Raw genomic sequence first — 167667 nt, 5'->3', positions numbered from 1 at the left:
GAACTGTCAGGTAACATCGAGGTAGATGTCCGTGCTGATGATGTGTATGAGCAAGCCGATGACACCGTCTCTACCACCATCACCGATGTCTCCGCCAACAGCTTCGAAAGCGTCAAAACCACGGGCACTGTCACCAACAAGGTCGTGGATGATAACGACACCACCACCTTCACCTTAAGCTCAACCACCAACGGCGAAGACGTTGTGGAAGGTGGCAAGATCACTTACACCGTGACCTTAGATGCCGCGGCTAAGGAAGACATCACGGTCACCTTGAGCAACGGGAAAACCGTTACCATTTTGGAAGGTGAACTGTCAGGCAACGTCGAGGTGGATGTCCGTGCCGATGACGTGTATGAGCAAACTGATGACACTGTCTCTACCACCATCACCGATGTCTCCGCCAACAGCTTCGAAAGTGTCAAAACCACGGGCACTGTCACCAACAAAGTCGTGGATGATAATGACACCACCACCTTCACCCTAAGCTCAACCACTAACGGTGAAGACGTTGTGGAAGGTGGCAAGATCACTTACACCGTGACTTTAGATGCAGCAGCCAAAGAAGACATTACAGTCACCTTGAGCAACGAGCAGACCATCACCATCAAAGCCGGTGATACCTCAGGCTCGGTCACTGTCGATGTTCGTGCTGATGACGTCTATGAGCAAGCCGATGACACTGTTTCTGCCACCATCACCGATGTCTCCGCCAACAGCTTCGAAAGCATCAAGACCACAGGGACGGTTACCAACAAGGTCGTGGATGATAAAGACACCACCACCTTCACCTTAAGCTCGACCACCAACGGCGAAGACGTCGTGGAAGGCGGTTCGATCACCTACACCGTGACCTTAGACTCAGCGGCTAAGGAAGACATCACAGTCACCTTGAGCAACGAGCAGACCATCACTATCAAAGCCGGTGACACCTCGGGCTCAGTCACTGTCGATGTTCGTGCTGATGATGAGTATGAGCAAGCCGACGACACCGTCTCTGCCACCATCACCGATGTCTCCGCCAACAGCTTCGAAAGCATCAAAACCACGGGCACTGTCACTAACAAGGTCGTGGATGATAACGACACCGTCACCGTCAAACTCTCTGCCTCTGACAGTGTTAATGAAGGTGGCAAGATCACTTATACCGCTACCTTGGAAGGCGGCACCGCGAACAACGACATCACGGTCACGTTGGCTAACGGCGAGACCATCACCATTAAGGCGAATGAAACCTCTGGTGAGGTGGAATCCACGGTGGCCGATGACATCTATGTCTCCAGTGATATCACCAACAGCATCACCAGCTTCTCCGAGACGGGCGACAACGCCAAGCTGGAAGACCTGCAAGTGGCTGGCGACACCTCGGTCACCACTGACGTGGTCGACAATGGCGACACAGTCACCGCAACGCTTTCCGCTTCCAAAAAAGTCTCCGAGGATGGCGGTGAGATCACCTACACCGTCAAACTGCTCAATGCCAACGGAAAAGAAACGGCAGTTAAAGGCGAAGCGTCACTGTTAGCGTGGAACTGCCGGATGGTTCAACGAAAGATGTCATCTTTAACGAGGGTGAGAGTGCTAAGGAGTTCAACTTCACGGTCAATCGCGACGATGTCTACAAAGAATCTGACACCGCAGAGGCTGCAATAACTGGCGTTTCTGGTGGTGGCCAGTTCGAAGACTTAGATTCAGATAACGCAACAGTTACCACTGATGTCAAAGACGATGTCGATACTGTTTTTGCGGTTATCGAAATAGACGGTGACAAGAAGATTGAAGAAGCGGATGGTGCTGTCATCACCTTTACCGTCAAACTCGTCGACAAAAATGGCGTTGAAGTAAAAGTCCTGATAACGATTCCGTTACCGTAAACCTTAAATGGAAAGGTTCCACAGAATCAGAAGACTTTACTGCCGACTCAGAGTTCCCAAGTTCGGTTACCATCGAAGGTGGAGAATATGGCAAGTCATTCAGTGTTGTGGTCCAAGATGACAACCTGAACGAAGGAACAGAAAAGCTCGTCGCACATATCAAAAACATCAAGCAAGACTCCTTTGAAAAAGTGGTCGAAGGCAAACTTGATAGCGACGGCATCCCTTCTAAAGGCAAAGCAAAAGCCGTCGCAAAAATTGAAGATGAGTCAGCTCCAGACAGCGATGACACGGTTGTCATCAAGCTTTTCCAAGCCAAAGACGGCAAATTGGTTCTGGGCGCAAATGGTTTGCCACAATTAGCTGAAGATAGCCAATTGACTGAGGGCGATAGCGACAGTGACACCGTTCAATATATAGCTCTGCCTGTAACGTCCAACGGAGACATCCTTGCAACAGTAGCTAATGATGGTTCAGTCACCATTGATAAGGCAGCTAGAGGTAAAGTCGACGTTGCGATTACTGAAAGTGATGATACTGCCACCAGCAATAACGTCGATACCTCAACGCAAGGCGTGAAGAAACAAACCGTCAAGCTTGGCGAAGCCTTCGAAGTTAAAGCAACTGACGATCACTTCGCTGAGTCTGGTGAATCCGTTACTGTCTCCATCGATTCAGGCTCGGTGACTGGCAAAATCACGAAGACATACGAAAACGTTGAAGCAAGCAGCTCTGTTGAAAATGCCATCGTTGACGAATCAATACCCGGAGCAGAAGACACTGTTTCCGTCAAAATCTTTGCCGTTGTGAATGGGAAGCTCGTCAGCAAAAACAGCATCAATGAGGATGTTGAGAACGGCACCAATGAGGCTGTTTATAAAGCAGTGCTAGTCGATAGCAATGGAAAAGTCATTGATGAAGATAACCATTCAGATGTTGACATCACTTTCTCTGATTTGGGTAGCAACCAAGATGGGTCTGTCGATTTTGATTTAAACGGTCAAACCATCACAGTGAAACTCAATGAGGAGTTTTCAGCTAAAGCACTAGATGATCTTTATCGAGAGGTAAAAGAAGAATTCACCGTTCAGGTTGATTTGACAAGTGATCAAATCGCTTCCCTTGAACAAACCTACGAGAACGTTGAGGGCAGCACAGACACAGTTACCACCATTATTCGTGATGAACATTATACCGAGCGTGATACCGACGATACTGTCTTCGTCGTTATCGAAAGTTCTGGCGATGTTACGGAAGAGGATGGTGCAACTATCACCTACACGGTCAAACTCGTTGATGCAAATGGTGATCCAGTCGAAGTGCCTAACGGGGAGTCAGTAGACGTTCGCCTAAGCTGGAATGGCACAAGCAATGCTGCCGATTTTTCTGACTATGATGACCTGCCTACCCACGTCACCATCAAAGGTGGTGAAAGCAGCACATCAGAAGGCTTAACCGTTACCATCAAAGACGATTACCTCAAAGAAGGTTCAGAAAACCTCAAAGCCCATGTCACTCAAATCACTCAGTCGAGCTTTGAAATCGTCCGCGAAGGCGAACTGGGTAACGATGGCAAGCCACAAGAAGCACAAGCCATTGCAGAGGCAACCATATCTGATGAAAGCGGTGCAGATACTGATTCAGTGACCGTCAAATTGTTCGCTGCCGACGCACAAGGAAACATCATCTACAAGGATGACATTCCGCAAGAAGCCAATAGCGTAGAAGAAGGTGGCCAAGCGTTCTATGTCGCTCAACTTGTTGACGGCAACGGTGACATCATTGCCGGTGCCTCTGGTCGAGTGACGATCAACTTCGGTGAACTCTCCAACGCTGATGGAACTAATGATTACGCGCAAAGCGGGACCTCAACCACGGTAAGTCTTGGCGAAACAATCACTGTCGATAGCCTTGATGACTACATCAAAGAAGGCAGCGAGTCTTTTAATGTCTCCGTCTCCCTAACCGACGGGCAGCAAGCTGCTTTCGAGCGCAAATACGAAAGCGTAGAAGTCGACGGTTCGGTCACCACCACTATCTCTGATGAAGGTGACGACAACTACGGCGATGAGGACACAGTCTTTGTTATCGTAGAGGCATCTGACGATGTAACAGAATCTGACAATGCAGAAATCCACTTCACCATCAAGCTTGTCGACATAAACGGAAAGCCTGTAGAAGTACCTCAAGATAAAAGCGTGACCGTCAACCTAAAATGGCTAGGACATGCTACTGCTGACGACTTTGATGATAACTTTACGTTTCCTCCGTCAGTCACTATCGACGCAGGACAAAGCGAGTCTGACGTTATCATTGTGCCGATAAAAGATGATGATCTCAGCGAGCGCTACGAAAGCGTTGTCGCGGGTGTTAATAGCATTGACCAAGACAGCTTTGAAAAAGTGGCTGAAGCTCAACTGGTAGATGGCAAACCACAGGCTGGTTACGCCGCTGATCACGCCCTTATCATCGACAACGACAATCCACCCGTCGCCATTAATGACTTCAAAGACACAGGTTCAATATTCAAAGAGTCGTTCGAAAGTGCGCCTGATGCTGACCAAATCATCTTGGACAAAGGAAAATGGAAAGTCATTGAGCAGTACAATGGCTGGGATGTTGAGAACGGCCTTGAGATCCAAACGGGCAACGTTGGCGGAAGCAAAGCGTCTGATGGAGATAGCCACGCCGAATTAGATAGCCATGGCAAAGGCGATACATCTGTCTCTATCAGCCGCACGTTGGATGCGGGTGATGGCGTTATTGAGGGACAAGAATATACGCTCAAATTCGACTATCGCCCTCGCCCAAGTGGTAAGAAAGATCCAGAAAACCACAGAGAAGATGACAGCGATATCAGCTTCACGTTCGGAGACAAGGCCTACTTCATCAATGTCGAAGATGGCGTGCTAAGCCCCATCCCCGACGACGGTTCTGTTTCAATCAAGCTAAAAACTGGCAATAACGATGATTGGTATGAAATTTCTGTCACCCACACACCTGACAGTAGCCAAGAAATTGCGTTGTCATTCAGTAACACGGGTGTATCGAACAGCTATGGTGGCTATATCGACAATATCGATGTGAATGGCCCTCAACCATACTGGGTAAACAACAGCGATTCAGACGGTATCCAAATCACCTTTGCCGATATTGTGAAAAACGATACGGATCCTGATGGAAACGAGACAGTTTCCGTCTGGGGTACAGGAAGTTTGGACAGCTTCACGCTCGTGCCGAGCGACGCTGGCACCATTACATTCAACGATGATGGCACTGGCTTGGTGTTTACGCCAAATGAAGACTTCAACGGACCAGTACAAATCCAATACTTCGCGACGGATGGGACCAACAAGTCACTTGAAAGTGCCGACATCCATATCTACGTCAACGAAGTCAATGCCACTGATGATGGTTCTGAGCTTCTGTTCACCACATCTAGCGAGGACGGCTGGCAGAACCTCGATGGTAACGGCGTACTGACCATCAAAGCGTTAAAAATTGGTGATGATGGTAAACGAGTGACCGACGGTGAGTTGGTTACTGAAGATTCCAAGCACATCAACGAAAACCATGGCATTGGTGTGGCTGATGAGGCACGAGAAAACAATGCTGGCGGCGTGGGTTACCAGGTTGAATATGACCATGGCACCAATACATCTGAAGCCATTCAGGTTGATCTTGTTGATGTTGCTGACAAGGTTGAAATTGGCGTTGCTCGCCTGTTCGATAACGAACATGGTGATGGCAACCATGAAGTAGCCAAATGGACAGCCTATAACGACAAAGGGGAAGAGATTACGTCTGGTACCTTCCACTTTGGCGACCGCAGCAGTGGTAAGGGACTGATCACCATCGAAGCGATAGGTATCGCAAGCGTTGTGGTTGAAGCCCTACCGCGTGTAAATGAAGTCGACAGCGGAAAAACAAGTGGTGACGCGTCTGATTTCACCATCACTTCCGTCTCCGTTTATACCGAACCTTACAAGGTAACAGAAACCAATACCTTGGACTCAAACGCTACAACTCATGGTTCACTGCTTGATAATGATGGGGATCCCGAAGGCCACAGCTTTGCAGTTACAAAAATCAACAATACCGTTCTCACCTTTAGCGACAACGGCTTTGCCTCCGTCGAATTTGCAGAAGGTACACTTCGTATCAAAGCAGACGGCACGTTTGAATTTGACGCCAAGAACCAAGCTTCACTGAGCAAGGGAGAAGCTCAGTCCTTTGAGTTTGAGTACACAGTGAAAGATTCTGCAGGTGACACTGACACCGCTAATGTCAAAATCACCATTGTCGGTGTTAACGAAGCCCCAATTGTTGAAGATGTAACGGCACAAGCCAATGAAGATGACCAATCGTTTGTTGTCGATCCTCTAGCAAACAGCAGTGACAGCGATTCCAGTGACGAGTTGAAAGCCGAGAATATCCAGTTCTCTAGCGGTAAGGCTGATGGTATTCAAATTGTTGACGGCAAACTTGAGGTTGACCCAAGTGCTTATCAGTACCTAAGTGAAGGTGAGAAAGAAGTTATCACCTACACCTACGATGTCGTTGAATATGACGGTGATACTGAAATTTCTCGCACGCCAACGAAAGCGACGATCACGATAGATGGCAAAAATGATGCCCCTCAAGCTGGCGATGATACCGACCACCAAAACGTTGGTAACGCTTACTGGACCAACAATGACGAAGGCGAATCGGTCACCATCCCGGTAACTCATATTCTTACCAATGACACTGATGCTGAAAATGATTCGCTTAGCATCGTGATTGGAAGCCTTAAACTTGATGACCCAGATGCTGGTGATTTTGAGTTGGTTGTTAAAGCTGCAAATGGGGCCGAGTCGATCGTATCCAAAGACTACCAACTGCAAGATGGTGAGTCGCTAGAGAGCATTATCTTTACGCCAACCCCTGACTATCACGGTCAAGTAAACTTGAGCTACCAAGTGACCGATGGCACGAGCAACTCAAACGTTGCCAATATCCCAATTGTCGTTAACGCTGTGGATGCTAACGACGACGCCTTTCGGCGATGTTCACCACTGGCAGTGCGGATGGATGGCAAAACTTGGATGACAATGGCTATTTCACCATCAAGGCATTCAAGCTCGAAAACGGCGCGAGAGTCACCGAAGGCGAACTGGTTACAGAGGATTCAGTCCACATCCACAGCCAAGGTATTGGCGTTGCTGATTCGGCGCGCGCTGACGATAAAGGCGCGCCTCAGCAAATTGAGCACAACCATGAGTTTGATGTCTCAGAAGCTCTGGAGATCGACCTTGTTAGTCCGACCTTTAGGATGGATGTCGGCATTTCACGTCTGTTCGCGTCAGAGAACGGCGGTGAAGTTGGCAAGTACCTGATTTATGACGGTGATGTCCTGATTGATGAAGTCACCTTCTCATTTGAAACAGGCCATTCTGGCATTATTAACATCAGTTCAGATCAAGCCTTTGACCGTGTTGTCCTTGAGTCGACAGAACGACGAGATGATGGAGACCGAAACAGCGGTGACTCTTCTGATTTTGTCATTACCGAGATTACCGTTCATGGGTCGGGCGCTTATCAAGTCGTGGAAGGCAATACGCTTGATTCAACGACAACCATCCAAGGGTCGCTACTGAGCAATGATGTTGACCCAGAGGGTGATACTTTCTCCATCACGAAAGTTAATGGCAACACACTAACTTATGTAAACAACGAAGCAACTGTTGTCTTTGATGAAGGAACGCTCACCATCAACGGCGTTACTGGTGAGTTCAGTTTCACTGCCACAGATCGTGATGAATTGGCAGAAAGTGATATCGACAACTTTACCTTTGAGTACACCGTTGAAGATGCACACGGCGATACCGACACGGCGAAAGTGCATATCGATATTGTTGGTAAGGAGAGTACGCCTGTTGAACCAGAACCTACGCTGCCAGATAGCTACGACTATGAAGGTACGCCAGGTGTTGATACCTATACTCTCAGCAAGGTACAGACAGATCAGCTATCTGAAGATCGTTTAAGTTGGGTTGAGGAAAACTCGCTAACAGCAGCGCATTCAGGGTATCAAGATGAAAATCTCGGTCCTGTCGGTTCGTCAACTACACCCGCTCATTTTGTCTATGATGACGATCTTTCCATTCACTCTGGTGACAGTAACGATCGCATAGATTTGGGTATTGGCTCTGGTAATTACACCGTAAATGCAGGGACATCCACTACCTGGCACGATACCAATATTGTTGGTCGAGATTTCTTTGAGGGTTCTGATTTCATAGAGTCTGACAAAGGCGACGCAAACTATATTCTCGATGCTGACGGTAAACTTACCACTCAAGCGAATCAAGAGATGCAACCAGAACCCGATCTTGTCTCTACAGGGTCTGGCGATGATTTCATTATCAGTGAAGGTGGTAACCTGGCCGCATTTGGTGGTGCTGGTGATGATGAAATCTGGGGGCGAACAACGGCTCTGATGCGCTTCGTGGCGGAGAAGGTGACGACAAAATATTTGGTCGCGGAGGTGATGACATCCTTCGAGGAGGCTCAGGCGACGATGAATTATATGGTGGCGAAGGCTCAGATATATTCCTTTGGAATAAAGCAGATATTGGGCAAAACCAAGACAATTCTATTAATTATGACAACATCATAACCGACACTGTTTGGGATCTTTCGAGTGAAGACACACTCGATTTATCAGATCTCTTAGTCGGTATTTCCCCAGACAACCTGGGTACTGTTCTTGATATCTTCGTCGATGATCAGAATAGTGATGTAACACTCAAACTTAACTTAGACAACGACTCCGACATAGAGCAATCTATTGTTCTAAAAGGAGCTATGACTGATTCAGGCATAGAGATAAACACATTACTTGATGGTAACGAAGTGAAGCTCGCTGTTAGCAGCGATGGCTCTACATCGATCAAACAGGATGGACAAAATGACATCCTGTTGGAAATTCACCAAGACTAATGTGAGTTTTAGTGCGGCACGGTTGCCGCACTCTTTTGGGAATGCTTTTAGAGGGAACTAGGTGACTGAAGTAGCACTTGCCGAGCGCAAGCCGCAGCAGTGGCGCATTTCTGCGTCTACGCAAGCGGTAGAAGACCCGTTGTTGGATTGTTTGGTGCTGTTAACCGAGCATTATGGCTCACCATGCTCTGGCGATGCGCTAACGGCTGGCCTTCCCATGACAGAAGCCCTGCTCACGCCTGATCTTTTCCCTCAAGCTGCCTCACGTGCTGGGCTGACAGCGAAAATTTCCCGCCGCCAGCTCAAGCTCTGCCGAAATTACTACTCCCCTGTATTCTGCTGCTCAAAGACAAACAGGCGTGTATTTTACGCGAGCTGAATGTTCAAGAAGGTTCTGCACTCATTCAAACCCCAGAAAGCGGCGGAGAGCAGGAGATTTCGCTCGCTGAACTAGAAGCCATGTACGTTGGCTACGCTTTTTTAGTGAAACGCCAATACCGCGGCGATAACAGTGTTGACCTGCACCTTCACGACAACAAAATTCATTGGTTCTGGCAGACGGTAAAAGATGCCTCCCCTATCTATCGCGATGCATTAATCGCTTCCATTCTGATTAACATGTTTGCCATTGTCTCGCCACTGTTCGTTATGAACGTGTACGACAAAGTTGTCCCCAATCTGGCATTCGAGTCTTTATGGGTACTGGCTTCCGGTGCGGTGATCGCATTCTGCTTTGATTTTTTGATGAAGAAGATGCGCTCCTACCTTATTGATGTGGCAGGGAAAAAAGTCGACATCATCGTCTCATCTCGCTTGTTCGCAAGGTTGATGGGTATCCCGCTTGAGAAACGAGCAAAAAGTGTTGGCGGCATGGCCAAACAGCTTGGAGAGTTTGATGGAATTCGCGACATGTTAACGTCAGCGACCATCACCACCTTGGTTGACCTGCCTTTTGCCGCCCTCTTTGTTTTCGTCATTTACATCGTGGCAGGCGATCTGGCTGTGGTGCCAGTTGTCGCGAGCATATTGATATTGGGATATGCCTTGTTCGTGCAACCGAAACTCAAAGCGGCCATCGAAGAGTCGAATAAGTTTGCCAGTGAGAAGCATGGACACTTGATTGAGAGCCTCTCAGCATTGGAAGGCATCAAAGCCAATGTTGCTGAAGGCATAGTGCAAAAAAGCTGGCAGCAGATGACGGCGCATACCGCGAACTGGAACCTCAAGGTTAAACAAATCACCAACAGCGTGTCTTACTTCGCTGCATTTATCGTGCAAATAACCGCTGTTGCCGTTGTCGTGTTGGGTGTTTACCGCGTCTCAGAAGCTGCGATTTCCATGGGCGGTATTATCGCTGCGGTCATGCTTTCAAGCCGAGCAGTTTCCCCTATGGCGCAACTTGCCGGTCTGATGAGCCGCTGGAACCAAACACAATCTGGCATGCGACAGCTCAACGCCATGATGGAGCAAGAAGATGAGTTTGCAGACAAAGGTCACCTCATCAGCCGTAAACGACTCAAAGGCGATATCTTTGCAGACAACGTCGGTTTTACCTACCCAGAGACGGAGAAGCCTACCCTTCACCCCACCAGCTTCACCATCAAAACGGGCGAGAAAATTGCGATTCTTGGCAAGAACGGAACTGGTAAAAGTACGCTTCTTAAAATGCTAGCTGGGCTTTATCAACCCACCGCTGGCAGCCTTCGCTTTGATGGCGTAGACGCCAAACAAATTCACCCCGCGGACCTTCGACGTAACGTGGGATATCTAGCGCAAGATGTCACCCTCTTTCATGGCACCATTCGCGAGAACATCATGTTCGGGACCCGACAAGTGACCGAGCACCAGCTCATCCGAGCAACACAATTGTCCGGCGTGGGCATTTTCACCTCTCACGATAGCGAAGGGCTGGATAAACAAGTGGGTGAGCGTGGTGAGGCACTTTCTCGCGGACAGCGACAATCGGTCGCCCTTGCTCGCGCGCTACTTAACGACCCGCCGCTTCTAATTATGGATGAGCCGTCAGCAAGCCTCGATGCGCATGCCGAGAATCAATTCATCCATGCCATGAAGTTTGCAGCTAAAGACCGGACCTTGGTGATGATCACCCACAAAATGGCTCTGCTACAACTTGTCGATCGCATCATAGTGATGGACAAGGGCCGAATTGTCATGGACGGTCCGAAAGACTCCGTATTAGAGCGCCTCAACGGCAGCAATGCAGGTGCCCCAAATGACTAATTCATTCAAACTCAAAGACATCGAAATGACCGACGATGTCTACGGCGCCATGCTCACGGATGCCCCGGTTAAATACCGCATCGTCATTTGGGGTGTTTTCGCCTTTTTTGCCGCCATGATCGCGTGGTCAAGTGTCGCGTCCCTTGATCGTGTAACGCGCGGTGAAGGCAAGGTTATCCCATCCTCCCAGATCCAGCTTATCCAAAGCCTCGACGGCGGTATTTTGCAGGCCATGTATGTGCAAGAAGGGCAATTGGTTAAACAAGGTGAGCCTCTGGCTCGCATTGATGACACCCGTTTTCGCTCTGAATTTGCCCAACAGGAAGAGGAAGTGTCCAGCCTGACCGCCAACATTATCCGGATGCAAACAGAGCTCGACAGTATCGACCTCGTACCAACCGCTCCTACTTGGCAAGAGCAAATCCAAATCAACGTCAAACCGGTTATCTTCCCAACCACACTGGAAGCGGCTGAGCCTGAGTTAATCTCAAGACAACGCCAAGAGTACGAAGGCCGATTGCTTGATTTAAAAAACAAACTGGAAATCCTTGCACGCCAGATCCAGCAAAAGCAGCAAGAAAGTCAGGAAGTTGAATCTAAAATTCGCACCTTGTCTAACAGCTATGGGCTGATCAAGCGTGAGCTAAAAATCACGGTTCCACTTGCGAAAACAGGCATCGTTTCCCAAGTAGACTTACTCAAACTTGAGCGTCAGGTGAACGACTTAAAAGGCGAATTAAACTCTCTGCGTCTCATGCAACCAAAGATCAAAGCCACGGTTGATGAAACCATTCTCAAACGCAGAGAAGCCGTGCTGGCCTTCAGCAACGAGACGCGTGCAAAGATGAACGAATTGGACACGCGTTTATCACGTCTCACTCAGGCACAGGTTGGCGCGCAGGATAAAGTCGACAAGGCAGTTATCACCGCACCAGTCACAGGCACGATAAAAACCATCCACATCAATACGCTTGGCGGTGTCGTTCAGCCCGGCGTGGATCTTATCGAGATTGTACCTGCAGAAGATCAACTGCTGATTGAAGCCAAAATTGCACCGAAAGACATTGCGTTTTTGTATTCAGGGCTGCCGTCAGTCGTCAAAGTCACTGCCTATGACTTCACGCGCTATGGCGGGTTAGATGGCACCTTGGAACACATCAGTGCTGATACCACGCAAGATGAGGAAGGCAACAGCTTCTACCTTGTTCGCATCCGCACTGACAAGTCGAGCCTCGAAAAGAAAGAGGGCGGCGAACTCCCCATTATTCCGGGCATGTTGACCTCCGTAGACATCATCACGGGTAAACGTACCGTCTTAGAATACCTACTAAACCCCATACTCCGCGCTAGGGAATCCGCGCTTAGAGAGCGTTAAATCAAGGAGATAATAATGAGAAAAGGTGTAGGCCGGATGTTTAAAAAACCGGTCATTGCGCTCGCAATGGCTGGTGTTTTAATGCCTATAACATCTTCAGCACAATCTATTGAACAGGCTGTCGCTCAAGCATTAGATACGCACCCGCAAATCAGACAAGCATTCAACCGATTTAAGGTACGCGAGGAGTTGGTACAACAAGCCTCTTCTGCGTTTTACCCCACTATCGACTTTGATGCGGGTATTGGGCACGAATGGACAGACAGTATTTCAACGAGACGAGACGGACTGATCACGGGAGATAGCGAAGCTGAGCTAACACGTCGCGAGCTTGGCGTCACTTTACAACAAGTCTTGTTCAATGGTTTTCAAACCACCAATGACGTTGAAAGAACACAATTTGAAGCCAGTGCTGAGCAGTGGTTGTTGTTTGCAACCGCAGAAGACATTGCTCTCGAAGTCACCCGCGCTTACTTGGAATACATGCGCGCTGAACAAGTGGTAGAACTGTCGCTCCGTAACTTAGAAAGTCACCAAGAAATCTATGATGCGGTCAAACAAAAAACCGATTCCGGGTTAGGTTCAACCGCCGATCTCTCTCAGGTCACTGGTCGACTGGCTCGCGCAAACTCAAATTTGATCTCTGCGCAAAATAACCTGTCTGACTCAGAGGTCATCTTTAAAAAGTTGGTCAACCACCCGCCTGTTGATGTGCGCCTTCCTGTGCCTGACGCTGAGGCCATCCCAATGTCATTGGATTCAGCGTTGAATATGGCAACCGTTAATCACCCTACTCTTAAGGCCGCGCAAAACGATATTCATGCTGCAGGCGCACAGCGCGATGCATCAAAGGGCAACTACTACCCTCAGGTCACCTTTGATCTGACGGCAAGTTGGGACGACAACCTCGACGGAGCAGACGGCACAAGTCCAACCGCTCAAAGCGTGGGTGGCGAAAACAACGAGCTGCTTGCCATGGTGCGTGTCAGCTACAACATTTTTGCTGGCGGTGCCGACAAAGCCAGAGAACGAGAAGCCGCCTACAGCTTTAGCGAATCGAAAGCGGTGCAGCAAGAAGCTTATCGCGACGTTGTCGAAGGCACCACGCTCGCATGGAACGCGCGAGAGTTCCTAAGCCAACAGCTCATTTATCTTCGACAGCATGTCGAGGCGTCTTTCGAAACACGCAACGCCTACGAAAGCCAGTTCCGTTTAGGGCAAAGAACCTTGTTGGATGTGTTAGATGCCGAAAACGAACTGTTTCAGGCAAGGCGTGAATATTTGACCGCGGAATATGACGACCTTATCGCCCAATACCGCATATTCAACGCGACAGGACAATTACTGGCATCGCTCAGGATAACAACGCCTGACGTGTGGCTTGGAGAAGAGAATTACCAAGGAGGTGTTCAACAATGAAAAGGCTGATCCCATTCGTTGCCGTTGTTGCTTTGGCAGGTTGTGCCAACGAAGAGGTATTCACCATGCAGGATGTTTCACCTCAGAAGTATGACTTACGAGACCTCGATTACGATGGCGTAATTGAGGCGCGAGAGTTGTGTGACGACACCACCTTGGGTGCCAATGTCGATAACGACGGCTGCCCGACAGACAAAACCGTGAAACAAAGCTTTCGCATTGACGTGAAGTTTCCCAATAACTCTTCTGAGCTGCTACCAAGGCATTACACCAGCTTGGAGCAACTGGCGGAGTTCTTAACCGATCAGAAAGGTGCCATTGTCACCATCGAAGGTCACGCCAGTAAAACAGGCAACTCTGCGCACAACCTGACGCTCTCCCAAAGTCGCGCTCAGGCTGTGGCGGATGCACTGGTGAACGACTTCGGCATACCCGCAGCACGTGTTGAAGCCATAGGGTATGGCGATACAGAGCCACTTATCGATGAAGACACTGACGACGCACACGAAGTGAACCGCCGAGTCATGGCAACGCTGTCTGGAAGCTACAACACCACAGACATGCGCTGGACCATCTTTACCTCAGCAGATTAATAAAAACCGAATGCCAGTGGCGACACTGGCTGGATTTATCACGCGACCAAGAGCCCAAATATGACAACGAAACGCTTTTCGCTGCTGTCGGTTTTCCTGATTGCGATCCTCATAATGGCATCGTCATTGACCATGCTGACGTTTTGGAGCATCAGTTTCCAACAAAGCCAACTTGAGCAACGCGCAGAGACTTTACTCTCTCAATTTCAAAAAACCTTACCGAGGTTTATTAGCTATTACGATACAGAGTCGATTGGTGAGATAGTCGATGCCCTTACCTCAGACGAAGTGCAGGAAATCACCCTCACTGACCCAATTACCTCTGAGAAGGTTATTTGGGTAAACACACCCGCAGCCCAGGAGGCGAGCTGGATCACTCAAGTCGCAGCGGTAAACCCGGTTCATCGTGAGCGCAACCTTGTTCGTGATGAATCCACCGTTGGCACCATGACCGTCACGCTGTCTGCAGCGAAAGCAAACAACGTCGCGGGTCGATTTGTCGCAATTTGCTTTAGCTTGATTGGCGCAACCACCTTTGGCTTCTTATTACTGTTTGCATTTGCTATCGAAAACCACCGCCGCGCGATTCGCAAAGCAAGAGGCGCGATACAAGATCTCTCCCAACAAGATTTCACCTCGCTCAGCACACGCAAAAAGTCTGGCATCAGATCGCTTGACGAAGCCATCTCTGCCCTGGCCAATAACGTTCAGCGGCTAATCCAGTCTCTGAATAAAGAACTGAAAACCCTTCACACCAGCATGATGTATGACTCAGTGTCTGGACTGCCAAATCGACAGTATTTCAACCACCAGCTCAATAGCTGGATGACGGAAGAAACGGACGCGCCAGGCGCAGTATTTTTGGTTGGCCTACCTTGGCTAGACAGCACCTACCGACGCTATGGGTATGTCGCAAGGGATGAAACCTGGCGACTGCTGTCCACGTCGTTGCTGGCCGCATTCGACACCACGCCAAACTGCAGCATTGCCAGAATCAATGATAATGAAGTGGCGATTTTGCTTCCTGAAGTGAGCGAAGAACAATCGCGTCATGCCTTGCACACACTGATCAGCACCTTCAACAACGAAGTCTCCATGGCGGGCTGGGATACCAACACCGGCTTCCACATTGGCGTCGTTCACGCTCACGGTCTACCGGGCTCTCAAATGTTATCTTTGGCAGATAACGCGCTGCAACGTGCCACCGCTCAGAAAGAAGTGTTCGTATTTAACCGTGGCTCGGAAGAGCAAATCATTGACCGCGAAACATGGCGAGAACGACTACAATCCACCATCAAAAAACGCATGCTTCGCCTTCAGTGGCAGCCAGTAAAATTGCTCGATAGGGACGCCGTTTTCCATCAGGAAATCTTTACCCAAGCACTGATTGAAGATCAGTGGCAATCGGCAAGTCGACTGATGCCTTACATCCAATTGTTCCAAAAAGGCGTCGAGTTCGACATGGCGGTCATCGATACGCTGGCCGCGCACCACAAAACCTCCCCTCTGACGTTGCCTGTTGCGCTTAATCTCACCGATGAAAGTCTTGCGACCCCAGGTTTTGTTGTGTGGCTGACCCAGAAGCTAAAATCTCAGGAACTTCCTGCCAATTTGCTGTTTTTTGAGATCAACGAAGTCAGCGCGCGCAACAACCTAAGTGCGTGTATCGCCTTTAGTCAAAAAGTCAGAAAAGCGGGTGCACAAGTGGGAATCGATCACTTTGGCAGACACTTGCAAAGCGTCGAATACATAGCCCAGATTAAGCCGGCTTACGCCAAGCTCGATCAAGCACTCAATCACAGCCAGTCCAGTGAAAACCGCGTGTTCACGGAAACCTTGGTCAATATCATCGAATCGATGAATATCACCATTGTCGCAACAGGTATCAATGATATGGAGGGCAAATCGCTGCTCGATACGCAAATCATCGATGCTTACCAAGGCTTTGTAAATCCACCCGCCCTGCTGGCAGAAACCGAGACTGAGTCCTAACTTCACGTGACTAAAAAGAAAACCCGCCAATCGGCGGGTTTTCTTTTTAAGAGAGAAGGTTGAGTGGGTTATTCAAACCAGTGGCTCATGATGAGCGCATCTTCACGGCCTGATGCTGTCGGGTAGTAGTTCACTCGACGGTCAAACTCGTTAAACTCAAATTTCTCATACAGTTTGATAGCCGCTTGGTTACTCTCTCGCACTTCAAGCCAAGCTTCTTCTGCTCCTGCGTCACGCATACAGGCGAGGAAGTCTTGCAACAACTGTGCACCGACACCTTGGCCTTGAAATTGAGGATCAACAGCGATGTTGAGCAAGGTCGCTTCGCCCGCAACACACTGTGCAAAGAAGTAACCTTTGATCGTGCCCGCTTCAACAAGCACGCGGTGACAATCAAATTTGTTTTCAGGCTTTCTTAACAGGCTTTCCGCCCATGGATGGCTGTGCGCCGCACGCTCGATACGCACCACATCATCCAGCCAGTGCGCATCCATTGGTAACAATTCAAAATTCATAATGTTTTTATCTGATGCCAAAGTGCTTTTTTCGCATTCTGGTCATTTTGTAGTAGCGACAACGACGGTGATGTCAGTTTCTTCACGCCTTGTGGCACTTCGCCATCACAGCCTGCAAACCAGCACCAGGTTAACGCATGCTCAGCAAGCGATGACAATGCTTCAGGGGGTAATCGCAGTGCTTCCTCAGGGGCAAGCTTCATACTGGATAGGATTTTTCCAAACAGCCAGGCATCTTGCTCTTCAGGCTGGCTATCACAAACCAACAGCAACTTGCAGGTCGACGGCAAATCGATAGTCTGCGCCGTTTGCGTTGGAAAAAGATCGGCGCGCCTGACGTCCCATACGGTGATCCCCATTTCTTTGAGACGCTGTAAGTCATTCATGGTGTCGATGCCTGTACTCAATAAAGTTAACGCGTCGATCCTAACAAATCTTTGTCATTTGCAGAAACGAAAGAGAGCAGCCTTGGCTGCTCTCTGTTGCGCATTGCGAGGAAATCTTACAGCGCGTCAAACTCAAAGGAGTATTCCACCAACCCTTCGCAGTCGCTAAATACGCCTTCGTGCAGCTCGATACCCATAAAGGCTTCTGCTGGCACATCCCACTTACAGTGGAGGTTAAACGTTGACGCGGGTTGGAAAGCAAAACGGGAGTAGTAACTTGGATCACCCAACACAACACAGCCTGGGTAACCAAACTCCGCCAAAATCTCGAAGCCTTCACGCACCAGTTGTGCCGCAATGCCTTGCTTGCGGTAATCAGGATGAACAGAAACCGGAGCCAAACCTTGCACGCCAATATCCTGACCACCCACAATCACAGGGCTGAACATCGCATGACCGATCAATTTCCCCTCGTCATTACACGCCACCAGCGACAAGGTATTGTGGCCGTTTTCACGCAAAGACATCACCAGCTTTGCTTCTGCATCGGTCGGGAAAGTCTTTTTCAGTAGTCGGTCAATCGCCAGCAAATCTGCCGGTGCTTCAGATCTTATGAGCATGTTCTACCCCATTTACGTCGAGAGGCATTTGAAGCCCTTTTTGTACAAAATCCGCCAGCGAGAACAGGCCTTGGCGCAACATTGGTGGCAGCGAGTCAAGATCAACGCTGTCCATCAGGTTCTTCACTTCCAAACCCAACTCGGTGTCGCCTTCAATGAGCAAGCGACGTTGGAAGAACAAGGTGTCAGGATCTTCTTTGCGCGCTGCAATCAAAATCAGATCGTTGAGGTTGCCACTGAATCGAACATCCGACTCCGCCACATCACTGCGCACGACCAATTTGTCATCGGCAAAGCTGATGTAGCTTTTGAAATTCACATCACGAACGTGCACTTCCAGCCAACGATCTTCAAGAAACTCAAACTCTCCATCATCTAAAGCTTCACGAAACACGCGTTTCAGGGTTTCTAGCATCAGGGTTTGTTGAATCGATGCTGGCATGAGTTTTACAGGTAAGCGAAATAACGATGGCGCTTGGTGAACAAGCGTTGAATGAATTTTGTTAAGCAAGAGAGCCATCCAAGTTTGATTGATGCAATATTGCGGGACATTGTATGCCAGTGTGTTGCGTTAATATTATGCCTTATGTCAAAAAAACAAAGCTCTTTATCATAAAGGTTTATCCTGCCCCCTCTCCCGTTATATAGTGTTGTATCAAAAACGGAGTAACTATAGGAATGCACTCCGAAAAACAGGATATGTGGTGCCTCAATGCCAATCGAGCAGTTAACGTATTGGTTTTCCCGCCTAACTCTGAACAGCCCCTTTTTATTTGCCGTACTAGATAAGGATCATCGTTATCTCTGGGCAAGCCAACGCTATTGCGAAATCAGCGGGTTAGAGCAAGCAGAGCTTAAGGGAAAACATGACAAGGATATTTTAGGATCCGCTTTCTATGACGCTTTAAAGCCTCACTACGCACGTGCGCAGAACGGCGAAAGCTCGGAAGGCGAAGTCGTGCTCAATGACGGCATTCACGACTCTAGTTTTCACTTCAGCGTGTCTCCTTTTGAAAATAGCCAGCACAGTGAATGGCCATCTGAACTCATCATTTTTCACGCCGCTGATACCTCGGAAAGACAAGTTCTTTCCAGCGCACTAGAGTCTTCTGAAAGTCGCTTCGACAGCCTCTGTAAGCTAGTCGGTGACGGCTGCTGCGTGTTGGACGATGGCATTATCATGTCTGCCAACACACAAGCAGTATCGATGCTGGGGTTTAATGACCCTAATGAAATCCTTGGCGAAGACATCGACAAGCTGCTTTCGTGCTCCAAGACCGACAAGCCTGTGCTTGCCTACCTATCGACGCTAAAAGCAGGTCAACAGCTTCCTTGTCATCCGACGCACGCAGAGAACGCCAACGGCTCTTTGCTTTTGTCGTACAGCTCAGTCAATCTTCTGGGTGGCAAAGGCGGTATGCTCACGATCGCGAAAGCGGGCGCAGCACTTGAGCATAAACAAACCATTGAAAAACTGGCGCAGTTTGATGCCCTAACGGGTCTGTATAACCGTCATGGTTTTTCTCGCCGTCTTGAACAGCTCATTGCAGCGGGCACACCGCTTGTTATGTTCTACCTCGACGTCGATAACTTCAAAAACATCAATGACTCGCTCGGCCATCACATCGGTGACCGTGTGTTGCAAGACATCGCCCAGCGTTTACGTCGCCAATTACCGTCAGAAACCATTCTTGGTCACTTAGGCGGTGACGAATTTGCAGTGCTCTTGCCAGAACAAAGCAGTGATGAAGTCGCCGAAGAGCTGGCGAATCGCATTGTGGATGTGATTAGCCAACCGTTCGATCTGTACCATTTCAGCAAGTTCCTCGCCTGCTCCATCGGCTTGGTGAGATACCCGGGTGATGGCAAAGATGCGCGCAGTCTGCTACAAAACGCCGATACCGCAATGTATGAAGCGAAAGAGCAAGGCCGCAACCGCGTCGTGTCATATGGCCAGCACATGAACAAAGAAGCACGCATGCGCCTTTGGCTGGAAATTGAACTACAAAAAGCGTTGCAAAACAATGGCCTTGAGGTGTGGTATCAACCTAAGGTGAATGCCAAGGACTACACCATCAATGGGGCAGAAGCTCTGGTACGTTGGAAGCATCCAGTAGAAGGTTACATCAGCCCTGCGCGCTTTATTCCTGTGGCTGAACGCTCCGGTATGATTGAGCTATTGGGTCGCAATGTCATGCGCGAAGTGTTCCAAGCGGTTCGCCGCTGGCAGAGCATGAAAATTCTGCCAGGACGCGTCGCAATTAACTTGTCACCGCAGCAGTTTAGAAATCCGAACCTGACGCAGCACATGAAAAAGCTGCAAACCGCGACTCAAACTGATCCATCACTCATCACCTTTGAGCTAACAGAAAGCGCGGTGATGAACGATGGTGAGCACGCCATTCAGATGTTGAACGCCATCAAGGATTTGGGCTTTGCACTCTCCATTGATGACTTTGGTACTGGGTATTCCTCGCTGTCCTATCTGGCTAAATTCCCACTGGATGAACTCAAGATTGACCGAGCCTTTATCATGGACATGGAAGATGTGCCTAAGCAGGTCACCTTGATTGAAAACATCATCAACTTGGGGCGCTCACTCAACATGTCCGTGGTGGCGGAAGGCGTTGAGTCCGGCAAACAGGCCAGCGTGCTCGCAAACCTCAAGTGTGACACGATTCAGGGCTTCCACTTCTACAAACCTATGCCTCGCGGTGAGTTTGAAGCACTGTTAATTAATCATCATAAAGCGCGCAAAGCGGCGTCCTAATCAATTGATTTAAAAGTATACAGAGCCACGAAAAACCTCTTTTTTCGTGGCTTTTTGTTACCCTCACACCTCAATTTATTAACCAAACCTGCCTTACATCAAAACCTGTCGCTTGCAGGCTGCATAAAATCCCACGTTTAGATTCACAATTGACAGCCAGATGCTGACCACGTGATGTGGGGATATTTATGGAATTGCTTTGCCCAGCAGGTAACCTTCCTGCTCTGAAAACAGCCATTGATAATGGCGCAGATGCCGTTTATATCGGTTTTAAAGATGGCACGAACGCTCGCCACTTCGCAGGTCTGAACTTCGACGGTAAAAAGCTTGAGAAAGCGGTTCAGTATGTGCATGACAAGAACAAACACATCCACGTTGCACTGAATACCTTTGCTCACCCTGACGGATTCAACCGCTGGACGGATGCGGTGGATGCCGCGGTCGCTCTTGGCGTGGATGCACTGATCATCGCCGATCTTGCGGTGCTTGATTATGCGGCGACCAAACACCCTGACATGGAAATTCACCTGTCAGTGCAAGCATCTGCCACCAACAGTGCCGCGATTCAGTTTTACAAAGATCACTTCAATGTAAAACGTGTGGTACTGCCACGCGTGTTGTCGATGCACCAAGTGAAACAGCTGGCAAGAACCACAGACGTCGATCTGGAAGTGTTCGCATTCGGTAGCCTTTGCATCATGTCCGAAGGCCGTTGTTACCTGTCTTCTTACCTGACCGGTGAATCACCAAACACTGTCGGCGCATGTTCTCCTGCCAAATACGTGCGCTGGCAAGAAACCCCGCAAGGTTTGGAATCTCGCCTTAATGACATTCTGATCGACCGCTACAAAGCGGGCGAGAATGCTGGTTACCCAACCTTATGTAAAGGCCGTTTCGTGACAGATGGCCCGGCTTACCACGCGCTGGAAGAGCCAACCAGCCTGAACACCCTGTCTATTTTGCCAGAGCTGTTTGAAGCCAACATTGCCTCAGTAAAAATAGAAGGCCGTCAGCGTAGCCCTGCGTATGTTGAACAAGTCACCCGCACGTGGCGTCAAGCGATCGACAGCTACCAACGCAACCCAGAAGGCTACCAAGTGCTTCCACAATGGAACCAATGCTTGGACAGTGTCTCTGAAGGCGCACAAACCACTCTGGGTGCCTACCACCGTAAATGGCAGTAATGGAGCGAACCATGAAATACTCTCTCGGCCCTCTACTCTATTTCTGGCCTAAAAACGACGTAGAAGCTTCTATCAGCGCGCAGTAAGCAGCGACGCTGACATTGTTTACCTCGGTGAGACCGTGTGCTCTAAACGTCGTGAGATGCGCTCAAGCGATTGGATGAGCCTAGGCAAAGATCTGGCGGCAAGCGGCAAGCAAGTGGTCATTTCCACCATGGCACTGCTGGAAGCCCCAAGCGAAGTCAACGTTATGCAGCGTTACATCGACAACGGTGACTTCATCATCGAAGCCAACGACGTGTCAGCCATTCAATTGGCACACGAAAAAGGTGTGCCCTTCGTCGCCGGCCCTGCGTTAAACCTCTACAACGCCCAAGCCCTGCAAGTCATGGTGAAAAAAGGCATGACACGCTGGTGTATGCCTGTTGAGCTCTCGCGTGAGTGGCTACAAAAAATCCTGACACAAGCAGACGCACTCGGTATTCGCGAGCAGTTTGAAGTAGAAGTGTTCTCTTACGGTCACTTACCGCTCGCTTACTCGGCACGTTGCTTCAGCGCGCGCGCGGAAGACCGTCCAAAGGATAAGTGCGAAACCTGCTGCATCAATTACCCGCAGGGTTTGGAAGTGAAAAGCCAAGAAGGCCAGCCTGTGTTTACACTGAATGGTATTCAGACCCAATCGGGCTATTGCTACGACTTGAGTGCAGATCTGGCGTCGATGCAGGGATTGGTCGATGTTGTTCGTATCAGCCCGCAAAGCAATGAGACCTTGGACGTACTGGCAGGCTTTAAGCGCGGTGAATCTGGCTTTGCGCCAAAAAGTCATTTCTGTAATGGCTACTGGCATAGCATTGAAGGTATGGCTGCTCAAGCCTAACTCTTTTTCTACAAATACAAAAAAAGCCGCATTTGCGGCTTTTTCTTTCGGTGCTCACTTAGGATTGCGGCAATTGTTGCTGTTGAGCTACCTGCTCAGCAATACGGCTAAGCTCCAGCATCGCATAGCGGTGCTCAACGAAGTCATACACATTGCCTGACATCGCAAGCTTATACAGGGCAACAGCAGAGCTTAGATCGCCCAGCGCCTGATAACGCTTCGCGAGGTAGAAATAGCCTTCACACAAACGCTGCGCAAGCTGCGCGTTGTTTTGGCTAGTGAGCATGATGTCGCGGAAGAACTGCTCTTCGCTTACATCATCAATATAGAGTCTGGCTATCTGCCATCCCCAGTCTTGTTTATCTGAATTTGCATAGCGTGTCGCAAGCTGTGCTTTTGCCGCGTCTGGGCCATCTTTTTCCGCTTCCACCAAGTAAAGCCACAGCGCACGGTATGCATCGTTTACGTTATCGTTGTAATGCTTGATAAGATCGCGCTCTGCCAGCATGTAGCGACCGCCGTAATAGAGCGCAATACCGCGGTTTCTTTCTGCGTATTGGTGGGTCTCATCCAACTCTAGCGTTGAATCAAACGCTTCGTAAGCCGCATCATAAAGACCGCTTTGGGTGAAATACACACCCAGAATATTGAAGACATCAGGCTGCGCCGGATCGAAGGAAAGCGAACGATTAAAATCGAGGCGCGCTAAATCTCGTAAACCCAGACTGTCATTAACCAGTCCACGTTCATAATAAATTTGAGCTTTATCTTGGTCGGTAAGATCATCGCGAAGCAAGATCTGATCGATTCTTGCCAATTGCACTTCCTGTTGCGTGGTTGGCTGCAAAGGAACAGCCATCGGAAGCAGATGCCATGGCTGAGTGACTTCGACCGTCTGAGACGTCGTCTGGCAACCTGACAAGAGTAACAGGCTGCAGGCAACCGTCAGCGGGAGCCATCTGTTTTTTAGCATTTGCAACAATCTCCATATAACAAAAAAGGGGGCAAAGCCCCCTTTTTATACCTTGTTTACACCTTAGGCGTAAACCTATTAAGCGTCTGCGTCTGGCTGAGCAGCGTTTTCTTCAGCAGCAGGTGCTTGCTCTACTGCTTCTTTCATGCTCAGACGGATACGACCTTGACGGTCGATTTCCAGAACCTTAACTTTAACTTCTTGGCCTTGCTCAACGTAGTCAGACACTTTCTCGATGCGCTGATCAGCAACTTGAGAAATGTGTACCAGACCTTCTTTGGTGCCGATTACAGACACGAAGCAACCGAAGTCTACGATACGAGTAACTTTACCGGTGTAGATACGACCTACTTCAACTTCAGCAGTCAGCGCTTCGATGCGAGCAATTGCCGCTTTCGCTTTGTTGCCGTCAGTTGCTGCGATCTTCACAGTACCGTCGTCTTCGATTTCGATAGTCGTTTCAGTTTCTTCAGTCAGAGCACGGATTACTGCGCCGCCTTTACCGATAACATCTTTGATCTTCTCTGGGTTGATCTTAATGGTATGGATACGTGGAGCGAACTCAGAGATGTCTTCACGTGCAGAAGAGATTGCTGAATCCATTACGCTCAGGATGTGCAGACGCGCACCTTTCGCTTGGTTCAGAGCAATTTGCATGATCTCTTTAGTGATACCTTCGATCTTGATGTCCATCTGCAGAGCAGTCACACCGTCATCAGTACCCGCTACTTTGAAGTCCATGTCGCCCAGGTGGTCTTCATCACCCAGAATGTCAGACAGAACAACAAAGTCTTCGCCTTCTTTCACAAGACCCATCGCGATACCCGCAACAGATTTCTTGATTGGCACACCTGCGTCCATCAGCGCTAGCGATGAACCACATACAGAAGCCATTGAAGAAGAACCGTTAGACTCAGTGATTTCAGATACAACGCGAACGGTGTATGGGAATTCATCTTGAGAAGGCATTACTGACTGAATACCACGCTTCGCCAGTTTACCGTGGCCGATTTCACGACGCTTAGGAGAGCCAACAAAGCCAGTCTCACCTACACAGTATGGAGGGAAGTTGTAGTGGAACAGGAAGTTGTCAGTACGCTCACCAGTGATTTCGTCCAGGATTTGCGCGTCACGCTGAGTACCCAGAGTCGCAGTAACCAGAGCCTGAGTTTCACCACGAGTGAACAGAGATGAACCGTGGGTACGTGGCAGAACGCCAGTACGAACGTCCAGTGCACGAACCATGTCTTTTTCACGGCCGTCGATACGTGGCTCACCCGCGATGATGCGGCTACGAACAACGTTTTTCTCCAGGCTGTACAGCATGCCTTGGATTTCACGTGCGTCCAGTGTCTCGTCTTGCTCAAGCAGTTGCTCTTTCACGCTAGACTTGATTTCGCCTACACGGTCGTAGCGCGCCATTTTCTCAGTGATTTGGTACGCTTCAACGAATTGTGCTTCAGCCAGCTCAGCAACACGTGCTTTCAGCTCAGTGTTTACTTCTGGTGCAGTCCAATCCCAAGCTGGGGTTGCTACTTCAGCGGCGAATTCTTTGATCGCGTTGATCACAACTTGCTGTTGGTCGTGACCGAACACAACCGCTTGCAGCATTTGTTCTTCAGACAGACGGTCAGCTTCAGATTCAACCATCAGAACTGCGCCGTCAGTACCTGCAACAACCAGATCCAGGCGGCTGGTTTCCAGTTCTTTCACGCTTGGGTTCAGTACCAGCTCATCGTTGATGAAACCAACGCGTGCTGCACCGATTGGACCGTTGAATGGGATACCAGAAATTGCCAGCGCTGCGGACGTACCGATCATGGTGACGATGTCTGGGCTTACGTTCGGGTTTACAGAAACTACTGTCGCGATAACTTGAACTTCGTTTTTGAAGTTATCTGGGAACAGTGGACGGATTGGACGGTCGATCAGACGCGCTGTCAGGGTTTCGCTCTCAGAAGGACGACCTTCACGTTTGAAGAAACCACCTGGGATTTTACCCGCTGCGTAAGTACGCTCTTGGTAGTTAACAGTCAGAGGGAAGAAGTCTTGACCTTCAACCGCTTCTTTCTTACCAACAACTGAAACGAATACAGAAGTATCGTCCATGCTAACCATTACTGCTGCAGTCGCTTGACGCGCCATAACACCAGTTTCCAGAGTTACAGTGTGGTTACCGTACTGGAACGTTTTTACGATTGGATTCACGAGAGATTCCTTGTAGTTGTGCGCTAACACGCGCGAATTTACTCTTCTTTCAAAGGCCTCACCAATCGCGACTAATGACAACACTTTTCAACATGGAAAAGCCTTCTCAATAGTCGCGACCTGATGGTCGACTTCGTTGACTGTGGGACCAATGAAAGCGCCAATATTATACACATCTACACAATTAACGGTAACTTACAGAGATAAGTTTCGTGCGTTAATACTAGATAAATTGTTTGGCCAAGAAGGTTTACACCGAGTCTGCTGCAACGCAGTACAGGATATGCTCACCACCGAAGGCTAAGCCTAGTCGATGGGAAAATTTGGAAGGAAGCAAAAACGAGAAAAGGAGCCACGAGGGCTCCTTTTCCGTATGCGATGCTTATTAGCCAAAGGCTTATTAGCGGCGCAGACCCAGACGCTTGATCAGCTCTAGGTAACGGTCAGCGTTTTTACGCTTCAGGTAGTCCAGAAGCTTACGACGACGAGAAACCATGCGCAGCAGACCGCGACGGCTGTGGTGGTCACCTTTGTGCTCAGCGAAGTGGCCTTGCAGGTGGTTGATAGAAGCAGTCAGCAGAGCTACTTGTACTTCTGGAGAACCAGTGTCGTTCGCGCCTTGTGCGTATTCAGCAACGATTGCTGCTTTAGTTTCTGCATTCAGAGACATAGTCTTTTCCTAAATGTAAAAGGTTTTAATTTGTGTCAGCCAATCTCTGATTCAGCCGACACCCGAGGCGGCGAATTCTACAGCGATTTCTGTTGTAAAGCAATCGCTGTAAAAGCCTGTCCGCGAATTATTGCTGATCGTGCGTGCGAACCAGTCGGCGTGGCTTCAGCATGCCTTCGGCATCCACTTCGCCCACACCAATAAAGTTGCGGTCTTCACCCACGGTCATGCGTACCACTTGCCCTTCCGCAGGTGCGTTAGGGATGTTTACCGCTTGACCTTGCAGCGCGTAGCTTGCTACCGCTGGAAGCAAGTTAACTTCACGCAAATCCTGTACCGCAGTATCTAGCGGCAGCAGCAATGGGTCCAGCAGTTCACGTGGCTGAATGTCTTGCTCACGCGCTTGCTCTAGAATCGCTTCCAGTTGCTCCAGCGTCACCATTTTCTCGTATGGGTAACCAGAAACACCAGTACGACGAAGCATAGTCACGTGTGCGCCACAGCCCAGCAACTCACCCAGGTCATCAACGATAGTACGAATGTAGGTGCCCTTCGAACAGTGTACTTCCATCTCCACTTCATGGCCTTCAAAGCGCAGAAGCGTGATTTCAAAAACAGTGATCTTGCGTGCTTCGCGTGGCACTTCAATGCCTTTACGCGCGTACTCGTAAAGCGGCTTACCTTCGTATTTCAATGCAGAGAACATGGAAGGAACCTGCATGGTTTCACCGCGGAATGTCGCGATGCTACGCTCAAGGTCGCCCAAGCTCACTTTTACTTCACGGGTTTCAACCACTTCACCATCTGAGTCGGAAGTGTTGGTACGCTCGCCAAGTTTTGCAATGACGCGGTAGCGTTTGTCTGAGTCCAGCAGGAACTGAGAAAACTTAGTCGCTTCACCAAAGCAAATTGGCAGCATGCCAGTTGCCAGCGGATCCAGTGCACCGGTGTGGCCCGCTTTCTCCGCAAAGTAGATGTTCTTTACTTTTTGCAGTGCAGCATTTGACGTAATGCCTGTTGGTTTGTCCAAAAGGACAATACCGTCGACAGGACGTCCGCGGCGACGTGGACGACGACCCATTACTCTTCCTCTCCGTCTTGGTCTACACGGCGCTCTTCATCAGATTTCACCGCTTGAGTAACCAAGTTAGAAATACGCATACCTTCGGTCAGAGACTGATCGAAGAAGAAGGTAATTTCAGGGGTTACACGAAGACGAATTGCTTTACCCAGAAGGCTACGGATGTAACCGGTCGCTTCCTGAAGTGCTTCCAGACCACCTTGTGGGGTTTGATCGCCCATGGTCAGGAAGGTAACGAATACTTTTGCATAAGCCAGATCGCGAGAAACCTCAACGTCTGAAACTGTCACCATACCAATGCGTGGGTCTTTAATTTCGCGTTGCAGGATCAGTGCAATTTCTTTTTGCAGCTGCTGCGATACGCGTTGAGTACGGCTGAATTCTTTTGCCATAACGCTCTTCTCTCATAAGAAATGGGGGGAAAGCGCTGAGCACTTCCCCCCATGGTGTTTATAAACAACCTGTTACAGTCGATTATTAATCGATAGTACGTTTCACTTCGACGATTTCGAATACTTCGATTTGGTCGCCTACACGTACATCGTTGTAGTTCTTAACGCCGATACCACACTCGTAGCCTTTGTTCACTTCGTTCACGTCATCTTTAAAGCGACGCAGTGATTCCAGCTCACCTTCGTAGATAACAACGTTATCACGCAGTACGCGGATTGGGTTGTTACGCTTGATGGTACCTTCAGTAACCATACAGCCTGCAATTGCACCCAGTTTCGGTGACTTAAACACGTCACGTACTTCTGCCAGACCCATGATCTCTTGTTTGAACTCAGGCGCAAGCATACCGCTCATCGCTTGTTTCACTTCGTCGATCAGTGCGTAGATTACTGAGTAGTAACGTAGATCCAGGCTTTCTGCTTCAATCGTCTTACGTGCAGATGCATCAGCACGTACGTTAAAGCCAACCAAGATTGCGTTAGAAGCTGCTGCCAGAACCGCGTCAGTTTCAGTGATTGCACCTACACCCGAACCTACGATCTTCACTTTTACTTCGTCAGTAGACAGTTTCACCAGTGAATCCGCAATCGCTTCAACAGAACCTTGTACGTCTGCTTTCAGAACAATGTTCAGCTCAGAAACTTCACCTTCAGCCATGTTAGAGAACATGTTTTCCAGTTTCGCTTTCTGTTGACGCGCCAGTTTCACGTCACGGAACTTGCCTTGACGGTACAGTGCAACTTCACGTGCTTTACGCTCGTCACGTACTACAGTCGCTTCGTCACCTGCTTGAGGAACACCTGACAGACCCAGGATTTCCACTGGGATAGAAGGACCAGCTTCTTCAACTTCTTTACCGTTCTCGTCGCGCATTGCACGTACACGGCCATACTCCAGGCCACACAGAACGATATCGCCTTTCTTCAGCGTACCTTCCTGAACCAGAACTGTCGCTACAGGACCACGACCTTTATCAAGACGTGATTCGATAACCACACCGCTCGCCATGCCATCACGGATTGCTTCAAGCTCAAGTACTTCTGATTGCAGAAGAATCGCTTCTAGCAGACCATCAATGTTGATGCCTTGCTTCGCAGATACGTGAACAAACATGTTCTCGCCGCCCCACTCTTCTGGGATAACGTCGTGTTGAGCCAGCTCGTTTTTCACTTGATCTGGGTTCGCGGTGTCTTTATCGATCTTGTTCACAGCAACAATCAGAGGCACTTCTGCCGCTTTCGCGTGCTGGATAGCTTCGATAGTCTGAGGCATTACACCGTCATCCGCTGCAACAACCAGAACAACGATATCCGTTGCTTTCGCACCACGAGCACGCATAGACGTAAACGCTGCGTGTCCTGGGGTATCCAGGAAGGTTATCATGCCGTTGTCAGTTTCTACGTGGTATGCACCGATGTGCTGAGTAATACCGCCCGCTTCGCCCGATGCAACGTGCGCTTTACGAATGTAGTCCAGCAGCGATGTTTTACCGTGGTCAACGTGACCCATGATGGTAACAACTGGCGCACGTGGTTCGGTCTTCGCGTCATCGTTACGATCTGACAGCACTGCGTGCTCCAGCTCGTTCTCACGACGCAGAACGACTTTGTGGCCCATTTCTTCTGCTACTAGCTGCGCAGTTTCTTGGTCGATAACCTGGTTGATGGTTGCCATTGCACCCATCTTCATCATGGTTTTGATAACTTCAGTCGCTTTAACCGCCATCTTGTTTGCCAGTTCAGCAACAGTTACGGTCTCACCGATTTCTACGTCACGCGTTACTTTTTGCGCTGGCTTTTGGAAACCGTGCTGCATAGACGTTGGCTTAGCCATACGACCTTTCAGCTTGCCGCCCTTACCACCGCGTGCACGAGAAGAAGAAACATCTTCTTTCTCTTGTGCAGATTTTTTCTTCTTACGACGACGTGGAGCAGCTTCTTGACGGCGATCTGCTTCGTCTTCCGCTTCACGTGCGTATTTTGAAGTGGTGGTATGGTGATCTGCCGATTCCATCACTTCGACCGCTGCGTCTTGTTGACTCCAGCGCTCTTCGTTCAATTCTGCCATTTTGCGTGCCTCTTCTAGCTGGCGCTGACTTTCTTCTTCAGCTTTACGCTTGGCTTCCTCTTCCTGGCGACGCTTGAGTTCATCAGCTTCTTTCTTCGCTTGCGCTTCAGTAGCTTCACGAGCAGCTTTTTCTTCCGCTGTCTCTTTTGAAGCTAGCTCTTTCTCAGCCGCAATACGTGCTTTATCTTCAGCGTCGCGCTTGGCTTTCTCTTCGGCCTCACGCTTCGCTTTCTCTTCGGCTTCACGCTTAGCTGCTTCTTCCGCTTCACGACGAGCCTTTTCCTCTGCCTCGCGTTGTGCGGCTTCTTCAGCTTCACGTTGTGCGGCTTCTTGAGCCACACGTTGTTCTTCTAGTTCGCTGCGCTTCACGTAGGTGCGCTTTTTGCGCACTTCTACTTGAACATCCTTACTCTTTCCGCCAGCACCTGAAACACTCAAGGTGCTGCGTTTTTTGCGCTGTAACGTCAGTCGAGTTGGAGCGCTACCATCATCGCCATGCTCACGTTTTAGGTGAGCCAGCAAGGTTTGTTTCTCATCTTGGCTTACGTTGTCGTCTGCCGATTTCTGAATGCCTGCATCTTGTAATTGCTTCAGCAAACGTTCTACCGGCGTATCAATCTCGCTCGCCAGTGCCTTAACTGTAACCTCTGACATTCTGCTCCTCCTTTGCTGCGCTTAAGCTTCGTCGCTGAACCAGCAAATATTGCGTGCAGCCATGATAAGCTCGCCCGCTTTAACTTCATCCATTCCCTCGATATCCAGAAGATCGTCTGTGCCTTGGTCAGCCAGATCTTCCAGAGTACAAATGCCTTTTGCTGCTAGGCGGAACGCCAAATCACGCTCCAAGCCTTCCAGACCCAGTAGGTCTTCAGCCGGCTCAGCACCATCAAGGATTTCTTCTTTTGCCAACGCGATGGTGGTCAGTGCTTCTTTCGCACGGTTGCGCAGCTCTTCAACGGTGTCTTCGTCAAGACCGTTGATTTCCAGAAGCTCAGCTGCTGGAACGTAAGCCACTTCTTCCAGAGAAGTGAAACCTTCTTCTACAAGAACTGCTGCGAAATCTTCATCAATATCCAGGTACTTGCTGAACAGTTCAATTGACTGGCCCGCTTCTTCCTGGTGTTTCTTCTGTAGGTCTTGAACAGTCATTACGTTCAGTTCCCAACCAGTCAGTTGAGAAGCCAGACGTACGTTCTGACCGTTACGGCCGATTGCTTGAGCCAGGTTGTCTGCCTCTACAGCAATGTCCATTGTGTGTGAGTCTTCATCAACGATGATCGATGCAACATCTGCTGGAGCCATTGCATTGATAACGAATTGCGCTGGGTTATCGTCCCACAGAACGATATCGATACGCTCACCGCCAAGCTCGCCAGAAACCGCTTGTACACGTGCACCACGCATACCAACACAGGCACCCACAGGGTCGATACGCTTGTCGTTAGTTTTAACCGCGATTTTCGCACGAGAACCAGGATCGCGAGCCGCGCCCATTACTTCGATCATCTCTTCGCCGATTTCTGGCACTTCAATGCGGAACAGTTCGATCAGCATTTCAGGCTTAGAGCGAGTCATGAACAATTGGAAACCACGCGCTTCTGGACGTACAGCATACAGCAAACCACGTACGCGGTCGCCTGGGCGGAAGTTTTCACGTGGCAGTTGGTCGTCACGTTGAATTGCCGCTTCAGCATTGTTGCCCAGATCCACGATACTACGTCGCGGTTTACTTTCTTAACAACACCAGTGATCAACTCACCTTCGTTGTCCATAAACTGCTCAACCACTTGTGCGCGCTCAGCTTCACGTACTTTTTGTACGATAACTTGCTTCGCTGTTTGCGTGGTGATGCGGTCAAATGTTACTGATTCGATTTCATCTTCAACGAAACCGCCCAGTTCCAGTGTCTCGTCGTCGAATTGTGCCGCTTCCAGCGTGATTTCACGCGTTGGCAGGGTCACTTCTTCTACAACCAACCAGCGACGGAAAGTGTCGAATTCGCCAGTTTTACGATCGATTTGTACACGTACGTCGATGTCTGCTTCGTATTTTTTCTTTGTTGCCGTAGCCAGCGCTGTTTCCAACGCTTCAAAAATGCGCTCGCGAGGAACTGCTTTTTCGTTGGATACCGCTTCTACGACAGCCAAGATTTCTTTGTTCATGAACTAATGCCTCATTTAACCTTAAAATGAAGGAACCAGGTTGGCCTTGGCGATATTGCTCAGGGCGAACGCTTCTTCGTTGCCATCGACGCGGATGGTCACGGTCTCGCCTTCAACAGAAAGGATGTCACCTTTCCATTTACGACGGTTTTGCATAGCCATTTTCAGTACGATGTTGACTTCATGGCCGATAAAACGCTGATAATGCTCAGCTTTAAACAGTGGACGCTCCAAACCTGGAGAAGAAACTTCCAGATTGTAAGCCACCGTGATTGGATCTTCTACGTCCATCACTGCACTAACTTGGCGGCTAACTTCAGCACAGTCTTCAACGGTAATACCGTTTTCGTGATCAATGAAGATACGAAGGGTTGAGTGCTGGCCAGCACGCACGAACTCAAGCCCAACAAGCTCGTAGTCCAAAGCCTCTACAGGTGCTTCAAGCAAGGCGTGAAGCTGTTTTTCTAGTCCTGTCATACAAACCCCAGAAATAAAAAAAGGGCCTAAAGCCAGTATTCATCCGAATGGTCATCTTCAGATAACAAAAAACCCCGAATGTCGGGGTTTTATGCAACTGGACCCTGATGCTATGGTTTCCCATAGCCAGCGACTGTCGTGGTCTCTAAATGACAATCACTGATAAAGTGGTTGCGGGGGCCGGATTTGAACCGACGACCTTCGGGTTATGAGCCCGACGAGCTACCAAGCTGCTCCACCCCGCGTCCGAACGGCGCACATTATATCGCCGTATCGATCACTTTTACAAGTAAATCGAACCTCAATGAGGATTTTAATTTGGTGCTGAGAGCGGGACTTGAACCCGCACGCCTTAACAGGCACTGCCCCCTCAAGACAGCGTGTCTACCAATTCCACCACCTCAGCAGAAATTTTTATTGTGGGATGTCGCTATTGTTAGTAGCTGGCACTTCCACTGACTGTGATTGTTCCACTGGAACGCTCAAGTCATCATATTCACCGCCGACTTGGGTCTGCTTAGCAGTCATATTACCCAAAACCAGGCTGAGAATAAAAAATACAGTTGCGAAAATCGCAGTCATTCGGGTCAAGAAGTTTCCAGAGCCGCTAGAGCCAAACACTGTGTTTGATGCCCCAGCCCCAAATGAGGCTCCCATATCTGCGCCTTTACCCTGTTGAACCAGAACCAGGCCAATTACAGCAAGAGCGGCCAACAGATAAATCACAAGTAGAATTTCGTACATGGGTTCCACCTATGTTCCAAATTGTTGAGCCAGCTGACCAAGTCATTCACTAGCGCAACTCCCTTCATTGGGAGCGGGAGAATACTATCTAATGCCAGCAGGTGAGACAAGAGAAAAATGCAAAAAAACATGACAATTCATTCTGTTTGCACATCTTGTAACCAAACCAGCACTCCCGCTCCGTGTCATTCCTTAACCAGATTCGCTTAAACGGAAAGCGTTTTAGCAGTTTGCCTTCACCGCTTCTGCGATTTCAAGTGCGTATGCTTGCACCTTCTCGGCATCTTCGCCTTCCACCATAACGCGGATCAAAGGCTCTGTACCCGACTTACGCAGCAAAACGCGTCCGGTATCACCAAGCTTAGCTTCTACCGCCGCTTTCGCAGACAGCACGGCGTCCGACTCAAGCGGATCACTGCTGCCACTGAAGCGAACGTTTTCAAGCACTTGCGGGAACATGCTCATGCCATCGCACAGCGCTTTCAGGCTCATGCCTGTACCAATGACACTGGCCAGTACTTGCAGTGCTGCAACAATCGCGTCACCCGTGGTCACTTTGTCTAGCAAGATCACGTGACCTGAGTTTTCCGCACCGATGCTCCAACCGTTTTCCAACAGTTTTTCCATCACGTAGCGATCGCCTACTTTCGCGCGAGTAAACGGAATACCGAGGTTTTTCAGTGCCACTTCCATGCCCATATTGGTCATCAAAGTACCTACGACACCGCCTTTCAGCTCGCCACGTCGCAGTGATTCACGGGCGATAATGTAGGCTATTTGGTCACCGTCTACTTTGTTGCCTTCGTGGTCAACCATGATCACGCGGTCACCGTCACCGTCAAACGCGATACCCAGTGCTGCGCCCTCTTCAACCACACGTTTTTGCAACGCGCGAACATCGGTTGCACCGACTTCATGGTTGATGTTGGTACCGTTCGGCTCAACACCCATGGCGATCACATCTGCACCCAATTCTGAGAACACAGAGGGTGCGATGTGATACGTTGCACCGTGCGCACAGTCGATGACCAGCTTGAGACCTTTAAGGCTCATTTCTGATGGGAAGGTACCTTTACAAAATTCAATGTAACGACCTGCTGCATCCACGATACGTTTGGCTTTACCCAGCTCCGCAGATTCCACACAGGTCAGCGGCTTTTCAAGCTCAGCTTCAATCGCGAGTTCAATATCATCCGGCAGCTTTGTCCCCTCTGATGAGAAGAACTTGATGCCGTTGTCATAGAACGGGTTGTGTGATGCAGAAATAACAATACCCGCTTCCGCACGGAAGGTTTGGGTAAGGTACGCAATCGCTGGGGTTGGCATAGGGCCAGTGAAGGCAGCTTGAAGACCAGCAGCAGAAAGACCTGCTTCCAGCGCCGACTCAAGCATGTAACCAGAGATGCGAGTATCTTTACCAATCAGCACTTTTTGGTGCCTTGTTGGCTGAGAACACGACCCGCAGCCCAACCGAGCTTTAGGATAAAATCTGGTGTGATAGGAAATTGACCCACTTTACCGCGAACACCGTCAGTGCCGAAGTATTTGCGTTCTGTCATTATGATTCTCCAAGTAACGCTGCGGCTTCGTGCATTGCATGAACAACACGAACAACATCTGAAGTCTCTTTCACATCGTGAACACGAATGATCTGAGCTCCTTTCATCGCAGCTATGGTGGCGCAAGCTAAACTGCCCCCCAAAATATCAGCAGGGGCTTTATCTAAAAGTTTAAAAATCATCGATTTTCTCGACATACCAGCAAGCACTGGTAATCCATGTCGATGAAAGTGCTCCAAGTTTGCAAGGAGCTGATAGTTATGTGTCAGTGTCTTTCCAAAGCCAAACCCTGGATCCAAGATAAGTTGCTTTTTTCGATGCCCGCTTTTTCACAAGCAGCGATACGCGCTTCAAAAAAGGTATCGATGTCGGCAAACAAATCCTGATAGGTTGGGTTTGTCTGCATGGTGCGAGGCTGCCCTTGCATATGCATGAGGCAGACAGGCACGCCCGCCTCGGCCGCAGCATCTAATGCGCCCTCTTCTTGAAGTGCTCTCACATCATTGATGATATCTGCTCCAGCGATCACAGCTTCGCGCATCACAGCAGCCTTGCTGGTATCGATGGAAATCCAACAATCAAAGCGTGAACGAATAGCTTGTATGGCTGGGACGACGCGGCCTAACTCATCTTGTTCAGAAACGTCAGCAGCACCTGGCCTTGTCGACTCACCGCCAATATCCAGAATTGACGCACCTGCATTTAGCATAGCTTCCGCATGGTAAAGCGCCGCATCTAACTTATTGAATTTACCGCCATCGGAGAAGGAATCGGGAGTGACGTTCAAGATCCCCATAACATGAGGCGTAGAAAGGTCGAGCACTTTGGCTTTGCTGATCAGTTTCATGAATGGACTTTGTTTGAAAAGAAAATTTACTGCAGATAAAAGAAAAACCCCGAGTTCCCCCGGGGTTTTGTAATTTCAGAACGCAATTACGCTTCCGACTTGTTGTCTGGGTCAACAGGCTTGTTACCTGTGTCCAGATCATCAGTAGAAGGTGGAACGTCAGAGTTCTTGGCTTCTACATCAGGTTTTTTCGGCGTGTTGTCAGTGTTGTCTGACTCTGTCGTCCAGCCAGCAGCTCACGCACAGGGCGACGCGCCATCAAGTCATCAATTTGCGCAGCATCGATGGTTTCATATTTCATCAGTGCATCTTTCATTGCATGCATGATGTCCATGTTTTCTTCGATGATCTTGCGAGCACGAGCGTAGTTGCGATCAATTAACTGACGAATCTCGCCGTCGATAAGACGTGCTGTCTCATCAGACATGTGCTTGCTTTGTGTCACTGAACGGCCCAGAAATACTTCGCCCTCGTCTTCTGCGTACAGAAGTGGGCCCAGTTTCTCTGAGAAACCCCACTGCGTCACCATCTTACGTGCGATATCAGTTGCACGCTCGATGTCGTTAGACGCACCAGTAGACACTTTGTCTACGCCATAAATAATTTCTTCTGCCAAGCGGCCGCCGTACAAACTTGAAATCATCGACTCCAAGTGTTGGCGAGACATGCTTACACGGTCTTGCTCAGGCAGGTACATGGTCACACCCAGGGCACGGCCACGTGGAATGATTGACACCTTGTACACTGGGTCATGTTCTGGCACCAAGCGACCAACAACAGCGTGACCAGCTTCGTGGTAAGCCGTTGATTCTTTGATCTCTTCAGACATAACCATCGACTTGCGCTCGGCACCCATCATGATTTTGTCTTTCGCCAGTTCAAACTCAACCATTGATACAACACGCTTGTTACCACGAGCGGCAAACAGTGCTGCTTCGTTCACAAGGTTTGCTAGGTCCGCACCCGAGAAGCCAGGTGTACCACGCGCAATCAGAGATGCCTCAACATCGCTACCCAGAGGGACTTTACGCATGTGAACTTTCAGAATTTGCTCACGACCACGAACATCTGGCAGACCTACAACGACTTGACGGTCGAAACGGCCAGGACGCAGCAATGCAGGGTCAAGTACGTCAGGACGGTTAGTTGCCGCGATAACGATGATACCTTCGTTACCTTCGAAACCATCCATTTCTACCAGCATTTGGTTCAGTGTTTGTTCACGTTCATCGTGACCACCACCCAAGCCTGCACCACGTTGACGACCTACGGCATCGATCTCATCGATGAAGATGATACAAGGTGATGCTTTCTTCGCTTGTTCGAACATGTCACGGACACGTGATGCACCCACACCCACGAACATTTCAACGAAGTCAGAACCAGAGATAGTAAAGAACGGTACTTTCGCTTCACCAGCAATCGCTTTCGCCAGCAGCGTTTTACCTGTACCAGGAGGACCAACCATCAGAACACCAGTTGGGATCTTACCACCCAGTTTCTGGAAGCGACTTGGGTCGCGCAGGTAATCAACCAGTTCTTTAACGTCTTCTTTCGCTTCGTCACAGCCAGCAACATCTGCGAACGTTGTCTTGATCTGTTCTTCGCTCATCATGCGAGCTTTAGACTTACCAAAGGACATTGCGCCTTTGCCGCCACCGCCTTGCATCTGACGCATGAAGAAAATCCACACACCGATAAGCAGCAACATTGGGAACCAAGAAATGAAGATAGACGCCAGAATGCTTGGTTCTTCAGGTGGTGTACCACGCACCTGTACTTTGTGGTTGATCAGGTCATCCAGCAGTTTAGGGTCTTGAAGAACTGGCATGTAAGTGACATAGCTCGTGCCATCACGACGTGTCACCTTCAGCTCGCGATTATCGAACTGTACATCCTGTAGTTTATCTTGCCCTATCTCTTGGACGAACGAAGTGTAGTCGACTTGACGGCCCGCGCTATCGCCTGGTCCAAAGCTCTGGAACACAGACATCAACACAACAGCGATAACCAGCCATAAAATCAGGTTTTTTGCCATGTCACTCAAGGTGTTAGCCCCGCGAAAACTATATTAATAATGGTAGATTACTACAGTTTGTAACCTGTAGCCACAATGTAGACTTCTCGTGAACGTGCACGGGAAGAATCGGGTTTACGAATTTTAACCGCTTTGAACATACTACGCACCTCAGCGAGGTACTGATCAAAGCCTTCGCCTTGGAAAACTTTGACAATGAACGCGCCATTCGGTGCAAGCACTTCACGACACATATCTAATGCTAGTTCAACAAGATACATCGCTCGAGGTTGGTCGGAGGCGAGGTTGCCACTCATGTTTGGTGCCATATCAGACATTACGACATCAACCATGTCAGGCTGAATACGATCGAGCAACGCATTCAACACGGCTTCCTCACGGAAATCACCTTGAAGAAAGCTTACACCCGGAAGGGAGTCCATTGGCAAGATGTCACAAGCAATAACTTGTCCTTCATCACCAACTTGGTCTGCAGCGTACTGAGACCAACCACCTGGAGCGGCACCGAGGTCGACAATTGTCATGCCCGGTTTCAGTAATTTGTCTTTGCCTTGGATTTCTTCAAGCTTGAAAATCGCTCGAGAGCGATAACCTTTTTTCTGGGCTTCGAGAACATATTTATCATCAAAATGCTCTTTCAACCAGCGCCCAGAACTCGCTGAGTGTTTCTTTTTACTCATCTTTTACTCATCCATACGACTGCCGCGACATCATCACGGACGATTCAAGGGGGATATTTGTTCAGTTTGGATAGATATGGCGGTAGAATGTCACGTTTTCAACCCCGATAAAACAACAAATCGAGTCAACATGAATCTAAGCACAAAACAAAAACAGTATCTGAAAGGTCTGGCACACAATCTGAAACCAGTTGTTCTGATGGGTGCAAATGGTCTGACAGAAGCTGTACTTGCTGAGATTGAAATCGCTCTCGATCATCACGAACTGATCAAGGTTAAAGTCGTGTCAGAAGACCGCGACACTAAGAACCTGATTGTAGATGCAATTGTTCGTGAAACTAAGGCAGAAAAAGTACAGGTTATCGGTAAGACCCTGGTGCTTTATCGCCAAAGCCAAGAGCGCAAAATCGAGCTACCACGCAAATAAAAGAAGGCCGCTAAGCGGCCTTTTTCCTATCAGCGACAGTAACAATCGCTAACATTTTTCTGAAATCAAACGTACTTAACGCTGTCGATCTCAAACTCTTTCACGCCACCCGGTACGGTGATAGAGACTTCATCTCCTTCTTCTTTACCGATCAGACCACGTGCGATTGGTGAGTTAATTGAAATCAGGTTCTTTTTGATGTCAGCTTCATCATCACCCACGATTTGGTAAGTCACTTCATCATCAGTGTTGCAATCGATCAGAGAGACGGTTGAACCGAAAATCACTTTGCCGTTGTTTGGCATTTTCGCGATATCGATAACTTGCGCCACAGACAGCTTGTATTCGATGTCACGGATTTGCGCTTCACAGATACCTTGCTCTTCACGAGCGGCATGGTATTCAGCGTTCTCTTTCAAGTCACCCAGTTCACGTGCCTCTGCAATTGCTTGAGTAATAATTGGGCGACGCTTCATCAGGCGCTCAAGCTCTTGGCGCAGCTGTTGTTCGCCGCGCACAGTCATTGGTACTTTATCCATAAATGACATTACCTCAGTAGCCAAAACCAACGGGATTTGGCAAAAACAAAGCCACGCCCACACAAAGGTCTGGGCGCGGCAAACGAATCTTTGTCATTTCAGTGTAAACAAGTTAAACGAAGAGGTCATCAAAGATTTTACCTCAGTCATTTTTGTCGCATTTTAGCGAGCAAAAACCACGCAAGGCCAGCACGTTTTAGATGTCAAATCCAAGATCAAAATCACGAAAATGCAATAGACAACAGAGATTTACATCGCAATAAAAAATAAAAAGATCTAAATGCGATTCAGTTCACGGAACTTTAATATATTGAAATAACCAACTGATTATAAAGGAAATTATTATCTAACAACTTGTAAGCCGCCAATCTTTATATTTGTTTTTTGAATGTTTTACTAACAGTCCTTTTTAGCGAGCGGTTACAAACAGGTCATCGCGACGTTGGGAGATAACGTCCCGAAAAAAAACAACGTTTTAAAAGGACAACGTAATGAACAAAAAGTTTATCGCTCTTGCTGTAGCGGCTCTGGCTTCTACCTCTGTTTCTGCTGCTGAAATCTTCAACGACGGCACTTCTTCTATGGCTCTGGGCGGCCGCGCAGAAGCACGCGCTACTATGACCGATGGCGACGTATCTGACGCAAGCCGTGTACGTCTGAACGTGCTGGGTACTACTGAAATCGCAGAAGGCGTTTACGGTTTCGGTTTCTTCGAGCGTGAGTTCACTTCTAACGAAGCTAACGACGAAAACCGTTACGTTAACGCTGGTATCTCAACTCAATACGGCGCAGTAGCTTACGGTCTAACTGATGGCTCTCTGGGTATCATCACAGACTTCACTGATATCATGTCTTTCCACGGCGCAGCAGCAAGTGGCAAAATCACTGTAGCTGACCGCACCGACAACAATCTAGCTTACGTTGGCGAATTCGGCGGCCTGACTGTTAAAGCTAACTACGTATTTGATACCTCAACTACTGTTGGTAACGTAAAATCAACTGACTTCGGCGGTTACTCTGCAGCAGCAACTTACGCGATGGAAAACGGCCTAGCATTCGGTCTGGGTTACGCTGACCAAGGTAAAGATGCAACAGAAGCAAACCAAATCGAAGCTGCAGTTTCATACGCATACGGCGACTTCTACGTTGCGGCACTGTACAACGATGGTGAAGTAGCGAAGAAAGACGTGACTGGTTACGAATTTGCTGCTGCTTACACCATGGGCAACACTAAATTCACTACCACTTACGGTAACAAAGAAAAAGAGTCTGTTGAAACTGCAAATGCTCTAGCGTTCGATGCAACTCACTACTTCAACGACAACTTCCGTGCATACGTTTCTTACAACTTCAACATGCTAGACAGCAAAGCTGGTATGACTGCAGAAGAGAAATTGGACACAGAAGACCAACTGGCACTGGGTCTGCGTTACGACTTCTAATCTGACTTAAGTTAATTACTTACATCAGATGACAAAACGCCTACCTCACAGTAGGCGTTTTTTGTACCATACTGGTTCTACGCTTTCTGTTGGAGCCATCATGGTGCGAAATTGCCTTCTTTTCTTACTCATTGTTTTCTCTTTTCAAGTTCGCGCTGTACCTGTTGATACTATCGAATCCATGCTCCCGGCTGGCAGTCAACTCGCTTTATTGGCGGTAGATGCCAAAAGCCAACAGCAGATAGCGAACATTGACAGTGAGACCTTATTGCCACCAGCCAGCACGCAAAAAGTCGTTACTGCGCTCGCAGCCTCTCTTTATCTTCCTCAAGATTTCCGCTTTGAAACCGTCGTCGAACGCACGGGCAAAGATATTGTCTTTCGTTTCGGCGGCGACCCAACGTTAAAACGCAAAGATCTCCAACTACTTGTCAGTGCCCTGAAAGCAAAAGGTATACGTCAGATAAATGGAGATATCTGGTTAGATGGTTCAATTTTTAAGGGTTATGAACGCGCGATTGGCTGGCCGTGGGATATTCTCGGTGTTTGTTACAGTGCCCCCTCCTCCTCGATTACCTTGGAACGTAACTGTGTACAAGGCTCTATTTACAGTGAGAACGGGAAGCGTCTGACGCGCGTGTTTGTGCCAGACCACCAGCCTGTTTCCGTAAAAACAGATGCACTCGCCGTGAGTGAAGACAAACAGAAAAGCCTGCACTGCGATTTGGAGCTTCATTATGACAATAACAATCGCTACCAACTAAGCGGTTGCTTGCCTTACAGGAAAAATCCGCTGCCTTTAAAGTTCGCGATTCAAAACCCCGACCTTTATGTTTCCGATGTGCTTAAAGAGGAACTCAAGCGCGCGGCTATCAATGTGAAAGGGGATATTCGTGTAGGATCGCCAAAAGGTAAACGCGCCTTTATCGCCAAACACGTTTCTGCGCCGCGTGATGATCTGTTGAAAGTGATGCTAAAACGCTCGGACAACTTGATTGCGGATAATCTACTCAAGACGCTTGGACATCGCTATTACGAGCAAGCGGGTTCGTTTACTAATGGTGCCGCGGCAATCAAAGCCATATTGAAAGACAAAGCGGACATCAACCTGCATACCGCCGTCTTAGTCGACGGGTCGGGCTTGTCACGAAACAACCGAATGACCGCCCAGCAGATCATGGATGTCTTGTCTTACGTGTATAAACATCCCCAGTCTGGGATTGTTTCGATGCTGCCTGTATCTGGCGTTGATGGCACATTGAAATACCGCAACAGCGTGCGTTATGCACCAATCAAAACGCGATTGGCTGCCAAAACGGGCTCATTGTACGGGAGTTACAATCTGGCAGGTATTTTGAAAAACCAACAAGGAAAGGATGTGCTCGTGGTGCAGTTGGTCACCAACTACCACATTCCAGCATCTGAGGATCGACCTGACAACGTTGCCAGCCCGATCACTCAGTTTGAAAGAGAGCTATATCAAGCTCTGTTTACATCAAGCCTAACCATGCGTTAATGGTAACGAAGTAAATCGCCATCCCGCTGATATCAACGATTGAGGCCAATACTGGGCTCACCAGGACAGCGGGATCGAGCTTCATCTTTCGGGCGATTAACGGTAACAAGCCGCCCAATGTGGTCGACAAGGTGACTTGAATCGTCAACGCTAGGCCAATGGCCATCGCCACGTCATAGATATCAAAGCCACCCGGCAGCACTGCGCTATCACTGAACATCACCACGCGCAGCATAATCACTAACGCTAGCGCGAGCGCGATAACGACAGCGATGCGCATTTCCTTCCACATCACAGCAAGCCATTGCTTGGGTTTTATCTCATTCATCGCTAGTGCCCGAACGACCAAGGTCGCTGCCTGCGAGCCTGCATTACCGCCTGCCGCCGCTACGACTGGCAGATAAATCGCTAACAGCACTAACTGGCTTATCGCATCCTCAAAGTGAGAAATAATAAGCCCCGATGCGATGCCTAGCAGGGCCAAGCCTACAATCCACCCTATTCGCTGACGCACATGTGTCATCACGGAGTTGGCAAGGTAGTTACCGTTTGGCTCTGCTTCTGAGCTGATCAGCCCAAGACCTAATGCCAAGTGACGGCTTCTCACCGTTTCTCCAGATTCCGCCAAGGTATCTAGCAACTCTCTTACTAACGCAAGTGGGCACGTATTGAGCACCGCCACGGCCTCGTTGAGCGGCATGACAGAAAGCAGACGAATTCTGTCCACCTCGTCATGAAGCAAAAACGCGCTTTTTGCGGCTTGAATTTCTTTTGTTTCGAATTTTTGAGTCTGGTTTCCCAGCGCAAGGGTATTCATTACCGTCATAGCGAACCTCCCGATTGGCTAGTGCCAGAGAACTGGCAGGTAACGACCAAGCAATACAAATTTCTCGCATAGAGAGTCAGTCACAAACTCCCATTTGTCTGGGAGTGAGCAGAAAAATGATCAATGCGAGCGCATACGACAAGTGTCGAATGAAAGCGTGTATTGCAGCTCAAAGTGTCGGGAAGCACGGGGAAAGGCATTGAGAAATGGCGTTCCAACCAAACGGTTGGTACGCGGAGAAAACACGAACACGACCGTCGGGACTACAGGCTTCCCTTACAACTCGGAGGATGGTCGATAGTGTTCATAGTAAGCTCCAAAAATGTCGCGATATGGCGACGGTAGTGATTCTACGCCTCTTACTACGAATAACAAGACAATCAGCGGGTTATCTGGTGAAGGTTTTATGACAGGCACAGAGGTGCAAAGTCACTCGATACTATGGCGACACACGCAGCAACCAGACGTATCGCGAGCGTTAATTCCGTCTAAAAAGATATAAAAAAGCCCGCCAATCCGGCGGGCAAGGAGGTTATCTAAACGGCCGGCTTCCTGCCGACTCATTGGTTTATATCCTTCCCACTTGAAGGTCCGGCTTCAATAGCAGCACCTTCAAGCTATTTGGGTATTTTTATTACTTACCGTATTTCTCAGCGACGCGAGCGTGCAGTTCTTGCACTGAGGTCACTTTTGACATATCAACCGCCGCATGCGCCATACAGGTTGCAAATGCTGCGTTCAACGTCGTGGTGTAGTTCACTTTCTCAGCCAGTGCACCGCGACGCAGTACCTTAGAGTCTTCAATCGCTTGACGACCTTCAGTAGTGTTGATGATGTAGCTGTATTCACCATTCTTAATACGGTCAAGAATGTGAGGACGACCTTCGTGTACCTTGTTTACCAGACGTGGGTTAATGCCCGCTTCGCCCAGAACAACCGCTGTACCGTGTGTCGCGTCCAGCTCAAAGCCCAGTTTTATAAGCTTGGCAGCCAAATCAACCACACGTTGTTTGTCGTTGTTGCGAACAGACAGCAATGCACGGCCTTTCTCAGTGTAGGTCTTGCCACAGCCCAGGTCTGCTTTTGCAAACGCTTCTGCGAACGTATCACCCACACCCATGACTTCACCGGTTGAGCGCATTTCAGGGCCAAGCAGTGGGTCAACGCCAGGGAACTTGTTGAACGGCAGAACCACTTCTTTTACTGAGTAGTACGGCGGAATGATTTCTTGTGTGAAACCTTGTGCTTCCAGAGACTGACCTGCCATCACGCGTGCAGCGATTTTCGCCAGCGGTGCACCTGTCGCTTTCGATACGAACGGCACAGTACGCGCAGCACGTGGGTTCACCTCAATCAGGTAAACTTCGCCGTCTTTCACTGCGAACTGGGTGTTCATCAGACCGCGTACGCCCAGCTCGAATGCCAGCTTCTCAACCTGACGACGCATCTCGTCTTGGATGTCTTGGCTCAGCGTGTATGCAGGCAGTGAACATGCAGAGTCACCTGAGTGAACGCCCGCTTGCTCAATATGCTCCATGATGCCGCCGATAACGACGTGCTCGCCGTCGCAGATTGCATCTACGTCAACTTCCGTTGCGTCATCCAGGAAACGGTCCAGTAGAACAGGTGACTCGTTCGATACGCTTACCGCTTCGTTGAAGTAACGGCGCAGGTCGCTTTCGTCGTATACGATTTCCATCGCACGACCGCCCAGCACGTAGGAAGGACGAACAACCAGTGGGTAACCGATTTCGCGAGACTTCTCAATCGCCTGCTCCATCGTGGTTACGGTTGCGTTTTCAGGTTGCTTCAGACCCAGACGCTCAACGGCTGCTTGGAAACGCTCACGGTCTTCCGCACGGTCAATCGCATCAGGCTAGTACCGATGATTGGCACACCTGCGCTTCCAGTGCACGTGCCAGTTTCAGTGGCGTTTGACCACCGTACTGAACGATAACGCCTTTTGGCTTTTCAACGCGTGCAATTGCCAGTACGTCTTCCAGTGTTACTGGTTCAAAGTACAGACGGTCAGAGGTGTCGTAGTCAGTCGACACTGTTTCTGGGTTACAGTTAACCATGATGGTTTCGTAACCGTCTTCGCGAAGTGCCAGTGACGCGTGTACACAGCAGTAATCGAATTCGATACCTTGACCGATACGGTTTGGACCACCGCCCAGAACCATGATCTTGTCTTTGTCAGACGGATTCGCTTCACACTCTTCATCGTAAGATGAGTACATGTACGCCGTGTCAGAAGAAAACTCAGCTGCACAGGTATCTACGCGCTTGTAAACAGGGTGGATATCGAACTGGTCACGCAGTTTGCGGATTTCGCCTTCGCCGACACCCAGTAGCTTGCTCAAGCGTGCATCAGAGAAACCTTTACGCTTCAGCTTACGCAGTTTGGTTTCCGTCAGACCTGCAAAACCGCCTTCTTTGATTTCGGTTTCCAGATTCACGATTTCTTCAATCTGAACCAGGAACCAGCGGTCAATGTTAGTCAGCTTGAAGACACCATCCACAGACATGCCTGCACGGAATGCGTCAGCGATGTACCAAATACGCTCCGCACCTGCATCTTTCAGCTCGTGGCGGATTTTGGTCAGCGCGTCAGGTGCATCTAGGTCAACCATTTCGTCAAAACCTGTCGCGCCTACTTCCAGACCGCGCAGTGCTTTTTGTAGCGACTCTTGTTGGTTACGACCAATCGCCATTACCTCGCCCACTGACTTCATTTGCGTGGTCAGTCGGTCATTCGCGCCTGCGAATTTCTCAAAGTTAAAACGTGGAATTTTAGTAACAACGTAGTCGATGGTTGGTTCGAACGATGCAGGGGTCGCGCCACCCGTGATGTCGTTCATCAGCTCATCCAGCGTGAAGCCTACTGCCAGTTTCGCCGCGACTTTCGCAATTGGGAAACCCGTTGCTTTTGACGCCAGCGCAGAAGAGCGAGATACACGTGGGTTCATCTCGATGATAACCATACGGCCATCTTTCGGGTTGATACCGAACTGAACGTTTGAACCGCCTGTTTCAACACCGATTTCACGCAGAACCGCCAGCGATGCGTTACGCATCAGTTGGTATTCTTTGTCGGTCAGGGTTTGCGCTGGCGCAACCGTGATGGAGTCACCGGTGTGGATACCCATTGGGTCAAAGTTTTCAATCGCACAAACGATGATACAGTTGTCCGCTTTGTCGCGAACCACTTCCATCTCGTACTCTTTCCAACCAATCAAAGACTCGTCAATCAGCAACTCATTGGTTGGCGACAAGTCCAGACCACGGCGACAGATTTCTTCAAACTCTTCAATGTTGTATGCGATACCACCGCCCGTACCACCCATGGTGAATGATGGACGGATGATACAAGGGAAGCCAACCATATCGAGCACTTTGTGTGCTTCTTCCATGGTCTTCGCTGTATCCGCACGCGGACACTCAAGGCCAATAGACTTCATCGCTTTGTCGAAGCGTGAACGGTCTTCTGCTTTATCAATCGCATCAGCCGTTGCACCAATCATTTCCACGCCGAACTCAGCCAGTACGCCGTGTTTTTCCAGATCCAGCGCACAGTTCAGTGCAGTCTGACCGCCCATGGTAGGCAGGATAGCGTCTGGACGCTCTTTCGCGATGATGTTGCGTACCACTTCCCACTGGATTGGCTCGATGTATGTTGCATCGGCCATTTCTGGGTCAGTCATGATGGTCGCTGGGTTAGAGTTCACCAGAATGACACGGTAGCCTTCTTCGCGAAGGGCTTTACATGCTTGCGCACCTGAATAGTCGAACTCACACGCCTGACCGATAACAATCGGACCTGCGCCAAGAATAAGAATACTTTGAATATCTGTACGTTTTGGCATTCTCGCTACTCCGGTTACGCGCTGTGTTGCTTGATCAGTTCAATAAAGTGGTCGAATAGTGGCGCCGCGTCGTGCGGACCTGGGCTCGCTTCAGGGTGACCCTGGAAGCTGAATGCAGGCTTATCCGTACGGTGGATACCTTGCAGTGAGCCGTCGAACAGAGATTTGTGCGTCGCGCGCAGGTTTTCTGGCAGTGTTTCTTCATCAGCCGCAAAACCGTGGTTCTGGCTGGTGATCATCACTACGTTACGGTCCATGTCTTTAACCGGGTGGTTAGCACCGTGGTGACCGAACTTCATCTTCACCGTTTGTGCACCTGATGCCAGTGCCAGGATTTGGTGACCAAGGCAGATACCGAAAATTGGCAGGCCTTTGTCCAAGAATACTTTGGTTGCTTCAATCGCGTACTCACACGGTGCTGGGTCACCAGGGCCGTTTGACAGGAATACGCCGTCTGGATTCATTGCCAGAACCTCTTCTGCCGAGGTTTGCGCTGGAACAACCGTCAGGCGACAGCCACGGTCAACCAGCATACGCAGGATGTTGCGCTTCGCACCGAAGTCGTAAGCCACAACGTGGTATGGCAGTTCGCTGTCGTCTTTTGCTTCTGGCAGGCCACCTTCCAGTGTCCAAGAACCTTGTTTCCACTGGTACGCTTCTGCGGTGGTCACTTCTTTCGCCAGATCCATGCCTTTCAGGCCAGGGAATTCTTTCGCTTTCGCCAATGCCAGTGCTTCGTCCAGGCTGTCACCTGCTACGATGCAGCCATTTTGGGCACCTTTTTCACGAAGTAGACGGGTTAGCTTACGGGTATCGATGTCAGCGATGCCGACGATGTTTTGAGATTTCAGATAATCAGAAAGGGATTGCTGATTACGGAAGTTAGAAGCGATAAGAGGGAGGTCGCGAATTACCAAGCCTTGAGCGTGGATTTTTGAGGATTCTTCGTCTTCGGTATTAGTACCGGTGTTGCCAATGTGGGGATAAGTAAGAGTAACAATTTGCTGAGAATAGGAAGGGTCGGTGAGAATTTCTTGGTACCCCGTCATCGAGGTATTAAAAACAACTTCACCAACGGCAGTTCCATCAGCACCAATGGATTCACCGCGGAATACAGTCCCATCTTCCAGGACTAAGAGCGCAGACTTGCTCAAGACAACCTCCAAATCAATAAAAATGCAAATAAAGTAAATAAACTTGCATTAAGTCATTCCATACAAATGCCTAAACCCGACAAAGCAGATTTTTGACAAATTGCGCGCATTCTAGAGATCGAACGAAAACCTGTCAACAAGTCTACCAAAAAAGAATGCAACTTATAGCCCCCAAGCCTGATTTAGATAATCAAACACATAAAAGTCAGGGTTATCTTGCAACTTGACCGGATTTTTCGTCGGGACACTTAACAGTTTCGAAGAAAGGAGAAGATAAGGGAGCGGAAAACAATAAGCTCATCACGCAACCGTTTTTCTTAAAGCACTTTAGCGGTCATTTTGATGAGATCACGCAAATAAAACTACCAACAGGCCATTTGCACAAGTTAAAACGGTAAAATCAACAAAACAGACGTTAGATAACTCAAACGTCATTTCTGAGGAAATTTTATGCAGCAGGCATTCACCCGCTGCATAGTTAGGCATTACAACGTGTCGAGTTCGAGGACATCCTGCATGGTGTAGAAGCAGCATCTTTGCCTGCAAGCCAGATCGCAGCGCGCACAGCACCGTTGGCAAAAGTCATTCGGTTAGAAGCTTTGTGCGTGATCTCAACGCGCTCACCGATGTCCACAAACATGGCCGTATGCTCACCCACGATGTCACCAGCACGGATGGTTGCGAAGCCGATTTCATCACGCGTTCTCTCACCCGTAATGCCTTCACGCGCATAGACAGCCACATCGCTCAGCTTGTTGCCCATAGCACCTGCGATAGCTTCACCCATACCAATCGCCGTACCTGATGGCGCATCGACTTTGTGGCGGTGGTGTGCTTCCACGATTTCGATGTCGCAGTAATCACCCATCACTTTCGCGGCTTTCTCAAGAAGTTTAAAGACAAGGTTCACGCCCACACTGTAATTGGGTGCCATCACGATACCGATGTCAGTTGCCGCATCAATTTCTGCACGCTGCTCATCTGAAAACCCAGTGGTACCAATGACCAGCTTCTTACCGTGTGCCTTACACAGTGCAATGTTTTTCAGCGTCGCCACAGGGGCTGTGAAATCGATGATAACGTCAAAGTCATCAGCAACTTTCGCCAGATCGTCAACAATGGTGACGTCACGTTTGCCAATGCCAGCCAATTCGCCTGCATCAGTGCCAATCAGGCTAGACTCAGGACGTTCACTTGCTGCAGCCACTACTGCGCCTTCCATTGCGTCAGCAGCTTGAATTAGCTGACGGCCCATACGACCAGCAGCTCCCGCAATTGCTATGCGAACCATGTATTACCTCTTTTAACTTCCTGTTTCAGTGCCTTACACACAGCACTGTTTTGTTAACTATCGCTCAACTCTACTCTTTTCAAGAAGGGTTGTATATGACTCTCCGGGTGTAAAAAAGGGAGCCTCTCGCTCCCTATTTTTCATTCGATGAAGATCACTGAACCTGCTTTACTTGCAGCTCACGTGGCACTTCAAAGAACATGTTTTCTTCACGTCCTTTCAGCTCTTCCACCGACAGGCCGCCAAATGCTTCGATTTGCGCAATGATGAGGTTTACCAGCTCTTCCGGTGCAGATGCACCTGCGGTAACGCCCACTTTCACTTTGCCTTCAAACCATTCTTGCTGCACGTCTTCCGCGCAATCTGTCAGGTACGCTGGCGTACCCAGCTTTTCACTCAGCTCACGCAGGCGATTTGAGTTGGAACTGTTTTTCGACCCGACAACCACCACCACATCACATTGCGTGGCCAGATCGCGAACAGCGTCTTGGCGGTTTTGTGTTGCGTAGCAAATGTCGTCTTTACGTGGACCTTGGATTTCAGGAAACACCTTACGAAGCGTATCAATCACGTCGGCAGTTTCATCGACAGAGAGTGTAGTCTGACTCACGTAATGCAGGTTAGTTGGGTCTTTCACGTTCAGCTTGTACACATCGTCCGGCGTTTCCACCAAGTACATACCGCCCTCTTCGCTGGCGTACTGTCCCATGGTGCCGACCACTTCTGGGTGGCCAGCATGGCCAATCAGCACAACTTCCATATGGCGGCGACTTGCACGTGCGACTTCCATATGCACTTTGGTCACAAGCGGACAGGTTGCGTCAAACACTGTCAACTGACGTGCCTTGGCTTCGTTTCTTACCGCTTGAGAAACACCGTGAGCCGAGAAAATCACAATGCTGTCATCTGGCACTTCATCCAGCTCTTCTACGAACACCGCGCCACGGGCTTTCAAACCTTCTACCACAAAGCGGTTATGCACCACTTCATGACGCACGTAAATTGGCGGCTGATACAGCTCTAACGCGCGCTCAACAATGCTGATTGCACGATCTACACCGGCACAAAAACCACGAGGGTTAGCTAGCATGACTTTCATTTGCTTGCCTTTTCTTTCTCTGGCCTTAACTGACCTGAACGATTTCTACATCAAAGATGACGCGATGTCCTGCCAATGGATGGTTAAAATCCACGGTGACTGACTCGCCCGCCACTTCCGTGACAATGCCTGGAATTTCCTGTCCACCTGGCCCTGCAAACGCAATAATGGTGCCTTCTTCTGCGGGTGCATCCCCAACAAACAAGGTTCTGTCCATGTGCTGAATGTTATCAGGATTTGGCTGACCAAATGCATCTTCCGGCTCAAGCGTGAAGCTTGCCGCTTCCCCTTCAGACAAGCCCACCAAGCACTTTTCAAAGTTCTCGGTCAAGCTTCCGTCACCAATCACCAATTTGGCCGGCTTGCCGGATGTCTTGGTGCTATCGGCCACGGAGCCGTCTTCCAGTTTTATTGTAAAGTGCATCAGCACTTCACTGTCTGCGCTAATTTTTGTCATGGGCTCATCCTTGCAACACGCAATACCAGAGCTTGGCTGGCATTGACTTCAATGTAAAAAGGGCCAGAAGGCCGTCCCAATAAATCCGCAAGATCCATCGGGTTATCATAGCTTTAATACGACTTGGCGCCGACTACAGATGCAGCCAGCGCCAATTTTTATCTTACTTGCGAACCGAAAGCACTTACTTGGCTTCGGCCTGCGGCTTCTTGGAAGCGAGGAAGCTATCCAGAATGATCAATCCCGCACCGATACAGATGGCTGTATCTGCCAGGTTGAATGCTGGCCAGTGGTTATTTCCTACATAGAAGTCGAGGAAGTCGACCACAAAGCCATGCACCAGTCGATCAAACAGGTTACCTATCGCACCACCAATGACCAACGCATAGGCAATGTTCAGGATCTTGTTGCTGCTTGGTGTACAGCGCATCCAATATGCAAGCATACCCGATACGCCCAATGCGATCGCCGCAAAGAACCAACGTTGCCAACCACCCGCATCACTCAAAAAGCTGAATGCCGCACCATAGTTGTGAACGTACAGCAGGTTAAAGAATGGCAGAATCTCAATGCGGTTCGACCAACCATAACCCATGGTATTCATTACCAGCAGCTTAGTGCCGATATCCAGCAAGAAGACCAGAAGCGCTAGCCATAGCCAGCGCAGTCCTGATTGTTTCGCTGTCAGATCTTTCATCCAGCTTTCCTATCGTTACAGGCAGGCTTACGCGAATTGACGCGCTTCGCCCTCACCGTCGATATTGCTTACACAACGACCACACAGTGTCTCGTGACCTGCGATAGTGCCAACATCTGCAACATGGTGCCAGCAACGCTCACACTTCTCTGCGTCAGATTTCGCCACTGCCACAGACAGGCCGTCGATTTCTGTTGCCACTGCTGCTTCTGGTGCAGAGTCAGTTGAAACCACATCTGCTTTAGACGTCAGCAGAACAAAGCGCAGTTCGTCGCCCATTGCTTGCAGTTTTGCTGCAAATTCTGGGTTTGCGTACAGCGTGATCTCTGCTTCCAGAGAACCACCGATGGTTTTCTCGCTACGTGCTTGCTCAAGGACCTTGTTCACTGCACCACGAACGCGCAGCAGCTCTGCCCAGAACGCATTGTTCAGTTGCTCGTCGTCGCCCAGACCGAACAGACCGTCGTACCACACTTCAGTGAACACGAACTTGTTGCGGTTGCCTGGCATTTCGTTCCAGATTTCATCGGCTGTGAACGACATGATTGGCGCCATCCAGCGAACCAGCGCTTCCACGATGTGGAACAGAGCCGTTTGACAGCTACGGTGCGCATGACCACCTGCTTTCGCGGTGTACTGACGGTCTTTGATGATGTCTAGGTAGAATGAACCCATTTCTACTGAACAGAACTGCATAAGACGCTGAGTAACGGCGTGGAAGTTGCACTCTTCGTACGCTTTCAGGATCTCTTCCTGAGCTTCCAGCGCTTTACCTACCGCCCAACGGTCAGCAACAACCATTTCTTCTGCAGCAACCATGTCAGTTTCTGGGTTGAAACCGTTCAGGTTAGCCAGCAGGAAGCGCGCGGTGTTACGGATACGACGGTACGCATCAGCACTGCGGTTCAGGATCTGATCAGACACTGTCATTTCGCCGGTGTAGTCAGTCGACGCCACCCACAGACGCAGGATGTCGCCACCCAGCTTGTTCATCACTTCCTGAGGAGAGATAACGTTACCGATAGACTTAGACATCTTACGGCCCTGACCATCAACGGTGAAACCGTGCGTCAGAACTTGCTTGTAAGGTGCGTGGTTTTTGATTGCCACAGACGTCATCAGAGACGACTGGAACCAACCACGGTGTTGGTCTGAACCTTCCAAGTACATGTCAGCTTCATGACCGTTGAATTCTTCACGTTGGTTCACAACCGCGTAGTGTGTTGCACCCGAGTCGAACCATACGTCCAGCGTGTCCAGCACTTTCTCGTAGCTATCTGCTTCGTCACCCAGCAGTTCTGCTGCGTCCAGATCCCACCATGCCTGAATACCTGCTTCCTCAACTTTCTGAGCGACTTTCTCAATCAGCTCAACCGTGTTTGGATGCAGTTCTGCGGTTTCTTTGTGAACGAAAAGTGCGATTGGCACACCCCAAGTACGTTGACGAGAGATACACCAGTCTGGACGGCCTTCAACCATCGCTTCGATACGGTTTTGACCCCACTCAGGGATCCACTGTACGTTTTTGATCTCTTCCAGTGCTTTTGCACGCAGGCCCGCTTTCTCCATAGAGATGAACCATTGTGGGGTTGCACGGAAGATGATTGGCGTTTTGTGGCGCCAGCAGTGTGGGTAGCTGTGCTCGTAAGCGTGGTGGTGCAGCAGCGCACCGTGCTCTTTCAGCACTTCCAGCACACTGTCGTTTGCTTTCAGCACGTGTTGGCCTGCGAACAACTCTGTGTCTGGCAGGTATACACCGTTGCTACCAACAGGGTTCGCAACTTCTAGGTTGTACTTTTGGCCAACCGCGAAGTCTTCTTGACCGTGGCCTGGTGCCGTGTGAACAACACCTGTACCTGACTCGGTGGTCACGTGGTCACCACAGATCACTGGTACGTCAAAGCTATAGAATGGGTGGTTAAAGCGCAGCAGTTCTAGCGCATCACCTTTACAGAAGCCCAGGTTGTGGAAGTGCTCGATACCAGCACGATCCATCACGTCTTTCGCCAGCTCAGAAGCCACGATCAGACGACGAGGCGTTTCGCCTTCAACTTGAACCAGAACGTATTCCAGTTTGTCAGAAACCGCTACTGCACGGTTTGCAGGCAGTGTCCAAGGCGTGGTCGTCCAGATAACGATTGACACGTCACCTTGACCTTCGTGACCTTCTGCCAGGTTGAACTTAGACAGCACTGCTGCTTCGTCAACGGCACGGAACATCACGTCAATAGACGGAGAAACCTTGTTGTAGTACTCAACTTCTGCTTCTGCCAGTGCAGAACCACAGTCAGTACACCAGTGAACAGGTTTGAAACCTTTGTGCAGGTGACCGTTACCTGCGATTTTGCCCAGCGCACGGATAATGTTTGCTTCAGTGCCGAAGTCCATGGTCAGGTATGGCTTGTCCCACTCACCCAACACGCCCAGACGTTTGAAGTCAGCCTTTTGGCCTTCAACTTGCTGCGCGGCGTACTCACGGCATTTTTGACGGAATTCAGCCGCAGTCACTTTCTGGCCTGGCTTACCGACTTTCTTTTCTACCATCAACTCGATTGGCAGACCGTGACAGTCCCAACCAGGAATGTAAGGTGCGTCGAAGTCAGACAGGGTCTTAGACTTAATAATAATGTCTTTAAGAATTTTGTTTACAGAGTGACCGATGTGAATATTGCCGTTCGCGTAAGGAGGGCCGTCATGCAGGATGAAAGATTTTTTGCCTTTCTTCGCTTTACGGATTTCGCCGTAAAGATCTTCGTTGTACCAGCGCTCAAGCATTTTCGGCTCGCGCTGAGCAAGATTACCTCGCATCGGAAACGCGGTTTCCGGCAGGTTTAAGGTATCTTTAAAGTCACTCATTGATTGTTCATTCCGTATATGGACATTATTTTTCGGTCAACGCAGACAGCCACGCACGCGCTGTCTGAGCATCAAGTTCAATTTGGGCTTTCAATTCATCAATTGAGCCGAGTTTCATCTCGTCACGCAGCTTATGGAGAAGCTGGACTTCGATGTGTCGACCATAAAGATCTTCTTTAAGGTCGAAAAGGTGCACTTCCAATTGTTGGCGTACACCGTTGACGGTAGGTCGTGTGCCGACATTCGCAACACCACCCAGCCATTGTTCTTCTTTTATGCCGCCGACTTTCACAACATAAACCCCAGAGACTGGTGAGACTCGGCGTTTAAGGGGAACGTTCGCAGTCGGGAAGCCGATGGTTCTACCCAGCTTCTTACCGTGAGAAACACGGCCGCTGATGCTATATGGGCGTCCCAGCATCTCTTCCGCCGCTTCCTGATGCCCTGCCGCGAGTTCATCTCGGATAGCTGTGCTGCTTACACGCTGTTCAGATAAGGTGAAACTTTGGGTGCTCACCACTTCAAAACCAGCATCGGTGGCTTGTTGTTGCAGATAACAAAAATCGCCCTGACGCTGAGCACCAAAGCGAAAATCATCACCAACCACGAGAAACTTAACACCCAATTGTTCAACCAACAAGCGGTGAACGAAGTCATAAGGCGTCATTGCGGCAAATTTGGCGTTAAAGTTGACCACCAATAAACGGTCAACACCCAACTCTGTCAGCTGAACATACTTATCACGAAGGCGCGTTAAACGTGCTGGGGCACTTTCTGCAGTAAACAGCTCTCTTGGCTGCGGTTCAAACAGCATTACCGTTGCAGGCAAACCCAACTCACGGGCTTTCTCCACCACGCGGCGAAGCACTTTTTGATGGCCTAAATGCACACCGTCAAAGTTGCCGATTGTCAGAACACACCCATGATGTTTATCACGAATGTTATGGATACCTCGGATCAATTCCATAGTGGTAAAACTGCTTTCCTCATAAAAAAACCGACGGATTATATACTAATCGTACGATGCAATCAGCTTTCTGCTCGAAGATGACGCGGTCTCAGGCCCAAAATCATCAGTGAAGCAAGGTAAGCGCCTGCTCCAGCAACAATTAGCCCGCTCAAATTATATGTTCTTTCCCACAGGCTCATCATCAGCCACTGGGCATTTGATGGCATCAACCACCAAACAAGGCTACCCATGACAACCACACCAACAAGCAAACGCAGCGCGAACAAGGCCGTTTCTTTACTGATGCGATACACACCTTGCTTGTGAAGACCACGGTAAAGAAGTGCCGCATTCACAAAGGCAGACAGTGCCGTTGCCATCGCAAGCCCCACGTAACCATAGAAATACGCAAAGATAAGGTTAAACACCATATTACTGACCATGGCCACGATGCCATAGCGTACTGGCGTTTTCGTATCCTGACGCGCGTAGTAACCCGGTGCCAGCACTTTGATCAGCATAAAGTTAAGCAAGCCTGATGAGTACGCAATCAGCGACAGCGACGCAGCATCCACATCTGACGCCCCAAACTCACCGCGCATAAACAGCACCATCAGCATAGGTTTTGCCAGCACAATCATGCCAATCATCGCTGGCGCGCCCAGCAGCAACACCATGCGCACGCCCCAATCCATGGTGCTCGCAAATTGCCCTGACGACTGCTCGACATGCTTTTTCGACAGTGCAGGCAAGATCACGGTAGCGATGGCGATACCAAATAAGCCCAACGGGAATTCAAGCAAGCGGTCAGAGTAATAAAGCCAGCTAATCGAACCTGTTGCCAAGAAACTTGCAATAAAGGTATCAAGCAGCAAGTTGATTTGGCTGACGGACACACCGAAGAGTGCTGGGATCATCAAGGTACGGATTTTCGTTACGCCAGGGTGCGACCAGCCCCATTTGGGACGAACCAGCATGCCTTCGCGATACAAAAACGGTAGCTGGAAAGCAAACTGAACCAAGCCGCCCAAGAAAACGCCAATACCTAGGCCAATTTCGGGCTGCTCCATATGCGGAGCAATAAAGATGGCAGCAGTAATCATGGCGATGTTCAAAAACACCGGCGTGAAAGAAGAGACCGCAAACCGCCCTAGCGTATTTAGAATTGAGCCTGACAGGGCAACAAAGGTAATAAACCAAAGATAAGGGAAGGTGACTTTTAGGATCAGCGACGCCAATTCAAACTTGTGCGCTGACGGGCCGTCATTGAGCCAATCCACGAACCAGCCCATACCAAACAGAGCGGTAATGACAGGAGAGGCAATCACACCTACCAGCGTCACAATTGTTACCAGCACACCCAAGGTACCGGAAACATACGCAATCAATTCACGTGTTTTCGACTTATCGTCACTGGCTTGATACTCGGCAAGCACAGGCACAAACGCTTGTGAGAATGCGCCTTCAGCAAAAAGACGACGCAGGAAGTTCGGGATTTTATTTGCAAAAAAGAACACGTCGGCGGCAGCACCTGCCCCCATCAAATTCGCAATCACAACATCACGAACAAGCCCCATGACACGTGACACCATGGTCATAAAGCTCACGATCAGTCCTGAGCGAAGTAATCGCTTTGACACCTATAAACCCCTTAAAAATGATACAAAGTAAGCACACTAATTCTTATGGATTCTCTCACGCTCGGTACGGTTGGATAAAAAGCGTGTCAGATACAGCGAAAAGCACCGATAAAAGGCTTACTTCATGCAAAGAATGCTGGTAGAATCTGCCGCCATATTAACCGCGATGTCTGCCACATGCTATTCCTATGGTTTATGCGGCGGATATTTGCACAAATGAATTGACAACTCGGGTAAAACGAGGCATATTCCTCGGCCTTAAATTGTCACCGAATATAAGATTTGGGAGTTAGACCCTTGGCGAATATCAAATCTGCTAAGAAGCGTGCAATCCAATCTGAAAAGCGTCGCCAGCACAATGCAAGCCGTCGCTCTATGATGCGCACCTACCTGAAAAAAACTATCGCTGCTATTGCAACTGGCGATAAAGAAGCAGCAACCAAAGCATTTGCTGAAGCACAACCTATTCTGGATCGCGCGGCTACTAAAGGCCTGATCCACAAGAACAAGGCTGCTCGTCATAAAGCTGCTCTGGCTGCTCAAATCAAAGCTCTGTAATTATTGCTTGATTTGACGTAAAAAAACCGGCTTTCGCCGGTTTTTTTCTATCTGCAATTTGCTCACTTGCAATACAGCTGGTGAAGCGTCGACATCAATGTCTGCACCTCTACACTCTTTAGTGAATAATAGACCGTCTGTGCTTCTTTTCTTGTCGCGACGAGGCCGTCTCGGCGTAACCATGCCAGATGCTGAGAAAGAGCGGACTGACTAAGCTGCAGCTTCTCGCTGAGTGTCCCTACTGACATCTCCCCCTCTAGTAAATAACAGAGAATGAAGAGTCTTCGCTCGTTTGCCATTGCCTTCAACAACTGCACGGCCTGCGGCCCTGTTTCTTGCATCTGTTTTAAATCCATACTTACTGCCTAACGTTGTTCACCTAACAGACTGTTTGTTTTAATTTAAGTGTAACACCGATCAAAAGCGTGACAATGCTCTGCGTTTAAGAATGGAATTAGAAAGTTTTCTGACTAATGAAAGAGTTTTCCAAAGTCCGCTTCGCATATCCGCTTGACCGCAGGATGTTGAATCATCCTCTCAGCAAATATCACATAGTACTCTTCCTTAAGCTCTTTCACCTTTGCGATTTCGCGTATATTAGGAAGGTCTAGAACATCGGCGGAATAGAACGTCGGTGCGACAAACATGGCCTGATGGCTGGCACCAAATGCCTTCATCAACGCTGCGTCATCAAACTCTCCCAAGATATTTGGGGTGATCCCCTGGCTGTCGAACCAATGCATCAGCTTGCGCCCCATTGCCGTGCGGCTACCCGGGATCAAAAGCTTGTAGTCTTCAATAATGGCGGGAAACGGTTTATTGGCCGTGCTGCCAGAGCAGAAAAAGCTCATCAGGCTTTCGCCAATTTTCACACTAAATAAGCCAGGGCTTTGTGCTGAATCCACAGGACAATCTGACAAGATCATATCCAGCTTGTGCTGACTAAGCTGCTCAAGCAGCATTTCGTGGGTCGATTCAAAACAGCGAAGGTGGATACCTTCATCTTCAGGAATGGCTTTCAACAGCACGCGACTGACAAGGTGCTTGGAGAGTGCATCTGCCACGCCCACATCGAACAGCTGGTTTTCTCGCTGGCTGTAATTCACGATATCGAGCATTTCGTAGCTAAGGCCAAACATCTTGTCCGCGTATTTAAAGACAAGCTGGCCTAGCTCGGTCGGTTCGACATTTCGACCCGCTCGTTTGGTCAGACGACCGTTGAGTCGCTCTTCAAGCGCGCGTATCTGTCCTGTCACGGTCTGTGGCGTTAGAAAGAGAGCCTCGGCTGCTTGGTAACAGAACCTTGTTTGCAGACCATCCAGAAGTAATAGAGGTGGTTGTAGTTTAGGTGTGACATATCTATCCAACAAAAAAGCGTCAGAATCACGCTATTGGCAATTCTGACGCTCTTATTCTTGCGGTACTAGCCTTTCTTTGTCAGTACCGAGGTTCTGACTCGTTCTCCCGCTCTTTGCTCCAGAGCGCGGCCTAAAAGGCTGTCTTTATCAAAGCTGGTTGGTGACAGACTCGCTTTCTCTGTCACTACCTCGCCAGACTTTTCTACTTCCATTCCCGCCATGAAGGCCTTACAGATTTCAGTAGAGTTATCTTCGAAGCAATGCGCGTATTTGTCCATTGCTATGACTGGCGCGGTAAATACAACACCGCTAATAATCAATGCTAACGTTCTTCTCATCGCTATCTTCCTCCACCTCACTCGATTTCGGCAATACAGCATTTAGCAGGGCGTAACCTGCAAGAGCCGAGACTGTTGAACCAATTAGGATACCCAGTCGTGATAACGTAATGTAGCTTTGGTCGACGCCCACAAACGCCAGAGACGATATAAAGATGGACATCGTAAAGCCAATCCCACACAACAGGGATACAGCAAAGATTTGCTTAAAGTTTACGCTTTCCGGTAGGCGTGCAACGCCCATTTTCACAGCAACCCAACTGAAGGTGAAAATACCCAGCGGCTTACCAATCAGCAGACCCATTGCAATGCCCATCGGCAGCATGTTGGTCAAGCTGTCAAACGAAACACCTTGCAGTGATACGCCCGCATTCGCGAATGCAAAGATAGGCAGAATCAAGAACGCAGCGTAAGGGTGAATCGCGTGCTCCAGCTCTTTGAGCGGAGACTTGCCGTCTTTGCCACCCTCAAGCGGGATAACAAAGCCCAGCACAACACCTGCCAAGGTCGCATGAACGCCTGACTTCAGAACGCTCAGCCACAATACCGCACCCACCAGCAGGTACCATCGCGTCGCTGTGACGTTTTTCACGTTCATAATGAACAACACAGCGGTCGCAATAAATGCAACAGTCAACGCCGTCACTGACAAGTCGCTGCTGTAGAACAGCGCGATGATGACGATAACGCCCAGATCATCAATGATTGCCAATGCCAGCAAGAATACTTTAAGTGCCAGCGGAACGCGTTTGCCCAGCAAAGCCATAACACCCAGCGCGAATGCAATGTCCGTCGCTGCTGGAATCGCCCAGCCATTAGCTGTTACCGGGTCGCCTGCATTAAATGCCAAGTAAACCAAAGCCGGTGCCAACATACCGCCGACAGCAGCGATAGCAGGGAAAATCGCCTTTTCCTTGGTATTCAGAGCACCTTCGATCAGCTCACGCTTCACTTCGAGACCGATCAGTAAGAAGAAGATTGCCATCAGGCCATCATTGATCCAGTGACCAATCGACAAGCCTGCAACGTATGTATGAAGCGCACCGTCATACAGTGGCTGCAATGGTGAGTTGGCAATGATGATCGCCAAAATCGCAGCAACAATCAGAACCAAGCCACCGGCTGATTCCATCTTCATAAACTGACGAATTGCATCAGTCATTTAAAGCACTCCATATATAAATAGTTATCCATAATAGTCTAGGCACCGAAGCTCAATTAATAAAAATCGGTTGTTCGGAGATTAAACCTCGGAATATCCGAACAATACAACCTTAAACATCACTTTTTTCGCAAGGTGAATTTGTCATCTGTCATAATTCAGACCGCAAATTTCTGCTTTTTTCACTCAAAATAGTGCGATCGCGCAAAAAATAACCACAAATAAACCACTACAAATATAGCCCATAAACACATGTAATTTATAAGAAAAATATGTGTCATCACGCCAACTTTACACCCCTTCTTAGCAATGGGGGCTGCCTCGACGCAAAACTGTAATATTAGTGAAATATTTCATGCCTAATATCCGCGCCAGATTCATTCATTGACACAAATCTGACATATAACTGTCACGGAGATTTCTTTATGACATCCCAAGCTTCTACTGCTGCACCGATTAACAGCTCTAAGAATTGGGTACGTTGGGCCAACCTGGCGCTGATGCTTTATGTACTGCTTCTGGCAGTATCAATGGTTGGTAGTGGTTTTAAATGGGCAGCTGGCGACGAAGCAAAAACGCTGTTCGAATTCGCGTCTCACCCTGTAGCAGGTCTGATGATCGGTATCGTTGCAACTGCACTGATCCAATCTTCTAGTACTGTTACTTCTATCATTGTTGGTCTGGTAGCCGGTGGCTTGCCAGTAGAAACTGCGATTCCTATGGTTATGGGTGCCAACATCGGTACTACCGTAACTAACACTTTGGTTAGCCTAGGTCACGCGCGCTGCAAAGACGAGTTCCGCCGTGCATTTACCTGTGCAACCGTACACGACTTCTTTAACCTGATTGCAGTTGCTATTTTCCTTCCTTTGGAAATGGCGTTTGGTCTGCTAGACAAAATTTCTAGCTGGCTGGTAGCACCGTTGATGTTCGACGGTAGCCTGAGCATGAAAGGTCTGGACTTCATGGGTCCAATCACCAAGCCTCTGGTAAGCGGTACAAAAGACATGCTGTCTTTCCTACCAGGTAGCTGGGGTGGCGTTGCACTGGCTCTTATCGGTATCGCTCTGATCTTTGCTTCTATCACTATGATGGGCAAACTGATGCGCTCTCTGATGGTTGGCCGTGCAAAAGACATGCTGCACAACGCAATCGGTCGCGGTCCAATCCACGGTATCCTGTCAGGTACTCTGGTAACGATTCTGGTTCAGTCTTCTTCTACAACGACTAGCCTGATGGTTCCACTGGTTGGCACTAACGTTCTGAAAGTACGTGATGTATACCCGTTCACTCTGGGTGCAAACATCGGTACATGTATTACTGCACTGCTGGCAGCGACAGCGGTTACCGGTCCTAACGCGATTTTCGCACTGCAAATTGCACTGGTACACTTGGCGTTCAACATCATGGCAACCCTGCTGATCTTCGGTACTCCGTTCCTGCGTGAGATTCCACTGAAGTGCGCAGAGATGCTGGGCAACGCAGCTGCGAAGAGCAAGCTGGCCGTTGTGGCTTACCTAGGTCTGGTATTCATCGCAATCCCGTCTCTGGTAATGCTGGTAACGCAATAAGCAATCGCTAAGCAGAATCAAAAGAAAACGCCCGCACATTGCGGGCGTTTTTTTTATGGGCAAGGTGTTAGCCCCCGATAAGGTTCTATCAAAACACTTCCCCACAACCTGAAATTTCCCCGCCTTCCTCTTCCCGAAATATGCGCCGCTATGGCACCGTGTTGCACCGCACACGATTCACCTCAACATGATTCACCTAAACCTCCTACTCTCCTCTCCGCGCATTAGAGAGCGATAAACGGCGACCAAATTGCACAGGCAATAAAAAAGCCGGGAGAATCCCCGGCATTTTAATGAATATTTGTCGCTGCAATCGCGTCAGTTAGATAGCAATAGGTGCTTTTATGGTTGGCTGAGCTTCGTAACCTTCAATCTCAAAGTCTTCCAATTTGTAGTCAAAGATAGAAGCTGGCTTGCGATTAATTTTCAACGTTGGACGTTTTCCTGGTTCACGTTTCAGCTGCTCGTAAACAATGTCGTCCGTCAGGTGGTTGTGGTACAGGTGAACATCTCCAAAGGTATGAACGAAGTCACCGACTTCCAAATCACACTGCTGCGCAATCATGTGGGTCAGCAACGCATAGCTGGCGATGTTAAACGGTACACCCAAGAAGTAATCCGCGCTGCGTTGGTAGAGCTGACAAGAAAGCTTGCCATCCGCAACGTAGAACTGGAACAAGCAATGGCAAGGTGCCAGTGCCATTTTGCCTTCATCCACATTCGCTTGTGGGCTAATGCTTTCGTTTGGCAAATCAGCAGGGTTCCAAGCAGTAATAATGTGGCGACGAGAGTTTGGCTTGGCTTTGATTTGTTCAATCAGCTCGGCAATTTGGTCAACCGTTGAACCGTCTGGACATGCCCAAGAGCGCCATTGTGCGCCGTAGACTGGACCTAGGTCGCCCGTTTCTGTTGCCCACTCATCCCAAATGCTGACGCTATTTTCTTGAAGGTATTTAATGTTGGTGTCACCGTTTAGAAACCACAGCAACTCATGAATAATGGCGCGGGTATAGAGTTTCTTGGTGGTCAGCATCGGAAAACCTTCGCTGAGATCGAAACGCAATTGGCGGCCAAATACAGAACGCGTGCCCACACCAGTGCGGTCGCCGCGGTCACTGCCGTTGTCGATGATATCCTGCATTAAATCAAGATATTGCTTCATGATTCTTCCTTACTTAAACCCTGTTGGTAAAACCTTGGGATGACTAAAAACAAAAGCCGCAGACAGACTGCGGCTAAAAATAAAAGACTATACAGAGCGCGCTGCGCTTTGACCTTTGCGATACGCCCAGACCATCATAAGCACACCACCAATAATCATTGGCGTGGACAGAATTTGCCCCATGCTGATCCAGTTTCCAAACAGGCCGAGATGGGCATCAGGCTCACGGAAGAACTCCACGATAAAGCGGAACGTACCGTAACCAATCAGGAACAAGCCAGATACCGCGCCTGCTGGGCGAGGTTTTCTGATGAACCAGTTCAAGATCAGGAAAAGCACCACGCTTCTAAGGCGAATTCGTAAAGCTGTGAAGGGTGACGGGCAATCGGGCCGCCCGTTGGGAAAATCATGCCCCAAGGCACATCTGTCGCACGTCCCCACAACTCTCCGTTGATAAAGTTCCCTAAGCGGCCTGCGCCCAAACCAAACGGCACCAAAGGCGCGATGAAGTCAGACACAGTGAAGAAAGTACGCTTGGTTTTGTATGCAAACCACATCATGGCCGCAATCACACCTAGCAGACCACCGTGGAAGGACATGCCGCCAGTCCAGACTTTAAATAGGAACAACGGATCAGACAGGAAAACGTCGAATTGGTAGAAAAGAACGTAACCGATACGTCCACCGAGGACGACACCCAAGAACCCCGCGAACAGAAGATCGCTCACCTCGTCACGTGTCCAGCCACTTCCTGGCTTGTCCGCTCGCTTGTTTGCCAGCCAAAGTGCAAAGGCAAAACCTGCCAGATACATGAGTCCGTACCAACGAACGGCAACTGGCCCTATTTCGATTAGAATCGGATCAATTTGTGGAAATGTCAGAGACATTGATTGTCATCCTTTATTAAAAAAACATACTCGCCCCAACCACGAGCAAAAATACAGCAAAAACACGTTTAATTATGTGTGTCGGCAGTTTTGATGCCAAGCGTGCACCATAGCGCGTGGTGACGACAGAGGTCATTACAATACCAAGCAATGCGGGTAAGTAAACATAGCCAACACTAAATGCAGGCAAAGTGACCGACTGCTTTAGACCAAAGAAGATAAATCCGCTCATGCCTGCCACGGCCAAAAACACCCCACACAGTGAAGCACTGCCGATGGCTTTTCGCATTTCAACGCCATGATAGTTGAGATAAGGCACTGTCAGCGAGCCGCCACCGATCCCCGCAAGGCTAGAAACCATGCCAATCAGGCCACCACTCATAACTCCGACTACGGGAGCAGGAAAAGGTTTCGCCGCTTTGACTCTCATTGACAATGCCATCTGCAACGCAAGGAATAGCACTATCACGCCAAACACTCTCGGCAAGTATTCCGTTGGCAGGTAATCTGCGACGCCACTGCCTATCAATCCGCCTAACAAAATGCCCGGAAGCAAGGTTTTAATGACAGCGGGTTGCACGTTACCCAATCTAAAATGGGTGTAAGCTGACGACGAAGACGTCACCACGATACTGGCCAAAGACGTCGCCAGTGCCATGGGCATCACAAGCGAGGCGGGGATGTCAGCCCAAGGCAAGAGTACAGAAAGCGCAGGCACAATAAGTAAACCGCCGCCAATCCCCAATAGACCCGCCAGTAAGCCAACACAGCTTCCCAGCACCAAGCAGGCAGCAAACAGCCACAAGGTGGCATCCATCATGAAAGTATTCCTATTTGCCGACCCGAATGAGCCCGCCAAGATTGTAGTGTTCGAGAAAGTCTTCAGACGCTTTTCGAATGTCACCCGCAAAGGCGATGGTTTGCATCTTCTCTACGTGCTCTTTTAGCGCATCTGAAGGGATATGGCGCAGTACGTACTTGATTTTGGCAACACTGCGGGTGTTCATACTGAGGTGTCGGTAGCCATCCCCACCAGCAACATGGCACCGATAGGATCACCCGCGAATTCACCACAGACACTGACTGGCAGTTTCAATCTCTGGCTGGTCGCCAAAATCATCTGAAGTACCGCAAGCACTGAAGGGTGGAATGTATCATACACATCTGCCACACGAGCGTTGTTTCGATCAACTGCCAGCAAGTATTGGGTTAAATCATTGGTACCAACAGACAGAAAGTCGATGTGCGGTGCGATGGCATCAAACTGATAAAGCACCGATGGCACTTCGACCATGATCCCGATACGTGGCTTTTTGAGTGTCTCGCCTTTTTGCTCGGCAAGTTCAGAGACTTCATCAAATGCTCTGTCTATCAGGCTTTTGGCTTCCAAAAGCTCGGAAACGCCCGAGATCATCGGCAGTAATATCGACAGGTTTTCTCGACCAATGCTCGCGCGCAACATGGCACGTACTTGAATCAAGAAAATATCAGGGTGATCCAGCGTAAAGCGAATACCGCGCCAACCAAGGAACGGGTTGTCCTCCTCGATTTTCAGGTATGGCAGTGGCTTGTCGCCACCAATATCGAGGGTACGCATCACAACCGGCTGCTTTGGATAGCTATCCAGTATCGAGCGGTATTGGTTAACCTGCTCTTCTTCAGACGGAAAGCTTCGCTGCATCAAAAACGGCACTTCAGTACGGTAGAGACCTACGCCATCTACCCCGCGGTTAATCGCGATACTGGTATCAGCACTTAACCCTGCGTTGAGGTGAATTTCCACGCGAACGCCGTCTGCAGTTTTGGTGTGCTTGGTGAAGGCACTTTCAACTTCTTGTTGAAGCTCAAGCTCTTCATCTCTGAGTCTTTCATACTCGGCGCGAACCGCATCGGCTGGCTCAACCAGAACCTTGCCTTTAAAGCCATCCAGAATCAGGTTTTTGCGATGAACAAGTTGCGGACTGTACTCCACGCCCATCACTGCTGGGATCCCTAGTGCACGCGCCAGAATCGCCGCATGAGCATTCACCGCCCCTTCCTCTGCGACTACACCCGCTAAGCGGTCGCGAGGGATTGCCGCCAACATAGCTGCAGTCAACTCACGCGCGAACAGAATAATAGGCTGGTCAAATTGCCACTGGGTTATTTCCTGATTCTCAAGGAAATACAGAAGACGCTGCCCCAACTCCTTCACATCGCTTGCGCGCTCACGAAGGTAAGGGTCAGACATGTTTTGGAAGCGCTCTGCAAAGGCATCAATGGTCTGTCTTACCGCCCACTCGGCCAAATCGCCATCCTGAATGCGCTCATTCATGGATTTGCGCAGCATGGGATCGTTCAGAAGGTGGATAAACAAATCGAAGATCGCGAGCGTTTCTTGATTCAGCTCAGAATCAAAACGCTTTCTGAGGCGACGAAAATCTGAGATGGCGGCACTCAATGCGCCGTCTAAGCGGTCACGCTCTTTTTGAACGTCGAGGCATGAGGCAGGAGAGACCAGGTCAAGACGCGGCTGAGACACATCACACCACGCCTGTGCAATCGCAACACCCGGCGAGGCCGCCGCCCCTTGCAATAACAATGAGCCATTGGCATTGCTTGGCCAGAAACCTTGGGCTTTCGCATGGGCAAACACCACCGCAAGCTGCGCGGCGAGCGTGACAAGAAACGATTCTTCGCTTTCATCAAACTGACGAGATTCTTGCTGCTGAACCACCAAGATCCCAAGTACTTTGCGCCGGTAGATGATGGGCGTACCAAGGAAAGATTGGAAAAGATCTTCGCCGATATCAGGGAAGTGTTTAAAGTCGGCGTGGGTACTGGCGTTGGCCAAGTTGATAGGCTCTGCACGTCGGCCAACCAGACCAACCAAGCTTCATTGAATTTTAGGGAGATGCGGCGAGCGCGTTTGTTGAGGCCCTGCGTTGCCATCAAATCGTACATTTCACGATCGTGGTCGGCGATATAGACAGAACAGCATTCTGTTTCCATCGCCATACAGGTCTCGCGCACCAGAGTATTGAGAGCCTGCTTCACATCGCTTGAAGAAGCAACGTTATGAACGATGTCCCGCAGTTTCGTCAGCATCAGCACCCTCGATACACTCTGATTTAGTTACGTCGTTACGTTTTTGCGGTCCCTCGTTTACCTTTACGCTTAGCCTTTCTCTCTCGAAAAGGCATAGCCATAGGCGCGAACTCTTTCATCGCTCGTCGGTAAACATCGCGTTTAAATGAAACCACCTGCCGCACAGGATACCAATAGCTGACCCAACGCCAACCATCGAATTCTGGAGTACCTCCGCGCTGCATGTTCACTTTTGACTCGTCACATTCTAGCTTAAGCAAAAACCATTTTTGCTTTTGCCCGATGCAAACAGGCTTGGAATCCCAACGAACCAGACGTTTCGGCAATTTATAGCGCAACCAGTGTCGGCTTGTTGCCAGAATTTTTACGTCTTTCTTCGTTAGACCAACTTCCTCGTACAATTCGCGGAACATCGCTTGTTCAGGGGTTTCGCCCTCATCAATGCCGCCTTGAGGAAATTGCCAAGAGTGTTGTCCATATCGACGAGCCCAGAGAACTTGACCGTGGCTATTACATATCACTATCCCTACATTAGGACGGTAGCCATCGCCATCTATCACTGGACGACCTCAAAAAAATCTCTATTAACAGTGATTTTTTCACACTAAGTGTACGGTGGTAAACAAAGATTGCATTTGAAACGCATTTTTTGGGGGCTTCAACCGCCTTCTGGGATAAAAGCCCCTTTCAAAAGAACTTATAAACAGACCAGTGAGACTAAGCGCACATTTATTCACGCTTTCTGTGGATAGATTTGTGTAGAACCACTTTTTAATCGTGACTAACGAGATCTCAACAGGAAAATCGTGCGTACACGGCAAAACCAATAAAAATAAAAACCATTAAAATTCATAATGATAAATCACCCTCATTTCATTTCTGCTGTAAAAATTGCTGAGACAAGTGTTCCGGATCTTAAATTGGTCAAAGATCCACCAAAGCATGAGTTACCCACAGAATCAGGTTACAAATTAACCTCAACAACCAAAATGCAAGCAAATTATCGTATTACAAAGCCTGTATATCCACACAGTGCCATTATTTTGGTGAAATTTCGTGCAAGCCTTGTGGATAACTGCGCACAAACGGCAGCCTCAGGCGATCATTTTTTAACAGTGATAAGGACGCTGCGTTCTCCTCTGGCGTTTTGCGACAGGGGCTGGTAGCTTGCTCTACGTTATTAATCGAGATGGAAAACACCATGATCCCCGCCCCTACCACAGAAAGTGAACTCCTAGACCGCGCCTACGACTTGGCTGGGTATTCATTGGGGGAGTTAGCGCAACGTCATGGATTAGAATGCCCCGCCGATCTTCGCCGCGAAAAAGGCTGGGTTGGCATGCTGCTTGAGACCTGTTTGGGGGCAACGGCTGGCAGCAAACCGGAGCAGGACTTTCAGGATCTGGGCATCGAACTGAAGTCGATCCCCATCAGCCATTTAGGCAAACCACTTGAGACGACCTTTGTCTGTGTTGCGCCACTGACTGGTGTTCAAGGCCTCACATGGGAAACCAGCCATATCCGCAACAAACTTTCCAAAGTGCTTTGGATCCCCGTAGAGGGCGAGCGTGAAATCCCCGTCTGTGAAAGACGTGTGGGCATGCCTTTGCTTTGGCAAGCATCCGAAGAGGAAGAAGCGCAGCTCAAGGCGGATTGGGAAGAATTGATGGAGTTTATCGTGCTAGGGAAAGTGCATGAGATTTCAGCCAGACACGGTGAGTATTTGCAACTTCGCCCCAAGGCGGCAAACAGTAAAGCCAAAACGGAAGCTTACGGAGCGAAAGGGCAGCCGATAAAAACACTGCCTCGCGGGTTTTACTTGCGCACGCAATTTACAGCCAAGATCCTAGCAAGACACTTCATGCTGCCAGAAAACGAAGCGTGAGCACTCTCGCTGACTAGAGGGTGATCACCATGTCCTCTTTACAGGACGGATCGGCTGGGCCAAATTCATCATAAGGATCAAGCAGTCTTAAGGTCGCTTTTTTCACACCGACGCTGCGAAGTTTGTCGCTGACTTGTTCCACACTGTCAAAATGCATCACTTCATCGTTTTTATCGTCTTTTAACGGCTCTAGCTGATGCTTCACTTCTACCTCAACAACGTATTGCGCGCCACCAGCATGCGCCATCACGAAACAATGCGGCACATTGTCAGGGTGAGACTGAATCCAATTCTTCAATTGTTTAAGCTTCATTGCACACATCACCATTGTTAAATAATTGTTAATATTAGTATAGGCGCGTAATTTCCACTTACGGTGAAAAACTGTTCTGTCATTTTGGAATAGCTCTTGTACCTTCATCCAGATCTCTTAAGATGGAATGACTCTGCACCGTCTCAATAAGACGATTCGCATTGAAGGATGCTAGAAAGCGCAAGCAAGGAGATAGGATGCAATACCATACCCTTCCCCATACCAGTCTCGACGTCAGTAAAATTTGTCTTGGCACCATGACCTACGGTCAACAGAACACAGAAGCCGATGCGCATGAGCAGCTTTCCTGTGCGCTGGATATGGGCGTTAATTTTATCGATACCGCCGAAATGTACGCGGTACCGCCAACACCTGAAACACAGGGCCTTACCGAGAAATACATCGGAACCTGGCTGAACAAATCAGGCAAACGCGACAAAGTGATCATCGCCACCAAAATCGCTGGCCCACGTGGCGTGCCGTACATTCGCGAAAACATGTCTCTCGATCGTCGCAATGTCCGACAAGCGGTAGAAGACAGCCTGACTCGTCTGCAAACCGACTACATTGATCTTTACCAAGTACATTGGCCACAGCGTCATGTGAACAGCTTTGGTCAACTGAACTACAAGCATCAAGATGAGAACTCCGGCGTGTCTATGTTAGATACGCTGGATGCCCTTACCGAGCTCGTACGTGAAGGGAAAGTGCGTTACATCGGGGTCTCAAATGAAACGCCTTGGGGAGTAATGAATTATCTGCGTCTGGCCGAGAAGCACAGCCTGAGCAAAATTGTCTCCATTCAAAACCCATACAATCTGTTGAACCGAAGCTTCGAAGTAGGCTTATCGGAAATCAGTCATCAAGAAGGCGTTGAACTGCTGGCCTATTCACCACTGGCGTTTGGTGTGCTCTCGGGTAAATACCTAGATGGTGCCCGTCCAGAAGGTGCACGTTGTACCCGTTGGGAGCGTTTCGCTCGTTACTTTACGCCACAAGGTCAGGCCGCCACCCGCGAATACATCCAACTGGCAAAAGAGTTCTCTATTGACCCGTCGCAGATGGCACTGGCGTATGTAAACACCCGTCCTTTCGTGGCAAGTAACATCATCGGCGCAACAACAATGGAACAGCTAAAATCCAATATTGAGTCTATCGACGTTGAGTTGCCAGAAGAGCTACTCAATCGCATCGAAGAAATCGGATCTGTCTATTCCAACCCTTGCCCATAGGCATTTGTCTTTAAGATAAGAAAAAGCACCGAGAGGTGCTTTTTTACTTTCCTGCACCAATCTGACCGCCCTTTCCTCCCCCTATACTGTTATGCAAACAACCTGAAAAAGCAGGTGGCGGTTGTACCTTATTGCTCACGTCCAATCAGGTATGCACTTGTTGTTAAACGTGTTGGAGGTTTTATGGCAACGACGACGTATCTAAGCACTGCACTCGCACTATCCCTGTCGCTACTCGTAGGGTGTACTTCTCCGAACCCTTACGGTGACGCCTATGGCTCCGCAGAGACCCGCACGATTCAAGAGGTCTACTACGGCACCGTAGTGAAAGCTGAACCTGTAACCATTGATGCTTCCGACCAAACCAACTTGATTGGGACGATCGCAGGGGCGGCAATTGGGGGAATACTTGGCTCAAAAGTAGGTGGAGGCACTGGCTCTGACATTGCAGCCATCGGTGGTGGTTTGCTGGGTGGTTATGCGGGTAGCGCAGCCGCAGGTGAAGCGGGCAAACGCAACGGTGTGAATCTGACTATCCGTTTAGACGATGGACAGGTGATTTCTATCGTTCAAGAAGTGAATCCGGAAATGATTTTCCAAGTCGGCCAGCAAGTCCAAGTAAATGTTGATGGCGACACAGCGAGGGTTGTCCCTCGCTGAGGGTAAGGTTCAGGGAGCCTCACATTGTGGGGCTCCCTTTTTGTTAAGTAGTGAGTTTCAACCGCAACCGGCGACGGATACGCGCCACTTCACGTTGTGCCTTGTATTCAGGCGCGACGGTATGCCCCACCGATAAGCCATCTTTTTCAAAGCCAATGTCTTTCAGTAAATGCTCTGAGAGCGGCTCACCTTCGTATCGCACACGTCGATGAGCTTTTCTCCAAGCGGCTTCTTCACGTTTTATATCTAGGCGTACGAAAAAAACGGCTAGACGTAGATAAATTGATTGGTTCATGACGGACTCCATGTATTAACAGTTTGGAGGCCTGGGAAATGTTGCGGAGAGACAATACGGAGATACCGTGACTGAAACAGGCCGCAGACATTTCCGCGGGCCGTTTTATCACGGTAGCGGAAATTACTGTACAGGTTTTCGGCACGCCAACATGGGCGCGGAGGTGCAAAGCGTGAACGATGTAACTAACTGAAATGTCATCACTTGCCTCCTTTAACTAAAACCTTGAGTAAAACCGCTTTTTGTAAATTCAATGTTAATACTAATGACTTAGATCAATATATCAACAGGTTATTTGACAGAACTCAAAGTTTGGAAGTATCCACTTTTTCAGTCACAAAGAACAAATTTTCATCGCCGAATGATGATAATTTAAACAATAAAATCTTGCGCCAGCTCTCGGTTTAGATTTCCTAATCAATTGTTTTTCATTGAAATTTCATTTTTCATCGACGCAAACCTCATCCCTCTATTGCTTAGAAAAATCCTGTACCACGCCAAACCATCCGAAAAGCGGATTGTTTCTAACTTAAACCAATCTAAATTTTGAATATCATGGGCTCATCTTTTGGAGGAAATAAACAATGAGAACCGTAAAAGACAGGATCAGGCACGCGATTGCCTTCGAGGTAATAGGTCTTATTCTTATCGTGAGCATTCTGTCCCTGTTTGGATTTAACCCAACCCACACCGGTGTTTTGGGTATCGCATTTTCACTGCTCGCGACAGGTTGGAACTACATCTATAACGTGTGGTTTGATAGAGCGATGGTGAAATGGACAGGTACAACAGAGAAAAAACAAAAACACCGTATTTTGCATGCCGTCTTGTTTGAGCTAGGCCTTCTTTGGGTAACGCTGCCAGCCATTGCGTGGTGGTTGAACATCTCACTGTGGCAAGCGTTGGTGATGGATATCGGGTTGGTGGCGTTTTATCTGGTCTATGCGTACATCTATAACTTGGCGTACGACAAACTGTTCCCGATTAAACAAGCCCCTGCGGTGTCTCACTAATATGGGAAGTGGCTGATACAGCCTAAAGACGCATCCCGTGCGATGAACAAAAAAAGCCGCCTTAGAGGCGGCTTTTTTTGTCTTTACTTGATTGCTTCTTAGCTGCTTATTAGTAGCTACTTAGCGAAAGCTGCGCGGTGCTGGGATCAAGCTGTGCTTGTTCAGCAAGCGATACATGGTTGCACGCGATACACCAAGCTCTTTCGCTGCTGCAGACACCTGACCATTATTGCTTTCCAGAACTGCCAGCAGCGCGTCACGCTCTGATTCTTCGCGGATCTTACGCAGGCTTTGTTTGTAATCACCTTGACGTGGCAAATCCAGATGCTCAGCTTCAATCACCAAGTTGTCCGCCAGCAGCACGGCACGTTTCACTTGGTTAATCAGCTCACGCACGTTACCCGGCCAGCTGTAGTTGGTCAGGATTTTATTCCCCTCTTCAGAGAAGGTGCGCGCCTGCGTGTTGTACTGACGAGCAAACTTCAACAGGAAGTGCTCTGCAAGCTCTGGAATGTCAGCGCTGCGCTCTTTCAGCGAAGGCACTGAAATGCGAAGTACATTGAGGCGATAGAACAAGTCTTCGCGGAAGTGCCCTTCTGCGACCGCTTTTTCCAAATCCATGTGCGTTGCTGCAATCACACGAACATCAATTTCTTTTGCGTACTTATCGTCATGCGATTCAACCGTGCCGTCTTGCAGCAGGTGTAACAGATTCGCCTGAAGGTTGAGCGGCAAGTCGCCAATCTCATCAAGGAACAAGGTACCTTGGTGTGCTTGCTGCACTTTGCCTTCATTCACACCATCACCGAAGAGCTCGCTCTGGATCAGTTTCTCAGGCAGAGCACTGCATTTCACTGACACAAATGGGCCTTTCGCACGCGTTGAAGCATTGTGAATTGCCATGCCCACCAGCTCTTTACCCGTACCGCTTTCACCATTGATAAGGACTGACACGTCCGTCGGTGCCACACGGCGCACTTGGTCACGCAGTTTTTTCATGACCGAGGTCTTACCCAGCAGGCCCATGTCACTGTGATCGCCAAGTTGCGGCCAGACGTGACGCTCAAGTTTGAGCATACCCAACTGGTGACCAATCGTGCTCATCAGCTGACTGTCTGGGATCGGTGAGGTAAAGTAGTCAATGCAGAAGCTGACGATAAACTGGCAGATCGCATCGTTGTTGAGTTGATCTTCACGGATCAACGCCAACCAACGAACTTGCTTATTACGGTTTACCAGAGATGCAACGCCATTTAGACTGAAGTCATCGTGACTGATATCGACGATACCGATACAAGGACCGATATCCTGAAGTAACGTTTGTGCGGCTCTGAGATCGTAACAGCGGTGACAACGCCAACCCGCTTGTTCCAGTGTTGCTAACCATGGTTCGTACGTTCCTCCTACTACCACAAGAGAGCTTGGAACTGCCTCAGATCTGAATTGCATACCCATAACGCCTGCCTTTAGTCATCCATTAACGACATGTGTTCAAAAAGTTGTGAGTATCATTATATTTTGTAAGACACCGCCGTCTGTCTCATTGTAGATACAACTTAGATCTCAAATCAGCAACCATCCCAAAAGAGACACTTCTGCTGTTGAAAGATCTGACAGTACACGTTTCTCGCATGATCACTAAACCCTTAAAATTCAGAAACTAAGGTTGCGTTCATACGCTTGGATGACACCACACAAACACAAGAGCACACGACCATTCTCAATATTGAGAATAAATTAAAACTCTCTAATTTTTCTTAGATCATAGACTATGACCCGATTTCGTGAGGCTATGTATCGGGTAATAAAAAAGAAAACCGCGTCTGAGTAAGACGCGGTCTTTTTTGTAAGGCAGGCGTCAGTAAAGGTTACTGAACAACTTCACCGCTTTCGATGACGGTTTGTCGCACTTTGTCTGCAAATTGCAACGCTTCTTCACGTACCGCATCTTCATCCACGGTCAAAATGTCTCGGTTTTGCATCAAAAGCTGACCATCAACGATAGCGTGTTTCACATTTGTCGCATATGCAGAGTACACCAGTGCTGAGTATGGGTTGTAAACCGGCACCATGTTCGGCGCTTTCGTATCGACAACGATGATGTCTGCCAGCTTGCCCGTCTCAAGAGAACCGATTTTGTCTTCCATGTGAAGCGCGCGGGCCGCACCAATGGTCGCCATTTCGATCACTTTCACAGGAGGCATTGCCGCACGGTCTTTGTTCACCAACTTGTGCACTTTCGCCACTTGGTTGAACTCGTCCACGGTGCTCAGAGTGTTGCCTGACATTGGGCCATCGGTACCCAGACCGATACGCAGACCATCATCAAACATTTGCAGTGCAGGAGACACACCTTTCGCTGACTTGATGTTGGCACTCATGTTGTGCGCGATACCCACATCGTGCTTTTTCAGCAGTGCGATGTCTTCGTCATCCACGTTGATCACGTGTGCGCCCACCAAGTTTGGTGTCAATGCGCCAATCTCTGCCATGTATTCAACCGGTGATTTACCGCCACTGCGCTCTGCAATCACTTCGTTTTCACGATCTGACTCTGCCAAGTGGATCATCACTGGTACGTTGTGCTCAAGCGAAAGCTTAGTGATCTTCTGCAGCACCTCGGTGGTGTTGGTGTAAGGTGCGTGTGGCGCAAACGCAGGCGTGATGCGAGGGTGATCTTTGTATTCTTTAATGAAGTTCAGCGCATACTGAATCCCTTCTTCCGCGTTCGCCGCGTCAGCAACTGGGAATTTAATCACGGTCTCACCAAGAATCGCGCGCATGCCGATTTGGTCAACCGTCTTTGCCACTTCGTCTTCGAAGTAGTACATGTCCGCGTACGTGGTGACACCGCCTTTTAGCATCTCCACGTTGCCCAGTTGCGCACCGATACGCACCATTTCACGGCTAACCAGTTTCTTCTCTAGCGGGAAGATGTAGCGGTGCAAACGGTCTGGCACGTCATCACCCAGTGAACGGAATACAGTCATCGACGCATGCGTGTGCGTGTTGATAAGACCGGGCATGACGATATCGCCATCCACATCCAAGACTGTCTTCGCTTTATAGTCTTCAGCCAGTGATTCATCACCAACTGCAACGATCTTGTTGCCTTTAACTGCTACCACACCATTTTCGAACACTGTCTTATCAGCATTCATGGTCAATACGGTCGCGTCTGTGATCAAAAGGTCAACGTTCTCCGCCGCAAATGCAGCAGAAGACATCATGGTCGCCAGTGCAACACTGGCAGAAAGAAGGGATTTTTTCAGCATCATTTACTTCGTTATTTAGCGGCAAGGAATTGCGCCTGCATGATGCGTGCAGTGAGGAAAAACCCAAACAAAAATGTTAATTGCGTCGCAAAAAATGTGACCTTGAGCAAACGATTGCACACGTAACGTTAGGCATAAAAAAACACCGGTTTGCACCGGTGTTTTTTTTGTCTCAGTTGCGTCTCAAGGATGCATCAACATCCAAGTCAGACTTAGTCTTTCTTCTGGTTTTGAGGGCGCATTGCTGGGAACAGAATCACGTCACGGATAGTGTGCGTGTTGGTGAACAGCATCGCCAGACGGTCGATACCGATACCTTGACCTGCTGTTGGTGGCAGACCGTGTTCCAGTGCAGTGATGTAGTCTGCATCGTAGAACATCGCTTCGTCGTCACCCGCATCTTTCGCATCAACTTGCGCTTTGAAACGAGAGTCTTGGTCTTCTGCATCGTTCAGCTCTGAGAAGCCGTTCGCTACTTCACGGCCACCGATGAAGAATTCAAAGCGGTCAGTGAAGAACGGGTTGTCATCGCTACGACGTGCCAGCGGAGAGATGTCTGCTGGGTAGCCAGTGATGAACGTCGGCTGGATCAGTTTTGGTTCAGCGGTTTCACCGAAGATTTCTTCCAGCAGCTGACCACAAGTCCAGAACTTCTCAACGTAGATGTTCAATGATTTCGCGATAGACACCATCAGGTCACGATCCTGAACACCTTCTTCAGTCAGTACTTGGATTTCAGCGTGCTCTGGGTTGTAGTGCTTGATCGCTTCCAGCATGGTCATACGTGCGTATTTGCCACCGAATTCAACAGTGTGCTCGCCGTATGGCATTGCTGAGTGACCCAGAACGTCGATTGCTACGGTGCGCAGCATGTCTTCTGTCAGGTCGATCAGATCGTTGTAATCCGCGTACGCCATGTAGAATTCGATCATGGTGAATTCTGGGTTGTGACGTGGAGACAGACCTTCGTTACGGAAGTTACGGTTGATTTCGAACACACGCTCAAAACCACCAACAACCAGACGCTTCAGGTACAGCTCAGGCGCGATACGCAGGTACATTTCCTGATCCAGCGCGTTGTGGTGCGTGATGAACGGACGTGCAGACGCACCACCCGGGATCACTTGCATCATTGGCGTTTCCACTTCCATGAAGTCTTTAGACTCCATGTAACGACGGATAGCAGAGATCAGCTTAGAGCGTACTTTGAATGCGTTGCGTGAATCTTCGTTCACGATCAGGTCAACGTAACGCTGACGGTAACGCATTTCTTGGTCAGTCAGACCGTGGAATTTCTCTGGCAGAGGACGCAGTGCTTTAGTCAGCAGTTGGTACTCTTCCATGTTCACGTAAAGGTCGCCTTTGCCTGATTTGTGCAATGCGCCTTTCACGCCGATGATGTCACCGATATCCAGACCTTGGTACTGATCTTTCAGTACGTTCTGCACGTCTTTTGCAGCGTAAGCCTGAATACGGCCGCTCACGTCTTGCAGAGCCAGGAATGGGCCACGCTTAGCCATGATACGGCCAGCAACGGTAACTTTATGATCCAGTGCTTCCAGTTCTTCCTTGGTCTTTTCGCCAAATTCAGCCTGAAGATCAGCCGCTTTGTGCTCACGGCGGAAATCATTTGGGTGGCCGTTTGCTTTGCAGCTTTGACGAATATGGTTCAGTTTTGCACGACGTTCTGCAATCAGCTTGTTTTCGTCTTGTAACTGGTCAGTCATAGTGAACCTTTGAATTATCTAAAAAATTACAAACCAGATTTCAGGCTGGCTTCAATAAACTTGTCGAGATCACCGTCAAGTACCGCTTGGGTATTACGGTTTTCGATACCGGTACGCAGGTCTTTAATGCGTGAGTCATCCAGCACGTATGAACGGATCTGGCTACCCCAACCAATGTCAGACTTCGATTCTTCGTTCGCCTGTTTCTCTGCGTTTTGCTTTTGCAATTCCAGTTCAAACAGTTTTGCGCGAAGCTGCTTCATCGCCTGATCTTTGTTTTTGTGCTGACTACGGTCATTCTGGCACTGCACCACAGTGTTGGTTGGTACGTGTGTGATACGTACCGCTGATTCGGTGGTGTTTACGTGCTGACCGCCCGCACCTGACGCACGGTATACGTCGATACGCAGATCGGCTGGGTTGATTTCGATAGCGATGTTTTCGTCAACTTCTGGGTAGATAAAAGCAGAAGCAAACGAGGTGTGACGACGGCCGCCTGAATCGAACGGAGACTTACGAACCAGACGGTGAACACCGGTCTCGGTGCGCAGCCAGCCGTACGCGTATTCGCCGCTGATACGAACAGTTGCAGATTTCAATCCAGCCACATCGCCTTCTGACACTTCGATAACTTCAGTTTTGAAGCCTTTCGCGTCAGCCCAGCGCAGGTACATACGGAGCATCATTGATGTCCAGTCTTGCGCTTCGGTACCACCTGAACCTGCTTGCAGGTCGATATAGCAATCAGAGCTATCGTGGTCACCAGAGAACATACGACGGAATTCCAGCTTCGCCAGCTTCTCTTCCAAATCGCTCAGTTCTGGTTCGATTTCGTCGAAGGTATCTTGGTCGTTTTCTTCAACGGCCAGTTCCAACAAATCGGTGATGTACTCGCCACCCTGATCCAGCTGGTCAATGGTATCTACAACCGCTTCCAGCGACGCGCGCTCGCGACCCAGTGCTTGCGCACGCTCAGGATCGTTCCACACATCAGGTTGTTCAAGTTCGGCATTAACTTCTTCTAGACGCTCTTTTTTGGCGTCATAGTCAAAGATACCCCCTAAGGACATTTGCACGCTCTGCAATGTCCGCTAGGCGGTTTTTGATTGGATTGATTTCAAACATGGTCACTTATTAAGTTCGGAATGAGTTTTAACCGCCGAATTCTACAGAATTGCGGAGGGAATATACAGAGTGTGATAGGGATCAAAGGAGAAAAATTCAGAGAAAAATGTGGAAATAGGGTCAGCTCTGAATTTTAGAGCCAATGCGTGCTCGTCACGCACTGGCTCAAGGGTTGTGGAAAGGGATTTACGCTGCCGCCATGTGCTCCACCATGAGTTGCACGGTGCGGTTTCCACGAAACTCATTCACATCAAGGCGATAGGCCAGCTCTACGATTTGTACAGACGGATCTGGCCAGCGGCGAAGGTCGATATTAAACGCAATCGCATCCACCATTTGTCCACCCATCATCGGCTCAACCATCATTTTCAGGTGCTTGCCGCCCACCAGCTTTTGGTGCAACAGCTTGAATTTGCCATCAAACAGAGGCTCAGGGAAACCTTGTCCCCAAGGGCCGCCGCTTCGCAGCGTTTCAGCCACATCCAGCGAGATTTCCGTTGGCATCAGTTCGCCGTCAGAAAGCACAATGCCTTTCAACTCATCTTCACTGATGACATTCATCACCGCCTCATCAAACAGGCGCGAGAATCGCTCAAAATCAGCCTCAGCAATGGTAAGACCCGCCGCCATGGCATGGCCACCGAACTTTTTAATCAATCCTGGGTTTTGGGTATCAATCAAATCCAAGGTATCACGCATGTGTAGGCCTTGAATTGAACGCGCAGAGCCTTTGATTAGGCCCTCACCGCCGTCGGCAAACGCAATCACAGGACGGTGGAATTTGTCTTTGATGCGCGAGGCCAAAATACCAATCACGCCTTGGTGCCATTCACGCTGGAATAGCGCAAGGCCGCAAGGCAGACGCGTGCCTTCACCAAATTGCAGTCGTTCACAAATCGCCATGGCTTCTTCTTTCATGCCCTGTTCGATTTCTTTGCGGGTTTGGTTCAACCCATCCAGTTCGCTCGCCATTTGTCTTGCCGCTTGCAAGTGCTGACACATCAACAGCTCAACACCAAACGACATGTCATCCAAGCGGCTGCCGCGTTAATACGTGGGCCAAGCGCGAAGCCAAAATCACTCGCCACCAAGGTCGACATGTTACGGTTAGCCACTTCAATCAATGCTTGAATACCCGGACGGCACTTACCCGCGCGAATACGCATCAAGCCTTGATGAACGAGAATACGGTTATTGGTATCGAGTGACACCACATCGGCCACAGTGCCCAGAGCCACAAGATCGAGAAGCTCTGCCAGATTAGGCTCTGCCATGCCGCGCTGAGCAAACCAGCCTGTATCACGAAGATGGGCGCGCAATGCGAGCATGAGGTAAAAGGCAACGCCCACACCTGCCAGTGATTTCGACGGGAAACCACACTCGTTGAGGTTTGGGTTAACCATGGCATCGGCATCTGGCAACACGTCACCCGGCAAGTGGTGATCGGTCACCACGACCTGAATACCCAAGGCTTTCGCCGCCGCTACGCCTTCAATCGACGACACGCCGTTATCGACCGTCATGATAAGCTCTGCACCTTTCGCGGCCGCTTGCTCCACCACTTCCGGGCTCAATCCGTAGCCGTCTTCAAAGCGGTTAGGAACGAGGTAATCCACATTGCTACAGCCCATCATTCGAAGGGCCGTTACCGACAGCGCAGAACTGGTGGCGCCGTCTGCGTCGAAATCTCCCACGATAATAATACGTCGACCATCCGCTATCGCCTTTGCCAATAAGGTCACCGCCAGCTCAATGCCGTGCAGCGCGTTATAGCTCAAAAGGCCCTTGGCACTTCGCTCTAACTCCCCTTCACTGGTGATGCCGCGGTTGGCATAAATGCGTTGTAAAAGCGGCGGCATAGAACTTGAGAAGGCAGCATCAGCCGCGGGCTGACGACGTTTAATTTCAATCATGAAGACAGAACCTGTATCTGACGTTGGCACGTACCAACGACATTGAGAATGCGGATTGAGAGGGATCCATTGTAGCGAGGGAATTGCAAAGCGAAAGGCCTGTTGCCTCACCAACAAAAAAAGCGTCGATAAAACGACGCTTTTTAAGATGTGCTTGTAAGCAGAAGGATTAGCCTTCTTTTTGCTCCAGCGTTTGCAGCAGACGGTCAGCAGGCAGGTAACCGCCCAGCATGGTGCCATCTTCCAGCATGATTGCTGGTGTGCCCGTCACACCCATAGACGAACCCAGTGCCATGTGGCGACGTACCAGATCGGTACAGGCTTCGGTTTCGTCTTCAAACTTGCGTGCTTTCGCCAAATCCATTGCTTTGGCTTTGTCGTCAGCACACCAGATTGCGCTCATTTCACCAATGTTAGGTGAACGCTCGCCCGAGCGAGGGAACGCCAAATAGCGCACCGTGATACCCAGATCGTTGTATTGCTGCATCTCACGGTGAAGCTTCATGCAGTAACCACAGGTGGTATCGGTAAACACGTTCACTACGTATTTCTCGTTTTTCGCTGGGTACACGATCAGCTCTTTCTCAACACCCGATGCGTCAAACATTTTCTTGTTGCGCTTGGCTTGAGTAATTTCTGTCATGTTGATGGATTCGGTCGCGGTCGTGTGAAAGAGTTGCCCATAGATGAAATACGACCCGTCTTTGTTGGTGTACACCACGCCACCATTGGTGACGACTTCGTACATCCCTTCAAGGGGCAGTTTCTCTACTGACTCTACATTCAGTCGGTATTTTGCCAACACTTCCGCAATCGCCGCCTTGTCTGCACCTTCAGCAGCATACGCGCCGGCAGACAGCATTGCAGATGCCATGACGACACTTGTCAGTAGTCGTTTGAATTTCATCATTACTTTTGTCCTGAAAAAAGCAAAGCCTTCGGCTTCGCGGCAACGGTTAACTTCTCAGACCGGAAAAACAGGAAAAAATCCCGCTTCAGGCAATTTTTTTAATGCGAAAAGCATTATGCACGAGGATGGTGTTCCTGATGCAATTGTTTTAGTCGCTCTGTCGCAACATGGGTGTAAATTTGCGTGGTAGACAGGTCGCTGTGCCCCAAGAGCATCTGGACGACACGCAAATCTGCGCCGTGGTTTAGCAAATGGGTCGCAAAGGCATGGCGTAACACGTGCGGCGAGAGCAAGTCGCTATCGATATTCGCCAGTGCCGCATAAAACTTAATACGGTGCCAAAAGGTCTGACGGGTCATCATTCGGGCGCGACGGCTTGGGAAAAATACGTCTGACGTTTGCTCACCCAGTAACGCCGGACGGCTGTGGGCGAGGTAGCGATCCAGCCAATCAATGGCCGCTTCGCCCATCGGTACCAAACGCTCTTTGCCGCCTTTACCAATCACGCGCACCACGCCTTGGCGAAGGCTGACGTTTTCGGTGGTCAAACTGATTAGCTCGGTCACGCGAAGCCCCGTGGCGTACAAAAGCTCCATCATGGCTTTGTCGCGAAGCTCCAGCATGTCTTCTTCATCTGGCGCATCGAGCAGTGCTTCCACTTGTTCTTCGCTCAAATCTTTCGGTAAACGCTTTGGCAGCTTAGGGCTGATAAGGTTGGCCGTCGGATCATCCTCACGCTGCTTTTCGCGATAAAGATATTGAAACAGTCGACGCATCGCCGACAACATGCGCGCCCGGCTGGTTTGCTTGTAATCCTGATCAAACAGCCAATGTTGATAGTCTTGCAAGGTGCTCGGCGTTACCTTGATCAACAAGATGTTCTTCTCTGCCAGCCAGTGACACAGTTTCATCAGATCATTTCGGTAAGAGGTAAGGGTGTTTTCCGACAATCCCCGCTCCATCCACATTGCATCTAAAAACTGTTCAACCAGTGCTGCGTTTTGTTCCACGTTTCACTCACTTTCGTACGCTTTTTCTGTCGCCAAACTACCCTACCACCAACGGATTGCAAAGGGTTACCCGCCTAACCTAATGAAGAAAGGCGACGTTTTATCCAAATATCCCATTTTATTAAGGGTAGAGATAGAATGCGTCGAGGGGTAGAATCGCGCCAGAAGGCACAGCAGGATTGAAACATGAAAATAGGTTTGTTTTACGGCTCGACGACGTGTTACACCGAAATGGCAGCGGAAAAAATCCGCGACATTCTGGGCGATGATCTGGTCGACATCCACAATATCAAAGACACCCCAGTCGCGACGATGAACCAATACGATCTTCTGTTGCTCGGCATTTCCACATGGGATTTCGGTGAACTGCAAGAAGATTGGGAAGCAGTGTGGTCTGAGCTAGATGGCTTGCAACTGCAAGGCAAAGTGGCGGCATTGTTTGGCCTTGGTGACCAAGAAGGTTACGCAGAGTGGTACTTGGATGCCATGGGCATGCTGCATGACCAACTGCTGCCAACCGGCCTAAAGTTTATCGGCTACTGGCCAACTGACGGCTATACCTTTGAAGCGTCAAAAGCGGTTACCGAAGACGGTACCCAGTTCGTCGGTTTGGCGTTGGATGAAGACAGTCAATACGATCTGAGCGATGAGCGTATCGCAAGCTGGTGTGAGAAAGTACTGGTCGAATATCAGGACATGCTCTGAGGCTCAACTCACCCTCGTCGCATCACCCCAAAACGGCTTTCCAGCCATAAAAAAACCACCGCAAGCGGTGGTTTTTTCGTATTCGTGTATCGCTTATGCGTGGCTTGAATCGCCTTTGCTTTCACCTGCGAAACGAACCGCAACCAGTGCAACAACCGTTGGCAGCAACCAAGCCATGCCGTAGTTGAACAGTGGCAGCACTTTCAGCGCAGACACATCAACACCTGCAACTTTTGCCGCATCAAACAGTGCAAACACCAAAGACACGCCAAGAACGACACGGTATGCCAACGCTGGGTTAGGCATGAAACGACGCAGGAAGGTCAGTGCAATCAGCGCAATCGCCACTGGGTACAGTGCGAACAGTACTGGTACCGAAATCGCAATCAGTTGGTTCAGACCTACGTTTGCAACCACAGCACAAGCGATAGACAGGATCACTACCCATTGACGGTAAGTGATTTTCGTCAGTGTGCTGAAGTAATCAGAACACGCAGAAACCAGACCGATAACCGTGGTCAAACACGCCAGTACGATAATCGTAGACAGAATGATCTGACCCGCAGGGCCAAACAGTGCCATTACGTATGCAGACAGAATCGCACCTCCATTCGTTGCACCTGCCGCAACGCCCGTTGCTGTCGCCCCCAGGTAGAACAGAGACACGTACACGAACGCCAGACCTGCAGCCGCGATAACGCCCGCGTAAATCAGGTATTGGCAGGTCTTCGCTTGGTCAGTGATGCCTTTCTTACGGATAACGTCAACGATCAGCATACCGAACATCAGCGCAGCGAACGTATCCATGGTGTTGTAGCCTTCCAGGAAGCCAGTCGTAAACGCTTGGTCTACATACGCGCCCTGCGCAGCAACGATGTCACCTTGTGGATTAACCACAACAGCAATCGCCAGAATCGCCAGTGCAGCAAACAGTGCAGGCGTCAGCAGCTTACCAATGGTGTCGATCAGTTTGCCTTGAGACAAAGAGAAGAACATGGCAACTGCAAAGAAAATAATGGAGAAGATGGTCAATTCAAACTGACCTACGTCGCCCAAAAATGGCTTAAAGCCCATTTCGTAAGCAACAAGGCCGGCACGAGGTGCTGCAAAAGCTGGACCGATAATAATGAAGATCAGCACCGCCATCAGTGTTGCTACAGATGCAGGGAGGTCACGCGTCAAGCCTTTCCAGCCGCCACCAGCAACCGCTACCGCAATGATACCAATAAGAGGAAGACCTACTGCGGTGATAAGAAAACCGAACATTGCAGACATGGTGTGTTCACCCGCCAGAAAACCTGCCAGCGGTGGGAAGATGATGTTGCCTGCTCCTAGGAAAAACGCAAAGGTCATAAAACCTAGCGCGAGTATGTCGCTAACCTTTAAACTCTCTCTCACTTCTTACTACCTATGTGTGTTTGCATATTATTTCTGTAATCAGCCGGTTAGCCTTTTGGTTATTTTTACTAAGCTTCACCGATTCAGCAGAATAATGACGAAGTTTCACCCTTCAGACAATAGGGCAATTAAAAATAGATGTTTAATCTATTTTTAATTAACAAAATGGCATTAAACACCAATCATGTTCATTTTTGCCGCATTTAGAAAAGTGTGGCACACAAAAATCAACAACAATGTAGCAACATTTTTAACCATTTTTTAAGGTTTGAGTGCGTACGTCTTCTGGAGGAATTTTGAACAAACGCTTTCAATTCAAGCAGTTTGCTATCGACGATAAAGGCTGCGGTATGCCAGTCAGCACTGACGGCGTCTTGCTAGGCGCGTGGGCGCAAGCTGCAGAAAACGCCGCCATCCTTGATATCGGCACTGGCACTGGGCTGCTGGCTCTGATGATGGCGCAGCGTTTTCCCTCATCACGCATTACCGCGTTAGATATTGATGAGCATGCAGCCAAGACGGCGACATTCAATGCAGAACAATCTGCTTGGTCTGCGCGCATTGATGTTCTGGTGCAAGATGTCACGCGTTGGGAAAACAACGAACAATTTGATGTCATCATCTGCAATCCGCCCTATTTTAATTCGGGTCTGCAAGCGGACGATGCAAGACGTGCAACTGCAAGACATACAGACACACTCTCCCATGACATGCTGTTAAAGGTGATCGCGTCTCGACTATCACGCAATGGCATCGCCTATTTGATATTACCTTCATATGAGGCGGATCAATTGGTGGCAAACAGCCCAAAACACCAATTGCATTGTCACAAGGCGCTGGAGGTAAAGACCACACCAACAAAACCCGTCAACCGAAAACTGCTGGCATTGTCGGCAACACCAACGGATAAGACACTGACAGAAACACTGATTATTCAATCAGATAACGCCTATACCGACGAATTTGTGGCGTTAACGAAAGAGTTTTACCTCAAGATGTGACACGCTCACTTGAAATTGTGGCGATTTCATAGGTGATAAATCACGCTAAGCGATGCATCTTGAGAGAATTTGGGTATATAATCCGCCCCCTAACTTTGAGTGGAGAAACTACGCGTGCGAACTTTTGCTGAATTAGAACTGGATCCTCAACTGCTTTTGGCCGTGGATGACATGGGCTTTGAGCGACCAACAGCGATTCAGGCTGACGTGATCCCTCATGGAATGGATGGCCGTGATGTACTGGCGTCTGCGCCAACAGGGACAGGTAAAACAGCCGCATTTGTTCTGCCTTTATTGCAGCACTTGCTGGACTACCCACGTCAGAAACCTGGCCCTGCACGCGCACTGATCCTGACTCCTACTCGTGAACTGGCTATCCAGGTTGCCGATCAAGCTCGCGCACTGGCGAAGTACACTGATCTGAAAATCATCACCATCACTGGCGGTATCTCTTACCAAGAGCACGCAAACATCTTGGGCAAAACTCAAGACATCGTGGTTGCGACCCCAGGCCGTTTGATGGAATACGTGGAAGCCGAGCGTTTTGACTGCCGCGCAATCGAAAGCTTGGTGCTGGATGAAGCTGACCGCATGCTGGACATGGGTTTCGGCCCAGCGGTAGATCGCCTGTCGCACGAATGTCGCTGGCGTAAGCAAAGTATGCTTTTCTCAGCAACGCTGGAAGGTAAAGGCATCGACGGTTTCAAAAACACGCTGCTGACCGACCCGGTTGAAGTGGTTGCAGAGCCACCACGCCGTGAGCGCAAGAAAATCACTCAGTGGTACTACCGCTGTGACGATATGGCGCACAAGAACGCCTTGCTGAAGTCAATTCTGACTGAGCAAGCTGAGCGTGCCATTATCTTTATCAAAACCCGTGAGCGTCTGGCTGCTCTGCGTGAAGAGCTGACCAAAGCGAAAATCCCTTGTGCATGGCTGCAAGGTGAAATGGCGCAAGCGAAACGTACCTACGCGGTAGAGCGTTTCACTAAGGGTGAAATCAATGTTCTGTTGGCGACGGACGTTGCAGCACGTGGTATCGACGTGCCAGATATCGACCACGTTATTAACTTCGACTTGCCACGCAAGGCGGACGTTTACTTGCACCGTATCGGCCGTACCGCACGCGCAGGTAAAAAAGGTAATGCGATTTCACTGGTTGAAGCGCACGACCAACCAATGATGGACCGCGTTTGCCGTTACATGAAAGAAGACGTTAAAGAACGTTACATTGATGGTTTGAAGCCGAAACATAAGAAAGCTGAATTTAAGAAGAAAAAGAAAAAGCTGAGTAAAAAAGAAGTCAAAGGAAAAGCCAAGAAAGTGGCGAAAAAAGCAGCGAAAAAAGCAGATAAAACAACTGACTAACAGCTAAACAATCTAATTAAACAATTAAAAGGAGGCGTAATGCCTCCTTTTTTCGTTTTTGGCGCTTAGTCGCAGCAAATTATGCCAATTGGATAAAGGATAAGCAGTTGAAGATCATGATCACAATCCGTCACACTGATAACACAAAATGTTAACAATAAGTAACGAATTGAGATTATTCTTCGGCAGGATATTAAATGATCTATCCAATATTTCATTTTAGAGGGACCTATCAATGCAATCTGTTGTTGATTTTTTGAACAGCATTATCTGGAGTCCAGTACTTGTGTACATGTGTCTGGGCGCAGGTTTGTTTTACTCCATCATTACGCGCTTTGTACAAGTTCGTCAGTTCGGCGAAATGACCCGCCTACTCTTTTCAGGCAAAAGCTCTTCCAAGGGCATCTCATCATTTCAGGCGTTAGCCGTTTCGCTCTCTGGTCGTGTCGGTACAGGTAACATCGCAGGTGTGGCTGCGGCCATCGGTTTCGGTGGCCCTGGTGCCGTCTTTTGGATGTGGATTGTTGCCTTCCTAGGTGCAGCAACGGCCTACACCGAATCTACGCTCGCTCAAATTTATAAAGAAGAAGACGACGGCGAGTTCCGCGGTGGTCCGGCGTACTACATCGAAAAAGCCATGGGCCAAAAATGGTACGCGTGGCTATTCGCTATCGCGACGATTTTTGCATGTGGTGTTCTGCTACCGGGCGTTCAGTCCAACAGCATCGGTAATGCTATCGAAGCAGCCTTTGGCTCAGGTGACATGATTGAAACGGCCGTGGGTACGTTCAGCGTGGCGAAAATCACAACGGGCGCATTCATTTCCGTACTGCTAGCGTTCATCATCTTTGGTGGTGTAAAACGTATCGCAAGCTTCACACAAATTGTGGTGCCATTTATGGCACTGGCCTACGTCATCATCGCGTTCGTTATCATTCTTCTGAACATCACGGAAGTACCCGCGATTGTGATGCTGATTGTCGGTGATGCCTTCAACCCAATGGCAGGCTTTGGTGCCGCAATTGGTTGGGGGGTTAAACGCGGCATTTACTCAAACGAAGCAGGTCAAGGGACCGGTCCTCACGCTGCCGCGGCAGCAAACGTTGACCATCCCGCACAACAAGGTCTGGTCCAGTCGTTTTCTATCTACATCGATACCCTACTGGTGTGTTCTGCCACGGCATTTATGATTCTGATTACAGGCGCATACAATGTTCATGGTCCAGGCGAAGCTTTATCGTTCAGAACCTGGCAGCTGAAATCAGTGCTAATGGTCCTGTATTCACACAGCTTGCGGTTGAAAGCACTATGCCAGGCTGGGGTAAACCATTCATTGCTGTTGCCCTGTTCTTCTTCGCCTTCACCACCATTTTGGCGTACTACTACATCGCTGAAACCAACATCGCTTACTTACGCCGCACGGTAAAAGTGCCGGGCATGATGTTTGTGCTGAAGCTGGTTTTGATTGCGGCTGTTTTCTACGGAACGGTCAAAGCGGCGGGTCTTGCTTGGGCGATGGGTGATATTGCGTCGGCTTGATGGCATGGCTGAACATCATCGGTATCTTGATCATCTTCTTCTTGAGCAAACCCGCACTGAAAGCGTTGAACGATTACGAGCGTCAACAAAAAGAAGGCGTCACAGAATACACGTTTGACCCTGTGAAACTCGGCATCAAGAATGCTGATTATTGGGAGCGTAGACTAGAACGTAGAACCCAAGCGTCATCGTCCGCGTCTGACGACAAACCGGGCGAGCCTGTTAACCCGACAGCGTAAGCCTGAATAGCAAGCACAAAAAAGGTTAGCCGAGGCTAACCTTTTCTTTTTCTTACTGTTTGATCGCTGAATCACTGCTCTTCGCGTTTAAACACTAACTCTTTGTCGTTAGATTCTTCCGCGCAGAACCAGTAACCCGCCGTATCAAACGCTTTCAGTGCCTCAACCGAGTCGATGCGGTTGTCGATGATGTAACGCGCCATCATGCCGCGCGCTTTCTTGGCAAAGAAGCTGATCACCTTGTACTGACCGTTCTTGCGGTCTTTAAACACTGGCGTGATGATTTGGCCTTTCAACTTGGCGGGTTTCACTGACTTGAAGTACTCGTTAGATGCCAAGTTCACCAACACCTCATCGCCTTGACTCTCCAGTGCGTCGTTCAGCGCATTGGTAATGATGTCACCCCAGAATTGGTACAAGTTAGTACCACGACCGTTTTCAAGGCGTGTGCCCATCTCAAGGCGGTATGGCTGCATCAAATCGAGCGGACGCAGCAAGCCATAAAGGCCAGAAAGCATACGCAGGTGATCTTGTGCCCAGCTAAAGTCCTCGTCTGACAAGGTTTCAGCTTCTAGGCCGGTGTAAACGTCGCCTTTGAATGCCAACACCGCTGGACGCGCGTTTTCCGTCGTAAACTCGGTAGACCACTCTTCAAAGCGCGCTGCGTTTAGCCCTGCAATCTTATCGCTGACTTTCATCAGGCCGGAGATATCTGCGGGCGTGAGCGTTCGGCACACATCAATCAGCTCTTTTGCATGTTCAACAAACATTGGCTGGGTGAAGCGTTCAGTTGCCAGAGGTGACTGGTAGTCCAAAGTTTTCGCTGGAGAAACCACGATCAGCATAGTGTCATTCCTTTCAAATAGTTGTCCTCAAGGTTACCACCCGGAACAAAAAAAGCCACGCTTGAAGGCATGGCTTTTTCCGATAACTGCAATAGAGATTACCGAAGACGGTTAGCGGCTTGGCTCCGCTTTCTCTTCTGCTTTACCCCATACGCCAGGCTCAATTTGATTCAAAAGCTCTGGGTGATTGCGGCTGTTGAATGACGGGATTTTGCCGCGCACCAACTGTTGATTGTAATCTTTCGCCAGCTTCACCACTGTGCCTGAGAGCAGCAAGATAGCAATCATGTTCACAATGGCCATCAAGCCCATTGAGGTATCAGCCATGATCCACACCACAGGCAACTCTGCCAGCGCGCCAAACATCACCATGCCCAGCACCACACAGCGGAAAATGTTCAATCCGAACTTGTGGTTGTGCTCCAGAAACATCAAGTTGGTTTCCGCGTAAGAATAGTTAGCAATGATCGAGGTGAACGCAAAGAAGAATATCGCCACCGCGATAAAGATACCGCCCCAGCTTCCTACTTCACTGGTCAGCGCGCGCTGTGTTAATTCGATACCCGTGATTTCACTGCCTGGCATGTATTCGCCAGAGATCAGGATGATCGCTACCGTCGCGGTACAGATAACAATGGTGTCCACAAACACGCCCAGCATCTGCACATAGCCTTGCGACGCAGGATGTGGCGGATATGGCGTTGCACTGGCCGCTGCGTTAGGTGCTGAACCCATACCGGCTTCGTTTGAGAACAGACCGCGTTTGATGCCCTGCACCATGCCCTGCGCAATGGTATAACCAACAGCACCCGACGCGGCTTCTTCCAGACCAAATGCACTGCGGAAGATGAGCGAGAGTACCTCTGGCACTTTCTCCAAGTTGGTCAGCATGATGTAAAACGCCAGCGCAAGGTAAAGCATGGCCATCACAGGCACGATAAGCTCTGCAGTACGGGCGATTTTACGGATACCACCAAAAATCACAAATGCAGACAAGAATACCAGTGCGATCCCCACATACAGCGGGTCAAAGCCAAAGGCAACGTAGGCGGCTTGAGTAATAGAGTTGGCTTGTACTGAGTTGAACACCAGACCAAACGCAATGATCAGCAAGATGGAGAACACCACACCCATCCAGCGCATACCGAGGCCTTTCTCCATGTAATACGCAGGACCACCACGGAAGTTACCGTCATCGTCACGCGTTTTGTAGAGCTGTGCCAGCGTGCTTTCCGCAAACGCGGTTGCCATACCGAGAATGGCAATCAGCCACATCCAGAAAATCGCACCGGGTCCACCAAGGGTCAACGCAACGGCGATACCCGCCATGTTTCCGGTACCGACACGAGCAGCGAGGCTTGTACAAAGCGCTTGGAAAGAAGAAATGCCTTCACTGTCTGATTTACGGCTGTTTTTCATCACACTGAACATGTGCCCAAAGTGACGAAGTTGAATAAACCCAAGTCGTAGCGTGAAAAAGATGCCGCCACCGATCAAAAGATATATGAGTACAGAACCCCATATCAGATCGTTCAAAAAGTTAATAAGACTTACCACGCCTCCCCCTCTGTACGTATAAACATTCTCGCAACGTAAGAATCCCCGGTGATCGAGGGTGCGATGAGATGCAACTGACATCGTTGTCAGCGAATAAAGATGTGGGCATTCCAAGCAGATCGGCTCGAAACCCCGAAAATGTGCCGTTTTTGTATTGTTTTATTGAGCGTAGCTCACAAATTTCCGCGAGATGATGAAGGTTGAGGCCTGAAAAAGCAATATGCATAAGGTTGCATTTATCTTTTTCACGACATTTGGTTTTTATCATGCACCGCTGCTGAAAAATACATCGTCCACACATTATTCCAACACGCACACAACATCCGTATTCGGTCAATTTGTCGTTGTGAAACAACCGAGCAGACACACTCAACACCCAAAGTGTGCCCATATGACAGTGGCTTGCCGTGCATTTTGTTACGAGTACTAAACATTTAATTTCCGCCATTTACAGGGGGCTTAGATGCTTGAAAAGTAACCACAACACAAGGAAGGGTGATGTCACTCTCATAAAAACTTCACTGAGGTGCAACAAATGAGAAACACTTCAATTTTATTTTGGGGAAGGTTTGATACTTAAATACTGACCGCACGGCAACATGAGGTGAATTTATGGATAGCTTTGCCTTCGATGATATTTTCGATCAAGACAGAACACAACGCGGTGGACGCTCTAAGCAAGTCAAACGCAAGTGGAGAGAAATTGAGGCCCTGAAAGACAGACAGCGCCTTAGAAAAGAGTTGCAAGACATCGATATGCTCGGTGATTTTAACGATAGTGACTTTGACTTTTAACCCTCTGTTTTCTATCAGCCGTTCAACTTAAATAACGCATCCTTTTGCGCTCCTAATCTAAAAAGGCACCTTGTCAGTGCCTTTTCTGTTTTATCTCTATACCCAAACAAGCTGACAAGATCAGGCTTTCAATGCCGCAGCCAATTCTACGAACTTATCCGACACTGTGTCGCCAAACAGTGGGTCACTCAATTCGTCGTCCCACTGCGATTGTAAATACGCCCAGTCTTCGGTGCTCAGTTGCTTTTCAATCAAAGGTAAAATGTCGCGCTCTTCAAGCTCAAGGTGCTCGCGCTGACTAACAACAAAGCGGTTAAGCTTCTCAGCAAACAGATCCAGTGGGATAACCGCATCCATCAAAATCATATCAACAGTATCGGCGAACTCTGCTGTTAGGCTCGCTAGGCTGTCGTGCTCAGCATCCAGTCGTGCCACCGCTTCAGCATCTTTGTATTTGTCGATATAGAAGTGGTAAATCAAATCTTCTTTTGGGTGGTGGTATTTTTCCGCATGCTCTTGAAGATAGAGCACCGCATCACGGATCAAGCTGTAGTTGACGGGTTTTTCGCTTTTAATCGCGGTCAGCTTTTGAGTCAGAAGCTTGAGCAGCTTACTGATATTGTTGTGATCTTTATGAATACTGGCTACTAACATAGCGGCTTCCTTCCTTTGATTATTATTTCTCCAATCCCTCCAGTCTAACCAGCCCTTTTCAAGACAAATTGAGCGTGGTCATTTTTTGTTCAGTTAATTGGTGGAAGCAATGTCAAAGAAAAAGCCCGCGATCCATTTCACTGAATGCGGGCTGATACCCAAACGCGCCGAAGATGCAGGATTCAGGTTGTTTGGATAGATAGAAAGTGTGTTGTTTACGCGTCGAGATCCGGCTGCCAATTGATTGGGGCTTTACCCATTTGACCCAGCAAGGTGTTCGTCGACGAGAAGTGCTTACATCCCAAGAAACCGCGGTGTGCGGAGAGTGGCGATGGGTGCGGTGCTTCCAACACATGATGACGTTGGCGGTCGATCACGCGTCCTTTTTTACGCGCATGGGAACCCCACAGCAAAAAGACCACACCTTCACAATGCTGGTTTACCGCTTCAATCACGCGATCCGTGAACGTTTCCCATCCAAGATGAGCATGAGAGTGTGCGTTGCCCTGCTCTACCGTCAGCACAGTGTTTAACAGCAGCACACCTTGGTCAGCCCAGCTTTTCAAATAACCATGGCTTGGAATGCTAAAGCCGTCGATATCCTGCGCCAGTTCTTTATACATGTTCACCAGCGACGGTGGCGGCTTGATCCCCGGCAACACAGAAAAGCACAGACCATGTGCTTGATTCGGGCCGTGATAAGGGTCTTGGCCTAAGATCACGACTTTTACATCGCTCAGCTCAGTAAAACGAAACGCGTTAAACACGTCTTCTTTTGGCGGATAGATCACTTTCCCCTGCTCACGCGCGTCTGCGACGTACGCCATGGTGTGTGTAAAGTAATCTTGTTCTTTTTCCTGACCAATCACATCGTGCCAGGTAATTACCTGTGTCATTTGAGCCCCAACTTGCCGAGTTTCGTTTAATTGACCGTGATTCTACGCGTTTATTGCCGAAGATGCTGTGACTTCGAATTGACGCAGGAGACGGATCTCATCCGCCCATTTCTCTGGCTTGATGGTTTCCAGTATCAGAGGAATGCCATCAAAGCGGGCATCTTGCATGATGACTTCAAAGCACGGCAATCCAATTTCCCCTTCACCGAGCGCATGGTGTCTGTCGACACGACTGCCAAACGGGGTTTTGGAATCGTTTAAGTGCATACCGCGCAGGTATTGAAAGCCAACAGTTTGGTCGAACTCAGCAAACGTGGTTTCTGCTGCACTGTGCGTGCGTAAGTCATAACCCGCCGCAAAAGCATGGCAGGTATCGATACACACACCTACTCGGGTTTTGTCTTCGACTTGCGCAATGATGGTGGCGAGCTGTTCAAAGGACCATCCTAGATTGGTGCCTTGCCCTGCGGTGTTTTCAATCACAGCCACCACTTCCGGTACTGCTTGATGCGCAAGGTTGATGGATTCTGCAATCAAAGACAAACAGGCGTCTTCACTGATCTTTTTCAAGTGGCTGCCCGGATGAAAGTTTAAAAGCGGCAGCCCAAGTTGTTTGCATCGCGCCATTTCATCAATAAATGCTTCACGAGACTTCACCAGCTTGTCTTCTTCCGGCGCGCCAAGATTGATGAGGTAAGAGTCGTGCGGCAGGATAGCTTCGGGTACAAACCCCAATTGACGGCAATTAGCTTTAAACGCGGCAATGGTTTGTGCCTCCAATGGCTTGGCAACCCACTGACGTTGGTTTTTGGTAAATATGGCAAAGGCATTTGCACCAATTTGTGCCGCATTCGCCGGTGCTTTGTCTACGCCACCGGATGCAGACACATGCGCACCGATATATTTCATCTCTAAACTCTCCACTTCGTAACCGACAACATTTTAAGTTACTTAGATCGACGATAAACAGGAATTTTACCGCCTTATCATTGGGCAATTTTGTAGTAATAAAATTACATATGTAATTTTAAGCAACAAATTGAAATGTTATCGATTTGTACAATTTCAAATACTTAATGTTTTATTGATTCAGAACAAGAAAATCATTGTTCGATTTTTGCATATTTTGATTGTAATTTGACTAAAATCAAAATAACCTTACAAACATTAAGGTATACAAGTACCCAGCTCATCAAAAGTTCGAAAATTAAAATCATCAAGCCTATCAAGGGGAAAGAATTATGATCACTGGTATTCAGATCACCAAAGCCGCTAACGACGACCTGCTGAACTCAATCTGGCTGCTGGACAGCGAGACTAACGAAGCACGTTGTGTTGCTGCAAAAGCTGGCTTCGAAGCAGACCAAGTTATCCCTGCTGCAGATCTGGGTGAGTACGAAAGCCGCGAAATCGCAATCGAAGTTCCTGCGAAAATCGAAGGCGGTCAACACCTGAACGTTAACGTACTGAAGCGTGAAACTCTGGAAGACGCTGCTAAGCACCCAGAAAAATACCCACAGCTGACTATCCGTGTATCGGGTTACGCAGTTCGCTTCAACTCTCTGACTGTTGAACAACAGCGCGACGTTATCGCACGTACTTTCACTAACTCTCTGTAATAGACAGTTAGCACGAATATAAAAAAACCGGCCACTGGCCGGTTTTTTGTTGTCTGCGTTTTACGCGAAGAATTAGCCCGCAACCTTCATCAGGTACTCGCGAAGCTGCGCAAAATCTGCATCTTGCTCAACAGAAAGCAGATCCATTACAGCGTGCTTTGCCAACGGACCTGGCAGCGGAATGTCTTGACCTAAGATCTCGTCAACCGACTCCTTGAACTTCGCCGGGTGCGCCGTACACAGGAACAGGCCATATTCGCCGTCTTGCAGTTGCTCTTCCAATACGCGGTAAGCAATCGCACCGTGCGGTTCACACAAGTAACCCGCCTCAAACATGGCTTTCAAGGTTACTGCTGTCTCTTCATCCGTCACAGCACCTGAGCCCAGTTCGTTCAGGCCCCAGCCTTTCACTTTGCAAAGCTCTTCAATGCGAGGCCAGTTGTTTGGTTGGCTCACATCCATGGCGTTTGACAGGGTTGGAATGGTTGCTTCTGGCGTCCACTCACCGGTTTTCAGGTAGCGTGGCACAGTGTCATTTACATTGGTTGCCGCGATAAAGCGTTTGATTGGCAAGCCTATCGCTTTTGCCAACAAACTGCCGTCAGGTTACCAAAGTTACCGCTTGGTACCGCAACCACCAGATTTTCACGCTGTTCTTTAGTTAGCTGAGAAGCCGCTTCAAAGTAGTAACAGATTTGCGCCATCAAACGGCTGATGTTGATGGAGTTTGCAGAGTTTAGGCCGATAGCGGCGCGCAGCTCCGCGTCATCAAATGCGTTCTTCACCATCGCCTGACAGTCATCAAACGTGCCATTGATTGCAACAGTGTGGATGTTGCCACCCAGCGTACAGAAGAGTTTTTCCTGCAACGGCTGATCTTGCCTTTTGGATACAAAATCACCACGTTGATGTTTTCCATGCCATAAAATGCATGGGCAACTGCCGCACCGGTATCACCGGATGTTGCGGTCAGAATGGTCACTTTACCACTGTCAGAGACCGCGGCCAGTGACTGCGCCATAAAGCGGCCACCGAAATCTTTGAACGCCAGTGTAGGGCCGTGGAACAGCTCCAGCGCACTGATTTTGTCCGTCACTTTCTCAACAGGTGCAGGGAATTGGAATGCAACGTCGACCATGCCGCGAACCGTGTCCGCAGACAGCTCTTCACCAATAAAGGCAGACAGAATATCGCTGCTACGGCTAACGAAATCTTTCGCCAGCAAGGCATCAACGTCGTCAAATTTTGGTAATTCGCTTGGGAAGAACAACCCCTGATTGCGGCCAAGTCCTTGCTTTACAGCTTGACCAAACGAGACCTGTTCATCGTTTTCTTTGATGTTGTATAGCTTCATAGTTCACTTCCTGTCACTGTCGAACCGGTCACATCCAATCGACAGATATGGACAAATCCTTCTTCATTCTGAACGTAATTTTCCTGTAGCCATTTGGCAACGCGCTCAGCGACCGCTTTGTCGCTGGTGATGCTGAACAGCGTTGGGCCTGAGCCCGAAATCCCGGTGGCCAATGCGCCCGCATCTTCTGCGTAGTGTCTTGCTTCTGCAAACCCTGGCAGCAATTTCTCGCGATACGGTTCAGCGACAACATCTTTGATCATGCTCGCCGCCAACTCGGGTTGACCAGAGTAACAGCCATGGATGAAGCCTGCCAGATGTCGGCCGTGATTAATCACATCCTGACGACGATATTGCGCAGGCAAAATCGCACGCGCTTCGGCAGTTGGCACCTTGATACCCGGATACGCCATCACCCAGTACCACTCGTCAAAACAAGGAACCTGCTGGCTGATGATGCCCATTTGCTCGACCATCAGCTGCAAGCCACCCAAGTAACACGGTGCGACATTGTCGTAGTGCAGACTGCCAGAAATCGCCGCTTCCATTTCCCCCATCAGGGCCAGAAGCGCGGTTCCATCTAAGGTTTCGTCATGGAATTTATTGAGCGCATCAAGGGCTGCAACGATTGAACACGCACTAGAACCCAACCCTGAGCCAATCGGCATGTTCTTCTCAAGCGTCATCGCCACATTGCGCATAGGCTCACCACGCTTTTCCATCTCACGACGGAACACGAGGTAGCACTGATAAACAATGTTCTCTTCCTGATTTTCAGGCAGTTTGTCGACAAAGCTGCCGACACACTGGAGTTGGAACGGCGTTGCACCGCCGTCCTCAACTTTTACGCGATCGCCCAGCAAAGTACCGTCAATAGGTGAAACTGCAGCACCCAGCACATCGAAGCCGACACTGACGTTGCCTATAGAGGCAGGTGCGTAAACGACAACACTCATCTTATACCCCCAATTTCCAGCCAAGCGTACGCATCAAGTCTGCGAACACACCCGCCGCCGTTACGGCCGTACCGGCACCGTAGCCACGCAGCACCAATGGAATTGGCTGGTAATAGCGGCTGTAGAACGCCAGTGCGTTTTCGCCTTCTTTGATTTTGAACATCGGGTCGTCGGCATCAACGGCTTGAATTTTCACCGAGCAGTTGCCTTTATCGATGCTGCCCACGTAGCGCAGCACTTTGCCTTCTGCGCGCGCATCTGCTGCCAACTTGTCGAAGTAGGCATCGGCTTCTGGCAATTTCGCCATAAAGGCTGCCACATCACCTGATGCATCAAAGCCCGGTGGCAGAGCTGGCTCAACCTCCACGTCTTCCAGTTCAAGGTGCATACCTGCTTCACGCGCAAGGATCAGAAGCTTACGCGCCACGTCCATGCCCGAGAGATCATCACGTGGATCCGGCTCGGTAAAGCCACTGTCGCGCGCAACGCTGGTCGCTTCACTGAAGCTTTGGCCTTCATCGAGCTTACCGAAGATGTGCGAAAGCGAACCAGAAAGAATACCGGTAAATTTCTCAAGCTCATCACCCGCTGCAATCAGATTCTGCAAGTTTTCGATAACCGGCAAACCCGCGCCCACTGTGGTGTCGTACATGAACTTACGGCGTGTTGCGCGTGCGGATTTACGTAGCTGTTGGTAGTACGCCATGCCCGCAGTGTTCGCTTTCTTGTTCGGCGTGATGACGTGGAAGCCCGCTGAAAGGAAGTCCACGTATTGATCAGCAATCGCCTGATCAGACGTACAGTCAATAAACACAGGGTTGATAACGTGGTTTTGCTGAACCAAACGCACCATGCGTGGCAAGCTAAATGGTTCATCCACTTTCGCCAGCTCTTCACGCCACGTGTTGAGGTCGATACCTTTGCTGTTTAGCAGCATGCCACGGCTGTTTGCCAGACCACACACGCGGATCACAATGCCTTGGTCGGCCAATTTCGCTTGCTGACGTTGCACCTGCTCCACCAGCTCACCACCAACGCCGCCCACACCAACAATGAACACATCCAAGTAGTGGTTAGAGTTAAACAGGTTTTCGTGACACGCTTTCACCGCTTCTGATACGCGGTCATCTGGGATAACCGCAGAGATAGAGCGCTCTGACGAGCCCTGCGCAATCGCCACGATATTCACGTTCACTTCTGCCAGCGAGGTAAAGAACTGAGACGCTACACCTTTGGCGGTACGCATTGCATCACCAACCAGAGACACAATCGCTACGTTGTCGACAAACTCTACGGGTTCTAACAGGCCATCTTTCAGTTCAAGCTCGAAGTTTTCTTGAAGTGCACGCACTGCCAGCGGCTTATCTTCAGCTTCGATACAGAAGCTGATGCTGTATTCAGACGAAGACTGGGTGATCAGTACAACGGAAACGCCCGCTGCAGACATGGCACCAAATACGCGAGCAGCCATGCCGACCATGCCTTTCATGCCTGGACCAGACACGTTCACCATGCTCAGTTTGCTCAAGGTAGTGATGCCTTTCACCGCCAAGTTATCTTCGTGGTTGTCGTTACCAATCAAGGTGCCAGCACCTTGTGGGTTGGCAGTGTTTTTAATCAGACATGGAATGTGGAAGCGAGCGATAGGAAGGATGGTTTTCGGGTGAAGCACTTTGGCACCGAAGTAGGAAAGCTCCATCGCTTCTTGGTAGCTGAGTGATTTTAGTAGCTTGGCATCGGGTACCAGTCTTGGGTCACAGCTATATACGCCGTCTACGTCCGTCCAGATTTCACAGCACTCTGCGCGAACACACGCTGCCAGTACTGCCGCTGAGTAGTCAGAGCCATTTCGACCCAGAGTGACCAACTCACCTTGTTCATTTGAAGCCGTAAAGCCCGGCATCAAACCGATATGACCAGCTGGAATAGGTTCTTTTTTGAAGCGGTCAGAAGACACTTCAATGTCGACCATGGCTTCAAGGTAATCGCCTTTCGCTTGGAGATAATGCACTGGGTCGATAACGAAGGTGTTGTAACCACGTGCTTGGAGAAGCGCAGACATGGTGGCAATAGAGAGACGTTCGCCTTTGCTGATAATGCGCGCGTAAATGTTGTCAGGGCAAAGACCCAGCAACGCGATACCATGAATGTATTGTTTGAGTTGCGCTAGCGTGCTGTCGAGAGCTTGATAAAGCGACGCTTTGTCGAAGTCAGCTTCCATCTCTGACAGGCCGTCAAAGAGTGCTGAGAAAATAGATTGGATTTCTGCAACTTGCAGTTCTGCTTCGCCGTGTTTGATTGTGTTTTCAATCACATCAACCAACGCGTTGGTGATCTTAGCCGGGGCGGATAGGACCGCCGACACCTCACTTTGACAGGTATTGCTGGTGATGATCTCAGCTGCTCTGCTAAATCTTTCTGCATTCGCTAGCGAAGTACCACCAAACTTTAAAACTCGCATCCTTTCCTCCAACTCCTTGTTGAATCCGAAAATTCAGTAAAAAACAGGTTAAAAAAAAGCCCGTACCTGTTGAGGGTACGGGCTTCTTTTAAAAATTCAGTGCATGTCAGCCCGCACCCTCACAAATGGTGATGGTAATCGTGGTAATAATGGTTGTGGTGCCGACTGCGTTAAACATGGTTAAAAACCTATCGTTTTGCCTTTCTATAACGTTTACAGAATGCAGCCTTTAAGGTCAACAAAAATTTAAGTTATCTCTCAAAAAAACGCTGTAATTCGCAACTCTTCATTATCAAATTTAAAAGATGAGAAATACCTGAATTTTCTTCACTCTTTCTTGCAGAGTTGTTCCCTGCAGGACATAGTTAATTGAATTGACCAGAAAAACCGCAACACCAAAGGAGGGAGCCAATGGCAGTTGCAATGGAGGAGTTGGTAGCGCAAACCATATTACAAGGCGCAGATGCAATGTACGGCCGCTTTCTGGATGTCACCGCAGGCGCACAAGAACGATTTGAACAACGTGACTGGAAAAGTGTGCAGAAAGCGTTAAAAACACGCATTAGTTTCTATGATCACCACGTCGGCCTCGTCAGCCAACAACTTAAAACCATGTTGACCAAACAGCATGCCACCCGCTCCTTCCTGATGGCCGTCAAAGACGAGTACAGCCGCCTGCTTGATGATTACCCGCGCTATGACATTGCGGAGAGCTTCTTTAACTCTGTGTATTGCCGCATGTTCGACCATCGTAATATCCGACGGGACAAACTGTTTGTGAACAGCTCCCAAGGTGGCCGTATTCCGAAATACCCAACGCCGCTATTAAAACGCTACCCCTCGAAAAACAGCCTTATCCAAACCGTTGAACGCATTTTGGATGACACGCCGTTTACCTTAAATTGGGTAGATAAAGCCAGAGACGTTCACCGCATCGTTGAAGCCTTGCAGCATACGTTGGGGCCTCAACTGACCGATGAAGTGATCATCGATATGATCCGTGAGCCGTTTTTCCGAAACAAAGCGGCGTACTTGATTGGCCGTATCGACATGGCAAACCAAACGCGTCCGTTGGTGATCCCCATTTTGACCAACTCGCAGAACAAGCTTTATGTCGATGCCTGTATTGTCGATTCTGATGATGTCAGCGTGATCTTCGGCTTTGCCCGTTCTTATTTCATGGTGTACGCGCCTGCACCTGCCACCTTGGTCGATTTTCTCGGCCAATTGATGCCGCACAAAACGCCGTCTCAGCTCTATACATCCATTGGGTGTCAAAAACATGGCAAAACCGAACTTTACCGCGAGTACCTCCTTCATATGGAGCATTCAGACGATCAGTTCGTGGTTGCCCCCGGCATCAAAGGCATGGTCATGTCAGTGTTTACTCTGCCCTCCTACGGGTTTGTCTTTAAGATCATTAAAGACCGGTTTGCACCGCAAAAGGACATTACCCATGCGGTCGTCAAAGAGAAGTACAAACTGGTTAAAGAGCATGACCGTGTAGGTCGAATGGCCGACACACTGGATTACCGTAATTTCATCTTCCCGCGCGAGCGATTCAGTGATGAGCTGATTGAAGAGTTGATGGAGGTGGCACCGTCCAACATCAAGCTCACCAGTAAAGAGGTGCACATTCGCCACCTTTATATGGAGCGCCGCATGATCCCGCTCAACATCTACCTTGAACAGGCTGACGATGATGAGCTCCGCGAAGCGGTACAAGAGTATGGCGATGCCATCAAACAACTTGCCGCGGCAAACATTTTTGCTGGTGACATGCTGTTTAAGAACTTCGGTGTTTCACGACACAGCCGCGTGATTTTCTACGATTACGATGAAATCTCTTACCTGACAGAGGTGAACTTCCGCCGTATTCCACCGCCTCGCTTCCCCGAGGATGAAATGGCGGCAGAGCTTGGTATAGCGTGGGGGAAAATGATGTATTCCCCGAAGAGTTCCGCACCTTCTTGTTGATCAATCCAAAGATCCGCGCCCTGTTCGATGAACTGCATGCCGATCTGTTTGATGCGAACTACTGGAAAGAGCTACAAAACAACATTCAGCACGGTCAATTCAACGACGTCTTCCCCTACAGCGACGAGTGTCGGTTTACCAATCAATAAATTTGCGAGCAAGGTTATGTGTTGTCAAAAAACTGTCGTTATTCAGGCACATAACTTGCTCAATATTTAGACACCACTTAATGTGGCAGAGTAATGCCGGAGCAATATCACAATACCAACATTGTGTTCAAAAAACGTGCATCCAGCTTTATTCAATCTGAGACAAGTGATCTAAACTAACAACTCAGTCTAATAAAAACGAATCAGGGAAGGAGGCTCAATGAGAAAATTATTGCTTGCCATCACCCTGCAATTAGTGGCTTTTTTTGCATTCGCGCAGGGTTCGTTACCGCTGTATGAATATGTTGAAGAGAACAACAAGCCTTGGTTCTCTAACTCGTTAAAAACGGGCAATCAAACCTTTGATAGCTGGACGATAAGCAGCGGCTATCACTACCCCGTGCATGAAAAAGTGAACGTGTTCCTCGCGACCGAATTAACCACCGACAGTGTGATTTCCTCGGGTGCGAAAGGTGTATCAAGTGGCGTGCAGTTTAACGTCAGTGAAGTATTGAGCTTCGACAGTAGTATCCAAGCAGAGCGCATCAACGAAGAGACGATTGGTGTGTTTGGTATGAGCAGTACTTTCCGAATTTCTGACTCGCTCAATCTCGAAGCCAAAGTTGACTACAACTTTAACCAAATGCCTCAGAACTCAACCAATTATCAGTTAGGCGTTGGCTACCGTTTCTAAAAAATACGAACGTCAAAAAACCGCCTCTCGGGGCGGTTTTTTCGTTTTGGTCACTCAGAAGTTTACAACGCTCTCGGTTCCGGACTCACCACAATGCCGTTCTTATCGGCATATAAGTAGTGTCCTGGCGCAACAAGCACACCGCCTATGCGCAAATCGACACCCACGTCGCCCAAGCCTTTTTTCTCGGTTTTGATCGGGCACACACCGAGCGCTTTAACGCCAAGGTTCATGGTGCTGAGCGCGCCCGCATCTCTGACAGCACCAAACACCACGATACCGCTCCAACCATTGGCGACCGCTTTCTCTGCGAGCAAATCACCCAACAACGCACGGTTAAGATTGCCGTGACCGTCCACCACAAGGACACGCCCATTACCCGGTGTTGCCACAAGCTCTCGTACTTTCGAGTTGTCCTCGTAACAGCGAAGCGTCTCGATTTGCCCGAAAAAAAGCGGCTTGCCACCATAATCTTGCCACTGCACGGGTAACCAAGTGACCCCATTTTCAAATTCATCACACAAATCAGGCAGTAAATCATCCATGTTCTCTCTCCCAATCAAATGCTAACGCCAAACGTCCGATACCAGTAAACCTAGCAAGCTCGGAGAAAACAATGGGGTTATTTCCGCCAAAATGAGAGTTAGAAACAGCGAGCAAGCAGCAAAAAAGTGACGCCTTTACGCTCAAAGGGTGTAGCAATAAAGCTGAAAAAATATCGCCATATCCAAAACAATCAATTAGTCAGATCAATCAGTTTTATTTAAGTATTTAGTTTTTTATTTCAAAAACAAAATGAAGATATAACTGAGCGCATTAGTAGAATTGACCCATAAAGCGAGGAAATACGTGGGGTTTATTTAATAAAAGCTGTGATATCACCGTACTTATTGAATCGAACATATTGACCATGATCTAGCAAAATGCTCTGATAACCCGACTTTCTCTGAGTGCTGTTACACCTTGTTCACAGCTGTTGTAATAGTACGAAAAGGTTGAAACTCACTCTTAATAATTACAACGAAATTTGCAGCAAAAATGTCGCAGGCGCGGGGTTTTTGAGCGAGATTGACGTATATCAATAAAGCTTAAAAAAAATTGCGTTGATTTATTACTAAATATTGTTAGCACGCTGTTAAATGAATACAATCGTGCTATCCAATGGATTTGCTGACCAAAGAACCTTGATTGGTAGCATACAGAACGGTGACGAGAAGTTGCTCTCACCCTCTCTAAGGATGGCGTTTGATACTAGAGAAGTATGTTGATCGCTGAGTAAAACTCTTTTGATATACTTTTCTTGTTTGTAAGTTTTCTTCACAGTGTAATGTTACGCTGTGACTGTTATACCAGATTTTTTTAAGAAATTAGGTAACGCCAATGCAAACCCCTCATATTCTGATTGTTGAAGACGAGCACGTAACTCGTAATACGCTGAAAAGCATCTTCGAAGCAGAAGGTTATACCGTTCTAGAAGCCAACGATGGCGAAGAAATGCACCAAGTGCTATCTAACAATCAGGTTAACCTGGTAATCATGGACATTAACCTTCCAGGCAAAAACGGCCTGCTGCTGGCTCGCGAACTGCGTGAGCAAGGCGACATGGCTCTGATGTTCTTGACTGGCCGCGACAACGAAGTTGATAAGATCCTGGGTCTCGAAATCGGTGCGGATGATTACATCACCAAGCCATTCAACCCACGCGAACTGACTATCCGTGCTCGCAACCTGCTGACTCGTGCGATGAACCAAGGTTCTCCATTGGAAGACAAGCGTTCTGTAGACCGCTATGTATTCAACGGTTGGACGCTGGACATCAACAGCCGTTCACTGATCAGCCCAGACAACGAGCAGTTCAAACTGCCACGTTCTGAGTTCCGTGCCCTGCTGCACTTCTGCGAAAACCCAGGCAAAATCCAAACGCGTGCAGATCTTCTGAAGAAGATGACTGGCCGTGAGCTGAAGCCACACGACCGTACTGTAGACGTAACTATCCGCCGCATCCGTAAGCACTTTGAATCTTTCGGCGACACGCCAGAGATCATCGCGACTATCCACGGTGAAGGCTACCGCTTCTGTGGTGAACTGGAAGATTTCTAATTCTTCTCGTTAGAATATGAAAAGCCCGCGATTGCGGGCTTTTTGTTTTCTGGGTTAAACCACCGCCGAAGCGGTGGTCTCATCCTTATTTTTGTTTGCTGTAATCATCGAGCCACTGTTTCAAGACCTGCAAATCATGGGTATAGCCATCTTTGATTTCATCGACCCAGTCAGCAATGTTTTCCCACCACGCCGGCAGTTCAGGTGACTGCGCCTGCTGTGCAATCTTCTGGATGTGCTTCAAGCCGATAGAGCCTGCCGCGCCTTTGATTTTATGCGCTTCACTGGCGATGCCGTCTTGGTCTTTCGCTGTCATGTTGCTATCAAGGATCTTGATGTACTCCGGCATCACTTGCTCGAACATCTCAATGCTCTTGTAGACAGGCTCAGCACCCACGATATCGACATAAGACGTCAGCATTTCCAAATCAAGCAGCGTGTCTAGCACTTCACTGCCTACGACTTTAGACTCTTCCACCTTGTTCTCCTTTGTCACGCTACACTGCAGTGCCAGTCGTTCGATCACACCTGCGACGGCCACCACGCTGATCGGCTTGCTAATGGCATCATCCATGCCTTTTTTGATGTACTCGGTTTTGTCTTTGATAACGTTCGCGGTCAAAGCCACCAGCGGCGGCAGTGCTTTCCCGCTGTCTCTCAATGTTTTTGCGATATCAAAGCCCGTCATGTCGGGCAATTGGATATCGAGGAGCAAGAGATCGTAAGTTTGCGCATCAAACATCGCTAACGCTTCCTTACCGTTTCTCGCTACCAACACTGTGTGACCCAAACTTTCGAGCAGGTTTTTCGCCACGGTAATGTTGAGTTCGATGTCTTCCACCAGCAGAATTTGCAGCGGGCTTTGCTCTTCTTTAACCGTTTCTACGTTTTCAGCATGCTCGCAAAGTGGAACCGACAAGGTCAGGGTAAACACACTGCCCTCGCCCACATCACTTTCTACCGTGATGTCGCCATCCATCAATCTCGCCAGTTGACGAGAGACCGCCAGACCAATACCTGTGCCCACGGCATGCAGGTTGTCTTCACCCTGCTTCACTTGGTAGTACATGGCAAAAATCTTACTGAGCTCTTCATGCGGAATACCGATACCACTGTCTTCGATATCGAATTCCAGATGCGCCATGTCATCTTCAACATCACAGCGCACGGCAACATTCACCGCCCCCTGCTTGGTAAATTTCACCGCATTACCCACAAGGTTCCAGAGAATTTGACGCAGGCGCGTCGCATCGACTTTGATGGATGACGGCAAATCAGTAAGGCGGTCAAGACTGAAACGCAGCCCCTTTTGCTCGGCCATCAGCCACTGATGTTTTCAATCTCAGAGACAAAATCATGGAAATCGACCGGTTGAGGAGAAAGCTCCAAACGACTGCGGTCAGACTTATCCAAATCGATAATATCGTTAAAAATATTACCCAGCGTAATCGCACTGACGTGGATAGTGCGCAGGTGCCCCAACTGCTCTTTGGATAACTTGGTTTCCAGCAACATACGGCTCAAACCCACGATGCCGTTAAGCGGTGTGCGCAGTTCATGGCTGATGGTCGAGATAAACGCCGTCTTGTCACGACTCGCCTTTTCCAATGCATCTTGATAGCGCTTACGCTCGGTGATTTCGCGGCCAAAGCCGACCAATCCCAGTCGACGACCATCTCTGGCGTAGAAAGGCAGTTTACGCAGCTCAAAGTAGGCTTTGGTGCCGTCGGTGTATTCGAGCCATTGTTCATAGGTCAATGACACATTGTTGTCGAAGACTTGCTGGTCGGTTTCCACGACTTTGCTCGCCACATCTTCGCTATACACATCCCAAGGCGTGAGACCGACAAGTTCTTTCTCTTTCTTGCCTGTCAAAATTTCCATTGCCTTGTTACACCCAGAGAACTGTCCTTTCTCATTTCGGTAGTAAATCAAGTCAGGTGACGCATCGATAAACGAGCGCAGCAGTGCTGTTTGCTCAGCAAGTTCTAGCTGGGCTTTTTCACGCTGATACACCTCATTTTCAAGATCTTGCATCGCTTCTTCACGCGCTTCTTCTGCACGCTTACGCTCTTCAATTTCCTGATTAAGCTGGGTGATGTTATCGGTGAGCTGACGATTAAGCTCCATATCGCGCGAGCGCATTTCTTCGAGCTTGGAGACAAGTTTGGAGAGGCGTTGTCGCGACTCTTCTAGTTGGTCGACAACAACGGAGAGAAAATAGACCGCCCACGGGGTGATCAACAAACCGAAGAAAACAGAACGTATGATGTCACTGTTATGTACTGTGCCATTTAAAAACAGCGTAATCCCTATCTGTACCAGCACGGCGAGTGCCACAAGGGCCAACGCCAATAACATGCTGAAACGCACCAGTCCTAGCTTTACAAGCAAATCGACATAATATTGCGCCAAAAGTTTAATTTGCTTCATTGAACATCCCGATCATCACGAACTAGCGACATGATAACGGTGAGATCCTCTAATCTAAAGCAAAAGGGGATGAAACTGCGGTTACAGTGCAGCAATCGGCGCAATCGCGCCGAAAAGTAAGGTGAGTTAGAGGTCTTACGGGAAGATGTAGAGAAAGGTTAGTCCGCGTCCACCAGCTCTTTATTGCTGCTAGAGGCTATCTGGTTACGACCCGCGTTTTTAGCGCGATACAGGGCTTTATCGGCAAGCGACACCAGCTCACCGTAATCTTGTCCCGGCTTTGGCGACAAGGTGGCAATACCTTGGCTGAGCGTCAGTCGGTCTGACACCCCCGAGAACTCATGCAGCACGGAGGCAGCGGCAAGTTCAGACGCTATATTCTCCGCAACATGCATCGCACCGCTTTCCGTGGTGTTAGGAAGCAAAATCGCAAACTCTTCACCACCATAGCGCGCGACAGCATCCAGCGGACGGCGAATAACATGCTGGAACACATCTGCCACTTTGCGAAGGGCAGAGTCTCCACGTTGGTGACCATAGTTGTCATTGTATGGTTTGAAGAAGTCGATATCACAAAGGATAAGAGAAAGCGGCTCCCCTTCACGAATATGAGAGTGCCACATCTTCACCAACTGCTCATCAAAGCTTCGGCGGTTGGCAACCTTCGTCAAACCATCAACAAAGCTCAATTCCTCAAGCTCCATGATCGCATCCGCAAGTTGCTGCTGTGTGGCTTTACGTTCTGTTACGTCGCGGGCAATGACCAGCACACCGATGGTTTCATCGGTCGGGTCGACAAACTGTGTCTTGGTCATTTCATACCAGACCATGCTGCCATCGCGCTTCATCACCAGATCTTCGTATTTCACCGTCTGACCGTCGTCGAGAACAGGCTTATCCATCTTCTGGTGCTGAGCAAGAATTTCTGGCTCTACAATCTCTTCAGCCAGTTCACCTTCTAAGTCATCATGCGGCGCACCCATGGCTTCGGCAAACGCCGGATTTCCGCCCAAAAACTCGTAGTGTTTGTTGTAAATACCAATAGGATCGACGCTGGCCTGAAAAATCGAGGTCAGCAGGTTACTGTGCTTTTTCAGCTGCTGCTCAACTTCATGTCTGGCTTGAATTTCTTGCTCCATGACCTGACGCATCATGTGCCAGTTTGTTACGTCATGGCTGATACTGAGCGTGCCATAAATATGATTGTCGGTGTCGCGAAGCACAGTCTGGCTGGTTTCCAACAGACAACTGTCCCCGTTGGGGTTCGTCGTCCAGCTTTGTTGGGTTCTACGACTGGCGATGTCTTCACTGGCATTAAAGAAAAGCCCTTCGTCTTCGCGTCCTTTCCAGAATCGATCAAAGGCTTGGTTAGTACCCACCACTTTACCTTCGCGATCTTGAAAACACACAAGCTCGGCCAGCGAGTTAATCACGGTACGGAAAATCTGATTATCATCATTGACGAAAGGTTCGCTGTACACGCTTTCTGATTCCGGCTCCAGCGACACAATCCACGCGTGCTGGCCTTTGCACCAAACCGGCAAGCCGGAAAAACGCGCATAGCGGCGGATTTTTTGCGAAGAAGAGGTACGAATGTCAGAGGTGACATCGATAAACGGTGTTGGCCAGCGGCGATGGCGAAGCATCAGAGTAATGGCGTCGCGTTCTTGTTCGCTACGCATGCGAAAATCGCCGTGCTCTGTGTCGATGTCATAAAGACGGACGAAACTACGGTTGGCGAAAAAAATCCGCCCATCTTTATGAGAGATAATGGCTTTCGGGGAATGGAGGTTCGACAAATAGGATTGCCAGTTCTGAAGCGACACGACACGCTTACGCGATGCCCATAACGCCCCCACCAGAAACCCAGTCAACATCAGTACTATGCCAATTGGCCAGTCAATCATTCCTCATCCCTTGCTTGAATCCGTGGATGTTACCTTGCATTTTTGCATCGATATCACGGATTCATCTTGCCACACGGGGATGAAAGAAAACGAACTTGCTCCGCTTATTTTGCGAGCTATCAAACGGTAGTCACACAATCATGAAATATGAAACGGAGTTCCTACCAGACTTCCTTGTGCACCCTTTTCTGTCAGCACACGCGCCAACGCCGTCATGGCTAACCAGCGGTTTTCACACCATTCTGGGGCTAACAGCGTAGGTCTACGCGCACTTGCTGATACACGATGGTAAACAACGTCTGCTGGCGTTCGCAGGATCATCTCAGCGGCACTATCGACATAATCGTCAATAGAAATGGCGGACAAACGGTTCGCGCGCCACGCTTTCGCCATAATACTGCCCTCTACAATATGCAGTGGATGCAGCTTAATACCATCAACGCCCGTTTCAACGACACGTTCTATGGTCTCGATATGGTCAGCCTTGGTATCACCCGGCAGACCAACAATCAAGTGAGTACACACATTCAAGCCCAGCGCACGCGCTTTACGTGTGATGTCCTGATAGCAGGCAAAATCATGACCACGATTGATGCGTTGTAGCGTTTTATCGTTGGCGGTTTGCAAGCCAAGCTCTAACCAAATTTCATAGCCTTGCGCGCGATAGCCTGCCAGCAGCTCCAACACGGCATCTGGCACACAATCAGGACGCGTACCGACACAAAGGCCAACGATATCGGCCGTTTTCAGTGCCTCTTCGTACATGGCTTTGAGCTTTTCCACTTCCGCGTACGTGCTGGTATAAGCCTGAAAATACGCCAGATAACGCTTGGCGCGGTTTATTTCCTGTGCGCGCTGTGAAAGCTGCGTAGTCACTGAGAGTTGCTGCGCGTTTTCATCAGCAAACGAGGCCACGTTACAGAACGTACAGCCGCCACGCCCCAGCGTGCCATCTCGGTTTGGGCAGCTGAAACCACCATGAAGTGTCAGCTTGTGAACCTTTTCGCCATACCTGCGTTGTAAATCCTGACCAAAGGTATTCACCAAATGATGAAGTTCCATCGTCTACCGCCTGAAAATTTCGTGTCGTTCAAAAAAGCGGCGGATTCTAACATCGAAAATCAGCGGAAAAGCTCGACTACATCAATATTGATTGAAGTATTTCTGCCGAAAAATGAAACTTTATTACATCTCATTCACACCTAAAAATTCTGCCTTAAGCCGCCCACCCCTGAATATTCATTGATTGGTTAAAAATTCGACTTTTTATTCATAAAAAGCGAAAACTTAGGCTAAGAGAGGTTCTTTTGGTGTTATCAAAAAGCAAGTTTTTATGGTAATTAAATTTCTAAATATGTAGGATAGCTACAGCTGCGCCTAAATTGTGAGCAATAAAATTCGTTAAATACAGCACATTTTCAGAAGCTTATTTGGCGTTTTAAATAAAGCACAGCATTTCTGCATAGGATTGCAGTTAAAGGAGATGGATACAGCCCACCAAGCTGTATCTGGGCTTGGGTACGCGATGAGACACATTTGTCTCCTCAAACTTGGTACCCGCTCAGCCCGTACCCGCAACAGGTACGGCTAAAGGAAGGCAAATGCTCCCCCCAGCATTTGTGTCAACTGGAAGGACGTAAACATGACTGATTCAGTGCTACGCACAGAGGGGCTTTATGTGCCCGAAATGGAACACGACGCCTGTGGTATCGGCTTCGTCGCCCACCTCAAAAACAGAAAGTCCCACGCGATAGTAACTCAAGCACTCGACATGCTCGCGCGCATGGAACACCGCGGTGGCCAAGGCTGCGATCCATGCAGTGGTGACGGTGCTGGTATTCTTCTTCAAAAACCACACGAATTTCTGCTCGAAGAAACACGTAAAGAAGGCTTCCAACTGCCTTCTGCCGACAAATATGGTGTCGGCGTCATGTTGTTCCCTAAAGACGAAAACAAGCGTCAGCAATGTCGTGAAATTTTCGAGCGCAACGCGAAGCGCTTGGATCTAGAGGTTATTGGCTACCGCATTCTGCCAACAGATAACTCTATGATCGGCGCGGACCCACTGAGCACAGAGCCGCAATTTGAACATGCCTTTGTGACCGGCGGTGAGCACCTTTCTCTCGACGAACTGGAACGTAAACTGTTCGTCCTGCGTAACTACACAGTGCGCGTATGCCTTGAGAGCGTGTCGAACATTGGCGATGATTTCTACATCAACTCATTCTCTGCCAAGACGCTGGTATACAAAGGTCAGTTGACCACCGAGCAAGTACCTCAGTACTTCCTTGACCTGCAAAATCCTTCAATGGTCACAGCACTGGCACTGGTTCACTCTCGCTTCTCGACCAACACCTTCCCAAGATGGCGTCTGGCTCAGCCTTTCCGCTACATCGCACACAACGGTGAAATCAACACCGTACGCGGTAACTTGAACTGGATGAAGGCACGTGAAGCTCTGCTTGAGTCACACCTGTTCACTGATCAGGAACTCAAGATGCTGCTGCCAATCTGCCAAGAAGGCGCATCAGACTCGGCAAACTTCGATATGGCGCTGGAACTGCTGGTTCTGAGCGGTCGCAGCCTGCCACATACTCTGATGATGATGGTGCCAGAAGCGTGGCAAGAGAAGAAAGACATGGACCCGAAACTCCGTGCTTTCTACCAGTACCATGCAAACATCATGGAACCTTGGGATGGCCCAGCATCAGTGTGTTTCACCGATGGTGTGAAAGTGGGTGCAACCCTTGACCGTAATGGTCTGCGTCCTAGCCGTTATACCGTAACCAAAGACGATTTCCTCATCATGGCATCCGAGTCTGGTGTTGTTGAAATCGCGCCGGAAAACGTGCACTTCCGTGGCCGTCTGCAACCAGGTCGTATCTTTGTTGCTGACCTAGAGCAAGGCCGCATCATTTCTGACGAAGAAGTGAAAAACGAAATCGCCTCTGCACAGCCTTATCAAGAGTGGGTTGAGAAAAACCTGCTGCAACTAGATAAGCTGCCAGAAGCCGATACCAAACATCAGCAGCCGTCACCAGAGCGTCTGTTGCATCACCAACAAGCATTTGGTGTTACGTCTGAAGAAGTGAACGAAATCATCGTTCCTATGGCAAAAGACGGCAAAGAGCCGTTGGGTGCGATGGGTGCAGACTGGCCACTGGCGATTCTGTCTCACCAATCTCAGCACTTGTCTAACTACTTCAAGCAGTTGTTTGCACAGGTAACCAACCCGCCGATCGACCCGATCCGTGAGCGCATGGTTATGTCTCTGAAAACTTACCTTGGTAAGGATCAGAACCTGCTGGTTGAATCACCAATCCACTGCCGCAAGGTAGAGTTGGAATCGCCAGTACTGAGCAACGCTGAACTGGAAAAACTGCGTGCGATCGACAACGACCACCTGCAAGCGAAAACACTGGATATCGTGTTCCGTGCAAGTGGCGAACCAGGCAAACTGGAGCGCGCGCTGAAGCGTATTTGTCAGTACGCAGAAGATGCGGTCATCGATGGCTACTCCATCATCTTGCTGACTGACCGTGCAGTAAACTCAAACCACGCTGCTATCCCAGCTATGCTGGCAGTGGGCGCGGTTCACCACCACCTGATCCGTAAAGGGCTGCGTGCAAAAGCGGACATCGTTATCGAAACCGGTGACGCGCGCGAAACCCATCACTTCGCCACTCTCGTTGGCTATGGTGCGAATGCTGTTAACCCGTACCTGGTCTACGAAACTCTGGTCGATTTGCAGCGCACGAAGAAACTGGATCCAGAAGCGGATGTGGATGCGCTGTTCGAGAACTACCGCAAGTCAATCAATGCTGGCCTGCTGAAAATCTTCTCGAAGATGGGTATCTCTACCCTGCAGTCTTACCACGGTGCACAGATTTTCGAAGCGCTGGGTGTTAGCAAAGCAGTGGTAGACAAATACTTCACCGGTACGGTTTCTCGTATTCAAGGTCTGAGCATTGACGATATCGCACGTGAAGTGCTGGTTCGTCACCGCTTCGGTTACCCAACACGTGAAATCCCAATCCAAACACTGGATGTGGGCGGCGTGTACCAGTGGAAACAGCGTGGTGAGAAACACCTGTTTAACCCTGAAACTATCCACTTGCTGCAAAACTCAACGCGCAACAAGGATAAGAAACAATTTAAAGAATACTGCCATGCAGTAGACAGCCAAGGTGATGACGCAGCAACCCTGCGTAGCCAGTTCGACTTTGTGAAAAACCCAGCGGGTAGCATTCCTCTGGAAGAGGTTGAGCCGGTAGAAAACATCCTGAAGCGTTTCGCGACAGGTGCGATGAGCTTTGGCTCTATCTCTCATGAGGCGCACTCTACCCTAGCGATTGCGATGAACCGTATCGGTGCTAAATCGAACTCTGGTGAAGGCGGTGAGGACCCAGTCCGTTTTGACAAGAAAGAAAACGGTGATTGGGAACGCTCTGCGATCAAGCAGGTGGCTTCAGGTCGTTTCGGTGTCACCTCTTACTACCTTGCTAACGCTGATGAAATTCAGATCAAGATGGCGCAAGGCGCGAAGCCGGGTGAAGGTGGTCAGCTTCCAGGTCACAAGGTTGATGACTGGATTGGTCGCACGCGTCACTCCACCCCAGGGGTTGGTCTGATTTCACCACCGCCACACCACGATATCTACTCTATCGAAGACTTGGCGCAGCTGATTTATGACCTGAAGAATGCAAACCGCAAAGCACGTGTTAACGTGAAGCTGGTTTCCGAAGCAGGCGTAGGTACGATTGCATCAGGTGTTGCGAAAGCGAAAGCTGACGTTGTTCTGATTGCAGGCTTCGATGGCGGTACGGGTGCATCACCACTGTCATCTATCAAGCACGCGGGTCTACCGTGGGAGCTGGGTCTGGCAGAAACACACCAAACACTGCTGAAAAACGGTCTGCGTAACCGTATCGTTGTTCAGTCAGACGGTCAGATGAAAACGCCACGCGACCTTGCAGTTGCAACACTGTTGGGTGCAGAGGAGTGGGGCGTAGCAACCGCAGCACTGGTTGTTGAAGGTTGTATCATGATGCGTAAGTGTCACCTCAACACCTGTCCTGTAGGTATCGCCACTCAGAACAAGACTCTGCGTGAGCGCTTTGATGGCCGCGTAGAAGACATCGTGACCTTCTTCACTTACATGGCAGAAGGCCTGCGTGAAATCATGGCAGAGCTGGGTTACCGCTCTATCAACGAAATGGTTGGTCAATCTCAACACCTGAAAGTTCGCTCTGACATCGGTCACTGGAAATACCAGAACCTGGATCTCAACGTTGTTCTGTACAAAGAAGAGCCACGTGAAGGCGATGCAATGTACTGCCAGGTTGAGCAAAACCACGGTCTGGAAACTGTCCTTGACCGCCGCCTGATTGAAGCCGCATCGAGCGCGCTTTACGAAGGCCGTAAGGTAGATGCTGAGTTCGCTATCGTGAACACCGACCGCAGTGCTGGTACCATGCTGTCGAACGAAATCTCTAAGATTTACAAAGACCAAGGTCTGCCTGAGCAAATGAACGTGAAGTTCAAAGGCTCTGCGGGTCAAAGCTTCGGTGCCTTCTTGGCGAAAGGCGTGACCTTCACCGTTGAAGGTGATGCGAACGACTACTGGGGTAAAGGTCTGTCTGGCGGTACGCTGGTGCTCTACCCAGACGCGAAGAGTGACATCATCGCAGAAGACAACATCGTCGTCGGTAACGTGTGTTTCTACGGCGCAACCTCCGGTGATTCATACATCCGCGGTGTCGCAGGTGAGCGTTTCTGTGTACGTAACTCAGGCGCGAAAGTGGTTGTTGAAGGTATCGGTGACCACGGCTGTGAATACATGACAGGCGGTGTGGCTATCGTTCTGGGTCAAACCGGACGTAACTTCGCAGCAGGTATGAGCGGCGGTGTGGCCTACGTTTGGGATCAGTTCAACGACTTCGAAACCAAGCTCAACCCAGAGCTGGTTGACCTGGATCCATTGGATGCAGAAGACATCGAATTGCTGACTGAGATGATCACCAAGCACCATGCTCTGACCGGCAGTACGGTTGCAGAAACATTCCTTTCTAACCTTGAGGAAAACCTCAACCACATCGTGAAAGTAATGCCACGTGACTACAAAGCCGTGTTGCAGAAACGCAAGGAAGAAGCCGCAAACAAGGAAGAAGTGGAGGCTGTAAATGGGTAAGCCAACGGGATTTCTAGAATTTGGCCGCGAACTGCCGGCCAAAAAAGACCCATCTGTTCGTATTCAGGACAACAAGGAATTTGTACTGAACGAAGAGTTTGGAACCAAGATTAACGAACAATCATCACGTTGTATGGACTGTGGTGTACCTTTCTGTCACAACGGCTGTCCGATCGGTAACATCATTCCTGAGTTCAACGACGCGGTGTATCGCGATAGCTGGGAAGAAGCGTGGAACATTCTGAGCTCTACCAATAACTTCCCAGAATTCACAGGCCGGGTTTGCCCGGCTCCTTGTGAAAGTTCATGTGTATTGGGTATTAACCAAGACCCAATCACTATCTGTAACATCGAAAAAACCATCGTCGAGACGGCTTACCGCGAACTACGCCAAGCCAAAAACGCCAACCTCTCGCACTGGCAAGAAAGTGGCGATCATCGGCTCTGGTCCTGCGGGTCTTTCCGCGGCAGAGCAGCTTAACAGCGCAGGTCACTCTGTGACTGTGTTTGAGCGTGATGAGAAAGTCGGTGGTCTGCTGCGCTTTGGTATCCCTGATTTCAAACTGGGCATGGATATCATCGACCGTAAAATCAACCTGATGGCAGAAGCCGGTGTTGAGTTTGTGGTTAACGCTCACGTGGGTAAAGACGTGAACGCACAGCAAATTCGTCAGGACTACGATGTAGTGCTGCTGACCGGTGGCTCTACTGTACCGCGCGATTTGCCGATTCCGGGTCGTGATCTGAAAGGCGTGCATTTTGCGATGGAGTTCCTCGGCCAGAACAACCGCCGAGCGAACAACATGGATCTGAAAACAGAAGAGATCCATGCCAAAGACAAGCACGTTGTGGTTATCGGTGGTGGTGACACAGGCTCTGACTGTGTGGGTACCTCAAACCGTCACGGCGCGAAAAGCATCACTCAGGTGGAAATCATGCCGATCCCGCCAGAGAAACGCCCTGCAAACATGCCTTGGCCTCAGTACCCAATGATCATGCGCACCTCCACCTCTCATGAGGAAGGTTGTGATCGTCATTGGAACATTCTGACCAAAGAGTTTATTGGCGATGATGACGGCAAAGTGAAAGCACTGCGTATTGCTGACATCGTATGGAAAGATGCAGCACCGGGCGAACGTCCAAGCTTTGAAGAAGTGGCAGGCTCTGAGCGCGTGATCCCTTGTGACCAAGCGTTCTTGGCAATGGGCTTCTTGCACCCAGAACCACATGGTGTGCTGGCGCAGCTCGACGTGGCTTTGGATGATCGCGGCAACGTGGCCACCAAAGACTTCCAGACCAATCAAAAAGGTGTATTCGCTGCAGGTGATATGCGTACTGGTCAGTCACTGGTCGTGCGCTGTATCAATGAAGGTCGTGAGTGTGCGCGCGCATCGATGAATATCTGATGGGCAACACCAACCTAGAAGCAAAAGCGGATTCACTGATGCTCTCCGCATAATTATAAGTAAGTGTTATCTTCCAGTTTTGCCAGCCTCTGTGGCTGGCTTTTTTATGCTTACTTTCAGGCAATTAGCTTTAATTCCTTTCCATTTCCCAATCGCCCTTTTTCATCGAAAGCGAAACTAATCGACACTAGTCGCATTAAATCCCAACAAAAAGATCGAAAATCCTCGCCAATCACTAACGTTAATCTCTGCGACAGGGTTAAAAAATTCACCACAAAATCCTGCCTACAAGCTACCTTTTCGACATATATAGCTGTTTATTCGCAAAGTTAATGTAATGTGACGAAATTTGACCTCTTTGCAAATTATGGATAACGTGAAAGGTCGGAAAGAAAAACATGCGCCCTTTTTTAAGCGCATTACACCCAAGCATGAATGCTGATTGGTGAGAACATCATTACCCAACGATAAAAAAATCAGTCTGAATCTGAATGCCAGGAAGGCATAGAAATACTGCAGTCACTGCTTGGAGCAGTCGCAAGGGAGAATTGCAAATGTCGCTGTACGACCCTACGCTGGAGAAAGACAATTGCGGCTTTGGCCTCATCGCTCATACCGAAGGTGAAGCCAGCCATAAACTCGTCAGAACAGCCATTTCCGCACTAGACCGAATGACCCACCGAGGCGCAATAAACGCCGATGGGAAAACCGGTGATGGTTGCGGCTTATCACTTCAAAAGCCCGATTCATTTTTCCGTATCATTGCCGAAGAAAACGGCTGGACGCTAAGTAAACTCTACGGCGTCGGCATGATTTTCCTCAGCAAAGATCCAGCAAAAGCGCAGCGCGCGAAAGAGATTTTTGAGCGTGAGATCGCTGCTGAAACCCTTTCTATCGTCGGTTGGCGCGACGTGCCGACCAACCCAGATGTATTGGGTGAAATTGCGCTAAGCTCTGTGCCTCACATCGAGCAAGTGTTCATCAATGGCCCAGCGGGCTGGCGTGCTCGCGATTTGGAGCGCCGTTTGTATATCGCGCGTCGCCGCGCTGAAAAGGCTCTTGCTGACGACCCAGATTTTTATATCACCAGCTTGTCGACACGTACCATCGTGTATAAAGGCTTGTGTATGCCCGCCGATCTGCCCCGTTTTTACCTCGATTTAGCCGATCTGCGTCTTGAGTCTTCTATCTGTCTGTTCCACCAGCGCTTTTCAACGAACACCACGCCGAAATGGCCGCTGGCACAGCCGTTCCGCTATTTGGCGCACAACGGTGAAATCAACACCATTGAGGGTAACCGACAATGGGCACGAGCCCGTGCCTACAAGTTCAACTCACCGCTGCTGCCCGATTTGAAAGAAGCGGCACCGTTTGTGAATGAAACCGGTTCGGACAGCTCGAGTCTCGATAACATGCTGGAAGTCTTCTTGGCTGGCGGCATGGACTTATTCCGTGCAATGCGCATGCTGGTGCCGCCTGCGTGGCAAAACCATCCAGACATGGACCCGGATTTACGTGCGTTTTACGATTTTAACTCGATGCACATGGAGCCGTGGGACGGCCCTGCGGGTATCGTGATGTCAGACGGTCGCTACGCCGCGTGTAACCTCGACCGTAACGGCCTGCGTCCTGCGCGTTATGTGGTGACCAAAGACAAGCTCATCACTCTCGCCTCTGAAATTGGCATCTGGGATTACGCGCCGGATGAAGTCGCAGAAAAAGGCCGCGTAGGTCCGGGCGAGCTGCTGGTTATCGATACCTTTGAAGGTCAGATCTGGCACTCCGCAGACATTGATAGCGAGCTGAAAAGCCGTCACCCCTACCGCGAGTGGCTGGATGCTAACGTAAAACGCCTGACCCCGTTTGAAGAGTTGTCGACAGAAGACAATTCCGGTCAGCGCAGCATGGATGATGACGAGCTTCAGACCTACCAGAAGATGTTTGGTGTGTCCGGTGAAGAGCTCGACCAAGTGCTTCGCGTACTGGGTGATATAGGTCAGGAAGCGACGGGTTCCATGGGTGATGACACCCCCATGGCCGTGCTGTCTTCCAAAGAGCGCAACATCGCCGATTACTTCCGCCAGAAGTTTGCCCAGGTTACCAACCCGCCAATCGACCCATTGCGTGAAAACCACGTTATGTCACTCGCCACGTGTATTGGCCGTGAAATGAACGTGTTCTCAGAAACCGATGGACACGCACAGCGCGTTGCCTTCAAGAGCCCAGTGCTTCTGTACTCTGACATGGTACAACTGTTGGAGTTGGATGATGAGCACTATCGCAACAGCATCATCGACATCAACTTTGACCCTAACGAGAAAGATCTCGAACGCGCCATTATCGACCTGTGTGATCAGGTTGAGCGCGTAGTGCGTGACGGTACCGTCTTAGTCGTACTGTCTGACCGCGGCATCTCTAAAGGCAAATTGCCAATCCCAGCCGCGATGGCCGTCGGTGCTGCGCAAAAACGCCTTGTTGACAGCCAACTGCGCTGTGACGCAAACATCGTAATTGAAACCGCATCTGCTCGTGACCCTCACCAATTTGCGGTATTGCTTGGCTTCGGCGCGACCGCGGTCTATCCGTACCTTGCTTATGAATCGATCGGCAAAATGGTCGAGAAAGGTGTGGTCACCAAATCCATGAGCGAAGCCATGGTGAACTTCCGCAACGGTATCAACAAAGGGCTATTCAAGATCATGTCCAAGATGGGCATCTCGACCATTGCCTCTTACCGTTGTGCGCAGCTTTTTGAAGCTATTGGCCTTCATAGCAAGGTCGTCGATTTGTGTTTTAAAGGTGTTGCAAGCCGCATTGAAGGCGCTGATTTCACCGACTTCCAGCAAGATCTCTTTAACCTGTCGCGTCGGGCTTGGCTCAAACGCAAGCCAATCGACCACGGCGGCTTGCTGAAATATGTCCACGGCGGCGAATACCATGCCTACAACCCAGACGTGGTTAATACCCTGCAATCCGCGGTGCGCTCCGGCGAAGTCATGGATTACAAAACCTATGCGCAAACCGTAAACAGTCGTCCTGTGTCGTCGCTGCGTGACTTGATGGCACTCAAACCGGTTGAGACACCGCTTGCGCTTGATAAGGTCGAGCCAGCCAGCGAACTATTCAAACGCTTTGACTCCGCGGCCATGTCCATCGGTGCATTGAGCCCGGAAGCGCATGAGGCCCTGGCGATTGCGATGAACCGTTTGGGCGGTAACTCTAACTCGGGTGAAGGTGGTGAAGATCCGCGTCGTTTTAACTCCGAGCGCAACTCACGCATCAAGCAAATCGCATCAGGCCGATTCGGTGTTACGCCGCATTACCTGACCAATGCCGATGTGCTGCAAATCAAAGTGGCACAGGGCGCGAAACCCGGTGAAGGCGGTCAGCTACCCGGCCATAAGGTCACGGCAGAAATTGCTCGCCTGCGCTATTCCGTGCAAGGCGTTACCCTGATTTCACCGCCACCACACCACGATATCTACTCGATTGAAGACTTGGCGCAGCTCATTTTCGACCTTAAGCAGGTCAACCCGAATGCGCTGGTTTCCGTCAAACTGGTGTCTGAACCGGGTGTTGGCACCATCGCAGTGGGCGTCGCAAAAGCCTACGCCGACCTCATCACCATTTCCGGTTATGACGGCGGTACAGGTGCCAGCCACTGACTTCTGTGAAATACGCAGGCAGCCCGTGGGAGCTGGGTCTGGCGGAAACGCAACAGGCACTTGTGACCAATGGCCTTCGCCACAAAATCCGCCTGCAAGTGGATGGCGGCCTGAAAACGGGTCTCGATATCATCAAGGCCACCATTTTGGGTGCAGAGAGCTTTGGCTTCGGCACCGCACCAATGGTCGCGTTGGGTTGTAAGTACCTGCGTATTTGTCACCTCAACAACTGTGCGACCGGTGTTGCCACCCAAGATGACACCTTACGCCGCGAATACTTTAAAGGCTTGCCTGAGCAAGTGATGAACTTCTTCAAAGGCCTTGGCGAAGAAGTCCGTGACTGATGGCGCAGCTTGGCGTTGAAAAGCTGACCGACCTGATTGGTCGCACCGATCTTCTCGAAGCGGTTGACGGCTTCACGGCAAAACAGCTCAAGCTGGACCTATCCGATATTTTGGAAAGTCCGAAACCGGTTGGCGACAACACTGTCTTCTGGAGCCAGCCTAATGCACCGTTTGATAAAGCCGAGCTGAACCAGAAGCTGCTTGAAACCTTTGAAAGCGCGATTGAAAAACGCCGCGCGGCGAGTGCGTATCTCGATATCCGCAACACCGACCGCTCGGTGGGAGCTTCGCTATCGGGGGCTATCGCCAAGCGTTACGGCAACCAAGGCATGGCAGCCACACCACTTGAAATCCACTTGCAAGGTACGGCGGGTCAGTCGTTCGGTGTGTGGAATGCAGGAGGCGTGAACCTAACCCTGACCGGCGATGCCAACGACTATGTCGGCAAAGGCATGGCGGGCGGTAACATCGTCATCAAATCACCGGTTGGCTCTGCGTTTAATTCGCACGAGTCCACCATCATAGGTAACACCTGCCTTTACGGGGCAACGGGCGGCAAGCTCTTCGCGTCCGGTAAAGCTGGCGAGCGTTTCGCAGTGCGTAACTCGGGTGCCCTTGCCGTGGTGGAAGGTGCCGGTGACAACGCCTGCGAGTATATGACTGGCGGCATCATTGCCATCTTGGGTCATACTGGCGTGAACTTTGGTGCTGGTATGACAGGCGGCTTTGCTTACGTGCTTGATGAGAGCGGGGATTTCGCAGGTCGCGTCAACCCAGAACTGGTTGAAGCGTTAACGCTCGATAACCTCACGATTCATCAAGAACACCTCCGTGGACTCATTGATCAACACTTCGAGCTAACAGGCTCGTGTCGCGCACAGGAAATCCTGACCGACTTTGAACAATGGATCAGTAAATTCTATCTGGTGAAGCCAAAAGCAGCGGACGTACGCTCACTGCTCGGTCACCAAAGCCGAAGCGCAGCAGAGCTGCGTGTTCAGGCGCAGTAACGGAGGACCTTATGAGCCAGAACGTATACCAATTTATCGACGTGCAGCGCATTGACCCGCGTAAAAAACCGATCAAAGCGCGAAAGACACAGTTCATTGAAATCTATGAACCTTTCAATCACAAGCAAGCTTCTGCCCAGGCAGATCGCTGTCTAGATTGTGGTAACCCTTACTGTGAGTGGAAGTGCCCTGTACACAACTACATTCCACAATGGCTGAAACTGGCCAACGAAGGTCGCATCATTGAAGCAGTGGAGTTGTCTCACCAAACCAACAGCTTGCCTGAAGTGTGTGGCCGAGTTTGTCCGCAAGACCGTCTTTGTGAAGGCTCTTGTACCCTGAATGACGATTTCGGCGCGGTGACCATAGGTAACATCGAAAAGTACATCACCGACAAAGCGTTTGAGATGGGCTGGAAACCAGACATGTCAGGCGTCGAATGGACAGACAAGAAAGTCGCGATTGTAGGTGCTGGCCCTGCAGGCCTTGCATGTGCAGATGTGCTGGTCAGAAACGGCGTCAAACCCGTGGTCTTTGACCGATACCCTGAGATTGGCGGCCTGCTGACTTTTGGTATTCCGTCATTCAAACTGGAAAAAGACGTCATGCGAAATCGTCAGCGCGTCTTTTCTGAAATGGGCGTGGAATTCAAACTCAATACTGAGGTGGGCTTAGACGTTACCATGGAAGATCTGCTGAAAGACTATGATGCAGTGTTCCTTGGCGTGGGCACCTACAAATCCATGCGTGCGGGTTTGGAAAACGAAGAAGCAGAAGGTGTGTTTGACGCCCTGCCGTTCTTGATTGCCAACACCTACCGTGTCATGGAGCTTGAGCAAGAAACAGCACCCGATTTCATCGACATGGCAGGCAAGAAAGTGGTTGTACTCGGTGGTGGTGACACCGCCATGGACTGTGTCCGCACTTCCATTCGCCAAAGCGCGAAAAGCGTGGTGTGTGCCTATCGTCGTGATGAAGCTAACATGCCAGGCTCTCGCCGTGAGGTGAAAAACGCGCGCGAGGAAGGGTGAACTTTATGTTCAACCTGCAACCACTCGGTATCGAACTGGACGCCAGCGGCAAAGTCAGCGGCGTGAAAGTGGTGAAAACCGAGTTGGGTGAGCCAGATGACGCAGGCCGTCGCCGTCCGCAGCCAGTGGAAGGTAGCGAGCATATTCTGCCGGCCGATGCCGTCATCATGGCCTTTGGCTTCCAGCCACATCAAATGTCTTGGCTTGAACCGTTCGATGTCGAATTGGACCAGTGGGGCCGCATCAAAGCACCGTCACAAGGTGCCTTTGCCTACCAGACCACCAACGAGAAAATCTTCGCAGGTGGTGATGCCGTGCGCGGTTCGGATCTGGTGGTAACCGCCATTGATGAAGGCCGAAAAGCTGCAGAAGGCATCATGGACTTTTTAGAGGTCTAACCCCTCCTTTGCGAGAACTTTCACGCCTTAATGAAAAACCTCCCTCTCATGGGAGGTTTTTTTCTTATGCAGATCAAAGACTCATCCTGTTACCATCGAACTCGCGCCCTGCGCCTCGTTACCCTTTTCTCCAAGTAAACTAATCTCAGGATGATTCATGTACCAAGGACAACTTAAACCCGTCCGCCCCGAACAACGCCCGCAATTTTCTGCACTGATGACCGCCGCCTTTTTAGGTGACCCGGCAGCACGCTACCTATGGCAAGATGCCCACCAGTTCCTGTCCGTTTTTCCCGAATATTCCCTGCTCTATCAAGGCACGGCGATTGAAGATGGCACAGCTTGGGCTACCGAGGACTTTTCTGCCGCCATTGCTTGGCTCGCGCCGGGACGCTTGCCTGATGCAGATAAAATCAAAACCTTGGCACTCGACACCTGCACGCCTGACGTGAAAGAAGACACGCTGCGCTTTTTTGATGAACTCGACGCCTATTTCCCCGATGAGCCTTGCTGGTACTTGCCACTTGTCGGCGTTGATCCGGCCTTTATGGGTAATGGTCGCGGCCATTTTTTGATGGAACAATCGCTCGCGGTGGTCGATGAAAGCGGCTTGCCCGCCTATTTAGAATCCTCCAATCCCCGCAACGTGGATTTTTACCGCCAGTTTGGTTTTGAGCCTTTAGCGACCGTCTCGCTAGGCGGACGCGAACTTTCAACACCTATGTATCGACCAGCCAAGCAAGAGACCGGCTTACGATAATACGACCACAAATTTGAGTGAAATGCTCGCTCGACAAGCAGAGTTATTATCTGTCTTTCAAGCTACGTGATACACTCTCCCAATTGACACAAACTCAACGAGAACATAGATGAAAATCGGTATTATCGGTGCGATGGAGCAGGAAGTTACCCTGCTGAAAAACCTGATCAATAACTGCCAACTGCAAGAAATTGCAGGCTCAAAATTCTACACTGGCGACCTGAACGGCGTAGACGTGGTTCTGCTGCAATCAGGTATCGGTAAAGTCGCTGCTGCGCTGAGCACTGCAGTGCTGCTGGATCGCTTCAAGCCATCTTTGGTTATCAACACTGGCTCTGCGGGTGGTTTTGACTCTACGCTGAACCTGGGTGATGTGGTTATCTCAACGGACGTTGCGTACCACGATGCTGACGTAACTGCATTCGGTTACACCATGGGTCAAATGGCAGGCCAACCTGCAACCTTCACGTCAGACGAGAAGTTGATGAACGTGGCGGAGCAAGCACTGGCAGCAATGGAACCCGCACCTCACGCAGTACGCGGCTTGATCTGTACTGGCGATGCGTTTGTTCACACAGCAGAGCGTCAAGAGTACATCCGCAAACACTTCCCATCTGTGATTGCAGTAGAAATGGAAGCGGCGGCGATTGCACAAACCTGTCACCAGTTCAAAGTACCGTTTGTGGTTGTTCGTGCAATCTCTGACGTTGCAGACAAAGAATCACCAATGACATTTGACGAGTTCCTGCCTCTGGCAGCGAAAAGTTCAAGTGCAATGGTAGAAAAAATGGTTGAGCTGCTGAAAGCATAATGACCGAGCTCCCCACGCCGATTGGTGCCCTGCTGGACCATTCGACCCTGCTGGCAATGTGGGGAGCACTTATTTTGCATTGGTTTTTCCCCTTACCCGCACACGTTTCACCCCTGACACTTTGGCGTCGCGTCGCACTCGCCATCGCTGAAAAAGTCAATCACACAGAAGATCATGAGAGTCAGCAACGACTGGCTGGTGCGCTGTCGCTTGCCATCATGTGGCTCACCATTGCGGTATTGCTCGTCGCACTCAAGCAATTGGTTTGGACGGTGTGGCTGTTTGATTTGCTATTACTTTGGTTTGCTTTGGCATGGAAACCCGTCACCACGGTCGCCTTCAATGTCGAGCAAGCACTTAACCGTGATGACAAACCTGCTGCGCGAAATGCCCTGTCCGAGATACTCAATCGCGACACCTGCTCCTTGTCTCCCGTCGGCATTGCCAAAGCAGGCTGTGAAACCCTGCTCGCAGGCTACGCGCGCGGATTGATAGGGGTGCTATTTTGGTATGCGATGGGTGGTGGCATTGGTGCATTTCTCTACGCGCTGGTGGTGCAACTGGCACGTTGTTGGCCAACACGTCGTCACGAATATGTCGATTTTGGCTTGCCCGCCGCTGCAATGCTCACTGTGATGGACTGGCTTCCAACTCGCCTTTTTGCCGTTCTCATCGCAACAGGCCTTCGCTTTAATCAAGCCATTGAGGCGATTCGATTAAGTGGAAACCAATGGTCGGTAAATGGTATCGGCTGGCTACTCGCCTCATCCGGTGCCAAATTTCAGGTCGCTTTGGGTGGCCCTGCAATTTACGACAGTGACAAAATTTCGCGCCCGACACTCGGTGGCGTGATCACCCCTTCTTCACTGCATCTGGCAATACTGAATCAACAGCTCAGGCAGAAAGCCCTGATTTGGATTACCATCCAAAGCTTTCTTATGTGGTTCGCACACGGATTATTATGATGTTTCGTTTTCTGGTTCTCCTTCTCTGTCTGCCAGCAATGGCGATGGCAGAGCCGCTTCGCGTGATAAGTCTTTCGCCTCACACCACCGAACTTGCCTATGAAGCAGGTCTTGGTGACAACTTGGTCGCCGTCAGTGCCCATAGTGACTATCCGCCTGAGGCTTTGGAGCTTGAACAAGTCGCCAACTATCGCGGCATTAATATCGAACGCGTGGTAACGCTTAAGCCGGATTTGGTCTTAGCGTGGAAAGGCGGCAACCCAGACAAAGAACTGGCCAAGCTGGAAAGGTTAGGTATCAAGGTTTTCTACTCTAACCCACATTCGCTCTATGAAGCGGCTGACAACATTGAAAAGCTCGGCAAATGGTCAGACGCGCCAGATCTTGCCAAGCAACGTGCGGACGATATTCGCCAAGCACTACAGAACGTCGAGCAGGCTCAAGAAGGCAAACCAGAAGTGGCGTATTTCTACCAGCTAAGCGACACCCCACTTCTGACCAACAATGGCGATCATTGGCCACAGCCACTCTTTGACCTATGTGGCGGCAAGAATATTTTCGCCAACAGTTCAGCACCTTACCCACAAGTCAGTGTTGAGCAAGTGGTCGTTCGAAAGCCCGACGCCATTTTCTATCCTAATACCCGAGAGAAACCAGAAGCTCTGTGGTCAGCATGGGCCGACTATGTGCCTGCCGTGAAAAATGACCACATTTATTCTGTCACGGGCGACTGGCTAAACCGTCCAACGCCGCGTGCATTGAAAGCCGTTGAGCAGATTTGTGCGGCCATGGACAAAGTAAGAAGCGATCTCGGTCACTAATTCGAAATTCTCACTCCAAACAAGTGATTACTCTCGATGGCTAGGGCATATCTTTGACGTAAAATCGCGCCGCTTTTTTACGTTTTCAGATGAGATAGCCCATCATGCTTTTATATATTCTGGATATGTTCGGCACCGCTGTGTTTGCAGTGTCGGGCGTATTATTGGCAGGTAAGCTCCGCATGGACCCATTTGGGGTTGTGGTGCTGGCCATGGTGACCGCCATTGGCGGTGGAACAATCCGGGATATGGTACTCGGTGCAACCCCAGTGTTCTGGGTGAATGAGCCAGAATACCTTTGGGTGATCTTGGCCACGTGTGTGCTAAGCATGCTGTTAATTCGCCATCCTCGTCGTTTGCCTTGGTACGTGCTTCCTGTTGCGGATGCCATTGGTTTGGCGGTGTTTGTTGCTATCGGTGTGGATAAAGCACTGAGCTACGGCGCGTCGCCAATTGTTGCCATTATCATGGGCGTACTGACGGGCTGTGGTGGCGGTATTTTGCGTGACATTCTGGCGCGAGAAATCCCAATGGTACTGCGTACCGAGGTCTACGCGACTGCCTGTATTGCAGGTGGCATCATGCACACCTTGGTGCTGGCTTCCAACGCTGGCGCGGAGTTCGCATCAATCTCTGGGATGATCACCACACTGGGCATTCGACTTGCAGCGATTCGCTGGCACCTTTCTCTCCCCACTTTTGCCCTGAGCAAGTAAAGCCATCCCCCTTGAATAAACGCACTGCCTTTGCAGTGCGTTTTTTAATGTCTGTCGCACATTAGTAAAGCATAAACTTTACTTATTAAAAATCACGACTACTATGTAAACAAATAACTTTACTTAATTACCAGCAAGGACATCACCATGAGCAGCTACGTCGAACATGCCAACATCACGGTGAACAATCTCCACAGCACAATTCACTTTCTGCAATCTGCGATGCCAGACTTCAAAGTCCGTGGAGAAGGTCGCAATCAGCACTACGGCTGGTGTCACCTGGGGACAGAGACGTCATACATTGCCTTACAAGAGGTCGTGATTGATAAAGCCGTCGAGCGCATTCCCTACCGCCAATTGGGGACAAACCATATCGGTTTTGTCGTTGATGATGTCACCTCGGTATCAGAGCGACTTAAAGCGGAAGGCTTTACACAAATAGAGTTCAACGAAAGTCATCCAAGTCGAAAACGCGCCTACTTCTTGGATGCAGATGGCATTGAGTGGGAGTTCGTTGAATACCTGACCGATGCGATGGAAAGCCGCAACGACTACACCTTGTAGTTAACAAGATCACGGGAGATAAGCATGTATCACGCATTGTCAGAGCAAGGATTGTCGCTCATTCAGCAAGCCCACCAGTTTGCACCTACGTACAGTATTCGATTGTCGAATCATCTCCCTATGGCCATTACCGCCATGGAAAGACTCGGTGCCACCCGCGAGCAGCTTATCGCGCAGTATCAGGATGCGAGCCGCGCACTTGAGCCTCTTGCTGCCCCCAAACAAGGCATCACGCCAGAGCTCGGTAACAGTGAACACGTGGCGGAATTTATCGAGCACTTCAGCCGAAAGCTTCATGAAACCGGCTTAGAAGCAACTATCAGTAATACACTGCCTACACTGTTGCCCGGCATTGCCGCTGGCTCATTTCACGCTGTCATTCGTCTGGCCTACGCCATTGAAAGAGAAGACAACAACGAGATCAGTCATGCACTGGCGTATTGGTCTGCTGGCTACACGCCACTTGGCGCGATCCGTGAATCCGAGAGCCTAAACGCCGATGACCAACTCAATCACGCCTTGATGATGTTTTACGATCAACGCTATAGCGACGGGATCATGATCGATCATGTGGAAGAGCTCATCACGCTGGATGCTTATCCTTTGAGTGCGACGCAGCCGGCCACGCTGCCGATAGAAGACGTCGCTCGCGTGGTACTCAACCAATACATTGCCAGCAACGATTTTACCTTGCTCCATGGCGTGACAGGCTTGCAGGCCCTGCATTCTCTCAAGCCTTACCTGCCCGATTTCGATGTGGCCTTAAAGTACTACTGGCAAGCCTACGTCGCGGCAGCTTGCACGGCCAGATACCGTGAGCCGACGAAACCCAGTAACCCTGTTGAATCGGTCTCACCCGATTGGCCGACGTGGTTTAAACAGGCCAACGCTACCGGTGACGATCACACCATTAAACTGACTTACAGCTGTGCGCGGCTCTATGAGGCACTGGATTTGCCCGAAGCCTTGCACGCCATCCACTTCAGACTAGAGGGATCTCAATGAAGAAAATCGCTATTGTTTATTACTCGAAGAACGGGACAACGGACGCGTTAGCCAAGGCCATAGCGAGTGGTGCTGAGTCTAGGGGCGCAGAGGTTTTTTCTCACCGTATACAGGGGGAAGAGATCATCGGCGGCCGCTTCAAAAACGATGCGCTCTTTGAAAGACTCCTCGACGCAGATGCCATCATCTTTGGTGTACCGACATATATGGGTGGACCCGCCGCACAATTCAAAGCCTTTGCAGATGCGAGCAGTAACGCTTGGTCAAAGCAACTGTGGCGAAATAAGCTAGCCGCTGGCTTTACGATTGGAAGCAGTCCCTGTGGTGAACTTCAAAGCACTATCGAATATTTTTATCTTTTAGCGAGTCAGCACAGCATGCTTTGGGTGGGAATCGATTCGCCCGATGGCACAGACCTCACTAACTTCAATCGCCTCAACGCATCCGTTGGCGTCATCGCCTTAGATGATGAGCAAGATGGCATCAATGCTATTGATAGGAGAACGGCTGTTCGTTTAGGAGAACGGGTGGCAGAGGTGTTAACACAATAGAAAACACAGAATATAAAAAAGGCACCTTTCGGTGCCTTTTAAAACATTTAACGTCTTATGCCAGCGTGATGCGAGCAAATTTACGTTTACCTACTTGGTAAACTGCAGTGCCTGCAGCGGGTACCAACTTGGTATCATCCAGTTTTTCGCCGTCGATTTTCACTGCACCTTGACGGATCATGCGCAGCGCATCTGACGTTGAACCTACCAGGTTCGCGTCTTTCAACAGGTTCGCAATTGCCACGCCTTGTTCAAACGAGAACTCTGGCATTTCTTCTGGCATTGCGCCTTTTTGGAAGCGGTTGATGAATTCTGCTTCTGCCGCATCTGCGTCAGCTTCTGAGTGGAAGCGTGCGATGATTTCTTTCGCCAGCAGGATCTTCACGTCACGTGGGTTACGGCCGTTTGCGATTTCTTCTTTCAGACCTGCGATCTCTTCCAGAGGACGGAAAGACAACAGTTCGTAGTAGTTCCACATCAGGTCGTCAGAGATAGACATGATCTTACCGAACATCTCGTTTGGCACATCGCTGATACCAATGTAGTTGTGCGCAGACTTAGACATCTTCTTAACGCCGTCCAATCCCACCAGCAGTGGCATAGTAATAACCACTTGCTGAGATTGACCGTTTTGCTTTTGCAGCTCACGACCCATCAGCAGGTTGAACTTCTGATCCGTACCACCCAGCTCAACGTCCGCTTTCAGTGCAACTGAGTCGTAACCTTGCAGCAGTGGGTAGATAAATTCATGGATCGCGATCGGCTGGTTGTTGCTGTAACGCTTTTTAAAGTCGTCACGCTCAAGCATACGTGCAACGGTAGAGCTTGCTGCCAAACGGATCATGCCGTCAGTACCCAGCTCGCTCAGCCATGTTGAGTTGAACTCGATACGGGTTTTCGCAGGATCCAGAATCTTGAAGATTTGCTCTTTGTACGTTTCTGCGTTCTTCAGAACTTGTTCACGCGTCAGCGGTGGACGTGTGGTGTTCTTGCCGCTTGGGTCACCGACCATTGCGGTATAGTCACCGATCAGGAAGATAACTTCATGGCCCAGCTCCTGGAATGCACGCAGTTTATTCATGATCACAGTGTGACCTAGGTGAATATCTGGAGCCGTTGGATCCGCGCCCAACTTGATGCGAAGAGGACGGTTCTCTTTCAGTTTTTTAATGAGTTCCTCTTCAGGAATCAATTCCTCAACACCACGCTTAATTTCAGCTAGCGCGGCTTCAATGCTCGCCATATTTTATCGCTCCCACAGAATCGGCAATTTTTCGTAAAGCGACATACTACTTGAATAGCGATGGTTTTTGAAACCAGTTAAACTTAAGCGGAGCGAAAAGGAATTCACTGGCTGATATTTTTGAGAAAATATTGGCAAAAAACGAGTGCGTTCCGGACAATTTCTATTCCTTAACGACTGTTTCGTAATGCCAGTAAAAAAAATAAAAGCGATACCAAGGCTACACCGCATTCTTATCACCGCTATCAGTGCCTTGCTCGTAGTGTTGATTTTGCTCCCTTCTGAAACGCCGGCGCAGCATCCGGAAGCGCGATATGAAGTCGGCAAACAGTACAACGTTCCGCTTGAAGTCAGTTCCTTGCTTCCTCCAGAAAAAGACATGCCTCTGTTGAGCGCACCGTTAACGCTTGATTGGAAGAAATTTGTTGTGCAATCGGGCGAGAGTTTGGCCGTCATTTTTGACCGCGTCGGTATCAGCCCAACCACGCTTTATCGCTTCATCAACAGCGACAAAGGCACCCAATCCCTGACCTCACTTAACGTGGGCGATGAAATTCATATCGGCTTTGATGAAAACGGCCTCTTCACCCAGTTAATCCAACCGAAAAGTGCCAACGAAAAGTTGATCGTTAACCGCATTGGCGATGACTTCGTCTCGCATGTGGAATCCAAGCAAATCGACACCCAAGTGAATTTTGCTTCTGCCACCATTAATTCGAGCTTTTGGAATGCTGGTGTCAGTGCAGGGCTGAATGCCAACCAAATTATGGAACTGGCGGGTATTTTTGGCTGGGACATCGACTTCGCCTTAGATATTCGCCAAGGCGACAAGTTTTCTGTGTTGTATGAAGAGCAATTGGTAGAAGGTGACCTGATTGGTCGCGGCAACATTCTGGCGGCAACCTTTACCAACCAAGGCGAAACCTTTACCGCGATCCGTTCGAAGTCAGGCAAATACTATGACCAAGACGGCCGAGCGATGAAAAAAGCGTTCTTGCGCTCACCGGTTAACTTCCGTTACGTCAGCTCCAACTTCAACCCGCGTCGTCTGCATCCGGTAACAGGACAAAGAAAAGCACACCGCGGCACCGACTATGTCGCCCCCGTGGGCACGCCAATTTGGGCGGCGGGTGATGGCGTGGTTATGAAGTCTGCGTATAACAAGTTCAATGGTAACTATGTCTTCATCCGACACAGCTCTACCTATATCACCAAATACCTTCACTTAACTAAGCGCAAAGTGAAGACAGGTCAGCGTGTAAAACAAGGGCAAACCATCGGTACTCTCGGTGGCACAGGACGCGTGACAGGCCCGCACCTTCACTACGAATTCTTGGTGAATGGTGTACACAAAAACCCTAGAACCGTGAGCCTGCCGCAAGCAAAATCGCTGTCTGGCAAAGAGAAAACAGAGTTCCTGACAATGGCAAAGGACAGAATGTCTCAGCTTAATAAGTTCAGTCAATTGCTGGCGTCTATCGGCACCGTCGAGCGCATCTCGTCTTAACAGACCACCCAAATACGGAAACTAAAAAGCAGCGCACTTGCGCTGCTTTTTTGTCTGACTTGCGTCCTTTCGGTGATTGCTTAAGCGTGCGTTTCTACGGATTCACGAAACGACACGCTTGGCTGCTCACCTGCCTGTTTTTCTGCTGGAGGTGTGCTATCGCCATCATTTAGCGTCTGTTTGATCTTCGGCTCTCTCGCTAGCATCAACAGACACGGTGTCAGCACCAAGGTTAACACGGTAGAGAATGCCAGGCCGCCAGCAACGGCCGTTGCTAGCTGCGACCACCACTGGGTACTCGGCGCACCAAACTCCACCCCACGGTTGACCAAATCCACGTTCATTTCGAGCACCATAGGCAATAGTCCAAGGATAGTGGTTACTGTGGTGAGCAGAACAGGGCGCAAACGCTGTGCGCCGGTGCGAAGGATAGCATCTGCTTTAGCAAGCCCCTGACGACGCAAAACATTGTAGGTATCGATAAGCACGATATTGTTGTTCACCACGATACCCGCCAACGTGATCACCCCGACACCTGACATGATGACGCCAAACGGGCGCTGGAATATCAACAGCCCCAAGAACACGCCCACGGTCGAGAACAGCACGGCACTTAAGATCAAAAATGCCTGATAGAAGCTGTTGAACTGGGTGATCAAGATGAGAGCCATCGCTGCCAATGCCGCAAGGAATGCAGTCATCAAGAACGCCTGACTTTCGTTTTGCTCTTCGTTCTGGCCGCGAATACGCACTTCAACACTTTCAGGAAGTCCAAGTGTCGCAATATTTTCCTGTAAACCCGGCAATGCCAAACTCAGGTTCTCGCCTTCCGCCATGTCAGCCATGACTTTTATCACGCGAAAGCCATCCACCCTGTCGATGTTGCCCTGCTTTACCTCGGGCTTGATGCTGGCGAAGTTAGTGATAGGTACGAGCCCATACGGTGTATTGACGCGAAGCTCGTCGAACCTGCCGATATCACGCTTATTTTCTGGGTATCTGACCAGAATATCGACTTCTTCATCGGCATCATCTGGCAGGTAGTCACCAATCTTGAGGCCATTTGTCACAAACTGAACCGTATTACCGACGACTGTGGCATCTGCGCCGAATCTCGCGGCATCGGTGCGATTAATATCAATCGTCCAATCAATGCCGGGTTTCGTTAGAGTATCGCTAAAGTTGGTGAACGCGGGATTTTCCTCAAGCAACTCCCTGATCTGCCTCGCCGCGTTTTCCAATTGGACGGCATCCTCAGCGATGACTTCGATAGAAAGATCGTGCTCACTTGGCGGCCCCGCATCGGGCTTTTTAAATTCCAGCTCAATGCCGGACAAATCCGCGGTTTTGTCGCGCAGTTCCTGAATGATCACGTTCACTTTTCGGCGTTCTTGCCATGCTACGGGCTTCATCTGAATGACGCCTATCTCGTCTTGCCCGCCGGTTTTGGTATAAACGCTTTCAATCTCCTCCAACCCCAGCACGCGCTGCTCAACTTCTTTCATCAGTGCGTCTTGCTCATAGATAGAAAGATCGCCATACGAACGCACTTTGATGTTGAAAAACGCAGGATCCACATCAGGGAAGAACTCGGTGCCAAGGCAGATTTGTTGTAGGCAAAGCCCACGCCAAACGCCACGATAACGGCAGCGAGCAGGATCTTTATCGGGTGTTTGATCGCAACAGAAAGGGTGTTGATGTACGCCTTGGTGATACCTCTTGCTTGCTCAAACTCGCCCCGCTCCAACGCTTGCATGCGTGAGCGTTGTTTTTCAGATAATGGAAGCGGCTTACCGAACAAACTGCCCAGCACAGGTACAAACAGTAACGCCATGATCAGCGACGCAGACAAGGTGGCAATCAGCGTGAGCGGCATATAGCCCATGAATTCGCCCGTGATCCCCGGCCAGAACAGCAAAGGCGCAAACGCGGCCAATGTCGTTGCCGTTGATGCAATGATTGGCCATGCCATACGGTGCGCCGCTTCTTGATAGCTTGCTTTCTGTTGACGCCTTCACGCATTCGGCGGTCAGCGTACTCAGTGACAACAATCGCGCCATCCACCAACAGACCAACGGCCATGATGAGCGAGAATAGCACCACGATATTGACCGTCAGCCCAGCCAACGCCAGCACCACCAGACCCGTCAAGAATGAGCCTGGAATAGAAATACCCACCAGCAGTGCAGTGCGCGCGCCAAGAATCGCGATAATGACAATCACCACCAGCAGCACAGCAGAGAGGATGTTGTTTTGCAGATCGGTCAGCATGGTACGCACGTCTTCCGACCCATCCCAGGTGTATTTCACCTGAAGTGCACCCGGCCACTGCGTGGATTTTTGCGCCTCGTTGATCACCGCTTTAACGATCTCGACGGTTTCAATGATATTTTCACCGGCGCGCTTTTTCACATCCAACACGATGGCGGGTTTACCATCCAATCTTGCAAAGCTTTCTGGGTCTTTAAAGGCTCGACGCACAGTTGCCACATCACCGACCGTCACAACCTGAATGCCATCCATCTTGATGGGCAGACTAAGCACGTCAGTCACAGACTCAAAGACCGACGGTACTTTTACTGAGAAGCGGCCATAGCCCGTATCCACATACCCTGCCGCGACGACGCGGTTGTTGCGAGACACGAGGTTGAAAATGTCTTCTTGATCTAAGCCGTAGCTTTCAAGCAGCAGTGGCTCGACGATGATTTCCACCACGTCACTGCGATCGCCGGCGATATCGACTTCAAGAACTTGCTTAAAACCTTCGAGTTTTTCCTGAAGTTTGCGGGCAATTTTCACGATCGCGCGCTCAGAGACATCACCGTATAAAGCAACAGACAGAACAGGTTGCTGGTTGGCAAAGGTCACTTCATTGACGGTAGGTTCGTCGCTGTCATCAGGAAGACGAGGCTTAACCAGATCGACCGCTTCACGTACGTCAGCCATGGCCTGATCCAGATCGACGCCCACATTAAACTCCAAGGTGACGGAGGCGTGCCCTTCAGACGCGACGGCAGTCATTTCCTTGATGCCTTCAATTGAGCGAAGTTCTTGCTCTATAGGGCGAACCAAGAGTCGCTCAGCGTCTTCCGGCGAGATCCCTTCGTGGCCACAGACACATAAATAACGGGTATCGTAATGTCAGGATCCGATTCTTTAGGAATGGTTTGATAGGTATAAAAGCCTGCCACCAGCAAAAACAACAGTAAGGTGACCATGGTACGGGTGCGTGCCAAGGAGGCATCGATAAGGTTTGTCACTTTCGCGCCTCCTTATTGAGCTTGAGATTCGCGAACCGCAATCACGCTGTCACCGTCGCGAACAAAGCCTTGTCCTTTGGTGATCACTTCGACTTTCTCACCTAAGCCTGATAGCCAAACGCCATCTTGCTCAGCTTTCACAACTTTCGCCGCCACAAACGCCACTTTGTCACCCGTTAAGGTTTTCACGCCCAGATTGCCTTTTTCATCCAGAGCCAACATTGACGGGTTAAGCTTCACCGCTTCTTGCTGCTCCAAGGTCAAATCCACTTCGGCACTGATACCGGCAGGCAAAGCTTGCTCGGGGTTGGGGATTTCTAGCTCAATGGAAAAGGTATTAGTGGTCGGAGACGCTATGCTCGACTGATAACGCAACTTGCCGTCTTTTTCGGCACCGTTGACCAAGATGATACGCGCCGGATACGAGGCATCAACATACGCAATATGCTTCTCGCTAACATCGGCGGTGACGATCAGTGGGTTTAAATCGACAATGGTTGCGATAGGGTCACCAACGCTAAGTAGTCGCCCACTTCCACCATCAAGTCATCGACAATACCATCAAATGGTGCGCGCACTTGAGTGTTTGATAGCGCGAGATTCAGGTTTTCCAGCGACGCTTTCGCTTCTACCAAATTGGCTTCTGCCAGCGAATAGGCGACTTCGCCCTGAAGGCCTTTCTTGCGTAGTGACTTGGCGGCATTGAATTCTTTTTGACGCACAATCAGAAGCGACTTTGCACGCTCCAGTTGGGCTTCTTTATCGCCTTTATCAAGGTTTAAAAGGAGATCGCCTTTTTTCACCAAGCACCTTTTTTGACGCGCGCAGAGATCACTCGACCGTCTGCTTCTGCAGAAATGGTCGCATCACGATCAGGTGCCGTTCGGCCATAAAGGGAAATCGAGCGCGTAACAGGCTCAGAATAGAAGGTTTCAACGGAAACACGACTTAACGGTGCTTCGGGCGTTTCCTTGGTCTTTTCTTTTTGCTCCGCTTCGCTGCTGTGGCCACTGCCAATCCAAAAGACAAGCGCAAGCAGCAACACCAAAGAATAAATCCAAGGCCGTTGGGAGAAAAAAGAGACAATATTGCCTGCATTCGCCATAGTCGTCGTCCTAGCGTGGTTACTGCAGTAAAGGAAACAGGCTCGATCCTTCTGGCCCGTTTTGAGAATCAACAGGCCGCCGTAGATGGCGACCTATTGTTCAATGAGTGTCTAATACTTTACACACTGAAAGAAGCACCACAACCACAAGTTGTGGTTGCGTTAGGGTTGTTAACGAAGAAACGTGAGCCTTCTAATCCTTCTGTGTAATCTACTTCACCACCAAGGAGATATTGCAGACTCATTGGATCAACAACCAGAGTAACACCGCTGTTTTCGATGGTCATGTCGCCATCATTCACGTTTTCGTCAAACGTAAAGCCGTATTGGAAACCGCTACAACCGCCACCAGTAATGTATACGCGCAGTTTCAGATTCGGGTTTTCCTCTTCTTGGATCAGCGTTTTTACCTTTATCGCCGCCGCATCAGTAAATTTCAACGGCAAAGGGGCATCACTCATTTCTACCTCACAAACTTCTTCTTATATAGTGCCGCATTATCCAATACCTGACTATTTTGTTCAAGTATTGGTCATCTTTACAAAAGATCGTCTGCGGGAAGTCGAAATATACACCAATATGAACTTGGATGTGATGCTTACCGCATCAACAAACTCGCCTGTTATTCACGCATCCCTTACAATACGCGCCAAGACAAGATAAAAATCAGGCCAAGGAACCACCATGACCAAATCAGCCGAGTTATTCCAACAAGCCCGCAAAACAATCCCAGGCGGCGTGAACTCTCCCGTTCGTGCATTCGCAGGTGTTGGCGGCGATCCAATCTTCATTGAGCGAGCAGATGGCGCGTACATTTACGATGCTGACGGCAAAGCGTACATCGACTATGTTGGCTCATGGGGTCCAATGATTCTTGGTCATAACCATCCAGCAATTCGCGATGCAGTGATTGCTGCTGCGCAAAACGGCCTGAGCTTCGGTGCACCCACTGCGCGTGAAATCACGCTGGCAGAGCTGGTAAGCCAACTGGTTCCTTCAATGGAAATGGTTCGTATGGTGAGCTCAGGTACTGAAGCCACCATGAGTGCAATTCGTCTGGCGCGTGGCTTTACCCGCCGTGACAAATTCATCAAGTTCGAAGGTTGTTACCACGGCCACGCGGACTGTCTGCTGGTTAAAGCAGGGTCAGGTATGCTGACACTGGGTGAACCAACCTCTCCAGGCGTACCGGCTGATTTTGCTAAGCACACCCTGACGTGTACCTTCAACGATCTGGATTCAGTACGTGCAGCGTTTGAACAGTTCCCAGAAGAGATCTCGTGCATCATCGTAGAACCTGTCGCGGGCAACATGAACTGTATCCCGCCACAAGAAGGCTTCCTGGAAGGTCTGCGTGCGCTGTGTGATGAATTCGGCGCACTGCTGATTTTCGATGAAGTCATGACAGGTTTCCGCGTAGCGCTGGGCGGCGCGCAAGCGCACTACAAGATCAAGCCTGATTTGACCACGCTGGGTAAAGTGATCGGCGGTGGTATGCCTGTGGGCGCGTTTGGTGGTCGTCGTGACGTAATGGAATACATCGCACCAACTGGCCCAGTTTACCAAGCGGGCACCCTGTCTGGTAACCCAGTGGCAATGGCTGCAGGTGAAGCAGCACTGAACCAACTTCGCCAAGACGGTAATGAAGCGCATCTAGCTGATATCACCAAGCGTCTGGCAGATGGCTTTAAAGCGGCTGCTGAGAAGAACGGCGTGGCGCTGACCACCAACCAAGTGGGCGGTATGTTCGGCTTCTTCTTCACGGATAAAGAAGAAATCACCTGTTTTGCAGATGTTCAGCAATGTGACATCGACGCGTTCAAACGTTTCTTCCACCTGATGCTGGAAGAAGGTGTTTACCTTGCTCCTTCCGCGTTTGAAGCAAGCTTCACCTCTCTGGCGCACGGAGAGAAAGAACTGGAAGCAACCTTGGCGGCGGCAGATCGCGCATTTGCTAAGCTGGCAGAGAAGTAATCGTCACAAGATGTAAATGAAAAAGCGGAGCTAAGGCTCCGCTTTTTTGTGTTTCCGCCCCGCTATTGCCAGTTAATAACCACCAAAATAGCGAGTACGCCAAAGATAACGAGAGGCAGACTGATTCTGCGCTTTTTCTTGGACTGACATTGACCTTCACAACACGGCACAATATTTATCCTTTTTCCATCAAAAGTCACAACGTATCATACGCCTCAAACTACACTGTTCTCCAGATCTCTTTCTGGCGAAAAAATAAGGAGCCTATGAATGGCATCATCGTTTAAGGTTGAACCTCGGCATTGGACGCTTATTGCGCGCTGGCCCTCGCCGCTTACGCCTGTTATGCACTTATCGCCCCGTATATGGTTCAATCGTCCTCGCATTCATTGTGTCGCTGCTGTTTTTTCCGGTGCATGACCGAATTGAAAGCCGACTGAAATCTCACCCGAATATTGCAGCCGTTATCTCTTGTACTGTGTTGACTGTCATCATCATCATTCCGATGATTTTTGTCGCGATCGCCATTTTACGCCAAGGGATCACCTTCTTTACCGGTGCCTATGAGTGGCTGAGTACAGGCGGTGCAAAAGAAATCCTTTCCATGCCGATTGTGCAATCAACCCTGCATTCACTGGATAAGTGGCTACCGTTTGATTCCATCAAACCGCAAGAAATCATCTCTCGTGCGGCGTCAACCGTCTCGTCACTTAGCTCTGAAATGATTGGCATGAGCTCAAAAATCCTCGGTGATGTAACCGGTGGTTTGGTCAACTTCCTGCTGATGCTGTTCGTCTTGTTCTTCTTGCTGCGCGACCACGAGAAAATCATCCAAACGCTTCGCCATGTCAGCCCGCTGTCTCGAACACAGGAAGACATGATCCTTGACGAAGTAGAAAAGGTCGCGAAATCTGCCGTAATGGGCTCCTTCCTGACGGCATTAGCGCAAGGCTTTGTCGGTGGTTTTGCCATGTGGCTGGCCGGTTTTGCCGGATTATTCTGGGGCACCATGATGGCGTTTGCGTCATTCATTCCTGTGGTGGGAACGGCATTGATCTGGGTACCGGCGGCGGGCTATTTGCTTCTCATTGGCGAATGGCAGTGGGCAATGTTCCTCGCTGCTTGGGGCGTGCTGGTTGTCGGCTCTGTCGATAACATCCTCAGACCACTTCTGATGCAAGGCAATTCAGGCATGAACACCCTGCTGATCTTCTTCTCATTGATCGGTGGTCTTCAGGTTTACGGCCTAATGGGTCTGATATACGGCCCTATCATCTTCTCTCTGACCTTGGTTCTGTTCCGCATGTATGAGACAGAATTCCATAACTTCTTGGAGAAGCAGGACAACACCTGACAATCTTGCCGCGCGGGTTGTTTCCACATCGCACGCTTTGTGGGAGAATCCGCGCTCTATTTTGATACCCAGAGGCATCCATGTCTTACAGCACCCCAAGTCAAGTTGTTGAACGCCAACTCGAGTACTTCGACGGTAAACACGTCCTGCTTGCAGGCGAACTCGAAGATACGTTCGCAACGGAACTTCTGAGCACGGCAGCAAGCGTTAGCATTTTCACCACCAACCTTGCTTATGCCAACCAGATGAAACGTTTTGACAATCTTAACGTGCAGTTTGGTGCGAGCTACCAGAAGCAGCCTAACGTAGACATGGTGTTGTTGTACTGGCCAAAAGCCAAAGCTGAAGCCGACTTCCTGCTATCGATGCTGATGGCTAGCCTCGGCAAAGACACGGAAATCGTGGTTGTCGGTGAAAACCGCAGTGGCGTGAAAAGCATTGAGAAGATGTTTGCGCCTTACGGTCGCGTCACCAAGTTCGACTCTGCACGTCGTTGCAGTTTCTATTGGGGACAGTGCGTCAATGAACCTGCGCCTTTCAACCTCGAAGACTGGTACAAAAGCTACCCGCTGGATATCCAGGGTCAAACCATTACCATTCGCTCTCTGCCGGGCGTATTTAGCCACGGTGAATTGGATATCGGCAGTCAACTGCTGCTCGATACCTTGCCTGCGCTAAAAGGGAGCGTGTTGGACTTCGGCTGCGGTGCGGGTGTCATTGGTTGTGCGATCAAACTGCGTAATCCAAATGCCTCTATCACTATGGTGGACATCAGCGCGTTGGCGGTGGAATCAGCCAAGGAAACGCTGCGTTTTAACAATCTTGACGGAAACGTCTTGGCATCCGATGTCTACAGCGAGATTGATGGTCGCTTTGATAACATCATCAGTAACCCGCCTTTCCATGCCGGTTTGAAAACGCACTACGCTGCGACAGAAACTTTCTTGGAGCGCGCACCTGAGCACCTCAATAAAAACGGTCAGTTGATGATTGTGGCAAACAGCTTTCTTCGCTATCCGCCATTTATTGAAACCGCATTTGGACATTGCGACACACCCGCCAAAAACACCAAATTTGCGATTTACCACGCAATCAAATCTGCTTAATTCCTCGTAGGGCCGCGGTGCGGCCCTCCGTTAAATACGTTAATTTTGCGCTCTCACGCGTACTTCATTGATAACTTACTTGCCAACAAAAATTAAGTCAGTATAAGAGCCGGATAAGGACTATTTTCATCTGCGCTTGCTCCCCTAGCCGTCAAAGTCGACAAATTCGGCTGATTCTCCGCGCATATTGATTTTCTATTTGTCAGGCAGAGACATGCAAAAGAAACAACGATTTAAGCGATTGCAGCATACGCTTATGCTCGCTTTTTTGGCGTTAAGTATCACGCCGCTTACCCTGCTCGCGATTTTCTTTCTCGAATCGCACAGCAGTGACCTCGAAACCCAAAGCACCACGCATTTGGCGTTCCTCCGCGACAACAAGCAAGAGCAAATCAACAGCTACTTCGATGCTAAATACTCGGAAGTAAAATCCTTTTCCCGCTCAGAGCTTGCTACCGTAACGGGCGGACGTTTTTATGGCCTAGTTGCGTCTTTCCACCTTCTTGGGGACACCCGCGAAGAAGCCAGCCAAATCGCCCGTCAAAATTACGGTAAAGACGCGAGCGGCAACCCGAACGCGGATCCGAATCGGGTCAGTGACAGTAATTATGTTGGCAGCGAGCGTTATCGTCTGCTGCACAAACGTTATGACTGGGCGTTCAAAGAACACCTAAAGCGCTCTGACTTTACCGACATCCTCTTGGTCGATATTGACGGAAACGTCGTGTATTCCGCGTTAAAAGAAAATAACTTTGGCGCGAACCTAATGGAGCCACAGTGGAAGACCACTGCTGTTGGTAAAACCTTTGCAGACATTCAACGCCTAACCAACGCATCGAGCAGCGATACCGACTCCACACCAGTGGCTTTCACCGACTTCACGCAATCAAGTGACGGTAAGCTTTATGCTTGGTTTGCCGCGCCCGTCAAACAGCAGGGATACCTGCACAGCTATGTGCTGTTCAAACTGCCAAACACCGCACTGGCCAACATGCTCAATGACACGCCAAGAGAGAAAGGCTTCATCAGTTCTCTGTTGGTCGGCGAAGACTTACTGCCGCGTAATGCGCAAGATAAACAGCCTATCTCACCTATCGACAACTCCGCCGTAGAAGCTGCACTGTCTGGCTTGACGGAAGTGGGGAGTTTCTTGGGCTCAGACGGTATGCGCGTGCTGGGTGCTTACTCCCCCATTTCGGTGTTCGACAACCAGTGGGCACTGATTCTTGAACTGCCAGAAGAAGAAGCCTTCGCGCGTATCTACCAACTTGAGAAGATTTTCATCGTAGTGATGGTTGTGGCGATTGTGCTTGTGGTATTCGCCTCTCACTTGCTGTCCAACTCCATCACAGCACCACTGCTTCGCTTAACTTGGGCGGCAGAACAGGTTTCCGCCGGTGATTTGGATCAGAAAATCAGTAGCACAGACCGCGAAGATGAAATCGGTCGCCTGGCGATAAGTTTTGCACGCATGCAGCGTTCTGTTCGCGAAAAGCTCGCGCTCATCCGTGAGCAGAACAAAGAGCTTGAACTCAATATTCAGACCATCAAGCAAAAGAACGAAGAGCTACAACAAGCCGACCGCATGAAGGATGACTTCCTTGCGACCACTTCTCATGAACTGCGCACCCCGCTGCACGGCATGATTGGTATTGCTGAGTCTATTCTTGCTGGGGTTGAAGGCCCGCTGCCTGAACGTCAAAAACTCCAATTGCAGATGCTGATCAACAGCGGTGAGCGCTTATCGACATTGGTTGATGATTTGCTGGACTACCACAAGATGCGTTACGGCGACTTGGAAATTTCGCCACAAGCCGTGGATACCGCAACCGCTGCGCGCTTGGTTATCGAGCTATCTAGCCACCTGCTGGGCGGCAAACCGGTTCGCATTATTAACCAACTCCCTATTGATTTACCTTTGGTGCGCGCAGACGAACAGCGTTTGGAGCAAGTGCTTTACAACTTAATTGGCAACGCCATCAAATATACGGATGAAGGCAAGATCATCATTTCAGCAACCGTGCTGGACGATCAAATCCGTATTCAGGTGGTTGATACCGGACAAGGTATCCCGTCTGATCAACTGGAATACATCTTTGAGCCTCTCACCCAAGCGTCAAGCGGCTCCAATGCCTATCGCCAAGGGGCGGGACTGGGTCTATCCATCAGCCGTCAGCTTATCGATATCATGGGTGGGCAGCTTTATGTCAGTAGCCAACCCATGGTGGGCACTACCTTTAGCTTCACGCTGCCAATTGCAACAGAAGAAGATAAAGCGAAAACGCGTCTGGCGAAAAACGTGCATTTCGCTGTGCCTAAAATTGACGTCGAACCTTTGGAAATTGAACAGCTTCCAGAAAACCCTGACGGGCCGCTGATCCTGGTGGTCGATGATGAACCCGTAAACCTGCAAGTTCTGAACAACTTCTTGAAGCTTGAAGGTTATCGCGTCAAAACCGTAGAAAACGGCCGACAGGCAATCGAATCTGTCACCATGGAGCAGCCTGACCTTATGTTGCTCGATGTCATGATGCCAGAGCTTAGCGGTTACGAAGTTTGTGCCCACTTACGCGAGCGATATTCACGCAGTGAGCTGCCAATCATCATGCTGTCGGCACTTGGTCAGGTACAAGATAAGGTCAAAGGCTTTGATGCGGGTGCGAACGATTACCTCACCAAGCCATTCAACAAAGACGAATTGAGCGCGCGTATCCGTGCCTATATTGACGCGTCTCTTACCGAACAAGAGCGCGAAAAGAACCGTCAATTGAATGAGGAGATTGGCGAGCGCGACCAAGTCGAAGCGGGACTTCGTGAAGTCCAAAGCCGACTGTTCGAGATGCTGGACTCCGCCTCTGAGGCCATTTTATGTGTGCAGGGCAACGGGAAAATCAGCTATGCCAACGATGCCTGTCATTCGATTTTCCATTTGAGTGCCGAGCAGCTTGAGCGTCACTTGCTGGAAGATTTCCTTGCTATGGCGCTGCCAGAAGCAAACCGTGGTCATTACAGCGGGCAAATTAAGTTCAAGATTGACGGTGAAATTGTCGATGTAAGCTCTGACGTCATTACGCTACCGGAGTCTTCAGGGCTTCAAATGATGTTCATTATGAGCACAGGCGGTAAGGCGTCATCACACCGAGTCGAGCAGCTAGAAAAAGCGGTAGAAGCCCTTTCTGACTATGCCTTTGACGGGACGTTAGAAAACCTGCAACAACTGCGCGAGCTCGGCGGCGAGTTTACTCGCATGGCAGATAAGTTCTCCGGTGGTCAGCCAGATAAAACGGACGTTATCCGCGACACCTTAGTGAAAGTGATGCTGGGCACCTTGAGCTACTGGAACGCAAGTACAGGCAAGTCGAAGTTTGATTTGGCCGAAGAAAGCGGCCTGTGGCGTGTTTACCTTGACCGAAGCACACTGCAAACGCGTACGCTTGATAAATACCTGCATACCGAAACTGTGCCTAAATCGCCAAGATGGCGAACCGTACTAAACACCATAGACTTCGTGCTGGAGCGCTGCGGTGAGCACAACCAAGAGCGCGCTGAAGTCGAGTTCCTGCGCGACAAACTGCAAGGCTGATCAGCCGATAAGGCAGTCAGAAAAATCGACTTGCCATACTGAAAGAAGCCTCTCGATAGAGAGGCTTTTTTGTGACTGACGCTCAAGCAGGGGCTATTCGCTCAAACGAATATCGATACAGCCCTATTGTTTTAATCGCCTTTCCTCGCCTTTTACAACGACGTATATGAGAGGATTTAGAGCCCTCTATCGCCTTTACATAACGTGATGCTGTGTCCAAAAAAGCGTTTTAACAAACGGCTTAGTGCCCTTCAATATCGCCCCAAAAAACCCACTTATTTTTTCGCTTCAAACATCTCTCAAACACATTTTTCCACCCGCAAAATCATGGATTTTTACGGCTTCAAAACGGCCATATTTCAACCGCAAGCCTTTTTCTACTCACTAAGTTTTCGTTTATGAGAAGATAATCACAACAAAACGACGTGCGATATTTTCAGCAGAAAATTAACGCTTTAAAAGATAGGAGATCCTGATCACCAAAATATTTCATTAACATTAAACCCTTTATCAATGGCAATTATGTCGATAGTAAATACTAACTTAATGACAATTCACTTGGCTAAACCGGGTGTTATTTGACCCCGGTCAATAGCCGTCAATCATCGTCAAAAACGTCATTTTTAACGTTTTTGACGCACCCCTTTTTGTTTTTAACGAATTTGACGGGCGAGGCAATTGACCCAAAACCGGAACCGGAGTTTCCTAGGCTTGCACTGAGCCTGCACGGCCATGTGAATAGCCAAGTTCACTTGTCTGGTTATTCATAGCGGGTTCCGGCCTGACCAGTTTCTTTTTAAGGGTCAGTTTCAAGTGAAACAAAGCAACTAGTAAGGAACAGCTATGCTTGCCAATCTAAAGAAAACAAAAATTGCAGTTGCCGTCGTTGCGGCCGCAGCGTCTGCACTAGCAGCACCAGTTGTTAGCGCTGCTGATCGAGTAGAACTGACAATTGTACCTGACTTCTACCCACAGCTTACTCAGAACTTCAACCCGTTCTTACAGACTAGCTTGAAAACAACTATGACTTCGTTTACGAGCCACTCGTCGTTTTCAACCAACTGGATGGTAACAAGCCAGTTATGCGTCTGGCGAAGGACTACACAATTTCTGACGATCTGAAAAAAGTGACTTTTGAAATTCGTGAAGGCGTTAAATGGTCTGACGGCACTCCTTTCACTGCAGAAGACGTTGCATTTACTTACGACCTTATTCGTAACAATGCAGCAATCGACTTGGCGGGTAACGCTGAGCTGATTTCTGACGTGAAACTGAAAGGCAACTCTGTTGAGATTTCTCTGCACGATGCAAACTCATCAGCTCCTTTCAAACTGGTTCAAACACCAGTTGTTCCTAAGCACATCTGGAGCAAAATCGACAAGCCAGAAGCTTACGAAAACAAAAACCCTGTAGGTACAGGTCCTTTCACTGAAGTAGATACGTTCACTAGCAACCTTTACGTTCAGTGTCAGAACCCTAACTACTGGGATGCGGCTAACCTAGACATCGACTGTCTGCGTATGCCTCTTATCGTAAACAACGACGGTCTGCTGTCTAAGATCGTAGCTTCTGAGCTGGACTGGACTTCTTCTTTCATTCCAGACATCGATGCAGTTTACGCTTCAGTAAACAAAAACCACAAATACTGGCCAGCGCCAGTAGGTTCTGCAGTTAACCTGCTTGTTAACTTTGAGCACCCAGATGCAGCGAAAAACGAAGCACTGACTAACGTTGACTTCCGTCGCGCAATGTCTGCTTCTATCGACCGTCAATCTATCGTTGACATCGCGTTCTACGGTGCTGGTTCTCCAAACCACTCTGCAGCAGGTATCGCGGCTCTGTACCAAAGCTGGTCTAACCCAGAAACGTACAACGCAGCGAAGAAATACAACGAATACAACGTTGACTTCTCTAAAGAGCTTCTTGCGAAAGCAGGCTTCAAAGACACCAACGGTGACGGCTTCGTTGAAACTCCATCAGGTAAGAGCTTCGAGCTTTCTATCCAGACTCCATCTGGCTGGACTGACTGGAACAACACTGCACAACTGGCAGCTGAAAACCTGGCTGACGTAGGTATCAAAGCTAAAGCAGTAACTCCTGACTTCTCTGTATACAACCAAGAGATGGCTGGCGGTACGTTCGACGTAGCTCTGACTAACTACTTCACTGGTCCAGATCCACACCTGACTTGGGACTCTGGCTTCCACTCACGCTTCATGGCTGAAACTGGTAACCCACGTTTCGCGATGCACCGCTTCCAGAGTGCTGAAGTTGATAAGCTGCTAGAGAACTTCTACGCAACTGCTGACCAAGCAGAGCAGCTGGAAATGGCTCACAAGATTGAGAAGATCCTTTCTGACAATCAAGTAGTTATCCCAGTAATGTCTGCGGCATCAGTATACCAGTACAACGAAACTCGCTTTACTGGTTGGTGGAACGACGCGAATGCGAAAGGTCGTCCACTGATTTGGCAAGGTACTCCAGAGCGTCTGCTGCACGTTCTTGACCTGAAACCAAAAGCGTAATCTCTAAAAAAACAGGCGGTGCATCCGCACCGCCTGATTCCACGATAAGACAATCAGTACTTCTGACCTAAGGCGTTTAATTCTTTGGTCACGGCATCGTCGTGCCATTTAAGGTGTGAGTTATGGGATTTTTTCTTAATAGATTAGTTTTTTATTTTGGCGCATTGCTCATAGCAATCACGCTGAACTTTATTCTGCCTCGTGCGATGCCTGGCGACCCAGTGACCATGATGTTCGCAAACGCGAGTGTTCAGGTTACCCCAGAGCGTATCGCTGCGATGAAAGAACTGTTGGGCTTTGTCGACGGTCCACTACACATTCAATTTCTGACTTACGTGAAAAGTATCTTCACGTGGGAACTGGGTATCTCTACCACTTTCTACCCACTGACAGTTAACGAGCTGATCGCTAACTCTCTGGGCTGGACACTGTTCCTGGCTGGCTGTTCGACAGTAATGGCATTCTGCGTGGGTTCAGTACTGGGTATCTTCGCTGCATGGAAACGCGGCAGCGCATTTGACTCAATGGTTTCTCCTGCTTCATGGCCCTGCAGGCTATCCCGCCTGTGGTTATCGGCATGCTCATTCTGTTCGTATTCGGTATCACCTTGAAGTGGTTCCCAACCTCTTACGGCATGCCTGAAGGCGCAGTTGTTGACTGGACTAGCTGGGATACCTACACAGGTATCGCTTACCACGCCGTTCTTCCTCTTATCTGTGCGACTGTTGCTCAGATCGGCGGCTTCCTCATCAACATGCGTAACAACATGATCAACCTTCTCAACGAAGACTACATCACCATGGCGAAGGGTAAAGGCCTTTCAGAAAACCGTGTTGTCTTCAACTACGCCGCACGTAACGCACTGCTGCCAACCGTAACCGCGCTGTCAATGGCACTGGGTATGGCAATGGGCGGTCAGCTGGTTGTTGAGATGATTTTCCAATACCCAGGACTTGGTACTGCAATGCTTAACGCCGTTAACGGCCGTGACTACCAGGTTCTTCAAGGTCTGCTCATCATGATCACTCTGGTTATGCTGACCATGAACTTTATTGCTGACGTGCTCATCGTGATGCTTGACCCACGCCTGCGTAAAGGAGGCAAATAATCATGAAAGATTTATTCAAAATCATTAAAGGAAACCCAAAGGCACTGGTCGGTGTTTCCATTATCTTCCTGTTCATCTTTGTCGCTGTTTTTGCACCGTTCCTGTCAAAACACGACCCACAAAAACGCACGGGTAACCCACACGAATACCCAGCGTTCGTTGTGAAATCTGCGCAAGCAGCCCAGACGGTTGGGTTGCTGAGAACCTGGCTGACAACGCACGTCGCCTACGTATCTCTAAAGAAGCTGACCATGTGCTGGGTACAACTCGCTTGGGTCGTGACATCTGGTCTCAAGTTGCACACGGTGCACGTACCTCTCTGTTCGTTGGTTTCACTGCAGGTATCTTCGTGTGTGTGGTAGCAACGGTCATTGGTATCTCAGCAGGTTACTTCGGTGGTCGCATCGATAACGTACTGTCTGGCGCAATGAACGTCATGCTTGTACTGCCGCAGCTCCCAATCGTCATGGTTGTTGCCGCCTTCGTAGGTCAGGCTGGCCCACTCACTATCGCGGTGGTCATAGCCTTAACCTCCTGGGCGTGGGGGGCAAGGGTAATACGCTCGCAAACTCTGGCAATTCGTGAAAAAGAATTCGTTAAGGCAGCAGAAGTACTGGGTGAATCTAAGTTCCGCATCCTGTTCGTTGAGATTCTGCCAAACCTGATCCCTCTGGTTGGTGCAAGCTTCATCGGTTCGGTGATGTACGCAATCTTGACCGAATCTGTCCTGTCATTCATCGGTATGGGCAGCCCAAGTGCGGTTAGCTGGGGTTCAATGCTCTACAACGTACGTACCTCGTCTGCAATGCAACTGGGTATCTGGTGGGAAGTTCTGGCGCCATGTATCGCACTGAGCTTGCTGTCATTCGCACTGGCACTGTTCAACTTCGCCGTCGATGAAATTGCTAACCCACAATTGCGTGCGCAAAAAGGCCTGAAGCGTTGGAAGAAGATGCAGGCTGATGAAACTAAGTCTCGCGCAAAGACTGAACTGGCTCCACAAGCAGCATTGAGCGGAGAAAAATAATGAGTGATGCACAACTACAAATCCGCAACCTATGTGTTGATTACATTACCGACGCGGGCGATGTCCGCGCGGTAAACAACGTAAGTTTGATATTGGTAAAGGCGAAGTATTCGGTCTGGCAGGTGAATCTGGCTGTGGTAAATCGACCGTTGCTTTCTCTCTGATGCGCCTTCATAAGCCGCCTGCCTATATCAGTGGTGGTGAAGTGTTCTTCAACGGCGAAGACATCATGAAGTACAGCGACGAGCGCATGAGCCGCTTCCGCTGGAAAGAGATGTCAATGGTGTTCCAGTCGGCGATGAACGCCCTGAACCCAGTTCTGACCATGGAAGAGCAGTTCTGTGACGTAATCATGCGCCACACCAACATGACCCGCGAGCAAGCAAAACGCCGTGCTGAAGGTCTGCTGGAAATCGTTGATATTCACCCAAGCCGTTTGAGCGATTACCCGCACCAGTTCTCTGGTGGTATGCGTCAGCGTCTGGTTATCGCGATTGCACTGGCTCTGAATCCAAAAATGATCATCATGGATGAGCCAACAACCGCGCTGGACGTGGTGGTTCAGCGTGAAATCCTGCAAAAGATTTACGCGCTGAAAGAAGAGTTCGGCTTCTCAATCCTGTTCATTACTCACGATCTGTCATTGATGGTCGAGTTCACTGACCGTATCGGCATCATGTACGCCGGTCAGCTGATCGAAGTTGCTCCGTCAAAAGAGATCCTGAAAAACCCGTATCACCCATATACCGAAGGTCTGGCTAGCTCCTTCCCTCCACTGACAGGTCCGAAAACGCACCTGACTGGTATCCCTGGTAACCCGCTGAACTTGCTGGAAATCCCACAAGGCTGTCGTTTCCAGGCGCGTTGTAGCAAAGCACAAGACAACTGTTTCAAAGTGGCAAATACCCTAACGCAAGTCGAGCCGACCCGTTTCACCAACTGCCACCGTTTTACTGGCAAGTAATGGCTATAGCGACTTGTAGGAGTGAGCATGACTAAAGAATTAGGCCAACCAATTGTTGAAGGGAAAAACCTGGTTAAGGATTTCCCAATCAGCAGCAACACGCTGAATAAGCCAATGATGCGTGCACTGAATGACGTGTCATTCAAACTGTACAAAAGCCGCGGTCTGTCAGTAGTAGGTGAATCCGGTTCGGGTAAATCAACGACAGCAAAAATGATTGCGAAGATGTATGCCCCAACATCAGGCAGCATCGAGTACAAAGGCCGTGATATCGCAACCATCACGAAAAAAGACGACTTGATGCAGTACCGCGAAGGTGTGCAAATGGTGTGGCAAGACCCGTTTGGTTCTCTGAACCCAACGCAAAATATCTTCCACCACATTGCGCGCCCACTGCACATTCATAAGAAAGCGAGCAGCAACCCGAAAGAGCTGGAAGAGCAAGTGTACGACCTGCTGAACCAAGTAGGCCTGACACCGCCAAAAGAAACCGCTCAGAAGTACCCTCACCAGCTTTCTGGTGGTCAGCGTCAGCGTGTAAACCTTGCACGTAACATCGCAGTGGGTGCGGAAGTTGTTCTGGCTGACGAACCAACCTCAATGCTCGACGTGTCTATCCGTGCAGGTGTTTTGAACCTGATGGAAGAGATGAAGTTCGAAAAAGAGATGGCACTGCTGTACATCACCCACGATATCGCAACAGCGCGTTACATCGCGGAAGACCTGGCAGTTATGTACGTCGGTCACATGGTTGAGTGGGGCGACTGTGAAGAAATCATTCACCGTCCACAGCACCCATACACGCGTCTTCTGGTTTCTGCCGTGCCAGATCCAGCGAAATCAATCCACCAAGAATTGGAAGGCAACAAAGGCGAGATTCCTTTGTGGACGCCAGATTCAGTGGGCTGTCCGTTCGCGGGTCGTTGTCTGCACGCGACTGAGAAATGTCGTCAAGCGTTGCCACCAGTTACCAAACTGGCTGACAACCACTTTGTTCGCTGCTACCTGTTCGAGTAATCCTCGAGCACGTTTTTAGGAGGTAAAATGCAGCTGTTGACCAACCATATTGGCTACGAGCGTTCAGGTTCCAAGCAAGCGCTTGTTATTGCAAAGCAAGCTGTATCCGCATTGCATGCCGATATCGTTGATTGTTCTACCGGACAATCCGTGATGCAGCTGCCTGTTTGTGCTTGTGGTTCAGTAGACCAATGGCATACCGGCGACGTTTATCGTATCGATTTCTCCGCTCTTCAAGAGAGCGGAGAATACTGCATCAAAGTCGGAGACACTGTGTCTCCGGCTTTTTCAGTTGCAGACGGTATCCTTTTTGATCGCACCTTCTCAGATGTGATCCACTACTTTAAATCTCAGCGTTGTACAGGCACGTTTGATCAACAAGATCGCGCCGCGCCAATATTGGGCACGGATCGTCGCGTTGATGTTCACGGTGGATGGTACGATGCGTCAGGCGACGTCAGTAAGTACTTCAGCCACCTGTCTTATGGTAACTATCTCAACCCACAGCAAATTCCGATGGTTGTTTGGAATATGCTGCACGCGACAGAAGCCCTTTCAGGATCTGTTGCGGCATTCACGCGTACCCGCCTGCTGGATGAAGCGCTGTTTGGTGCTGATTTCTTGGTGCGTATGCAAGATGCTGAGGGTTTCTTCTACGCCACGGTGTTCGACAAGTGGAGTAAAGATACGGCGCAGCGTGAAATCTGTGCGTATGAAACCCAAAAAGGCCACAAAACTGAGGCCTACCAAGCTGCATTCCGCCAAGGTGCAGGTGTTGCGATTGCTGCATTGGCAAAAGCAGCGCGTATCGGTGTGTCTGGTGAGTTCGACATCGACACTTACAAAAAGACCGCTGAAACCGCGTATTGGCATCTAAAAGAAAAGAATACCGACTATCTCAACGACGGTGTTGAAAACACCATCGATTTCTATTGTGCGCTTTTGGCTGCGACAGAACTTTTCAAACTCACAGCAAGCCAAGCTTATTTAGACGAAGCGCGCACTTGGGCTGACAGACTGGGCGAACAGCAGCAAAGCGATGACACCATCGCGCACTTCTGGTCTGCTAACGGTGACGGTTCAAGACCTTATTTCCATGCTGCTGAAGCAGGCCTGCCAGCGATTTCGCTGATGCAGTACCTGACTATCGAAACCAATGAAGAGCGCAACGCGAAATTCACACAAGTTGTTGAAAACGCGCTGACGTTCGAACTCGCTATTACCTCGGAAGTGAACAACCCGTTTGGCTATCCACGTCAGTACATCAAGAATGTTGATTCGGAAAAGCGCACCAGCTTCTTTGTCGCTCAGCGCAATGAAACCGGATACTGGTGGCAAGGCGAAAATGCCCGTTTAGGCTCACTGGCTGCAATGGCATTTATGGCGGCATCTCTTCCTGCACACCATGAACTCAAGAAAGCCCTGCGCGAATACGGCCAAAACACCCTGAACTGGATTGTGGGTCTGAACCCTTACGACATGTGCATGTTGGATGGTCACGGTCGCAACAACCCAGATTATTTGCCAGACCTTGGTTTTTACAACGCCAAAGGCGGTATCTGTAATGGCATTACCGCAGGCTTCCATAATGAGCGAGACATTGCGTTCAACCCTGCCGATCAAAAGGACGAGATCCTTCAAAACTGGCGTTGGGGCGAGCAGTGGATCCCGCATGGTGCGTGGTACTTGTTAGCGGTTGCGATGCAAAAGAAGGATCTCTTAACCCATGAGTAAATTCTTTTGTGGCGTAGATGGCGGCGGTACCTCATGCCGTGCGCGTATCGTCAACGACCAAGGCCAATTTCTAGGCGAAGCCAAAACTGGCAGTGCCAACATCCTGTTGGGTGTTGAACTGGCCATGGAGAACATCCAACTGGCTATCGCACAAGCAGCGGAGCAAGCGGGCATCACAGACCTGTCTTCTCTGTCTGTTGGCATGGCCTTGGCGGCGGCAGAGCAAAAGTCTGCATGGTATGACTTTATGGCCCTACCACATCCTTATCAGCACATCACGCTGAACACGGATGGCTACGGCGCATGCATGGGCGCATTCGGCGGCGAAAACGGTGCCATCGTAATCGCAGGCACAGGATCAGTCGGTATATATCTAGAAAACGGCCACCAGCATGTCATCGGCGGTCGTGAGTTCCCAATCTCAGATCAAGGCGGCGGTGCCATCATGGGTCTTCGCCTGATCCAACAAACCCTGTTAGCGCATGACGGTCTGCGCAGCTCATCGGAGCTTGCAGAGTATGTGCTCGCACACTTTAACAATGATCTTGATGCCATTGTGAGCTGGTCAAAAACCGCGATGCCTCGCGACTACGGTCAGTTCAGTCCGAAGATTTTCGAACGTGCAATGGAGCGAGATGAACTTGCCATGGAGTTACTGCAAGACACGGCAAATGACATCGAGCGATTGATCCTGGGACTAAACCGCAAAGGCGCAAATCAAATTGCCCTAATGGGAAGTATCGGCGAGCGAATCGTTCCATGGTTGTCACCTGCTGCACAGTCATTGTTGGTTCAACCCAAGGCGGATGCCATGTCCGGCGCTATTTTGATGGCCCGTGGCGATCACAATCTTTATCCGTTTTCGAGGTAAGTCATGACGTTTCGCCTAGATTTCAACGCAATCGACGTCACTCCTGAGAAGAGCCGCTTTGCGTTGGTATTCCACAACCTTTCTGAGAAAAACATCGAGAAGTGGCAACTTACCTTCAGCGTAAGTCGCTATGTCTACCCAGAAAGTGTGTCCCATGGAAACTTAAAGCAGATTGGTAGCCTGTGTATTTTTGAAACGGGCGAGCCTTTAAATGCTAACGAACACCTTTATTTAGAATTTACCCACCGCACCAAGCCTTTCTCTCTGCATGATGAAGGTATCGGTGACGCGTGCTTGCTGGTCACCACTGAAGACGGCATCACTGCCTACCCAGTTGAGACTCCACCAGTAAACCTTGGCGTACAGACTCCAGAGCGCGTGCCGCTTTCGTTGCCTGAACCTAAGGCCATCAACCTGCTCCCACAACCAAAAGCTTTGGTGGTGACGACTGGCCAATTTGCCGTTTCCGATGAATGTGCCATTGCTGTGCGCTCAGATGAAGCAAAGCTGGCTGCTCAGTGGCTGTCTGAAGAAATGTCTGCGCACGTGCGTAAAGACATCACCATCAAGCAAGAAGGTCAGATCCAGTTTGTTATCGACAAGCAACTAAAAGGTGAGCGTTACCGTTTAAGCGTGAAGCCAACTGGCATCGTCATCAGTGCAACAGAAGCCAGTGGATTCACCCACGGCGTTTCGACGCTGTTGCAATTGTTGCCTGTTCAAGCGACACACAGACACTACTTCAACTACGCGATCCCGTGTGTGGAAATTGAAGACCACCCACGCTTTGGCTATCGCGGCATGATGCTGGACTGTGCACGTCACTTCCACCCAGTGCGTCGTGTGAAAGACCTGATTAACCAACTGGCACGCTTTAAATTCAACCACTTCCATTGGCACCTGACAGACGATGAAGCTGGCGCATTCAAATTGACGCCTACCCAGAGCTGACCGAAATCGGTGCATGGCGTGGACCGTTTGAAACCATGGAGCCGCAGTACACCACACTGTCGAAAATTCATGGCGGTTTCTACACCAAAGACGAAATTCGCGATGTCATTGCGTACGCAGCGCAACGCGGCATCACTGTCGTGCCAGAAATTGATATCCCAGGACACTGCCGTGCGGCGGTCAAGTCTCTGCCACATCTGTTAGTGGAAGACGCAGACAAGTCAGTTTACTGCAGCATTCAGAACTTCAACGACAACGTTCTGAACCCAGGTCTGAAAGGTACATACACCTTTTTGGAAACAGTCCTTAAAGAGGTTTGTGAACTATTCCCAGCACCTTATGTACACATTGGTGCCGATGAAGTGCCAGAAGGTGTGTGGGTAGACAGCCCTGCATGTCAGGCTCTGATGAAAACGCACGGTTACAAAGATTTTAAAGATCTTCAAGGACATGTACTTCGCCATTGCGAAAATTTCCTCAGCACAAAGGGCAAACAGATGTTTGGCTGGGAGGAAGTCGTGTTTGGCGACAAAGTCAGTAAAGATACTGTGATCTTCTCGTGGATTAGCGAGCAATCTGGATTGGATTGTATCCAAAATGGATACAATGTCGTCCTGCAGCCAGGGCAGGCCACCTATCTCGATATGGCTCAAGACTACTCAGCGGATGAGCCGGGAACTGACTGGGCAGCAAAAGTGCCACTTGAGGCCGCTTATCACTATGAACCACTCGCTCACTCGAAAGTGACTGCCGAGGAATTCAGCCGTGTGAAAGGCATTCAATGTGCACTTTGGTGCGAAGCAACGAATACCCAAAGCCGCTTCGAATACATGATCTTCCCTCGCCTGCTGGCGATTGCAGAAGTGTGTTGGAGTGCCAAGGAACAAAGAGATTGGGCAGATTTTCAGGCTCGTCTCAGCGGACAACTGCAATACCTAGATCGCCTAGGTATTAACTACCGTCGGTAATTTTTTAATTTTTTGAGATTTGTAAAAGGATACACGCCATGAAATACGGCTTCTTTGATAACGATAACCGGGAATATGTCATTACCCGCCCTGACGTACCGGCGCCATGGACCAACTACTTGGGTACAGAAAAATTCTGTACTGTTATTTCTCACAACGCAGGTGGCTACTCGTTCTACAACAGCCCTGAGTACAACCGCGTAACTAAATTCCGTCCGAACGGCACGTTTGACCGTCCAGGACACTATGTATACCTGCGTGATGATGAGACTGGCGATTACTGGTCAATCTCATGGCAACCAGTGGCAAAGAGCCTAGAAGAAGCTTCTTACGAAGTGCGTCACGGCCTGTCTTACTCTAAGTTCAAGTGTGAGTACAACGGCATCACTGCACAGAAAACGCTGTTCGTACCAAAAGGCGAAGACGCGCAAATCTGGGACGTGAAGATCAAGAACGACGGCGACAAACCTCGTACTATCAGCGCATTCTCTTTCGTTGAGTTCTCGTTCAGCCACATCCAGTCTGACAACCAGAACCACCAAATGAGCCTGTACTCTGCAGGTACTTCGTACAAAGACGGCGTGATTGAGTACGACCTGTACTACAACACCAACGATTACGAAGGTTTCTACTACATGGCGTCTAGCTTCGATCCTGACAGCTACGACGGTCAGCGTGACAGCTTCCTGGGCATGTACCGTGACGAAGCGAACCCAATCGCGGTTGAAAAAGGTCGTTGTTCTAACCACGTTCAAACCTGTTACAACCAGTGTGGTTCTCTGCACAAGCAATTCGTGATTCAGCCAGGTGAAGAAGTTCGCTTCGTATTCTTGCTGGGTATCGGCAAAGGTGAAGGCCAGCGTCTGCGTGAGAAATACCAAGACATGGCTAACGTTGATGCAGCATTCGCAGCAATCAAAGGTCACTGGGACGAGCGTTGTAACAAGTTCCAAGTGAAATCGCCAAACGAAGGTCTGGACACCATGATCAACGCATGGACCTGTACCAAGCAGAAACCTGTGTGGTCTGGTCTCGCTTTGCATCATTCATCGAAGTTGGCGGCCGTACTGGTCTGGGCTACCGCGATACCGCGCAAGACGCGATCTCTGTACCGCATTCAAACCCAGCAATGACGCGTAAGCGCCTTGTTGACCTGCTACGTGGTCAAGTAAAAGCGGGTTACGGTCTGCACCTGTTCGATCCAGATTGGTTCGATCCAGAGAAAGCTGACGTTAAACCATCTAAGTCTCCGACCGTTGTTCCAACGCCAAGTGACGAAGACAAGATCCACGGCATCGAAGACACTTGTTCTGATGACCACCTGTGGATCGTACCGACCATCATCAACTTCATCACTGAAACCGGTGAAGAAAGCTTCCTTGATGAGTCAATCCCATACGCAGACGGCGGCAACGCAACGGTTTACGAGCACATGAAAGCGGCTCTGGACTTCTCTGCAGAGTACATCGGTCAAACCGGTATCTGTAAAGGCCTGCGCGCAGACTGGAACGACTGTTTGAACCTGGGTGGCGGTGAGTCATCAATGGTGTCATTCCTGCACTTCTGGGCACTGCAAGAATTCATCGAGCTGGCGAAATACCGCGGCAACGACGAAGACGTTCAGAAATACACAGTAATGGCTGCAAACGTGCGTGAAGCGTGTGAGAAGCACCTGTGGGATGAAGAAGGCGGCTGGTACATCCGTGGTCTGACGAAAGACGGCGACAAGATCGGTACTGCACAACAAGCTGAAGGTCGTGTTCACCTAGAGTCAAACACACTGGCAGTTCTGTCTGGTCTGGCTTCGCAAGATCGCGGCGAGAAAGCGATGGACGCAGTTGATGAGAACCTGTTCTCTGAGTACGGCCTGCACCTAAACTCTCCATCGTTCGCAACGCCAAACGATGACATCGGTTTCGTAACACGCGTATACCAAGGCGTGAAAGAAAACGGCGCAATCTTCTCGCATCCAAACCCATGGGCTTGGGTTGCAGAAACCAAACTGGGCCGCGGTGACCGTGCGATGAAGTTCTACGACGCACTGAACCCGTACAACCAAAACGACATGATCGAGAAGCGTGTTGCTGAACCGTACTCTTACGTTCAGTTCATCATGGGTCGCGACCACGAAAACCATGGCCGTGCAAACCACCCATGGCTGACAGGTACGTCTGGTTGGGCTTACTTCGCGGTAACTAACTTCATTCTGGGTGTACAAACTGGTTTCGACGGTCTGACCGTCGATCCATGTATCCCAACAAGCTGGCCTGGCTTCGAAGTTCGTCGTGAATGGCGCGATGCGACTTACCAAATCAAGGTTGAAAACCCGAACGGCGTTAGCAAAGGCGTGAAATCAATCACTCTGAACGGTGAACCAGTAGAAGGTGCAATCCCTGCACAAGCTGCAGGTTCAGTGAACGACGTGGTTGTAGTTCTGGGCTAATCACCAAAACGGGGCTGCTACAGCCCCGTTTTTCCATGGATTTAAAAGGAGTTCAACCATGATCCAATTTGGTACTGGTGGCTGGCGTGCAATCATCGGTGAAGAGTTCACACGTGATAACGTGCGACTCGTCGCTCAAAGTCTTGCCAATATCATGATTAACGAAAACGCCATTGAGCCGGGTTTCGTTATTGGTTATGACCGTCGTTTCCTGTCTGACAAAGCCGCAGAGTGTTCGCAAGTGTGCTTGCAGCTAATGGCATTACTGTCAGCTTTATCGACAAATACGTCCCGACCCCAATCGTGATGTTCAAAGCGAAGGAAATGGAAACACACTACTCAGCGTGTATCACAGCCTCGCACAACCCAGCTGATTACAACGGCGTGAAAGTCTTTATCAAAGGCGGTCGCGACGCAGATGAAATCATCACCGCAAAAATTGAAGAGCAAATCAGCAAGCTTCAACTGAGCGATGTGAAAACCGTTGATTTCGAAGAAGCCGTAGAAGCGGGTTCTATTCAGATCATCAACCCGATGAACGAGTTCGTAGACTCAATCATCAACTTCATCGACATTGAAGCGATCAAAAAAGCAAACCTTCGCGTGCTGATCGACCCAATGTTTGGTGTGGCGAAAAACGCCCTGCAAACCGTGCTGATCTCAGGCCGCTGTGACGTTGACGTGATCAACGATGGTGCGAACCCAGGCTTTGGTGGTTTGATGCCTTCACCAAGCGCAGCGACCCTTTACCGCCTGAAGCATCTGGTGGCTCACGAAGGTTACGACATCGGTATCGGTACCGACGGTGATGCTGACCGCCTTGGCATCATCGATGAAAAAGGCAACTTCATTCACCCGAACGAAGTCCTGTTGCTGCTGTACTACTACATGCTGGAGTACAAAGGCTGGAAAGGCTCAGTGGTGCGTAACATCGCGACCACACACCTGCTGGACAAAGTGGCTGCAGACCATGACGAGAAGAGCTTTGAAGTGCCTGTGGGCTTCAAACACATCAGTTCTCAAATGGAAGCAGATGACTCACTGATCGGCGGTGAAAGCTCGGGTGGCTTGACCATTCGTGGTCACATCAAAGGTAAAGACGGTGTATTCGCATCAAGCCTGCTGGTTGAAATGATCAGCGTAACGGGCAAGAAACTGTCTGAGCTGCTGGATGAAATCTACGGTAAGTACGGCTATGCCTACACCGCAGAGGGCGACTGCACGTTCAAGGCATCGCAACGCGAAGAGCTTTACAACAAGATTTACGTTGAAAAAGCACTGCCAGAATTTGCCTATGAGATTGAAAAAGTCAGCTACGCAGACGGCTTGAAGGTTTACTTCAAGAACGGCGGCTGGGCGATTGCACGTTTCTCAGGCACAGAGCCACTACTGCGTATTTTCGTAGAGTGGGAAGACAAAGAAACCGCAGAAGCACTCGTACAGCAAATCAAAGAGTTCCTGTACGTTTAAGCGCAGAGCGAACAGGTTACTCCATTAAATTGGCAATCTGCTGTTCATTCCTGCAAGCCCAAAAGGCTTTCGCAAAAAGGGTAGCACTGGCTACCCTTTCTTTTCTGTGCTGAAGACTTACTGAAGCACACAATCACGCAGTGTTACATCCCCCACACCAGCATGGCTTCTTTTCCCTTACCATAAAACCCAGTGTTTCCACCGTCAGATTGATACTGAACACCGGATGCAGAGCGAATTCGTGGCAACTCTTTATCTTCATCATTCAATCGAATGAGCGCGGTATCAGAGGTGATCAACGCCTGAAATGACTGACCATCCTCGCACACGTACTGGCTGGGCAATTTACTACTACATCCCGCGAGCAACATGATTGAAACAAGTGAAATTACAGTAGTCTTCATGGTGTCTCTCCTGCTTATGAAAGCTTTCTCATATATCAGCACAAAATGCTGAACTTAAGTCAACGCAAGGTCACAGATCCGCAGTGTTCATCATGTCGAATTGATGACGTATTTATTTCTCATGCTTAATTTATATGCCTACATTTTCATACCAAGTAAAATCCCGCAAAAATAGCGAACGATATATGCATCGAACGTTTTTTATGCAATGACTCATCTTGCAAACTTGTTTATGAATTCGATTCCAACTATCCCCTTAGATACCTCATTAACCAAGTCGTTAATTCATCTAACTCCTACGCTTCAAACTAATTATTTTGATAAGGAAATTAAAGGAGCTAAAGATGTTAAAACGCGTATTACTCGCCACGGCTATCTCGAGTGTGCTGGCAACACCGAGCTACGCAGTATCTTCTCAGGTGCTGTCTCAACTGGGGAATGGCTTAGGTCTAAAGTACACCGTTCTAGACAACCAACAAGATGAATGGCGCTCGTTTAAAGGCGAAATCACGCTGACAAACGACAGTGCGACAGCATTACCTGCTTCTGGCTGGGCCATTTACTTCAGCCACATTCGTATGCTGCAAGCACTCGATAACCCGGGGCTGAAAGTCACGCACGTCAATGGTGATATTTTCAAGCTTGAGCCAACGGCGGAATTCAACGCGCTACAGCCGGGCCAAACGCTAAACATCGGCTTCCAATCTGAGTTCTGGCAAGTGGCCAAAACCGACATCATGCCGAACTGGTATTTAGTCTCAGAGAGTGGCGAAACCGCCCTTATCGCCAGCACCAGTAACACCATCAACGGCGAAGTACCAACCAAGCCGGGCGAAGAACTGCCATTTGTCGCTGACTTTGACAGTGAACTTACGTGGAAACGATACGGCGGTGGTCTGACGGACTTCTACGACCCATTTACGGCTGCTGATCGCTACGCCAACAACAGCGATCTCCATAAACTTGCCGATGCCAAGGGTGTCATTCCAACACCAGCAGCCATAACACTCGGTGAAGGTAAGGTTGCCATTGACGCCTCTTGGGTGGTCGTCTTCGACAACGGCTATCAGTCTCCAGCTGAGTTCTTGGCAAACCAACTCGGCCTAACGGCTGTCCCATGGTCGCCAAATCAATCTAAAGTGATTCACGTGGGCTGGGGCCAAGTGAGCATTGACGGTGCGCCTAAGTGGGAAGAGGCTTATAACCTGTCTGTTTCTTCGGCTGAGGAAAAAATCAATATTGATGCCGTGGATGCTGCCGGTGCTCTTTACGCCGCGCAATCTCTGCTCCAACTTGTCGAGAACAACCTGATCCCAGAAGCACAGATTGTTGATGCGCCTCGTTTCGCCTACCGCGGCCTCTCTATCGATGCGGCGCGTAACTTCAGAAGCAAAGACTCCATCTTGGAACTGCTTGACCAAATGGCCGCCGTGAAGCTGAACAAACTGCATCTTCGCTTGAGTGATGACGAAGCATGGCGCATTGAAATCCCTGCCCTACCAGAGCTTGCTGAAGTAGGCTCTCAACGTTGTCATGATCTGTCTGAAACCAACTGTGTCCTGCCGTTTTTGGGTGCGGGTCCAAATGGCACAGCAGAATCTAACGGCTTCTACACCGAAGCTGACTACAAAGAGATCCTGGCAGCAGCGAATGCGCTAAACATTGAAGTGATCCCAGAAGTGGATATGCCAGGCCACGCACACGCGGCTATTAAAGCCATGGAAGCACGCTATGAAAAACTGGCGGCGCAAGGCGACTTAGCAAAAGCGAATGAATACCTGCTGAGCGATCCAAACGACACCACTGAATATCTTTCCGTTCAGATGTTTACTGACAATGCGATGAACGTCTGTATGGAATCGACGTACAACTTCGTTGATACCGTTGTCGGCTCCTTGGTGGCTTTGCATCAAGATATCCAACCGCTGAAGACCTTCCACTTTGGTGGCGATGAAATCGCTGGTGCATGGACTGACTCGCCAATTTGTCAGGCGTTCCTCGCAAACAATAACCAAGGTATCTCAACCGTTGATGAGCTAAGCCAATACTTCGTTGAGCGCATCTCTGTGATCACGGCCAATCACAACCTTGATCTTGGTGGTTGGGAAGATGGCTTGATGCATAACAATGTTGTCTACCCACGTGGCGAAATGGCCAATGCAAACGTCAGCGGTAATGCTTGGCAAAATATCTGGGAATGGGGTGTAGCAGATCGTGCCTACAACCTTGCCAACAACGGCTACGGCGTAATTTACAACCAAGCTACCCACTTCTATTTTGACCACCCGTACGAGCCAGATCCAGAAGAGCGCGGCTACTACTGGGCACCACGCTTCACTGACACCCGTAAGTCTTTTGGCTTCATGCCAGATGACCTTTACGCTAACGCAGACTTCACCCGTGCGGGTGCACCTATCACCAAGCAAGACGTGCTTGATGCCGCCGGTGTGAAAACGCTTGAGCGTCCAGAGAACGTGCTGGGTCTGCAAGGTTCTGTATGGACAGAGACTATCCGTACGGAAGCACAGTTTGAAGGCATGACCTTCCCGCGTGCGATTGCACTGGCTGAGCGTGCATGGCACACCGCAGCTTGGGAAGCGCACGATGCGGACGGCAAGTTGGTTGATGAAGCCGCGCGTACCGAAGGATATAACCTGTTCGCAAACTTGGTGGCGAAAAACATCATGCCAAGCCTCGAAGCAAACGGCATAGCGTTCAACTTGCCAGTCCCTGGTGGGATCATTGAAGGTGGCGTGTTGAAAGCCAACAGTGCCTTCCCTGGGCTGACGATTGAATACTCGGTTGATAACGGTCAGAGCTGGCAGGCATATGACGCTGCTCAAGCTCCGTCTGTTTCGAATGCGTTGATTCGCACCGTCTCTGGCGATCGCACTAGCCGTGTGGCTGAAGTGAAGTAACAGCAAATTTCATTACCGACAACGCCTCGGCCAGACATGGCTGAGGCGTTTTTTATTTTGGCAAGCTAGCACTGACTCCATGCCTGAAATGGAATTTTTCTAACCTTAACAATTATTAACCTTCCCTCAATCCGCTTTTAATCCATCCTCGGTTAAGCTGTTTTCACATCAGTTGCAACAGGCTGGTGAATCAGTTCCCCCAAACTGGTGTTGGCTCGCATTCCTGGTGCGAGCCAGTTTTTATTCTTTCTACCGCATATGGTTGAAAACGTACCATATTCCGTGAATCGCGGAGGAAGCATGAAAATACTCATCATTGAAGACGACCCTACCACCCGAGACTTTATCGCCAAGGCACTGAAAGAGCATGGCTACGCCGTCGATATTGCTGAAGATGGACACAGCGGATTGATGATGGCACTCAGCAGTCAGTATCAACTGGTCATCCTAGACCGTATGCTTCCCAATCTCGATGGGATGAAAGTCCTCAGTGCACTGAAATCCACCGAGCCCGATCTTCCCGTTCTGATCTTGAGTGCATTAGACAGCGTGAAAGACAAAGTGGATGGCTTAACGGCGGGTAGCGATGATTACCTGACCAAGCCTTTCGCCCTTGCAGAGCTCATTGCACGGGTCGACATCATCATTAACCGTGCTCATCGTCATCTCCCCGTTACCAACGAAATGGTATACGACTGCCTCAGGCTAAACTTGAAAACGCACACGGCGTATTGCCACCATCATCAACTCACACTCCAACCGAAAGAGCTTCGTCTGTTGCAGTATTTCATAGAGCACAATGAACAAGTGGTTTCCAGAATGCGTTTGTTTGAGGCGATTTGGAGCTATCATTTCGACCCCAAAACCAATGTCATCGACGTGCACATTGCCAATTTAAGGCGAAAACTCGAAGACGCCGGATGCGCAGACATACTGCATACAGTGCGTGGAGCGGGTTATGTTCTTCGCCGATAACTATACCCTGACGCGTTCGTCCGTTTTCAGAACCCTTATTGGGCTTTTTTTGTTCATCGCGCTGATCAATGTAGTTGTGATTTATCAGGTGTATACCGGCTCAGAAGCCTTCCACCGCGAGCGACTGACTCAGCAACTCAACGATGAGATCTCTGAGTTTAAGTTTGCTGCCAAATCTAACCGTGACGAAGTAGAGCAACTCCTTGCCGCGAAGAAAACCAGCGAACGTTTGTTTTACTATCAACTGAGAGATAGCCCTTCGGTGCAGGTAGGCGAATACCCCATGCACCGCCTTCCTCAGTCGAATACCCGTATACCGCTCGCGCCAGACTACCATTTGGAAGTGCGTGTCGACCCCTCAAAGCTAGAAGCTTTTCGTCAGGCACTGGTGCCTATCGTCTTTTTTGGCAGCTTGTTACCCATCGCATTGATGCTAATTGTGGCCTTCTCGTTTAGCGTGCAAATACAAAGAAGACTGGAGCGAGTGAACCGTGCAATGAATCAGTTTGTTTGTGGTGAGGCCAACGTGAAGTTACCAGTATCTCGTCGAGATGATGAGTTCGACATCCTCGCCATCCACCTCAACTTTATGATTGAGCAGATGACGAAGAACGAAACCACGTTACGCTCCCTGACCACAGGCCTCGCGCATGACATGCGCACGCCAATGGCGAGATTAAAGCTTCGGCTTGAACAAACACTCGATAGCCCCGCACTCGCGCCTGAACAGGCCAAGAACATAGGTGCTTGTCATGATGAGTTAGAGCTACTGCTTTCTATGTTTAATAGCATGTTAGAGATAGCCAAACTCAATACTCTTGAGACAGAGATTGAAGATCAAAAGGTAGATCTGAGTTTGGTGACACAAGATGCCATCGAGTTTATCCAACCGTTGATAGAACAAAAACAGCAGACCCTCACCTTTCGACAAGATCAGGTGTGCGAGTTGAAAGGCGACCGATCCTTGCTATTCCGCGCAGTGTTTAATTTGATTGAGAATGCGGTGAAATACACACCAGAGCAGGGTGATATTGAAGTGGTCGTTGATAGCTATGGGGTGGTCGTGGCGGACAGTGGCATTGGGATCAGCGACGAAGACAAGCTAGCAGTTTGCAGACCTATGTATCGCGCAGATAAAAGCCGGACAGAATCCGGCTGTGGATTGGGCTTGGCACTGGTCGACGCGGTGGTCAGTAGACACAGAGCAAGCCTATCCATTCGAGATAATCAACCTGGGACGAGAGTTCGGATCTTATTGGATCCAATCCGAACTCACGCCTTCTTGTAGGATGCTCGTCTAACTTGCGGTGGCCGCACTTGGATGGCAGTTTGCCATGGCTTGTGCAATCAACTCCGCTTCTGTTCCAACGATAACCTGCAGGTTCTTATCACCCAGTTTTACCACGCCCATTGCGCCTAGTTCCGTCAACGTGTCCTCGTCAATGCGGGTGACATCTTTCAGCGTTAAACGAAGACGCGTGATACAAGCATCGATGCTCACAAGGTTGCTTCTGCCACCCAATGCTGACACATAAGCTTCCGCGCGATCGTCGACAGGCAACAATTGCTGCTTCGCATCAACCGATTCTCTGCCCGGCGTTTTCAGATCAAACTTCTCAATCGCAAAGCGGAATACGGCATAGTAAACCGCAGCAAAACACAGACCTTGAACAATCAGCATGTAAGGCTTGATGGCAAGCGGCAAGTTGAACGACAACACGAAGTCAATCAAACCGCCCGAGAAGGTAAAGCCTGCAAACCACTGCATGCTCGCCGCAATAAAGAGTGACAACCCTGTCAGCAAGGCGTGAATGACATACAGCACAGGTGCCACAAACATAAAGGCGAATTCGATAGGCTCCGTCACACCCGTGATAATGGCTGTTACCGCAGCAGCACCCAAGATGCCGCCAACCTTGGCTTTATTTTCAGGTTTAGCACAGTGGTACATCGCCAAGCATGCTGCTGGCAAACCGTAACCCATCACTGGGAAGAAGCCCGCTTGATACATGCCTGTCACGCCCAATTCACCCGTGCCTGACCAGAATTTTGAAATATCACTGATCCCGACAAGATCAAAGATAAACACTTGGTTCAATGCATGGTGAAGGCCAACTGGGATCAATAGACGGTTAAAGAAGCCATAAACACCCGCACCCACGGCACCCATTTCAGAGATAGCGACACCAAAGTTAACCAAGGCACCATAAACGGTTGGCCACACGTACACCATCAAGATACTGATACCGATGGCAGAGAATGAGGTCACGATAGGTACAAAACGGCGACCGCCAAAGAAACCCAGTGCTGTAGGAAGCTGAATATTGTGGAAACGGTTATACAAAACCGCCGCTACAATCCCCATCAGGATCCCTGTAAACGCACTGACCGCGGCACCAGATGCTATGACTTGCGCCTTTGACATATCAGCAACAGGCACACCCGTTATCTGGGAGATAACGTTAATGTTCCCTACTACCATTTCCACGATAAGTAGCCCTAGAAGACCAGACAGTGCCGCCGCACCATTGTTGTCTTTGGCTAAGCCATACGCGACACCGGCAGCAAACAACCACGCTTGGTTGTCCATGATCCCTTTACCACCAAACACCAAGATGGTTGCCAGTGGCTGTTCGCCCCCCAACCAGTTGGGTCGATGGCATAGCCCAAACCCAACATTAAGCCGCCCGCAGGCAGGACGGCAATCGGCACCATCAATGCCTTACCGACTTGTTGTAAATATCCCAAAATATTCACGTTAAACACTCCTTCCGTTTCAATCCGTTAGGCCATTTCTGAACGTTAAAATGACCATCCCAGAGTAGAGCGAGTGCGATTAACGCGACCTTTTAGCAGCATTAACAAAAATTAATATTGGGAAAATTTAGGCGGTCGAGATCTCAAATCTCTTTAATTCAGAGAGTTAAGTGGTGATTAAAAGACGAAATGGGGGATTTTGAGAACGGATAAAAGCCAAAAGACCATCCAAGACAAGTGTTTTAACCTGTGATGTTTCTAAATCTCATATACGCAAAAAGGCCATCCTTACGGATGGCCTTTTCGACTGTATTTGAAGCCTGGCGATGTCCTACTCTCACATGGGGAGACCCCACACTACCATCGGCGCTGTTGCGTTTCACTACTGAGTTCGGCATGGGATCAGGTGGGTCCACAACGCTATGGTCGCCAAGCAAATTCTGCTAAGTCTTCACCTTTTAAAAAGGTAAAAACCAAAATCTTGGAAAGC

Annotated in this window: 96 protein-coding genes, 2 tRNA genes, 1 rRNA gene, 31 pseudogenes and 1 other annotated feature; of the genes and pseudogenes, 62 read left to right on the top strand and 68 right to left on the bottom strand. The window is 49.6% G+C overall.

The genetic code is table 11. The features are described from left to right. The 10 genes and pseudogenes from ATN88_RS26285 to ATN88_RS25220 all read left to right on the top strand — a co-directional run. Positions 1 to 1653, top strand: a 1653-nt coding sequence (locus tag ATN88_RS26285; RefSeq protein ID WP_332308976.1) for an immunoglobulin-like domain-containing protein, incomplete at its 5' end; no start/stop codon positions are given. Further along, positions 1560 to 1874, top strand: a complete 315-nt coding sequence (locus tag ATN88_RS28720) for an immunoglobulin-like domain-containing protein (protein WP_332308978.1) — start codon at positions 1560 to 1562, stop codon at positions 1872 to 1874. The genes ATN88_RS26285 and ATN88_RS28720, both read left to right, overlap by 94 nt. Positions 1875 to 1981: 107 nt before the next feature. Beyond that, positions 1982 to 7252 (top strand): cadherin-like domain-containing protein, encoded by a 5271-nt coding sequence (locus ATN88_RS25250; RefSeq protein WP_067420186.1) that lies wholly within the window; start codon positions 1982 to 1984, stop codon positions 7250 to 7252. Next, positions 7189 to 7752 (top strand): annotated as a pseudogene (locus ATN88_RS29055) (Ig-like domain-containing protein); the annotation flags it as partial. The gene ATN88_RS25250 and the pseudogene ATN88_RS29055, both read left to right, overlap by 64 nt. A 581-nt stretch (positions 7753 to 8333) precedes the next feature. Then, a complete protein-coding gene (locus tag ATN88_RS28500) occupies positions 8334 to 8858 on the top strand; it encodes a type I secretion C-terminal target domain-containing protein (RefSeq protein ID WP_157490813.1) in 525 nt (174 codons plus the stop codon). A 61-nt stretch (positions 8859 to 8919) separates the two neighbouring features. Further along, a pseudogene (locus ATN88_RS25240) lies at positions 8920 to 11099 on the top strand (type I secretion system permease/ATPase). Next, on the top strand, positions 11092 to 12474 hold the full coding sequence (locus ATN88_RS25235; RefSeq protein ID WP_067420184.1) for an HlyD family type I secretion periplasmic adaptor subunit: 1383 nt from the start codon (positions 11092 to 11094) through the stop codon (positions 12472 to 12474). The pseudogene ATN88_RS25240 and the gene ATN88_RS25235 overlap by 8 nt, the downstream one beginning before the upstream one ends. A gap of 15 nt (positions 12475 to 12489) precedes the next feature. Further along, the gene (locus ATN88_RS25230) at positions 12490 to 13893 is read left to right on the top strand and encodes a TolC family outer membrane protein (RefSeq protein WP_067420183.1); all 1404 of its coding nucleotides are present in this window, start codon (positions 12490 to 12492) and stop codon (positions 13891 to 13893) included. Continuing rightward, positions 13890 to 14486 carry an OmpA family protein gene (locus ATN88_RS25225; protein ID WP_067420182.1) on the top strand — a complete coding sequence of 199 codons (597 nt, stop codon included), beginning with the start codon at positions 13890 to 13892 and terminating at the stop codon, positions 14484 to 14486. Before ATN88_RS25230 ends, ATN88_RS25225 begins: the two co-directional genes overlap by 4 nt. A 60-nt stretch (positions 14487 to 14546) precedes the next feature. Further along, positions 14547 to 16478 (top strand): EAL domain-containing protein, encoded by a 1932-nt coding sequence (locus ATN88_RS25220; protein WP_067420181.1) that lies wholly within the window; start codon positions 14547 to 14549, stop codon positions 16476 to 16478. A gap of 68 nt (positions 16479 to 16546) precedes the next feature. Here ATN88_RS25220 and rimI read toward each other — a convergent pair whose 3' ends face one another. The 4 genes from rimI to ubiT form a co-directional block, all read right to left on the bottom strand. Then, the gene (gene rimI / locus ATN88_RS25215) at positions 16547 to 16993 is read right to left on the bottom strand and encodes a ribosomal protein S18-alanine N-acetyltransferase (RefSeq protein ID WP_067420180.1); all 447 of its coding nucleotides are present in this window, start codon (positions 16991 to 16993) and stop codon (positions 16547 to 16549) included. After that, positions 16990 to 17379, bottom strand: a complete 390-nt coding sequence (locus ATN88_RS25210; protein ID WP_067420179.1) for a DNA polymerase III subunit psi — start codon at positions 17377 to 17379, stop codon at positions 16990 to 16992. The genes rimI and ATN88_RS25210 overlap by 4 nt, the downstream gene beginning before the upstream one ends. Before the next feature lie 116 nt (positions 17380 to 17495). Next, positions 17496 to 17999: a GNAT family N-acetyltransferase gene (locus ATN88_RS25205; protein WP_067420178.1), complete on the bottom strand. Its 504-nt coding sequence runs from the start codon at positions 17997 to 17999 to the stop codon at positions 17496 to 17498. After that, positions 17983 to 18510, bottom strand: a complete 528-nt coding sequence (gene ubiT / locus ATN88_RS25200) for a ubiquinone anaerobic biosynthesis accessory factor UbiT (protein WP_067420190.1) — start codon at positions 18508 to 18510, stop codon at positions 17983 to 17985. The genes ATN88_RS25205 and ubiT overlap by 17 nt, the downstream gene beginning before the upstream one ends. A 201-nt stretch (positions 18511 to 18711) precedes the next feature. Here ubiT and ATN88_RS25195 point away from each other — a divergent pair, with 201 nt between their 5' ends. The 3 genes and pseudogenes from ATN88_RS25195 to ATN88_RS25185 all read left to right on the top strand — a co-directional run bounded on the left by ATN88_RS25195 (position 18712) and on the right by ATN88_RS25185 (position 22830). Then, positions 18712 to 20769 carry a sensor domain-containing protein gene (locus ATN88_RS25195; RefSeq protein WP_067420177.1) on the top strand — a complete coding sequence of 686 codons (2058 nt, stop codon included), beginning with the start codon at positions 18712 to 18714 and terminating at the stop codon, positions 20767 to 20769. A 188-nt stretch (positions 20770 to 20957) separates the two neighbouring features. Next, a complete protein-coding gene (ubiU, locus tag ATN88_RS25190; RefSeq protein ID WP_067420176.1) occupies positions 20958 to 21953 on the top strand; it encodes a ubiquinone anaerobic biosynthesis protein UbiU in 996 nt (331 codons plus the stop codon). Positions 21954 to 21964: 11 nt separating this feature from the next. Next, positions 21965 to 22830: pseudogene (locus ATN88_RS25185) on the top strand (U32 family peptidase). Positions 22831 to 22888: 58 nt separating this feature from the next. On the opposite strand, the gene nlpI reads toward ATN88_RS25185, so the two are convergent. The 15 genes and pseudogenes from nlpI to rlmE form a co-directional block, all read right to left on the bottom strand. Further along, positions 22889 to 23803 (bottom strand): lipoprotein NlpI, encoded by a 915-nt coding sequence (gene nlpI, locus ATN88_RS25180; RefSeq protein WP_067420175.1) that lies wholly within the window; start codon positions 23801 to 23803, stop codon positions 22889 to 22891. Between the two features lie 78 nt (positions 23804 to 23881). After that, positions 23882 to 26011 carry a polyribonucleotide nucleotidyltransferase gene (gene pnp / locus ATN88_RS25175; protein ID WP_067420174.1) on the bottom strand — a complete coding sequence of 710 codons (2130 nt, stop codon included), beginning with the start codon at positions 26009 to 26011 and terminating at the stop codon, positions 23882 to 23884. A 400-nt stretch (positions 26012 to 26411) separates the two neighbouring features. Next, entirely contained in the window at positions 26412 to 26681 is a 270-nt protein-coding gene (rpsO, locus tag ATN88_RS25170; protein WP_067420173.1) for a 30S ribosomal protein S15, read from the bottom strand. A 127-nt stretch (positions 26682 to 26808) separates the two neighbouring features. Then, a complete protein-coding gene (truB, locus tag ATN88_RS25165) occupies positions 26809 to 27762 on the bottom strand; it encodes a tRNA pseudouridine(55) synthase TruB (RefSeq protein ID WP_067420172.1) in 954 nt (317 codons plus the stop codon). Beyond that, the gene (rbfA, locus tag ATN88_RS25160; RefSeq protein WP_067420171.1) at positions 27762 to 28154 is read right to left on the bottom strand and encodes a 30S ribosome-binding factor RbfA; all 393 of its coding nucleotides are present in this window, start codon (positions 28152 to 28154) and stop codon (positions 27762 to 27764) included. The genes truB and rbfA overlap by 1 nt, the downstream gene beginning before the upstream one ends. A gap of 85 nt (positions 28155 to 28239) precedes the next feature. Continuing rightward, positions 28240 to 30936, bottom strand: coding sequence for a translation initiation factor IF-2 (gene infB / locus ATN88_RS25155; protein ID WP_067420170.1), 2697 nt, complete (start codon positions 30934 to 30936; stop codon positions 28240 to 28242). Positions 30937 to 30957: 21 nt separating this feature from the next. After that, positions 30958 to 32444, bottom strand: a pseudogene (gene nusA / locus ATN88_RS25150) (transcription termination factor NusA). Between the two features lie 21 nt (positions 32445 to 32465). Next, positions 32466 to 32921 (bottom strand): ribosome maturation factor RimP, encoded by a 456-nt coding sequence (rimP, locus tag ATN88_RS25145; RefSeq protein WP_067420169.1) that lies wholly within the window; start codon positions 32919 to 32921, stop codon positions 32466 to 32468. A 168-nt stretch (positions 32922 to 33089) separates the two neighbouring features. Continuing rightward, positions 33090 to 33166: transfer RNA gene (locus tag ATN88_RS25140), tRNA-Met, on the bottom strand. A 74-nt stretch (positions 33167 to 33240) separates the two neighbouring features. After that, a tRNA-Leu gene (locus ATN88_RS25135) sits at positions 33241 to 33327 on the bottom strand. Positions 33328 to 33335: 8 nt separating this feature from the next. Beyond that, positions 33336 to 33665, bottom strand: a complete 330-nt coding sequence (gene secG, locus ATN88_RS25130; protein ID WP_067420168.1) for a preprotein translocase subunit SecG — start codon at positions 33663 to 33665, stop codon at positions 33336 to 33338. Between the two features lie 222 nt (positions 33666 to 33887). Beyond that, positions 33888 to 35224: pseudogene (gene glmM / locus ATN88_RS25125) on the bottom strand (phosphoglucosamine mutase). Next, positions 35224 to 36071, bottom strand: a pseudogene (gene folP, locus ATN88_RS25120) (dihydropteroate synthase). The pseudogenes glmM and folP overlap by 1 nt, the downstream one beginning before the upstream one ends. 86 nt (positions 36072 to 36157) lie before the next feature. Further along, positions 36158 to 38109, bottom strand: a pseudogene (gene ftsH, locus ATN88_RS25115) (ATP-dependent zinc metalloprotease FtsH). A 50-nt stretch (positions 38110 to 38159) separates the two neighbouring features. Further along, positions 38160 to 38789, bottom strand: coding sequence for a 23S rRNA (uridine(2552)-2'-O)-methyltransferase RlmE (gene rlmE, locus ATN88_RS25110; protein ID WP_067420167.1), 630 nt, complete (start codon positions 38787 to 38789; stop codon positions 38160 to 38162). A 130-nt stretch (positions 38790 to 38919) separates the two neighbouring features. Here rlmE and yhbY point away from each other — a divergent pair, with 130 nt between their 5' ends. Then, entirely contained in the window at positions 38920 to 39216 is a 297-nt protein-coding gene (yhbY, locus tag ATN88_RS25105) for a ribosome assembly RNA-binding protein YhbY (protein WP_067420166.1), read from the top strand. Positions 39217 to 39281: 65 nt separating this feature from the next. On the opposite strand, the gene greA is transcribed toward yhbY, so the two are convergent. Then, a complete protein-coding gene (gene greA, locus ATN88_RS25100) occupies positions 39282 to 39755 on the bottom strand; it encodes a transcription elongation factor GreA (protein ID WP_198158458.1) in 474 nt (157 codons plus the stop codon). A 491-nt stretch (positions 39756 to 40246) separates the two neighbouring features. Here greA and ATN88_RS25095 point away from each other — a divergent pair, with 491 nt between their 5' ends. Both ATN88_RS25095 and dacB read left to right on the top strand, forming a co-directional pair. Then, positions 40247 to 41197 carry a porin gene (locus ATN88_RS25095; protein WP_067420164.1) on the top strand — a complete coding sequence of 317 codons (951 nt, stop codon included), beginning with the start codon at positions 40247 to 40249 and terminating at the stop codon, positions 41195 to 41197. A 100-nt stretch (positions 41198 to 41297) separates the two neighbouring features. Then, positions 41298 to 42713, top strand: coding sequence for a serine-type D-Ala-D-Ala carboxypeptidase (gene dacB, locus ATN88_RS25090; protein WP_067420163.1), 1416 nt, complete (start codon positions 41298 to 41300; stop codon positions 42711 to 42713). Here dacB and ATN88_RS25085 read toward each other — a convergent pair. The 10 genes and pseudogenes from ATN88_RS25085 to murJ all read right to left on the bottom strand — a co-directional run bounded on the left by ATN88_RS25085 (position 42688) and on the right by murJ (position 57548). Further along, positions 42688 to 43539: a magnesium transporter gene (locus ATN88_RS25085; RefSeq protein ID WP_067420162.1), complete on the bottom strand. Its 852-nt coding sequence runs from the start codon at positions 43537 to 43539 to the stop codon at positions 42688 to 42690. The genes dacB and ATN88_RS25085 overlap by 26 nt on opposite strands. A gap of 634 nt (positions 43540 to 44173) precedes the next feature. After that, a pseudogene (gene carB, locus ATN88_RS25080) lies at positions 44174 to 47405 on the bottom strand (carbamoyl-phosphate synthase large subunit). Between the two features lie 14 nt (positions 47406 to 47419). Continuing rightward, positions 47420 to 48559 carry a glutamine-hydrolyzing carbamoyl-phosphate synthase small subunit gene (carA, locus tag ATN88_RS25075; RefSeq protein WP_067420161.1) on the bottom strand — a complete coding sequence of 380 codons (1140 nt, stop codon included), beginning with the start codon at positions 48557 to 48559 and terminating at the stop codon, positions 47420 to 47422. 485 nt (positions 48560 to 49044) lie between these two features. Beyond that, positions 49045 to 49850: pseudogene (dapB, locus tag ATN88_RS25070) on the bottom strand (4-hydroxy-tetrahydrodipicolinate reductase). A gap of 154 nt (positions 49851 to 50004) precedes the next feature. After that, positions 50005 to 50949, bottom strand: coding sequence for a 4-hydroxy-3-methylbut-2-enyl diphosphate reductase (gene ispH / locus ATN88_RS25065; protein WP_067420160.1), 945 nt, complete (start codon positions 50947 to 50949; stop codon positions 50005 to 50007). Between the two features lie 25 nt (positions 50950 to 50974). After that, on the bottom strand, positions 50975 to 51406 hold the full coding sequence (gene fkpB / locus ATN88_RS25060) for an FKBP-type peptidyl-prolyl cis-trans isomerase (protein ID WP_067420159.1): 432 nt from the start codon (positions 51404 to 51406) through the stop codon (positions 50975 to 50977). Positions 51407 to 51590: 184 nt separating this feature from the next. Further along, the gene (lspA, locus tag ATN88_RS25055; RefSeq protein WP_067420158.1) at positions 51591 to 52103 is read right to left on the bottom strand and encodes a signal peptidase II; all 513 of its coding nucleotides are present in this window, start codon (positions 52101 to 52103) and stop codon (positions 51591 to 51593) included. A 27-nt stretch (positions 52104 to 52130) separates the two neighbouring features. Further along, positions 52131 to 54959: an isoleucine--tRNA ligase gene (gene ileS / locus ATN88_RS25050; RefSeq protein ID WP_067420157.1), complete on the bottom strand. Its 2829-nt coding sequence runs from the start codon at positions 54957 to 54959 to the stop codon at positions 52131 to 52133. A 25-nt stretch (positions 54960 to 54984) separates the two neighbouring features. Next, a complete protein-coding gene (gene ribF / locus ATN88_RS25045; RefSeq protein ID WP_067420156.1) occupies positions 54985 to 55926 on the bottom strand; it encodes a bifunctional riboflavin kinase/FAD synthetase in 942 nt (313 codons plus the stop codon). Between the two features lie 62 nt (positions 55927 to 55988). Then, positions 55989 to 57548 (bottom strand): murein biosynthesis integral membrane protein MurJ, encoded by a 1560-nt coding sequence (murJ, locus tag ATN88_RS25040; RefSeq protein ID WP_067420155.1) that lies wholly within the window; start codon positions 57546 to 57548, stop codon positions 55989 to 55991. A 297-nt stretch (positions 57549 to 57845) separates the two neighbouring features. Here murJ and rpsT point away from each other — a divergent pair, with 297 nt between their 5' ends. Beyond that, positions 57846 to 58106 carry a 30S ribosomal protein S20 gene (gene rpsT, locus ATN88_RS25035; RefSeq protein WP_067420154.1) on the top strand — a complete coding sequence of 87 codons (261 nt, stop codon included), beginning with the start codon at positions 57846 to 57848 and terminating at the stop codon, positions 58104 to 58106. A 62-nt stretch (positions 58107 to 58168) separates the two neighbouring features. On the opposite strand, the gene ATN88_RS25030 is transcribed toward rpsT, so the two are convergent. The 4 genes and pseudogenes from ATN88_RS25030 to nhaA all read right to left on the bottom strand — a co-directional run bounded on the left by ATN88_RS25030 (position 58169) and on the right by nhaA (position 60964). Beyond that, complete coding sequence (locus tag ATN88_RS25030) at positions 58169 to 58462, bottom strand: ArsR/SmtB family transcription factor (protein WP_067420153.1); 294 nt, start codon at positions 58460 to 58462, stop codon at positions 58169 to 58171. Between the two features lie 114 nt (positions 58463 to 58576). Next, a pseudogene (gene nhaR, locus ATN88_RS25025) lies at positions 58577 to 59463 on the bottom strand (transcriptional activator NhaR). Between the two features lie 66 nt (positions 59464 to 59529). Then, the gene (locus ATN88_RS25020) at positions 59530 to 59802 is read right to left on the bottom strand and encodes a hypothetical protein (protein WP_067420152.1); all 273 of its coding nucleotides are present in this window, start codon (positions 59800 to 59802) and stop codon (positions 59530 to 59532) included. Next, a complete protein-coding gene (gene nhaA / locus ATN88_RS25015) occupies positions 59774 to 60964 on the bottom strand; it encodes a Na+/H+ antiporter NhaA (RefSeq protein ID WP_067420151.1) in 1191 nt (396 codons plus the stop codon). Before nhaA ends, ATN88_RS25020 begins: the two co-directional genes overlap by 29 nt. 425 nt (positions 60965 to 61389) lie before the next feature. On the opposite strand from nhaA, the gene ATN88_RS25010 reads away from it, so the two are divergent. Then, positions 61390 to 62535 (top strand): Na/Pi symporter, encoded by a 1146-nt coding sequence (locus ATN88_RS25010; RefSeq protein WP_067420150.1) that lies wholly within the window; start codon positions 61390 to 61392, stop codon positions 62533 to 62535. Positions 62536 to 62857: 322 nt separating this feature from the next. Here the strand turns inward: ATN88_RS25010 and ATN88_RS25005 are convergent, their stop codons facing one another. The 5 genes and pseudogenes from ATN88_RS25005 to rppH all read right to left on the bottom strand — a co-directional run bounded on the left by ATN88_RS25005 (position 62858) and on the right by rppH (position 68231). After that, positions 62858 to 63697 (bottom strand): thymidylate synthase, encoded by an 840-nt coding sequence (locus ATN88_RS25005; protein ID WP_067420149.1) that lies wholly within the window; start codon positions 63695 to 63697, stop codon positions 62858 to 62860. Between the two features lie 87 nt (positions 63698 to 63784). Beyond that, positions 63785 to 64584, bottom strand: a pseudogene (lgt, locus tag ATN88_RS25000) (prolipoprotein diacylglyceryl transferase). Between the two features lie 16 nt (positions 64585 to 64600). Further along, positions 64601 to 65404, bottom strand: a complete 804-nt coding sequence (locus ATN88_RS24995) for a sulfite exporter TauE/SafE family protein (protein ID WP_067420148.1) — start codon at positions 65402 to 65404, stop codon at positions 64601 to 64603. A gap of 10 nt (positions 65405 to 65414) precedes the next feature. Continuing rightward, positions 65415 to 67671, bottom strand: a pseudogene (gene ptsP, locus ATN88_RS24990) (phosphoenolpyruvate--protein phosphotransferase). Between the two features lie 35 nt (positions 67672 to 67706). After that, positions 67707 to 68231: an RNA pyrophosphohydrolase gene (rppH, locus tag ATN88_RS24985; protein ID WP_067420147.1), complete on the bottom strand. Its 525-nt coding sequence runs from the start codon at positions 68229 to 68231 to the stop codon at positions 67707 to 67709. Between the two features lie 641 nt (positions 68232 to 68872). On the opposite strand from rppH, the gene mutH reads away from it, so the two are divergent. Further along, positions 68873 to 69556, top strand: a complete 684-nt coding sequence (gene mutH, locus ATN88_RS24980) for a DNA mismatch repair endonuclease MutH (protein ID WP_067420146.1) — start codon at positions 68873 to 68875, stop codon at positions 69554 to 69556. 13 nt (positions 69557 to 69569) lie between these two features. Here mutH and ATN88_RS24975 read toward each other — a convergent pair whose 3' ends face one another. Then, positions 69570 to 69869 carry a DUF6482 family protein gene (locus ATN88_RS24975; protein WP_067420189.1) on the bottom strand — a complete coding sequence of 100 codons (300 nt, stop codon included), beginning with the start codon at positions 69867 to 69869 and terminating at the stop codon, positions 69570 to 69572. A 197-nt stretch (positions 69870 to 70066) separates the two neighbouring features. Between ATN88_RS24975 and ATN88_RS24970 the strand changes: the two genes are divergently transcribed. Then, on the top strand, positions 70067 to 71101 hold the full coding sequence (locus tag ATN88_RS24970) for an NADP(H)-dependent aldo-keto reductase (protein ID WP_067420145.1): 1035 nt from the start codon (positions 70067 to 70069) through the stop codon (positions 71099 to 71101). A gap of 183 nt (positions 71102 to 71284) precedes the next feature. Next, on the top strand, positions 71285 to 71761 hold the full coding sequence (locus ATN88_RS24965) for an outer membrane lipoprotein (RefSeq protein ID WP_067420144.1): 477 nt from the start codon (positions 71285 to 71287) through the stop codon (positions 71759 to 71761). 43 nt (positions 71762 to 71804) lie between these two features. Here the strand turns inward: ATN88_RS24965 and ATN88_RS24960 are convergent, their stop codons facing one another. Beyond that, a complete protein-coding gene (locus ATN88_RS24960) occupies positions 71805 to 72056 on the bottom strand; it encodes a hypothetical protein (protein ID WP_067420143.1) in 252 nt (83 codons plus the stop codon). Positions 72057 to 72640: 584 nt separating this feature from the next. Here ATN88_RS24960 and ATN88_RS24955 point away from each other — a divergent pair. Then, positions 72641 to 73069: a PACE efflux transporter gene (locus ATN88_RS24955; protein ID WP_067420142.1), complete on the top strand. Its 429-nt coding sequence runs from the start codon at positions 72641 to 72643 to the stop codon at positions 73067 to 73069. Positions 73070 to 73189: 120 nt separating this feature from the next. On the opposite strand, the gene ATN88_RS24950 is transcribed toward ATN88_RS24955, so the two are convergent. The 7 genes and pseudogenes from ATN88_RS24950 to xerD all read right to left on the bottom strand — a co-directional run bounded on the left by ATN88_RS24950 (position 73190) and on the right by xerD (position 83029). Continuing rightward, entirely contained in the window at positions 73190 to 74524 is a 1335-nt protein-coding gene (locus tag ATN88_RS24950) for a sigma-54-dependent transcriptional regulator (protein ID WP_067420141.1), read from the bottom strand. Between the two features lie 413 nt (positions 74525 to 74937). Then, positions 74938 to 76347, bottom strand: coding sequence for an amidohydrolase (locus tag ATN88_RS24945; RefSeq protein WP_083539576.1), 1410 nt, complete (start codon positions 76345 to 76347; stop codon positions 74938 to 74940). 209 nt (positions 76348 to 76556) lie between these two features. Next, positions 76557 to 78071 (bottom strand): lysine--tRNA ligase, encoded by a 1515-nt coding sequence (gene lysS / locus ATN88_RS24940; protein WP_067420139.1) that lies wholly within the window; start codon positions 78069 to 78071, stop codon positions 76557 to 76559. 26 nt (positions 78072 to 78097) lie between these two features. Then, a protein-coding gene (gene prfB / locus ATN88_RS24935; protein WP_157490812.1) for a peptide chain release factor 2 occupies positions 78098 to 79196 on the bottom strand; the annotation gives its coding sequence in 2 pieces (ribosomal slippage) (positions 78098 to 79120 and positions 79122 to 79196; 1098 coding nt in all). A gap of 186 nt (positions 79197 to 79382) precedes the next feature. Continuing rightward, positions 79383 to 81109 (bottom strand): annotated as a pseudogene (recJ, locus tag ATN88_RS24930) (single-stranded-DNA-specific exonuclease RecJ). 169 nt (positions 81110 to 81278) lie between these two features. Further along, complete coding sequence (gene dsbC / locus ATN88_RS24925; protein WP_067420187.1) at positions 81279 to 82016, bottom strand: bifunctional protein-disulfide isomerase/oxidoreductase DsbC; 738 nt, start codon at positions 82014 to 82016, stop codon at positions 81279 to 81281. A 116-nt stretch (positions 82017 to 82132) separates the two neighbouring features. Then, positions 82133 to 83029, bottom strand: coding sequence for a site-specific tyrosine recombinase XerD (gene xerD, locus ATN88_RS24920; protein WP_067420138.1), 897 nt, complete (start codon positions 83027 to 83029; stop codon positions 82133 to 82135). Positions 83030 to 83215: 186 nt separating this feature from the next. On the opposite strand from xerD, the gene fldB reads away from it, so the two are divergent. After that, positions 83216 to 83734: a flavodoxin FldB gene (gene fldB, locus ATN88_RS24915; RefSeq protein WP_067420137.1), complete on the top strand. Its 519-nt coding sequence runs from the start codon at positions 83216 to 83218 to the stop codon at positions 83732 to 83734. A 93-nt stretch (positions 83735 to 83827) separates the two neighbouring features. Here the strand turns inward: fldB and brnQ are convergent, their stop codons facing one another. Then, the gene (gene brnQ, locus ATN88_RS24910; protein ID WP_083539575.1) at positions 83828 to 85132 is read right to left on the bottom strand and encodes a branched-chain amino acid transport system II carrier protein; all 1305 of its coding nucleotides are present in this window, start codon (positions 85130 to 85132) and stop codon (positions 83828 to 83830) included. Positions 85133 to 85428: 296 nt separating this feature from the next. On the opposite strand from brnQ, the gene ATN88_RS24905 reads away from it, so the two are divergent. From ATN88_RS24905 to ATN88_RS29050, 4 genes and pseudogenes are all read left to right on the top strand, one after another. Next, a complete protein-coding gene (locus tag ATN88_RS24905) occupies positions 85429 to 86133 on the top strand; it encodes a tRNA1(Val) (adenine(37)-N6)-methyltransferase (protein WP_067420135.1) in 705 nt (234 codons plus the stop codon). 114 nt (positions 86134 to 86247) lie between these two features. Further along, complete coding sequence (srmB, locus tag ATN88_RS24900) at positions 86248 to 87501, top strand: ATP-dependent RNA helicase SrmB (protein WP_067420134.1); 1254 nt, start codon at positions 86248 to 86250, stop codon at positions 87499 to 87501. Positions 87502 to 87736: 235 nt separating this feature from the next. Next, the gene (locus ATN88_RS28040; protein WP_408607737.1) at positions 87737 to 88927 is read left to right on the top strand and encodes an alanine/glycine:cation symporter family protein; all 1191 of its coding nucleotides are present in this window, start codon (positions 87737 to 87739) and stop codon (positions 88925 to 88927) included. After that, positions 88810 to 89279: pseudogene (locus tag ATN88_RS29050) on the top strand (alanine:cation symporter family protein). The gene ATN88_RS28040 and the pseudogene ATN88_RS29050 overlap by 118 nt, the downstream one beginning before the upstream one ends. Positions 89280 to 89350: 71 nt before the next feature. Here the strand turns inward: ATN88_RS29050 and yaaA are convergent. Together yaaA and ATN88_RS24885 are read right to left on the bottom strand one after the other, a co-directional pair. Further along, positions 89351 to 90124 (bottom strand): peroxide stress protein YaaA, encoded by a 774-nt coding sequence (yaaA, locus tag ATN88_RS24890; RefSeq protein ID WP_067420133.1) that lies wholly within the window; start codon positions 90122 to 90124, stop codon positions 89351 to 89353. A gap of 111 nt (positions 90125 to 90235) precedes the next feature. Beyond that, positions 90236 to 91681, bottom strand: coding sequence for an alanine/glycine:cation symporter family protein (locus ATN88_RS24885; protein ID WP_067420132.1), 1446 nt, complete (start codon positions 91679 to 91681; stop codon positions 90236 to 90238). Positions 91682 to 92293: 612 nt separating this feature from the next. On the opposite strand from ATN88_RS24885, the gene ATN88_RS24880 reads away from it, so the two are divergent. After that, the gene (locus ATN88_RS24880) at positions 92294 to 92476 is read left to right on the top strand and encodes a DUF3545 family protein (RefSeq protein ID WP_067420131.1); all 183 of its coding nucleotides are present in this window, start codon (positions 92294 to 92296) and stop codon (positions 92474 to 92476) included. Between the two features lie 120 nt (positions 92477 to 92596). Here ATN88_RS24880 and ATN88_RS24875 read toward each other — a convergent pair whose 3' ends face one another. From ATN88_RS24875 to nfo, 3 genes are all read right to left on the bottom strand, one after another. Continuing rightward, positions 92597 to 93130: a hemerythrin domain-containing protein gene (locus ATN88_RS24875; RefSeq protein WP_067420130.1), complete on the bottom strand. Its 534-nt coding sequence runs from the start codon at positions 93128 to 93130 to the stop codon at positions 92597 to 92599. 215 nt (positions 93131 to 93345) lie between these two features. After that, positions 93346 to 94026, bottom strand: coding sequence for a uracil-DNA glycosylase (ung, locus tag ATN88_RS24870; protein ID WP_067420129.1), 681 nt, complete (start codon positions 94024 to 94026; stop codon positions 93346 to 93348). A gap of 42 nt (positions 94027 to 94068) precedes the next feature. Next, positions 94069 to 94935 (bottom strand): deoxyribonuclease IV, encoded by an 867-nt coding sequence (nfo, locus tag ATN88_RS24865; RefSeq protein ID WP_067420128.1) that lies wholly within the window; start codon positions 94933 to 94935, stop codon positions 94069 to 94071. A 332-nt stretch (positions 94936 to 95267) separates the two neighbouring features. On the opposite strand from nfo, the gene grcA reads away from it, so the two are divergent. Further along, complete coding sequence (gene grcA, locus ATN88_RS24860; protein WP_067420127.1) at positions 95268 to 95645, top strand: autonomous glycyl radical cofactor GrcA; 378 nt, start codon at positions 95268 to 95270, stop codon at positions 95643 to 95645. Positions 95646 to 95717: 72 nt separating this feature from the next. Here the strand turns inward: grcA and thrC are convergent. The 3 genes and pseudogenes from thrC to thrA form a co-directional block, all read right to left on the bottom strand. After that, positions 95718 to 96999 (bottom strand): annotated as a pseudogene (gene thrC, locus ATN88_RS24855) (threonine synthase). Continuing rightward, the gene (gene thrB, locus ATN88_RS24850; RefSeq protein WP_067420126.1) at positions 96996 to 97955 is read right to left on the bottom strand and encodes a homoserine kinase; all 960 of its coding nucleotides are present in this window, start codon (positions 97953 to 97955) and stop codon (positions 96996 to 96998) included. Before thrB ends, thrC begins: the two are co-directional and overlap by 4 nt. A 1-nt stretch (position 97956) precedes the next feature. Further along, entirely contained in the window at positions 97957 to 100416 is a 2460-nt protein-coding gene (thrA, locus tag ATN88_RS24845; protein ID WP_067420125.1) for a bifunctional aspartate kinase/homoserine dehydrogenase I, read from the bottom strand. Positions 100417 to 100465: 49 nt separating this feature from the next. Then, positions 100466 to 100584 (bottom strand) — a sequence feature (Thr leader region). Between the two features lie 243 nt (positions 100585 to 100827). Here thrA and aceK point away from each other — a divergent pair. Together aceK and ATN88_RS24835 are read left to right on the top strand one after the other, a co-directional pair. Next, positions 100828 to 102542, top strand: a pseudogene (gene aceK / locus ATN88_RS24840) (bifunctional isocitrate dehydrogenase kinase/phosphatase). A 220-nt stretch (positions 102543 to 102762) separates the two neighbouring features. Next, a complete protein-coding gene (locus ATN88_RS24835) occupies positions 102763 to 103236 on the top strand; it encodes a hypothetical protein (protein WP_067420124.1) in 474 nt (157 codons plus the stop codon). Between the two features lie 62 nt (positions 103237 to 103298). Here the strand turns inward: ATN88_RS24835 and ATN88_RS24830 are convergent, their stop codons facing one another. Then, positions 103299 to 103781 (bottom strand): putative 4-hydroxy-4-methyl-2-oxoglutarate aldolase, encoded by a 483-nt coding sequence (locus ATN88_RS24830; RefSeq protein WP_067420123.1) that lies wholly within the window; start codon positions 103779 to 103781, stop codon positions 103299 to 103301. 835 nt (positions 103782 to 104616) lie between these two features. On the opposite strand from ATN88_RS24830, the gene arcA reads away from it, so the two are divergent. Further along, complete coding sequence (gene arcA, locus ATN88_RS24825) at positions 104617 to 105336, top strand: two-component system response regulator ArcA (protein ID WP_067420122.1); 720 nt, start codon at positions 104617 to 104619, stop codon at positions 105334 to 105336. Between the two features lie 85 nt (positions 105337 to 105421). On the opposite strand, the pseudogene arcB reads toward arcA, so the two are convergent. The 3 genes and pseudogenes from arcB to ATN88_RS24810 form a co-directional block, all read right to left on the bottom strand. Beyond that, a pseudogene (gene arcB / locus ATN88_RS24820) lies at positions 105422 to 107769 on the bottom strand (aerobic respiration two-component sensor histidine kinase ArcB). A 158-nt stretch (positions 107770 to 107927) separates the two neighbouring features. After that, a complete protein-coding gene (locus ATN88_RS24815; protein WP_067420121.1) occupies positions 107928 to 109676 on the bottom strand; it encodes a sensor domain-containing diguanylate cyclase in 1749 nt (582 codons plus the stop codon). Between the two features lie 138 nt (positions 109677 to 109814). Further along, on the bottom strand, positions 109815 to 110738 hold the full coding sequence (locus ATN88_RS24810; RefSeq protein ID WP_067420120.1) for a TIGR01212 family radical SAM protein: 924 nt from the start codon (positions 110736 to 110738) through the stop codon (positions 109815 to 109817). Between the two features lie 580 nt (positions 110739 to 111318). Between ATN88_RS24810 and gltB (ATN88_RS24805) the strand changes: the two genes are divergently transcribed. The 12 genes and pseudogenes from gltB (ATN88_RS24805) (at position 111319) to ATN88_RS24750 (ending at position 129913) form a co-directional block, all read left to right on the top strand. After that, complete coding sequence (gene gltB, locus ATN88_RS24805) at positions 111319 to 115866, top strand: glutamate synthase large subunit (protein WP_067420119.1); 4548 nt, start codon at positions 111319 to 111321, stop codon at positions 115864 to 115866. Beyond that, positions 115859 to 117325, top strand: a pseudogene (locus ATN88_RS28715) (glutamate synthase subunit beta). The gene gltB (ATN88_RS24805) and the pseudogene ATN88_RS28715 overlap by 8 nt, the downstream one beginning before the upstream one ends. 501 nt (positions 117326 to 117826) lie before the next feature. Continuing rightward, positions 117827 to 122291: pseudogene (gene gltB / locus ATN88_RS24795) on the top strand (glutamate synthase large subunit). Positions 122292 to 122302: 11 nt separating this feature from the next. Next, a pseudogene (locus ATN88_RS24790) lies at positions 122303 to 123720 on the top strand (FAD-dependent oxidoreductase). A 157-nt stretch (positions 123721 to 123877) separates the two neighbouring features. Continuing rightward, positions 123878 to 124480, top strand: a complete 603-nt coding sequence (locus tag ATN88_RS24785) for a GNAT family N-acetyltransferase (protein ID WP_067420118.1) — start codon at positions 123878 to 123880, stop codon at positions 124478 to 124480. A 109-nt stretch (positions 124481 to 124589) separates the two neighbouring features. Further along, positions 124590 to 125291, top strand: coding sequence for a 5'-methylthioadenosine/S-adenosylhomocysteine nucleosidase (gene mtnN, locus ATN88_RS24780; RefSeq protein ID WP_067420117.1), 702 nt, complete (start codon positions 124590 to 124592; stop codon positions 125289 to 125291). After that, positions 125291 to 126256 (top strand): cobalamin biosynthesis family protein, encoded by a 966-nt coding sequence (locus ATN88_RS24775; protein WP_067420116.1) that lies wholly within the window; start codon positions 125291 to 125293, stop codon positions 126254 to 126256. Before mtnN ends, ATN88_RS24775 begins: the two co-directional genes overlap by 1 nt. Next, positions 126256 to 127077 carry a vitamin B12 ABC transporter substrate-binding protein BtuF gene (gene btuF, locus ATN88_RS24770; RefSeq protein WP_067420115.1) on the top strand — a complete coding sequence of 274 codons (822 nt, stop codon included), beginning with the start codon at positions 126256 to 126258 and terminating at the stop codon, positions 127075 to 127077. Before ATN88_RS24775 ends, btuF begins: the two co-directional genes overlap by 1 nt. A gap of 104 nt (positions 127078 to 127181) precedes the next feature. Continuing rightward, entirely contained in the window at positions 127182 to 127793 is a 612-nt protein-coding gene (locus tag ATN88_RS24765) for a TRIC cation channel family protein (RefSeq protein WP_067420114.1), read from the top strand. Positions 127794 to 127940: 147 nt separating this feature from the next. Then, on the top strand, positions 127941 to 128357 hold the full coding sequence (locus tag ATN88_RS24760) for a VOC family protein (protein WP_067420113.1): 417 nt from the start codon (positions 127941 to 127943) through the stop codon (positions 128355 to 128357). A 24-nt stretch (positions 128358 to 128381) separates the two neighbouring features. Next, the gene (locus tag ATN88_RS24755) at positions 128382 to 129362 is read left to right on the top strand and encodes a questin oxidase family protein (RefSeq protein ID WP_067420112.1); all 981 of its coding nucleotides are present in this window, start codon (positions 128382 to 128384) and stop codon (positions 129360 to 129362) included. Further along, complete coding sequence (locus ATN88_RS24750) at positions 129359 to 129913, top strand: flavodoxin family protein (RefSeq protein ID WP_067420111.1); 555 nt, start codon at positions 129359 to 129361, stop codon at positions 129911 to 129913. The genes ATN88_RS24755 and ATN88_RS24750 overlap by 4 nt, the downstream gene beginning before the upstream one ends. A 55-nt stretch (positions 129914 to 129968) precedes the next feature. Here the strand turns inward: ATN88_RS24750 and tyrS are convergent, their stop codons facing one another. Next, a complete protein-coding gene (tyrS, locus tag ATN88_RS24745) occupies positions 129969 to 131156 on the bottom strand; it encodes a tyrosine--tRNA ligase (protein ID WP_067420110.1) in 1188 nt (395 codons plus the stop codon). Between the two features lie 187 nt (positions 131157 to 131343). Here tyrS and ATN88_RS24740 point away from each other — a divergent pair, with 187 nt between their 5' ends. Next, positions 131344 to 132663 carry a peptidoglycan DD-metalloendopeptidase family protein gene (locus ATN88_RS24740; protein WP_067420109.1) on the top strand — a complete coding sequence of 440 codons (1320 nt, stop codon included), beginning with the start codon at positions 131344 to 131346 and terminating at the stop codon, positions 132661 to 132663. A gap of 80 nt (positions 132664 to 132743) precedes the next feature. On the opposite strand, the pseudogene ATN88_RS24735 reads toward ATN88_RS24740, so the two are convergent. The 3 genes and pseudogenes from ATN88_RS24735 to erpA form a co-directional block, all read right to left on the bottom strand. Next, positions 132744 to 135923 (bottom strand): annotated as a pseudogene (locus tag ATN88_RS24735) (efflux RND transporter permease subunit). Between the two features lie 12 nt (positions 135924 to 135935). Next, positions 135936 to 137028: pseudogene (locus ATN88_RS24730) on the bottom strand (efflux RND transporter periplasmic adaptor subunit). A 119-nt stretch (positions 137029 to 137147) separates the two neighbouring features. Next, positions 137148 to 137489: an iron-sulfur cluster insertion protein ErpA gene (gene erpA / locus ATN88_RS24725; RefSeq protein ID WP_067420108.1), complete on the bottom strand. Its 342-nt coding sequence runs from the start codon at positions 137487 to 137489 to the stop codon at positions 137148 to 137150. 223 nt (positions 137490 to 137712) lie between these two features. On the opposite strand from erpA, the gene hemL reads away from it, so the two are divergent. The 14 genes and pseudogenes from hemL to ATN88_RS24655 all read left to right on the top strand — a co-directional run bounded on the left by hemL (position 137713) and on the right by ATN88_RS24655 (position 160123). After that, positions 137713 to 139002, top strand: a complete 1290-nt coding sequence (gene hemL, locus ATN88_RS24720) for a glutamate-1-semialdehyde 2,1-aminomutase (protein ID WP_067420107.1) — start codon at positions 137713 to 137715, stop codon at positions 139000 to 139002. A gap of 270 nt (positions 139003 to 139272) precedes the next feature. Then, positions 139273 to 140356, top strand: a pseudogene (locus ATN88_RS24715) (AI-2E family transporter). An 80-nt stretch (positions 140357 to 140436) separates the two neighbouring features. Further along, positions 140437 to 141462, top strand: coding sequence for a 16S rRNA (guanine(1207)-N(2))-methyltransferase RsmC (gene rsmC, locus ATN88_RS24710; protein ID WP_067420106.1), 1026 nt, complete (start codon positions 140437 to 140439; stop codon positions 141460 to 141462). 214 nt (positions 141463 to 141676) lie between these two features. Beyond that, positions 141677 to 145045, top strand: coding sequence for a response regulator (locus tag ATN88_RS24705; RefSeq protein WP_067420105.1), 3369 nt, complete (start codon positions 141677 to 141679; stop codon positions 145043 to 145045). Positions 145046 to 145888: 843 nt separating this feature from the next. Then, positions 145889 to 147570 (top strand): annotated as a pseudogene (locus tag ATN88_RS24700) (ABC transporter substrate-binding protein). A gap of 122 nt (positions 147571 to 147692) precedes the next feature. Further along, positions 147693 to 148678: pseudogene (locus ATN88_RS24695) on the top strand (ABC transporter permease). Positions 148679 to 148680: 2 nt separating this feature from the next. Continuing rightward, a pseudogene (locus ATN88_RS24690) lies at positions 148681 to 149705 on the top strand (ABC transporter permease). Beyond that, positions 149705 to 150669 (top strand): annotated as a pseudogene (locus tag ATN88_RS24685) (ABC transporter ATP-binding protein). The pseudogenes ATN88_RS24690 and ATN88_RS24685 overlap by 1 nt, the downstream one beginning before the upstream one ends. Before the next feature lie 27 nt (positions 150670 to 150696). Beyond that, positions 150697 to 151686 (top strand): ABC transporter ATP-binding protein, encoded by a 990-nt coding sequence (locus ATN88_RS24680; protein ID WP_067420104.1) that lies wholly within the window; start codon positions 150697 to 150699, stop codon positions 151684 to 151686. 27 nt (positions 151687 to 151713) lie between these two features. After that, positions 151714 to 153420 (top strand): glycoside hydrolase family 9 protein, encoded by a 1707-nt coding sequence (locus tag ATN88_RS24675; protein ID WP_067420103.1) that lies wholly within the window; start codon positions 151714 to 151716, stop codon positions 153418 to 153420. After that, positions 153413 to 154291 (top strand): BadF/BadG/BcrA/BcrD ATPase family protein, encoded by an 879-nt coding sequence (locus ATN88_RS24670; protein WP_067420102.1) that lies wholly within the window; start codon positions 153413 to 153415, stop codon positions 154289 to 154291. Before ATN88_RS24675 ends, ATN88_RS24670 begins: the two co-directional genes overlap by 8 nt. Before the next feature lie 3 nt (positions 154292 to 154294). Continuing rightward, a pseudogene (locus tag ATN88_RS24665) lies at positions 154295 to 156210 on the top strand (beta-N-acetylhexosaminidase). A gap of 38 nt (positions 156211 to 156248) precedes the next feature. Beyond that, positions 156249 to 158653 (top strand): annotated as a pseudogene (locus ATN88_RS24660) (GH36-type glycosyl hydrolase domain-containing protein). A gap of 58 nt (positions 158654 to 158711) precedes the next feature. After that, a pseudogene (locus tag ATN88_RS24655) lies at positions 158712 to 160123 on the top strand (phosphoglucomutase/phosphomannomutase family protein). Positions 160124 to 160266: 143 nt separating this feature from the next. Here the strand turns inward: ATN88_RS24655 and ATN88_RS24650 are convergent. Further along, positions 160267 to 160527: an MliC family protein gene (locus tag ATN88_RS24650; protein ID WP_067420101.1), complete on the bottom strand. Its 261-nt coding sequence runs from the start codon at positions 160525 to 160527 to the stop codon at positions 160267 to 160269. A gap of 344 nt (positions 160528 to 160871) precedes the next feature. Between ATN88_RS24650 and ATN88_RS24645 the strand changes: the two genes are divergently transcribed. The 3 genes from ATN88_RS24645 to ATN88_RS24635 all read left to right on the top strand — a co-directional run bounded on the left by ATN88_RS24645 (position 160872) and on the right by ATN88_RS24635 (position 165708). Then, positions 160872 to 163445 carry a family 20 glycosylhydrolase gene (locus ATN88_RS24645; RefSeq protein WP_067420100.1) on the top strand — a complete coding sequence of 858 codons (2574 nt, stop codon included), beginning with the start codon at positions 160872 to 160874 and terminating at the stop codon, positions 163443 to 163445. A 300-nt stretch (positions 163446 to 163745) separates the two neighbouring features. Continuing rightward, entirely contained in the window at positions 163746 to 164420 is a 675-nt protein-coding gene (locus tag ATN88_RS24640; protein WP_067420099.1) for a response regulator transcription factor, read from the top strand. Continuing rightward, positions 164404 to 165708, top strand: coding sequence for a sensor histidine kinase (locus tag ATN88_RS24635; protein ID WP_067420098.1), 1305 nt, complete (start codon positions 164404 to 164406; stop codon positions 165706 to 165708). The genes ATN88_RS24640 and ATN88_RS24635 overlap by 17 nt, the downstream gene beginning before the upstream one ends. A gap of 9 nt (positions 165709 to 165717) precedes the next feature. Here ATN88_RS24635 and nagE read toward each other — a convergent pair. Next, positions 165718 to 167177, bottom strand: a pseudogene (gene nagE / locus ATN88_RS24630) (N-acetylglucosamine-specific PTS transporter subunit IIBC). 318 nt (positions 167178 to 167495) lie between these two features. Beyond that, positions 167496 to 167611: ribosomal RNA gene (rrf, locus tag ATN88_RS24625) — 5S ribosomal RNA — on the bottom strand. Positions 167612 to 167667: the final 56 nt, after the last annotated feature.

The organism is Enterovibrio coralii (assembly GCF_001559595.1).
Classification (GTDB): domain Bacteria; phylum Pseudomonadota; class Gammaproteobacteria; order Enterobacterales; family Vibrionaceae; genus Enterovibrio; species Enterovibrio coralii.
Note: the sequence above shows the minus strand (reverse complement) of the source record. Positions and strands in the feature narration are given on the sequence as shown.

Bases quoted from the DNA above. Each gene is read 5' to 3' on its own strand.
- ATN88_RS25235 (WP_067420184.1), top strand. From the start codon at position 11,092: ATGACTAATTCATTCAAACTCAAAGACATCGAAATGACCGACGATGTC.
- ATN88_RS25230 (WP_067420183.1), top strand. From the start codon at position 12,490: ATGAGAAAAGGTGTAGGCCGGATGTTTAAAAAACCGGTCATTGCGCTC.
- ATN88_RS25225 (WP_067420182.1), top strand. From the start codon at position 13,890: ATGAAAAGGCTGATCCCATTCGTTGCCGTTGTTGCTTTGGCAGGTTGT.
- ATN88_RS25220 (WP_067420181.1), top strand. From the start codon at position 14,547: ATGACAACGAAACGCTTTTCGCTGCTGTCGGTTTTCCTGATTGCGATC.
- rimI (WP_067420180.1), bottom strand. From the start codon at position 16,993: ATGAATTTTGAATTGTTACCAATGGATGCGCACTGGCTGGATGATGTG.
- ATN88_RS25210 (WP_067420179.1), bottom strand. From the start codon at position 17,379: ATGAATGACTTACAGCGTCTCAAAGAAATGGGGATCACCGTATGGGAC.
- ATN88_RS25205 (WP_067420178.1), bottom strand. From the start codon at position 17,999: ATGCTCATAAGATCTGAAGCACCGGCAGATTTGCTGGCGATTGACCGA.
- ATN88_RS25195 (WP_067420177.1), top strand. From the start codon at position 18,712: ATGCCAATCGAGCAGTTAACGTATTGGTTTTCCCGCCTAACTCTGAAC.
- ubiU (WP_067420176.1), top strand. From the start codon at position 20,958: ATGGAATTGCTTTGCCCAGCAGGTAACCTTCCTGCTCTGAAAACAGCC.
- nlpI (WP_067420175.1), bottom strand. From the start codon at position 23,803: ATGCTAAAAAACAGATGGCTCCCGCTGACGGTTGCCTGCAGCCTGTTA.
- rpsO (WP_067420173.1), bottom strand. From the start codon at position 26,681: ATGTCTCTGAATGCAGAAACTAAAGCAGCAATCGTTGCTGAATACGCA.
- truB (WP_067420172.1), bottom strand. From the start codon at position 27,762: ATGGGTCGTCGTCCACGTCGCCGCGGACGTCCTGTCGACGGTATTGTC.
- rbfA (WP_067420171.1), bottom strand. From the start codon at position 28,154: ATGGCAAAAGAATTCAGCCGTACTCAACGCGTATCGCAGCAGCTGCAA.
- infB (WP_067420170.1), bottom strand. From the start codon at position 30,936: ATGTCAGAGGTTACAGTTAAGGCACTGGCGAGCGAGATTGATACGCCG.
- rimP (WP_067420169.1), bottom strand. From the start codon at position 32,921: ATGACAGGACTAGAAAAACAGCTTCACGCCTTGCTTGAAGCACCTGTA.
- secG (WP_067420168.1), bottom strand. From the start codon at position 33,665: ATGTACGAAATTCTACTTGTGATTTATCTGTTGGCCGCTCTTGCTGTA.
- rlmE (WP_067420167.1), bottom strand. From the start codon at position 38,789: ATGAGTAAAAAGAAACACTCAGCGAGTTCTGGGCGCTGGTTGAAAGAG.
- yhbY (WP_067420166.1), top strand. From the start codon at position 38,920: ATGAATCTAAGCACAAAACAAAAACAGTATCTGAAAGGTCTGGCACAC.
- greA (WP_198158458.1), bottom strand. From the start codon at position 39,755: ATGGATAAAGTACCAATGACTGTGCGCGGCGAACAACAGCTGCGCCAA.
- ATN88_RS25095 (WP_067420164.1), top strand. From the start codon at position 40,247: ATGAACAAAAAGTTTATCGCTCTTGCTGTAGCGGCTCTGGCTTCTACC.
- dacB (WP_067420163.1), top strand. From the start codon at position 41,298: ATGGTGCGAAATTGCCTTCTTTTCTTACTCATTGTTTTCTCTTTTCAA.
- ATN88_RS25085 (WP_067420162.1), bottom strand. From the start codon at position 43,539: ATGACGGTAATGAATACCCTTGCGCTGGGAAACCAGACTCAAAAATTC.
- ispH (WP_067420160.1), bottom strand. From the start codon at position 50,949: ATGAAAGTCATGCTAGCTAACCCTCGTGGTTTTTGTGCCGGTGTAGAT.
- fkpB (WP_067420159.1), bottom strand. From the start codon at position 51,406: ATGACAAAAATTAGCGCAGACAGTGAAGTGCTGATGCACTTTACAATA.
- lspA (WP_067420158.1), bottom strand. From the start codon at position 52,103: ATGAAAGATCTGACAGCGAAACAATCAGGACTGCGCTGGCTATGGCTA.
- ileS (WP_067420157.1), bottom strand. From the start codon at position 54,959: ATGAGTGACTTTAAAGATACCTTAAACCTGCCGGAAACCGCGTTTCCG.
- ribF (WP_067420156.1), bottom strand. From the start codon at position 55,926: ATGGAATTGATCCGAGGTATCCATAACATTCGTGATAAACATCATGGG.
- ATN88_RS25030 (WP_067420153.1), bottom strand. From the start codon at position 58,462: ATGGATTTAAAACAGATGCAAGAAACAGGGCCGCAGGCCGTGCAGTTG.
- ATN88_RS25020 (WP_067420152.1), bottom strand. From the start codon at position 59,802: ATGAGAAGAACGTTAGCATTGATTATTAGCGGTGTTGTATTTACCGCG.
- nhaA (WP_067420151.1), bottom strand. From the start codon at position 60,964: ATGACTGATGCAATTCGTCAGTTTATGAAGATGGAATCAGCCGGTGGC.
- ATN88_RS25010 (WP_067420150.1), top strand. From the start codon at position 61,390: ATGACATCCCAAGCTTCTACTGCTGCACCGATTAACAGCTCTAAGAAT.
- ATN88_RS25005 (WP_067420149.1), bottom strand. From the start codon at position 63,697: ATGAAGCAATATCTTGATTTAATGCAGGATATCATCGACAACGGCAGT.
- ATN88_RS24995 (WP_067420148.1), bottom strand. From the start codon at position 65,404: ATGATGGATGCCACCTTGTGGCTGTTTGCTGCCTGCTTGGTGCTGGGA.
- mutH (WP_067420146.1), top strand. From the start codon at position 68,873: ATGATCCCCGCCCCTACCACAGAAAGTGAACTCCTAGACCGCGCCTAC.
- ATN88_RS24975 (WP_067420189.1), bottom strand. From the start codon at position 69,869: ATGAAGCTTAAACAATTGAAGAATTGGATTCAGTCTCACCCTGACAAT.
- ATN88_RS24970 (WP_067420145.1), top strand. From the start codon at position 70,067: ATGCAATACCATACCCTTCCCCATACCAGTCTCGACGTCAGTAAAATT.
- ATN88_RS24965 (WP_067420144.1), top strand. From the start codon at position 71,285: ATGGCAACGACGACGTATCTAAGCACTGCACTCGCACTATCCCTGTCG.
- ATN88_RS24960 (WP_067420143.1), bottom strand. From the start codon at position 72,056: ATGAACCAATCAATTTATCTACGTCTAGCCGTTTTTTTCGTACGCCTA.
- ATN88_RS24955 (WP_067420142.1), top strand. From the start codon at position 72,641: ATGAGAACCGTAAAAGACAGGATCAGGCACGCGATTGCCTTCGAGGTA.
- ATN88_RS24950 (WP_067420141.1), bottom strand. From the start codon at position 74,524: ATGGGTATGCAATTCAGATCTGAGGCAGTTCCAAGCTCTCTTGTGGTA.
- ATN88_RS24945 (WP_083539576.1), bottom strand. From the start codon at position 76,347: ATGATGCTGAAAAAATCCCTTCTTTCTGCCAGTGTTGCACTGGCGACC.
- lysS (WP_067420139.1), bottom strand. From the start codon at position 78,071: ATGACTGACCAGTTACAAGACGAAAACAAGCTGATTGCAGAACGTCGT.
- dsbC (WP_067420187.1), bottom strand. From the start codon at position 82,016: ATGAAATTCAAACGACTACTGACAAGTGTCGTCATGGCATCTGCAATG.
- fldB (WP_067420137.1), top strand. From the start codon at position 83,216: ATGAAAATAGGTTTGTTTTACGGCTCGACGACGTGTTACACCGAAATG.
- ATN88_RS28040 (WP_408607737.1), top strand. From the start codon at position 87,737: ATGCAATCTGTTGTTGATTTTTTGAACAGCATTATCTGGAGTCCAGTA.
- yaaA (WP_067420133.1), bottom strand. From the start codon at position 90,124: ATGCTGATCGTGGTTTCTCCAGCGAAAACTTTGGACTACCAGTCACCT.
- ATN88_RS24880 (WP_067420131.1), top strand. From the start codon at position 92,294: ATGGATAGCTTTGCCTTCGATGATATTTTCGATCAAGACAGAACACAA.
- ATN88_RS24875 (WP_067420130.1), bottom strand. From the start codon at position 93,130: ATGTTAGTAGCCAGTATTCATAAAGATCACAACAATATCAGTAAGCTG.
- ung (WP_067420129.1), bottom strand. From the start codon at position 94,026: ATGACACAGGTAATTACCTGGCACGATGTGATTGGTCAGGAAAAAGAA.
- nfo (WP_067420128.1), bottom strand. From the start codon at position 94,935: ATGAAATATATCGGTGCGCATGTGTCTGCATCCGGTGGCGTAGACAAA.
- grcA (WP_067420127.1), top strand. From the start codon at position 95,268: ATGATCACTGGTATTCAGATCACCAAAGCCGCTAACGACGACCTGCTG.
- thrB (WP_067420126.1), bottom strand. From the start codon at position 97,955: ATGAGTGTTGTCGTTTACGCACCTGCCTCTATAGGCAACGTCAGTGTC.
- thrA (WP_067420125.1), bottom strand. From the start codon at position 100,416: ATGCGAGTTTTAAAGTTTGGTGGTACTTCGCTAGCGAATGCAGAAAGA.
- ATN88_RS24835 (WP_067420124.1), top strand. From the start codon at position 102,763: ATGAGAAAATTATTGCTTGCCATCACCCTGCAATTAGTGGCTTTTTTT.
- ATN88_RS24830 (WP_067420123.1), bottom strand. From the start codon at position 103,781: ATGGATGATTTACTGCCTGATTTGTGTGATGAATTTGAAAATGGGGTC.
- arcA (WP_067420122.1), top strand. From the start codon at position 104,617: ATGCAAACCCCTCATATTCTGATTGTTGAAGACGAGCACGTAACTCGT.
- ATN88_RS24815 (WP_067420121.1), bottom strand. From the start codon at position 109,676: ATGATTGACTGGCCAATTGGCATAGTACTGATGTTGACTGGGTTTCTG.
- ATN88_RS24810 (WP_067420120.1), bottom strand. From the start codon at position 110,738: ATGGAACTTCATCATTTGGTGAATACCTTTGGTCAGGATTTACAACGC.
- gltB (WP_067420119.1), top strand. From the start codon at position 111,319: ATGACTGATTCAGTGCTACGCACAGAGGGGCTTTATGTGCCCGAAATG.
- ATN88_RS24785 (WP_067420118.1), top strand. From the start codon at position 123,878: ATGTACCAAGGACAACTTAAACCCGTCCGCCCCGAACAACGCCCGCAA.
- mtnN (WP_067420117.1), top strand. From the start codon at position 124,590: ATGAAAATCGGTATTATCGGTGCGATGGAGCAGGAAGTTACCCTGCTG.
- ATN88_RS24775 (WP_067420116.1), top strand. From the start codon at position 125,291: ATGACCGAGCTCCCCACGCCGATTGGTGCCCTGCTGGACCATTCGACC.
- btuF (WP_067420115.1), top strand. From the start codon at position 126,256: ATGTTTCGTTTTCTGGTTCTCCTTCTCTGTCTGCCAGCAATGGCGATG.
- ATN88_RS24765 (WP_067420114.1), top strand. From the start codon at position 127,182: ATGCTTTTATATATTCTGGATATGTTCGGCACCGCTGTGTTTGCAGTG.
- ATN88_RS24760 (WP_067420113.1), top strand. From the start codon at position 127,941: ATGAGCAGCTACGTCGAACATGCCAACATCACGGTGAACAATCTCCAC.
- ATN88_RS24755 (WP_067420112.1), top strand. From the start codon at position 128,382: ATGTATCACGCATTGTCAGAGCAAGGATTGTCGCTCATTCAGCAAGCC.
- ATN88_RS24750 (WP_067420111.1), top strand. From the start codon at position 129,359: ATGAAGAAAATCGCTATTGTTTATTACTCGAAGAACGGGACAACGGAC.
- tyrS (WP_067420110.1), bottom strand. From the start codon at position 131,156: ATGGCGAGCATTGAAGCCGCGCTAGCTGAAATTAAGCGTGGTGTTGAG.
- ATN88_RS24740 (WP_067420109.1), top strand. From the start codon at position 131,344: ATGCCAGTAAAAAAAATAAAAGCGATACCAAGGCTACACCGCATTCTT.
- erpA (WP_067420108.1), bottom strand. From the start codon at position 137,489: ATGAGTGATGCCCCTTTGCCGTTGAAATTTACTGATGCGGCGGCGATA.
- hemL (WP_067420107.1), top strand. From the start codon at position 137,713: ATGACCAAATCAGCCGAGTTATTCCAACAAGCCCGCAAAACAATCCCA.
- rsmC (WP_067420106.1), top strand. From the start codon at position 140,437: ATGTCTTACAGCACCCCAAGTCAAGTTGTTGAACGCCAACTCGAGTAC.
- ATN88_RS24705 (WP_067420105.1), top strand. From the start codon at position 141,677: ATGCAAAAGAAACAACGATTTAAGCGATTGCAGCATACGCTTATGCTC.
- ATN88_RS24680 (WP_067420104.1), top strand. From the start codon at position 150,697: ATGACTAAAGAATTAGGCCAACCAATTGTTGAAGGGAAAAACCTGGTT.
- ATN88_RS24675 (WP_067420103.1), top strand. From the start codon at position 151,714: ATGCAGCTGTTGACCAACCATATTGGCTACGAGCGTTCAGGTTCCAAG.
- ATN88_RS24670 (WP_067420102.1), top strand. From the start codon at position 153,413: ATGAGTAAATTCTTTTGTGGCGTAGATGGCGGCGGTACCTCATGCCGT.
- ATN88_RS24650 (WP_067420101.1), bottom strand. From the start codon at position 160,527: ATGAAGACTACTGTAATTTCACTTGTTTCAATCATGTTGCTCGCGGGA.
- ATN88_RS24645 (WP_067420100.1), top strand. From the start codon at position 160,872: ATGTTAAAACGCGTATTACTCGCCACGGCTATCTCGAGTGTGCTGGCA.
- ATN88_RS24640 (WP_067420099.1), top strand. From the start codon at position 163,746: ATGAAAATACTCATCATTGAAGACGACCCTACCACCCGAGACTTTATC.
- ATN88_RS24635 (WP_067420098.1), top strand. From the start codon at position 164,404: ATGTTCTTCGCCGATAACTATACCCTGACGCGTTCGTCCGTTTTCAGA.